At 69.8% G+C, this 228,064-nt stretch carries 211 protein-coding genes, 1 tRNA gene, 1 other RNA gene and 11 pseudogenes (1 of these 224 cut by a window edge); 111 read left to right on the forward strand and 113 right to left on the reverse strand.

Annotated elements, in window-relative coordinates; all coding sequences use genetic code 11:
* Both NF20_RS15120 and NF20_RS15125 read left to right on the forward strand, forming a co-directional pair.
* Positions 1-375 (forward strand): DUF2505 domain-containing protein (locus NF20_RS15120; protein WP_033717344.1); only part of this gene is annotated, 375 nt, incomplete at its 5' end.
* A gap of 10 nt (positions 376-385) precedes the next feature.
* The gene (locus NF20_RS15125) at positions 386-1,552 is read left to right on the forward strand and encodes a glycosyltransferase (protein ID WP_033710382.1); all 1,167 of its coding nucleotides are present in this window, start codon (positions 386-388) and stop codon (positions 1,550-1,552) included.
* Positions 1,553-1,556: 4 nt separating this feature from the next.
* Here the strand turns inward: NF20_RS15125 and NF20_RS15130 are convergent.
* The 15 genes and pseudogenes from NF20_RS15130 to prfB all read right to left on the reverse strand — a co-directional run.
* A pseudogene (locus NF20_RS15130) lies at positions 1,557-2,180 on the reverse strand (class I SAM-dependent methyltransferase); the annotation flags it as partial.
* 56 nt (positions 2,181-2,236) lie between these two features.
* Complete coding sequence (istB, locus tag NF20_RS15135; protein ID WP_033717233.1) at positions 2,237-3,088, reverse strand: IS21-like element helper ATPase IstB; 852 nt, start codon at positions 3,086-3,088, stop codon at positions 2,237-2,239.
* Positions 3,085-4,446, reverse strand: a complete 1,362-nt coding sequence (locus tag NF20_RS15140) for a Mu transposase domain-containing protein (RefSeq protein ID WP_033717302.1) — start codon at positions 4,444-4,446, stop codon at positions 3,085-3,087. The genes istB and NF20_RS15140 overlap by 4 nt, the downstream gene beginning before the upstream one ends.
* Before the next feature lie 138 nt (positions 4,447-4,584).
* Positions 4,585-4,695: pseudogene (locus NF20_RS27270) on the reverse strand (class I SAM-dependent methyltransferase); the annotation flags it as partial.
* Positions 4,696-4,904: 209 nt separating this feature from the next.
* Positions 4,905-5,153 (reverse strand): hypothetical protein, encoded by a 249-nt coding sequence (locus NF20_RS27275; RefSeq protein ID WP_132160117.1) that lies wholly within the window; start codon positions 5,151-5,153, stop codon positions 4,905-4,907.
* 141 nt (positions 5,154-5,294) lie between these two features.
* The gene (locus NF20_RS15150; protein ID WP_033710546.1) at positions 5,295-5,630 is read right to left on the reverse strand and encodes an Imm63 family immunity protein; all 336 of its coding nucleotides are present in this window, start codon (positions 5,628-5,630) and stop codon (positions 5,295-5,297) included.
* Between the two features lie 185 nt (positions 5,631-5,815).
* Positions 5,816-6,183, reverse strand: a transfer-messenger RNA (tmRNA) gene (gene ssrA, locus NF20_RS26465).
* Between the two features lie 89 nt (positions 6,184-6,272).
* Positions 6,273-7,118 carry a maleylpyruvate isomerase family mycothiol-dependent enzyme gene (locus NF20_RS15155; protein ID WP_033710545.1) on the reverse strand — a complete coding sequence of 282 codons (846 nt, stop codon included), beginning with the start codon at positions 7,116-7,118 and terminating at the stop codon, positions 6,273-6,275.
* A gap of 75 nt (positions 7,119-7,193) precedes the next feature.
* Complete coding sequence (locus NF20_RS15160; protein WP_073578835.1) at positions 7,194-8,036, reverse strand: DMT family transporter; 843 nt, start codon at positions 8,034-8,036, stop codon at positions 7,194-7,196.
* Positions 8,033-8,542 (reverse strand): SsrA-binding protein SmpB, encoded by a 510-nt coding sequence (gene smpB / locus NF20_RS15165; RefSeq protein WP_003874853.1) that lies wholly within the window; start codon positions 8,540-8,542, stop codon positions 8,033-8,035. The genes NF20_RS15160 and smpB overlap by 4 nt, the downstream gene beginning before the upstream one ends.
* Before the next feature lie 2 nt (positions 8,543-8,544).
* The gene (ftsX, locus tag NF20_RS15170; RefSeq protein ID WP_003874852.1) at positions 8,545-9,438 is read right to left on the reverse strand and encodes a permease-like cell division protein FtsX; all 894 of its coding nucleotides are present in this window, start codon (positions 9,436-9,438) and stop codon (positions 8,545-8,547) included.
* Positions 9,439-10,128 (reverse strand): cell division ATP-binding protein FtsE, encoded by a 690-nt coding sequence (gene ftsE / locus NF20_RS15175; RefSeq protein WP_003874851.1) that lies wholly within the window; start codon positions 10,126-10,128, stop codon positions 9,439-9,441.
* A gap of 44 nt (positions 10,129-10,172) precedes the next feature.
* Positions 10,173-10,673 (reverse strand): hypothetical protein, encoded by a 501-nt coding sequence (locus NF20_RS15180; RefSeq protein WP_003874850.1) that lies wholly within the window; start codon positions 10,671-10,673, stop codon positions 10,173-10,175.
* Entirely contained in the window at positions 10,670-11,665 is a 996-nt protein-coding gene (locus NF20_RS15185) for a mechanosensitive ion channel family protein (protein ID WP_023861019.1), read from the reverse strand. The genes NF20_RS15180 and NF20_RS15185 overlap by 4 nt, the downstream gene beginning before the upstream one ends.
* Positions 11,655-12,767, reverse strand: a complete 1,113-nt coding sequence (gene prfB / locus NF20_RS15190; RefSeq protein WP_011725809.1) for a peptide chain release factor 2 — start codon at positions 12,765-12,767, stop codon at positions 11,655-11,657. The genes NF20_RS15185 and prfB overlap by 11 nt, the downstream gene beginning before the upstream one ends.
* Positions 12,768-12,939: 172 nt before the next feature.
* On the opposite strand from prfB, the gene NF20_RS15195 reads away from it, so the two are divergent.
* Both NF20_RS15195 and NF20_RS15200 read left to right on the forward strand, forming a co-directional pair.
* Complete coding sequence (locus NF20_RS15195) at positions 12,940-14,307, forward strand: FAD-dependent oxidoreductase (protein ID WP_003878828.1); 1,368 nt, start codon at positions 12,940-12,942, stop codon at positions 14,305-14,307.
* Between the two features lie 71 nt (positions 14,308-14,378).
* Positions 14,379-14,810 carry a pyridoxamine 5'-phosphate oxidase family protein gene (locus NF20_RS15200; protein WP_033710543.1) on the forward strand — a complete coding sequence of 144 codons (432 nt, stop codon included), beginning with the start codon at positions 14,379-14,381 and terminating at the stop codon, positions 14,808-14,810.
* Here NF20_RS15200 and NF20_RS15205 read toward each other — a convergent pair.
* Together NF20_RS15205 and NF20_RS15210 are read right to left on the reverse strand one after the other, a co-directional pair.
* On the reverse strand, positions 14,752-15,216 hold the full coding sequence (locus NF20_RS15205; protein WP_011725811.1) for a group III truncated hemoglobin: 465 nt from the start codon (positions 15,214-15,216) through the stop codon (positions 14,752-14,754). The two genes, NF20_RS15200 and NF20_RS15205, sit on opposite strands and share 59 nt — an antisense overlap.
* 19 nt (positions 15,217-15,235) lie before the next feature.
* Positions 15,236-15,994, reverse strand: a complete 759-nt coding sequence (locus NF20_RS15210) for a universal stress protein (RefSeq protein WP_010949864.1) — start codon at positions 15,992-15,994, stop codon at positions 15,236-15,238.
* 256 nt (positions 15,995-16,250) lie between these two features.
* Here NF20_RS15210 and NF20_RS15215 point away from each other — a divergent pair, with 256 nt between their 5' ends.
* The 5 genes from NF20_RS15215 to NF20_RS15235 all read left to right on the forward strand — a co-directional run bounded on the left by NF20_RS15215 (position 16,251) and on the right by NF20_RS15235 (position 22,804).
* Positions 16,251-18,578, forward strand: a complete 2,328-nt coding sequence (locus NF20_RS15215) for a nitric-oxide reductase large subunit (RefSeq protein ID WP_033710541.1) — start codon at positions 16,251-16,253, stop codon at positions 18,576-18,578.
* A gap of 3 nt (positions 18,579-18,581) precedes the next feature.
* Positions 18,582-19,208, forward strand: coding sequence for a hypothetical protein (locus tag NF20_RS15220; RefSeq protein WP_009978453.1), 627 nt, complete (start codon positions 18,582-18,584; stop codon positions 19,206-19,208).
* Positions 19,205-20,002 (forward strand): slipin family protein, encoded by a 798-nt coding sequence (locus tag NF20_RS15225; protein WP_023861017.1) that lies wholly within the window; start codon positions 19,205-19,207, stop codon positions 20,000-20,002. The genes NF20_RS15220 and NF20_RS15225 overlap by 4 nt, the downstream gene beginning before the upstream one ends.
* 442 nt (positions 20,003-20,444) lie before the next feature.
* Positions 20,445-21,620: a PPE family protein gene (locus NF20_RS15230; protein ID WP_010949867.1), complete on the forward strand. Its 1,176-nt coding sequence runs from the start codon at positions 20,445-20,447 to the stop codon at positions 21,618-21,620.
* A gap of 95 nt (positions 21,621-21,715) precedes the next feature.
* The gene (locus NF20_RS15235; protein ID WP_019732099.1) at positions 21,716-22,804 is read left to right on the forward strand and encodes a PPE family protein; all 1,089 of its coding nucleotides are present in this window, start codon (positions 21,716-21,718) and stop codon (positions 22,802-22,804) included.
* A 3-nt stretch (positions 22,805-22,807) separates the two neighbouring features.
* Here the strand turns inward: NF20_RS15235 and NF20_RS15240 are convergent, their stop codons facing one another.
* The gene (locus NF20_RS15240) at positions 22,808-23,161 is read right to left on the reverse strand and encodes a hypothetical protein (protein WP_011725816.1); all 354 of its coding nucleotides are present in this window, start codon (positions 23,159-23,161) and stop codon (positions 22,808-22,810) included.
* Between the two features lie 76 nt (positions 23,162-23,237).
* On the opposite strand from NF20_RS15240, the gene hisN reads away from it, so the two are divergent.
* The 29 genes from hisN (at position 23,238) to nuoN (ending at position 52,757) form a co-directional block, all read left to right on the forward strand.
* Positions 23,238-24,017 (forward strand): histidinol-phosphatase, encoded by a 780-nt coding sequence (gene hisN, locus NF20_RS15245; RefSeq protein ID WP_019732098.1) that lies wholly within the window; start codon positions 23,238-23,240, stop codon positions 24,015-24,017.
* Positions 24,018-24,102: 85 nt separating this feature from the next.
* Positions 24,103-25,494: an acyl-CoA dehydrogenase family protein gene (locus tag NF20_RS15250; RefSeq protein ID WP_019732097.1), complete on the forward strand. Its 1,392-nt coding sequence runs from the start codon at positions 24,103-24,105 to the stop codon at positions 25,492-25,494.
* 35 nt (positions 25,495-25,529) lie between these two features.
* Positions 25,530-26,735 carry an acyl-CoA dehydrogenase family protein gene (locus NF20_RS15255; RefSeq protein ID WP_009978461.1) on the forward strand — a complete coding sequence of 402 codons (1,206 nt, stop codon included), beginning with the start codon at positions 25,530-25,532 and terminating at the stop codon, positions 26,733-26,735.
* Between the two features lie 169 nt (positions 26,736-26,904).
* Positions 26,905-27,876: an NADPH:quinone oxidoreductase family protein gene (locus tag NF20_RS15260; protein WP_019733873.1), complete on the forward strand. Its 972-nt coding sequence runs from the start codon at positions 26,905-26,907 to the stop codon at positions 27,874-27,876.
* A gap of 108 nt (positions 27,877-27,984) precedes the next feature.
* A complete protein-coding gene (locus tag NF20_RS15265; RefSeq protein WP_019733874.1) occupies positions 27,985-29,079 on the forward strand; it encodes a homogentisate 1,2-dioxygenase in 1,095 nt (364 codons plus the stop codon).
* The gene (locus NF20_RS15270) at positions 29,079-30,254 is read left to right on the forward strand and encodes an alpha/beta hydrolase family protein (protein WP_009978465.1); all 1,176 of its coding nucleotides are present in this window, start codon (positions 29,079-29,081) and stop codon (positions 30,252-30,254) included. Before NF20_RS15265 ends, NF20_RS15270 begins: the two co-directional genes overlap by 1 nt.
* On the forward strand, positions 30,251-31,465 hold the full coding sequence (locus NF20_RS15275; protein WP_033710540.1) for a CaiB/BaiF CoA transferase family protein: 1,215 nt from the start codon (positions 30,251-30,253) through the stop codon (positions 31,463-31,465). The genes NF20_RS15270 and NF20_RS15275 overlap by 4 nt, the downstream gene beginning before the upstream one ends.
* Positions 31,462-32,367 carry a hydroxymethylglutaryl-CoA lyase gene (locus NF20_RS15280; protein WP_033710539.1) on the forward strand — a complete coding sequence of 302 codons (906 nt, stop codon included), beginning with the start codon at positions 31,462-31,464 and terminating at the stop codon, positions 32,365-32,367. Before NF20_RS15275 ends, NF20_RS15280 begins: the two co-directional genes overlap by 4 nt.
* A 14-nt stretch (positions 32,368-32,381) precedes the next feature.
* The gene (locus NF20_RS15285; protein ID WP_003874829.1) at positions 32,382-32,993 is read left to right on the forward strand and encodes a TetR/AcrR family transcriptional regulator; all 612 of its coding nucleotides are present in this window, start codon (positions 32,382-32,384) and stop codon (positions 32,991-32,993) included.
* Between the two features lie 10 nt (positions 32,994-33,003).
* Complete coding sequence (locus NF20_RS15290; RefSeq protein ID WP_033710538.1) at positions 33,004-34,242, forward strand: acyl-CoA dehydrogenase family protein; 1,239 nt, start codon at positions 33,004-33,006, stop codon at positions 34,240-34,242.
* A gap of 31 nt (positions 34,243-34,273) precedes the next feature.
* Positions 34,274-35,239 (forward strand): phosphotransferase family protein, encoded by a 966-nt coding sequence (locus tag NF20_RS15295; protein WP_081759538.1) that lies wholly within the window; start codon positions 34,274-34,276, stop codon positions 35,237-35,239.
* Positions 35,239-35,577, forward strand: coding sequence for a DUF6285 domain-containing protein (locus tag NF20_RS15300; RefSeq protein ID WP_033710537.1), 339 nt, complete (start codon positions 35,239-35,241; stop codon positions 35,575-35,577). Before NF20_RS15295 ends, NF20_RS15300 begins: the two co-directional genes overlap by 1 nt.
* A gap of 27 nt (positions 35,578-35,604) precedes the next feature.
* Positions 35,605-35,991, forward strand: a complete 387-nt coding sequence (locus tag NF20_RS15305) for a nuclear transport factor 2 family protein (protein ID WP_003874825.1) — start codon at positions 35,605-35,607, stop codon at positions 35,989-35,991.
* Positions 35,992-36,028: 37 nt separating this feature from the next.
* Positions 36,029-36,565 carry a YceI family protein gene (locus NF20_RS15310; RefSeq protein WP_033710536.1) on the forward strand — a complete coding sequence of 179 codons (537 nt, stop codon included), beginning with the start codon at positions 36,029-36,031 and terminating at the stop codon, positions 36,563-36,565.
* Positions 36,566-36,626: 61 nt separating this feature from the next.
* Entirely contained in the window at positions 36,627-37,040 is a 414-nt protein-coding gene (locus NF20_RS15315) for a response regulator transcription factor (protein WP_003874823.1), read from the forward strand.
* A 241-nt stretch (positions 37,041-37,281) separates the two neighbouring features.
* On the forward strand, positions 37,282-37,659 hold the full coding sequence (locus tag NF20_RS15320; RefSeq protein ID WP_004571437.1) for an NADH-quinone oxidoreductase subunit A: 378 nt from the start codon (positions 37,282-37,284) through the stop codon (positions 37,657-37,659).
* Between the two features lie 25 nt (positions 37,660-37,684).
* Entirely contained in the window at positions 37,685-38,239 is a 555-nt protein-coding gene (locus NF20_RS15325; RefSeq protein ID WP_003874821.1) for a NuoB/complex I 20 kDa subunit family protein, read from the forward strand.
* Positions 38,236-38,943, forward strand: coding sequence for an NADH-quinone oxidoreductase subunit C (locus tag NF20_RS15330; protein WP_033710534.1), 708 nt, complete (start codon positions 38,236-38,238; stop codon positions 38,941-38,943). Before NF20_RS15325 ends, NF20_RS15330 begins: the two co-directional genes overlap by 4 nt.
* On the forward strand, positions 38,943-40,268 hold the full coding sequence (nuoD, locus tag NF20_RS15335) for an NADH dehydrogenase (quinone) subunit D (RefSeq protein ID WP_003874819.1): 1,326 nt from the start codon (positions 38,943-38,945) through the stop codon (positions 40,266-40,268). The genes NF20_RS15330 and nuoD overlap by 1 nt, the downstream gene beginning before the upstream one ends.
* Positions 40,265-41,023 (forward strand): NADH-quinone oxidoreductase subunit NuoE, encoded by a 759-nt coding sequence (gene nuoE, locus NF20_RS15340; protein WP_011725832.1) that lies wholly within the window; start codon positions 40,265-40,267, stop codon positions 41,021-41,023. Before nuoD ends, nuoE begins: the two co-directional genes overlap by 4 nt.
* Complete coding sequence (gene nuoF, locus NF20_RS15345) at positions 41,020-42,381, forward strand: NADH-quinone oxidoreductase subunit NuoF (RefSeq protein WP_009978486.1); 1,362 nt, start codon at positions 41,020-41,022, stop codon at positions 42,379-42,381. The genes nuoE and nuoF overlap by 4 nt, the downstream gene beginning before the upstream one ends.
* On the forward strand, positions 42,378-44,789 hold the full coding sequence (locus tag NF20_RS15350) for an NADH-quinone oxidoreductase subunit G (RefSeq protein WP_033710533.1): 2,412 nt from the start codon (positions 42,378-42,380) through the stop codon (positions 44,787-44,789). The genes nuoF and NF20_RS15350 overlap by 4 nt, the downstream gene beginning before the upstream one ends.
* 8 nt (positions 44,790-44,797) lie before the next feature.
* The gene (gene nuoH, locus NF20_RS15355; protein WP_033710550.1) at positions 44,798-46,060 is read left to right on the forward strand and encodes an NADH-quinone oxidoreductase subunit NuoH; all 1,263 of its coding nucleotides are present in this window, start codon (positions 44,798-44,800) and stop codon (positions 46,058-46,060) included.
* The gene (gene nuoI / locus NF20_RS15360; RefSeq protein WP_033710532.1) at positions 46,053-46,598 is read left to right on the forward strand and encodes an NADH-quinone oxidoreductase subunit NuoI; all 546 of its coding nucleotides are present in this window, start codon (positions 46,053-46,055) and stop codon (positions 46,596-46,598) included. The genes nuoH and nuoI overlap by 8 nt, the downstream gene beginning before the upstream one ends.
* 32 nt (positions 46,599-46,630) lie before the next feature.
* Complete coding sequence (locus NF20_RS15365) at positions 46,631-47,419, forward strand: NADH-quinone oxidoreductase subunit J (protein ID WP_085978469.1); 789 nt, start codon at positions 46,631-46,633, stop codon at positions 47,417-47,419.
* A complete protein-coding gene (gene nuoK, locus NF20_RS15370) occupies positions 47,416-47,715 on the forward strand; it encodes an NADH-quinone oxidoreductase subunit NuoK (protein ID WP_003874812.1) in 300 nt (99 codons plus the stop codon). Before NF20_RS15365 ends, nuoK begins: the two co-directional genes overlap by 4 nt.
* 10 nt (positions 47,716-47,725) lie before the next feature.
* On the forward strand, positions 47,726-49,612 hold the full coding sequence (gene nuoL, locus NF20_RS15375) for an NADH-quinone oxidoreductase subunit L (RefSeq protein WP_033710531.1): 1,887 nt from the start codon (positions 47,726-47,728) through the stop codon (positions 49,610-49,612).
* The gene (locus NF20_RS15380; protein WP_170945461.1) at positions 49,609-51,177 is read left to right on the forward strand and encodes an NADH-quinone oxidoreductase subunit M; all 1,569 of its coding nucleotides are present in this window, start codon (positions 49,609-49,611) and stop codon (positions 51,175-51,177) included. The genes nuoL and NF20_RS15380 overlap by 4 nt, the downstream gene beginning before the upstream one ends.
* A complete protein-coding gene (nuoN, locus tag NF20_RS15385) occupies positions 51,177-52,757 on the forward strand; it encodes an NADH-quinone oxidoreductase subunit NuoN (RefSeq protein ID WP_033710528.1) in 1,581 nt (526 codons plus the stop codon). Before NF20_RS15380 ends, nuoN begins: the two co-directional genes overlap by 1 nt.
* On the opposite strand, the gene NF20_RS15390 is transcribed toward nuoN, so the two are convergent.
* Entirely contained in the window at positions 52,684-53,376 is a 693-nt protein-coding gene (locus NF20_RS15390) for a TetR/AcrR family transcriptional regulator (protein ID WP_033710527.1), read from the reverse strand. The two genes, nuoN and NF20_RS15390, sit on opposite strands and share 74 nt — an antisense overlap.
* A 78-nt stretch (positions 53,377-53,454) precedes the next feature.
* On the opposite strand from NF20_RS15390, the gene NF20_RS15395 reads away from it, so the two are divergent.
* Positions 53,455-54,285: a class I SAM-dependent methyltransferase gene (locus tag NF20_RS15395; RefSeq protein ID WP_033710526.1), complete on the forward strand. Its 831-nt coding sequence runs from the start codon at positions 53,455-53,457 to the stop codon at positions 54,283-54,285.
* Between the two features lie 56 nt (positions 54,286-54,341).
* On the opposite strand, the pseudogene NF20_RS15400 reads toward NF20_RS15395, so the two are convergent.
* The 5 genes and pseudogenes from NF20_RS15400 to NF20_RS15420 form a co-directional block, all read right to left on the reverse strand.
* Positions 54,342-54,733: pseudogene (locus NF20_RS15400) on the reverse strand (hypothetical protein).
* Positions 54,734-54,785: 52 nt separating this feature from the next.
* A complete protein-coding gene (locus NF20_RS15405; RefSeq protein WP_095762112.1) occupies positions 54,786-55,988 on the reverse strand; it encodes a DUF58 domain-containing protein in 1,203 nt (400 codons plus the stop codon).
* A 64-nt stretch (positions 55,989-56,052) separates the two neighbouring features.
* On the reverse strand, positions 56,053-57,030 hold the full coding sequence (locus tag NF20_RS15410) for an AAA family ATPase (protein WP_003874803.1): 978 nt from the start codon (positions 57,028-57,030) through the stop codon (positions 56,053-56,055).
* A gap of 19 nt (positions 57,031-57,049) precedes the next feature.
* Positions 57,050-57,532: a hypothetical protein gene (locus tag NF20_RS15415; RefSeq protein WP_003874802.1), complete on the reverse strand. Its 483-nt coding sequence runs from the start codon at positions 57,530-57,532 to the stop codon at positions 57,050-57,052.
* Positions 57,529-58,476, reverse strand: a complete 948-nt coding sequence (locus NF20_RS15420) for a DUF4129 domain-containing protein (protein ID WP_033710523.1) — start codon at positions 58,474-58,476, stop codon at positions 57,529-57,531. Before NF20_RS15420 ends, NF20_RS15415 begins: the two co-directional genes overlap by 4 nt.
* 185 nt (positions 58,477-58,661) lie before the next feature.
* On the opposite strand from NF20_RS15420, the gene NF20_RS15425 reads away from it, so the two are divergent.
* Positions 58,662-60,044 carry an HNH endonuclease signature motif containing protein gene (locus NF20_RS15425; RefSeq protein ID WP_033710522.1) on the forward strand — a complete coding sequence of 461 codons (1,383 nt, stop codon included), beginning with the start codon at positions 58,662-58,664 and terminating at the stop codon, positions 60,042-60,044.
* 620 nt (positions 60,045-60,664) lie between these two features.
* Here NF20_RS15425 and NF20_RS15435 read toward each other — a convergent pair.
* Positions 60,665-61,526 (reverse strand): annotated as a pseudogene (locus NF20_RS15435) (SDR family NAD(P)-dependent oxidoreductase).
* Positions 61,523-62,125 carry a TetR/AcrR family transcriptional regulator gene (locus NF20_RS15440; protein WP_009978507.1) on the reverse strand — a complete coding sequence of 201 codons (603 nt, stop codon included), beginning with the start codon at positions 62,123-62,125 and terminating at the stop codon, positions 61,523-61,525. The pseudogene NF20_RS15435 and the gene NF20_RS15440 overlap by 4 nt, the downstream one beginning before the upstream one ends.
* A gap of 57 nt (positions 62,126-62,182) precedes the next feature.
* Here NF20_RS15440 and NF20_RS15445 point away from each other — a divergent pair, with 57 nt between their 5' ends.
* Both NF20_RS15445 and NF20_RS15450 read left to right on the forward strand, forming a co-directional pair.
* Positions 62,183-63,316 (forward strand): phosphotransferase family protein, encoded by a 1,134-nt coding sequence (locus tag NF20_RS15445; protein ID WP_033710549.1) that lies wholly within the window; start codon positions 62,183-62,185, stop codon positions 63,314-63,316.
* On the forward strand, positions 63,316-64,431 hold the full coding sequence (locus NF20_RS15450) for a hypothetical protein (protein WP_033710520.1): 1,116 nt from the start codon (positions 63,316-63,318) through the stop codon (positions 64,429-64,431). The genes NF20_RS15445 and NF20_RS15450 overlap by 1 nt, the downstream gene beginning before the upstream one ends.
* Here the strand turns inward: NF20_RS15450 and NF20_RS15455 are convergent.
* Both NF20_RS15455 and NF20_RS15460 read right to left on the reverse strand, forming a co-directional pair.
* Complete coding sequence (locus NF20_RS15455) at positions 64,414-65,787, reverse strand: LLM class flavin-dependent oxidoreductase (protein ID WP_033710519.1); 1,374 nt, start codon at positions 65,785-65,787, stop codon at positions 64,414-64,416. The two genes, NF20_RS15450 and NF20_RS15455, sit on opposite strands and share 18 nt — an antisense overlap.
* A complete protein-coding gene (locus NF20_RS15460) occupies positions 65,784-67,103 on the reverse strand; it encodes an MFS transporter (RefSeq protein WP_033710518.1) in 1,320 nt (439 codons plus the stop codon). The genes NF20_RS15455 and NF20_RS15460 overlap by 4 nt, the downstream gene beginning before the upstream one ends.
* A gap of 133 nt (positions 67,104-67,236) precedes the next feature.
* Here NF20_RS15460 and NF20_RS15465 point away from each other — a divergent pair, with 133 nt between their 5' ends.
* Positions 67,237-68,583 (forward strand): flavin monoamine oxidase family protein, encoded by a 1,347-nt coding sequence (locus NF20_RS15465; protein WP_011725849.1) that lies wholly within the window; start codon positions 67,237-67,239, stop codon positions 68,581-68,583.
* Here NF20_RS15465 and NF20_RS15470 read toward each other — a convergent pair.
* From NF20_RS15470 to NF20_RS15480, 3 genes are all read right to left on the reverse strand, one after another.
* Complete coding sequence (locus NF20_RS15470; RefSeq protein WP_011725850.1) at positions 68,578-69,528, reverse strand: alpha/beta fold hydrolase; 951 nt, start codon at positions 69,526-69,528, stop codon at positions 68,578-68,580. The genes NF20_RS15465 and NF20_RS15470 overlap by 6 nt on opposite strands.
* A 117-nt stretch (positions 69,529-69,645) precedes the next feature.
* Positions 69,646-70,722, reverse strand: a complete 1,077-nt coding sequence (locus NF20_RS15475; RefSeq protein ID WP_033710516.1) for a helix-turn-helix transcriptional regulator — start codon at positions 70,720-70,722, stop codon at positions 69,646-69,648.
* 34 nt (positions 70,723-70,756) lie between these two features.
* Positions 70,757-71,929, reverse strand: coding sequence for a glycosyltransferase (locus NF20_RS15480; protein WP_033710515.1), 1,173 nt, complete (start codon positions 71,927-71,929; stop codon positions 70,757-70,759).
* 124 nt (positions 71,930-72,053) lie between these two features.
* Between NF20_RS15480 and NF20_RS15485 the strand changes: the two genes are divergently transcribed.
* Complete coding sequence (locus NF20_RS15485) at positions 72,054-72,983, forward strand: chemotaxis protein CheB (protein WP_033710514.1); 930 nt, start codon at positions 72,054-72,056, stop codon at positions 72,981-72,983.
* 5 nt (positions 72,984-72,988) lie between these two features.
* Here the strand turns inward: NF20_RS15485 and NF20_RS15490 are convergent, their stop codons facing one another.
* From NF20_RS15490 to NF20_RS15500, 3 genes are read right to left on the reverse strand one after another with little or no spacing between them, the layout of a single operon-like run.
* Entirely contained in the window at positions 72,989-74,839 is a 1,851-nt protein-coding gene (locus tag NF20_RS15490) for a CheR family methyltransferase (RefSeq protein WP_033710513.1), read from the reverse strand.
* 52 nt (positions 74,840-74,891) lie between these two features.
* Entirely contained in the window at positions 74,892-75,650 is a 759-nt protein-coding gene (locus NF20_RS15495; protein ID WP_033710512.1) for an ATP-binding protein, read from the reverse strand.
* Positions 75,647-76,666, reverse strand: coding sequence for a chemotaxis protein CheB (locus tag NF20_RS15500; RefSeq protein ID WP_033710510.1), 1,020 nt, complete (start codon positions 76,664-76,666; stop codon positions 75,647-75,649). Before NF20_RS15500 ends, NF20_RS15495 begins: the two co-directional genes overlap by 4 nt.
* Before the next feature lie 126 nt (positions 76,667-76,792).
* Here NF20_RS15500 and NF20_RS15505 point away from each other — a divergent pair, with 126 nt between their 5' ends.
* Together NF20_RS15505 and NF20_RS15510 are read left to right on the forward strand one after the other, a co-directional pair.
* On the forward strand, positions 76,793-78,910 hold the full coding sequence (locus NF20_RS15505; RefSeq protein ID WP_033710509.1) for a catalase: 2,118 nt from the start codon (positions 76,793-76,795) through the stop codon (positions 78,908-78,910).
* 89 nt (positions 78,911-78,999) lie between these two features.
* Positions 79,000-79,257, forward strand: coding sequence for a Rho termination factor N-terminal domain-containing protein (locus NF20_RS15510; protein ID WP_003874783.1), 258 nt, complete (start codon positions 79,000-79,002; stop codon positions 79,255-79,257).
* 4 nt (positions 79,258-79,261) lie between these two features.
* Here NF20_RS15510 and NF20_RS15515 read toward each other — a convergent pair whose 3' ends face one another.
* Positions 79,262-79,837, reverse strand: a complete 576-nt coding sequence (locus tag NF20_RS15515; protein WP_033710508.1) for a hypothetical protein — start codon at positions 79,835-79,837, stop codon at positions 79,262-79,264.
* A 314-nt stretch (positions 79,838-80,151) separates the two neighbouring features.
* Between NF20_RS15515 and NF20_RS15520 the strand changes: the two are divergent.
* The 3 genes and pseudogenes from NF20_RS15520 (at position 80,152) to NF20_RS15530 (ending at position 82,695) form a co-directional block, all read left to right on the forward strand.
* Positions 80,152-81,104 (forward strand): annotated as a pseudogene (locus tag NF20_RS15520) (acyl-CoA dehydrogenase family protein).
* Positions 81,101-81,868, forward strand: a complete 768-nt coding sequence (locus NF20_RS15525; protein ID WP_033710506.1) for a PIG-L deacetylase family protein — start codon at positions 81,101-81,103, stop codon at positions 81,866-81,868. Before NF20_RS15520 ends, NF20_RS15525 begins: the two are co-directional and overlap by 4 nt.
* Before the next feature lie 62 nt (positions 81,869-81,930).
* Positions 81,931-82,695 carry an endonuclease/exonuclease/phosphatase family protein gene (locus NF20_RS15530; protein WP_033710505.1) on the forward strand — a complete coding sequence of 255 codons (765 nt, stop codon included), beginning with the start codon at positions 81,931-81,933 and terminating at the stop codon, positions 82,693-82,695.
* Here NF20_RS15530 and NF20_RS15535 read toward each other — a convergent pair.
* Positions 82,659-82,970, reverse strand: coding sequence for a DUF3349 domain-containing protein (locus NF20_RS15535; protein ID WP_033711436.1), 312 nt, complete (start codon positions 82,968-82,970; stop codon positions 82,659-82,661). The two genes, NF20_RS15530 and NF20_RS15535, sit on opposite strands and share 37 nt — an antisense overlap.
* A 143-nt stretch (positions 82,971-83,113) precedes the next feature.
* Positions 83,114-83,350, reverse strand: a complete 237-nt coding sequence (locus NF20_RS15540) for a CsbD family protein (RefSeq protein WP_003874776.1) — start codon at positions 83,348-83,350, stop codon at positions 83,114-83,116.
* Positions 83,351-83,575: 225 nt separating this feature from the next.
* On the opposite strand from NF20_RS15540, the gene NF20_RS15545 reads away from it, so the two are divergent.
* From NF20_RS15545 to NF20_RS15555, 3 genes are all read left to right on the forward strand, one after another.
* Positions 83,576-84,412, forward strand: coding sequence for an SDR family oxidoreductase (locus NF20_RS15545; RefSeq protein ID WP_033711434.1), 837 nt, complete (start codon positions 83,576-83,578; stop codon positions 84,410-84,412).
* A gap of 232 nt (positions 84,413-84,644) precedes the next feature.
* Positions 84,645-85,043 (forward strand): heme-binding protein, encoded by a 399-nt coding sequence (locus NF20_RS15550; protein ID WP_033711432.1) that lies wholly within the window; start codon positions 84,645-84,647, stop codon positions 85,041-85,043.
* A gap of 173 nt (positions 85,044-85,216) precedes the next feature.
* The gene (locus NF20_RS15555) at positions 85,217-86,272 is read left to right on the forward strand and encodes a DNA topoisomerase IB (RefSeq protein ID WP_033711430.1); all 1,056 of its coding nucleotides are present in this window, start codon (positions 85,217-85,219) and stop codon (positions 86,270-86,272) included.
* Here the strand turns inward: NF20_RS15555 and NF20_RS15560 are convergent.
* A complete protein-coding gene (locus NF20_RS15560) occupies positions 86,269-87,354 on the reverse strand; it encodes an IS630 family transposase (RefSeq protein ID WP_033717346.1) in 1,086 nt (361 codons plus the stop codon). The genes NF20_RS15555 and NF20_RS15560 overlap by 4 nt on opposite strands.
* Positions 87,355-87,685: 331 nt before the next feature.
* Between NF20_RS15560 and NF20_RS15565 the strand changes: the two genes are divergently transcribed.
* Together NF20_RS15565 and NF20_RS15570 are read left to right on the forward strand one after the other, a co-directional pair.
* Complete coding sequence (locus NF20_RS15565) at positions 87,686-88,654, forward strand: glycosyltransferase (protein WP_050545773.1); 969 nt, start codon at positions 87,686-87,688, stop codon at positions 88,652-88,654.
* A 17-nt stretch (positions 88,655-88,671) separates the two neighbouring features.
* The gene (locus NF20_RS15570) at positions 88,672-89,892 is read left to right on the forward strand and encodes a glycosyltransferase (protein WP_031353849.1); all 1,221 of its coding nucleotides are present in this window, start codon (positions 88,672-88,674) and stop codon (positions 89,890-89,892) included.
* 9 nt (positions 89,893-89,901) lie between these two features.
* Here NF20_RS15570 and NF20_RS15575 read toward each other — a convergent pair whose 3' ends face one another.
* A complete protein-coding gene (locus NF20_RS15575; RefSeq protein ID WP_033711421.1) occupies positions 89,902-90,774 on the reverse strand; it encodes a glycosyltransferase family 2 protein in 873 nt (290 codons plus the stop codon).
* On the opposite strand from NF20_RS15575, the gene NF20_RS15580 reads away from it, so the two are divergent.
* From NF20_RS15580 to NF20_RS15625, 12 genes are all read left to right on the forward strand, one after another.
* Positions 90,764-91,849 (forward strand): NAD-dependent epimerase/dehydratase family protein, encoded by a 1,086-nt coding sequence (locus tag NF20_RS15580; protein WP_179944046.1) that lies wholly within the window; start codon positions 90,764-90,766, stop codon positions 91,847-91,849. The two genes, NF20_RS15575 and NF20_RS15580, sit on opposite strands and share 11 nt — an antisense overlap.
* Positions 91,850-91,860: 11 nt before the next feature.
* On the forward strand, positions 91,861-93,501 hold the full coding sequence (locus NF20_RS15585) for a carbamoyltransferase (RefSeq protein ID WP_033711419.1): 1,641 nt from the start codon (positions 91,861-91,863) through the stop codon (positions 93,499-93,501).
* Between the two features lie 237 nt (positions 93,502-93,738).
* Positions 93,739-94,356, forward strand: a complete 618-nt coding sequence (locus tag NF20_RS28260; protein WP_255343469.1) for a glycosyltransferase family 2 protein — start codon at positions 93,739-93,741, stop codon at positions 94,354-94,356.
* Positions 94,349-94,981 (forward strand): HAD-IIIA family hydrolase, encoded by a 633-nt coding sequence (locus tag NF20_RS28265; RefSeq protein ID WP_255343470.1) that lies wholly within the window; start codon positions 94,349-94,351, stop codon positions 94,979-94,981. Before NF20_RS28260 ends, NF20_RS28265 begins: the two co-directional genes overlap by 8 nt.
* On the forward strand, positions 94,978-96,009 hold the full coding sequence (locus NF20_RS15595; protein ID WP_179944045.1) for a glycosyltransferase family 9 protein: 1,032 nt from the start codon (positions 94,978-94,980) through the stop codon (positions 96,007-96,009). Before NF20_RS28265 ends, NF20_RS15595 begins: the two co-directional genes overlap by 4 nt.
* Positions 96,006-96,575, forward strand: coding sequence for a D-sedoheptulose-7-phosphate isomerase (locus tag NF20_RS15600; RefSeq protein WP_033711417.1), 570 nt, complete (start codon positions 96,006-96,008; stop codon positions 96,573-96,575). The genes NF20_RS15595 and NF20_RS15600 overlap by 4 nt, the downstream gene beginning before the upstream one ends.
* Positions 96,572-97,489, forward strand: a complete 918-nt coding sequence (locus NF20_RS15605; protein ID WP_255343471.1) for a bifunctional heptose 7-phosphate kinase/heptose 1-phosphate adenyltransferase — start codon at positions 96,572-96,574, stop codon at positions 97,487-97,489. The genes NF20_RS15600 and NF20_RS15605 overlap by 4 nt, the downstream gene beginning before the upstream one ends.
* Complete coding sequence (locus NF20_RS28270) at positions 97,462-97,980, forward strand: adenylyltransferase/cytidyltransferase family protein (protein ID WP_255343472.1); 519 nt, start codon at positions 97,462-97,464, stop codon at positions 97,978-97,980. Before NF20_RS15605 ends, NF20_RS28270 begins: the two co-directional genes overlap by 28 nt.
* Positions 97,981-97,994: 14 nt before the next feature.
* A complete protein-coding gene (locus NF20_RS15610; RefSeq protein WP_023863254.1) occupies positions 97,995-98,690 on the forward strand; it encodes an SDR family oxidoreductase in 696 nt (231 codons plus the stop codon).
* Positions 98,681-99,646 (forward strand): glycosyltransferase family 9 protein, encoded by a 966-nt coding sequence (locus NF20_RS15615; protein ID WP_033711425.1) that lies wholly within the window; start codon positions 98,681-98,683, stop codon positions 99,644-99,646. The genes NF20_RS15610 and NF20_RS15615 overlap by 10 nt, the downstream gene beginning before the upstream one ends.
* Positions 99,643-100,947 carry a UDP-glucose dehydrogenase family protein gene (locus NF20_RS15620; protein WP_023868235.1) on the forward strand — a complete coding sequence of 435 codons (1,305 nt, stop codon included), beginning with the start codon at positions 99,643-99,645 and terminating at the stop codon, positions 100,945-100,947. Before NF20_RS15615 ends, NF20_RS15620 begins: the two co-directional genes overlap by 4 nt.
* A gap of 224 nt (positions 100,948-101,171) precedes the next feature.
* A complete protein-coding gene (locus tag NF20_RS15625) occupies positions 101,172-102,965 on the forward strand; it encodes a thiamine pyrophosphate-requiring protein (protein WP_023874679.1) in 1,794 nt (597 codons plus the stop codon).
* 10 nt (positions 102,966-102,975) lie between these two features.
* On the opposite strand, the gene NF20_RS15630 is transcribed toward NF20_RS15625, so the two are convergent.
* Positions 102,976-103,641 (reverse strand): UdgX family uracil-DNA binding protein, encoded by a 666-nt coding sequence (locus tag NF20_RS15630; protein WP_023874678.1) that lies wholly within the window; start codon positions 103,639-103,641, stop codon positions 102,976-102,978.
* Positions 103,642-103,705: 64 nt separating this feature from the next.
* Entirely contained in the window at positions 103,706-104,266 is a 561-nt protein-coding gene (locus NF20_RS15635; RefSeq protein ID WP_003874684.1) for a hemerythrin domain-containing protein, read from the reverse strand.
* Positions 104,267-104,432: 166 nt separating this feature from the next.
* Here NF20_RS15635 and NF20_RS15640 point away from each other — a divergent pair, with 166 nt between their 5' ends.
* From NF20_RS15640 to NF20_RS15650, 3 genes are all read left to right on the forward strand, one after another.
* Positions 104,433-105,479, forward strand: coding sequence for a hypothetical protein (locus NF20_RS15640; protein ID WP_033711413.1), 1,047 nt, complete (start codon positions 104,433-104,435; stop codon positions 105,477-105,479).
* An 81-nt stretch (positions 105,480-105,560) separates the two neighbouring features.
* Positions 105,561-106,562 (forward strand): sensor domain-containing protein, encoded by a 1,002-nt coding sequence (locus NF20_RS15645; RefSeq protein ID WP_009978571.1) that lies wholly within the window; start codon positions 105,561-105,563, stop codon positions 106,560-106,562.
* 32 nt (positions 106,563-106,594) lie between these two features.
* Positions 106,595-107,569 (forward strand): aldo/keto reductase, encoded by a 975-nt coding sequence (locus NF20_RS15650; protein WP_033711412.1) that lies wholly within the window; start codon positions 106,595-106,597, stop codon positions 107,567-107,569.
* Positions 107,570-107,587: 18 nt separating this feature from the next.
* Here NF20_RS15650 and NF20_RS15655 read toward each other — a convergent pair whose 3' ends face one another.
* From NF20_RS15655 to NF20_RS15670, 4 genes are all read right to left on the reverse strand, one after another.
* The gene (locus NF20_RS15655; protein WP_081232614.1) at positions 107,588-108,355 is read right to left on the reverse strand and encodes an SDR family oxidoreductase; all 768 of its coding nucleotides are present in this window, start codon (positions 108,353-108,355) and stop codon (positions 107,588-107,590) included.
* 104 nt (positions 108,356-108,459) lie between these two features.
* Entirely contained in the window at positions 108,460-110,610 is a 2,151-nt protein-coding gene (gene glgX / locus NF20_RS15660) for a glycogen debranching protein GlgX (protein WP_023868229.1), read from the reverse strand.
* A 93-nt stretch (positions 110,611-110,703) separates the two neighbouring features.
* On the reverse strand, positions 110,704-111,885 hold the full coding sequence (locus NF20_RS15665) for a zinc-dependent alcohol dehydrogenase (RefSeq protein ID WP_011725876.1): 1,182 nt from the start codon (positions 111,883-111,885) through the stop codon (positions 110,704-110,706).
* 167 nt (positions 111,886-112,052) lie between these two features.
* Complete coding sequence (locus NF20_RS15670; RefSeq protein ID WP_011725877.1) at positions 112,053-112,760, reverse strand: GAF and ANTAR domain-containing protein; 708 nt, start codon at positions 112,758-112,760, stop codon at positions 112,053-112,055.
* A gap of 332 nt (positions 112,761-113,092) precedes the next feature.
* On the opposite strand from NF20_RS15670, the pseudogene NF20_RS15675 reads away from it, so the two are divergent.
* Positions 113,093-114,398, forward strand: a pseudogene (locus NF20_RS15675) (NAD(P)/FAD-dependent oxidoreductase).
* A gap of 12 nt (positions 114,399-114,410) precedes the next feature.
* Here NF20_RS15675 and NF20_RS15680 read toward each other — a convergent pair.
* Entirely contained in the window at positions 114,411-114,947 is a 537-nt protein-coding gene (locus tag NF20_RS15680) for a DUF1360 domain-containing protein (RefSeq protein ID WP_009978581.1), read from the reverse strand.
* Between the two features lie 74 nt (positions 114,948-115,021).
* On the reverse strand, positions 115,022-115,384 hold the full coding sequence (locus NF20_RS15685; protein ID WP_023868226.1) for a MerR family transcriptional regulator: 363 nt from the start codon (positions 115,382-115,384) through the stop codon (positions 115,022-115,024).
* A gap of 152 nt (positions 115,385-115,536) precedes the next feature.
* Here NF20_RS15685 and NF20_RS15690 point away from each other — a divergent pair, with 152 nt between their 5' ends.
* Both NF20_RS15690 and NF20_RS15695 read left to right on the forward strand, forming a co-directional pair.
* Positions 115,537-115,980 (forward strand): Hsp20/alpha crystallin family protein, encoded by a 444-nt coding sequence (locus NF20_RS15690; RefSeq protein ID WP_031343680.1) that lies wholly within the window; start codon positions 115,537-115,539, stop codon positions 115,978-115,980.
* A 125-nt stretch (positions 115,981-116,105) separates the two neighbouring features.
* Positions 116,106-116,789 carry a PAS and ANTAR domain-containing protein gene (locus NF20_RS15695; protein WP_003878868.1) on the forward strand — a complete coding sequence of 228 codons (684 nt, stop codon included), beginning with the start codon at positions 116,106-116,108 and terminating at the stop codon, positions 116,787-116,789.
* Between the two features lie 27 nt (positions 116,790-116,816).
* On the opposite strand, the gene NF20_RS15700 is transcribed toward NF20_RS15695, so the two are convergent.
* Positions 116,817-118,472: a GAF domain-containing sensor histidine kinase gene (locus NF20_RS15700; protein ID WP_003874671.1), complete on the reverse strand. Its 1,656-nt coding sequence runs from the start codon at positions 118,470-118,472 to the stop codon at positions 116,817-116,819.
* The gene (locus NF20_RS15705) at positions 118,469-119,137 is read right to left on the reverse strand and encodes a response regulator (RefSeq protein WP_033711409.1); all 669 of its coding nucleotides are present in this window, start codon (positions 119,135-119,137) and stop codon (positions 118,469-118,471) included. Before NF20_RS15705 ends, NF20_RS15700 begins: the two co-directional genes overlap by 4 nt.
* 158 nt (positions 119,138-119,295) lie before the next feature.
* Between NF20_RS15705 and NF20_RS15710 the strand changes: the two genes are divergently transcribed.
* Positions 119,296-119,751 carry a pyridoxamine 5'-phosphate oxidase family protein gene (locus tag NF20_RS15710; RefSeq protein ID WP_023875992.1) on the forward strand — a complete coding sequence of 152 codons (456 nt, stop codon included), beginning with the start codon at positions 119,296-119,298 and terminating at the stop codon, positions 119,749-119,751.
* Here NF20_RS15710 and NF20_RS15715 read toward each other — a convergent pair whose 3' ends face one another.
* Positions 119,752-120,726, reverse strand: coding sequence for an Acg family FMN-binding oxidoreductase (locus tag NF20_RS15715; protein WP_033711408.1), 975 nt, complete (start codon positions 120,724-120,726; stop codon positions 119,752-119,754).
* 141 nt (positions 120,727-120,867) lie between these two features.
* Between NF20_RS15715 and macS the strand changes: the two genes are divergently transcribed.
* Positions 120,868-122,028, forward strand: a complete 1,161-nt coding sequence (gene macS / locus NF20_RS15720) for a MacS family sensor histidine kinase (protein WP_033711407.1) — start codon at positions 120,868-120,870, stop codon at positions 122,026-122,028.
* Entirely contained in the window at positions 122,018-122,683 is a 666-nt protein-coding gene (locus tag NF20_RS15725; protein ID WP_011725884.1) for a response regulator, read from the forward strand. The genes macS and NF20_RS15725 overlap by 11 nt, the downstream gene beginning before the upstream one ends.
* Here the strand turns inward: NF20_RS15725 and NF20_RS15730 are convergent.
* The 3 genes from NF20_RS15730 to NF20_RS15740 all read right to left on the reverse strand — a co-directional run bounded on the left by NF20_RS15730 (position 122,647) and on the right by NF20_RS15740 (position 125,731).
* Positions 122,647-123,981, reverse strand: coding sequence for an acyltransferase family protein (locus NF20_RS15730; protein ID WP_023870702.1), 1,335 nt, complete (start codon positions 123,979-123,981; stop codon positions 122,647-122,649). The genes NF20_RS15725 and NF20_RS15730 overlap by 37 nt on opposite strands.
* A 130-nt stretch (positions 123,982-124,111) precedes the next feature.
* Positions 124,112-124,402 (reverse strand): YiaA/YiaB family inner membrane protein, encoded by a 291-nt coding sequence (locus NF20_RS15735; protein WP_031343675.1) that lies wholly within the window; start codon positions 124,400-124,402, stop codon positions 124,112-124,114.
* Between the two features lie 45 nt (positions 124,403-124,447).
* Positions 124,448-125,731, reverse strand: coding sequence for a hypothetical protein (locus NF20_RS15740; RefSeq protein WP_033711405.1), 1,284 nt, complete (start codon positions 125,729-125,731; stop codon positions 124,448-124,450).
* A 93-nt stretch (positions 125,732-125,824) separates the two neighbouring features.
* Between NF20_RS15740 and NF20_RS15745 the strand changes: the two genes are divergently transcribed.
* Positions 125,825-126,880: a hypothetical protein gene (locus tag NF20_RS15745; RefSeq protein WP_033711404.1), complete on the forward strand. Its 1,056-nt coding sequence runs from the start codon at positions 125,825-125,827 to the stop codon at positions 126,878-126,880.
* 46 nt (positions 126,881-126,926) lie between these two features.
* Here the strand turns inward: NF20_RS15745 and NF20_RS15750 are convergent, their stop codons facing one another.
* The 6 genes from NF20_RS15750 to NF20_RS15775 all read right to left on the reverse strand — a co-directional run bounded on the left by NF20_RS15750 (position 126,927) and on the right by NF20_RS15775 (position 135,864).
* The gene (locus NF20_RS15750; protein WP_033711403.1) at positions 126,927-128,105 is read right to left on the reverse strand and encodes a cation:proton antiporter; all 1,179 of its coding nucleotides are present in this window, start codon (positions 128,103-128,105) and stop codon (positions 126,927-126,929) included.
* Positions 128,106-128,152: 47 nt separating this feature from the next.
* A complete protein-coding gene (locus tag NF20_RS15755; RefSeq protein WP_011725889.1) occupies positions 128,153-129,235 on the reverse strand; it encodes a PDR/VanB family oxidoreductase in 1,083 nt (360 codons plus the stop codon).
* Positions 129,236-129,237: 2 nt separating this feature from the next.
* A complete protein-coding gene (locus tag NF20_RS15760) occupies positions 129,238-130,167 on the reverse strand; it encodes an alpha/beta fold hydrolase (RefSeq protein ID WP_033711402.1) in 930 nt (309 codons plus the stop codon).
* 2 nt (positions 130,168-130,169) lie between these two features.
* On the reverse strand, positions 130,170-131,078 hold the full coding sequence (locus NF20_RS15765) for a metal-dependent hydrolase (RefSeq protein WP_033711401.1): 909 nt from the start codon (positions 131,076-131,078) through the stop codon (positions 130,170-130,172).
* A gap of 30 nt (positions 131,079-131,108) precedes the next feature.
* Positions 131,109-134,360 (reverse strand): thioester reductase domain-containing protein, encoded by a 3,252-nt coding sequence (locus NF20_RS15770; protein WP_033711400.1) that lies wholly within the window; start codon positions 134,358-134,360, stop codon positions 131,109-131,111.
* Between the two features lie 472 nt (positions 134,361-134,832).
* Positions 134,833-135,864, reverse strand: a complete 1,032-nt coding sequence (locus NF20_RS15775; RefSeq protein ID WP_033711399.1) for a diacylglycerol kinase family protein — start codon at positions 135,862-135,864, stop codon at positions 134,833-134,835.
* 186 nt (positions 135,865-136,050) lie between these two features.
* Here NF20_RS15775 and NF20_RS15780 point away from each other — a divergent pair, with 186 nt between their 5' ends.
* Entirely contained in the window at positions 136,051-136,932 is an 882-nt protein-coding gene (locus NF20_RS15780) for an oxidoreductase (RefSeq protein WP_003874647.1), read from the forward strand.
* 112 nt (positions 136,933-137,044) lie between these two features.
* Positions 137,045-137,962 carry a DMT family transporter gene (locus NF20_RS15785; RefSeq protein ID WP_003874645.1) on the forward strand — a complete coding sequence of 306 codons (918 nt, stop codon included), beginning with the start codon at positions 137,045-137,047 and terminating at the stop codon, positions 137,960-137,962.
* 4 nt (positions 137,963-137,966) lie between these two features.
* Here NF20_RS15785 and NF20_RS15790 read toward each other — a convergent pair whose 3' ends face one another.
* The gene (locus NF20_RS15790; RefSeq protein WP_033717359.1) at positions 137,967-139,271 is read right to left on the reverse strand and encodes an MCE family protein; all 1,305 of its coding nucleotides are present in this window, start codon (positions 139,269-139,271) and stop codon (positions 137,967-137,969) included.
* 243 nt (positions 139,272-139,514) lie between these two features.
* A complete protein-coding gene (locus NF20_RS15795) occupies positions 139,515-140,840 on the reverse strand; it encodes an MCE family protein (protein ID WP_033717347.1) in 1,326 nt (441 codons plus the stop codon).
* A gap of 234 nt (positions 140,841-141,074) precedes the next feature.
* Between NF20_RS15795 and NF20_RS15800 the strand changes: the two genes are divergently transcribed.
* Genes NF20_RS15800 through NF20_RS15810 form a run of 3 tightly spaced genes read left to right on the forward strand, consistent with a single transcriptional unit; the run spans position 141,075 to position 143,122 of the window.
* Complete coding sequence (locus NF20_RS15800) at positions 141,075-142,022, forward strand: sensor domain-containing diguanylate cyclase (RefSeq protein WP_033711645.1); 948 nt, start codon at positions 141,075-141,077, stop codon at positions 142,020-142,022.
* A gap of 51 nt (positions 142,023-142,073) precedes the next feature.
* Positions 142,074-142,610, forward strand: a complete 537-nt coding sequence (locus NF20_RS15805; protein WP_009978633.1) for a hypothetical protein — start codon at positions 142,074-142,076, stop codon at positions 142,608-142,610.
* A 23-nt stretch (positions 142,611-142,633) separates the two neighbouring features.
* A complete protein-coding gene (locus NF20_RS15810; RefSeq protein ID WP_033711646.1) occupies positions 142,634-143,122 on the forward strand; it encodes a glutathione peroxidase in 489 nt (162 codons plus the stop codon).
* 24 nt (positions 143,123-143,146) lie between these two features.
* Here the strand turns inward: NF20_RS15810 and NF20_RS15815 are convergent, their stop codons facing one another.
* The 4 genes from NF20_RS15815 to NF20_RS15830 form a co-directional block, all read right to left on the reverse strand.
* Entirely contained in the window at positions 143,147-143,923 is a 777-nt protein-coding gene (locus tag NF20_RS15815; RefSeq protein WP_009978635.1) for an RsiV family protein, read from the reverse strand.
* A 188-nt stretch (positions 143,924-144,111) separates the two neighbouring features.
* Positions 144,112-144,188, reverse strand: a tRNA-Met gene (locus NF20_RS15820).
* 84 nt (positions 144,189-144,272) lie between these two features.
* Positions 144,273-147,254, reverse strand: a complete 2,982-nt coding sequence (locus tag NF20_RS15825) for a UPF0182 family protein (RefSeq protein WP_023860979.1) — start codon at positions 147,252-147,254, stop codon at positions 144,273-144,275.
* A 68-nt stretch (positions 147,255-147,322) separates the two neighbouring features.
* On the reverse strand, positions 147,323-148,345 hold the full coding sequence (locus NF20_RS15830; RefSeq protein ID WP_003878886.1) for a PDZ domain-containing protein: 1,023 nt from the start codon (positions 148,343-148,345) through the stop codon (positions 147,323-147,325).
* A gap of 103 nt (positions 148,346-148,448) precedes the next feature.
* Between NF20_RS15830 and NF20_RS15835 the strand changes: the two genes are divergently transcribed.
* From NF20_RS15835 to NF20_RS15845, 3 genes are all read left to right on the forward strand, one after another.
* Entirely contained in the window at positions 148,449-149,831 is a 1,383-nt protein-coding gene (locus tag NF20_RS15835; protein ID WP_162151409.1) for a zinc-dependent metalloprotease, read from the forward strand.
* A gap of 155 nt (positions 149,832-149,986) precedes the next feature.
* On the forward strand, positions 149,987-150,856 hold the full coding sequence (locus NF20_RS15840; protein ID WP_023860977.1) for a cyclodehydratase: 870 nt from the start codon (positions 149,987-149,989) through the stop codon (positions 150,854-150,856).
* A gap of 96 nt (positions 150,857-150,952) precedes the next feature.
* Positions 150,953-152,296: an ABC1 kinase family protein gene (locus NF20_RS15845; protein WP_003874633.1), complete on the forward strand. Its 1,344-nt coding sequence runs from the start codon at positions 150,953-150,955 to the stop codon at positions 152,294-152,296.
* Positions 152,297-152,309: 13 nt separating this feature from the next.
* Here NF20_RS15845 and NF20_RS15850 read toward each other — a convergent pair whose 3' ends face one another.
* Both NF20_RS15850 and NF20_RS15855 read right to left on the reverse strand, forming a co-directional pair.
* Positions 152,310-152,582 carry a WhiB family transcriptional regulator gene (locus NF20_RS15850; RefSeq protein WP_033711650.1) on the reverse strand — a complete coding sequence of 91 codons (273 nt, stop codon included), beginning with the start codon at positions 152,580-152,582 and terminating at the stop codon, positions 152,310-152,312.
* A 436-nt stretch (positions 152,583-153,018) separates the two neighbouring features.
* On the reverse strand, positions 153,019-155,130 hold the full coding sequence (locus NF20_RS15855) for an ATP-dependent DNA helicase UvrD2 (RefSeq protein ID WP_172428148.1): 2,112 nt from the start codon (positions 155,128-155,130) through the stop codon (positions 153,019-153,021).
* Between the two features lie 303 nt (positions 155,131-155,433).
* Here NF20_RS15855 and mrx1 point away from each other — a divergent pair, with 303 nt between their 5' ends.
* The gene (mrx1, locus tag NF20_RS15860; protein WP_003874629.1) at positions 155,434-155,688 is read left to right on the forward strand and encodes a mycoredoxin Mrx1; all 255 of its coding nucleotides are present in this window, start codon (positions 155,434-155,436) and stop codon (positions 155,686-155,688) included.
* Between the two features lie 8 nt (positions 155,689-155,696).
* Here the strand turns inward: mrx1 and nudC are convergent, their stop codons facing one another.
* The 4 genes and pseudogenes from nudC to NF20_RS15880 all read right to left on the reverse strand — a co-directional run bounded on the left by nudC (position 155,697) and on the right by NF20_RS15880 (position 164,202).
* Positions 155,697-156,629, reverse strand: coding sequence for an NAD(+) diphosphatase (gene nudC / locus NF20_RS15865; protein WP_009978652.1), 933 nt, complete (start codon positions 156,627-156,629; stop codon positions 155,697-155,699).
* Positions 156,629-157,699, reverse strand: a complete 1,071-nt coding sequence (locus NF20_RS15870; RefSeq protein WP_009978654.1) for a potassium channel family protein — start codon at positions 157,697-157,699, stop codon at positions 156,629-156,631. Before NF20_RS15870 ends, nudC begins: the two co-directional genes overlap by 1 nt.
* Before the next feature lie 90 nt (positions 157,700-157,789).
* Positions 157,790-161,079: pseudogene (locus tag NF20_RS15875) on the reverse strand (ATP-dependent helicase).
* A pseudogene (locus NF20_RS15880) lies at positions 161,076-164,202 on the reverse strand (ATP-dependent helicase). The pseudogenes NF20_RS15875 and NF20_RS15880 overlap by 4 nt, the downstream one beginning before the upstream one ends.
* Positions 164,203-164,326: 124 nt before the next feature.
* Here NF20_RS15880 and NF20_RS15885 point away from each other — a divergent pair.
* The 3 genes from NF20_RS15885 to NF20_RS15895 are packed head-to-tail and all read left to right on the forward strand — an operon-like array spanning position 164,327 to position 165,677.
* On the forward strand, positions 164,327-164,527 hold the full coding sequence (locus tag NF20_RS15885) for a hypothetical protein (protein WP_003874625.1): 201 nt from the start codon (positions 164,327-164,329) through the stop codon (positions 164,525-164,527).
* Between the two features lie 60 nt (positions 164,528-164,587).
* Positions 164,588-165,373 carry an alpha/beta fold hydrolase gene (locus tag NF20_RS15890; RefSeq protein ID WP_011725913.1) on the forward strand — a complete coding sequence of 262 codons (786 nt, stop codon included), beginning with the start codon at positions 164,588-164,590 and terminating at the stop codon, positions 165,371-165,373.
* A gap of 1 nt (position 165,374) precedes the next feature.
* On the forward strand, positions 165,375-165,677 hold the full coding sequence (locus NF20_RS15895) for an MGMT family protein (RefSeq protein ID WP_009978664.1): 303 nt from the start codon (positions 165,375-165,377) through the stop codon (positions 165,675-165,677).
* Here NF20_RS15895 and NF20_RS15900 read toward each other — a convergent pair.
* From NF20_RS15900 to NF20_RS15910, 3 genes are all read right to left on the reverse strand, one after another.
* Entirely contained in the window at positions 165,674-166,528 is an 855-nt protein-coding gene (locus tag NF20_RS15900; RefSeq protein ID WP_003874622.1) for a TIGR02569 family protein, read from the reverse strand. The two genes, NF20_RS15895 and NF20_RS15900, sit on opposite strands and share 4 nt — an antisense overlap.
* A gap of 35 nt (positions 166,529-166,563) precedes the next feature.
* Positions 166,564-167,760 (reverse strand): adenylyltransferase/sulfurtransferase MoeZ, encoded by a 1,197-nt coding sequence (gene moeZ / locus NF20_RS15905; RefSeq protein ID WP_009978667.1) that lies wholly within the window; start codon positions 167,758-167,760, stop codon positions 166,564-166,566.
* Between the two features lie 90 nt (positions 167,761-167,850).
* On the reverse strand, positions 167,851-168,990 hold the full coding sequence (locus tag NF20_RS15910) for a DUF3152 domain-containing protein (protein ID WP_011725917.1): 1,140 nt from the start codon (positions 168,988-168,990) through the stop codon (positions 167,851-167,853).
* A 104-nt stretch (positions 168,991-169,094) separates the two neighbouring features.
* On the opposite strand from NF20_RS15910, the gene NF20_RS15915 reads away from it, so the two are divergent.
* Positions 169,095-169,781, forward strand: coding sequence for a TetR/AcrR family transcriptional regulator (locus tag NF20_RS15915; RefSeq protein ID WP_003874619.1), 687 nt, complete (start codon positions 169,095-169,097; stop codon positions 169,779-169,781).
* Positions 169,782-169,789: 8 nt separating this feature from the next.
* On the opposite strand, the gene NF20_RS15920 is transcribed toward NF20_RS15915, so the two are convergent.
* Complete coding sequence (locus NF20_RS15920; protein ID WP_003878902.1) at positions 169,790-170,059, reverse strand: DUF3107 domain-containing protein; 270 nt, start codon at positions 170,057-170,059, stop codon at positions 169,790-169,792.
* Positions 170,060-170,271: 212 nt separating this feature from the next.
* Between NF20_RS15920 and NF20_RS15925 the strand changes: the two genes are divergently transcribed.
* On the forward strand, positions 170,272-171,009 hold the full coding sequence (locus NF20_RS15925) for an MmpS family transport accessory protein (protein WP_033711654.1): 738 nt from the start codon (positions 170,272-170,274) through the stop codon (positions 171,007-171,009).
* 21 nt (positions 171,010-171,030) lie between these two features.
* On the opposite strand, the gene NF20_RS15930 is transcribed toward NF20_RS15925, so the two are convergent.
* The gene (locus tag NF20_RS15930; RefSeq protein ID WP_023863225.1) at positions 171,031-171,750 is read right to left on the reverse strand and encodes a ferritin-like fold-containing protein; all 720 of its coding nucleotides are present in this window, start codon (positions 171,748-171,750) and stop codon (positions 171,031-171,033) included.
* A gap of 269 nt (positions 171,751-172,019) precedes the next feature.
* On the opposite strand from NF20_RS15930, the gene NF20_RS15935 reads away from it, so the two are divergent.
* Positions 172,020-173,537: a DEAD/DEAH box helicase gene (locus NF20_RS15935; protein ID WP_033711656.1), complete on the forward strand. Its 1,518-nt coding sequence runs from the start codon at positions 172,020-172,022 to the stop codon at positions 173,535-173,537.
* Positions 173,538-173,554: 17 nt separating this feature from the next.
* The gene (locus tag NF20_RS15940; RefSeq protein WP_033711657.1) at positions 173,555-174,781 is read left to right on the forward strand and encodes a hypothetical protein; all 1,227 of its coding nucleotides are present in this window, start codon (positions 173,555-173,557) and stop codon (positions 174,779-174,781) included.
* Positions 174,782-174,939: 158 nt separating this feature from the next.
* Here the strand turns inward: NF20_RS15940 and NF20_RS15945 are convergent, their stop codons facing one another.
* The gene (locus NF20_RS15945) at positions 174,940-175,740 is read right to left on the reverse strand and encodes a ParA family protein (protein ID WP_003874613.1); all 801 of its coding nucleotides are present in this window, start codon (positions 175,738-175,740) and stop codon (positions 174,940-174,942) included.
* A gap of 112 nt (positions 175,741-175,852) precedes the next feature.
* On the opposite strand from NF20_RS15945, the gene NF20_RS15950 reads away from it, so the two are divergent.
* The 3 genes from NF20_RS15950 to NF20_RS15960 are packed head-to-tail and all read left to right on the forward strand — an operon-like array spanning position 175,853 to position 178,007.
* Positions 175,853-176,437: an acid phosphatase gene (locus NF20_RS15950; RefSeq protein ID WP_031348494.1), complete on the forward strand. Its 585-nt coding sequence runs from the start codon at positions 175,853-175,855 to the stop codon at positions 176,435-176,437.
* On the forward strand, positions 176,434-177,528 hold the full coding sequence (locus NF20_RS15955) for an isochorismate synthase (protein ID WP_033717349.1): 1,095 nt from the start codon (positions 176,434-176,436) through the stop codon (positions 177,526-177,528). Before NF20_RS15950 ends, NF20_RS15955 begins: the two co-directional genes overlap by 4 nt.
* The gene (locus NF20_RS15960) at positions 177,525-178,007 is read left to right on the forward strand and encodes a GNAT family N-acetyltransferase (RefSeq protein ID WP_033717350.1); all 483 of its coding nucleotides are present in this window, start codon (positions 177,525-177,527) and stop codon (positions 178,005-178,007) included. Before NF20_RS15955 ends, NF20_RS15960 begins: the two co-directional genes overlap by 4 nt.
* On the opposite strand, the gene NF20_RS15965 is transcribed toward NF20_RS15960, so the two are convergent.
* Positions 177,959-178,390, reverse strand: a complete 432-nt coding sequence (locus tag NF20_RS15965) for a hypothetical protein (protein ID WP_033711664.1) — start codon at positions 178,388-178,390, stop codon at positions 177,959-177,961. The genes NF20_RS15960 and NF20_RS15965 overlap by 49 nt on opposite strands.
* A 144-nt stretch (positions 178,391-178,534) precedes the next feature.
* On the opposite strand from NF20_RS15965, the gene NF20_RS15970 reads away from it, so the two are divergent.
* Both NF20_RS15970 and whiB1 read left to right on the forward strand, forming a co-directional pair.
* Positions 178,535-179,500 carry a diacylglycerol/lipid kinase family protein gene (locus tag NF20_RS15970; protein WP_003874608.1) on the forward strand — a complete coding sequence of 322 codons (966 nt, stop codon included), beginning with the start codon at positions 178,535-178,537 and terminating at the stop codon, positions 179,498-179,500.
* A gap of 281 nt (positions 179,501-179,781) precedes the next feature.
* A complete protein-coding gene (gene whiB1, locus NF20_RS15975) occupies positions 179,782-180,036 on the forward strand; it encodes a transcriptional regulator WhiB1 (RefSeq protein WP_003874607.1) in 255 nt (84 codons plus the stop codon).
* Positions 180,037-180,105: 69 nt separating this feature from the next.
* On the opposite strand, the gene NF20_RS15980 is transcribed toward whiB1, so the two are convergent.
* Together NF20_RS15980 and NF20_RS15985 are read right to left on the reverse strand one after the other, a co-directional pair.
* Positions 180,106-181,605 (reverse strand): sensor histidine kinase, encoded by a 1,500-nt coding sequence (locus NF20_RS15980; protein WP_003874605.1) that lies wholly within the window; start codon positions 181,603-181,605, stop codon positions 180,106-180,108.
* 28 nt (positions 181,606-181,633) lie between these two features.
* Complete coding sequence (locus NF20_RS15985) at positions 181,634-181,849, reverse strand: biotin/lipoyl-binding carrier protein (RefSeq protein WP_003874604.1); 216 nt, start codon at positions 181,847-181,849, stop codon at positions 181,634-181,636.
* Between the two features lie 276 nt (positions 181,850-182,125).
* Here NF20_RS15985 and NF20_RS28950 point away from each other — a divergent pair, with 276 nt between their 5' ends.
* Positions 182,126-182,200, forward strand: coding sequence for a 50S ribosomal protein bL37 (locus NF20_RS28950; RefSeq protein WP_085976515.1), 75 nt, complete (start codon positions 182,126-182,128; stop codon positions 182,198-182,200).
* 6 nt (positions 182,201-182,206) lie between these two features.
* On the opposite strand, the gene rsrA is transcribed toward NF20_RS28950, so the two are convergent.
* Both rsrA and NF20_RS15995 read right to left on the reverse strand, forming a co-directional pair.
* Positions 182,207-182,521, reverse strand: a complete 315-nt coding sequence (gene rsrA / locus NF20_RS15990; RefSeq protein WP_010949924.1) for a mycothiol system anti-sigma-R factor — start codon at positions 182,519-182,521, stop codon at positions 182,207-182,209.
* Complete coding sequence (locus tag NF20_RS15995) at positions 182,518-183,324, reverse strand: sigma-70 family RNA polymerase sigma factor (RefSeq protein WP_011725922.1); 807 nt, start codon at positions 183,322-183,324, stop codon at positions 182,518-182,520. Before NF20_RS15995 ends, rsrA begins: the two co-directional genes overlap by 4 nt.
* Before the next feature lie 218 nt (positions 183,325-183,542).
* On the opposite strand from NF20_RS15995, the gene NF20_RS16000 reads away from it, so the two are divergent.
* Positions 183,543-184,391, forward strand: a complete 849-nt coding sequence (locus NF20_RS16000; RefSeq protein ID WP_023860969.1) for an SDR family oxidoreductase — start codon at positions 183,543-183,545, stop codon at positions 184,389-184,391.
* A 21-nt stretch (positions 184,392-184,412) separates the two neighbouring features.
* On the opposite strand, the gene NF20_RS16005 is transcribed toward NF20_RS16000, so the two are convergent.
* From NF20_RS16005 to NF20_RS16020, 4 genes are read right to left on the reverse strand one after another with little or no spacing between them, the layout of a single operon-like run.
* Positions 184,413-185,423 (reverse strand): zinc-dependent alcohol dehydrogenase, encoded by a 1,011-nt coding sequence (locus NF20_RS16005; RefSeq protein WP_023860968.1) that lies wholly within the window; start codon positions 185,421-185,423, stop codon positions 184,413-184,415.
* Positions 185,420-186,604: a sulfotransferase family protein gene (locus NF20_RS16010; protein WP_023860967.1), complete on the reverse strand. Its 1,185-nt coding sequence runs from the start codon at positions 186,602-186,604 to the stop codon at positions 185,420-185,422. Before NF20_RS16010 ends, NF20_RS16005 begins: the two co-directional genes overlap by 4 nt.
* A gap of 4 nt (positions 186,605-186,608) precedes the next feature.
* The gene (locus NF20_RS16015) at positions 186,609-187,358 is read right to left on the reverse strand and encodes an SDR family NAD(P)-dependent oxidoreductase (RefSeq protein WP_023860966.1); all 750 of its coding nucleotides are present in this window, start codon (positions 187,356-187,358) and stop codon (positions 186,609-186,611) included.
* Positions 187,355-188,638, reverse strand: coding sequence for an alkyl sulfatase dimerization domain-containing protein (locus NF20_RS16020; protein ID WP_023860965.1), 1,284 nt, complete (start codon positions 188,636-188,638; stop codon positions 187,355-187,357). The genes NF20_RS16015 and NF20_RS16020 overlap by 4 nt, the downstream gene beginning before the upstream one ends.
* A gap of 84 nt (positions 188,639-188,722) precedes the next feature.
* Between NF20_RS16020 and NF20_RS16025 the strand changes: the two are divergent.
* The 4 genes and pseudogenes from NF20_RS16025 to NF20_RS16040 all read left to right on the forward strand — a co-directional run bounded on the left by NF20_RS16025 (position 188,723) and on the right by NF20_RS16040 (position 192,004).
* Positions 188,723-189,492: pseudogene (locus tag NF20_RS16025) on the forward strand (SDR family NAD(P)-dependent oxidoreductase).
* Positions 189,493-189,495: 3 nt separating this feature from the next.
* Complete coding sequence (locus tag NF20_RS16030; RefSeq protein ID WP_023860963.1) at positions 189,496-190,119, forward strand: TetR/AcrR family transcriptional regulator; 624 nt, start codon at positions 189,496-189,498, stop codon at positions 190,117-190,119.
* A gap of 79 nt (positions 190,120-190,198) precedes the next feature.
* Positions 190,199-190,447 (forward strand): hypothetical protein, encoded by a 249-nt coding sequence (locus NF20_RS16035; RefSeq protein ID WP_023860962.1) that lies wholly within the window; start codon positions 190,199-190,201, stop codon positions 190,445-190,447.
* A gap of 168 nt (positions 190,448-190,615) precedes the next feature.
* Positions 190,616-192,004, forward strand: a complete 1,389-nt coding sequence (locus NF20_RS16040; RefSeq protein ID WP_033717351.1) for an HNH endonuclease signature motif containing protein — start codon at positions 190,616-190,618, stop codon at positions 192,002-192,004.
* Between the two features lie 12 nt (positions 192,005-192,016).
* On the opposite strand, the gene NF20_RS16045 is transcribed toward NF20_RS16040, so the two are convergent.
* A complete protein-coding gene (locus tag NF20_RS16045; RefSeq protein WP_023860922.1) occupies positions 192,017-192,781 on the reverse strand; it encodes an SOS response-associated peptidase in 765 nt (254 codons plus the stop codon).
* Positions 192,782-192,901: 120 nt separating this feature from the next.
* Between NF20_RS16045 and aroA the strand changes: the two genes are divergently transcribed.
* Together aroA and rsgA are read left to right on the forward strand one after the other, a co-directional pair.
* A complete protein-coding gene (gene aroA, locus NF20_RS16050) occupies positions 192,902-194,209 on the forward strand; it encodes a 3-phosphoshikimate 1-carboxyvinyltransferase (RefSeq protein WP_023860921.1) in 1,308 nt (435 codons plus the stop codon).
* Entirely contained in the window at positions 194,206-195,201 is a 996-nt protein-coding gene (rsgA, locus tag NF20_RS16055; RefSeq protein WP_009978701.1) for a ribosome small subunit-dependent GTPase A, read from the forward strand. The genes aroA and rsgA overlap by 4 nt, the downstream gene beginning before the upstream one ends.
* On the opposite strand, the gene NF20_RS16060 is transcribed toward rsgA, so the two are convergent.
* Positions 195,185-195,661 (reverse strand): winged helix-turn-helix transcriptional regulator, encoded by a 477-nt coding sequence (locus NF20_RS16060; RefSeq protein WP_023860920.1) that lies wholly within the window; start codon positions 195,659-195,661, stop codon positions 195,185-195,187. The genes rsgA and NF20_RS16060 overlap by 17 nt on opposite strands.
* 94 nt (positions 195,662-195,755) lie before the next feature.
* Between NF20_RS16060 and NF20_RS16065 the strand changes: the two genes are divergently transcribed.
* The gene (locus tag NF20_RS16065) at positions 195,756-196,931 is read left to right on the forward strand and encodes a thiolase family protein (RefSeq protein WP_011725935.1); all 1,176 of its coding nucleotides are present in this window, start codon (positions 195,756-195,758) and stop codon (positions 196,929-196,931) included.
* 4 nt (positions 196,932-196,935) lie between these two features.
* Positions 196,936-197,460, forward strand: coding sequence for a DUF302 domain-containing protein (locus NF20_RS16070; RefSeq protein WP_023860919.1), 525 nt, complete (start codon positions 196,936-196,938; stop codon positions 197,458-197,460).
* Here the strand turns inward: NF20_RS16070 and NF20_RS16075 are convergent.
* Together NF20_RS16075 and NF20_RS16080 are read right to left on the reverse strand one after the other, a co-directional pair.
* A complete protein-coding gene (locus tag NF20_RS16075) occupies positions 197,446-198,339 on the reverse strand; it encodes a metal-dependent hydrolase (protein WP_023860918.1) in 894 nt (297 codons plus the stop codon). The two genes, NF20_RS16070 and NF20_RS16075, sit on opposite strands and share 15 nt — an antisense overlap.
* Positions 198,336-199,478 carry a hypothetical protein gene (locus tag NF20_RS16080; RefSeq protein WP_023860917.1) on the reverse strand — a complete coding sequence of 381 codons (1,143 nt, stop codon included), beginning with the start codon at positions 199,476-199,478 and terminating at the stop codon, positions 198,336-198,338. The genes NF20_RS16075 and NF20_RS16080 overlap by 4 nt, the downstream gene beginning before the upstream one ends.
* Before the next feature lie 118 nt (positions 199,479-199,596).
* Here NF20_RS16080 and NF20_RS16085 point away from each other — a divergent pair, with 118 nt between their 5' ends.
* From NF20_RS16085 to NF20_RS16095, 3 genes are read left to right on the forward strand one after another with little or no spacing between them, the layout of a single operon-like run.
* Entirely contained in the window at positions 199,597-200,223 is a 627-nt protein-coding gene (locus NF20_RS16085) for a TetR/AcrR family transcriptional regulator (RefSeq protein WP_031343637.1), read from the forward strand.
* A 37-nt stretch (positions 200,224-200,260) separates the two neighbouring features.
* Positions 200,261-200,878: a TetR/AcrR family transcriptional regulator gene (locus NF20_RS16090; RefSeq protein WP_023860915.1), complete on the forward strand. Its 618-nt coding sequence runs from the start codon at positions 200,261-200,263 to the stop codon at positions 200,876-200,878.
* Positions 200,875-201,699, forward strand: a complete 825-nt coding sequence (locus NF20_RS16095; protein WP_009978711.1) for a hypothetical protein — start codon at positions 200,875-200,877, stop codon at positions 201,697-201,699. Before NF20_RS16090 ends, NF20_RS16095 begins: the two co-directional genes overlap by 4 nt.
* A gap of 141 nt (positions 201,700-201,840) precedes the next feature.
* Here the strand turns inward: NF20_RS16095 and NF20_RS16100 are convergent, their stop codons facing one another.
* From NF20_RS16100 to NF20_RS16120, 5 genes are all read right to left on the reverse strand, one after another.
* The gene (locus NF20_RS16100) at positions 201,841-203,124 is read right to left on the reverse strand and encodes a fatty acid desaturase family protein (RefSeq protein ID WP_031347668.1); all 1,284 of its coding nucleotides are present in this window, start codon (positions 203,122-203,124) and stop codon (positions 201,841-201,843) included.
* 99 nt (positions 203,125-203,223) lie between these two features.
* Entirely contained in the window at positions 203,224-204,366 is a 1,143-nt protein-coding gene (locus NF20_RS16105; RefSeq protein ID WP_031343632.1) for a ferredoxin reductase, read from the reverse strand.
* Positions 204,367-204,487: 121 nt separating this feature from the next.
* Positions 204,488-205,000 (reverse strand): DUF6912 family protein, encoded by a 513-nt coding sequence (locus tag NF20_RS16110; RefSeq protein ID WP_003874580.1) that lies wholly within the window; start codon positions 204,998-205,000, stop codon positions 204,488-204,490.
* A 2-nt stretch (positions 205,001-205,002) separates the two neighbouring features.
* The gene (ppk2, locus tag NF20_RS16115; RefSeq protein ID WP_011725940.1) at positions 205,003-205,860 is read right to left on the reverse strand and encodes a polyphosphate kinase 2; all 858 of its coding nucleotides are present in this window, start codon (positions 205,858-205,860) and stop codon (positions 205,003-205,005) included.
* A gap of 51 nt (positions 205,861-205,911) precedes the next feature.
* Positions 205,912-207,333: a WS/DGAT/MGAT family O-acyltransferase gene (locus NF20_RS16120; protein ID WP_023868156.1), complete on the reverse strand. Its 1,422-nt coding sequence runs from the start codon at positions 207,331-207,333 to the stop codon at positions 205,912-205,914.
* 211 nt (positions 207,334-207,544) lie between these two features.
* Here NF20_RS16120 and NF20_RS16125 point away from each other — a divergent pair.
* A pseudogene (locus tag NF20_RS16125) lies at positions 207,545-208,104 on the forward strand (Rv3235 family protein).
* 13 nt (positions 208,105-208,117) lie between these two features.
* Here NF20_RS16125 and NF20_RS16130 read toward each other — a convergent pair.
* The 18 genes and pseudogenes from NF20_RS16130 to NF20_RS16215 form a co-directional block, all read right to left on the reverse strand.
* Complete coding sequence (locus NF20_RS16130; protein WP_019734240.1) at positions 208,118-209,266, reverse strand: cation:proton antiporter; 1,149 nt, start codon at positions 209,264-209,266, stop codon at positions 208,118-208,120.
* A 4-nt stretch (positions 209,267-209,270) separates the two neighbouring features.
* On the reverse strand, positions 209,271-209,753 hold the full coding sequence (locus NF20_RS16135) for a cation:proton antiporter regulatory subunit (RefSeq protein WP_003874575.1): 483 nt from the start codon (positions 209,751-209,753) through the stop codon (positions 209,271-209,273).
* A 41-nt stretch (positions 209,754-209,794) separates the two neighbouring features.
* Positions 209,795-210,559 carry a methanethiol S-methyltransferase gene (gene mddA / locus NF20_RS16140; RefSeq protein ID WP_031345214.1) on the reverse strand — a complete coding sequence of 255 codons (765 nt, stop codon included), beginning with the start codon at positions 210,557-210,559 and terminating at the stop codon, positions 209,795-209,797.
* Positions 210,560-210,607: 48 nt separating this feature from the next.
* Positions 210,608-212,179: an HD domain-containing phosphohydrolase gene (locus NF20_RS16145; RefSeq protein ID WP_011725943.1), complete on the reverse strand. Its 1,572-nt coding sequence runs from the start codon at positions 212,177-212,179 to the stop codon at positions 210,608-210,610.
* Between the two features lie 24 nt (positions 212,180-212,203).
* On the reverse strand, positions 212,204-212,950 hold the full coding sequence (locus NF20_RS16150; RefSeq protein ID WP_031347664.1) for a hypothetical protein: 747 nt from the start codon (positions 212,948-212,950) through the stop codon (positions 212,204-212,206).
* A gap of 270 nt (positions 212,951-213,220) precedes the next feature.
* A complete protein-coding gene (secA, locus tag NF20_RS16155; RefSeq protein ID WP_033711584.1) occupies positions 213,221-216,043 on the reverse strand; it encodes a preprotein translocase subunit SecA in 2,823 nt (940 codons plus the stop codon).
* A 198-nt stretch (positions 216,044-216,241) separates the two neighbouring features.
* On the reverse strand, positions 216,242-216,922 hold the full coding sequence (gene hpf / locus NF20_RS16160; protein ID WP_009978732.1) for a ribosome hibernation-promoting factor, HPF/YfiA family: 681 nt from the start codon (positions 216,920-216,922) through the stop codon (positions 216,242-216,244).
* 294 nt (positions 216,923-217,216) lie between these two features.
* On the reverse strand, positions 217,217-217,858 hold the full coding sequence (locus NF20_RS16165) for a ComF family protein (protein WP_023860905.1): 642 nt from the start codon (positions 217,856-217,858) through the stop codon (positions 217,217-217,219).
* A 122-nt stretch (positions 217,859-217,980) separates the two neighbouring features.
* On the reverse strand, positions 217,981-219,738 hold the full coding sequence (lpqB, locus tag NF20_RS16170) for an MtrAB system accessory lipoprotein LpqB (protein WP_009978734.1): 1,758 nt from the start codon (positions 219,736-219,738) through the stop codon (positions 217,981-217,983).
* Complete coding sequence (mtrB, locus tag NF20_RS16175) at positions 219,738-221,435, reverse strand: MtrAB system histidine kinase MtrB (RefSeq protein ID WP_080576384.1); 1,698 nt, start codon at positions 221,433-221,435, stop codon at positions 219,738-219,740. The genes lpqB and mtrB overlap by 1 nt, the downstream gene beginning before the upstream one ends.
* A 58-nt stretch (positions 221,436-221,493) precedes the next feature.
* A complete protein-coding gene (gene mtrA / locus NF20_RS16180; RefSeq protein ID WP_007168097.1) occupies positions 221,494-222,180 on the reverse strand; it encodes a two-component system response regulator MtrA in 687 nt (228 codons plus the stop codon).
* Between the two features lie 80 nt (positions 222,181-222,260).
* Positions 222,261-222,890: pseudogene (locus NF20_RS16185) on the reverse strand (dTMP kinase).
* Between the two features lie 86 nt (positions 222,891-222,976).
* Positions 222,977-224,467 (reverse strand): adenosylhomocysteinase, encoded by a 1,491-nt coding sequence (gene ahcY, locus NF20_RS16190; RefSeq protein WP_003874564.1) that lies wholly within the window; start codon positions 224,465-224,467, stop codon positions 222,977-222,979.
* Positions 224,468-224,575: 108 nt separating this feature from the next.
* Positions 224,576-225,208 (reverse strand): TetR family transcriptional regulator, encoded by a 633-nt coding sequence (locus tag NF20_RS16195; RefSeq protein ID WP_003874563.1) that lies wholly within the window; start codon positions 225,206-225,208, stop codon positions 224,576-224,578.
* Between the two features lie 15 nt (positions 225,209-225,223).
* Entirely contained in the window at positions 225,224-225,406 is a 183-nt protein-coding gene (locus NF20_RS16200; protein WP_009978741.1) for a rubredoxin, read from the reverse strand.
* A gap of 4 nt (positions 225,407-225,410) precedes the next feature.
* A complete protein-coding gene (locus NF20_RS16205; RefSeq protein WP_011725947.1) occupies positions 225,411-225,584 on the reverse strand; it encodes a rubredoxin in 174 nt (57 codons plus the stop codon).
* Positions 225,581-226,828, reverse strand: a complete 1,248-nt coding sequence (locus tag NF20_RS16210; RefSeq protein WP_019733462.1) for an alkane 1-monooxygenase — start codon at positions 226,826-226,828, stop codon at positions 225,581-225,583. The genes NF20_RS16205 and NF20_RS16210 overlap by 4 nt, the downstream gene beginning before the upstream one ends.
* Positions 226,829-226,951: 123 nt before the next feature.
* Positions 226,952-228,064 carry the 3' portion of an amino acid permease gene (locus tag NF20_RS16215; protein ID WP_019733461.1) on the reverse strand. It continues 405 nt past the right edge of the window, so only the last 1,113 of its 1,518 coding nucleotides appear in the window; its start codon lies beyond the right edge, outside the window; it ends in the stop codon at positions 226,952-226,954.

Here is a 228,064-nt window from a genome sequence, read left to right on the forward strand (position 1 = left end):
GTGGTCGACGGCGACGGCACGGTGACGGTCCGCGTCACCCAGCACCTCGGTCGTCAGTTGTTGCCGGGCGCGGTGGCCAAATTCGTTCGCGGTGACGTCAAGATCGTGCAGACCGAGACGTGGCGACGGGACGGTGACGGCCAGGTGCGCGGCCAGGTCGACGTCTCGGCGTCGGGCGGATTGGGGTCGGGTCGCGCGGAAAGCTGGCTGGAGCCGGCCGAAGACGGGGGCTCGCGATTGCGTTCCGCCGTGCGCGTCGAGGTCAAAATCCCTTTGGTGGGCCGCAAACTCGAGAAGACCATCGGCGCCGATCTGGCCAAGGGCATTCCCGAGATGCTGCGCTTCACCACCACCTGGATCGACGAGAACGCGTGACGCCCCGGCAATGAGATTTGCGCTCGCGACCATGGGAACCCGCGGGGATGTCGAGCCGTTCGCCACGATCGGCCGGGAGCTGCAGCGTCGGGGTCACGAGGTACGGATGGCGGTGCCGCCCAACTACATTCGCTTCGTCGAGTCGGCGGGGCTTTCCGCGGTTCCCCACGGCCCGGACCAGGTCAAGCAGAACGAGGACATCGTCCGCAAATACGGCACTGCGCCGAACCCGATGTTTCTGGCGTGGGTGATTTCGGAGGATCTCAAGCGGCTCTGGCCCTCGTTGGGCACCGCGCTGACGTCGCTGGCCGACGGGGCCGACTTGCTGTTGACTGACACGAGCGAGCACGGCCTGGCCGCCAATGTCGCTGAGTACTACGACATTCCGGCGGCCACACTGCACTATTACCCCAGCGGTGGGGCCGCGCAGTTGACCCAGGAAGCCGAATCCGCCCAGCGCCGGGCGCTGGGCCTGTCGGCGCCGACCGCACCGGCGGCGCGACGGCCGATGGAGCTGCAGGCCTACGACGAATTCCTCTTTCCCGGGCTGGCGGCCGAATGGGCCCAATGCGAGGTCCGACGCCCTTTCGTCGGTGCGCTGACGCTGGCGTTGCCGACCGAGGCCGACGACGAGGTGCTGTCCTGGATCGCTGCGGGGACGCCGCCGATCTACTTCGGCTTCGGCAGCAGCGCGCGGGTCGCATCGCCGGGTGATGTGATCGCAATGATCAGCGCGGCGTGCGCCGAGCTGGGCCAGCGGGCGCTGATTTGCAGCGGCGTCAGCGATCTCACCCAGATCCCGACCGGCGACCACGTCAAGGCGGTGAGCGCGGTGAACCACTCGACCGTGTTTCCCGCGTGCCGCGCGGTCGTCCACCACGGCGGTCCCGGCACCACGTTCGCGGGGATCCGGGCGGGAGTGCCCAGCCTGGTGCTCGCCGTCTCGGTCGACCAACCGCTGTGGGCCGCGGTGATCAACCAGCTGGAAGTCGGCATCGGACGGCATTTCTCGGAGACGACCCCGGATTCGCTGGTGGCGGATCTGCGGTCGGTCCTCGATCCCGGTTACGTCGCCCGTACCCGTGCGGTGGCCGCGCGGATGAGAACACCCGCCGAAAGCGCGTCGGCAGCGGCCGATGTCTTGGAAGACGCAGCGCGCCAAGGTTCTTGCGGCTGACCGCTCAGCGATCGAGGGGGCGAAGCTGCGCCTCGGAGACGCTCCGATAGGAGGGGAACTCGAAGTCGGGGAAGGCGCAGATGTCACCGCGACCACGGACCTGTTCCAACCAGTAATGCTGGTCGGCGGGCGACGCGCAGGCGTAGAGCTTCATGTACGTCGCCGCGAACGGGAACAAGACACCGTTGCCGACAGCCTGCCAGACGGCCGCGGCGACGCCGGGGGTTTCGACGCCCCGGTAATCGTCCAGCACGACCACGCCCCGGCTAGCCGTGTGTCTCACCGCCAGCTCGATGTCATGGGCGACGCACGGGTAGGCGTGGCAGCCGTCGATGTGGGCCAGGCGCACGGCGCGCTCTCCCAGGTCGAGCTGCGATGATTCGCAGACCTCGATGACCGGCCGGCGAGTGTGGAAGCGGTCCCAGTTGGCCAGGAACTGCTGTTGGTCCAAGCCCGAGTATTGGTCGCGTGAGCTCGGCGACCCGTGGGTGTGGTCCACCACCGCTTCGAACAAATCGCAGATCACCAGTTCTTCGTCGTCGCGGAGACCGTAGCCCATCAGGATGGCCGACTTGCCTTGGTAGGTGCCGATTTCCAGCATGTCGCCGCTGATCCCCTCGGCTGATCGCGCTCGTCGAAAGTCCCCAGGTGTGCTCGCTGAAATTCCTCACCTGTGAGCGGGGGTCAGTGTATCGGTTGGCGGGTTGCCGTGGTGGCGCGGCGCAGGGTTTCGGCGGCGGCGTGGTGGTCGCGTAGTCGGTAGGACTCGCCGTCGAGGTTGATGACCACCGAGCGGTGCAGGAGGCGGTCGAGCATGGCTGCCGCGACGGTAGTGTCGCCGAGGATTTCACCCCAGGCGCCGACGCCGCGGTTGGTGGTGATCACGATGGAGGTCTTCAAATATCGTTGGGAGACAACCTGAAACAACGCCGAGGCCGCTTCGGCCGGCAGCGGTAAGTAGCCCAGTTCATCGATCACCAAGAGTGTGGGTCCGTTAAAGAACCGCATGGTGGTGGCCCAACGTCCTTCGATGGCGGCGCGGTGGCAGCGAGCGGCCAGATCCGCGGCGGTGGTGAAGTAGGTGCGGTAGCCGGCATGGGCGGCCGCCCGCGCCAACCCGACCGACAGGTGTGTTTTGCCGGTGCCCGGCGGGCCGATCAACAAAATGTTGGTCGCCGATTGCAGGTAGCGGCAGGTGCCCAGCTCATCGATCAACGCCCGGTCGATCCCGGCGGCGGCATCGATATCGAAGTCGGCCAGGGTGGCCGGGGTCGGTAGGCAGGCGAACCGCAATCGCCCCGCCAGTTTGCGGGCCGCGGTGGCGTCGACCTCAACAGCGAGCAGTCGTTCCAAGGCCACCGTGAGCGAGAGGCCGTCGGCGCTGGCCTGGTCGAGGACTGCTGGGAGGGCTTCGGCGGCGGCGTGCAGTTTGAGTTCGGCCAGATGCGAGCGCAGCTGCTGATAACGGCTGGCCGCCGCCGACGGTGACTCAACGACAGCCTGGGTGGTTTTGGGGCTGCGTGCTGTGGGGGTCATTGCAGGGTCCTTTTCTGGGCGGCCCGCTCATAAGCGGAGAGGTCGATGACAGTGGAATCGGTTGGCGGCGTGCAGGGTTCGGCAGCAACGGAACCACCGTCTTGGAGTTGAATGAGTTGTGCGGCCGCGGCTTTGGCTACCGGCCCGGGTGGGATGCGTTCCTTGCGGCGGTGCGGTCGCCCGGTGGCCGCGGTGGCCAGCGCGGCGGCGTCCAGGGCGATGACATGCCCGCTGTCGCGGACCATCACCCCGAGCCCGTCGGTGGCCATGCGGTGCCGCGCGATCACGATCCCGCCTGTGGTGGCGATATCGCAGAACTCACCGCCGATCGGATGGCTGACCACCACCGCGGCGGCGGCCAGCTCCGGGGGCACCGAGTAGCGGTTGCCGCGGTAGGACACCAACGCTTGCCGCGATGCGGTCCGTTGTTCGGTGACGATCACCGGATACGGCACGGTCGGCACCGGTTGCAGTGGTTCGGTTTTGGCGACGGTGGCCACCGACGAGCGACCATCGGCGGTAGCCCGGATACGGGTGTCACCACGCACCCGGGCGAAGCGGTCCACGCTGGCCTGGGCTTGTTCAACGGTGGCCTCGTCGGCCAAGGTGCGCCACCAGCGTTGGGCGGCGGTGTGGTTGATCTTTTCCACCACGCCCTTGCGGTTGCCGCGCCGGGCGGGGCAGATAGCCACCGCCACGCCGTAGTGTTTGGCCACTCCGGAAAACGACGCCGTCACCCGCCCACTGCCGGGATCGCAGACGGTGGCCATCCGGTCGAACCGCCACACTCGGCTCACCCCGCCCAGGCCGCGCACGACGCGGTCCAGAGCCGCAACCAGATGCGGTTGGTCGGTCGAGGCAGACAAGGCGGCGCGCCACTTGCCCGAGTGCGCCAGGGAACCGACCAACAGATTGGCGGTCTTGCCCCATCCCCAGGACGCGGGTGGATTCGGCAATTCCAGCCAGTCCCATTGGGTTTCATCCCCGGGCGGATGCGTGATGACCGCGTTGGGACGTTCGGTGGCAGTGCGGCAGGCTTGGCAGACCGGCCGCAGATTCCGGGTGCGGATGTTGCGGGTCAGGCTCTGATACGACAGGCCGAACCCGAGGTCTTCGAGTTCATCGAACAGGGTGCGGGCCCACAGATGCGGGTCCTCCAGCAGACGCGCGGTGACGTAGTCGACGAACCGGTCAAACGGATCCGGGCCCGGCCGGGCCCGTTCCCCAGGCTTGCCCTCACCGGTGAGGTATCTGCGGACCGTCTTGCGGTCGAACCCGGTATGGCGGGCGATCGCCGAGATCGTCCAACCACGTTTGCGTAGAGCATGTACTTCCACATCGTCCTCCCATGTGAGCATGAGAAAGCGGGCCTCCTTCAACGAAGCAACTGGCATCAGACACCAGCAGCATCGAAGGAGGCCCGCCCTTCTCGGCGGAGCCACACGGATGGGGAATTTCGATGAGCATCAGTGGGGAATTTCAGCGAGCGCGGTCACGGCCGTCTGGCGAGCGAGCAGATGACTGAAGAGCTCGACGTCGGCCTCGAAGAACCAGCCGTCGACCTTGTCCACCTTCTCGGCATAGGCGGTCCACAGGGGATCCGTCATGACCCGCTCCTGCGCATGAACTCCTCCGCGGCGATCGGCAGGCCGAGCATATCGACATCGACTCGCCGGCCGACCCGCGGCTGGAAGTGGTGCGTGAGGACACCGTGTGCGGTGCGCAGCCGCTTCCGGATGAGACGCGCTGTCGCGAAGCACCTGCCGACGGATCCGTCCTGGCGAATCAGCCAGGCCGGCAACGTGATTCGAGGAGCTCAGATATTTGGTCCACCCATTCCTAAGACGCCTTGGTGCGCGACGGGAAAGTATTTTTGGATGCGATCTCGGACGGACTCAAGCCACTGATGCGTTGTCGGAAAATCGACCGTTCGGCTGTCGCTCATGATTTCGTCAAGCGAAACACCTTGCCTGATGGCAAAACGGGGAAGATATTGCCACTTCCCGGAACGATCGTACAAACCGATCACATTCGCAGCATCCAATGGCGCGATCTTTCCGTCCATGCATATCCACGTCGCTGTACTCGTCTAGCTGGAATCCAAGCTGGATCAACAGAGGTTCCACAACGGCACGGACCCCATTCAAGAACTCTTCTCTCATTTTCGTCCATCGGTCGCACGTACCCAACTTGCTGGTAGCGAGTGTCAGAGCGGTTCACTAATGTCGGGGAGCAAGGAAATATCTTCTGGCTGACCGTATCTGCGAAATAACTCCGCCGTCTCCCGGATATTTCTTTTTGCCCATTCGCTATTCAAGGCGCTTAGCACCTGGTACTCGTATTTGAAGCGTTCCGCGCGATCGCCCACCGATTTGGCCGCTTGGCCCGTGACCACGCTCTGGGTGTACCAGTACAGCAGGTCGTCGAGATTGCCCACGCGGTCGAAGCCAAGTTGTCCGCGTTCGTAGAAGGTGAAGTGATAAGAACCGTCATCGGCGACATAAATATTCAGGCCGTCGTTGGTTCGCAAGCCGACGAGCATAGGACGGACGCCTAGCTTTTCTGATAGCTGGTCGATCTCAGTTTGAAGTTGCGCAGATCTATCGTCCAAGGCGCGGTCCGTATCTCGCGTAAGTTTCAGCAGCCCCAGTGGCCTGGAAACCGACGGCCCGGGAACCACCATGGACGGTGCCGTTGATGCACGCGTCGGCGGGCGCAGTGTTCAAGTGGTGGAGCTGCCGGGAATCGAACCCGGGTCCTACGGCATTCCCTCAAGGCTTCTCCGTGCGCAGTTCGCTATGCCTCTACTCGGATCTCCTGGTCACGCGAACAAGCCAGGATGACGATCCCAGTCGCTGTTGGTGTCCCGATGAGTCCCGCGACCGAACTCATCGGTGGATCCCTCTAGCTGACGCCAGGCTCCGGGTCGAGGGCGTTCCCGGGCTGACGGACTAGCTGTCGCCTAGGCAGCGAGAGCGTAGTCGCGCTGATGTGAATCGGCGCTTATCTATTTGCAACGACGCTTACGGTGGTCAGTTGCCTGCACCGGCACGCTTCCCTTGATTCGATGCGCGAAGTCGAAACCTTTCAGCCCCTCGCATCCCCGCCGACTTTCGGCAGGACTATCAATGGTACATGGCTATCAACCAGCGGCAACGGCATTATGTTCCCCGCCGGGCGGCGATCAGATCACGAAATTGAGGCGCTGGACGACATGGCTGGCCAGGCCTTTGTCTCCGCCGAGTTCGACGGTTTGGTCGCGTGCGGGGCACATCGGGCGCCCCCCGGCGAGCCGGGTGAACTGCAGCCCGTCGCACTGGATCGTCGCGGTCGCCTGCTCGCCGGCGAAATCGTCGACCACCGTGGCGCGGCCGTCGACGCTGACCCGGATAACGCGGGCCAGCGGACCGGTGAGCTCGAACTGCACGCGGGCGCCCTGCGGGGCCTTGGCCAGCTTGCCCACGACGTAGCCCATGGTGGCGGCGATCTCATCGACGGCCAGCGACGCCGCCGGGCCGGCGAGGTCCGCGTCGGACGGCGGCCGCCCCAACGCCACGCGGATGTCCTGCTCGTGCATCCAGCAGTCGAACACCCGGATCCGCATGAACCGGCCGTAGCTGTCCGGGCCGGTGGGCGTCATCGTCACCGCGTCCCACTCCTCGTCGGACATGCTCGTCAAGGCCGCGCGCCGATCATCGGTGATCGCGCGGAAACTTTCCAGCACGTCGGCGTCGGCGTGCGCGCTCAGATGACGCACCCAGCACTCGTTCATCGCGCCGATGTCGTTGCGCACATGCTCCAGCGCCGAGACGTCGACGTCGGGTTCGGGTGCGGCGATGCCGGCGAGGAAGGACTCGGTGCCGATCATGTGCGACACCACAGCCTTGACGTCCCAGCCCGGCAGCGGACTCGGCGCGCGCCATTGGGTCTCGGACAAGCCGGCCAACAGCGCATCGATGTCGTCCCAGACGGCGAAAAGGCCGGCCAGCACGGCGGACTTGTCGACCTTGGTGACGAGACGATCGGCCATGGTCACCGATCGTAGGCCGCGGGACTCGCCGCCGACACCGGCCGTCGGGCCGACGCGTTAGACCGACACCAACCGTCAGGCCGACGCGATCATCGCCACCGACCCCATGGCCAGCACCATGCCGATGCCCTGCCAGCGGGTCACCCGCTCACGCAGCACCACCATCGCCAACACCACCGTCGCGGCGGGATACAACGAGATCAGGATGCTGGCCAAGGACAGCAGCCAGGTGTGCAGCGCGGCCAGCATGGTGATGTTGGCGAAGATGTCCAGCACGGCCACCGCCACCGCCAACCGCAACGGTCGGCCGCGCGGCATCTTCAGGTTCTGGCTCGTTCCGGCCATCGCGAACACCACCAGGCTGGCGGCCACCCGGGCGAAGACCAGCGGCCAGAGCTTGCAGGCGTGCGGCGCCTGATGCAGGAACACCAGGTTCAGGCCCATCGCCGAACCCGCAACTACTGTGAGCCAGGCCACTTTTGGGGTGAACCGATACGGCGTCCCCTCGGCGGGGGCCTCGCGGCTGACCAGCATCACCGCGGCCAGCGCCAGCACGACGCCCACCAGGGCCGCCTGGCCCGGCCGCTCCCCCAACGCCATCCCGACCGCGACGGGCACCGCGGCGTTGAGCACCGCCGCCAGCGGTGAGACCACCGAGATCGGCCCGGAACCCAGGGCGGCGAAGAACGCCCACATGCCGAACGCCATGCCGATGCCGTACAGGCCGCCCCACAGCAGGGCACCGGGATGAATGGGCCCGCCGACGAAGATGGCCAGCGCGCCCAGCAGCAACGTCTCGATCGGGTAGGCGACCAGCATCACGCGCAGCGCGGCTACCCGCCGAGCTGCGACGCCGCCCACGAAATCGCTGACGCCGTACGTGACGGCCGACAGCTGGGCGTAAGCGGCCCCGATCAGATCATCCCCTTTGTTCGGCGTCCCAGTTGACGAACGACTTCGCGCTGTGCGTCGCGCTGGGCCAGGTCCTGGCGTTTGTCGTACGCCTTCTTGCCGCGCGCGAGAGCGAGCTCGACCTTCACTTTGCCCTCGGAGAAGTACAGCGACAGCGGCATCAAGGCGAGGTTACCATCCCGGATCTTGCCGACCAGTCTGTCGATTTGTTGCCTATGTAACAACAACTTTCGGTTCCGGCGTGGGTCGTGATTGGTCCAGCTACCGTGTTGATACTCCGGGATGTACAAGTTGCGCAACCAGACTTCGCCGTCGTCGATCGTTGCGAACGCGTCAGCTAACGACGCTTGGCCCTCCCGCAGGCTTTTGACCTCGGTTCCTTGCAACGCCACCCCGGCCTCGTACGTTTCGATGATCGAATAGTTGTGCCGCGCTTTGCGATTGGTGGCAATGATCTGTTTGCTGCCACCTTTGCCGCCCGCCGCTTTGGCCCGGCCGGAACCCTTGGCCACAGCTACCGCCGGATGTATAGGCGCAGGGTGGCGTAGGCGGTCAGGCCGGCGATCGACACGCCGAGCACGAACAGCCACGGCGAGATGTAGAGGATGTCGGCATAGTCGACCTTGGCGATCAAATGTGCTTGGTAGAACTGGCTCAGCGCGTTGTCCAGGAACCAGGCCCGCACCAGAATCAGGCCGACCACCGCGATGGCCACACCGATGGCCGCGGCCAGCATCGCCTCCACCAGGAACGGCAGCTGGGTGTACCAGCGGCTCGCGCCGACCAGCCGCATGATCCCGATCTCGGTGCGCCGGGTGTGCGCCGCGACCTGGACCATGTTGGCAATGAGCAGGATCGCGCCGACGGCCTGCACCAGCGCGACCGCGAACGCGGCGTTACGCAGCCCGTCCAGCACCGCGAACAGCCGGTCGATCAGATCCTTCTCGTTGAGCAGGCTGCGCACCCCGGGCTGGCCCTGCATCGCGGCGTCGAATTCCGCGTGCTGCTCGGGGTTGTTCAGTTTGACGATGAACGACGCGGGAAACGAGTCCTTGCCGGCGACGTCCTTGAACTCCGGGAACTTCTTGATGGCGTCGTTGTAGGCGTCCTGCCGGTTGACGAACCGCACCGATTTGACGTCTTGACGGGCATCGATCTTGTCCCGCAACGCCTTACACGGCGCGGATCCACAGGTCGCGTCGTTGGCGGAGATGTCGTCGGTCAGGAACACCTGCGTCTCGACGCGGTCGAGGTAGATCTCCCGGGAATTGTCGGCCAACCGGACCACCAGCAGACCGCCGCCGAACAGGCCGATCGAGATCGCCGTCGTCAGGATCATCGCGGCCGTCATGGTGACGTTGCGGCGAAGCCCGGTCAGGACCTCGTTGAGCAGGAAGCCGAAGCGCACTTACCGGTCCATCCCGTAGATGCCGCGCTGCTCGTCGCGAACCAGCCTGCCCAACGACAGCTCGACGACGCGCTGGCGCATCGAGTCGACGATGTGATGGTCGTGCGTCGCCATCAGCACCGTCGTCCCGGTGCGGTTGATCCGCTCCAACAAATCCATGATGTCCTTACTGGTGTCGGGGTCGAGGTTGCCGGTCGGCTCGTCGGCCAGCAGCACCAGCGGCCGGTTGACGAACGCGCGGGCGATCGCCACCCGCTGCTGCTCGCCACCGGACAGCTCGTGGGGCAGCCGATTGGCCTTGCCGGACAGGCCGACGGTCTCGAGCACCTCGGGCACCACCCGGTTGATCGCGTCGGTGCGTTTGCCGATCACTTCCAGCGCGAACGCGACGTTCTCGTACACGGTCTTTTGCTGCAGCAGCCGGAAGTCCTGGAACACGGTGCCGATCACCTGGCGCAGCTTCGGAATGTGGCGGCCGCGCAGCTTGTTGACGTGGAATTTCGATACCCGGATGTCGCCGGTGGTCGGGTTCTCCTCGCCGAGCAGCAGTCGCATGAACGTCGACTTACCCGAACCCGACGGGCCGATCAGGAAGACGAATTCACCCTTGTCGATCTTGACGTTGACGTCCTCCAGCGCCGGGCGCGCCGACGCTTTGTATTTCTTGGTGACGTGGTCCAGGGTGATCATCACGGCACGCCAGTGTAGCGGTGAATTTCGCTGGCAAGCGAAAGTCAACTGGCCGGTGGTGGCGACGTCGGCGTGGGACCCGGCCCTGGCTGAGGTTGCTCCGGAGCGGGCGTGGACGGCGTGGTACTGGGCGGGCAGAACGGCGCTGGAAGGATGCACGGCAGCTTCGGCAACTGGAACGGCGGCGTCGTTGTCGTCGTTGTGGTGGTCGTCACCGGCGGTGGCGGGGGCGGTGGTGGCGGCGTGCTGGTCGGGGTCGGCGTGTAGGTGACGGTGGCCGGCGGCTGCTGCAGCCGGCTGCGCGGCACCCAGGTGTAGTTGGGGTCGGGCACGAAGCCCGGCGGCACCACCTGCTGGGCCGGCGGCTTGGGCGCCGGTTCCGGGCGGTAGGTGTCGTAGACCCACCACACCAGCAGGAAGGCGACGATCAGGACGAACGTCGACGTGCGCATCCGCCCGCCGAAGACGTACTGCGGCCAGCGGTGTTCGGCCTCCGTGTCATCGTCGCTGCCGCGCTTTTCCAGGATGTTCAGGGTGAACTTCAACGCTTCTGCACCGCACCTTGGACGTCATCGTCGGATTGCTGTTCGGCGGCCTGGGCGGCCGGCACGCTGGCGTCTTCCACCAGCCCCACCCGCGCGTCGGCCGCGGTGACGATGCCGGCACGGGCCAGCGCCCGAATCACCAGCACGCGCAGCTGCCGGCCCACCTCGAACTGCTTGCCGGGCAACGTGCGCGCCACCAACCGCAGGGTGACGGTGTCGACCTCGATGCTTTCCACACCCATCACCGTCGGCGAGTCCAACAGCAGCTGGCCCAGCACCGGGTTGTCCATCGCGCGGTCGCATTCCTGGTGCAGCACCTCGTTCACCCGGTTCAGGTCGGCGCTGGTCGACACCGGGATGTCCACCACCGCGCGCGCCCAGTCCTTGGACAGGTTGACCACCTTGACGATCTGCCCGTTGGGGATGGTCAGCACCTCGCCGTCCGGGGATCGCAGCCGGGTGACCCGCAATGTCACGTTCTCGACGGTGCCGCTGGCCTCGGTGGCGGCGACGACGGTCAGGGTGACCAGGTCCCCGAAGCCGTACTGCCGCTCGGCGAGGATGAAGAAGCCGGACAGCAGATCCTTCACCAACTGCTGGGCGCCGAAACCCAGCGCGGCACCGACCACGGTTGCCGGCGCGACCAGCCCGCCCACCGAGAACTGCAGGATGCTGGCGATCTGCAGCATCACCCAGATGCCGATGATCACGACCGACACCCAGGAGATCACCGACGCCACGGCCTGACGGTGCTTGGAGGCTTCCGAGCGCACCAGCGCGTCGCTCTCGACGAAGCCGGTGGTGAGCTGGCGGCTCACCTGCAGGGCCACCCAGTTGACGAACCGGGCCGCCAGCACGGCCGCGATCAGCACCATGACGATCCGCAGACCCCTGGTGATGATCCACTCACCGAGTTCCCCCCGCCAGAAGTCATGCCAGCGGTGCGCCGCTGTCGTCATGGCTCCGGCGAGAACGCTTGTGTTATTCGTCATCTTTTCTGTTGCGCCAACGGATTCCCGCTTCCAGGAAGCCGTCGATGTCTCCGTCCAGGACAGCCGCAGGATTGCCAACCTCGTACTCGGTTCGCAGATCCTTGACCATCTGATAGGGGTGCAGCACGTAGGAGCGCATCTGGTTGCCCCACGAACTGCCACCCTCGCCTTTTAACGCGTCCAGCTCAGCGCGTTCTTCGGATCGCTTGCGCTCCAACAACTTTGCCTGAAGCACTCGCATCGCCGAGATCTTGTTCTGCAACTGCGATTTTTCGTTCTGGCAAGTCACGACGATACCCGTTGGGATGTGCGTTAAACGTACCGCGGAGTCGGTGGTGTTCACCGATTGGCCGCCCGGCCCGCTGGAGCGGTAAACGTCAACGCGCACATCGCCTTCCGGGATGTCGATGTGGTCGGTGGTCTCCACCACCGGCAGCACCTCGACTTCGGCGAACGACGTCTGGCGCCGGCTCTGGTTGTCGAACGGGCTGATGCGCACCAGCCGGTGCGTGCCCTGCTCCACCGACAGCGTGCCGTAGGCGAACGGGGCGTGCACGGCGAACGTCGCGCTCTTGATGCCGGCCTCTTCGGCGTAGGACGTGTCGAACACCTCGACGGGATACTTGTGCTGCTCGGCCCACCGGATGTACATGCGCATCAGCATCTCGGCCCAGTCGGCGGCGTCCACCCCGCCCGCGCCGGACCGGATGGTGACCAGCGCCTCGCGCTCGTCGTACTCGCCCGACAGCAGGGTGCGCACCTCGGTGGCCTCGATGTCGGCCCGCAGCGCCTTGAGTTCGGCGTCGGCCTCCGCCAGCGCCTCGGCGGCGCCCTCGCCCTCCTCCGCGGCCAGCTCGTAGAGCACCGGCAGATCGTCCAACCGCGCGCGCAGCTCCTCGATGCGGCGCAGCTCGCCCTGGGCGTGGGACAACTCGCTGGTCACCCGCTGGGCGCGGGCCTGGTCATCCCACAGCTGCGGATCGGACGCCTCGTGCTCGAGCTTCTCGATGCGGGCGCGCAGACCGTCCACATCGAGCACCCGCTCCACCGTGGTAAGGGTGGAGTCGAGGGCGGCGATGTCGGCTTGACGGTCGGGTTCCACAGCCGACAACGTTACCGGGGACCGCCAAGCGGCCCCGCCACCGGCGAGTGCTGAGGTCACGACCAGCGGTCATGCGTTTAGAGTCGAGTCACGATCATGTGCGCCCACGTTGCGCGCCCGCCAATCCTGGCAGCCCCCGGCGCGCGAACCGGGCCCGAATAGAAGGTCGAGAATGCGCCCATACCACGTTGCAATCGTCGGCTCCGGACCGTCCGGCTTCTTCGCCGCGGCCTCGCTGCTGAAGGCGGCCGACGGGTCCGAGCACCCCGACGTCGCCGTCGACATGCTCGAAATGCTGCCCACCCCGTGGGGGCTGGTGCGCTCCGGGGTGGCGCCCGATCATCCCAAGATCAAGTCGATCAGCAAGCAGTTCGAGAAGACGGCCGCCGATCCCCGCTTCCGTTTCTTCGGCAACGTCTCGGTCGGCGAACACGTGCAGGCCAGCGAGCTCGCCGAGCGCTACGACGCGGTCATCTACGCCGTCGGGGCGCAGTCCGACCGGGCGCTGAACATCCCCGGCGAGGACCTGCCGGGCAGCATCGCCGCCGTCGATTTCGTGGGCTGGTACAACGCGCACCCCAACTTCGAGGAGGCCACCCCCGACCTGTCCGGTTCGCGGGCGGTGGTGGTCGGCAACGGCAACGTCGCACTCGACGTCGCCCGCATCCTGGTCACCGACCCCGACGTGCTGGGCCTGACCGACATCGCCGACCACGCGCTGGAGTCGCTGCGGCCGTGCGGGGTCGACGAGGTGGTGGTGATCGGCCGGCGCGGGCCGCTGCAGACCGCCTTCACCACGCTCGAGCTGCGTGAGCTCGGCGAGCTGGACAACGTCGACGTGATCGTCGACCCGGCCCAGCTGGAGGGTGTGACCGACGAGGACGCGGCCGCGGCCGGCAAGACGGCCAAGCAGAACATCAGCGTGCTGCGCGATTACGCGAAACGCTCGCCGCGTCCCGGGCACCGCCGGATCGTGCTGCGGTTCATGACCTCGCCGATCGAGATCAAGGGCGACGGCCGGGTGGAAAGCATCGTGCTGGGCCGCAACGAGTTGGTCACCGACGAGACCGGGCGGGTGTCGGCCCGCGACACCGGCGAGCGCGAGGAACTGCCGGTCCAGCTGGTGGTGCGCTCGGTCGGCTACCGCGGCGTGCCCACCCCCGGGCTGCCGTTCGACGAGAAGACGGCGACCATCCCCAACACCGGCGGCCGGGTCGAGGGCAGCCGCAACGAGTACGTGGTGGGGTGGATCAAGCGCGGGCCGACCGGCGTCATCGGCACCAATAAGAAGGACTCCCAGGACACCGTGGACACGCTGCTCGCCGACCTGGCCAACGCCGGCCCGGACGGGCTGGCCGACTTTCCGGACGACCACGCCGACCGGCTGGCCGACTGGCTGGCGTCACGTCAGCCGAAGCTGGTCACCACCGCGCATTGGGAGCTCATCGACGCGCACGAGCGGGCGGCCGGCGAGGCGCGCGGGCGCCCCCGCGTCAAGCTGCCCAGTTTGGCCAAGTTGCTGCGGGTCAGCCACGGCTGAGCGGCCGTCGTCGCCGCCGAGAGGACGAACGGCTCTACTGATTCGCGGTGATTCTCCGTAGCTTTGAGGGCGTGGGTAGCGACGAGCCGGTGCAGGTGCTTTCCGAGGACGACAACTGGCGGCTGTTGGGCAGCGTCGCGCTGGGCCGGCTGGTCACCAACTTCGCCGGCGAGGCCGAGATCTTCCCGGTCAACTTCGTCGTGCAGGACCGCACCGTGCTGTTCCGCACCGCCGAGGGCACCAAGCTGTTCTCGGCCGTGGCCAATCACGCGGTGGTCTTCGAGGTGGACGACCACAACCTCGTCGAGGGCTGGAGCGTCATAGTCCGCGGTCGTGCGCGGCTGCTGAAGACCGACACCGACATTCAACGGGCCGAGCGGGCGCAGTTGTTGCCGTGGACCGCGACGCTCAAGCCACACTATGTGCGGATCACCCCGACCGAGGTCACCGGTCGTCGCTTCCGGTTCGGTCCGGAGCCCGATCGTCACGAACCCGTTGCGTGACAAGCAATTCGGGTGAATCGGCACCGGTCAGCCGGCGGTGCATGGCCCACGCGATGCGGGCGGCCTGAATCTTGGCCCGATCGGCCGCCGGTCCGCGATACATTTCGTCGACGGTGATGTGCCACAAGGTGAGCCAGCGTCGGAAGTGACGATCCGACAGTGGCGCGCGCCGGTGGATGTCACGGTGCGCCTGCAGCGCGCTGCCCCGGTAGCGTCCCGCCCGGAACAGCACCGTCTCCCAGAAGTCGCACATCGTCGGGACATGGTCGTCCAGCCCGGTCGCCCGCAATCGGGCGAAAGGCTCGGCCAGCACCTCGTCGTCCAGCGCCCGGCCGTAGAACCGGCGCAGCAGCGCCTCCACGTCGGCGCGGTCGCGCAGATCCGGCATCGTCAGTCCGCTCACCAACCCCCTCGATCCGTCCCGCTCACAAGTTGCCGCAGCGCACTGCCAGCACGGAATGACCGGCGTGGCAGAGGGCCTCGGCCCGGTAGGCGTCGGTGACCAGCAGCCGGCCCGCCCGGTGGTCGGCGCGCAGGTGCTGCTCCACGCCGCCGGTCAGCACCGCCGACTCGGCCTGCACGTCGGGATACAACCGCATCCACCGCGCCAGCCTGCGCTCCAATTCCACTCGGGCAGAAGGGTTTCCCACCGCGCACAACCCCACCCCGCGCAGCCGCGCCTCCTCGAAGGCGTGCCGCAGCACCGTGCCGTTGTCCACTTCGGCGACCACGCCGCTCACCCGGGCCGCCGCCGGCAGGCTGGGCGCCTGCTGGACCACCGCGACGGGGCACAGCGCCGAGCGGACCAACGACGTCGCGATCGCGGGCCCGCCGTGGCAGGCATGGTTGAGCCCGATCTGCCCGACGCACAGCATGACCGCGGACCGGGACTGCTCGAGCAGCTTGAAAGCGGTATTGCCCCAAAGGATTTCGGTCTCCACCTTGACCGGTTGAGCGAAGGCGTCGACGGCGCGATGCGCATCGGCCAGCGCGGCCCGGGCGGCGGCGAGCCGGGTGTCGGGCCCGTGCCCACCGGGCGCGCCGTGCGGATCGATCACGTAGACCAGGCGTAGCGGAATGTCGCGGCCGACCGCCTCGTCGATCGCCCAGACCGCCGCGTGCATTGCCGCCCGCGATCCGTCGACGCCGACCACGATCGCCGGGGCCGGATACGCAGTGCTCATCGCGACTTCCTTCACAGGGCGGTTCGTGGGGCGTTTCGCCACACCGTTCGCATTCAGGCTATTGCGCGTAAACCGCTCTCCCCCAGAGGCGTTGGTCCCCAAACAGGTGCCATAAGTCCCTAGGGAACCCCGACACGCGCCGAATTCACTGTTGCCATCGCACCACCGGCCATCGAATATTGGTTGCGGACGTAACCAGGTTCGATATGCGAGACAGCGAGACCACCGCGGCCCCTAGACGAAAGAGACCTCGCGCATGACCGCTCCCGAGACCTCCGCTCAACAGACGTCGTCGCAGCCGCTGGTTTCAAGGGGCTGGATCCAAGGTGTCGCCCTGGTCATGATTTTCGGCTTCCTGGTGATGGGCATCCTGGCCTATCGCACCTACTCGGCGTCGATGCCGATGCCGGACAAGGTGGTCAGTGAGTCCGGGCGGCTGCTGTTCACCGGCGCGGACATCACCCGCGGCCAGGAGCTTTACCAGGCACGCGGGCTGATGGAATACGGGTCGGTGCTGGGCCACGGCGCCTACCTGGGGCCCGACTACACCGCCGAATATCTGCGGACGGCAACGCAGGATGTCGCCGACCAACTGCGGGCGCAGGGCGTCGCCGACCCGCGCGAGCGGGTGGTCACCGAGTTCCGCACCAACCGCTACCACCCCGACACCAAGACGCTGGTGTTCACCGACCGGCAGGCCGCCGCGTTCGACCACATCCAGGATCGGTACGGCGCCTACTTCGGTGAGAACTCGACGAAATACGGCCTGCTGCCGCACATGATCACCGAGAAGGCGCAAATCCGCGACCTGACGGCATTCTTCGCCTGGACGGCGTGGGCCGCGGCTGCCGAACGGCCCGGCCACAAGTACACCTACACCAACAACTGGCCCGCCGAGCCGCGAGTCGACAACGGGCCGACCGCAGCGGTGATCGTCTGGTCGGCGCTGTCGCTGGTGGCGCTGCTGGGCGGCATCGGGGTGATGTTCGCCGTGTACGGGCGGTGGAGCCAGAAGGTGGGCTGGCACAGCGCCGAGACGTCCACCCTGTCCTTCCGCCAGCCCGGCGACGTGGGCCTGACGCCGGCCCAACGCGCCTGCGTCTGGTTCTTTGCGATCGTGTCGGTGCTGTTTTTGGCCCAAACGCTGCTGGGCGCGGCGGCCGAGCACTACCGGGCCGACCTGTCCAACTTCTTCGGCCTGGATCTGGCCCGGGTGCTGCCCTACAACCTGGCCCGCACCTGGCATCTGCAGCTGTCGCTGTTCTGGACCGCGGCCGCCTTCCTGGCCGGCGGCATCTTCCTGGTGCCCTTCATCGCGCGCCGCGAGCCCAAGCGCCAGGCGCTGCTGGCCTACATCCTGCTGGGGGCGGTCGCGGTGGTGGTGTTCGGCTCGCTGATCTGTGAGGCGCTGTCGATCTACGGTGTCATCCCGGCCGGCGGGCTGTTCTCCCAGCAGTGGGAGTACCTCGACCTGCCGCGGCTGTGGCAGATCCTGCTGATCGCCGGCATGTTCATGTGGATCGCCATCATCTGGCGCGGCATCCGCGGCCGGCTCAAGGGCGAGTCGAAGATGAACATGCCGTGGCTGTTCTTCTTCTCCGGGCTGGCCATCCCGGCCTTCTACACGGTGGGCCTGCTGGCCGGCAGCGACGCCCACTACACCGTGGCCGACTTCTGGCGGTTCTGGGTGGTGCACCTGTGGGTGGAGGACTTCCTCGAGCTGTTCACCACCGTGATGGTGGCCTACATGTTCGTTCTGCTCGGCGTGGTGCGCGAGAAGATCGCGCTGGGCGTGATCTTCCTCGACGTCATCCTGTATTCCGCCGGCGGCGTCATCGGCACCATGCACCACCTGTACTTCTCCGGCACCCCGGTGGAACACATGGCGCTGGGCGCGTTCTTCTCGGCCGCCGAGGTCATTCCGCTGACCTTCCTGACCGTCGAGGCGTGGGCGTTCCTGCAACTCGGCGCACGCCAGCAGTCCGGCGACGCCAACCCGTTCCCCCACCGCTGGGCGGTCATGTTCCTGGTCGCGGTCGGCTTCTGGAACTTCTTGGGGGCGGGCATCTTCGGCTTCCTGATCAATCTTCCGGTGGTGTCCTACTACCAGATCGGCACCGCCCTGACCGCCAACCACGGGCACGCGGCCATGATGGGCGTGTACGGCATGCTCGCCGTCGGCCTGGCCATGTTCGCCTTCCGCTACGTGATCCCGGCCGACAAGTGGCCGGAGAAGCTGGCGCGAATCTCGTTCTGGTGCATGAACATCGGGCTGGCGTGGATGGTGTTCGCCACGCTGCTGCCGTTGGGCGTGCTGCAGCTCTACCACTCGGTCAACGACGGCTACTTCGAGGCCCGCTCGCTGGGCTACATCACCAAGCCCGGCAACGCGGTCCTGGAATGGCTCCGGCTGCCCGGTGATGTCATCCTGATCGCCGGCGGCGCGCTGCCGTTCGTCTGGATCGCCTGGACCGCGCTGCGTAACTTCCGGTCCGGCACCACGGTTCAGGAGTTGCCCGAGCACCCGCTCTACACCGAGTCCCCGGTCATGTCCGAGGCCGGCGCCGCTGCGGCGAAGGATTGACCGGTGGGTGCACCGGCCACCACGGTCTGGTTGATCGCCGGGTATTCGCTGGCCCTGCTGGTCCTCGGCTGGGGCTTCGACGTCATGGCGCGCCGGGCCTCGGCGCACGCCGCCCGCTGGCGCACGGGCCGATTCACCTACCGGCCCGACCACGACGCGTGGATCTGCCCGCAGGATCATTGGCTGTGGCCGACGTCCTTCGACCCGAAGCACCGGGTGATGCGCTACCGCGCCCTGCCTGTGGTGTGTAACAGCTGCCCGGTGAAAGCGGAGTGCACCAGCTCCGAGCACGGCCGCGAGATCAGCCGCGAGGTCGACCCCTGGCCGCATTCGGATGCCGGCCGGTTCCATCGCGGGATCGCTTGCTGCGTAGCCGGATTGGGGATCGTGTTGCCGCTGGCCACCTTGGTCACCAACCACTCGGCGGCGGACGCGCTGGTGTTGACGGCCACCGTGCTGCTGGTCGCGCTGCTCGGCCTGCCGCTGGCGCGTCACCTGTGGAACACCCCCTCCAACGCGCCGCAACACCTGCCGCACCGCACCGCGATCGAGGACCAGGTGGCCGCGGCGATCGACCGGTACTCCACCCGCTGGGGCGGCTGGAAGAGCAAGGAGGACAACGCAACATGACCACCTTGGTGATCGCGCTGATCGGCGCCGGGATCGTAGTGCTCGTCGTCCTGGGTTTCTGGTCGCTGGTGGTGCTGCGCGAATACGAACGCGGCGTGGTGTTCCGGATGGGGCATGTCCGCCCGCTCTACGGTCCCGGATTGCGGTTTCTGATTCCGCTGCTGGACAAGATGATTCGGGTCGACCAGCGGCTGGTGACACTGACCATCCCACCACAAGAGGTGATCACCCGCGACAACGTGCCGGCCCGGGTCAACGCGGTGGTGATGTTCCAGGTGACCGATCCGCGCAAGGCGATTCTGGCGGTGGAGAACTACGCGGTCGCCACCTCGCAGATCGCCCAGACCACGCTGCGTTCGCTGCTCGGCCGGGCCGACCTGGACACGCTGCTGGCGCACCGCGAGGACCTCAACAACGACCTGCGCACCATCATCGACAAGCAGACCGAACCGTGGGGCGTGCAGGTGCACGTGGTGGAGATCAAGGACGTGGAGATCCCCGAGTCGATGCAACGGGCGATGGCCCGCGAGGCCGAAGCCGAACGCGAACGGCGCGCCAAGGTCATCAACGCGCGCGGCGAGCTGCAGGCGTCCGAGGAGCTGCGCGAGGCCGCCGAGACCCTGTCGAAGAGCCCGGCCTCGCTGCAGCTGCGCTACCTGCAGACGCTGCTGGAGTTGGGCGCCGACCAGAACTCGACGGTCGTCTTCCCGCTGCCGGTCGACATCATCACCCCCTTTCTGCGCAACCCGGAGCTGCTACAGGGCGTGGTCGACAACGTCGGCCGTCCCGGGTGACCGCTGCCGCCGACCTCTTAGGCGCACGCCAAATAACAAGCGTGCCAAACACTTTGGGTTTCAGTGGGGCGCCGGGCGGGTCGGGCAGTAGGTTAACGGACAGTGAACGTAGGGTGAATTAAGGCTGAATTCACCCCGGGTGGTCGTGGGGAAATGGGGAAAACGCCGCACGCGTCGTCCGCACCTGCGACGTTTGAAGGGCCCGAGACCGAAAGCCTGCTGCGATGCCCTGTGCGCATGCCCCGCCGACCCGATAAGCGCCACGCCCGTTAAGCCGCGTGGCGCCATCGCGCCGGGCTGCGCATCACCGACGCGGGGTGAGCTTTGCCGGGCGGCAAAGCGGACACGGACGCGGCCCACTATTCGAGATCAACGCCGATGCGGCGAGCGCCGGCGCTACCGGCGTTTGCCGACACACCGCACTGTGAGGGGACACAACACGATGGATTGGGCTTTTCTACCACCAGAAATCAACTCGGCCAGGATGTACACCGGCGCCGGCGCGGCCTCGCTGCTGGCGGCCGCGGGCAGCTGGGACGCGCTGTCGGCCGAGCTGACGGCCACCGCCGACGGGTACGAATCGGTGCTCTCCGGCCTGGGCCTGCAATGGCACGGACCGGCCGCCGACGCGATGGCCTTCGCGGCGGCCCGCTACCTGACCTGGCTGCGCGCGACCGCCGAGCAGACCAAACAGACCGCCATGCAGGCGCGCACCGCCGCGGCGGCCTACGAGCAGGCCTACGCGATGACGGTGCCGCCGCCGGTGATCGCCGCCAACCGCACTCTGCTGGCGTCGCTGGTGGCGACCAACATCATGGGCCAGAACACCGCGGCCATCGCGGACACCGAGGCGCAGTACGCCGACTTCTGGGCCCAGGACACCGCCGCCATGGCCGGCTACTCGGCGTCGTCGACGGCGGCAACGCAGCTGCCGCGGTTCGCCTCGGCGAACAATTCCACCAACGAGTCCGGGGTGACCGCCCAGAACGCCGCGGTGACCGCCGCCAACGCCAACGCCGCCGCGAACAAGGCTGTGACACAGTCGTTTTCGCCGCTCGCCGACAACCCGCCGGGGACGACGATCAACAACTACTACGTGGACGCATCGTCGACCAGCGCGGCCAACAGCAACGCCTTCCGGGTCCTCGACGTCATCCAGGGCACCGGGCTGGGCTTCAGCGCCCCCTACAACATGGAACAGTTCGTGTCCGGGATCATCGGGGCCGAGAACAACCTGGGCATGCTGGCCAAACCCGGTGCGGCCGCGGCCAATATCGCCCCGGCGCTCGCCGCGCCCGCGCTGCGCGGCGCCACCGCCGGCCTCGGCGGCGGCCTGGGCGGGGGTCTGGGGAACGTCACCGCAACCCTGTCGCACGCCGGCACGATCGGGCCGATGTCGGTGCCGGCAACCTGGTCCGCTCCCACCAGCACGCATGTCTCGCCGTTGGCACCGGCCGGCTTCACCACGCTGCCGGGCACCGAGGAGCCGATGGCGTCGGGATATCCCGGCTACCCCGGCATGCCCGGCGGTGGCGCCGCGCGATCCGCCGGCGCGGGTGTCCCGCCCCGCTACGGCGTGCGGCTCACCGTGATGCCGCGCCCGCCGGCCGCCGGCTGACCCGGCCACCAGCAGACCCCGTCGTCGCACCCAGTTCGTGCGCCGCTCATCAACGCTCATCGACCGCTCACCGACGCTTATAGAGATGTAGGGCAATGGATTTCGGCTTCCTTCCGCCAGAGGTGAACTCTGCCCGGATGTATGCCGGCCCCGGGTCGGGTTCGCTGTTGGCCGCCGCGGGGAGCTGGGACTCGTTGGCGGCGGAATTGAGCATCACGGCCGCGGTGTACGAATCGGTGCTCGCCGGCCTGACGGGCCTGTACTGGCACGGGCCCGCGTCCCGGGCGATGGCGGCCGGCGCCGCACCCTACGTGGGCTGGCTGCACACGACCGCCGAACGGGCACAGCAGACCGCGACGCAGGCCCGCGCCGCCGCGGCGGCCTACGAACTGGCGCATGCCATGACGGTGCCCCCCGCCGCCGTCGCGGCCAACCGCACCCAGCTGGCGGCGCTGGTGGCGACGAACTTCTTCGGCCAGAACACCGCGGCCATCGCGGCCACCGAAGCGCAATACGCCGAATACTGGGCCCAGGACGCCGCCGCGATGTATGCCTACTCGGCCAGTTCGGCTGCGGCAGCGCAGTTTTCGCCGTTCCCCTCGCCCCGCCGCACCACCGACCCGGGCGGGGTGACGGCCCAGCAGGCCGCCGTCGCCGCGGCCGAGACCGGCAGCACCGGCACGGATTCGGGGACGCAGGTGATCCCCCCGACAGCCGGGGCCTCGGAAATCCCGCTCGATTTCCGGATCCTGGACACCATCCTGGGAGCCCAGACCACGTTCAGGTCGATCTTCACCACCGAGGGGATCCCGGCGGGAATCATCCAGGCCGACAAGAACTTGGGCATTCTGCCCAATCTCGCGACGGTTCCGGCCGCACTCCCCCGGACACCCGCGCTGAGCGCCTCGCCGTCCGGGTTGGGCAGAATCGACGCGGTGCTGGCCCGGGCCGCACGGATCGGCCCGATGTCGGTGCCCGCCGGCTGGACCGCCGCGACGGGCAATCCCGTTGCCGCAGCGCCGGTCACCGGCTGGTCCGAGCCGAGCGCGGCCGACGCGCGTCCCGGTGTGACCGCGCCCGGTCTTCCCGGGATACCGGGCGCCACGATCAGACGCGCGGCGCTGGTGGTGCCCCGCTACGGCGTGCGGATCACGGTAATGGCCCGCCCGCCCGCCGCCGGCTGAACCTCAGCCGCCCGGCTGGGACGGCGGGGACGGCTCGGGCGGCGCCGGCGGGGCGAACCTCCAATTGTCCGGATTCTTCGACGAATACAGCACCGGGAACAGCTGACCGATGGTCGGCCATTGATTCACGTCGACGGCCATCCGCTGATACACGGCGTGTTCGTTGACGGTGGGGCCGTTGATCACGCCGGCGATGGTGACGTACTGCTCGCCGGTGGCCTCGGGCCGCGGGCTGACGCCGGTCACCAGCAGGGTGCCGCTCAGCAGCTCGCCGCGGGGCCCGCGCGGCACGAACCGCTGGACGAGGAACACCGCCAACACGGCCACCAACAACACCAGCAGTCCGAATTCCCACACCCGGCCATGGTAGGACTGCTCACATGAATCGCACCCGCGGCGATGCGCCGCCCGGCGAACCAAGGGAGCGGCGCGGGTGAGCAACGACGATCTGGCGCTGGCGTTGCTGCTGGCCGACCGGGCGGATGCGGTGACCTCGGCCCGGTTCGGCGCGCTGGACCTGCGCATCGACACCAAACCGGACCTGACCCCGGTCACCGACGCCGATCGCGCCGCCGAGGCCGAGCTGCGCGCGGTGCTGGCGCGGCAGCGCCCGCACGACAGCATCGTCGGCGAAGAGTTCGGCGGAGACACCGTCTTCACCGGGCGGCAATGGATCATCGACCCGATCGACGGCACCAAGAACTTCGTCCGCGGGGTGCCGGTGTGGGCCACCCTGATCGCGTTGCTGCACGACGGCGTTCCCGTCGTCGGCGCGGTGAGCGCCCCGGCGCTGGCCCGCCGGTGGTGGGCCGCGCACGGCCGGGGAGCGTTCGTCGCGGTCAACGGGGCCGCCGCCCGTCGGCTATCGGTTTCCTCTGTGGCACAACTGGATTCGGCCAGTCTTTCGTTCTCCAGCCTGTCCGGGTGGGCGCAGCTGGGCCTGCGGGATCGATTCCTGGCGCTGACGGATGCGGTGTGGCGGGTGCGCGCCTTCGGCGACTTCCTGTCCTACTGCCTGGTGGCCGAAGGGGCCGTCGACATCGCCGCCGAGCCGGAGGTGTCGGTGTGGGACCTGGCCGCCCTCGACATCCTGGTGCGCGAGGCCGGCGGGACGCTGACCGGGTTGGACGGCACCCCCGGGCCGCATCGCGGCAGCGCGGTGGCCAGCAATGGACTGCTACAGCGACAGGTGCTCGAGCGCCTCGCACTGTGAATTAGTTAACAAGTGTTCTCCATGATCTTACTCCGGAGTAAGATCGGCTCTATCCGCACTGCCCATCAACCTGAGGCTGCTGAAAATGACCGATTCCGGTTCCACCAAGACCCCAGCCCGCGTCAAACGGCGTGACCGCCAGTCCGGCGTCGGGCTGCAACCGCACAAACGCACGGGCATCGACATCGCCATCGCGCTGCTCACCCCGCTGGTCGGGCAGGAGTTCCTGGACAAATACCATCTGCGCGACCCGCTCAACCGGGGCTTGCGGTACGGCACCAAGACCATCTTCTCCACCGGCGCCGCCACGTCCCGGCAGTTCAAGCGGGTACAGAACCTGCGCGGCGGGCCGACCCGGCTCAAGTCCAGCGGCAAGGACTACTTCGACCTGACCCCCGACGACGAGCAGAAGATGATCGTCGAGACCCTCGACGAATTCGCCGCCGAGGTGTTGCGGCCCGCCGCCCACGACGCCGACGAGGCGGCGACCTACCCGCGCGACCTGATCGCCAAGGCCGCCGAGCTGGGCATCACCGCGATCAACATCCCCGAGGACTTCGACGGCATCGCCGCGCACCGCTCCAGCGTGACCAACGTGCTGGTCGCCGAGGCGCTGGCGTACGGCGACATGGGCCTGGCGCTGCCGCTGCTGGCCCCGGGCGGCGTCGCCTCCGCGCTGACCCACTGGGGCAGCGCCGAGCAGCAGGCCACCTATCTGCCGGAGTTCGCCGGCGAGAACGTGCCACAGGCCTGCGTGGCCATCGCCGAACCGCAACCGCTGTTCGACCCCACCCGGCTGAAGACCAGCGCGGTGCGCACCCCGAGCGGATACCGCCTCGACGGGGTGAAGTCCCTGGTGCCCGCCGCCGCCGACGCCGAGCTGTTCATCGTCGGCGCGCAGCTGGACGGCAAGCCGGCCCTGTTCATCGTCGAATCCTCGACGAAAGGCCTTACCGTGAAAGCGGATCCGAGCATGGGAATCCGGGCGGCGGAGCTGGGCCACGTCGAACTGTCCGGGGTGACGGTGCCGCTGGGCGCCCGGCTCGGCGAGGACGAGGCCACCGACGACGACTATTCCGAGGCGATCGCCCTGTCCCGGCTGGGCTGGGCGGCACTGACCGTCGGGACGTCGCACGCGGTGCTCGACTATGTGGTGCCCTACGTGAAGGAACGCGAGGCCTTCGGTGAGCCGATCGCGCGCCGGCAGGCGGTCGCCTTCATGTGCGCCAACATCGCCATCGAGTTGGACGGGCTGCGGCTGATCACCTGGCGCGGCGCGGCGCGCGCCGAACAGGGCCTGCCGTTCGCCCGCGAGGCGGCGCTGGCCAAACGGCTCGGCGCCGACAAGGGCATGCAGATCGGCTCCGACGGCGTCCAGCTGCTCGGCGGCCACGGCTACACCAAGGAGCACCCGGTCGAACGCTGGTACCGCGACCTGCGGGCCATCGGCGTCGCCGAGGGCGTCGTGGTCATCTGAGTCGTTAATGCAAGAACCGAGCTGAAAGTTCAATCATGGCAATCAATCTGGAACTTCCCCGCAAAATGCAGGCGGTGACCACAAAGACGCATCAGGGCGCCGCGGAGTTGATGCGCCCGATCGCGCGCAAGTACGACCTGAAGGAACACGCCTACCCGGTCGAGCTGGACACGCTGATCAGCCTGTTCGAAGGGGCTTCGGAGTCAATCGAATTCGCCGGGGCGAACGCGCTGGGCGGCGAGGACGAAGAACGGGACAAGAACCACAACGGCGCCAATATGGCCGCGCTGCTGCAGACGCTGGAAGCCAGCTGGGGCGACCTCGCGATGATGCTCTCGGTGCCCTACCAGGGGTTGGGCAACGCGGCCATCTCCGCGGTCGCCAACGACGAGCAGCTGCAGCGGCTGGGCAAGGTGTGGGCGGCGATGGCCATCACCGAGCCCGGCTTCGGATCGGACTCGGCGGCGGTGTCGACCACCGCCACCCTGGACGGCGACGAGTACGTGATCAACGGCGAGAAGATCTTCGTCACCGCCGGCTCGCGGGCCACCCACATCGTGGTGTGGGCGACGCTGGACAAGTCGAAGGGCCGCCCGGCGATCAAGTCGTTCATCGTGCCGCGCGACCATCCCGGCGTCACCGTCGAGCGGCTCGAGAAAAAGCTCGGCATCAAGGGTTCCGACACCGCGGCCATCCGGTTCGACAACGTCCGCATCCCCAAGGAAAACCTGCTCGGCAACCCGGAAATCGAAGAGGGCAAAGGCTTTTCGGGGGTGATGGAGACCTTCGACAACACCCGGCCCATCGTTGCCGCCATGGCCGTCGGGGTGGCCCGCGCCGCGCTGGAGGAGATCCGCAAGATCCTCACCGACGCCGGCGTGGAGATCTCCTACGACAAACCCGCGCACGTCCAGAGCGCGGCCGCGGCCGAGTTCCTGCGGATGGAAGCCGACTGGGAGTCGGCCTATCTGCTGTCGCTGCGGGCGGCGTGGCAGGCCGACAACAAGATCCCCAACTCCAAAGAAGCGTCCATGAGCAAGGCCAAGGCGGGCCGGATGGCCACCGACGTCACCCTCAAGACCGTCGAATTGGCGGGCACCGCAGGCTATTCCGAGCAGTCACTGCTGGAGAAGTGGGCGCGTGACTCCAAGATCCTGGACATCTTCGAGGGCACCCAGCAGATCCAGCAGCTGGTGGTGGCCCGCCGCCTGCTGGGCCTGTCGTCGGCCGAACTCAAGTAGCGGCCGGGCTATCGGCGTTGCACGCCGAGCGTGCAACCACCGCGAGACATCGGCCGTTTTCTCGCCGCGAGTACACGTTCGGCGACAGTCAAGCGCGCCGGCGAATCCTCCGGCCGGGCCGTGGTGCGGGTCGTCGACGGTTTTTGAGCCGGCAGTACGCTGTTCGACCATGCGTGCTGCACGAGTGACTCGACTGGACGGTCCGGACGCGATCGAGGTGACGGACGTCGACGAACCGGCCGGCGACGGCGTCGTCGTCGACGTGCACGCGGCCGGGGTGGCCTTCCCGGACGCCCTGCTCACCCGCGGCCTCTACCAGTACCGGCCGGAGTTGCCGTTCGTGCTCGGCGCCGAGATCGCCGGCGTGGTGCGGTCCGCGCCCGAGGGCGCGCACGTGCGTTCCGGCGACCGGGTCGTCGGCCTCACCATGCTGTCCGGCGGCATGGCCGAGGTGGCGGTGCTGGCCCCCGACCGGGTGTTCAAGCTGCCCGACAACGTCAGCTTCGAGGCCGGCGCCGGCCTGCTGTTCAACGACCTGACGGTGTACTTCGCGCTGACCGTGCGGGGCCGGCTGCAGCGCGGCGAGACGGTGCTGGTGCACGGCGCGGCCGGCGGTATCGGCACGTCGGCGCTGCGACTGGCGCCGGCGCTGGGTGCCGCCCGCACCATCGCCGTGGTCAGCACGACGGACAAGGCCGACATCGCCACGGCGGCCGGCGCGACGGACGTCGTGCTGGCCGACGGCTTCAAGGACGCCGTGAAGGAGCTGACCCACGGCCGCGGCGTCGACATCGTCGTCGACCCGGTCGGCGGCGACCGGTTCACCGATTCGCTGCGCTCGCTGGCCCCCGGCGGGCGGCTGCTGGTGGTCGGCTTCACCGGTGGCGAGATCCCCACGGTCAAGGTAAACCGGTTGCTGCTCAACAACATCGACGTGGTTGGCGTCGGCTGGGGCGCCTGGACGGGCACCCATCCCGGCGCGCTGGCCGAGCAGTGGGCCGGGCTCGAGCGACTGCTCACCTCAGGTGAGCTGGCCCCGCCCGAGCCGGTGGTCTATCCGCTCGACGAGGCCGCGGCGGCCGTGGCCTCGCTGGAGAACCGCACCGCCAAGGGCAAGGTCGTGCTGCGCGTGCGCGGTTAGGCGCTCGGCGGCCGGCGGCACCCGGGCGGCCTTGTGCCCGCCCAAAAGAAAAAGTAATGTCACTTTCAGTTTTCTGCCGCCGAGCTTGGCCCCACCGGAGGAGCCACCATGGAATCCTTTATTCACCTGCGCAAAGGCCGGACACCGGGCCGGCTGCACGCCGATCTCGACGGGCTCAAGGACGACGAGCTGGGCCGCGGCGGCTTCACCGGCCGCACCGCCAACATGTACCGCCGCCACGACCCCACCGCCTACCGCGTGCAGGGCCCGCTGCGACCCATCGACGTGTTGACCTCCGAACTCAAACCGAGCGACGCCAGCGACGCCACGGGCGGGCCGTTGCTGATGTTCGCCAACCCCGACTGCCGCATCTCGCTGTCGCGCCGTAGCGAGCCGATGCCGTTCTACGTCCGCCACGTCGACGGCGACCTGCTGTGCTTCGTCCACGGCGGCGCCGGGTTACTGCACACCGAGTTCGGGCCCATGCCCTACCGCCAAGGCGACTGGGTGTATCTGCCCAAGGCGACGACGTGGCGCCAGCTTCCGGATGCCGAGACCACGCTGCTGATGATCGAGGCCACCGACGAGTTCCGCGTCCCGCCGCCCGGGCCGCTGGGCCGGCACTTCCCGTTCGACCCGTCGCAGGCCACCATCCCCGAGCCGCAAGCACTCGATGACGATCCCGCCCGCGACGAGTACGAGGTCCGGCTGGTGCATGAGGGCGGCCCGACAACGCTGTTCTACCAACACAATCCGCTCGACGTCGAGGGCTGGCGCGGTGACAACTTCGCGTTCACCTTCAACATCGCCGACTACAACGTGGTGACCTCCGACAGCGTCCACCTACCGCCGACGGTGCACCTGTTCATGCAGGCCACCGGCGTCTACGTGATGAACTTCCTGCCCAAGCCCGCCGAAGGGGTTCCCGGCACCGAACGCACCCCGTGGTATCACCGCAACGTCGACTACGACGAGATCGCCTTCTTTCACGGCGGCTCGCTGTACGGCATCCCGATGCCCCCGGGCTTGATTTCGCATGCGCCGCAAGGAGTTCACCACGGCGCACCGGAGAAGGCGCGGGAGCGGGCCCGCCGCAAGTTCGACGAGTACGCCCGGGTCGACTGGCAGGTGATCGCCGTCGACACCCGCCGCCGGCTGACGCCGTCGGCGGAGGTACTGGCCCACGACCTAGGACAGCACTGATGAAACACGAATACGACCGCATCCCCTATCTGGTTGCCTTCCAGAACAATTCGGGCGTCCGGGATGTCTACGGCGGGCTGGCCGAGATCACCGTGCTGGAGAGCTACCTGCTCAAGCCGAAGAACAAGCCGAGCGACACCGTGCTGGTGTTCATGCACCCGATCGGCGGCGGCGCCTACCTGCCGATGATCAATGCGCTGGCCCGCGCCGGCCACCACGTCATCTACTGCAACAGCCGGTTCCGCGGCACCGACTCGGCCCTGCTGATGGAGAAGGTGGTCGAGGATCTCGGCGAGTGCATCAAAGACGCCAAGAAGCGACTCGGCTACACCAAGGTGGTGCTGGCCGGATGGAGCGGCGGCGGCTCGCTGTCGGTGTTCTACCAGCAGCAGGCGCAGAATCCGACCATCACGTCCAGCCCGTCCGGCGACGGCCCGGACCTGACCAAGCTCGACCTGACCCCCGCCGACGGCATCATGCTGCTCGCCGCGCACATCAGCAGGCACGGCACGCTGACCGAATGGCTGGACGCGTCCATCCTCGACGAATCCGACCCCACTAAGCGCGATCCCGAACTGGACCTGTACGACCCCGACAACCCGAACCAACCGCCCTACAGCCAGGAGTTCCTGGACCGCTACCGGCAGGCCCAGATCGAGCGCAACCGCCGCATCACCGCGTGGGTCAAAGCCAAGCTGGCCGAGTTGAAGGCCGCCGGCCGCCCCGACGACGAATTCGGGTTCGTCGTGCACGGCACGATGGCCGACCCGCGCTGGCTGGACCCGACCGTCGACCCCAACGAACGCACCCCGGGAACGTGCTACCTGGGGGATCCTCGAGTGGTGAACATGAGCCCCGTCGGGTTGGCGCGGTTCTGCACGCTGCGCGGCTGGCTGTCGCAGTGGAGCTACGACGACGCCCGCGGCGACGCGCTGGCCTGCGGGCCCGACATCGCCATCCCGGCGCTGGTGATCGGTAACCTGGCCGATGACGCCTGCACCCCCAGCCACACCCGGCGGCTGTTCCAGGCGATCGGACACCACGACAAGGAGATGCACGAAATCCCGGGCGCCACACACTATTACGCGGGACCGGACCAGCGCGACGCGCTGCGCTCGGCGGTCGGCATCGTCACCGACTGGCTGGTCCGGCACGACTTCGCGGAGAAGGCATGAGCGCTGCGGGTGCGGCCGGACCGCTGGACGGCATCCGGGTGCTCGAGCTGGGCACCCTGATCGCCGGCCCGTTCGCCGGCCGGCTGCTGGGCGACATGGGCGCCGACGTGATCAAGGTGGAGCTCCCCCGGGCGCCGGACCCGCTGCGCACCTGGGGCCAGGCCGAGGTCGACGGGCACCACGTGTTCTGGACGGTGCACGCCCGCAACAAACGAGCGATCACCCTCGACCTGCGCCACCCGCGCGGCCGCGAGCTGTTCTGCGAGCTCGTCGAGAAGTCCGACATCGTGGTGGAGAACTTCCGTCCGGGCACGCTGGAGAAGTGGAACCTGGGCTATGACGTGCTGTGCGAACGCAACCCCGGCATCATCCTGGTCCGGGTGTCCGGCTACGGGCAGACCGGACCCGACGCCGCCAAGGCCGGGTACGCCTCGGTCGCCGAGGCGGCCAGCGGACTGCGCCACCTCAACGGCTTTCCCGGCGGCCCGCCGCCCCGGCTGGCGCTGTCGCTCGGCGACAGCCTGGCCGGCATGTTCGGCGCCCAGGGCGCGCTGGCCGCGTTGTACCGCCGCAGCGTCACCGGCCGCGGCCAGGTGGTCGACGTCGCGCTGACCGAATCCTGTTTGGCCGTACAGGAATCCACGATCCCGGATTACGACGTCGGCGGGGTGGTGCGCGGGCCGTCGGGCACCCGGCTCGAGGGCATCGCCCCGTCCAACATCTACCGCAGCGCCGACGGCTCGTGGGTGGTGATCGCCGCCAACCAGGACACCGTGTTCGCCCGGCTGTGCAAGGCGATGGGCCGCGCCGAGCTGGCCACCGACGAACGGTTCGCCACCCACGTCGCGCGCGGCCGCAACCAGGACGAACTCGACGGGATCATCGGCGAGTGGGCCGCACAGCGCCAGGCTGACGAGATCATCGAAACCCTTTCCGCCGCAGGCGTGATCGCCGGACCGATCAACACGGTCGCCGAGGTCGTCAACGACCCGCAGCTGCGGGCCCGCGACATGCTGGTCGAGCATTACGACGAGCGGCTGCGGCGCAACGTGCTGGGCCCGGGCATCGTGCCGGTGCTCTCGGAATCGCCGGGCCGGCTGCGCAACGCGGGTCCGGCGCGGCCGGGCCAGCACAACGACGAGGTGTACCGCGGGCTGCTGGGCAAGACCGCCGAGGAACTCGAGGAGCTGCGGGCACAGGAGGTGCTGTGAACACACATGTGGCCATCCGCGAGGTGGCGCTGCGCGACGGCCTGCAGATCGAGGCGCCGATCCAGTTGTCCGCCAAGCTCGAACTGCTGGCCGCGGTGGCGGCCACCGGCGTGCGCGAGGTCGAGGCCACCGCGTTCGTCTCCCCGTCCAAGGTGCCGTCGATGGCCGACGCCGCCGAGCTGGCCGCCCACCTGGCCGACTATCCCGACATCGAATTCTCCGCCCTGGTCGCCAGTCCCAACGGCGCCAGGCGGGCGGTGGCCGCCGGGTTGCGCGCCATCGAATACGTGGTGGCCGCCGACGACACGTTCAGCGCGGCCAACGTCGGGCGCACCAGCGCCGAGGCCACCGAACAGATCGGCGACATCGTCGCCATCGCCCACGACGGCCCGGGCCCGCCGGTCACCGTCGAAGTCGTCATCGCCACCGCGTGGGACTCACCGTTCGAAGGCCCCACTCCCCCGCAGCGGGTGCTCGACATCGCCGCCGCGGCCCGCGACCGCGGGGCCGACCGGCTGTCGATCGCCGACACCATCGGCACGGCGACCCCCGGCCGGGTGAGTTCGCTGATCGCGCAACTGCTTCCGGTGGTCGGGGACATGCCGCTGGGCGGTCATTTCCACAACACCCGCGGCTGCGGGCTGGCCAGCGCGTACGCGGCGGTCGGCGCCGGGGTCACCCGGCTGGACGCGTCGGTCGGCGGGCTGGGTGGCTGCCCGTTCGCGCCCGGGGCCACCGGCAACATCGCCACCGAGGACCTGGTGTACCTGCTCACCGACAGCGGATTCGACGTGGATGTCGACCTGCAGGCCGCCATCGCCGCCGCCGGTGTCGCGAAAACACTTGTGGGGCATGACCTTCCCAGTGCCCTGCTGCGCGCCGGGGACCGGCGGAGAAGTTGAGAGCGGGGTCCCTGATGCCTGCCGAACTGCTGACCGCCAAGGGCCGCCAGACCAGGCAGGCCATCGAGCAGGCCGCCCGCAAGCTGTTCGCCGAGCGGGGTTTTCACGGCACCACGCTGGCCGACATCACGTCGGCGGCCGGGAAATCCCCGGCGGTGTTCTACCGGTATTTCGCCGACAAGGAAGACCTGCTGGCCGCGCTCGCGGAGTCCTTCCTGCACGAGGTGGTCACGCCCTCGGGGCTCAGCGTCCACCTGCCGGACTCCCCCGACGACGACGCGTTCTTCACCGCGGTGGTCACCGGTTACTGGAACATGTTCAAGCAGAACATCGGCATCATGATCGCGGTGGCCCAGCTGGCCGCCACCCAGCAGCGGTTCGCGGCGGTGCAGAACGAATTCCGGCGCTTCGGCATCGATCTGGTGGCGGCGTCGGTGCGCCGCGCCCAGGAGCAGGGTTACGGCGCCGAGCTGCACCCCCAGCACACCGCGGCGGCCATCGCGCTGCTGTTCGAGAACTTCACCACCGTGTTCGTCGGCCCGTCCGGTCTGGGCATCGAGATCAGCGACGAGGACGCCATCGCCACCCTGTCGACGATCTGGAAGAAAACTCTCTACGGCGTGTAAGGAGACAGCTGTGGATTTCACCCTGCCCGAACACCTTCCGGGCGTGCTCGCCGAGATGGACGCGTTCATCGAGAACGAGATCAAACCGCTGGAGCGCGAGCACATCCAGTATTTCGACCAGCGCCGCGAGCATGCCCGCACCGATTGGGACAACGACGGGATCCCCACCCGCGAATGGGAGGACCTGCTGGCCGAGATGCGCCGGCGGGCCGACCGGGCGGGCTGGCTGCGGTACGGATTGCCCGCGTCGCTGGGGGGTCGCGACGGCAGCAACGTCGACATGGCGGTCATTCGGGAACACCTGGCGCACAAGGGTCTTGGCCTGCACAACGACCTGCAGAACGAGTCGTCGATCGTCGGGAACTTCCCGCAGGTGATCATGATGGAGCGGTTCGGCACCGACGAACAGCGCCGGGAGTGGTCGCAGGCGCTGATCACCGGGGAACGTTCCATGGCGTTCGGCCTGACCGAGCCGCAGCACGGCTCGGACGCCACCTGGCTTCAGACCCGCGCCGAACGCGACGGTGACGGCTGGGTGATAAACGGCGCCAAGCGATTCAACACCGGCGTGCACCGCGCCACCCACGACCTGATCTTCGCCCGCACCTCCGGTGAGCCCGGGACCGCGGTGGGCATCACCGCGTTCCTGGTGCCGACCGACGCGCCCGGATTCACGGTGCCCTACTACTGGTGGACGTTCAACATGCCCACCGACCACGGCGAGGTCGAGCTGACCGATGTCCGGGTGCCCGCCGACGCGGTGCTCGGTGAGGTGGATCGCGGACTCGAAGTCGCGCAAACCTTCCTGCACGAGAACAGGATTCGGCAAGCGGCCAGCAGCCTGGGTGCCGCCCAGTACTGCATCGACCGGGCCGCCGAATACGCCGGCAGCCGAACGGTGTTCGGCAAACCGCTGTCGGTCAACCAGGCCGTGCAATGGCCGCTGGCCGAACTGCAGACCGAAGCCCAGATGGTGCGGCTGCTCGTGCAGTACGCGGCCTGGCACCTGGACCGCGACCACCACATGGAGGTATCCGACAAGGTGTCGATGGCCAACTACCGGGCCAACCGGCTGGTCTGCGACGCCGCCGACCGGGCCATGCAGATCTTCGGCGGCCTCGGCTACAGCCGGCACGAACCGTTCGAGCACATCTACCGCCATCACCGCCGCTACCGGATCACCGAGGGCGCCGAGGAGATCCAGATCCGCCGGGTGGCGCAGCGGCTGTTCAAATTCGGCAAGAAGTGATGGACAGCGACGCGGCCGAACTGCGCCCAAACTGGAAGGGGTGCTGGCCACCGCGCTCGGCGCCGGCACAGCCGTCGAGCAGCTGCGCACGCTGACCGGCGGGGCCAGCAGAACCACCTGGGCGTTCGACGCCGTCACCGGCGGGCGGCGCCGCCCGCTGATCCTGCGCACCGGCCCGCCCGACGACGTGCACGCCGGCATGGAGCTCGAAGCCCAGGCGCAAGCCGCCGCCGCGGCCGCCGGCGCCCCGGTCCCCCACATCCTGGTCGCCGACAATTCGCCTGCCGCACTGGGCAATCCGTTCCTGATCTGCGACGAGATCAAGGGCGAGACCATCGCGCGGCGCATCCAGCGCCGGCTCGACGCCGCCGACGGCCACGCGGCCCGGGTCCACCTGCTCGGGCAATGCGCGCACGCGGTGGCCGCCATCCACCGAGCCGAGATAGACCGGATCCAGGACCCGGGCCTGAGGCGCCAAGACCAACTCGCCGAATGGCGGCAACGCCTCGACGACATGGGCGACACCACCGCCACCTTCGAATGGGCGTTTCGCTGGCTGGCCGCCCGCCGGCCCCGTGCGGCGCCGGCGGTGTTGGTGCACGGCGACTTCCGGATGGGCAATCTCATCGTCGACGGCGCCCAGCTTGCCGCGGTGCTGGATTGGGAGCTGGTGCATGTCGGCCAGGCGTATGAGGACCTGGCCTGGTTCTGCATCCGCGCCTGGCGATTCGGCGCCCCGGCCGGCCTCGGCGCCGGCGGCCTGGGCAGCATCGAGAGCTTCCTGCGTGCCTACGAGCAGGCCAGCGCGACGACCGTGGACAGGGCGGCGTTCCACTGGTGGCTGGTGCTGGCCACGCTGCGCTGGGGGGTGATCTGCCGCTACCAGGCGGAGCGGCACCTGAGCGGCCTGCACCGCTCGGTCGAGCTGGCCACCATCGGCCGGCGCGTCTGCGAGACCGAGTGGGATCTACTCAACCTGCTCGAAGGGGCCGCCTGATGATCGGGCCCTATGGCCGCCCGCTGGCCGCCGAACTCGTCGCCGCCGTGGCCGAATTCCTGGAGACCGACGTGCGCGCGGCGACCGAGGGGCAGGTCAACTTCCACGCCCGGGTGGCCGCCAACGCGTTGCGCATCGTCGAGCGCGAACTGCTCGACGAGAGCGAAGCGGAATCGCGTGCCGCCCTGGCCGCCTTGGGTTTCGCCGAGGAGGAGCAGCTCGCCGCCGCGATACGCACCGGGGAGATGGACGGGCGGGCCGAAGACGTCATCGCCTGCCTGCGCACGCTGGTGCGACGCCGGTTGGCCGTCGCCCATCCCGGCTACGACAACGAATAGCAAACAGATCGGAGGGGAGCGGGTGCCATGACCGCCAGCGGTGCGAAAACCGTCGTCGACACGGCCGACCGGCTGTTCGCCGCCATCGAGCGCGGTGACGTGACCGCGGTCGCGGCGATGTGGAGCGACGACATCGCGGTGTGGCGGGTCGGCTCCCGCCGCGACGACGACAAGGCCCGCGCCGTGCGGGTGATCGACTGGTTCATCGGCGCGACCGCCCGGCGCCGCTACCAGATCCTGGACCGGCAGCTGTTCGACGGCGGCTTCGTCCAGCAGCACGTCTTGCACGCCACCGGGCATGGCGGGCAAGCGATCTCGCTGCGGGTGTGCATCGTGATCAGGGTGGGCGCGCACGGCATGATCGAGCGCATCGACGAATACTTCGATCCTGCCGGGATCGCGCCGCTGATGTGATAGGCGCTAGATTCGCCACGACAGTTGGGGGTGATCGATGACGACCTTGGAGACACTGCTGCACGATCCGGAGATGGCCGGCGTGTGGAACCTGGTGCCGGACCGCTCGGCCATCACTTTCAGGATCAAAAACATGTGGGGGCTGCTGACCGTCCGGGGCCGCTTCACCGACTTCACCGGTGACGGCCAACTGACCGGCAAGGGAGCGGTTTTCGGGCGCGTCGACATCCGGGCCGCATCGCTGGACACCGGGATCGGCCGCCGCGACCAGCACCTGCGCTCGCCCGACTTCTTCGACGTCGAACGCTTCGAGAAGATCAACGTGGTGGTCACCGGGCTGCAGCCGACCAAGGGCAAAAACGCCGACCTGCGCACCGACTTCACCGTCAAGGGCGTCAGCGCACAACTGCCGCTGCCCGTCACGATCCTCGAGCTCGACGACGGCTCGATCCGGATCACCGGCGAAACCACGCTCGATCGCGCCCGATTCGACCTGGGCTGGAACCGGTTCGGCATGATCGGCCGCACCGCGACGGCCGCGGCCGACGTCATCTTCGTCCGAGATTCGCAATAGATTCGCAATAGATTTGCGGGCACCCCGATAAACCCACTGCGGCACCAGTAGCATCTGCAGCGTGTCGGACTCCACGCCCCAATCCAGCGTCGCCCTGCGGATCCTCGTCTACAGCAGCAACGCCCAGACCCGGGAACGGGTGATGCGGGCACTGGGCAGGCACCTGCATCCCGACCTGCCCGAGCTGAGCTACGTGGAGGTGGCCACCGGCCCGATGGTGGTCAAGACGATGGACCAGGGCGGCATCGACCTGGCCATCCTGGACGGCGAGGCCACCCCCACCGGGGGCATGGGAATCGCCAAACAGCTCAAGGACGAACTCGACACCTGCCCACCGCTGGTGGTGCTGACCGGGCGGCCCGACGATGCCTGGCTGGCGTCCTGGTCGCGCGCTGAAGCCGCGGTGCCGCATCCCATCGACCCCATCCTGCTCGGCCGCACGGTGCTGAACCTGTTGCGCACCCCGGTTCGCTGACCGGATCCACGCGTCCTCGTTGCCGCCGGGGCAATCGCCCGGCCGCAGTCCCCTGACTTTGCGCTGGACAGCGCGAGCACGGCGGCGTCAATACTGCAAAACGCCCACCCCGGGCAAGCGCGCCGCGCGCCGCGACGCTATGTTGAAGATCACTGTGACGGTCCCGAAACCGGGTTCGTCACAGCAGCCCGGTTACCGCCTGGCCGCTGCAGGCGGCTCGCACGACGGATCATGGAGCGAGTTGAACGTCTACATACCCATCCTGGTGCTGGGGGCGATCGCCACCGCCTTTGCCGTGGGCTCGGTGGTGATCGCGAGCCTGGCCGGCCCGTCACGTTTCAACAAGTCGAAGATGGCGGCCTACGAGTGCGGCATCGAGCCCACCGAAACCTCGGTGAGCGGCCCGCGCGCCACGGCCGGACAGCGGTTTCCGGTGAAGTACTACCTGACCGCGATGCTGTTCATCGTCTTCGACATCGAAATCGTGTTCCTGTACCCGTGGGCGGTCAGCTACGACGCGCTGGGCACCTTTGCGCTGATCGAGATGGTGGTCTTCATGCTCACGGTTTTCGTGGCCTACGCCTACGTGTGGCGCCGCGGCGGCCTGACGTGGGACTGAGGGCCGAGAGGGGATTGAGGTAAGCGTGGGTCTTGAGGAACAGCTGCCCGGCGGGATCCTGTTGTCGACGGTCGAGAAGGTCGCCGGCTACGTCCGCAAGAACTCGCTGTGGCCGGCGACGTTCGGGTTGGCCTGCTGTGCCATCGAGATGATGGCAACCGCCGGGCCAAGATTCGACATCGCGCGGTTCGGCATGGAGCGGTTCTCGGCCACTCCCCGCCAGGCCGACCTGATGATCGTCGCCGGTCGGGTGAGCCAGAAGATGGCCCCGGTGCTGCGCCAGATCTACGACCAGATGGCCGAGCCGAAATGGGTGCTGGCCATGGGGGTGTGCGCGTCATCCGGCGGGATGTTCAACAACTACGCGATCGTGCAGGGCGTCGACCACGTCGTCCCGGTGGACATCTACCTGCCCGGCTGCCCCCCGCGCCCGGAGATGCTGTTGTACGCAATCCTCAAGCTGCACGAGAAGATTCAACAGATGCCGCTGGGCGTCAACCGGGAAACCGCCATCGCCGAAGCCGAGCAGGCGGCGCTGTCGGCCCGGCCCACCATCGAGATGCGCGGACTGCTGCGATGAGCTCGCCCGACCAGGACCCCCGCGAGGCGATAGCCCAGGGCGACGACGAGGTGATCGACGTTCGTCGCGGCATGTTCGGGGCCGCCGGCACCGGCGACACGTCCGGCTACGGGCGGCTGGTGCGCACGGTCACCCTGCCTGGCAGCAGCCCGCGACCCTACGGCAGCTACTTCGACCACGTCGTCGACACGTTGACCGAGTCGTTGCAGAGCAACGGCATCGAATTCCACCAGGCGATCGAGAAGGTCGTGGTGTACCGCGACGAGCTCACCCTGCACGTCGACCGGGCGGCACTGCCGCACGTGGCCCAGCACCTTCGCGACGACCCGCGGCTGCGTTTCGAGATGTGCCTGGGCGTCAGCGGCGTGCACTACCCGCACGAGACGGGTCGCGAACTGCACGCCGTCTATCCGCTGCAATCCATCACGCACAACCGCCGCGTCCGCCTGGAAGTGGCTGTGCCCGACGAGGATCCGCACATCCCGTCGCTGTACCGGATCTATCCGACCACCGACTGGCACGAGCGCGAGACCTACGACTTCTTCGGCATCATCTTCGACGGGCACCCGTCGCTGACCCGCATCGAGATGCCGGACGACTGGCACGGGCATCCGCAGCGCAAGGACTACCCGCTCGGCGGGATCCCGGTCGAATACAAAGGCGCACAGATACCCCCGCCCGACGAGCGGAGAGCGTACAACTGATGAGCACCACCACCGAATCGACGCACGACGGCGCCGGCGAGACCCTCGTGGTCGCGGGCGGCCAGGACTGGGACAAGGTCGTCGAGGCTGCCCGCAGCGCCGACCCCGGCGAACGCATCGTCGTCAACATGGGACCCCAGCACCCGTCCACCCACGGGGTGCTGCGGCTGATCCTGGAGATCGAGGGCGAAACGGTCACCGAGGCGCGTTGCGGAATCGGCTACCTGCACACCGGCATCGAAAAGAACCTCGAATACCGGTACTGGACCCAGGGTGTCACGTTCGTGACCCGAATGGATTACCTCTCACCGTTTTTCAACGAGACCGCCTACTGCCTGGGCGTGGAGAAGCTGCTCGGCATCACCGACCAGATACCGGAGCGGGTCAACGTCATCCGGGTGATGATGATGGAGCTCAACCGGATCTCCTCGCATCTGGTGGCGCTGGCCACCGGCGGCATGGAGCTGGGCGCGATGACACCGATGTTCGTCGGCTTCCGCGGCCGCGAAATCGTGCTCACCCTGTTCGAGTCGATCACCGGGCTGCGGATGAACAGCGCCTACATCCGGCCCGGCGGCGTGGCCCAGGACCTGCCGCCGAATGCGAAAACCGAAATCGCCCAGGCGCTCGACCAGTTGCGCCAACCGCTGCGCGAAATGGGCGACCTGCTCAACGAGAACGCCATCTGGAAGGCCCGCACCCAGGACATCGGCTACCTGGACCTGACCGGCTGCATGGCGCTGGGCATCACGGGGCCGATCCTTCGCGCCACCGGGCTGCCGCACGATCTGCGCAAGAGCGAACCGTACTGCGGTTATGAAAACTACGAATTCGACGTGATCACCGCCGACACGTGTGATGCTTACGGGCGCTACATGATTCGCGTCAAGGAGATGTGGGAGTCGATCAAGATCGTCGAGCAATGTCTGGACAAGTTGCAGCCGGGCCCCATCATGGTCGAGAACGGAAAGATCGCCTGGCCCGCCGATTTGAAGGTCGGCCCGGACGGCCTGGGTAACTCGCCGGAGCACATCGCCAAGATCATGGGCGGCTCGATGGAGGCCCTGATCCACCACTTCAAGCTGGTCACCGAGGGCATCCGGGTCCCGCCGGGCCAGGTGTACACGGCGGTCGAATCGCCGCGCGGCGAGCTCGGCGTGCACATGGTCAGCGACGGCGGCACCCGCCCCTACCGGGTGCACTACCGCGACCCGTCGTTCACCAATCTGCAGTCCGTCGCCGCGATGTGCGAGGGCGGCATGGTCGCCGACCTGATCACCGCGGTCGCCAGCATCGACCCGGTGATGGGCGGGGTGGACCGATGACCGGCCCACAGGGGCAGCCGGTGTTCCTCCGGCTCGGCCCGCCGCCCGACGAGCCCAACGCGTTCGTGGTCGAGGGCGCGCCCACGTCCTACCCGCCCGAGGTGCGGGCCCGGCTCGAGGTCGACGCCAAGGAGATCATGGGCCGCTACCCCGACAAACGCTCGGCGCTGCTGCCGCTGCTGCACCTGGTCCAGTCGCAGGACTCCTACCTGACCCCGGCGGGGCTGGAGTTCTGCGGCGAGCAGCTGGGTTTGACCGGGGCCGAGGTGTCGGCGGTGGCCAGCTTCTACACCATGTACCGGCGTGGGCCGACCGGTGACTACCTCGTCGGGGTGTGCACAAACACGTTGTGCGCCATCATGGGTGGCGACGCCATCTTCGATGCGCTGAAGGAACATCTGGGCATCGGCAACGACGAGACCACGCCCGACGGGTCGGTCACGCTTCAACACATCGAATGCAACGCGGCCTGCGACTACGCGCCGGTGGTGATGGTCAACTGGGAGTTCTTCGACAATCAGACACCCGAGTCGGCGCGCGAACTCGTCGACTCGCTGCGCGCCGGTAAGCCCCGGCACCCCACCCGCGGCGCGCCGCTGTGCGTCTTCCGGGAGACCTCGCGCATCCTGGCCGGGCTGCCCGACGAGCGCCCCGACCAGGGGCAGGGCGGCGCCGGCGCGGCGACCCTGGCCGGGCTGAAGGTCGCCAAGGAACACGGCATGCAGGCACCGTACCCGCCGGAAGGCCAGCAATGACAACGACTTCGGAGACTTCGGAGGCCTCCGGGGCCCCGCAGGCGACGCCGCTGACGCCGGTGATCAGCCGCTTCTGGGACGATCCCGAGTCGTGGACGCTGCAGACGTACCACCGGCACGGCGGGTACGCGGCGATGAAGAAGGCGCTGGCGATGGAGCCCGACGCGGTCATCGGGATGGTCAAGGACTCCGGGCTGCGCGGGCGCGGCGGCGCGGGCTTCTCGACCGGCACCAAGTGGTCGTTCATCCCGCAGGGCGACACCGGCGCGGCCGCCAAGCCGCACTACCTGGTGGTCAACGCCGACGAGTCGGAACCCGGTACGTGCAAAGACATTCCGTTGATGCTGGCCACCCCGCACGTCCTGATCGAGGGGGTGATCATCGCGGCGTATGCGATCCGGGCCAACCACGCGTTCATCTATGTGCGCGGCGAGGTGCTGCCGGTGCTGCGCCGGCTGCAGAACGCCGTCGCCGAGGCCTACGCCGCCGGCTATCTGGGCCGCGACATCGACGGCTCGGGCTTCGATCTGGAGCTGGTGGTGCACGCCGGCGCCGGCGCCTACATCTGCGGCGAGGAGACCGCGCTGCTGGACTCGCTGGAGGGCCGCCGCGGCCAGCCCCGGCTACGGCCGCCGTTCCCGGCGGTGGCCGGGCTGTACGGCTGCCCCACGGTGATCAACAACGTCGAGACCATCGCCAGCGTGCCGTCCATCATCGGCAACGGCGTGGACTGGTTCCGCTCGATGGGCAGCGAGAAATCGCCGGGTTTCACGCTGTATTCGCTGTCCGGCCACGTCACCCGGCCCGGCCAGTACGAGGCGCCGCTGGGAATCACGTTGCGCGAGTTGCTCGATTACGCCGGCGGGGTGCGGGCCGGGCACCGGCTCAAGTTCTGGACCCCCGGCGGCTCGTCGACCCCGCTGCTGACCGACGAACACCTCGACGTGCCACTGGATTACGAGGGCGTGGGCGGGGTCGGCTCGATGCTGGGCACCAAGGCGCTGGAGATCTTCGACGAGACCACCTGCGTGGTGCGTGCGGTGCGCCGCTGGACCTACTTCTACAAGCACGAGTCGTGCGGCAAGTGCACGCCGTGCCGCGAGGGCACGTTCTGGCTCGACCAGATCTACGAACGGCTGGAGACCGGTAAGGGCACGGCCGAGGACATCGACAAGCTGCTGGACATCTCCGACACCATCCTGGGAAAGTCGTTCTGCGCGTTGGGCGATGGCGCCGCCAGCCCGGTGATGTCGTCGATCAAGTACTTCCGCGACGAGTACGTCGCCCACGTCGAGAACGGCAGATGCCCGTTCGACCCGCGAGACTCCATGCTGACACCGAACGGGAGCGACTCGTGACCCAAACTGCGGACACCGAAGGCCGCGTGACCCAGCCGGAGATGGTGACGCTGAGCATCGACGGCAACGAGATCAGCGTCCCCAAGGGGACTCTGGTGATCCGCGCGGCCGAGTTGATGGGCATCCAGATCCCCCGGTTCTGCGACCACCCGCTGCTGGAGCCGGTCGGGGCGTGCCGGCAGTGCCTGGTCGAGGTCGAGGGGCAGCGCAAGCCGATGGCCTCGTGCACCACGGTCGCGACCGACGACATGGTGGTGCGCACCCAGCTCACCTCCGAGGCCGCCGACAAGGCCCAGCACGGCGTGATGGAGCTGCTGCTGATCAACCATCCGCTGGACTGCCCGATGTGCGACAAGGGCGGCGAATGCCCGCTGCAGAACCAGGCAATGTCCAACGGCCGCAGCGATTCTCGCTTCACCGACGTCAAGCGCACCTTCGCCAAGCCGATCAACATCTCCGCGCAGGTGCTGCTGGACCGGGAGCGCTGCATCCTGTGCGCCCGCTGCACCCGGTTCTCCGAGCAGATCGCCGGCGACCCGTTCATCGACATGCAGGAGCGCGGCGCGCTGCAGCAGGTCGGCATCTACGCCAACGAACCGTTCGACTCCTACTTCTCGGGCAACACCGTGCAGATCTGCCCGGTGGGGGCGCTCACCGGCACCGCCTACCGGTTCCGGGCCCGCCCCTTCGACCTGGTGTCCAGCCCCAGCGTCTGCGAGCACTGCGCGTCCGGGTGCGCCCAGCGCACCGACCACCGCCGCGGCAAGGTGCTGCGCCGACTGGCCGGCGACGACCCGGAGGTCAACGAGGAGTGGAACTGCGACAAGGGCCGGTGGGCGTTCAGCTACGCCACCCAGCCCGACGTGATCACCACTCCCCTGGTCCGCGACGCCGACGGTTCGCTGCAACCGGCCTCCTGGTCGCACGCGATCGCCGCCGCGACCCGGGGGTTGGAATCCGCGCTGGGCAACACCGGGGTGCTGGTCGGCGGTCGGGCCACCTGGGAGGACGCCTACGCGTACTCGAAATTCGCCCGAATCGTGTTGGGCAGCAACGACATCGACTTTCGGGCCCGGCCGAGCTCGGCCGAGGAGACCGACTTTCTGGCCGCCCGGATCGCCGGCCGGCCGATCACCGTCAGCTACTCCGACCTGGAGTCCGCACCGGTGGTGCTGCTGGCCGGGTTCGAGCCCGAAGACGAGTCGCCGATCGTGTTCCTGCGGCTGCGCAAGGCGGCCCGCAAGCACGGGGTGCCGGTGTACGCGGTGGCGCCGTTCGCCACCCGCTCGCTGACCAAGGTGTCGGGTCGGCTGATCAAAACCGCGCCCGGCGCCGAGGCCTCGGCGTTGGACCGGCTGGCCACCGGCGAAGTGGGTGACCTGCTGTCCACCCCGGGCGCGGTCATCATGGTCGGCGAACGGCTGGCCACGGCGCCGGGCGGACTGTCCGCCGCCGCCCGGCTGGCCGACACCACCGGCGCCCGGCTGGTCTGGGTTCCGCGGCGCGCCGGCGATCGCGGCGCCCTGGAGGCCGGGGCGCTGCCCGGGCTGCTGCCGGGCGGCCGGCCCGTCGCTGACGACGACGCCCGCGCGCAGATCGCGTCGGCCTGGAACGTGTCCGAATTGCCTTGCGGCCCTGGGCGTGACGTGCAGGAGATGCTGGCTGCCGCCGCCGACGGCACGCTGGGCGCACTGCTGGTCGGCGGTGTGGACCCGGACGACTTCGCCGATCCGCAGGCGGTGCTGGCGGCGCTGGACGGGGTGGGCTTCGTGGTCAGCCTGGAGCTGCGGCACAGCGCCGTCACGCAGCGCGCCGACGTGGTGTTCCCGGTCGCGCCGACCACCCAGAAGGCGGGCGCCTTCGTCAACTGGGAGGGCCGGTTCCGCCCGTTCCAGGCCGCGCTGCGCGGCAGCATGACGCAGGCCGGCCAATCCGATCACCAGGTGCTCGACACTTTGGCCGACGAGCTGGGCGTCTACCTGGGGACGGCGACCGTCGAGGAGATCCGCACCGAATACGCCGCGCTGCCCTACTGGGAGGGCAAACGCGCGGCCGGCCCGGACGTCGCGGCCGCCGAGCCGACGCCGCCCGGGGCGGGTGAAGCGGTGCTGACCGGTTGGCGGATGCTGCTGGACAACGGTCGCATGCAAGACGGCGAACCGCATCTGGCCGGCACGGCGCGCAAGCCCGTGCTGCGGCTGTCGGCCGACACCGCCGCCGAGATCGGCGCCGCCGACGGCGATGCGGTCACCGTGAGCACGCCGCGCGGATCGATCAGCCTGCCGCTGGTGATCACCGACATGCCCGACCGGGTGGTGTGGCTGCCGCTGAACTCCTCCGGCTCGGCGGTGCACCGCCAGCTCGGCGTCACCGTCGGCGCCACGGTGCGGATTGGAGTTGGCTCGTGACGACCCCACTGACCGCCTTCGGGCACGACCCCTGGTGGCTGGTGCTGGGCAAGGCGCTGGCCATCTTCGTGTTCCTCATGCTCAACGTGCTTGTTGCGATCCTGCTCGAACGCAAGATCCTCGGCTGGATGCAGCTGCGGCCCGGCCCCAACCGGGTGGGCCCGTGGGGTGTGCTGCAGAGCCTGGCCGACGGAATCAAGTTGGCGCTCAAGGAAACCATCACCCCGGGCGGTGTCGACAAATTCGTCTACTTCGCGGCGCCGGTCATCTCGACCATCCCCGCCTTCACCGCGTTCGCGTTCATCCCGTTCGGCCCGGTGGTGTCGGTGTTCGGCCACCGCACCCCGCTTCAGCTCACCGACCTGCCGGTCGCGGTGCTGTTCATCCTGGGCCTGTCGGCGATCGGGGTGTACGGAATCGTGTTGGGCGGCTGGGCATCCGGCTCCACCTACCCGCTGCTGGGCGGGGTGCGCTCCACCGCGCAGGTGATCTCCTACGAGGTGGCGATGGGATTGTCGTTCGCGGCGGTGTTCCTCTACGCCGGCTCCATGTCCACCTCGCAGATCGTGGCCGCCCAGGACCGGGTCTGGTTCGTGTTCCTGCTGCTGCCGTCGTTCGTGATCTACCTGATCTCGATGGTCGGTGAAACCAACCGGGCGCCTTTCGATTTGCCCGAGGCCGAGGGCGAGCTGGTGGCCGGGTTCCACACCGAGTACTCGTCGCTGAAGTTCGCAATGTTCATGCTGGCCGAGTACGTCAACATGATGACGGTGTCGTCACTGGCCACCGCGTTGTTCTTCGGCGGCTGGCATGCGCCGTGGCCGCTGAACATGTGGGCGGGCGCCAACACCGGCTGGTGGCCGGTGCTGTGGTTCACCGCGAAGATGTGGACCTTCCTGTTCATCTACTTCTGGCTGCGGGCCAGCCTGCCGCGGCTGCGCTACGACCAGTTCATGGGGCTGGGCTGGAAGCTGCTGATCCCCGCCTCGTTGGTGTGGGTGCTGATCGCGGCGGTGATCCGCACGCTGCAGAACCAGGGGTACGCGCACTGGACGCCGATCCTGGTGATCTCCAGCATCGTGTTCGCCGCCGCGCTGGTGCTCTCGCTGCGAAAACCGTTCACCACGCCGCATATTCGCGCGCTGCGGCGGCAGCTGCGCCGCCAGGCCAAGCAGCTGCCCACCGCGCCGGATTCCACCCCGGTATTCCCGACACCGCCGCTGCCGGCGAAAGCGCTGACGGCCGCGAGTAAGGAGAAAGCACGTGGCTAAATTCTTGGACGCGGTCGCCGGATTCGGCGTGACGTTCGCGTCGATGTTCAAAAAGCATGTGACCGAGGAGTATCCGGAGAAGCCGGGCCCGGTCGCGCCGCGCTACCACGGCCGTCACCAGCTCAACCGTTACCCCGACGGGCTGGAGAAGTGCATCGGCTGCGAGCTGTGCGCGTGGGCCTGCCCGGCCGACGCGATCTACGTCGAGGGCGCCGACAACACCGAGGAACTGCGGTATTCGCCCGGGGAACGCTACGGCCGGGTGTACCAGATCAACTACCTGCGCTGCATCGGCTGCGGGCTGTGCGTCGAGGCCTGCCCGACCCGGGCGCTGACGATGACCAACGACTACGAGATGGCCGACGACAACCGCGCCGACCTGATCTACGAGAAGGACCGGCTGCTGGCCCCGCTGCTGCCCGAGATGACCGCGCCGCCGCATCCCCGCGCCCCCGGCGCCACCGATAAGGACTACTACCTGGGCAATGTCACCGCGCACGGGCTGCGGGAGGCCCAGCGGGCCGGGGACCCGCGGTGAGTGCCTTCGCCGGCCACGCCGTCGCCGCCACGCTGGCCTCCAGCTATTCCCAGGACACCATCGTCCGCACATCCACCGGCGAGGCAGTGACGTTCTGGGTGCTGGGCGCGCTGGCCGTGATCGGTGCGCTCGGGGTGGTGCTGGCCGTCAACGCCGTCTACTCGGCCATGTTCCTGGCCATGACGATGATCATCCTGGCGGTGTTCTACATGATCCAGGACGCGCTGTTTTTGGGCGTCGTCCAGGTCGTGGTCTACACCGGCGCGGTGATGATGCTGTTCCTGTTCGTGCTGATGCTCATCGGCGTCGACTCGGCCGAATCGCTCAAGGAGACGCTGCGCGGCCAGCGCGTCGCCGCGGTGGCCGCCGGTGTCGGGTTCGGCATCCTGCTCATCGCCGCGGTCGGCAACGTGGCCAGCGGCGGGTTCGCCGGGCTGACCACCGCCAACGCCAACGGCAACGTGGAAGGGCTTGCCGCCCTGATCTTTTCCCGCTACCTGTGGGCCTTCGAGCTGACCAGCGCGCTGCTGATCACCGCGGCCGTCGGGGCCATGGTGCTGGCGCACCGGGAGCGTTTCGAGCGCCGCAAGACCCAGCGCGAACTGTCCCAGGAGCGTTTCCGGGCCGGCGGGCACCCCACCCCGCTGCCCAACCCCGGTGTCTACGCCCGCCACAACGCCGTCGACGTGGCCGCCCTGTTGCCGGACGGCTCGTATTCGAAGCTGTCGGTGTCGCCCATCCTGCAAAGCCGCGGCGGCGATGGCAAGGACGTCGCCGCACCGGAGCCCAGCCCCAGTTTGTCGCAAGGCGGTGCGTCGTGAATCCCATCAACTACCTGTATCTCTCGGCGCTGCTGTTCACCATCGGGGCGGCCGGTGTGTTGTTGCGCCGCAACGCCATCGTGATGTTCATGTGCGTCGAGCTGATGCTCAACGCGGTCAACCTGGCGTTCGTCACGTTCGCCCGGATGCACGGCCACCTGGACGGGCAGATGATCGCGTTCTTCACGATGGTGGTCGCCGCCTGCGAGGTGGTCATCGGCCTGGCCATCATCATGACCATTTTCCGTACCCGCAAATCGGCGTCCGTCGACGACGCGAACCTACTCAAAGGCTGAGCACGCCAACATGACTCACTACACTCCGCTGCTGGTGGCGCTGCCGCTGGCGGGTGCCGCGATCCTGTTGTTCGGCGGGCGACGCACCGACCGGTGGGGGCATTGGCTGGGTTGCGCCACCGCCGTGGCGGCGTTCGTGGTCGGCGTCGGCCTGCTGGATGAGTTGCTCGGCCGTCCCGCCGACCAGCGCGCCATCCACGAAAGGGTGTTCAGCTGGATCCCGGTCGGCCAACTGCAGGTGGACCTGGGGTTGCAGATCGACCAGCTGTCGGTGTGTTTCGTGTTGCTGATCACCGGAGTGGGGTCGCTGATCCACATCTACTCGGTGGCCTACATGGCCGAAGATGCCGACCGCCGAAGGTTTTTCGGTTACCTCAACCTGTTCCTGGCGTCCATGCTGCTGCTGGTGATCGCCGACAACTACGTGGTGCTCTACGTCGGCTGGGAGGGTGTGGGCCTAGCGTCCTACCTGCTGATCGGGTTCTGGTACCACAAGCCGACGGCGGCCACCGCGGCCAAGAAGGCGTTCGTGATGAACCGGGTCGGCGACGCCGGGCTGGCATTGGGAATGTTCTTGATGTTCAGCACTTTCGGGACGCTGTCCTACGCCGGGGTGTTCGCGGGGGCGCCGGCGGCCGGTCGGGGCGCGCTGACCGCGATGGGTCTGCTGTTGCTGCTGGGGGCCTGCGCCAAATCCGCGCAGGTGCCGCTGCAGGCCTGGCTGGGCGACGCCATGGAGGGCCCCACCCCGGTGTCCGCGCTGATCCACGCCGCCACCATGGTGACCGCGGGCGTGTACCTGATCGTGCGGTCCAACCCGCTGTACAACCTGTCGCCGGATGCGCAACTGGCGGTGGTGATCGTGGGTGCGGTCACCTTGCTGCTGGGTGCTTTCATCGGCTGCGCCAAGGACGACATCAAACGTGCGCTGGCGGCATCGACCATGAGCCAGATCGGCTACATGGTGCTGGCCGCCGGGTTGGGCCCGGCCGGCTACGCGTTCGCGATCATGCATCTGCTGACCCACGGGTTCTTCAAGGCCGGCCTGTTCCTCGGCTCCGGCGCGGTGATCCACGCGATGCACGAGGAGCAGGACATGCGGCGCTACGGCGGGCTGCGGGCCGCGCTGCCGGTCACGTTCGTCACCTTCGGGTTGGGCTACCTGGCCATCATCGGGGTGCCGCCGTTCGCGGGCTTCTTCTCCAAGGACGCCATCATCGAGGCCGCGCTGGCCGCCGGCGGCGTCCGCGGGTACCTGCTCGGCGGGGCGGCGCTGCTGGGCGCCGGCGTCACCGCGTTCTACATGACCCGGGTGATGCTGATGACCTTCTTCGGCGAAAAGCGTTGGGCCCCAGGCAGCCATCCGCACGAGGCGCCGGGGCTGATGACCTGGCCCATGATCCTGCTGGCCGTCGGGTCGGTGTTCTCCGGCGGACTGTTCGCGGTGGGCGGCACGCTGCAGCGCTGGCTGGAGCCGGTGGTCGGCAGGCACGAAGAGGTGACTCACGCCGTCCCGGTGTGGATCAGCACCGCGCTGGCGCTGGGCGTCGTGGCCATCGGCATCGCGGTGGCCTACCGGCTCTACGCCACCGCGGCCATCCCCAGGGTGGCGCCGTTGTCGGTGTCGCCGCTGACCACGGCGGTCCGTAACGACTTCTACGGCGATGCCTTCAACGAGGAGGTGTTCATGCGCCCCGGCGCGCAACTGACCCACGCGCTCGTCGAGGTCGACGACGCGGGCGTCGACGGCTCGGTCAACGCACTGGCGGCGTTGGTGAGCGCGACGTCGAATCGCTTGCGGGGCCTGCAAACCGGCTTCGCCCGCAACTATGCCCTGTCGATGCTGACCGGCGCGGTACTGGTGATCGCGCTGATCCTGGCGGTGCGGCTGTGGTGAATCACCTGCCCTGGCTGAGCATCCTGTGGCTGGTGCCGCTGGCCGGCTCGGTACTGATCATCCTGATGCCGCCCGGGCTGGGGCAGCTCGCCAAGTGGACCGGCCTGGTGTTCGGGGTGCTGACCCTGGCGGTGGCGATCGTGGTCACCGCCGGCTTCAAAACCGGCGGCGCCCCCTATCAGTTCGTCGAAAAACACCAGTGGATCCCGGCTTTCGGCGCCGGCTACACGCTGGGCGTGGACGGCATCGCGGTGGTGCTGGTGCTGCTGACCGCGGTGCTGATCCCGGTGCTGCAGGTGGCCGGCTGGAACGACGGCGGCGATAGGCAGCGCGGTGTGCACGCCTACGTCGCCCTGACGCTGGCCATCGAGTCGATGGTGCTGGTCTCGGTGATCGCCCTGGACGTGTTGCTGTTCTACGTGTTCTTCGAGGCGATGCTCATCCCGATGTACTTCCTGATCGGCGGCTTCGGCGCCGGATCGGGCAGGTCGCGGGCGGCGGTGAAGTTCTTGCTGTACAACCTGTTCGGCGGGCTCATCATGCTGGCCGCGGTGATCGGGCTGTACGTGGTGACTTCCCAGCACGGGGCCGGCACGTTCGACTTCCGCGACATCGTGGCCGGGGTGGCCTCCGGCCGCTACGGCGCCGACCCGGCGGTGTCCAAGGCGCTGTTCCTCGGCTTCATGTTCGCGTTCGCGATCAAGGCGCCGCTGTGGCCGTTCCACCGCTGGCTGCCCGACGCCGCGGTCGAGGCGACGCCGGCGACCGCGGTGCTGATGATGGCGGTGATGGACAAGGTCGGCACGTTCGGCATGCTGCGCTACTGCCTGCAGCTGTTCCCCGACGCCGCAACGTATTTCCGCCCGCTGATCGTGGTGCTGGCGGTCATCGGGGTGATCTACGGGGCGATCGTCGCCATCGGTCAGGCCGACGTCATGCGCCTGATCGCCTACACCTCGATCTCGCACTTCGGGTTCATCATCCTGGGCATCTTCGTGATGACCAGCCAGGGCCAGAGCGGCTCGACGCTCTACATGCTCAACCACGGCCTGTCCACCGCGGCGGTGTTCCTGATCGCCGGGTTCCTGATATCGCGGCACGGCGGCAGCCGGGCCATCGCCGACTACGGCGGCGTGCAGAAGGTGGCGCCGGTGCTGGCCGGCACCTTCCTGGTGTCGGCCATGGCCACCCTCTCGCTGCCCGGTCTGGCGCCGTTCGTCAGCGAATTCCTGGTCCTGCTGGGCACTTTCAACCGGTATTGGCTGGCAGCCGCGTTCGGGGTCACCGCGCTGGTGCTCTCCGCGGTGTACATGTTGTGGCTCTACCAGCGCATGATGACCGGACCGGTGGCCGGCGGCAACGAGAAGATCGGCGATCTGCGGGCCCGGGAGTTGGTCGTGGTGGCGCCGCTGATCGCGCTGCTGCTGGTGCTCGGCATCTATCCCAAGCCGGTGCTCGACATCATCAACCCCGCCGTCGAGAACACCATGACCACCATCGGTCAGCACGACCCCGCTCCGAGCGTGCCGATGGGCACGCCGCGGACAGCCGAAGGACGGCGATGATGACCCTGCCCACCCCGAGCATCCAGTACTTCCTGCTGTGCCCGACGCTGATCGTGTTCGGCGTCGCCGTGGCCGGTGTTCTGGCGGAAGCGTTCCTGCCCAGGCGGATTCGCTACACCGCCCAGGTGACGCTGGCTCTGGGCGGTCTGGTCGCCGCACTGTTCGCCGTGATCGAGGTGGCCGAGTCCCTCCCGGCCTCCGGGCGGGCCGCGGTGCTGGGCGCCATGGCCATCGACCGCCCGACGCTGTACCTGCAGGGCACCGTGCTGCTGGTCGCGGTGATGGCGGTGATCTTCATCGCCGAACGCACCCAGACCAAGTCGGACAGCAAGGTTGCGGTGGTGGCGGGATCGGGCGGCCTGGACTCGTTCACCCCGCAGGCCTCGGCGGTGCCCGACAGCGACGCCGAGCGGGAGGCCGAGCGCGCCGGCGCGGCCCAGACCGAGCTGTTCCCGCTGGCCATGCTGTCGGTCGGCGGCATGATGGTCTTCCCCGCGTCCAACGATCTGCTGACTATGTTCGTCGCGCTGGAAGTGCTGTCGCTGCCGCTGTATCTGATGTGCGGCCTGGCCCGGCACCGGCGGCTGCTGTCGCATGAAGCGGCCATGAAATACTTTCTGCTGGGCGCCTTTTCGTCCGCGTTCTTCCTCTACGGTGTGGCGCTGCTCTACGGTGCGACCGGCACCCTGCTGCTGACCGGTATCCGCGACGCGCTCATCACCCGCGGTGACACCTCGCTGGCCTTGGTGGGCGTCGCGCTGCTGTCGGTCGGACTGCTGTTCAAGGTCGGCGCCGTCCCGTTCCACTCCTGGATACCCGACGTGTATCAGGGTGCGCCCACGCCGATCACCGGGTTCATGGCGGCGGCCACCAAGGTCGCGGCTTTCGGTGCCTTGCTGCGGGTGGTCTACGTCGCGCTGCCGCCGCTGCACGATCAGTGGCGTCCGGTGCTGTGGACCATCTCGATCCTGACCATGGCGGTGGGCACCATCACCGCGGTGAATCAGAGCGACGTCAAACGGATGCTGGCGTATTCGTCGGTCGCCCACGTCGGGTTCATCCTGACCGGGGTGATCGCCGACAACCACACCGGCCTGTCGGCCACCCTGTTCTACCTGTTGGCCTACAGCTTCTCCACCGTCGGCGCGTTCGCCATCGTCGGCCTGATCCGCGACGCCGACGGGGTCGAGGACGCCACCCTGTCGCACTGGGCGGGGCTGGGTCAGCGCTCTCCCATTGTGGGCGTGATGTTTTCGATGTTCTTGCTGGCGTTCGCCGGGATCCCGTTGACCAGTGGCTTCGTCAGCAAGCTGGCCGTGTTCAAGGCCGCCGCCCAGGGCGGCGCCGTGCCCCTGGTGATCGTCGGTGTGGTCGCCAGCGGGGTCGCCGCCTACTTCTACGTGCGGGTGATCGTGTCGATGTTCTTCACCGAGGCGACCGAGGACACCCCGCATGTGGTGGCGCCGGGCATCTTGAGCAAGGCCGCGATCGCGGTGTGCGCCGCGGTCACCGTGGCGCTGGGCGTCTTCCCGCAGCCGCTGCTCGACCTGGCCGACCAGGCGGCCCAGCTGCTGCACTGAGTCGGCCGGCGAGGTCGTCGCGGGCAGACTTGGCCTGCTCGGGCGTCAACAACGGATTCGAATAGATGTCGACCAGGATGGCCGCGACCCGCAGATCGCCCTGCTCTGTGCTGATGTCCACGCCCAGGCCGCGCGAGATGTGTTGCCGCAGCAGCGGTATGGCAAGAGCCATCGCGGTGATGAGGGTGGCGCGCGACTTGGCGTCGACATCGGCGGGCTCGGCGCGATGTTCATCGGCCGAGGTAAGCCATTCCTCGGTCATCGACACCAGCGCGTCGAACAACTCACCGGCGCCGCCCTCAACCAGGGCGCGGGTGATGTAGTCCTGGTATTGGCCGAGGCGAATACGGGCTGAAACGTAGTGCACGTCACCGCGTTTGGCGTTGTCCTGCACCTGGGCGTTGAGGTCGCGCATGGTTTTGACGAGGTAGTCGTCGCAGGCTTGACGAAGCTCCTGCTTGGAGCCGAAGTGGTGCCGCAGCAGCCCGGACGACACCCCTGCCGCCGCGGCGATGCTGCGGATGGTCGCCCCTTCGTAGCCCTTTTCGCCGAACTCGCGCAGCGCCGCGTGCCTGATGCGGGCGCGGGCGGTGAGATCGTCGGGATCTGTCGTGGTCATTGCGTCAGACTACACGATTGGACAATAACCTACACAAATGTATAGTCGAGGCAAACCGGAGTTCAGGGAGGCACGGATATGGGAATTGACACCAGCGCCATCACCCCGGAGGAAGAGACCGCATTTTTGACGTTGCAGGCCCGCGCGATCAACAACGGGTGGGCACGCCCCATCCTGCCCGACCCGGGCGCCGCCGTTGCCGTGACAAAGATCGACTACGACTTCGACGGCCTGGGGCTCGTGACGCCCGTCGTTTGTCAAACATCCCTGCGCGCAAAACTTCTCGACGACCGGGTGCGCGCGTTCATCGCCCAACACGCCGATGCCGTGGTGGTCGATCTGGGCGCCGGGCTCGACGACGGGTACGCCCGTGTCAAGCCGCCGGACACCGTCGACTGGTACAGCGTCGAGCTGCCCGGGCTGGCGGCCCTGCGCGACAAGGTGATGCCACCGGGACCTCACGAACACACCATCGGAATCTCCGTGACCGATCCCGAGTGGATATCGGCGATTCCGGCGGACCGCCCCGCCATCGTCATCGCCGACGGATTGTTCCCCTTCCTCAACAAGGAGCAGATCATCGCGGTGATGCGCGCGATCACCGATCACTTCCCTGCCGGACAGCTGGCGTTCAACGACTACGGACGCATGGTGATTGGCGTGTGGATCTCGAAGTTGTTCCCGCAGCGGATGTTCAAGAAGGTGAACCAGCTCCGTGCGTTCGAGGGTTACAACGACCCGCACACGCCGGAACGCTGGAACCCCAAACTCACCCTCGTCGAGGAGACCAGCCTGGCGAGTGTGCCCGAGGTAGACCTGTTTCCGACGTGGTTGCGGATCGCGACACGGATGGCGGGGTGGAGCAAGCGGACGGCACGGTCCGCGCGCATCCTGAGGTTCAGCTTTTAGCGCCTTCCGCGCGTCGGGGGTGCGGCTCCGTTGCGTCGTGCGGCCGGCGCCGGCGGTCAGCTCAGGAACGGCCGGATGGCCAGCAGGTAGATCGCCAGCGCCCCCAGCGGGGCAAGCAGCGGCAGCCACGGCAGCTGCAGCGGAAACGACGTCGCCACCAGACCGGCGAAGCTAAACCCCACGGCCGCAACGGCGGTCGTGCGGCTGCCCAGGATCACCGGGACGGGGGTGCCGACCGCGTGGCGGCACACCAGGTAGGCGGCGGCGCACAACCCGGACAGCGCGACGCACGCCGGCGGGGGGTTCGACGTCATGACGGTCACGGCCGCCAGCAGCACGGCAATGGTTGCGGCGGGCCGCAATACGGTGCCGCCGCGACCGCGATCAGGGCCGCGGCCACCGCGACGACCGCCGATTCCGGCCGGCCGCCGGCGGCCAATCCCACCATGAGCAGACCGAACCCGGGCGCGCCCACCCGCGCCGGCAGATTGGTTCGGCCGCTATCCACGCAGCCTCCCCCGCACCCGGCGGCGGCGATCGGGCAGTACACCCATCGACTGTTCCAAACCGCGGTCGCCCTGCCACCACACGATGTCCACGCCGACGGTGGCCATGTCGCGGTACATCGCCGAGCGCTGCAGCGCCCACATCCGATCCACCAGCGGATCCTGTTCGTCCTCGAACGGCGAACCCTCGAGGATGTCGACCGCCAGCACGACGTGGCCGCGCCGGCGCAGATCGATGAGGGCGAGGGCGAATTCGGTGTCGAGCAGGGTGGAGAACGCGATGACGATGGCCCCGGCGGGAACCGCCGCGCGCGGCGCCAAGGTGCCGGTGGTGTGCTCGAATCCGGCGCCGGCGGCCAGCACAGTGTCGAGCACCCGGTAGAACTGGCGCTGCCCGATATCGGCGCCGAGCCATCGCGGGCGGTTGCCGCCCAGGGCGACGATCCCGGCCCGATCACCGTGCCGCAGCGCGGTTTGCACCACCTGCGCCGCGCCCCGCACGATGCGCTCGGTGGCCAGCGTCGCCGGACCCGCCGGCTGCCGGTATCCGTCGATCAGCACCACCACGTCGGCCGCGCGGTCGGTCAGCCGCTGGGTGACGTGCAGCTGGCGGCGGCGCGCGCTCACCGCCCAATTCACTGCGCGCAGTTGGTCTCCGGGCACATAGGGGCGTATGTCGGCGTATTCCACGCCGGGCCCGACATGCCGGGTCAGGTGGGCGCCCAGCCGATCCAGCAGCTCGGTGCGCGGGATCGGCGTCGGCTGCGGCGGCGTCAGCGGAAACACGATCACCTCGGCGGCGTCCACCAGCGCGGTCCCGCTCAACAACCCGCCGCGGGCCAGCACGTCCACCCGCGCCGCGACGTGGTAGCGGCCCCAGCGCTGCGCGGTGGCCCGCACGGTTTTGCCGTGGCCCGAACCGGATTCGCCGACCTGCAGTTCCATTCCCTCGACGGGCGGAACCGTCAGCCGGACCGCGCACGGGCCCTGCTCTTCGATCCCCCACACCGTCACGTGCGCCGGCTCGCCCTCGAAGCAGCGCTGCGTGTCGGGTTCGGCGTGCAGGGCGACCGCCGGCACCCGTGGCTGCCAGCTGATCGTGCCCAGCACCCCGAGCAGCGGCGCGGCGAAGGCGATCAGCTGCCACCGGGCGCCGATCACGGCCGCGGCCAACGCGAACGCCGCGCAGGTGGCCATCGCCCGCGTCAATTCCGAAGCGCGCCAGCGGAACTCGGCTGGACGGGGTGCGGTCACGCCGCGCTCATCCGGTTTGCCCGGGCCCGGCGCCGGTACGGGGCACCGGGAGCCGGTGCAGCAGCTCGCCGATCACGTCGGCGCCCTGGATCTTGCGCACCCACATCTCCGGGCGCAGGGTGATCCGGTGCGCGACGGCCGCGGTGGCCAGCGCCTTGACGTCCTCGGGGATCACGTAGTCGCGGCCGAGCAGCAGCGCCCGGGCGCGGGCCAGCTGCACCAGGTCCAGTTCGGCGCGCGGGCTGGCGCCCACCGCGACCTGCGGGTGGTGCCGGGTGGCGTTGGCCAGCGAGACCACATAGTGCAGCACGTCCTCGTGCACCGTCACCTGCTCGACCGATTCGCGCATCGCCAGCAGGTCGTGCGCGTCGACGACCTGGTTGACCGCCGGTTCGGCCGATCCGCGTTCCAGGCGCCGGCGCAGCATCGACGTCTCGTCCCGTTCGGACAGGTAGCGCAGCTCCAGCCTGATCGCGAACCGGTCCAGCTGCGCCTCGGGCAGCGGGTAGGTGCCCTCGTACTCGATCGGGTTGTCGGTGGCCAGCACGATGAAAGGCTTTGGCAGCCGGTGTGTTTCGCCGTCGATGCTGACCTGGCCTTCGGCCATCGCCTCCAGCAGCGCCGCCTGCGTCTTCGGCGGGGTGCGGTTGATCTCGTCGGCCAGCAACAGGTTGGTGAAGATGGGCCCGGCCCGGAACGCGAAGCGGCCCGACTGCATGTCGTAGATCGTCGAGCCGAGCAGGTCGGCGGGTAGCAGGTCGGGGGTGAATTGCACGCGGGTGAATTGCAGGCCCAGCGCGGCGGCGAAGGACCGCGCGATCAGCGTCTTGCCCAGTCCCGGAAGGTCTTCGATGAGGATGTGGCCGCGGGCCAGAACCGCGGTGAGGATCAGCCGCAGCGCGTTGCGTTTGCCCACCACCACGCGTTCTATCTCGTCGAGAATCGCCTCGCAGTGTGCCGTCGTGGTTGCGGCCGGCAGAGTCATGGTCGGATCGCGCCCCCTGTCATACCTGCTCCAGCTTTCGCAGAATCTCTTCCAGCGCCGCGCGTCCCGGGCCGGGTTGACGCCCACCGGTGCGGGTGACGTTGTTGGGGTTGACCCACTCCCACAGTTCGGCGCCGAAGAGCATCTGCCCGGTCGCCTGGAAAGACGCCGGGTCCTTGGCTTGCCGTTGGCCGGTTGCGATCGCGTAGCGGCGGGCGAGCATCGGGCGCAGGTGCCGGTCCCAGTCGGCCCGGGTGGACTCCGACCACCGGATCGTCGTCTCGGTGGCCGCAAGCCAGCGGCGCAGTGAATCGCCGAGATCGTCGGCGTCGTGCTCGGATTCGCGTTCGGCGCCGCGGCCGAGCGCACGCCGCAGGCTGAGCAACACCAGGGCCAGCCCGACGCCGGAGGCCGTCAGCACCAGCCGGCGGTCGTGCTGGGTCAGCGCCAGCAGCTCGATCCCGATGATCAAGCAAAGACCCAGGGCCACAGTCTTTTTCATGCGACACTCCGGCTCCCCAGTTCGTCGAGCACCAGCCGCAACACCCGCACCGCCACGTCGCGGTGGCCCTCGTTCATCACGTGCGGGCTGAACCGCGCCTCGGTGAACAGGTTCACCAGCTGGACGGCGTTGTCGGCGTGCAGCGCATGGTGTTCCACCGCGCGGGCCAGCACCTCGCTGGGGGTGTCGAAGTCCTGCGGCACGGCGCCGGGAACGTGCGCCAGTTCGCGTTCCATCGCGGCGTAGCAGGCGATGATGGCCTCGCGCGGGTCGCGGCGCAGGTCGGCCATCTCGGCCAATCCGCGTTCGGCCGCACGCGCCAGCGACTCCGAATGTGGTTGCGGCGCCGGGTTTTCGGCCGGTTCGTCGGGGACTGCCGGCGTCGGCGACCGCCACCGACGCCGCGCGCCGGCCACCGCTGAGGCGACGACCATCAACAGCATCGCGACGGTGCCGGCGAGCAGGATGCCCAGCGTGTCCTGCGACCCGTCGCGCGGACGTTGCGGGTGCTGCGGCGGCGGCGCCGGGGGTGCCGCCGGGTGCGGTGGCGGCGACGCACCGGTGCCGGGCGGCGGGGCGGGCGCGAGCCCGTGCGACGCGAACAGCCGGGCCAGCAGCATCACGATCAGCAGCCAGGCCACGATCACGCCGAGCCCGATCAGCAACACCCGCCAGGTCGGGCGGCCCCTGCCGGCGCCCAGCGTCTCCGACAGCGCGCCGGCGGGCGGAGCCGGCGCCCGCGGGTCCTTCAACCGCGCGACGATCGCGACCGCGATCAGCGCCAGCGTCACCGCGAGGATGGCCACCACCAGGCCCAGCGCCGCCCGGCCGCCCGCCTCGCTGCGCGTCGCGTCGTGTTGGGCGGGCAGGTACCCGCGCAGGGCGGCGGCGACCACGAGCAACAGAACGATCAGGGCGACGATCCGCCCCGTCGGCTTGTCCATCCCGGGCATCGGCACACCACTCGACCGGTTGCCTGCCGCTGGTGCGGCACTGGCTTTGCTCATACTTGCACGTCAGGCGGTCCCGGGGCCAGAACCGCCCGCACCGCTTATGCACAGTTGGCGGTTCATCCACAGATTGGCCGCCAACCGATACTTTTCGAACACTTGTTCTATACGGTGGTGGCGTGGGCGTTTTCCTGTCATCGGAACAGGCGCGGCAGCGCATCGGCGCCGCGCACGACGCGATCGACGCTGCCCACGACGTGCTGCGGCAGACCTCGTCGGATCTGGTCGGCACTGGCTTTCGGATCGACGTCGCCGAACGACTCGAAACGCAGGACCGCACCAATCGGGGGCTGATGTACCGCTTCTTCGGCGAAATCGCCGACCCGCCCGACGAGGCCGGGTCGTTGCCGGTGGCGCGCTCCATGCTATGGGCGCGGCTGCGGGTCAGCCCGGGAGAACTCCGGCGCCGCTTCGCGCTCGCGGCCCGCATCCGACCGCGCCGTTCGCTGACCGGCCCGCCGCTGGACCCCGAGCTGCCGGCGTTGGCGGCGGCGGTCGCCGCGGGCGCGGTCGGCGAGGACCACATCCGGGCGGTGTGCTCCGCGGTCGATGCCTTGCCCTGTGCGGTCCCCAGCTCCGCCACGTCGGACGCCGAGCGCACGCTGGTACGGCATGCGGCCAAACTCGATGCCGCCGTGATCACCAAGCTGGGCCGGCGAATCGCCGACTATCTCAATCCCGACGGCGAGTTCAGCGACGTCGATCGCGCCCGCCGCCGCGGTCTGCACCTGGGGCCGCAGGGCGTCGACGGGATGTCGCGGCTGTCCGGGCTGCTGGATCCCGAGACCCGCGCCTACTTCGAGGCCGTCGCATCGGCGGTGCGGCCCGGCCGTCACCAACCCGAAGGCGGCGGCGATCCGCGGGCACGCGATGAGCGCACGCCGTCGCAGCGTTGCCATGACGCGCTCAAGCTCGGCCTGGAAGTCGCCATCGCCTCGGGCGGTCTCGGCGTGCATCGCGGCCATCCGGTCACCGTGATCGCCAGCACCACGCTGGCCGAGCTCGACCAGGCCGCGCGCGCGGTGGCCGACCCGTCGATTCCGATGCCGGCGCCGGCGCTGACGGGCGGCGGTTCACGATTGCCGATGCCGGACCTGATTCGCATGGCAGCCAAGGCAATTCACTATCTGGCGGTGTTCGACGAGCACACCGGCCGGCCCTTGTATCTGGGGCGGCAGAAGCGCGTCGCGACCGCGGATCAGCGGCTCATCTGTTATGCCCGTGACCGCGGCTGCACCCGACCCAATTGCCTTGAACCCGGTTACCGCTGCGAAGTGCATCATGCGCCGGACTGGGCGGACGGCGGCCGGACCGACGCGGACAAGCTGTTTTTCGCCTGCGGTCCCGACCATGGCGCGGTCAGCCGGGGCGAGTGGCGCACCAGTGTCGGCGACGATGGGCGATTGGCCTGGACCGACGGCAACGGGCCACCCCAGATCAACCGGGCACACCATCCCGACGAGCTGCTGCGCGGCGATCCCGACCCGCCCGAAAACGATTGACGGACGCGGCGATCGGCCGTCAAGCCGGTGTCGGCCCCCGGGCGAAGGGATTGCCGGAGTTTTTCCGGTGGTCGTTTTGGTGCCGATCCGCCGGGTAGCCGACGGGAGTCCATCCAATCGACATTGGGGGAAACACATATGGACGACCGAAAGATTCACCTTGTGATCGCGCGCGGCCCACTGGCAGCGCTCGGCGCCGGTGTGGCTGCGCTGGCTGTCAGCGGAGCACTCGGCGCGGGGGTCGCGTCGGCAACCGTGTCCCACGCGATGCCGGGCACCGCAACCGGCCCCGCGGTGAACTTCCTGCCGAACAACCCGCCGCCACCCGGGCCACCTGGACCGCCCGGTCCTCCCGGGCCGCCCGGACCTCCCGGAGCGCCGGGCGCTCCGGGCGCGGTGGGGCCACCCGGCGGGCCAGGGGCGGTAGGACCTCCCGGCGGGCCGGGCGCACACGGCGCTCCGGGGCCGGTGGGTCCGCCCGGCGGGCCGGGCGCACCTGGCGCACCGGGACCTGCCGGACCTCCGGGTCGCTAAACCCGTGAGCCGCGGTGGGGGACGGTGCAACGCCTCCCCCACCGCGGTGATGCGGGCCAGAAGAACCTAGTCCAAGCCGCCACAACCTAGTCCAACCCGAAGGGGCGGAAGCTGCCGTCCAGCACCTGCAGGTGACCGATGGTGCGGCCGGTGACCCTGCCGGGATCTACCAGCGCCAATTCCACTGCGGCCCGGGCGAATTCGTCCGCCGACGCGGTGTCGTCGAAATCGCGGGCGTAGTAGGACAGCCCCGGCGTGAGGATCGGTTTGGACGGCGAGAGCGCATTGACCGCGATGCGATGGTCGGCGAGATCGTATGCCACACACTGGGTCAGGTGTTCGAGCGCGGCCTTGGACCCGCCGTACCCGGGCAGCACCCCGCCGCTGCGATCGGCGTACGGGCCGTCACCCGGCAGCCGGGAGGCGACCGAGGTGATGTTGATGATCGCTCCGCCGCCCGCCCCGATCATGTCTGGGCACACCCTCTGCATCAGCTCGTAGGCGGCGAAGACGGCGATGTCGAAATGCCGCCGGTAGGCGTGCAGCGGCGTGCTGACGAAGCCCGGCCAGCCCGGTTTGGCGCCGCCCGACGCCGGTTTGGCGCCGCCGGACGCTGGGCGCCGGCGGCCTGCCGGGCGCGGTGAAGGCCGCATTGTTGACCAGAATCGTGATGGGGCCCAACGCCTCTCGGGCCGAATCCACCAGCCGCGCGACGTCGTCGCGGTCGGTCAGATCGGCCCGCACCGGCACCGCGCGCCCACCGGCGGCCTCGATGTCGGCGACCGTGGACCCGATGGTGCCCGGCAACCGGTCGTCCCAGACTTGCTCGGTCCGCCCGGCGACCGCCACCGCGGCGCCCTCGCTCGCCAGGGCCAGCGCGATGGCCCGGCCCAGGCCGCGGCTGGCGCCGGTGACGATCGCGGCGCGGCCGGTCAGCCGCCCCGTCACCGCCGCACCCCGTGCACCACGATCGCCGTCGTCTGCTCCACCCACGCGTCGTCGAGTTCCTCCTCCGGGCGCAGCAGCATCCGCAGCATCGTCGCTCCCCCGATCAACTCGATCAACCGGTCCGGATCCACGTCGGGATGCGCCTCGCCGCGGTCCACCGCCTCGCGCAACCGCACCCGCACCGCGGTGAACAGGTCCGCGAACCGCGACATCACCCGGGCGTTGAGCGCGGGATCGGCCGTCATGTCGGCCACCAGGCCGGGCAGCGCGGCGCGCACCACGGGCGTGGTGAACACGTCGCGCGTGGCCTCGATCATCATCCGCATGTCGGCGGCGATGTCGCCGGCCGGCGCCTCCAGCGCGGTCGGGGCCGTCGGGAAGGCCGCCTCGTGCACCAGTTCGGCCTTGCTCGACCAGCGCCGGTACAGCGCCGATTTGGTGGTGCCGGCACGCTCGGCGACCGCCGCCAGACTGATATTCGAATAGCCCGTTTGGACAAGCAGTTCCGCGGTCGCCGATAGGATGGCCGAGTCGATGCGCGGATCGCGGGGGCGGCCGGCGCCGGGGGCCTTGTCAAGGCCGGACGGGTCTGCTTTCATAACGCTACCTACCGTATCGTAATTGCCGCGAAAAAGTCTCAAGGAATGGAGGCACCCGTGGCTACAGAACCAGCGGTCGACAACGTCGACCGGCTGCAGCGCTCGAGCCGCGACGTCACCACCGTGCCGGCGGTGATGTCACGCTGGCTTTCCACCGTACTGCCGGACGGCGCCGAACCCGAGGTGACGGTGGAAAGCGGCGTGGATTCGACGGGCATGTCGTCGGAGACGATCATCCTGACCGCCCGGTGGCGGCAGGACGAACGCCCGACCGAGCAGAAGCTGGTGGCGCGGGTGGCCCCGACCGCCGAGGACGTCCAGGTCTTCCCGACCTACCGGCTCGACCACCAATTCGAGGTGATCCGCAAGGTCGGTGAGCTGACCGACGTGCCGGTGCCCCGGGTGCGCTGGCTGGAGAACACCGGCGAGGTGCTCGGCACTGCGTTCTTCGTGATGGACTACGTCGACGGGCTGGTGCCGCCCGACGTCATGCCCTACACGTTCGGCGGCAACTGGTTCGCCGACGCGCCCGCCGAGCGGCAGCGCGAACTGCAGGACTCCACCGTCGGCGTGCTGGCCAAGCTGCACTCGATTCCGAACGCGGCGAACACCTTCGGCTTCCTCACCGAGGGGCAGACCGGTGACACGGCGCTGCGCCGGCACTTCAACTGGGTGCGGTCCTGGTATGACTTCGCGGTGCCCGACATCGGCCGGTCGCCGCTGCTGGAGCGCACCTTCGACTGGCTGGAGGCACACTGGCCGGCCGCGGCGGACGCCGCCGAGCCGGTGCTGCTGTGGGGAGACGCCCGGGTGGGCAATGTGTTGTACCGCGACTTCGTCCCGGTTGCGGTGCTGGACTGGGAGATGGTGACCCTGGGGCCGCGCGAGCTCGACGTGGCGTGGATGATCTTCGCGCACATGGTTTTTCAGGAGCTCGCCGGTCTGGCCACGCTGCCCGGCCTGCCCGGGGTGATGCGCGAGGACGACGTGCGCGCCACCTATGAACGGCTGACCGGCGTCGAGATCGGGGACCTGCACTGGTTTTACGTGTACTCCGGGGTCATGTGGGCGTGCGTGTTCATGCGCACCGGCGCGCGCCGGGTGCATTTCGGCGAGACCGAAAAACCCGACGACGTCGAATCGCTGTTCTACCACGCGGGATTGATGAAAAGACTTATAGGAGAAGAGTGATGCTCGGACCGCTCGACGAATACCCGGTACATCAGATCCCGCAGCCCATCGCGTGGCCGGGCTCCTCGGACCGCAACTTCTACGACCGCTCCTACTTCAATGCCCACGACCGAACCGGGAACATCTTCGTCATCAGCGGCATCGGCTACTACCCCAACCTCGGGGTCAAGGACGCGTTCTTCCTCGTCCGGCGCGGGGACACCCAGACCGCGGTGCACCTGTGCGACGCCATCGACCAGGACCGGCTCAACCAGCACGTCAACGGCTACCGGATCGAGGTGAAAGAGCCGCTGCGCAAGCTGCGTCTGGTGCTCGACGAAACCGAAGGCGTGGCAGCCGATCTCACCTGGGAGGGGCTGTTCGACGTGGTGCAGGAGCAGCCGCACATCCTGCGTTCGGGCAACCGGGTGACGCTGGACGCGCAGCGCTTCGCCCAGCTGGGCAGCTGGAGCGGGCGCATCGTCATCGACGGCCAGGAGATCGCGGTCGACCCCGCGACCTGGATCGGCAGCCGCGACCGGTCCTGGGGCATCCGGCCGATCGGGGAGCCCGAGCCGGCCGGCCGGCCCGCCGACCCGCCGTTCGAGGGCATGTGGTGGCTGTACGTCCCGATGGCGTTCGACGACTTCGCGATCGTGCTGATCATCCAGGAGCAGCCCGACGGGTTCCGCTCGCTCAACGACTGCACCCGGGTCTGGCGCGACGGCCGGGTGGAGCAGCTGGGCTGGCCGCGGGTCAAGATCCACTACCGCTCCGGCACCCGGATCCCGACCGGCGCGACCATCGAGGCCAGCGCCCCCGACGGCACGCCGGTGCACTTCGACGTGGAGTCCAAGCTGCCGGTGCCGATCCACGTCGGCGGCGGCTACGGCGGCGACTCGGACTGGCTGCACGGCATGTGGAAGGGCGAGAAGTTCACCGAGCGGCTGACCTACGACATGACCGACCCGGCGGTCATCGCGCGCTCGGGCTTCGGGGTGATCGACCACGTGGGCCGGGCGATCTGCCGCGACGGCGACAAGGCCCCGGTGGAGGGCTGGGGCCTCTACGAGCACGGCGCGCTGGGGCGCCACGACCCGTCCGGATTCTCCGACTGGTTAACGGTCGCGCCGTAACCGGTACGCCGCCCCGGGGTGGTCGTCGCCCAGCAGCGGCCCCGCGGCCCCCAGGCGTTCGCGCAGCGTCGAACCCGGCACCTGCTCGGGCACCCGCCCGCGCCGGCGTAGCTCGGGCACAACGAATTTCGCGAAATCGACGAAGGTGCCCGGGGTGGTCACGTAGGCGACGTTGAACCCGTCGACGTCGGCGTCGTCGACCCAACGCTCGAGTTCGTCGGCGACCTCGGTCGGTGACCCCACCAGCACCGGGCCGCGCCCGCCGATGCCGATCTCGGCGGCCAGCTCGGCCACCGTCCAGGCCCGCCCCGCGGTGGTGAACGACGCCAGCGCCGAGCGGTTGGCGTCGGTTTCGACGTAGGTCAGCGGTTCGTCGGGGTCCAGCTCGGCCAGATCCACCCCGGTCCAGCCGCCGAACAGGGCCAGCGCCCCGCGGGTGCTGACGAAGCGCCGGTATTCGGCCAGTTTGGCGACGGCCGCGTCGTGCGTCTCGGCGACCACCGGGGTCACCATGGTGAACACCTTGACCGCCCGCGGGTCCCGGCCCAGCTGCGCGGCGGCCGTCCGCAGCGCCCGCACGGACTCGCGCACCACCTGCGCCGTCGGCCCGGAGACGAAGACCGCCTCGGCGTGGGCCGCGGCGAACCGGATACCGCGCGGTGATGCCCCGGCCTGGAACAGCACCGGGGTGCGTTGCGGCGACGGCTCGCACAGGAACGGCCCGGGCACCGAGAAGTAGCGGCCCTTGTGCTCGATGTCGTGCACCTTGGCGGGGTCGGTGAACACGCCGCGCTGCCGGTCGCGCAGCACGGCGCCGGCCTCCCACGAGCCCTCCCACAGCTTGTAGCAGACCTCCAGATATTCGTCGGCGATCTCGTAGCGCTGGTCGTGCGGGATCTGGGCGTCCAGGCCCAAATTGCGTGCGGCACTGTCCAAATAGGATGTGACGATGTTCCACGCCACCCGGCCGCCGGTGAGGTGGTCCAGCGTGGAGAGCCGGCGCGCCAGGGCATACGGCTGCTCGTAGGTCAGCGACAGGGTGATGCCGAATCCCAGCGTCTCGGTCACCGCCGCCATCGCCGAGACCGCGGCGCTCGGTTCGTTGACCGGGAACTGCGCGGCGTCGACGACGGCGGCGTCGCGGGAGGCGCCGTAGATGTCGTAGACGCCGAGCACGTCGGCCAAAAACAGCGCGTCGAACCCGCCCGCCTCCAGCGTGCGGGCCAGCTCCGTCCAGTAGCTCAGCTCGCGGTACCGGTGGCCCTGGTCGTCGGGGTGCCGCCACAGCCCGGCCGACTGATGCCCGACGCAGGCCATGTCGAAGGCGTTGAGGTAGATCCGGCGGGCCGCGCTCATCCGATCGGCTCCCCGCGCGTCTCCCGGGCCGCGCAGGCGGCGCCCACGGTGATCGCCGCCAGCACCGCGAAATAGCCGACGATCAACCACGGCCGGCCGCCCCCGGCGACCAGCAACGACGCCGCGATCAACGGCGCGAACCCGCCGGAGAGCACGGCGCCGATGTGATATCCCAGGCTCGATCCGCTGTAGCGCACCCGGGTGTCGAACAGTTCGGCGAACCAGGCGGCCTGCGGACCGTACATCGCATCGTGAACGACGTTGACGCCGAACACGATTGCCACGACCACCAGCACCGCCGAGCCGGTGCCGGCGGCGACGAAGAACAACACCAGCGCCACGACCGACGCCAGCGCGCCGAAAAGATACGGCGGCCGCCGCCCGACCCGGTCCGACAGCAGCGCCCAGCCCGGCGTGCTGAGAAACCCCAGCGCCGACGAGATCAGCACCGCGACCAGCCCCACGCCGGTGCCCTTGCCGAATGAATCCTGAAGGTAGCTAAGCGAATACGTGGTCAACAGCACGAACAGCCCGATCTGCGACAGGCGCAGGCCGGTGGTGATGACGACGTTGCGCGCGTCGGTGCGCAGCACCTGCACGATCGGCAGCCGGGCCAGCTCGTCGCGGCTTCTGAGCCGATCGAAGACTTCGGCGTCGGTGAGCCGCAGCCGCACGAACAGACCGACCGCCACCAGAAAGATGCTGAGCAGGAACGGGATTCGCCATCCGAAGCCGAGGAAGGCGGCGGGCCCGGTGGCCTTGCGGACACCGAAGAACACCGACGTCGCCAGCAGCATGCCGGCCGGGGAGCCCAGCTGGGTGAAGCTGCCGAACAGGCCGCGGCAGCCCGGCGGCGCATGCTCCACCGACAGCACCGCGGCCCCACCCCATTCCGCGCCCACGGCCAGCCCCTGCACCACCCGCAGCGACGCCAGCAGGGCCGGCGCCGCCAGCCCGGCCTCGGCGTAGGTCGGCAGCGCCCCGATCGCGGTGGTGACCAAACCCATCACCAGCAGCGCGGCCACCAGCACGGTCTTGCGGCCCAGCCGGTCACCGAAGTGGCCGGACAGCACCGCACCGAGCGGGCGGGCCCCGAATCCGGCGGCGTAGGTGGCGAACGAGGCCAGCGTCCCGGCGGACGGCGAGATGTTGGGGAAGAACAGCGGTTTGAACACCAGCGCCGACGCGGTCGCGTACAGGTAGAAGTCGTACCACTCGATGGTGGTGCCGATCATGCTGCCCGCAGCGACGGTGCGCAGCCCCGGCCGGGCGGGAAGGTCGCCGGCCGAAGCGGCGGCCGGGCTGGTCAGAGTCACGCGGTTGCAGGGTAATGAACCCGTCGGCGCCGGCGAATGTTTGCCATCGCCGTGATGCGAACGCCGGGCGGATGCGCTGGGGCTTTGCCACAATTCGCCGACAAACCCCGCGAAATGCGGTTCACTAGAGCGCGTGTCAGGGCCGCCGCGGATCGTCGACGTCGTCGTGGTCGGCGCCGGCTTTGCCGGGCTGGCCGCCGCCCGCGAGCTCAACCGGCAGGGCCATGACGTGGTGGTCTTCGAGGGCCGCGACCGGGTGGGCGGGCGGTCGTTCACCGGCAGCGTCGCCGGGCTGCCGGCCGATCTGGGCGGGACGTTCGTCGGGCCCACCCAGGACGCGGTGCTGGCGTTGGCGGCCGAACTCGAGGTGCCGACCACCCCGACGCACCACGAGGGCAAGAACCTGATCCACTGGCGCGGCTGGACGCACGCCTACCACGGCACCATTCCCAAGCTGTCCCTGACCGGCCTGCTGGACATCGGCCGGCTGCGCTGGCAGTTCGACCGGATCGCCCGCAGCATTCCGCTGGCGGCGCCGTGGGAGGCCCGGCGGGCGGCCGAACTGGACGGCCTGTCGCTGGGCGGCTGGCTGCGCTCGGTGCGCGCCACCGCCTCGTCGCACGCGCTGCTAGCGATGGTGGCCCGGGTGACCTGGGGATGTGAGCCCGACGAGGTGTCGATGCTGCACGCCGCCCGGTACGCGCACGCGGCCGGCGGGCTGGACCGGCTGCTCGACGTCGAGGACGGCGCCCAACAGGACCGCTTCCCCGGCGGCACCCAGCAGATCGCCGCGGCCGCAGCCGCCGAACTGGGCGCACGGGTGGTGCTGGGCGCGCCGGTGCGCCGGATCGAGCGGCACGGCGCGGGCGTGACCGTGCGCACCGACCTCGGCGACACCGAGGCCGGGTTCGTCATCGTGGCCATCCCGCCGGCGCATCGCGCCGCGATCGAGTTCGCCCCGCCGCTGCCCGCCGAGTACGAGCAGCTGGCCCGGCACTGGCCGCAGGGCCGGCTCAGCAAGGCCTACGCGGCCTATTCCACCCCGTTTTGGCGGGCCGACGGCTTCTCCGGGCAGGCGCTGTCGGACGAGGGCCCGGTTTTCATCACCTTCGACGTCAGCCCGCACCCGGACGGCCCAGGCATCCTGATGGGTTTCGTGGACGCCCGCGCCTTCGACTCGCTGCCCGCCGACCAGCGCCGCCGCGACGCATTGCGTTGTTTCGCAACGCTTTTCGGCGACGACGCGCTCAAGCCCCTCGACTATGTCGATCACCGTTGGGGCGCTGAGGAATTCGCGCCCGGCGGACCCACCGCGGCGGTGCCGCCGGGCTCGTGGACGCGGTTCGGGCGGTGGCTGCGCGAACCCGTCGGGCCGATCCACTGGGCCGGCACCGAAACCGCCGACGAGTGGACCGGATTCCTCGACGGCGCCATCCGCTCCGGCCGGCGCGCCGCCGCCGAGGTGACCGCCCTGCTATGAGCTGATCCGGTGGGTGGGCAGGTTGCGGGTCGCAGATTCGGCGAGCGCCCGCAGCCGCCGGTTCACCTCCCGCGGGTGTTCCAGCATCGAGCAGTGCCCGCCGGGCAGCTCCACCAGCTCGATCAGGTTCGGCAGGCCCTCGGCGATCCTGCGGGACTGGCGGATGGGTGTCAGCCGGTCCCGTTCGCTGCCGATGACCAGCGTCGGCACCGTCAGCCCGGCCAGGTCCAGGTAGCGCGACCCCAGGGCGGAGACCAGCGCCCGCGCGCAGCCGGCCCGCCCCGCCGGCGCGGTGTTCTCGAACAGCTCGTATACCAGCCGGGCGATGGCCGGGTCGGCGTCGCGGCCGGTGGCCAGCAGCGCGACCAGATGGCGGCTCGGGACGCGGGCCGCCCGCGGGACCGCGAACCCGGCGAACGCGCCGATCAGCACGCGCCCGGCCAGCACCCGGGCCGGCGACAGGCCCGGCGGCACCGAGAGCAGCTGCACCTGCCGGATCAGCTCACCGCTGGTGGTGTTGATCAGTGCGACGGCGTCCGCGCGCCGGGAAACCTTGTGCCGGTAGCGGTTTGACCATGCGGCGATGGTGATGCCGCCCATCGAGTGCCCGGCCAACACCGCCCGCTCGTGCGGCGCCAGCGTCGCCTCCAGCACCGAATCCAGATCGGCGGCAAGGTGTTTGAGGCTGTAGCCGGTGGCCTTCGGCACGCCGCTGCGGCCGTGGCCGCGATGGTCGTAGGCGATCACCCGGTAGTCACGGGCCAGGTCGTCGATCTGGTATGCCCAGGCGCGGATGGCGCAGGTGATGCCGTGGGTCAGCACGATCGGATACCCGTCCGGCGGACCGAACACCTGCGCGTGCAGCCGGGTGCCGTCGACCGCCCGGACCGTGACGGTGCGACTCGGCGGCAACCGGTCGGGGAACGGGTCCGTTCGAGCCCTCATCGCCGCTCCCCCCTCGAACGCGGCCCCGTCGCCGCAGCTAAAGGATCAGACGATCTTATCGCCAAGTTCGGTTCGCTTTTGGTAAATCGGGCAAACGATTCTTCTCTCGCGCTTCCGTCACACCGCCGTCTGCTGCCGCAGCGTGGTGTGCGGGCTCTGGCCGTAGGTCTGCCGGTAGAGCACCGCGAACCGTCCGGTGTGCGCGAACCCCCAGCGCTGGGCGATCTCGGTGACCGTCGAGGAGGCGGTCGTCGCGGCCACCAGCTCCTGGTGCGCGCGGCTGAGCCGGACCCGGCGCATGTACTCGGTCGGGGTGGTGTCGAGCTGGCGGCGGAACAGGTACTGCACCGCGCGGGGCGTCAGGTGCACCGCGGCCGCGACATCGTTGATGCCGATGTCCTCGGCGGCGTGGCGGTGGATGAAAGACACCGCCTCCTTGAGGGTTTCGGGCAGGGCGAGATCGCTGACCGGATCCTGCTCGGTCAGGTTGGACGGATAGCACTCGAGCAGCGCGCCGGCCAGCAGGCCGGCCATCCCGGCGGCGATCAGCGGTTGCCGGGCGGTGTCGGGCGAGGCGAGCGTCAACATCGCGTAGTCCAGCGCGCGATGCCAGGCCCGCACCGCGGCCCGCGAGCGCGGCCGCCAGTTCAGGAACTGGGTCTGTTGCGACAACGCGGTGTGCCATTCCGCGGCGACTTTCTGCAGCACCTCCGCCGCGATGGTCACCACATCGAAACGCGCTCCGTGGCAATGCAATACGCAGGCCATGCCGTGGGCGACGAGGAGCGGGAAGTCCGGGGTGGCCAGCGGGCCGCCGGCCACGTTGAGCGCACCGGCCCGCGGCTGGATCACGACGAGGGTGTCGCCCGCCGGGATCTCGAGGGTCATCCTGCCCTGGATGGCCACCTCGTCGACCGTCATCGATCCGGTGTCGCTGCGCCGATGCGACACGACGCAGTGGTTGGTCACCCCGGCGATCCGCCAGCCCGGGTCATAGGCCGTGGCGAAGAACCGGCGCGCCGACTGCGCGTCGGCGCCGCGAAACTGCTTGTATTCCACCGCAACCGGGCGGGCCCGGCGCTCGCCGTTGACCGCGAGCACCGGATCGACCGGACCGTAATCGGACCGGGCCGCCTCGGCCGGCGCACCGACCGGCGCGCCGTCGTCGCGGACCGTCATGGTGGTCAGGCCCATGACCGGCCCGGGGGGAAGACCGTGGGCGGGCGCGTCATCGCAGCACCGCGTCGCCGTCGAGGGGCGCGGCCGGCTCGTGCACCCCGAGGCTTTGGTAGATGTTCAGCGCGTCCAGCGCGATCCGCTGCCAGGCGAAGCGCGACTGCGCGCGGCTGCGTCCGGCCGCACCCATGCTTTCGCATTGAAACTTCTGGGCCAGCAGCCTTCTCAGCGCGGCGGCCAATCGCGCGGGATTCTCCGGCGACACCACGATGCCGGTGATGTCGTCGAGCACCACGTCGGACAGCACCCCCACGGTGGCCACGACCACCACCACCCCGCTGGCCATCGCCTGCAGCACCGGGGTGGGGCGCGGCGGCCGGCGCGGCGTGCACACCAGCACGTCGGCCGAACGGAGCAAGCGGGGCAGCTCGTCGCCGCCGACCGGTCCGGCGAAGCGGACCCGGTCCGCCACCCCGAGGTGCACCGAAAGGCGCAGCAACTGGGCTCGCGCGCCGTCGTGCCCGTCGCCGCCGGGGTCGGTCTCGGCGACCACCAGCTCCGCACCGCGAACCTTGGGCAGGGCCCGGATGGCGAGATCGATACCGTTGTGCCACAACGGGTTTGGCGCCACGTACAGGATGCGCTGCAGGGCCCCACGGGAGTCCGCCGGGCCGGTCGGGGTGTAGCGCTCGGCGTCCACCCCGCAGGTCAGGGCGGATACCCGCACCCGGCGCCGGCGCAGCCGGGCCAGCGCGTCGACGTCGGCGCTGCTCTCCCCGGTCACCCAGTTCGCGCTGCGGGCCAGCAGCGGCTCGATGCGTTGGCGTTCGGTGCCGCGTTCGCCGTCGTGGCCGCGCGCCGTCGCGGCCAGGCCCAAAAACGACTGCACGGTCGGAATGTGGCGCCGGCGAGCGGCCAATTGGGCGGCCAGCCCGCCCAGCCAGCCGTAGGCGTGCACCACGTCGGGCCGGTCCTTGGACCAGATCCGCTCGAGGGCGCCCGCCCAGTCCCCGACGTAGGGCAGCACGTCGACCGGCGCGGCCGCGTCGCGCGGGCCCACCGGCACCGACACCCGCCGGTAGCCGTCCGGGGCGCTGCCCCCGCGTCGCCGCCCGGCCCGCCGCAGGCAGGTGGTGACGTCATGGCCCTGGGCCGCCAGCGCGGCACCCAACTGTTCGGGGTCCTCCCCGACGACGTCATCGCCGCTGACAATTGCAATTCTCAACTGCAATTCCCTCCGCGCGCCATCGTCCGTCCGCCAACATCGGGTGGCATACCCCGGCCCGGGATGGACAAACGGCCCGGATCACCTCTTCGCCGCGCACCCGTCACGGCCAGCGCGGCCGGAAATGCGCCGACGGGTGGAGACTGAACGGGTGACGACTGAGGCGGATCGGCCCGGGGTCGCGCTGGTGGCGCTGGTGGCGTCGGCGGGCGGCTTGGAGGCGCTGACCACCGTGCTGCGGGATCTGCCGCGCGATTTTCCCGCTGCCGTGGTCGTCCAGCAGCATCTGGCCGGTCATGACAGCCTGCTGGCCACCATCTTGACCCGGCAATCGGGGCGGCCGGTCGGCTGGGCGGCCAACGGGCGAGCCGTCACGCCCGGGGAGGTGGTCATCTGTCCGCCGGGCAAGGCGCTGGAGCTGACGCCGCAGGGCCGCTGCCGGCTGCACGGCGCGCAGCAGCACGGGGCGCGGGGCGCCGACGTGCTGCTGAGCTCGATCGCCGGCTCCTACGGACCGCGAGGCGTCGCCGTGGTGCTGTCGGGGTCCGGGCGCGACGGTGCGGCGGGCACCGTCGCGATGCGCCGGGCCGGGGGCGTGGTGATCGCCGAGAGCCCGGCCACCGCCCTGTACCCGTCGATGCCGATCGCGGCCGCGCAGGCCGGTGCCGATCTGGTGCTCGGGATCGGCGAGATCGCGCCCGTGCTGGCCGACCTGGTCCACGGGTTGCCGCTGCCCCGACGATCGCCGCCGGCAGACGCGCCGGACGAGGCCTACCTGGATGGCGGCGTCGACGCGGACGACATCTTCGCCCGGCTGGCGGCCCGGTTCGGCGCCAACACCCCCGCCGCGCGCGCCGAACTCGCCCGGCTGCGCGCGGCCGAACTGCGCCGCCGCCGCCAGGAGCTGTCCGCCGGGGTGGGCGCCACCGAGGAGACGGTGGCCACGGCGCGGCGCCGGGCCGAGGAGTCGCGCCGGCGCGCCCTGCTGGCTCACCGGGCCGCCGACGAGGCCTCCGCGCGCTCCGAACAGGAGCACCGCGACCGGGACGGCTAACCTAACTAGCCCACCACGTCCATCAGCAGCAGCGCCCCGCCGACGGTTCCCTCGTTGCCACGAAACGACGTGCAGGTGACCCGCACCCGGGCCGGGCGGCCGCGCCGGTTGACCGCGTCCACCACGACCTCACCGGAGCCGTCCGGGTCGACGAACGCGTTGCCGATCAGCGGGCGCACCGCGTCCAGCGGCAGCCCGATGTCCAGCGCGATCAGCATGGTGCCGGTCGTCTCGTCGGCCCGCAGCCCCCACAGCTCTTCGCAGCCGCGGTTCCACAGGATCACCTTCATCTCGCGGTCCACCACCACCATGCCCATCCGGACCGAGTCGACCAGCGAGTCCAGGAAGCTCTTCGCGTCGTCGAGTTCCAGGCTGCGTTCCCGCAGCATGTCGTTGATGGTGTGCAGTTCGTCGTTGGTGGACTGCAGCTCCTCGTTCATCGTCTCGAGTTCTTCGTTGGTCGACTGCAATTCCTCGTTGGTGGTCTCGAGCTCCTCGACCGTGGACTGCAGTTCCTCGTTGGTGGTTTCGAGTTCCTCGTTGGTGGACTGCAGCTCCTCGTAGGCCGCCTCCAGCTGGCGGTTGGTCTGCACCACCTTGTCCAGCAGCGCGCGCGTCGCGGTCACGTCGAAGAACACGATGGACACGCCGAGCAAGCCGTTCTCGGCGTCGACGAGCGGGTTGACGTGGATCTCGAACCACACCGTCTCGGCGCCGGGCCGCTGCCATTTGACGTCCTGGATGCGCGCCGAGCGCCGCTCCACCTTGGCCTGCTCCAGATAGGCACGCAGCTCGACGGGACGGTAGGACACCTCGAGATCGCGCAGCAGCCGGCCGATGTCGCGCGCCGAGAGCCCGAAGACGTTCTCGGCCTGCTGGTTGATCATCGCGACGGTGTCCTCGCCGGTCACCACGATCTGGGCCACCGGGCTGGCCCGGAACGCCAGATCGCGCACCGTGGCCAGCCCCGGCAGGTCGGCGTGGCGTTCGTAGAACGCGCCCGCCGGATCGTAGTGGTCCAGGCCGCTGTGGCTGCCGACCGCCTTGCGGAAGATCCGGTGCTTGAGGCTCAGCGGGGTGAACCGGTCACCGTGGCTGAGCAGCATCTCGGCATGCCCCAGAAACAGCGTGCCCTGCGGGGCAAGCGCAAAATGCAAGCGCCCCAAGACATTTCGCTGGGTCTCGGCGTTCAGATACATCAGCGTGTTGCGGCACACCAGCAGGTCCACCCGGGAGATCGGCGCATCCTTGACCAGGTCGTTGCGGCCGAAGATCACCGCCCGGCGCAGATCCTTGTGAAAAACGTAGCGGCCGTTGACCTGTTCGAAGTAGCGGGCCAGCAGATCCGCCGGCACCGACTCGACCGCCCGGGCGTCGTAGGAGGCGCCGCGCGCCTCGGTCAGCGCGTCCTCGTCGACGTCGGTGGCATAGATCTTCACCCGCTGCCGGAACGCGTCGAAGCCCAGCGCCTCGGCCAGCAGCATCGCCAGCGTGTAGGCCTCCTGGCCCGAGGCGCACCCCGCACTCCACACCCGGATCGGATCGTTGGGCCCGCGTTCGGCCAGCAGCCGCGGAATGACTTCGGCGGCGACGAACTCCCAGGCGTCCGGGTCGCGGAAGAACGAGGTGACGTTGATCAGGATGGTGTTGAACAGCGCGGTGAACTCGTCGGAGCTGGCCTGCAGGAAGTCCAGGTATTCGTCGAAGGCGGTGTAGCCCGCCTGGTCCATCCGGTGCCGGACGCGGCGCATCAGCGAGGTGCGCTTGTAGCCGGTGAAGTCGAAGCCGCGCGAATCCCGCATGTACCGCAACAAGGCCTCGAATGCCTCGTCGGCCTCGTCAGTCGTGGAATTCATCCAAGTCCCGTCTGATAAGGGTGCCGAAGGACTTGAACACTACTCGCGGGACTCAGATCCGGTCTTCCCTGCCGACCGATCCCCACACGGTCTTGCCGGACGACGTGGGGGTGGCGCCCCACACCCGGCACAGCGCCGACACGATGGCCAGCCCGGAGACGATGTCGGCGCCGCGGTCGGCGTCCTCGTGCCAGCCGGGCAGCGCAAAGCTGTTGTCCTCGACCGCGATCGTGACGGTGTCGCGATGGCTCTCGACGATCAGCACCGGCGCGCTCTCGGTGTGATCGAGGACGTTTTCGACGAACACGGTCGCCACCGTCGCCGCGACCGGGATGACCTCCCGGAGGTCCCACTGGGTGAGCCAATCGGTGAGCACGGCGCGGGCCAGCTGCAGGCTGGTGTCCGACCTCGGCAGCCCGGTGCGGGCCCGCCGCCGCACCTGCACGGTCCGGCCGTGCACGGCGCGCACGGCCAGCTCGCGGGTGGGATGTACGGGCACGTAGCGGGTCACGCCGGCGGTGGTGATCTCGCGTCGCGTCTGCGGATGCGCGCACACCAGCATGATCGGGACGTCCGGCCAGACACTGACGTGCCAGCGCGCGCTGGTGAACACCGTCCAGGCGGAGGCAGACGGCGCGCGCACCCGGTCCACGTCGACGACGACGGCGCGGGGTTCGTCGATCGCGGCCTTGATGACGGTGTCGCGCACGCTGCGGTAGGTCGAGCTGTCGAGCACGCCGTCGACCGTCAGGACCGGCACGTCCCGGTCTTGCTCGGACGCGATCTGCACCGCGGACCGCTGCTCGTTCATCGGGTTTCACCCTGGGAAGCGGCGCCGGCCAGCCGGTCACTGAGCACGTGCAGCGCGCGTTCGCTTTCCTCGGCGATCTGGGTGTAGCGCCGCGTGAGCAGACCCGGCCCGGCCTTGCCGGCCAAGTCCCGGGCCAGCCGGGCCTTCTCCTGCAGGCTGCGCACCGCCACCCACAGGGCACCCTCGAGCTCGTTGTCCCGCGCGCTCAGCAGGGCCTCGGCCGTCCAGGCATGACCAACCCGGCAGCGGTAATTGCCCTCGCTGACGGAGACCAGCGAGCCGTTGCAGTCGGGACAGGTGTAGCCGGACGGCGGGCCCAGCTTTTCGGTGTCGAAGTCGGTGGCGAACCGCGACATCATGGCGATGCGGTTCTCCAGCTCCATCCCGGGGTCACGTTGCATGTCGGGATCCTCTATCTCTCGGTGCGCCAGCTCCTTGAGCACCGCGCCGATGTCGGCCGCGGCGGCCTGCCGGTCCACCACACCGGCGTCCAGGGCATTGGTCGGCATCGCCGGGAACAGCGCCTCGTCGGGTGATTGGCAGACGGTGACGCCGCCGCGGGAGCGGATGGCCGCCATTCCCAGCACGCCGTCGTCGAGCACACCGGAGAGCAGCACGCCGATGGCGCGGGGCCCGAATGTCAGCGCCACGGACCGGAACAACGCGTTGATCGCGGGGCGGTGGCCGTTCTCGGTCGGCCCCTGCGACAGCAGCACCTGTGCGCCGTCGACCAGCAGATGCCGGTCCGGGACGCCGACGTGGATGTGCCCGGGTTGCAGCGGCGCGCCGTCCTGCGCGGCGGAGGCGGGTAGTGGACCGCTGCGGTCGATGATGCGGGCCAGGATGCTGGGGGCACCCGCGGGCACGTGCAGCACCATCAGATATGCGAACGGCACGTCCGGCGACAACCCGGCGGCAAGGTTCGACAGCGCCTCGACGCCGCCGGCCGACGCACCGATCGCTACCACGCCACGAAGGTCGCCTTGAAGGTCGCCGTCTGCCGCCGCAATCACCACTTTCGACTACCCCTATCGATCGTAGGCAACCCACCCCCCGATGGATAGGGGCACAGCCGCGCCGTTTGCGCGGGTCGGCCGGTGGTACTCCCCCACGGTCGAAAGGGTCGAAAGGAGAGGCAACATATGGCCACCGACCACACTTCGGATGCGCCCGATCCCAAGCAGCGCGATCTGGAGTCCGCGCGGTTCCGCCGCGACACCGGATACCTGACCACGCAGCAGGGCGTCCGCGTCGACCACACCGACGATGCGCTCACCGTCGGCGAGCGGGGTCCGACGCTGCTGGAGGATTTCCACGCCCGGGAGAAGATCACCCACTTCGACCACGAGCGCATCCCCGAGCGTGTGGTGCATGCGCGCGGGGCCGGCGCCTACGGTTATTTCGAACCGTACGACGACCGCTTGGCGCAGTACACGGCGGCGAAATTCCTTACCTCGCCGGGCACCAGGACGCCGGTGTTCGTGCGTTTCTCGACGGTCGCCGGATCGCGCGGTTCGGCCGACACCGTCCGCGACGTGCGCGGGTTCGCCACCAAGTTCTATACCGAGCAAGGCAATTACGACTTGGTGGGCAACAACTTCCCGGTGTTCTTCATCCAGGACGGCATCAAGTTCCCCGACTTCGTGCACGCGGTGAAACCCGAGCCGCACAACGAGATTCCGCAGGCCCAGTCGGCGCACGACACGCTGTGGGACTTCGTGTCGCTGCAGCCCGAGACGTTGCACGCCATCATGTGGCTGATGTCGGACCGGGCGCTGCCGCGCAGCTACCGCATGATGCAGGGGTTCGGGGTGCACACCTTCCGGCTGGTCAACGCCCGCGGCGAGGGAACTTTCGTGAAGTTCCACTGGAAGCCCCGACTCGGCGTGCACTCCCTGATCTGGGACGAATGCCAGAAGATCGCCGGCAAAGACCCCGATTACAACCGCCGCGACCTGTGGGAGGCCATCGAATCCGGCCAGTACCCGGAGTGGGAGCTGGGCGTGCAGCTGGTCGCCGAGGACGACGAGTTCAGCTTCGACTTCGACCTGCTGGACGCGACGAAAATCATTCCCGAAGAACAGGTTCCGGTATTGCCGGTGGGCAAGATGGTGTTGAACCGCAACCCCGACAACTTCTTCGCCGAGACCGAGCAGGTCGCGTTCCACACCGCCAACGTGGTGCCGGGCATCGATTTCACCAACGACCCGTTGCTGCAGTTCCGCAACTTCTCCTATCTGGACACCCAGCTGATCCGGTTGGGCGGCCCCAACTTCGCGCAGCTGCCGGTCAACCGCCCGGTGGCACAGGTGCGGACCAACCAGCACGATGGCTATGGGCAGCACGCGATTCCGCAGGGCCGATCCAGTTACTTCAAGAACAGCATCGGCGGCGGTTGTCCCGCGCTGGCCGACGAGGACGTGTTCCGGCACTACACCCAGCGGGTGGACGGGCAGACGACGCGCAAGCGCGCCGAGGCGTTCCAGAACCACTACAGCCAGGCGCGGATGTTCTTCAAGAGCATGTCGCCGGTGGAGGCCGAACACATCGTGGCCGCCTTCGCCTTCGAACTCGGCAAGGTGGAGATGCCCGAAATCCGTTCGGCGGTGGTGGCACAACTCGCCCGCGTCGATGGCCAGCTGGCCGCCCAGGTCGCGGCGAAGCTGGGGCTGCCCGAGCCGCCTGAGGAGCAGGTGGACGAGTCGGCACCGGTCTCCCCGGCGCTTTCGCAGGTCACCGGCGGCGACACCATCGCGTCGCGCCGGATCGCGGTGCTGGCCGCCGACGGCGTCGACGTGGTGGGCACGCAACGCTTCACCGAGCTGATGGAGCAGCGCGGCGCGGTGGTCGAGGTGTTGGCCCCGGTGGCCGGCGGCACGCTGGCGGGTGGGTCCGGCGGCGAGCTGCGGGTGGACCGGTCCTTCACGACGATGGCGTCGGTGCTCTACGACGCGGTGGTGGTGGCGTGCGGACCGCGGTCGGTGTCGACGCTGTCCGAGGACGGCTACGCCGTGCACTTCGTCACCGAGGCCTACAAACACCTCAAGCCGATCGGCGCCTACGGGGCCGGTGTCGACCTGCTCCGCAAGGCCGGCATCGGCAACCGGCTCGCCGAGGACACTGACGTGCTCAACGACCAAGCGGTGGTCACCACCAAGGCCGCCGCCGACGAGCTGCCCGAGCGCTTCGCCGAGGAATTCGCCGCCGCGCTCGCGCAGCACCGGTGCTGGCAGCGGCGCACCGACGCGGTGCCGGCCTGAAAGCCGGCCGAAGACCGCCGAAAGGTTTTCCCGGCCGCCGGGACGGGCATCCGGCTCAGAAGGCGTCATCGTGGACAGGAGGACAAGTCATGCCGCGCTCGTCGATCAAGAACGAAAAGATGTATCAGGATCTGCGCAAGAAGGGCGAATCCAAGGAGAAGGCCGCGCGCATCTCCAATGCGGCCGCCGGCCAAGGCAAGTCGTCGGTGGGCCGCCGCGGCGGCAAATCCGGGTCCTACCAGGACTGGACCGTACCGGAATTGAAGAAGCGGGCCAAAGAGCTTGGCATCTCCGGCTATTCGGGCCTGACCAAGGACAAGCTGGTCGCCAAACTGCGCAACCACTGATCCGTCATCTCGTCAACCGCAGTCGTTCGGCCAGCACCAGGAAGGCGACCGCGTAGTCGTTGTCGGCGGTCTGTTCCCGGATTTCGTCCCAGTCCAGCCGTTCGCGGACGGCGCGCACCGCGGGCAGCAGCTTGGCGAAGTCGCAGTGGTGCTCGCCCAGGGAGCGCAGCTGCTGGCCGAGCACCATGGTGGGTGGCAGCACCGGCATGCCGATCGCCAGCACGTCGTGGTGCTCGGCGCGGTCCAGGGTCTGCGCATCGACGGGCACGCCGTTGAGGCGGTGCAGCACATCGACCAGCATGTCGCCGGTGTGGGCCTTGAACAGCCAGTCCTCCGGCGGGCGTTCGATTTCGAACCCGGCGCTGGCCAGGGTGGTCACCGCGGTCTCCACGTCCGCCTCTTCCACCACCAGGTCGGCGTCGTGGCTGGGTTCCGGTGCGCCGTAAGCCCATAACGCGTAGCTGCCCGCCAGGGCGAAACGCGGGCCCTTCTCCTTGAGCGCCGATGCCGCCGCGCGCAGCGCCTCCCGCAGCCGCGGGGCGGCCGCGGCGGTGTCGGCGCGCGCGTCGCCGGATGTCATGGTGCATAGTCATACCCCGCCCGCAGGGCGGCCAACCCGTTGACCTCTGGTCACGGCGCCGCGTGGTTGTCAAGACCGTTTAACTTGCGGCCGATTGGGAAATCGTGGGTTATGTCAACTCCTGTGCCATGCGCCTATGACGCTGTCGCCGTGATGATTCCCGCGCACAACGAGGCAGCGAAGCCGGCGACGTGCACCGGCGCCGGGAGCCGGGTGGATGCGGGCTGGCTGGCCGGTCGGCCCGGCGCCGGCCGGCTCGACGGAATCGTCTGTCGCTTTGGCCAATTGGGGGGATCGGTGGCGGGTGATTGCGCGTGACGGCGGGGTTGGTCAAGCACTGGCTGGAGTCGGGGCGGCTCGAGTTGCCGCTACCCGCCTCGGGCGCACCGCCGAACGCTGGCAACGCCTGGCCGAGCTGGCCGCGGAGAACATCGTGGCGGCCAGGGTGGCCGAGGCGCACGTCGACGCCGTCGCGATCCTGCACGAACTGGGCGGCAAGCCCCCGGAACCGGGGCAGTTGTGGAGCGTGTGGGCGGCCGAGGCCCGGGACGCGGTGCTGACCGCCACCGACATCCGCGGCGCGTACCTGTTGAACGGCACCAAGGTGTGGTGCCCGGGCGCCGGGTTCTGCACGCATGCGCTGGTGACCGCGCGTCGCGACGACGGAACACCGGGCCTGTTCGCGGTGACCGTGACCGACCCGACCGTCAAGGCGTTGCCCAGCACCTGGTGGAACGCGGGGATGGCCGGCAGCGACACCAGGCCGGTGCAGTTCACCAACACCCACGCCGTCGCCGTCGGCGACCCGGGCGACTATCTGATCCGGCCCGGCTTCTGGCACGGCGCCATCGGCGTGGCCGCCTGCTGGCTGGGCGGCGCGCGCCGGGTCGCCGATCCGCTGTATCGTTGCGCGGCAAGCCAATCCGCTGACGCGTATTCGCTGGCTCACCTGGGCGCCGTGGACGCCGCGCTGGCCGCGGGGGACGCGATGCTGGCCGCGGCCGCGGCGCAGGTCGACGCCGACCCGTTCGACCGGGCCGGTACCGCACAGCTGCTGGCCCGCCGGGTGCGCACGGTGGTGGAACACGCCGTGGACGAGGCGATCACCCGCACCGGCCGGGCCCTGGGGCCCGGCCCGCTGTGCCAGGACGGCCGGCACGCCCAGCGCGTCGCCGACCTGAGCATCTACATCCGGCAAAGCCACGCCGAGCGCGACCTGGCCGAACTCGGCCGGCTGGCCGGACGGCGGGCGGTGCGGGCGCCGTGACGACCGTGCCGGCGGGCAACGGGGCCAGGTTCGCCGCCAAGCCGCTGACCCACAGCGGCACCCCGGTCCCGTTGTGGCTGGCCGCTTTTCAAGAGGCGCCGCTGCCCGCCCTGGACCTGGCCGGCTGTCCCGGCCTGGTCGTCGTCGCCGCCCACCCCGACGACGAAACATTCGGTGTGGGCGCGATGATCACCCAGCTGGTGGCGATGGGCGTTCGCGTGCAGGTGGTCTGCGTCAGCGACGGCGGGGCGCGGCCAGGCGCCGCGGCCTCGGAGCGGCTTCGCGCCCAGACCATTCGCAGATTCGAATTACGGTCGGCGACAAACACTTTGAACGCTCCTCCCCCGCTGTCGCTGGGCCTTCCGGGCGGCGAGTTGACCGCTCACGAGGACCGCCTCACCAGGGCGTTGACCGAGATCCTGCGCGCCGCCGGGCCCGGCGCCTGGTGCGCGGCGCCGTGGCGCGGCGACGGGCATCCCGATCACGAGGCCGTGGGACACGCCGCGTGGGCCGCCTGCGCGCACACCGGGGCCGCGCTGCTGGAATATCCGGTGTGGATGTGGCACTGGGCCGTTCCGGGCGACCCGGCGGTACCGTGGGACCGGGCCCATGCGGTGCCCGCGCCGGCCTGGGCGGTGAGTCGTAAACGCCTTGCCGCGCAACGGTATCGCAGCCGATTCGAGCCTACCGGCGGCTCGGCCCCCGCGCTGCCGGGGTTCGTGCTGGCGCGGTTGCTGGCGGTGGGCGAGGTGGTTTTTCGGTAACCCGCTGGGGCGCACGGCGCGGGGGGTGACCGTACGAGGGGAAAGTGAGCGGCCGAAAAGCTATGCGTGTGGCGACCTTCAACATCCTGCACGGTCGCACCGTCGGCGACGGCGTCATCGTGGAGCGGCTGCGGGACTGCATACGTCGGCTCGATCCGGACGTGCTCAGCCTGCAGGAGGTGGACTGCGACCAACCCCGGTCCGAACACGCCGATTTGACCGGCGCGGCGGCCGAGGCCATGGGCGCGGTGGAACACCGCTTCGTGGCCGCGATTTCGGGCACGCCGGGGGCCACCTGGATGGCGGCCACCGGCGACGAGCAGCCCGGCACCGCCGCCTACGGGATCGCGCTGCTGTCCCGGTATCCGGTGGCCAGCTGGCAGGTGCTGCGGTTGCCCCGCATTCCGATGCGATTTCCGATGTACCTGCCCGGCCCCAACCGGGTAATGGTCGTCGACGAGGAACCGCGCGCCGCCGTCATCGCGCAGCTGCGCACCCCGATCGGCGAACTCACGGTGGCCAACACCCACCTGTCCTTCGTTCCCGGCTGGAACCGGCGCCAGCTGCGCCGGCTGATTCGCGACCTGCGCGGCTTGCCCGGGCCGCGGCTGCTGACCGGGGACCTGAACATGACGCCGCAGACGGTGCGCCGCTGGTCGGGGATGCGGGCGCTGGGCAACGCCAAAACCTTTCCGGCGGACAACCCCAACCGCCAGCTCGACCACATCCTGACCGATGATCGCCGGCTGCGCTGCGCCGCCGTGCAGGCCGACCTGATGCCGATCTCGGATCACCGCCCGTTGGTGGTGGACCTGCAGCGGGTGTGACGGCTCATCGCCGCCAGCACCCGCTCGACGTCGCCTGGGGCGGGTAGCTCGTCGGCGATGCGGACGATCTGCGCGCCGATCTCGGCCGCGTCGATCCGCGCTGTGCGCGTGATACCTTGCGGCGCAAGAATTCTCGCGACGGTGGCGATGTCGTCGTCGGGGGTGCGCCGCGGCAGCAGCGCCAGCGCCGGCGCGTAGCCGACGGCGGGCGCCTGCCGGGGATAGCCCGCGCGCAAAAACCCGACCACGCCGCCCACCAGCTGCCCCAGGCCCATGTCTCACCTCGCTACCTCACCGCACGCCGCACGTCGACAACGCCGTTGCACCCCGAATAGCCGGACCCGATCGGTTGAAACCCACGCGCACGGAAAGGGCCCGGTCCGCCGATCGGACCGGGCCCCTCCCCTTGGCGGGCAGCCTATTGGTTCTTCTTCTGGCGCTCCTCGGCGGCCTCCGCGCCGGCCCGCGCCGACTCGGCCTCGGCTTCCTTCTTGCCCGCGTCGCGCTGGGCGTCGGCCTTGTCCTGCTGGGCCTGACCCTCTTCGGTCAGGTCGTCGCGGCCGAGGATGGTCCCGCCGACCTCCTTGGCCTTGCCCTTCACGCCCTCGACGGCGCCTTTGACCGCTTCCTGCGGCCCGCTCTGCTGGTCCCCCATGGGTTCGACCTCTCTGGTAGGTGGTGAGTGAGCTTGCGCTCGATGGCATCCAAGGCGTTCCCGCCGCGGGCGGTGTCAAACGGGGCGCCCCGTATCGCGCCCGCGGATGTGCGGGCCGTCACCGCGGGCCCGGCGGCCGGCGCAGGTCACGCCGCGGACCGGCGGTCGGCGGGTTTGAACGGGCCGTTACTGGGTAGCTCCCCCGCGGCACGGAGCAGAAGGCAGGTGAGAGCACTGACCACCATCGCCGTGATAGGGGCAACCGGCACGGCCGGCTCCCGCGTCGTCGCCCGGCTGAGGCCGCGCGACGTCGCGGTGGTCGAGATCTCCCGGGCGCAGGGCGTCGACGTGTTCGACGCGCCCGCGCTCACCCGGGCGCTCGAGGGCGTCGACGTCGTCATCGACGTCTCCAATCCGGTGCCGCCCGACGGGCGATCCGACATCCGGCAGACGCTGGCCACCGCCGCCCGCAACATCATGGGGGCGTGCGCCACCCAGGAAGTACAGCGCCTGGTGGTATTGACGATCGCCGGCATCGAGGACCCGGTGTTCGACGAATTCCCCTACTACCAGGCCAAACGGGAGGCGAAGGAGATCCTGCTCGACGGCCCGGTCCCGACCACCGTCGTGAAGTCGACGCAGTGGTACGAATTCGCCACCAACCACGACGCGGTGAGCTGTGACGACAACGAGGTGATCGTCGAGGACTGGCTGATCCAGCCCATCGCCGCCGACACCGTCGCCGACGTGTTGGTCGAAACCGCCCTGGCGCAGACGCACACGCCGCGTACCATCACCGGCCCGGACGCCATCCGGCTTCCCGAACTGACCTCGAAACTGCTTGTGCGGCAAGGTGATCACCGAGCAGTGCGCAGTGTCGAGCCCGCGATGTCGGCGCTCGGCGCCGGGGCGCTGCTGGCCTCCGGGCACGCGGTGGTCGTCGGGCCCGACGTCGACACCTGGCTGCAGACCCTGGCGCCGCCCGGCGGCGACGGCCATCGGGGCGCCGACGGGGACGGACATCGGGGCCCCGACGGGGACGGAAAGCCCCGGCGCGGATAACGATTCCGTCACAATCACCCTCACCATTGCCTAAGAGCGTGGCGCCATTTCTTAAAAATTCGCGGCTCGGTTGATCATTCGCTTAGCAAACACCCGTCCGACGGCCCTTACCGGCACGGTGCGTTCGTTGTCAGCGAACACGGCCACTGTTGGCCTCCGCTACTTTGGATTTCGAGGATCGGGAGCCTCAGTCGAGAACATTTCGCTTCGAATTCGAAGGACAACAAAGCACATGAAAATCAGCAGTATCGTCGCGCGCCGGAAAGTGGCCGGGGTCAGCGCCGGCTGTCTGCTCGGGGGAATGGCCATGGGCATCGTCGGCGCACCGTCGGCGGCCGCCGCACCCGACTGCAGTCCCAGCGGTGTGAACTCCACCGTGTCCGCGGTGGAGGGCTCGGCCCAGCAGTACCTGGCGGCACACCCGGACGCCAACCAGGTGGTGACCGCCGCCTACGGCCAGCCGCGGCCGCAGGCCGAATCCAGCCTGCGCAGCTATTTCACCGGTCACCCGCAGGAGTACAACGACCTGCGCGGCATCCTGGCGCCGATCGGCGACACCGAACAGCAGTGCAATGTCACCGCGCTGCCGCCGTATCTGGAGTCGGCGTACCAGGAGTTCATGGCGGGCTGACGCCACCGGAGACGACCCGCCACAACGCCGTGGCGGGTCGTTTTCGCATTCGCCTGCCGGCGCCGCCGCGGTGTGAACGACTTCTCGGGTGGGTATCTGAGGCGAATGGCCCCGGCCCGCAATTGCGTTGCGGCCGGCCGTTGCGGACAGCCGAGAAAACTGGAGGGTTCCGAATGCGGCTCCGTCGCAGCGTGCTGAGCAAACCGGGGATCACCCGCAAACGGCGCGGTAAGGGATTCTCTTATCACGCGCCGGACGGCACCACGGTGCGCGATCCCGAAACCCTGCAGCGCATCAAGGATCTGGTGATTCCGCCGGCGTGGAAGAAAGTGTGGATCTCGCCCCACCCCAACGGCCACATCCAGGCCGTCGGCGTCGACGCGGCCGGCCGCCGCCAGTACCTGTACCACTGCGCGTGGCAGCAGGAACGCGCGGAGGAGAAGTTCGACCGGGTGCTGGAGCTGTCCACCGAGCTGCCGGCCTGGCGGGCCCGAATCGCCGAGGACCTGGCCGCCCGGGGTTTGACCCGCGAGCGGGTGCTGGCGCTGGCGCTGCGGCTGCTCGATCGCGGCTACTTCCGTTCCGGCGGCGAGCAGTACGCCGAGGAGAACGAGTCCTACGGGTTGTCCACCCTGCTGTGCGAGCACGTGACGGTCCGGCGTGACGCGGTGGAGTTCGACTTCCCGGCCAAGAGCGGGGTCCGGCGCACCGTGCGGGTCGAGGATCGCGAAGTGGTCAGGGCGGTGCGTGCGCTGATGCGACGGCGGCACCGCGGCGACCGGTTGTTGGTGTGCCGCACCGCATCCGGATGGTCGGAGGTGCGCGCCGACGACCTCAACGACCGGTTCAAGGAGCTGGTCGGCGACCAGTACACGGTCAAGGACTTGCGCACCTGGCACGGCACGGTGCTGGCGGCGGCCGCGTTCGCCGACGCCGATCCCGCGGTGTCGCGGCGGGTCGCCAAGCGGGTCGAGGCGGCGGTGATGAAAGAGGTGGCCGAGGAGCTGGGCAACACCCCGGCGGTGGCGCGCGGCTCCTATGTGGACCCGCGGGTGATCACCGGGTATGAGCGGGGACTGACCATCGGCGCGGCGACGCGGCGCGCGGGCCGCGCCCGCGACCCCGGCGCCGCCCAGGAGATCCTGGACAAGGCCACCCGGATGCTGATCCGGCGAGTGGCCAAGGGCCACAGCGCCTCCGGAGCATCCGCGCTGCCGAAATCGGCCTAGTGTCCTGAGTTATTAATTCGTTTGCAGTAGTTGGCGACGGATTCCAGGATTTGGTCGGCGGTTTTTGTCCAGACGTAGGGCTTAGGGTTGTCGTTCCAGTGCTCGATCCAGGCGCGGATGTCGGTGTTGAGTTGGCGGACTGAGGTATGGGTGCCGCGGCGTAGTTTCTTGGTGGTCAGTTCGGCGAACCAGCGTTCGACGAGGTTGAGCCAGCTTGAGCTGGTCGGGGTGAAGTGCAGAACGAAGCGGGGATGGTTGGTCAGCCAACGTTTTACCGCCGGGGTTTTGTGGGTGGAGGCGTTGTCGAGCACGACGTGGCAGTCCAGATCGGCGGGGACTTCGGCGTCGATCTTCTTCAGGAAAGCCAGGAACTCCTGGGCGCGATGCCGCGAATGCAGAGAGCCGATCACCTTGCCGGTGGCCAGATCCAGCGCGGCATACAGGCTTGAGGTGCCGTGACGGACGTAGTCGTGGGTGGCTCGCGCCGGGGTGCCGGGCAGCATCGGGAACACCGGTGCGGTGCGGTTAAGCGCCTGGATCTGAGTCTTCTCGTCCACGCACAAGACCATGGCCCGCTCCGGCGGGTCCAGATAGAGCCCGACGATGTCGCGGACCTTGGCCACAAACAGCGGATCCTTGGACAGTTTCCACGAATCCTGTTTGTGTGGAGCCAATCCGAACGCCCGCCACACCCGTGAGACCATCGACTGGCTCAGTCCCAGGTGCTGCGCCATCGACCGGGTTGACCAATGTGTGGCACCCGGTGGCGCTGTCTCCAACGTCGCAGTGATCAACGCCTCGATCTGCTCGTCACCCACTACCCGAGGCCGGCCCGGTCGCGGCTCGTCGAGCAGTCCGTCGCACCGCTTAGCGGCGAACCGGTTGCGCCACTTGGAAATCGTGTTCCGATCCAACTCCAGCCGGTCGGCGACCTCGACATTGCTGCCGCCATCAGCACACGCCAGCACGATCCGGGCTCGCAGCGCCAACCCCGCGGCACTATTGCGGCGCCGCACCCAACCCTCTAACTCGGCGCGTTCATCCTCGGTCAACACGATCTTCGCGGCATGCGGGGACGGCATCACCTACTATAACAAGAACCCACGAATTAATGACTCAGGACACTAGCGCCGCCCGGCAGGTTTGTCCGCGCGGCCCGGCACCCGCGCGGGGCCGGCGGCCGGGCAAACCGGTTCGACACCGACAACCGTTCGTCAAATGTCCCCGGCGATTCGCTTACTGGACAGAACCGCCGCGCGCCGCGGGCGCCGGAGAATCGGCTCCCTACGCGTGGAATCACTTGCCCACTAACGGTTTACAGAGGTTCGCTGCGCCTCGCCGGGACCGTGCGCCCGGGGAAAACGTCGGGCCCGGCGCTGTTTATGCCAGTACCTACAGGGTATTTGGCCCGCCATGTTGGATCCTGTCCGAGCAAAGAGCGTCCTGGTGTGGCATGTGCACGGGTCGTGGACGCAGTCCTTCGTCGCGGGCCGGCACCGCTACCTGATCCCGGTGGCCCCCGACCGCGGCCCGGACGGCATCGGACTGGCCGGCCGGTGCTGGCCCAACGCCCGCGAGGTGGCATTCGAGGACCTGGCCGACCGCGATATCGACCTGGTGGTGCTGCAACGCCCGCACGAGGCCGAGCTGGTCGCCCGCTGGGCGGGCCGCCGGGTCGGGGTCGACGTGCCGGCGGTCTACGTCGAGCACAACACCCCGCGCCCCAGCGCGGCACAGACCCGGCATCCGCTCGCCGACCGCGCCGACATCCCCCTGGTGCACGTCACCGACTTCAACCGGTTGATGTGGGACAACGGGATTGCGCCGACCCGGGTCATCGACCACGGGGTGGCCGACCCGGGGCCGCTGTACAGCGGCGAGATTCCCCGGGTGGCCACCATGATCAACGAGCCGGGGCGCCGCGGCCGCATCGTCGGCGCCGATCTGCTGGAACCGTTGTCGGCCTACGCCCAGATCGACGTATGGGGCATCGGCACCGAGGAGTTGTGCGCCAACCGCGGCGCGGTGCGCGGCCGCGGCGACGTGCCCACCCCGCGGCTGTTCGGAGACGTCGCGCGCCGGCGGGTCTACCTGCACACCGCCCGCTGGACCTCACTCGGGCTGTCCCTGATCGAGGCCATGCTGCTGGGCATGCCGGTGGTAGCCGTCGGCTCGACCATGGCGCCGTTCGTAATCCCTTGCGAGGCAGGAGTTGTCAGCGCCGACCCAGCCAGACTGGGTGAGGGGTTGCGGGGCTTCCTGGACGACCAGGCGAGGGCGGTGGCCGCCGGCAAGGCCGCCCGGGACTTCGCCACCGCCCGGTTCGGACTCAAACGCTTTCTGGCCGACTGGGACCGAGTGATCGGGGAGCTGTGCAGATGAGCAGGGAAGGAACCCGCATGAGAATCGCGATGATCTCCGAACACGCCAGCCCGCTGGCACATTTGGGCGGCGTGGACGCGGGCGGACAGAACGTCCACGTCGCCGAGCTGTCCTGCGCGCTGGCGCGGCGCGGCCACGACGTGGTGGTCTACACGCGCCGCGACGACCCGCGGCTTCCCGACTCGGTCGAGACCCCGCACGGCTACAGCGTGGTGCACGTGCCGGCGGGACCGGCGCGGGTGCTGCCCAAAGACGAGTTGCTGCAATACATGTACGGCTTCGCGCAGTTCCTGCGCCAGCAGTGGTGCTCGGACGGGCCCGATGTGGCCCATGCGCACTTCTGGATGTCGGGGGTGGCCACCCAGCGGGCCGCCCGCGCGCATTCGATACCGACCGTGCAGACCTTCCACGCGCTCGGGCTGACCAAGCGGCTGCACCAGGGCAGCGACGACACCAGCCCGGACTGCCGGATCGACGTCGAAGCCCGGGTCGCCCGGGAAGCCGACTGGGTGGCGGCCACCAGCACCGACGAGGTCTTCGAGCTGGTGCGCATGGGCCGGGCCCGATCCCGCACCTCGGTGGTGCCGTGCGGAGTGGACCTCGACGCGTTCACCCCCGACGGCCCGGTCGCTGCCCGCGGTGCGCGGCCGCGCATTGTCACGGTGGGACGGCTGGTGCCGCGCAAGGGTTTTGACACCATCGTGCGCGCCCTGCCCCGCATCCCGGACGCCGAGTTGGTGATCGTGGGCGGGCCGCCGGCGGCCGAACTGGCCGGCGACGAGCAGGCGCGGCGGCTGCAGCGACTGGCGGGCGAGCTCGGGGTCGCCGACCGGGTGCGGCTGCTGGGCGGGGTCACCCGCGCGCAGATGCCGGCGTTGCTGCGCTCGGCCGACGTGGTGGCCTGCACGCCGTGGTACGAGCCGTTCGGCATCGTGCCGCTGGAAGCCATGGCCTGCGGGGTCCCGGTGGTGGCCACGGCGGTGGGCGGGATCCGCGACACCGTCGTCGACGGCGCCACCGGCCGGCTGGTGCCGCCCAAGGACCCGGACGCTCTGGGTGAGGCCGTCGCCGCCCTGCTGCGCGACGGCCGCCGCGGCCGGACGCTGGGCGAGGCCGGGCGGGAGCGGGCCCGGGCCCGCTACAGCTGGGACCGGGTGGCGGCCGACACCGAACGCATCTACGAACGGCTGTCCCCCGCCCGGCGCGGGGTCGGCACCCCGAGCACGCGATCCGGGTGATCTTGTGGCTCAACCACTTTCCAGCATCCGCAGCGAACGCTCGACGGCATCGGGCAGCCGCCGGCGTTCCCGCAGCGCGGCCGGCAACGCCGCCGTCGCCTCGAGCAACGCCTTGGCGTGGGCCGCGTCGTGCAGCGCCGCCCAGGCCAGCGCCGCACCCGCCCGGGCGCACCGGTCGACGGGGCGGCGCAGGCACGCGGTGAGCAGCGCGTTGCGCAGGATCCGGGCACGCTGCGCCCGGCTCGCCGAGCGGATCTGCGACGGCCGGTGGTATGCCACCAGCTCGGGGCAGAAGCACAGGTCCCAGCCGTCGGCGGCCAGATCGCAGGCCAGCAGGGTTTCCTCACCGCGGAAGTGCAGGATCGGGCTGAACCCGCCGACGCGTCGGAACGCCCACGCGCGCACCAGTGCCGAGCAGGCCTGGAACCCGAGAATGGACGGCCCGGGCAGGCCCGCGCGGTGCCCGAGTGGGCTGTGGGCGAGCTGCTCGGTGAACTCGTCGTCGCGGCGCGCCGGCAGTAACACGGTGCGCGCGGCCAATAGCGCGACGGTGCCGAACCTGTCGAAGATCTGCTCGGCCCACGCGATCGCGTCCGGCGCCCACCACGAGTCGTCGTCGCAGAACGCCACGTACGGTGTGCCGCACCGCGCCACACCGATGTTGCGCGCCGCTGCGCCGGCGTTGCGGCTCAGCGGTATGACGGTCACCCGGCCGGCGGCGGCGATGCGGCTGGCGGCGGCGACCGAGTCGTCGCGGGATGCGTTGTCCACCAAGATGATCGGGCACTCGGTGGTGTCCAGCAGGCGGGTCAGCGTGCCGGTCAGCTCCGCCGAGCGGTCCCGGGTGGCGATGACGAAGGAGGTGCGCGGCATGGTCGACATGACCGGGGCGACTACCCCGAAGGGCAACGGTGAAACGGGGTTTCACCCCAGACCTGACGGGTACCAGAGCCCGATGCGATCACTGACCCGGGTGCTGATCACCGGCGGCGCCGGCTTTTTGGGCGCGCACCTGTGCGCGCGGCTGCTCGACGACGGCGTCGAGGTGGTCAGCGTGGACGACCTGTCCACCAGCGGGCCTGCGGTCCGATTCGGCGACCGGCCCGGATACCGGTTCGTGCAGCGCGACGTCTGCGAGCCCGGGTTGATCGACGAGGTCGGCAGCGGCTTCGACGCCGTATTCCATTTGGCCTCAGCGGCTTCCCCGGTCGACTACCAGCGCCGCCCGATCCAGACGCTGCACACCGGCTCGGCGGGCACCGCGACCGCGCTGGAGATCGCCGAGCGCGCCGGCGCCCGGTTCGTGTTGGCGTCCACCAGCGAGGTGTACGGCGACCCCGAGTCGCATCCGCAGCGCGAACGCTATTGGGGCAACGTCAATCCGGTGGGCCCGCGCAGCGTATACGACGAAGCCAAGCGGTACGCCGAAGCGTTGACGTTCGCCTATCACCGCCTCGGCCGCGCCGATGTCGGGGTGGCCCGGATCTTCAACACGTACGGGCCCGGCATGCGGGCGGACGACGGCCGGATGGTGCCGACGTTCTGCTTGCAGGCGCTGCGCGGCGATCCGCTGACCGTGTCCGGCACCGGGCTGCAGACCCGGTCGCTGTGCTACGTCGACGACACCATCACCGGGCTGATCGCGTTGGCGCACAGCGACTTCGCGGGCCCGGTGAACATCGGCAATCCGACCGAGCTGACCGTGCTGTCCGCCGCCGAGTTGATCCGGGAGCTGGCCGGCAGCACGTCGACCATCCAGTTCACACCGCCGGCCACCGACGACCCGCAGCGCCGCTGCCCGGACATCCGACTGGCCCGCCAAAGGCTGGGCTGGCGGCCGCGGATCGACTATCGCACCGGCTTGAGCACCACCCTGGCGTGGTTCGCCGAGCGGGCCGGGCGCACCGGTGAGTCGGCGCAACAGCTCGTCGCGACCACTGACCGGCGGTCCCGGTAGGAGGCAGCAGAGTGCGAATACTCGGAGTCAATGCGGTATTTCACGATCCGGCCGCCGCGCTGGTGATCGACGGCCGGGTGGTGGCGGCCGCCGAGGAAGAGCGGTTCTCCCGCCGCAAGCACGGCAAACCGGCGGTCCCCTTCGCCACCTGGGAGCTGCCCGTCGCGGCCATCCGCTGGTGCCTGGATCACGCCGGCGTGCGGGCCGAGGACATCGACGCGGTCGGCTATTCCTACGACCCGGCGATGATGTACGAGGAACCGCTCGACCCCGCCGGGCTGGACCGGGACCGGGAGCACCTGCGCACCCTGTACGCCGAACGGGCGCCGGGCTTTCTGAAGACCGCGCTGCCCGGCCTCAACCCCGCGGTGGTGCATCACGTGCGCCACCACGTCGCGCACGCGGCGTCGACGGCGCTGGCCTCCCCGCATCCCGAGACCGCGGTGCTGGTGGTCGACGGGCGCGGTGAGCGCGCCTCCATGCTGGCCGGGGTGTATCGGGAGCACAAGCTCGACGTGCTGGCCGTCCAGCAGCTGCCGCACTCGCTGGGGCTGCTGTACGAAAGCCTCACCGAGCACCTGGGTTTCACCCGGTCCAGCGACGAATACAAGGTGATGGCGATGGCCTCCTACGGCCGGCCCCGCTTCGCCGACCGACTGCGCGGGCGGGTGTACGCGCGCGGCGACGGCGGGTTCTGCACTGAGCCGATCGACTGGGAGCAACTCGCCCCGCCCCGGCCGCCGCACGCGGCGACGCTCGACCCGGTGCACGCCGACCTGGCCTGCAGCGTGCAGCGCGTCGTCGAGGACGTGTTGCTCGAGCTGGTCGGCTGGCTGCGCGACCGCACCGACGGCGACGCGCTATGCCTGGCCGGCGGGGTGGCGCTGAATTGCGTTGCCAACACCCGCATTCACGCCGAGGGCGGTTTCGACCGGGTGTGGGTGCAGCCGGCCGCCGGCGACGCGGGCACCGCGCTCGGCGCGGCGCTGCACCTGGCCGCATCCTTCGACGAGCCGATCGCACCGATGCCCGGCGCACAGCTGGGCCGCGGCTGGTCCGACGCGGCGGTCAGGGCGGCACTCGACGACGCGGCGGTCAGTTACGAACGCCCGCACGACCTTCCGTCGGCCGTCGGCGACGCGCTGGCCGAGAACCAGTTGATCGGCTGGTTCCAGGGCCGCGCCGAGTTCGGGCCGCGCGCGCTCGGCGGCCGCTCGCTGCTGGCCGATCCGCGCTATCCGGCCAACGCCGAACGGCTCAACGCCGTCAAGGGCCGCGAACAGTTCCGGCCGGTCGCCCCCATGGTGCTGGCCGAGCGCGCTGCCGAGATCTTTTCCCGCGGACCGCTTCCCAGCCCGTACATGCTGTTCGTGCACGACGTCGCCGAGCACTGGCGCAGCCGGATTCCCGCGGTCACCCACGTCGACGGCACGGCGCGGATCCAGACCGTGGACGCGGATGCGGACCCGCTGCTGCACGCCACCATCAACCGGTTCGCGCAGCACACCGGGGTGCCGGTGGTCGTCAACACCAGCTTCAACACCGCCGGACGGCCCATGGTGGACACCCCGCGCGACGCCCTCGAGGTGTTCGGCAGCTCCCCGATCGACGTGCTGGCCGTCGGCCCCTACCTGGTCAGGCGGTATCTGTGAGGCACGACGACTACACGCTGGTGATACCCACGGTGGGGCGGGAATCGTTGCGCCGCTTGCTGATTGCGCTGCGCGAGAGGATGGGTCCGCAGCCGCCGGAGGTTGTGGTGGTCGACGACCGGCCCCGCCCGGGCGACGATCTGCCGCTGCCGGACGACCCGCCGGTGCGGGTGTTGCGCAGCGGCGGCGCGACCGGCGGCGCCGCAACGTCGGCTGGCGCGCAGCCGCAGCCGCTGGGTGTGCTTCCTGGACGACGACGTGCTGCCCGACCGCGACTGGATATCGGCGTTGTGCCTCGACCTGAAGGCCGCCGACGCGTGCGGCGCCGCCGGCTCCCAGGCGGTGCTCGAGGTGCCGACACCGCGGCGGCCCAGCGACGACCAACGCAGGACCGCGCGGCTGGCCACCGCGCAATGGATCACCGCGGACATGGCCTATCGCCGCGACATGCTGGTCGCCGCAGGAGGTTTCGACGAGCGGTTTCCCCGCGCCTACCGGGAGGACTCCGACCTGGCGCTGCGGATCGTGTCGGCCGGCGGAACCATCCTGCGCGGCGAGCGTCGCTGCACCCACCCGGTGGCGCCGGCGACCTGGCGCTCGAGCGTGCGGGCCCAGATCGGCAACCGCGACAACGCGCTGATGCGGCGCAAGCACGGCCGCCGCTGGCGGACCCGAATCGGCGAGGGACCAGGCCGGATGCCGGCGCACGCCGCCACCACCGCGGCCGGCACCGCCGCGCTGCTGGCCGGGCTGCTGGCCGGCGCGCCACCGCCGCCGCGCCGCCGCGCTGTGGCTGCTGTGCACGATCGAGTTCGCGGCGCGGCGCTGGCTCAGCGGGCCGCGCAATGTGCGTGAGGCACTTGGCCTTTCGGCCACCAGCGTGCTCATCCCGCCGGTCGCGGTGGCTCACCGGCTGGCCGGGGAATGGACCTTTCGGCGCGCGCGTCCCGAGCCGCCGCTGGCCGTGCTGCTGGACCGCGACGACACCCTGATCGTCGACCGGCCCTACCTCAACGACCCCGCGGGCGTGCGGCCCACCTACGACGCCGCCAAGGCGCTGACCCGGCTGCGCCGCCGCGGCCTGCTGCTGGCGGTGGTGACCAACCAGTCCGGCGTGGCGCGCGGGCTGATCAGCGCCGGCCAGCTGGCCGCCGTCAACGACCGGGTCGACGAGGTGCTCGGCCCGTTCGATTCCTGGCAGGTGTGCGTGCACGGCGCGGCCGACGGCTGCGGCTGCCGCAAGCCGCGGCCCGGCCTGATCCTGGCGGCCGCCGAGGCGCTGGGGGTGCCGGCCCGGCGCTGCGTGATGATCGGCGACACCGGCGCCGACGTGCGCGCCGCCCTGGCCGCCGGCGCCGCGGCCGTGCTGGTGCCCACCGACCGCACCCTGCCCGCCGAGGTCGAGCACGCGCGCGCCCACTCCCGGGTGGCCGCGACGCTGAACGACGCTGTCTCCCTTGTCCTTTCGGAGTGCCGATGAGTACCGCGGTGGTGGCCCGCCTGGACAGCGCCGGTGACGTGCTGATCACCGGGCCGGCGGTGCGCGCGGTGGCCGCCCGGCACGACCGGGTGACCATGCTGGTCGGCCCGCGCGGGCGGGCCGCCGCCGAGCTGCTGCCCGGTGTGGACGAGCTGATCGAATGGCAGGCGCCGTGGGTGGACTTCGAGGCGCCCGAGCTGACCGCCGCGCACGCCGAGGCGCTGATCAAACAGCTGCGCGACCTCGCGCCCGACCGGGTCTACATCTGCACGTCGTTTCACCAGTCGCCGCTGCCGCTGGCGCTGCTGTGCCGGATGGCCGCGGTGCCCTGGGTGGGAGCGGTCAGTGTCGACTACCCCGGCGCGCTGCTGAACCTGCGGCATCGGGTGCCGGACGGGATTCCCGAGCCGCAGCGGGCGCTGTCGCTGGCCGAGGCCGCCGGCTGCGCCCTGCCCGCCGGCGACGACGGCGCGCTGCGGATCCGGGCCGTCGACCCGCTGCCGGCGCGGCTGGCCGAACAACTCGCGCCCCGGCCGTTCGTGGTGTTCCACCCCGGCGCCGCGGTACCGGCCCGCCGGCCCAGCCCGTCCCGCAGCGCGACGATGGTGGCCGCGCTGGCCGGCGCCGGCCACCGGGTCGTCGTCACCGGAAGCCCCGACGAGGCCGCGCTGACCGCGGCGGTGGCGGGCGACGTCGCCGTCGATCTGGGCGGACGCACCAGCTTCGCCGAACTCGCGGCGGTGTTCGCGGCGGCCCGCGTCGTGGTCGTCCCCAACACCGGACCCGCACACCTGGCCGCCGCGGTAGGCACACCGGTGGTGTCGCTGTTCGCCCCGGTGGTGCCCGCCGGCCAGTGGCGCCCCTACGGGCGGCGGGTCCGCGTGCTCGGCGACCAGTTCGCGCCCTGCCGGGCCAGCCGCGCCCGGGTGTGCCCGGTGCCCGGTCACCCCTGCCTGGACCGCATCACCGACGCGGAGTTGCTCGCCGCCGTGGCAGAAGGCGCCGTGGCAGAAGGAGGGAAGCCATGATCGAGGTCCACTTCGACGCGCTGCGGGAAGCGGTGCGGCGCACCAGCATCCAGGCCCCCCGGTTGCGCGGGTGGGGCGGACGGCTGGCCACGGTGCTGCCCGCCGGAGGCCGGTTGTTGGCCTGCGGGAACGGGGGCAGCGCCGCCGAGGCCCAGCACCTCACCGCCGAACTGGTGGGCCGATTCCGCGAGGAGCGAATTCCCATGTCCGCCATCGCCTTACACGCCGACACCTCGGCGCTGACCGCGATCGCCAACGACTACGGCGATGACGAGGTGTTCGCCCGCGGGGTGCGGGCGCACGGCCGGCCGGGCGACGTGCTGGTGGCGCTGTCCACCAGCGGCGCCAGCCGCAACGTGATCGCGGCGGTCAAGGCCGCGCACGACGTCGGCATGGTGACCTGGGCGCTGACCGGACCGGCCCCCAACGAGCTGGCCGGCATGTGCGACGAGGCGATCTGCGTGGACGCCGCCGGCACCGCGACGGTGCAGGAGGTCCATCTGCTGCTGATCCACGGGCTGTGCATGGCGCTCGACGACAACCTTTTACGACGGGAAGCATCATGAGCACATCGAACCCTCTTGCTGTCGTGGGTGATTCGATGCTGGACGTCGACATCCTGGGTTCGGCGACCAGGCTCAGCCCGGAGGCGCCGGTGCCGGTGGTGGACGCCGAACGGCACGTGCAACGGCCGGGCGGGGCGGGGCTGGCCGCCCTGCTCGCAGCCCGGACCGAGGCGCCGGTGGTGTTGATCACCGGCATCGCCGACGACGACGCCGGCCGGGCGCTGCACGATCTGCTGAGCTGCTCGGGGGTTCGGGTGCTGGCGCTGCCGGTGAGCGGAACGACGGTGTGCAAGATCAGGATCCGGGCCCGCGGCCAGTCGGTGCTGCGGCTCGATCGCGGCGACGCGACCCCGGTCGACGGGCCGCTGCCGGCCGCGGCGGCCGACGCCCTGGCCGATGCCCGGGCGATCTGCGTCGCCGACTACGGCGCGGGGGTGACCGCGTTGCCGGCGGTCCGGGCGGCGCTGACCGAGTCGGCCCGTCGCGTCCCGGTGGTCTGGGACCCGCATCCGCGCGGCGCGCCGCCGGTGCCGGGATGCGCGCTGGTGACACCGAATCACGAAGAGGCGCGGGGCTTTTGCCACGACGACGGCTCGGGTGACGGCGGTGAGGCGCTGCTGCGGACCTGGGCCGCCGACGCGGTGTGCATCACCCGCGGCGCCCAGGGGGCCCGGGTGTACGAGCCGCGGGCCGGCGTGCACCGGGTCGCGATCCCGCAGCGGGCCGCGCCGCCGCCGGCGATGTCTGCGGCGCCGGCGATCGGTTCGCCGTCGCCGCGGCGGTGGCGCTGGCCGCGGGCAACGACGCCGTCGCCGCGGTGCGGGCCGCGGTCGGCGACGCGGCGCGTTTCGTCGCCGCCGGCGGAGCGGCCGCGGTCTCGATCCCGGTGTCCGACACCGGATCCGACCCGCTGACCAGCCGGTCGCGGCCCGCGGACGCCAGCGCGGTGGACGCGCTGGGCCTGGCCGCGCGGCTGCGCCGGCAGGGCCGCACCGTAGTGGCCACCGGCGGCTGCTTCGACCTGCTGCACACCGGGCACATCCGGATGCTCCGGCAGGCCCGCGAGCTGGGCGACGCCCTGATCGTGCTGGTCAATTCCGACGCGTCGGTGCGCGCGCTGAAGGGCAGCGGGCGTCCGGTGATGCGCGATGCGGACCGGGCCCGCGTCCTGGCCGCGCTGGCCTGCGTCGACGCGGTGGCCGTCTTCGACGGCCTGACCCCCGAACGCATGCTGGAGGATTTGCGTCCCGACATCTGGGTCAAGGGCGGCGACTACGTGGCCGCCGAGCTGCCGGAGGCCGACGTGGTGTACCGGCACGGCGGCGAGGTGGTGATCCTGCCCACGGTGGCCGGTTATTCGTCGTCCCGCTTGATCGCCGCGGCGGCCACCCGCCGCCCAGAGTAGCGAAAGGTGTTGATATGAAAGCACAATCACTGGAAGGCGTATTGATCTCCGGCGGTTCTTCCGGCCTGGGCGCGGCCACGGTGGCCGCGGTGGCCGACCGCGGCGGGGTGCCGCTGGTGATCGACCGGAAACCGCCGGCCGCCGACGTGCCCTACGTCGGTTGCGATCTGGCCGACACCGACGCGGTGGCCGGCGCCGTCGAGTCGCTGGCCGGCAAGGTGGGCGGCCGCATCACCGGGGTGTTCACCCCGGCCGGCATCGACTCGTGCGGCACCCTGGAACAGGTCCCGGCCAAGGACTGGGAGCAGGTGATCGCCGTCAATCTGGTCGGGACCGCCGCGGTGATCCGGGCCGCCCTGCCGTACCTGAAGGCCACCGGGGGCCGCATCGTCACCTGCGCGTCGACGCTGGGCATCAAGGCGGTCAGCGACGCCACCGCCTACTGCGCATCCAAGTTCGGGGTGGTCGGCTTCACCCGCGCGCTGGCGGCCGAGCTGGCGGGCCAGGTCGGCGTGACGCTGCTCATCCCCGGCGGAATGCACACCCCGTTCTTCGACGGGCGGCCCGAACAGTACAAGCCGCCGGCCGACGCCAAACTCAACCAGCCCGAGGACGTCGCCCAAACGGTGCTCTTCGCGCTCTGTCAACCGGCCGGCTGCGAGGTGCGCGAGATGGTGGTGTGCGCCTCGACGGAGTCGTCGTGGCCCTAGCGGCCGGCGCCACCCGGGCCGGGCCGCGGGAGCGCATCGTGGTGTTGCGCGCCCTGGGACTCGGCGACCTGCTGACCGCGGTGCCCGCCCTGCGCGGGCTGCGCCGGCACTACCCCGACGCCCGGGTGATGCTGGCCGCTCCGGACCGCTACCGCGAGCTGGCCATGCTCACCGGCGCCGTGGACGAGCTGCTGCCCACCGCCGGACTCGGCGACGTGCAGCCGCTCACCGACGCGCCGGCGCTGGCGGTCAACCTGCACGGCTGCGGCCCGCAGAGCATCGACCACCTGCTGGCCTGGGAACCCCGGTCGGTGATCAGCCATTGCCACGACTGCCATCCCGGCCTGCCCGGGCCGCGCTGGCGCGCCGACCTGCACGAGGTGCAGCGCTGGTGCGCCCTGTTGGAGTGGGCCGGAATCCCTTGCGACTCAACCGATATCCTCCTTGAACGCCCGTCCATCCCGCGGGACGAGACCGGTGCCGTGCTGATCCACCCCGGGGCGTCCGCGCCGGCCCGGCAGTGGCCGCCGGACCGGTTCGCGGCGGTGGCCGCGGCGCTGCGCGACGACGGCCACGAGATCCTGATCACCGGATCACCGAGCGAGTTCGACCTCGCGCACACCGTCGCCCGCGCCGCCCGGTTGCCGCGCACCGCCGTGGTGTCCGGAGTCCTCGACCTGCCGGCGCTGACCGCGCTGGTCGCCGACAGCCGGATGGTGATCTGCGGCGACACCGGTGTGGCGCACCTGGCCGCCGCGACCGGCACCGCCTCGGTGGTGCTGTTCGGCCCCACCTCCCCGCGGCGGTGGGGACCGCGCGGGCCGGCGCCGCACGCCGCGCTGTGGGCCGGCCGCAGCGGCGACCCGCACGCCGCGACGCCGCACCCCGGACTGCTCGCGCTGACCGTCGCGCAGGTGCTGTCGGCCTGCCGCGGGGTGCTGGGGGAGACGGCATGAGCACCGAGCCGCTGGTCGGCGTGGTCGGTGTCGGCTACGTGGGCCTGACCACCGCGGTCTGCGTGGCCGCTGCGGGGCGCAAGACCGTTGCGGTGGACATCAACCCGGACCGGGTGGGCAGGCTGCGCGCCGGGGTGGCGGTGATCGACGAACCCGGGCTGTCCGAGCTGCTGGGTGACGGGCTGGCCGGCGGCGTGCTGCGCTTCAGCGCCGATTTCGCCGAGCTGGCCGACCGCGACGTCGTCTTCGTGTGCGTGCCCACGCCCAGCGCCCCGGACGGACACGCGGACCTGGCCGCGGTGGAGTCGGTGATCGACCGGCTCGGCCGCGTGCTGCGCCGCGGCGCCGTGGTGGCGCTGAAATCGACCGTTCCGGTCGGCACCACGTCGACCATGGCACAGCGGCTGTGCCACAAGGGGATTCGTGTCGTCTCCACCCCCGAGTTCCTGCGCGAGGGACGCGCGGTCGACGACTTCCGCAACCCGGACCGGCTGGTGATCGGCAGCCACGACGAACTGGCGGCCCAGCTGGTGCACCAGGCCTACGGCCTGGCCGGACACCGGGTGCTGCGGATGAGCCCGGAAAGCGCCGAGCTGGCCAAGTACGCCAGCAACGCCTTTCTGGCCGTCAAGCTGTCCTACACGAATTCGCTGGCGGCGCTGTGCGCGCGGGTGGGCGCCGACATCGACGACGTCACCTGCTGCATGGGCGCCGACCGGCGGATCGGCGCGGAGTTCTTGCGCCCGGGCCCGGGTTGGGGCGGTTCCTGCCTGCCCAAGGACACCGCGGCGCTGCTGGACATCGCGCACCGGCACCGGGTGTCCTTCGCCGAAGTGGAGGCCGCCCGCCAGACCAACACCGCGCAGGCACGACGGATCGTCACCGCGCTGCGGCACACCCTCGGCCGGCCGTTGTCGGGCTGCCGGATCACCGCGCTGGGGCTCACCTTCAAGGCCGCCACCAGTGACACCCGGGAGTCGCCGGCGCTGGCGGCATGCCGAAAACTGGCCGCGGCCGGCGCCCAGGTGGCCGGCTACGACCCGCAGTTGCCCAACATCGACCCCGCCGTCCTGCAGCAAAACCGGGTGACCGCGGTCGACGACCCGTACCGGGCGGCCAAGGCCGCCGACGCGGTCGTGGTGCTGACCGAGTGGCCACAGTTCCGCAGCCTCGACTGGCGGGCGGTCGCACAGGACGCGCCGCTGGCGGTGGTGCTGGACGCCAGGAATTCGCTGGACCCGGCCACTGTGCGGGAAGCCGGCCTGCGCTATCTGGGAAACGGTGTGCGACAAGGGTTTTGACCGTTCGTGGCGGGCGCCGGCGGCCGTCGGCGCCGCGCCGGCGGCTGGCAGGTGGCTGGGAGTCGGCTGACCGGGGCGGGCGGCAGCGCATAACACCGGCGAATCCGGGTAACCCGGCTCGTGTGGGACGTGCCGAGGCCGCCGCGGTGGCAGCCTGCCTGGTTCAACCACCAGCCACACACCCACCCGCCAGCACGGTCGGCCGTTTGCCGAGGAGGGAAGACATGTCCAAACAAGAGGTTTCCGACTATCTGCTCGAGCGTTTGCGGGCGTGGGGCGTCGAGCATGTATTCGGGTACCCCGGCGACGGCATCAACGGGCTGCTCGCCGCGTGGGGCCGCGCCGACAACAAGCCGCAGTTCATCCAGTCGCGGCACGAGGAGATGAGCGCCTTTCAGGCGGTCGGTTACGCGAAGTTCACCGGCCGGGTGGGCGTGTGCGCGGCGACCTCCGGCCCCGGCGCCATCCATCTGCTCAACGGCCTCTACGACGCCAAACTCGACCACGTCCCGGTGGTGGCCATCGTCGGCCAGACCAACCGCACCGCGATGGGCGGCAACTACCAGCAAGAGGTCGACCTGCTCAGCCTTTTCAAGGACGTCGCCAGCGACTACGTCCAAATGGTCACCGTGCCCGAGCAACTGCCCAACGTGCTGGACCGCGCGATCCGCATCGCGATGACCCAGCGGGCCCCGACGGCGCTGATCATCCCGGCCGACGTGCAGGAGCTGCCGTACTCGCCGCCCGAGCACGCGTTCAAGATGGTGCCCTCCAGCCTGGGCATCGAATACCCGGCCATCGCCCCGGAGGACGCCGCCATCGCCCGCGCGGCCGAGATCCTCAACGCGGGCAAGAAGGTGGCCATGCTGGTCGGCACCGGCGCCCGCGGGGCGCACCAGGAGCTGGCCGAGGTCGCCGACCTGCTCGGCGCCGGCGCGGCCAAGGCGCTGTTGGGCAAGGACGTGCTGTCCGACGAATTGCCTTGGGTCACCGGCTCTATCGGGCTTTTGGGCACGCGGCCCAGCTATGAGCTGATGCGCGACTGCGACACGTTGCTCACGGTCGGATCCAGCTTCCCCTACACGCAGTTCCTGCCGGAGTTCGGGCAGTGTCGGGCGGTGCAGATCGACATCGACGGCCGGCTCATCGGGATGCGCTACCCCTACGAGGTGAACCTGGTCGCCGACGCGAAGGCCGCACTGCGCGCGCTGATTCCGCACCTGAAGCGCAAGGAGGACCGGTCCTGGCGGGAAGGCATCGAGAAGAACGTAGCCCGCTGGTGGGAGACCATGGACAAGGAGGCGATGGTCAGTGCGGACCCGATCAACCCGCTGCGGCTGTTCTCCGAGCTGTCCCCGCTGCTGCCCGACAACGCCATCGTGACAGCCGATTCCGGCTCGTCGGCCAACTGGTACGCCCGCAATCTGCGCTTCCGCGGCAACATGCGCGGCTCGCTGTCGGGCACGCTGGCGACGATGGGCCCCGGGGTCCCGTACGGCATCGGCGCCAAGTTCGGCCAGCCGGACCGGCCCGTCATCGTGTTCAGCGGTGACGGCGCCATGCAGATGAACGGCATGGCCGAACTGATCACCGTCAAACGGTACTGGAACGAATGGAAAGATCCGCGGCTGATCATCGCGGTGCTGCACAACAACGACCTCAACCAGGTCACCTGGGAGATGCGGGCGATGGCCGGAGCGCCGAAATTCGCTGAGTCGCAAAACCTTCCGGATGTCGACTTCGCCGCGTTCGCGGCCGGGCTGGGGTTGAACGCGATGGCCATCAAGGATCCCGACGAGTTGTCCGACGCGTGGCGCAGCGCCCTGTCGGCCGACCGTCCCACCGTGCTGGACGTCTACACCGATCCCGACATGCCGCCGATCCCGCCGCACGCCACCTGGGAGCAGTTCAAGTCGGCGACCGCGGCGGTGCTCTCCGGCGACGAGGACCGCACCGGCTTCGTCAAGGTCGGCCTGAAAACCAAGATGCAGGAGTTCTTGCCGCACAAGAAAAGCTGACCGCGGCCGTTCAGCCCAGCGCGGAGCGGGCGCTGCGCAGGTCGTCGACGAACAACCGGTAGACCTCGTCGTGTCGTTCGCTGCGGTCGCGCAGCACCGACGACGGGTGCACCGTCGCCACCAGCACCGGCTCGGGCGACACGTCGGGTATCACCTCGGGCGAGGCCGGCAGCTTGAGCGGTTGGCCGCGTTGGGTGGAGACCCGAAAGCTGGTGCCCAGCAACGATTGTGCGGCGGTGGCCCCCAGGCACACGATGACCCGGGGGTGCACCGCCTCGATCTCGGTGATCAGCCAGGGCCGGCAGGCGACGATCTCGGTGCGGCCCGGCTTCTGGTGGATCCGCCGCTTGCCGTCCTTGCGGGTGAACTTGAAATGCTTGACCGCGTTGGTCTGATACGTCAGCCCGGGATCGATGCCGGCGTCGTGCAGCGCCCGGGCCAGCAGCCGCCCGGCCGGGCCGACGAAGGGTGCACCGGCGCGGTCCTCCTGGTCGCCGGGCTGCTCACCCACCAGCATGATCGGGGCACCCGGATGTCCGTTGCCGAACACCGTCTGGGTGGCGTCGGCGAAAAGTGAACAGCCGCGGCATGTTTCGGCCGCATGCTTGAGCGCCTCGATGTCCCGCTGCTCGGGGAGGTAGCGGTCGGCGCCCGGGGCCTTCGAAGTCGCGGTCATGGTAGGGGGCGGCGAGGTGCCCCCACTCCCCCACCGAGCGGGGGTACCTCGCCTGGGATGGCCGTCAGCCCTTGCCGACGATGACGTCGCGGGCTCGGTCGAGCATCGCGGCGAACGGGCCGGCGGCCAGGTTGGCCAATTGCGATTCCACTCCGGCGTGCGGCCGGGTGGGCGCGATCGCTTCGGCCAGTTTGGCGGCGCGGCCCATCCGTTCCAGCTCGTCGCCGCTCAATTCCTGGCCCAGCTTGGCGAACTCGTCGTGCTCCTCGTGCTCGGCGTGGTCGATCACCGCGTCCCGCAGCTTGGTGAGCTCGCGGGTGAACTCCTCGCTGTCGACGTCGAGCTTTTCCAGCTTCTGCAGCGCGGTCTTGGCCTCGTGCTCTTCGTGCAGGCGTTCCTCGACCACACCTGCCCCGCCGGCGATCTTGCGCTTGGCGCGCGGATGCACGATCTCCTCTTCGGCGGTCTCGTGCACGGCAAGCAGGCGCCGCAGTTCGATGAAGGCCTCCTCGCGCGCCTTTCCGGACGCCGCCAACGTGTTGGCGAACATCGCCTTGATCTGCTGGTGCTGGCTGACCAGAAAGTCGACCACATCGGTGGGCGACTTGATGGCGGTCGGTGCCATGCTGTCCCTCCCATCTGCTCTGGTTCGGCGCGCAGGGCTGTTGCGCGCTCTGGTTGCGGCTACCCGAGCCACCCGGGGGTCAAACGGGTGTGGCGGTGGCCAGGCGGGGTATGCCCTGGAAAAACAGGGCGGGAGGCAAAAGTTGCGCGCGGGAGTAGGTTCCGGTGTGGTGCTACGCCGCGGCGCGCTGACGGGCGTGCTGGCGGTGAGCGTGGGCGCGCTGGTCATGAGCGTGGCCTGCTCGCGGCCCGGCGCGACGACCGAAAGCGCGCCCGAGCTGACGGTCTGGCCGGTCGGCACGGCGCTGCACCAGCCGGTGTGGTCGTATCGCGGGCACGCCCTGGTGGCCGTCACCGAGGATCAGCGGGTGGCCGAGGTTGCCGAAGACCGCGCCGCGGCGGCGACCACCCGGCTGTCGGCGCCGCTGGCGGCGGGACGCAATCTGCAGATCAGCACCAAGGATCCGGCGGTGGTTTTCGTGCCGCAGCCCACGCGCGGCCGGGTGGCCGTCGTCGATCTGCAAAGTCTGCGCCAGGTGGGCGATTTCGACGCCGGGCCCGCCCCGGCCTACCTGTCCGAGGACGCCGGGATGCGGATGCTGCTGGCGCTGTCGTCGGACGGCCGGTCGGTGACCCCGGTCGATCAGTACGGCTACCGCAAGCTGGCGACCGCGCCGATCGGCGGCGCCCCCGCAGAGGTCATCGACGGCGCCAACCGCGGCCGCGAAATCGACTACCATGTCTACGCGCCGTCCGGGATCCGGCATTACCAGGGCCCGGATTCCCCGGCGCCGCAACGCGGTTCGCTGGACATCGACGTCGCGGTCTCCGCCGGCGACGGCACCGCGGTGACCCGCAGCTATGTGGCCGGCCACGACGACGCCGTGCTGTACGCGGTGGACTCGCGCCGCGGCGGGCAAGGGATCGAGGTGCTGGCCAGCACCCGGCTGCCCGCCCCGATCCGGGCGCTGGGCACCGACGACACCGGCATCTACGCGGCCACCGACCGGCAGCTGGTGACCCTGGAAACGGCGAGCTTCACCGGGTTTCCGGCCCGGCACATTCCGGTGCTGCGCACCGTCGACTACCGCTCGGCGCTGCCCGAGTCCGCACGCCGAGCCCCACTCTCCGGCATGGCCGTCGGGCCGCATCGGGTCTACCTGACCTTGGCCCAGGCGCCCTTTGTGGTCGGCATCGCCAAGCCGCGGCTGTGACGGGTTCGGTTTGGGCACCGGGCCCGCTCGCTACATTTCGGGCAGGTTCGGCCGCCGAGGAGGCCCCTAAGGAGGCGCTGCGTGACCAACCAGCAGGATCCGTATTGGCGCAACCCGCTGAGTTACGACCCGCTCGGCCGGGTCCCGCCACCCGAACCCGAGCCCGTCGGCCCGCCACCGACGCAACCAGCCACGCTCGCACCGCCGTACCGCCCGGGCGTCAACACATTGGCGACGCTGTCGCTGGTCTTCGCGTTCCTGTTCGCGCCCGCGGGCGCGGTGCTGGGTCACCTCGGGCTGGCGCAGATCCGCCGCACCGGCGAACTCGGCCGGGACCGCGCGCTGGTGGGCGTCACCCTGTCGTACGTGTTCATCCTGCTGGCGGTGGTCGCGCTGGCCGGGTGGGCCACGCTGGGCGGGTCCACCGCCGCCCACCGCGCCGCGCACGAGGCCACCACGTCGGCCGGGCCGCCACCGCCCACGGTGCCGCCGGACACCATCACCACCCTGCTGCCCGGGCTGGACGCGCTGCGCAACATCACCGCCGACGCCAACCTCGACGTCGGCCCGACCTGGAACAGCCCGGGCCGCTCGGCGCAGGACGGCAGCATCGACCGCCCCGAATGCTGGGGCAGCATCGCCGCCGGCAGCCCGGACGCCTACACCCCCGGCGCCTTCACCGGCTATCACGCCGGCGAATTCACCGACACCCGCAGCATGCTGAAGTCGATCCAGGTCATCCAGGGCGTGGCGGCGTTCCGCGACGCGCCCGGCGCGCAGGCGCAACTGGACGCGCTGCTGGCCGGGTGGCGCCAGTGCGGCGGCTCGACGGTAACCGTGACGGCGCCGGGCGGGCAGCCGATCGCGATGGCGTTGAGCACACCGGCCGACGCCGGCAACGGGATCACCACTTTGGACCTGACGCCCAAGGGAATTCAGGTGCGCTCCGCGCGGGCGGTCGCGGCCAAGGCCAACGTCGTCGTCGACCTGAACGTGTCGGCCAGCGGCACGACCGACAGCGAGCGGCCCCGGCTAGCCGCGGTCAGCATCGCCAACTACATCCTCGGCAAGATTCCCGGCTGAGCGGCCCGCCCACCGATCAGTAGGCTGGGCGGATGAAATACGTCGACGTCGACGGGGTCGGCCGCCTCAGCCGGATCGGGTTGGGCACCTGGCAGTTCGGCTCCCGCGAGTGGGGCTACGGGGACAGCTACGCCGCCGGTGCCGCGGGCGACATCGTGCGCCGCGCGCTGGCGTTGGGTGTGACGCTGTTCGACACCGCCGAGATCTACGGGTTCGGCAAGAGCGAGCGGATCCTGGGCGACGCGCTCGGCGAGCAGCGCGCCGAGGTGGCGGTGGCCAGCAAGATCATGCCGGTGGCCCCCTTCCCCGCGGTGGTCAGGCAACGCGCGCGGGCCAGCGCCCGGCGGCTCGGACTGGACCGCATCCCGCTCTACCAGGTGCACCAGCCCAACCCGGTGTTCCCCGATTCGGTGATCATGCCCGGCATGCGCGACCTGCTGGACAGCGGCGAGATCGGCGCCGCCGGGGTCTCCAACTATTCGCTGCAGCGCTGGCGGAAGGCCGACGCGGCGCTGGGCCGGCCGGTGATCAGCAACCAGGTGCACTTCTCGCTCGCCTACCCCAAGGCGCTGAAGAACCTGGTGCCGTTCGCCGAACGGGAGAACCGCATCGTCATCGCCTACAGCCCGCTGGAACAGGGTCTGCTGGGCGGCAAGTACGGCGTCGACAACCGGCCGGGCGGCGTGCGCGCGGTCAACGCGCTGTTCGGCACCGAGAACCTTCGCCGCATCGAGCCGCTGCTGCAGCTGCTGCGCGACGTCGCGGCCCAGGTCGACGCCAAGCCCGCCCAGGTGGCGCTGGCCTGGCTGATCAGCTACCCGGGGGTGGTCGCCATTCCCGGCGCCTCCAGCGTCGAGCAGCTGGAATTCAACGTGGCCGCCGCCGACATCGAGCTGCCCGCCGAGTCGCGGGACGCGCTCACCGACGCGGCGCTGGCCTTCCGGCCCACGTCGGCCGCGCGGTTCCTGACCGACCTGGCCCGGGAGCGGATCCCCGGCCGGGCCTAGGTCTGGCTTACGACTGGCTCAGGACTGATTGGCCTCGGCGAACGCGGCCTGGCTGGCGGGCGCGCCGCGCGCCACCACCAGCGGCATCGAGGTCGAGGCGTTGGTGCGCAGGATGGTGTGCACCACGTCGATGAGGTCCTCCACCGGCATCAGCTTGCCGGGCATGCAGCCGCGCGACGACCACAGCGGAACCGCCTTCATCGCCAGATCCATGTCCCAGCCCTGGTTCATGCCGGTCTGCCCGTCGCCCTCGCCGCCCGCGCACTCCCCGACGATCAGGCAGGTGAAGCCGATGTCGGGGTGTTCGGCCCGCCACGCTTCGACCAGGCGCTCCAGCGCGGCCTTGCTCACGCCGTAGGCGCCCAGCCCCGGCCACGGCGGCCCGAACGCGCCGGCGTCCGACGACAGGTACACCGCCTTGCCGGCCGAGGCGCTCAGGTGCGGCACCGCGGCGGCGGTGACCAGCGACGCGCCGATGACGTTGGTGTCGAAGATGCGCCGCCAGGTGTCGGCGTCGGTGTCCACCATGCGCACCAGCGGGCCCACCGCGGGGGTGTAGACGATGTTGTCGATCCCGCCCAGCGCGTCGGCGGCCTCGCCGATCGCCGAGGCGCAGGACGCCTGGTCGGTGACGTCGCACTCGATGGCGACCGCACCCGGGCCGGCGTCCTCGGCCGCGGCCTCGATGCGCTGCCGGCGCCGGGCCAGCAGCGCCACCCGGTCGCCGCGCTGCGCCAGACCGACCCCGATGCAGCGCCCCAACCCGCTGGAGGCGCCGACCACCACTGTCCTTGACATATTCGCCCTCTCTTGTAACGAGCCCGCTGCAGCCACAGCGTATCGGGCGGCGGCGCGCTACGTGACGTTCGGGCGGATTCGTGTCAAGGTGCTCAGCCGCCGTCGGGTGCCCGCAGCACCACCGCGGTGTGGGCGTCGACGTTGAGCACGCCGGCACCGGGCACCTCGTCGGCTGGCGTGGTCTCCTCCGGCCCGGTGTACACCACGACCTGCCATGATGCACCGAATTCCTTTGGGGGAAGGGTGAATTCGATGGACTCGTGGTGGGCGTTGAAGCACAGCAGGAACGAGTCGTCCAGCAGCCGTTGACCGCGGGCGTCGCGGTCGGGGATGCCGTGGCCGTTGAGGAACACCGTGACGGACTTGGCGAAATTGGCGCCCCAATCCTCGTCGGTCATCTCGGTGCCGTCGGGGGTGAACCAGGCGATGTCGCGCAGCCCGTCCTGGCCGCGCCGGCCCACCGGCTTGCCGGAGAAGAACCGGCGCCGGCGGAACACCGCGTGCTCGGCGCGCAGCGCCGACACCACCCGGGTGAAGGCCAGCAGGTCCACGTCCGCGTTGGCCCAGTCGATCCAGGTGAGCTCGTTGTCCTGGCAGTAGCCGTTGTTGTTGCCGTTCTGGGTGCGGCCCAGCTCGTCGCCGTGACAGATCATCGGCACGCCCTGCGACAGCAGCAGCGTGGTCAGGAAATTGCGCTGCTGGCGGGCCCGCAGGGCGTTGACCTGCTCGTCGTCGGTCGGTCCCTCGGCGCCGCAGTTCCAGGACCGGTTGTGGCTCTCGCCGTCGTTGTTGTCCTCGCCGTTGGCCTCGTTGTGCTTCTCGTTGTAGGACACCAGGTCACGCAGCGTGAACCCGTCGTGGGCGGTGACGAAGTTGATCGAGGCGACCGGCCGGCGCCCGGTGTGTTCGTACAGGTCGGCCGAACCGGACAGCCGGTAGGCGAACTCGTCGAGGGTGGCGGGTTCGCCACGCCAGAAGTCGCGGACGGTGTCGCGGTACTTGCCGTTCCACTCCGTCCACTGCGGCGGGAAGTTGCCCACCTGGTAGCCGCCCGGCCCGACGTCCCACGGTTCGGCAATCAGCTTGACCTGGCTGACCGTCGGATCCTGTTGCACCAGTTCGAAAAACGTCGCCAGCCGGTCGACGTCGTAGAACTCGCGGGCCAGGGTGGCAGCCAGGTCGAAGCGGAATCCGTCGACGTGCATCTCGGTCACCCAGTAGCGCAGCGAGTCCATGATCAGCTGCAGGGCGTGCGGGTGCCCGACGTTGAGGCTGTTGCCGGTGCCGGTGTAGTCCATGTAGTACCGCTTGTCGTCGTCGACCAGCCGGTAGTAGGCGGCGTTGTCGATGCCGCGCATCGACAGGGTGGGGCCCAGGTGATTGCCCTCGGCGGTGTGGTTGTAGACCACGTCGAGGATGACCTCGATGCCGGCCTCGTGCAGCGAGCGCACCATGGCCTTGAACTCCTGCACCTGCCCGCCCGGCGTGGCGGCGCTGGAATATTTCGTGTCCGGGGCGAAGAAGCCGATGGTGTTGTAGCCCCAGTAGTTGGACAGGCCCTTCTCGATCAGGGTGGAGTCGTTGGCGAAGTGATGCACCGGCATCAGTTCGATCGCGGTGACCCCGATGCTCTGCAGGTGCTCGATGATCACCGGGTGCGCCACCGCGCCGTAGCTGCCGCGCATCTGTTCGGGGATGTCGGGGTGGGTCTGGGTGAGGCCCTTGACGTGCGCCTCGTAGACGACGGTGTCGGCGTAGTGGTGGTCCGGCGGGCGGTCGTTGCCCCAGTCGAAGTACGGGTTGATCACCACCGACTTGGGCATGCTGGGCGCCGAGTCGTCGTCGTTGCGGCTGTCCGGGTCACCGAAGTTGTAGCCGAACAGCGACTGGTTCCACTCGAAGGTGCCGTCGATGGCCTTCGAATACGGGTCCAGCAGCAGCTTGTTCGGGTTGCACCGCTGCCCGGCCGCCGGGTCGTAGGGGCCGTGTACCCGATACCCGTAGCGCTGCCCCGGTTCGATGCCGGGGATGTAGGCGTGCCAGACGAAGCCGTCGACCTCGGGCAGCGCCACCCGGCTCTCGGTGCCGTCGCCGTCGAACAGGCACAACTCGACCCGCTCGGCCACCTCGCTGAACACGGCGAAGTTGGTGCCGGCGCCGTCATAGCTGGCGCCCAGCGGGTAGGCCTTGCCAGGCCACACCTCTCCGGTGGGCGTGGGAGCGGCAGCCTTTGCAGAGGTCATGGCGCATCCAATACCCTGCCGGTGCGCCCGTCAAACTCGGGCGCCCGTGGCGGCGTTGCCGGTGGGAAGCGGAATGCGTTGCCGTAGAAGCGATCACGGCTTGAGTATGACTTTGACCGCTCCGTCCTGCTTCTTCTGGAAGATCTCATAGGCGTGCGGGGCCCGCTCCAGCGGCAGCACGTGGGTGGCGAAGTCGTCCACGCCCAGCGGATCGTCGTCGGTGAGCAGCGGCATGATGTCGTCGACCCAGCGCTTGACGTTGGCCTGCCCCATCCGCAGCGTCACCTGCTTGTCGAACAGGGTGAGCATCGGCAGCGGGTCGGCCATCCCGCCGTACACCCCGATCAGCGAGATCGTCCCGCCGCGCCGCACGGCATCGATCGCCGAGTACAGCGCCGACAGCCGGTCCACGCCCGCGGTCTGCATCAGCCGCTTGCCGAGCGCATCCGGCAGCACGCCGGCCACCTGCTGGGCCAGCTTGGCCGCCGGCGAGCCGTGCGCCTCCATGCCCACCGCGTCGATCACCGAGTCGGCGCCGCGGCCGTCGGTCAGGTCCCGGATCGCGTCACCGAGCCCGGCGTCCAGCCGCGCCAGGTCGATGGTGTGGATTCCGCGTTGCGCGGCCCGGCCCAGCCGCTCGGGCACCAGGTCGACCGCGATGACCCGGTAGCCGAGGTGATCGGCGATGCGGGAGGCCATGTCGCCGATCGGCCCCAGGCCGAGCACCGCGACCGTGCCGCCATCGGGGATGTCGGCGTAGGCCACCGCCTGCCACGCGGTGGGCAGCACGTCAGACAGATACACGAACCGCGAATCCGGCGGTCCCACAGGCACTTTGATGTGGGTGAACTGGGCCTGCGGCACCCGCAGCAGCTCGGCCTGCCCGCCGGGGACTTCACCGTAGAGCTCGGAATAGCCGAACAGCGCCGCCCCCATGCCCTGGTCGCGCACCTGGGTGGTCTCGCACTGGGTGTACAGCTGCTGGCCGCACATGTAGCAACTGCCGCAACAGATTTGGAAGGGGATGACCACGCGGTCGCCGACGCGCAGGTCGCCGGTTTCGGTGCCGACCTCGCGCACGACGCCCATCGGTTCGTGCCCCAGGATGTCCCCGGGCTTCATGAAAGCCCCGAGGATCTCGTAGAGGTGCAGATCCGAACCGCAGATGTTGGTCGAGGTGACCTCGATGATCGCGTCGGTGGGCTGCTCGATCTTGGGATCGGGCACCGAGTCCACCCGCACATCGCGTTTGCCGTGCCACGTGACAGCCTTCATGCCGGGGGCGCATACCCGCCCGCTCAGCGCCGAAACGGCAGCCGCGGTTGAGCCCGCGCAGCGCGGGTACCACCCGTCGTCGCGGTGCTGACCCACAACGCCTACGACGACTACGAGCTGGGCGAGCGGCTGATCGCACAGCACCGGCCTGCGCCGGTGGCGATGGGCTAGCGCCGGCGCTGCTTGAGCGGGTGTTCGCTGTCGATGAGTGCGGCCGCGATGTCGACCACCCGGGTGTTGGACTGCTGCGAGAGCCGGGTGAGCAGTTCGAAGGCTTCCACCGCGTCGAGATCGAAGCGCTCCATGATCACGCCCTTGGCCTGCCCGATGATGTCGCGGGAGGCCAGGGCGCTGCGGAACTGGTCCTGGCGGCGCATCATCGACCAGGCCAGGGCGATGTGGGTGGCGTAGACGGTGCCGAGCTCGACCGACTCCTCGGTGAACGCGTGCGGCGGGTCGGCGTAGAAGTTGAGGGCGGCCATGCTGGTGCGGTCGACGAACAGCTCGAACGACAGGATGGAGCGGATCGGGGTCTGCTCGAGCGCGTGCCGCCGGTAGCGCTGCCAGCGCTGTTCGGCGGCCAGGTCGGCGATGTGCATGACGTGGTGTTCCCAGGCCGCGGCCAGGCACGGCCCCTCGCCGTATTTGTTCTGGATGGCGTCCAGCACCATCGGGTAGCGATGCGTGGCCGCCACGCTGTTGACCGATTTGCTCTTCTCGGCCAGGGTGATCCCCGCGTACTGGGAGCCGGTGACGTGGTGGACGCCGTTGTCGATGAGTTCGTGCAGCCCGGCCGCGGTGTCGCTGTTCTCCCGCTCCAAACTGGTCACCAGCTCCACCAGCTGAGTGACGATCGTGGTGCTGGCCTCGCGCATCACATCACCCCCGGAGCCGTCTGGCGGCAAGGCCCTTCCCTGCCGGCATCACGGGAGGCATTGACATTTTCGTGGCTGCCAACACCCACCCCAGAAGTCTATGAGCCAGACAACGAAGCGCAAGGCCGGATAACGAAACGGGCGGCCGGGCGGCGCCCCGGAAACGACGGCCCAGCCGGGCCGGGCCGGGCCGCACAGCCGCGCCCGACGGCGACCTCCGCCCCGGCCGCCGGTCCGAAACCATTGCTGGTCAACGGGTTTCACCGGGGGCCGGTCGCGGCCCGATCGCGCACGGGCTCCGACCCGGCCGGCCGGCGCCTACACTCGGGGCGGTGACCTCCATTGTGATCGTGGGAAGCGGCTTCACCGGATTCACCTGCGCCCGCCGGCTGGCCAAAACGCTGCGCCGGGCGCCGGTGGACATCACCGATGATCTCCCCCGTCGACTACATGCTGTACACACCGTTGCTGCCCGACGTCGCCGGCGGGGTGGTCGACGCGCGGTTCGTCGCTGTGCCGCTGGCCAATTCGCTGCGCGGCGTGCACGCCGTGCGCGGCCGGGTGGACGCGGTCGACTTCACCGGGGACACGCTGACCTACCGCGACCCCGAGGAACGCAGCCATTCCATGTCCTGGGACCGGCTGGTGCTCACGCCGGGATCGGTGACCAAGCTGTTCGACGTCCCGGGGCTGGCCCGGCATGCCCGCGGGTTGAAAACCACCGCCGAGGCGCTGTATCTGCGAGACCACTTCGTCGAACAACTGGAGCTGGCCAACATCGAGGACGACCCCCGGGTGGCGGCGGCCCGGCGCACCGTCGTGGTGGTCGGCGCGTCGTATTCGGGCACCGAACTGGTGGCGCAGCTGCGGGCGCTGGCCGACGCGGCGGCCCGGCAGATGGGCTTTGATCCCGGCGCGGTGCGGTTCCTGCTGCTGGACCTGGCCGAGCAGGTGATGCCCGAGGTGGGCAAGAAGCTGGGCGACGCCGCGCTGAAGGTGCTGCGCCGCCGCGGCATCGACGTCCGGCTCGGCACCACCCTCAAGGAGGCGCACGCGGATCACGTTGTGCTCAGCGATGATTCACGGATCGACACGCACACCATCGCCTGGGTGACCGGGGTGACCGGCGCGCCGCTGATCCAGGACCTGGGGCTGCCGACCGAGAAGGGCCGGCTGAAGGTGCAGCCCGATCTGCAGGTCCCCGGCCATCCCGGCGTGTTCGCGGCCGGGGACGCCGCCGCGGTTCCCGACCTCACCCAGCCCGGCAAGATCACCCCGCCGACCGCCCAGCACGCGACCCGGCAGGGCAAGGTGCTGGCCCGCAACGTGGCCGCCAGCCTGGGTCACGGCAGCGCCAAGGAATACAAGCACCGCAACCTGGGTCTGGTGGTCGACCTCGGACCGCGCTACGCGGTGGCCAACCCGCTCAACATTCACTTGTCGGGGCTGCCCGCCAAGGCCGTCACCCGGGGCTATCACCTGTATGCGATTCCGCGCGGCGTGAACCGGTGGGCGGTGTCGCTGGCCTACCTCACCGACGCGCTGTTCGCCCGCTCCGTCGTATCCATCGGGCTGTCCTCCGAGGACGACGCGCAATTCACCGCCAGCGAGGGCATTCCGATGCCGAAGACGGGCTGAGCGCGCGACGGCTCAGCCCTGCGCCGCCTGCTGCGCGATCGCGTAGCCGAGCTGAAGAAAGTCCGCACCGGTCAGCGCGCTGAACACGCCCGCGACCAGCCGGGTGTAGCGCGGCGCGAACACCAGGCCGATGGCGAACCCGGTGGCAACCCACATGTCCAGGCAGAACGGGCAGGTCAGCAGCTCGCCCAGGCTGTGCCGCAGCTGGCTCTGCTCGCGGACCTCCTCCTGCACCTCGGCCGGGCCGCCGGTGCCCGCGTAGTGGGTGAACGGCGCGCGCAGCGGGCTGGTCACCGCGTCCTTGGTCAGGGTGCGCGACAGCTTGTGGGTGCCCAGGGTGAGGATCAGCAGGTCCTGGGCGCGCCATCGGGTCGGCAGGCTGCGGCCACTGGCCAGGGCGGCCAGCGTCGCGGCCGTCACCACCAGGCCGTAGACGACCAGCACCGCCAGGTAGCCGCCCAGCGGGCGGGGATTGTCGCCGCGGTAGGCCTGCGCTTCGCGTCGCGCGCCGTCGACCACCTGGGCGCCGGTGTCGGCCAACTCACCCATCGCTTCACCTCGAGGCTTGGAAGGCATAGCCCGTCGGGTACCCGGACTCGACCGGCGCAACCCGGGACGGCGGCTCAGCCGGTGGCCGCGTCGCCGTCGGCGGCCTTCGCGGCTTCCCGCAACGCTCGGTTGGTCGACCGCAGGTCGGTGTTGGCCGCCGACAGCGTGGCGTTGTCGTCCTCCAGGGCGAGGATGCGGGCCACGCCGGCCAGGTTGACCCCGGCGTCGACCAGCTTGCTGATCCGCTTGAGCCGGGCCAGGTCGTCAGCGCTGTACCGGCGGGTTCCGCCCTGGCTTCGGGCCGGTGTGACCAGGCCGTGACGTTCGTAGAGCCGCAGCGACTGCACCGCGATCCCGGACAGCTCGGCGGCCACCGAGATGCCGTAAACACCCTGGTCGGACGCCGGAGCACCCGCGTTGCCGCGGCGGTCGGCCATCGCGCATCTCCCTCGCTCATGCCCTGATAACGCCCAGAAAATCTGTTTAGCACAGTTGCGTCATATTGTCGAGGATGCTATATCAAATCTATATTGTTAGACATAGAAAACCGCATACACGTCACCTAGATCACACCTGAGGGGTGAACATCATGCTGATGCGTTCGGACCCGTTCCGCGAACTCGACCGACTGGCCAACCAGGTCCTGGGCACCGCCACCCGGCCGGCGGTGATGCCGATGGACGCCTGGCGGGAAGGCGAGCACTTCGTGGTCGAATTCGACCTGCCCGGTATCGATGCCGATTCGCTGGACATCGACATCGAGCGCAATGTGTTGACCGTGCGCGCCGAACGGCCGGCCCTCGACCCCAACCGCGAGATGCTGGCCACCGAGCGGCCGCGCGGCGTGTTCAGCCGCGAGCTGGTGCTCGGCGACAACCTCGACACCGACAAGATCGAGGCCTCGTACCGCGACGGCGTGCTGAGCCTGCACATTCCGGTGGCCGAGAAGGCCAAGCCGCGCAAGATCGCCGTCGGCCGCGGCGAGGCACCCCGGGCCGTCACCGAAACCGCGCGAGAGGTCGTCAACGCCTGACCGCCCGGGGGCGGGCGGCGGCCGCACGCGCCAGGCGCTTTCGCGCGCCCGCCGCCCGCCTGCGGCTCCAGGGCTCGGGCGTGCACCTCTCGCCCGGTGAGCCCAGTGAGAGGGAGGGATTGACGATGACTTGGAATCTCGACGGCCAGACCGCCAACGTCGAGCAGGCGCTGGCCGGCGGCCACACACAGCCCGCGGGCTGGTTTCGGTTCTACTTCGCCGACCAGCGGTGGGAATGGTCGGAGCAGGTGCAGCGCATGCACGGATACGAACCGGGCAGCATCACTCCGACCACCGAGCTGGTGCTCTCGCACAAGCACCCCGACGACCGGGCACGGGTCGCCGCCACGATCGATGAGATCGTCACCAACCATCAGGCGTTCAGCACCCGGCACCGGATCATCGACACCGCCGGAAACGTCCGTCACGTCGTCGTCGTCGGTGATCGGCTGACCGACGAACAGGGCGAGGTGATCGGGGCGCAGGGCTTCTACATCGACGTCTCCACCCCGCACGAGCAGGTGCAGGAGGAGATGATGAGCGCGAGACTGGCTGAGATCAGCCGGAATCGGGCCCGCATCGAACAAACCAAGGGCATGCTGATGCTGATCTACGGCATCAGCGACAGCGCGGCCTTCGAGTTGCTCAAATGGCTTTCGCAGGAAGGAAACGTCAAGCTGCGACCGCTGGCCGAGCAGATCGCCGAGGACTTCCGCGGCGCCGACGTGCCGCTGCCCACGCGGTCGGAATTCGACCACCTGCTGCTGACCGCGCACCAACGCCTGAAGGCCTCCGATACCCGCAGCTGATCGGTTGCGGGCCAAGGCTTTTGGTGCTCAGTGGTCGAGCAGCGGGGCGGTCCAATGCACCCGGGTGCCGCCGCCGGGCGGGCTGCTGATCTCGCAGCTGCCGCCGAGTTGCTCGGCCCGCCGTGTCATGTTGGCCAGCCCGCTGCGACGGGTGTTGCCGGACGCGATGCCGCGGCCGTTGTCGATCACGTCCAGGGTGAACATGTCGGCGACACCGATCTGCACCGTCAGCCGCGACGCGCCCGAGTGGCGGACGGCGTTGCTGACGGCTTCGGCGGTCACCGCCTCGGCGTGCTCGGCGAGCTCGGCGCCGACCGCCGTCATCGGACCGTCCATGCGCACCGTGGTGACCAGGTCGCGATTCTCGGTCAGCTCGGCGATGACCCGCTGGATGCGGTGCCGGAAGTCGCCGGCGACGGCCGCCGGGGAGCGCAGCGCGAAGATCGTGGTGCGGATCTCCTCGATGATCGTCTGCAGGTCGTCGAGCGTCCGGTTGAGCCGGTCGGCCACCTCCGGCGACCGCGCCCGGGCCAGCGTGCCCTGCAGATCCATGCCGGCGGCGAACAGCCGCTGGATGACGTGGTCGTGCAGGTCGTGCGCGATGCGCTCCCGCTCGGCCAAAACGGCCAGCTGCCGCGCGTCCTCGCGCGCCGCGGCGAGCACCAGCGCGATGGCGGCGTGGGTGGCGAAGTCGCGCACCAGGTCCAGATAGCTCTCGTCGAACGGCGGCTGCTCGGTGCCGCGGGCGATCGCGATCACCCCGACCACTTCGTCGCGGGCGCGCAGCGGCATCACGATCGCCGGTCGCCGCCCGGCATCGGTGAAAGCCTGGATGGGATAACGGAATTCGTCGGTGATCAGCGGTTCGCCGGACTTGAAGACCGCGCCGCTGGTGGAGCCGCGCACCGGGACCCGCTGCCCGAGCACGTCGGCGGCGGGCAGGCCCACCGCCGCCGAGACCACCAGGGTGTCCACCTCCGGGTTGCCGGGCTGCTCGGGGTCGGCGGGCACCAGCACGATGGCCTGTTCGGCGTCGGTCAACGCGCAGGCGCGTTCGGCGATCAGCTGCATCGGGCGCCGGTGCGGCTCGGTGCGCGACAGCAGCGCGGTGGTGATCTCGCGGCTGGCTTCGATCCATTTCACCGACATCCGCTCGCGCTCGAAGACCTGCGCGTTGTCGATGGCGACCGCCGCCGCGAAAGCCAGGGCGCGCGCGGCCATCTCGTCGGCGTCGGAGAACACCCGCGCCTCATCGACGTGGGTCAGATACAGGTTGCCGAACACCGCGCCGCGGATGGTGATCGGCACCGCGAGAAAGGCCCGCATCGCCGGATGGTGCTCGGGGAATCCGGCGGCAGCGGGGTGGGCGGTCAGGTCGTCCATCCGCAGCGCCGGGGTGTCCAGCAGGGACAGACTGAGCAGCCCCTTGCCGACCGGGTGGTGCCCGATGCGCCGCACCGTCTCGGCGTCCATGCCTTCGTGCACAAAGGAGATCAGGTTGGCATGCCGGTCGCGCACGGCCAGGGCACCGTACGGGGCCGACGTCAATTCCCTTGCCGCGCTGATGATCCGGTGCAGCGTCGCGTCGAGATCCAGGCCCGCGCCGATCTCGGCGATCACCCGCAGCAGTTTCTCGGTTTGATCGCGCGCGGCCGCCAGTTCGTCGAACCGGTTCCCGGTCACCCCGGCCAGTCCGGTGGGGTCGGCGGACGGCCGGCCTGCTGGTTGAGTTTCGACGCGAACACCGCCGCCTGGGTCCGGCGCTCCATGCCGAGTTTGGCCAGCAGCCGGGACACGTAGTTCTTGACCGTTTTCTCCGCGAGGAACATTCGCGCGGCGATCTGCCGGTTGGTCAGGCCCTCGCTGAGCAGCCCGAGCAGCGTTCGTTCCTGTTCGGTCAGGCCCGACAGCGGGTCCGCCTGCGCGGCGCTGCCGCGCAGCTTGGCCATCAACGCGGCGGCGGCCCGGTTGTCCAGCAGCGATTTCCCGGCGCCCACGTCTTTGATCGCCCGGGCCAGCTCCATGCCCTTGATGTCCTTGATGACGAACCCGCTGGCGCCGGCCAGGATGGCCTCCAGCATCGCCTCGTCGGAGGTGAACGACGTCAGCATCAGGCAGCGCAGGTCGGGATGCTCGGAGAGCAGGTCGCGGCACAACTCGATGCCGTTGCCGTCGGGCAGCCGCACGTCGAGCACGGCCACGTCGGGCCGCGCCGCCGGTATCCGCGCCTTGGCCTCGGCCACCGTGCCGGCCTCGCCGACGATCTGCAGATCGGGATCCGAGGAGAGCAGATTGCACAGTCCGCGGCGGACGACTTCGTGGTCGTCGACCAGGAACACCTTGACCATGGCGAGCCTTCCTGTCGGCAGACCAGTCCAATATCCCACATTCTCGGCTCGCTGCGGGTCGGGGCGTAACTGGTTCAACGACTTTGGTCCCGACCGCAGAGGACCTTCGGCCGCCGCGTCGACCCGGGGCCGGCCAATAGTGTTGCGGCAGTGATTCATTGCGGCTCAACACCGCGGGCGCGGAAAGGGACTACGCGATGCCGGTGACCGATGACGGGGTGGAGATCCTGCCGGTGCACGAGTGCTGGGATCTGCTGCGCGGCCTGACGCTGGGCCGGCTGGTCACCCACGCCGACGGTCAGCCCGACATCTTCCCGGTCAACTACGTCGTGCAGCGCCGCACCGTGCTGTTCCGCACCGCGGAGGGCACCAAGCTGATCAGCGCGGCGATCAACAACCGGGTGCTGTTCGAGGTCGACGACCACAACGTCGCCGGGGCGTGGAGCGTGATCATCCGGGGCATCGCCCGCTCGCTGCGCACTCCCGAGGAGATCGAGGAGGCCGAGCGCGCGCAGGTGCTGCCGTGGACCAGGTCGGAGAAGACGCACTACGTACGCATCGTTCCCGAGAGCGTCACCGGCCGCCGCTTCCGGTTCGGGTCACCGGCGGGCTGATCAGCCGACCCACTCGACGAAGTCGGCGAGGTCGCGGCGCGGGGTCGCCGGCAACGGGTCCGCGTTGATCGGCGCCCAACCCACCCGCAGCAGCATCTGCGGATGGTGGCCGTCACCGAAGATGTCGGCGCGCACCGCCGCGCGCGTCTGCGGCGTCTCCAGCGGTTCGGTGACCGGGCAGCTGGCCAGCCCCGCCGAGGTGGCGGTGAGCAGCACCACCCCGGTGGCCTCGCCGGCGCGCAGCCGCGCCAGCCGGTCGTCGTGGCGGGTGCCCAGCGCGAGCACCACGGCGTTGTCGTCGCCGGCCGACGAGCCCGGCGCCATCGGCAGCGCCGCGCCGGCGAACAACCGGGTCGGGATCTTGGCGGCCGGATCCGGGAACGGGGTGTTGCGGGCGGGCACCCCGGACACCGAGAAGTAGCGCCCGCTCCAGGTGGTCAGCTCGGCCAGATAATCCTGGGTCAGGTGGTCGCGGATCGATTGCGCGACGATGTCGTGCAGGCCGTCGACGTCCTCCACCTGGTACAGCGTCACCCCGGCGCGGGCCGCCCGGGCCGCCATCAGCGCGATGTCGCCGACCGGCACCGGCCAACAGCTGTAGTGGCGTCGGTCGGTGCGCCGGCGCGGGATCGCGGCGGCGAGCGCGACGTCGACGTAGTCGGCGGTCTGGGGCGAAAACTCAAGCGTCGCAAGGTGATCCGGCTCATCGGGATCCGGCAGCCTGCGCACCCTGGACCGCCAGCCGACGGCGGCGAACGCGGTGACGCAGTGCTGCAGGGCGATGCCGCAACTCAGGATCAAGTCGCGGCCGTCGGGGTCGGTGTGGGGCAGTTGCCGGGCGGGGTCGGCGTACAGGTGCAGGCCGGCCGGATCGATGCGCCACCGCCACGGTTGGGTGTTGTGCACCGAGGGGGCTCGAGACGCCAGCGCCAGTGCCGTGCGGACCGTTTCCGGATCCGGGAAGCCGGTGTTCATGAGATTCCCCTCTTCTCGCCTGGCGCCCTGCGGTATCCACGATCACGCGTTCTCGGCGGCACCGCGAGGGCCCGACGGCTCTAGCGGGAGGGACTTTCGGCCGATATCCGTGGCCGGCCCGCCGCCGGCCGATCCGCCCTTATGCTGACCACGATGGCGAATCACGGCCCCGATCCCACCACGCCGCTGTGGCGCGCGGCGCAAGTGTTCCGCCTGCTGAGCTGCCTCTACGCCACCGGCTTCCAGATCGCCATCAACCCGGATCTGCTTCGCCCCGTGTTGGGCTGGGTGCTTTTCGCCGGGCTGATCGGCTGGAGCGCGGCCTGCGCGCTGGCCTATCTGCGGGGCTTCGGCCGCAAGCCGGCGTGGGTGCTGGCCGAGCTGGTGGTCGTCGTCTTGCTGATGTGGTCGAACAACCTCGTCGCGAGCCCGCACTGGGCGTCCGACAACCAGACCTGGCCGACGACGTTGTGGGCCAGCAATCCCACCATCTCGGCCGCCATCCAGTTCGGTCCGGTGGGCGGCATGCTGACGGGCCTGGCGGTGATGACCGCCAATTTCGCCGTCAAGAACTACTTCGCGCTCAACCTCGGGCACAACGCCACCGTCATCATCGAACTGGCGATCGGCATGGCGATCGGGATGGCCGCGCAGACCGCGCGGCGCGCCCACGACGAGCTGCAACGCGCGGCCCGATTGACCGCCGCGGCGCAAGAGCGCGACCGGCTGGCCCGCCAGGTGCACGACGGGGCCATCCAGGTGCTGGCGCTGGTCGCGAAGAAGGGGCACGAAATCGGCGGCGCCACAACCGAACTCGCCGACCTGGCGAGCGAGCAGGAACGCGCGCTGCGGCGCTGGCTGGCGTGTACGGATATCGATCGGGACGCCGACGGCGATACCGTCGACCTGCGCACGCTGCTGCGGCGCCGAGAATCCGATCGGGTGTCGATCAGCCTGCCCGGCACCCCGGTGAGGTTGGGGCGTTGGGCCGCAACCGAACTCGACGCCGCGGTGGGCAACGCGTTGGACAACGTGGCCGCCCACGCCGGCCCGGGGGCGCACGCGTTCGTGCTCGTGGAGGACCTCGGCGATTCCGTGTTGGTCAGTGTCCGCGACGACGGTGTGGGGATCGCCGCCGGCCGGGTCGAGGAAGCGGCGCGCCAGGGGCGCCTGGGCATCTCCCAATCGATCGTGGGACGGTTGGCGTCGCTGGGCGGCACCGCCGAACTGCACAGCGAGCCCGGGGCGGGCACCGAATGGGAGTTGTGCGTGCCGCGCCGGGAGGGACGCGATGACGGATGACGCGACGCCCACGACGGTGATGGTGGTCGACGACCATCCGATCTGGCGTGACGCGGTGGCTCGCGACCTGGCCGAAAGCGGCTTCGCGGTGGTCGCCACCGCCGACGGTGTGGCCACCGCCCAGCGGCGGGCGGGCGTGGTCAGGCCCGATGTGGTGGTGATGGACATGCAGCTGCCCGACGGCGACGGTGCGCAGGCCACCGCCGCGGTGCTGGCGGTCTCGCCCTCGTCGCGGGTGCTGGTGCTGTCGGCCTCCGACGAACGCGACGACGTCCTGCAGGCGGTCAAGGCAGGTGCGGCCGGCTACCTGGTGAAGAGCGCCTCGAAAGCCGAACTGGCGCAGGCGGTGACGGACACCGCCGCCGGGCGGGCCGTGTTCACCCCGAGCCTGGCCGGGCTGGTGCTGGGCGAATACCGGCGCATCGCGCAGAGCAAGGACGACGGCCCCACCCGCCCCCGGCTCACCGACCGCGAGACGGAGGTGTTGCGGTACGTCGCAAAAGGGCTGTCCGCCAAGCAGATCGCCGAGAAGCTCTCGCTGAGCCACCGCACGGTGGAAAACCATGTGCAGGCGACGTTTCGCAAACTGCAGGTCGCCAACCGGGTGGAATTGGCCCGCTACGCCATCGAACACGGCCTCGACGAAGAGCCGTGACCCGCGGGGCCGGCGTGCTGGGCCACGATCCGCGCGGCCACCAGCGCGGCCACCACCACGGCCATGCAGACCAGCCCGTCGTCCTTGAGCCCCCACCTGATCGCGGCGAGCAGCGCGACGCCGGCCACGCACAGCAGGGCACCGACGGCCGCACCCCACCCGCGCGACATCACCGCGGGCGCGCCGTCCCAGCCGGACAGCGGGTTGTTCTCCAGCGGCCGCAGCGCGACGAACAGCACCGCCACGGCGACGACCACCAGGAGCACCTGCGCGACGCTGATGGCGAGGAAGTCCGGCGCGCCCGGAAAGCGCGGGCAGCCGAGGTAATCGAAGGCCAGGTGCACGCCGAGCAGCACCGGCATGTGCCACAGGTACAGGGTCATCGCGCCGGAGTTGCCGATGGCGGTCCACCACCACACCCGCGGCCGCTGCGCCCAGCGCGCGATCGCCGGTGCGGCCGCGATCGCCAACGCGCTCAAGATGATTGCGTGCCCGGCCAGCAGCAGCGACGGCGGGCTGGTGTTGGACAGGTGGTGGTCGCCGGTGCCGACCATGCTGAGCTGATACGGGCCCCAGCGCACCAGGGCGACATCCGCGGCGAAGAAGGCGGCGGCGACGGCCAGCGCGGCACGCCCACCGAGCAGGCCGCGACGGTAGGCCACCCCGAACATGGCCGGAATCAGCCAGACGGCCAGGTTGAGGTAGCCCAGCGGCATCAGCGCCGGCCAGTGCAACCGGATCACGTCGATCAGCGCGATGGCCCCGTAGACCGCCGCCACGCCGGCGGCAAGGCGCCCGGTGGTGGTGATGCGGTACAGCACGGGCATGGCGGCCAGCACCAGGACGTAGGCCCCCAGGAACCACAGCAGCTGTGTACTGACGCCGGCGATCGGCTCGTAGATGTGTTGCGGCAGAGCCTGATACAGCACCGTCAGCGTCACCGCCCAGAACGCCAGATAGTAGAACACCGGGCGGAACAGCCGGGTGCAGCGCCTCATCAACCAGCCTCCCCAGTCGGTGCAGGGTGTCCAGGAGGACACGCAGGCCACCGCGCCGGCGAAGAAGAACAGCGGCATGATCTGCAGCAACCAGGTCATCGCCTGGAACAGCGCCGAGGTGGTGAGCAGGTTGTCCCAGATCAAGACGTGGTCGCGAATGATGCTGGCCGCCATCACGGTATGGCCGAGCACCACGCCGCCCAGGGAGACGATGCGGATGACGTCCAGCACGCGATCGCGGTCGGCCGGTGTGCGCGCGGCCACCTCGGCCGCGTCGGGAAATCTCAGGGGAGTTGTCATGGAAGCGAAATGCCCTTCTGCTGATGCGGATGCGTTGTGGTGGAGCACAAGTCGTGCAATGAGGGAAGCGTCGCCGATGGCGCGGGCGCGGACCTGCGCGGTTCTACGCGTTACGGCGCAGTGGTACTACTCAGTTCGCGGTGTTGAGCGGGTCGTAATCGGCGAGCAGCCGTTCGATGCGGGCCTCGTCGAGTCGTACCCGCACGGTGGCGGCCTCCTGCTGGTCACGGATCACCTTGGCCAGGGTGAACGCGCTCGACACCAGGAACAGGAACGTGACGCCGAGGAACAACCGGGGCCACGGGTCGAGCGGGAGGAAGTAGATCCCGCCGAGCGTGGCCACGAAGCTGATCGCGAACGCGACGGCGGCCTGAACGAAGAAGGCGGCGGTGGTTTTCGGCATGGTGTGGGGAACGGTCATGCCGATAAGCCTGCGGCAGCGCACCGCCCGCGGGGATCCGTAAGACTACTCAGATTTCGCGGTGCCTTCGCGGTGCCGCGCCAGCAGGGGCGCCGCGCCCGCGGCGCCTACCCCGATCGCCGCGGCGGCCGCCGTCGCCACCTGGACCGGGGCGAACTGGGAGTCCACCAGCGGTTTGACCACCGCCACCACCGCCACCGCGGGCATCACCAGCCGCACCCACCAGGCCACCACGCTGTCGCCGGGGATCCGCGAATTAGCCTCTGCGACAAGCACGTACAGCGCCATCAGGAGTAGGGGTGCCGCGCCCAGGATGACCATTCCGATCGAGCGCATGCCGTGCGCCGATACCACGACGGCAACCATCGCGACGAGCCCCATCACCGCCAGTCGCAGACCCGCGTTCGGTGTCGCCCCTCGCATGGCCGCCAGGCCCGCGGCGGCGCGCGTCGCGGCCCATCCGGTGACCAGCGCGGCGGCCACGGCCAACGCGATGCCGGCCGCCGCCATCCACCGCCGGCCCTCGTCGGTGTAGAACTCGGGCACCGCCTCGGCCAGCATCGTGGCGCTCCATCGCCACGGCCCCGCCACACCGCGGTGATCGCCCACCCACAACACGACCGCCGCCGCTGCCACCACCGCGGTGGCCAGCGACATGGACCGTCCCGGCCTGGCGATGCGCGGGGTGCGGACCGTGAGCAGTTCGACGCCGACCATCCCCAGGCCGAAGCCGACGAGCTGGCCGGACAGCGGGCGCGGCGTTGCCGCCGACCCGATGACGACGGGATCGGTGCTGAGCGTGACGAGGGCGGTCACCGCCACCGCGAGGCAGACGTAGAGGAGCAGGCCCGCGAGCACGAGCGGCATCGCCAGTGACGCCACGGCGCGGGTCGACGCCCAACAGGCGGCGGCGCCGACGACGAGCGCCGCGGCCGCGGCGCCGACCGGCAGCCACGACACGATCGCGGCGGGATCGTCGCCGGGCGAAAGCAGCTGCAGCAGCTGCAATCCGAGCGTGGCCGCGAATTGCGCGGCCAGCACCAGGTAGGCGAGCAACTGAACGATGCCCGCGGCCGTCCCCGCTTTCCGGCCCAGCATGGCACCGATCAACTCGGCGGTACTGCGCGCCTGCGGCGCATGGCGACGCAACCGCGCCAGCGCGTAGATCACCGGAATCATCACCGCCGCGCCGAGCAGCGCGCCCAGCCCGTACCACGCCGCGGGCGCGATCACCGCCATGCTCAGCGCGGCGGCCCGCCACGTCCCCAGCACGTACTCCCCCGACCCGGATTCCGGCCGCGCTTGCGCCAGTAGCGATTTCTTCGGCATCGCCTAAGCATGACGCAGCGGCCACGCAATTGATCCCGGAACGCGGCGCGGTTTCGATACTTTTGTAGGTCCAACGGCAGTGAGGGCTCAGATATGACTGACACGGTCAAGGTGTCCGTGGACCGCAGCTCGGTCGCCATGGGCGACGATGTCGAGTCGCACCGCGAATTCTGGGTCTTCCCCGAATCGGCCACCGTCGACGACCTACTGGTCGAGATTTCCTCGCACTTCTTGCCGGGAATCGCCGGACCGGCCGGCTGGCGCGTGTACCTCGGGACTCGTCGCGATGAGCGGCAGGAGATCGGCCTCATCTACACCCGCGACGACCTCAAACAGCAGGACCAAATCTGTCGGTTGTCGGCCGGCAAAACAACGCTGGGTGAGTTGGCCCGACGCACTGGACTACCCGAGCTGGACGTCTTTGCGTCGTACCTCACCTTCGACCGGGCCCGGCCTTTGCCGCTCGACGAGATCACGGGGGGCGCCACTTTCACCGGCTGCCGACCGGACAAACTGGAATCCGAGGCGGCCGCCGACGCCAAGCGGGATTGGGTGATGTTGCGTGAGCTGGACCGGCGCGCCGCCGCCGTCGCCGGCACGCGCCGGGACTGGGTTCGGCGCACCCTGCTGGCCGCTCCCCCGCCGTGGATCGATGTCTTCATCGCACGCAACTTTCACTACCTGACCGAGCTGCACTGCCCGGCCAGCATGGCTCTGGCCGCAAAGTTGTTGGGCGTCAACGAGTCCCCTCCGGAGGACTTCGCGGCCCGGGCCCACGCGGACGTCCGGCCCAACGTCGTGATCCTGGCGATGGTGCTGGCCGCGTTCGAATGGGGAACCGAGCGCGACACGTGGCGCGTCGGCGAAGGACCGTACCGCAAGGCCTATCTCGAGCTGCTCGCCCATTGCGGTTACCGGCTCTCGCCGATCGAGCAGGTCATGGCCGGCCACATCGGCATCGAACAACTCAAACTTTCCGAGGCCGACAGCGCCAGGCTCGACCGCATCCGGCAACTGCGGGACCAGCAACACCAGCTCCGCATGAACCGCTACTACACAAAAACCCTCAGCGAGGAGCAGTACCGGGCCGCCATCGAACCCGTCCATGCCGAGCTTTCCAGTTTGGGAGAGCTCCCCGGGCCGATGTAGGCCATCGAGACCGGCTGCGCTCGAACAGAATCGGTGGCGCCCGCGGTTACTCGGCGGGCTCGCCCGGTTCGGGAGCACCCTGGCGGCGCGCCGCGAGCCCGGCCGCGATCGATGCGGCGGCGATGGTCAGCAGCGCACCGAACATCAGCGCCGAGGCTTCACCCGGGGCCAGCAGGTGCTGCTGGGTGCCGATGGTGGCCGCCGCCACCGGCACCCCGAGCTGCGCGGCCGAGAGCACCGCCAGGGTGAGCGGCTGGCCGAGCAGCCTGCCGGCGCAATGTGCCAGCACCGCACCGCATCCCAGGCCGGCGCCCAGCAGGATCAGCTGCGGGTGCGCCCCCAGCTCCCGCACCTGCAGCGAGGCGCCCAGCCACACGAAGAACAGCGGGCTGAAAAACCCTTCGGTGATGCCGAAGAGCTGACGGGCCAACCGGTGCGGCTCGCCGACCGCGCCGACCACCAGGCCCACCGCGAAGCCCGCCAACATGATCGACACCCGGGTGGCCACCGCCAGCGCCGCCAGCGCGAACAGCACCAGCAGGCTGGTCCGCAATTCCAGCGCGAACCGGTGCTGCTCGGAGTAGGCGTGCAGACGTCTGCGCCAGCCCTTGCGGTCGGCCGCGCGCAGCAACACGAACAGCGCCGCCGCGCAACCCGCCACCGCCAGCGCGCCCAGCGCCGCCGTCGGCGCCCGTCGGATGTCAATCACCAACGGCAGCAACACGATACAGGCGGCATCGGCGATGGCGATCTGCGTGGTCACCGACAGCACCCGCGGTCCGCGCAGCCGCAGCGAATCGATCACCGGCAGCGCCAGCGCCGCCGACGAGGACGCCATCAGCACCGCGTACAGCGCCGCGTGCCCGGTGTCGAACTGCACCGCCAGCGCGACACCCAGCACCGCCGCGATGCCGCCCGCCAGCGCAGCGCGGGCCAGCGCCGCCGGCAACGCCGAGCGCATCAGCCGGGCGCGCAGCGGAACATGGGTGCCCACCACGAACATCACCAACGCGAAGCCGATGTTCGCCAACAGCTGGAACGTCGGGTCGGCGACGTCGACGACACCGAAGCCGGTCCGGCCGATCGCCAGGCCCGCGATCAGCTCACCGATGACCACCGGTATGCGAAATCGCTTCGCCGAAGCCAACAACGGACCGGCGAAACCGACGGCGGTCAGCAGCGCCAGGGTGTGGAAGCCGAATCCCTGCACCCGCTCATTCTGCACGCCGCGCGCAGAACCGGCGGCGCAACACCGGGGCGCGGGCGGATAGATCAGGCGTCGATGACCAGGCGGTCGTTTTTCGCCCGGGAGACGCAGACCAGCATTTCGTCGTCGCCCTCGACGGTGCGCCCGCGCCGATCCACTTGCCCGGCAAGCACCTTCACCTTGCAGGTGCCGCAGAATCCCTGCTGGCAGGAATACGGGGTGGCCGGATCGCGGTCGAGCATGACGTCCAGCGCCGAGCGGTTCCCCGGCACCGTGAGCACCCGCCGCGAGCGGGCCAGCTCCAGCTCGAACGGGACGCCGTCGACCACCGGCGGCGGCCCGAACCGCTCGTAGTGCAGTGGCGCGTCGGCGTGTTCGTCGCGCGCGGTGCGCACCGCTTCCAGCATGGCGGTGGGCCCGCACACGTACACGGCGGTCGCCGGCCCGGCCTCGGCGAGCAGGTCTGCGGCGGTGGGGATTCGGCCGCGCTCGTCGTCGGCCCACACGCTGACCCGCTCGGGCGCCACGGCCACGACCTCGTCCAGCAGCGGCATGTAGTCGCGGCTGCGCCCGGCGTACACGGCGCGCCAATTGATCCCGTGCTGCTGGGCGGTCTGGATCATCGGCAGGATCGGCGTCACCCCGATGCCGCCGATCACGAACAACACGTCACGCTCGTCGGTGACGAGATAGAACGCGTTGCGGGGACCCTCGAACTCGAGGGCGTCGCCCACCCTGAAGGTGTCGTGCATCTCGATCGAGCCGCCACCGCCGTCTTCGATGCGCCGCACCGCGATTCGGTAGTCGGTGCGCCGTCCGGGCGGGCCGCACAGCGAATACTGCCGGCGCCGGCCCGACGGCAACCGGACGTCGATGTGCGCGCCCGGCGTCCAGGACGGCAACAGGCCGCCGTGCGGGTCGGCCAGCGTGAAGGCGACCACGTCGGGTGCGAGCTCCTCGCGCTGGGTGACCACCGCGGTGGTGGTCCGGCGCACCGGAACCACCCGCGCGGGTGTCCACCGCGACGCCGACGCCAGGCCGCCGAACAGCGCACCCACGCCGTATAACGCCGTGTACATCCGGTCGCGTTTGCGGCGGCCGTACAGGTCGGCCGGAATGCTTTCCCAAATCGCTTGTGCCATAGTCATCCTCACGTCTGTCCCGTGTGGTGGCCGCCCGCCGGCCGCGTCGTCAGGTCGACCCAGTCGCCGGTGAGCCGGGCGATGACGTCGGGATGGGAGTTGACCACCCAATGTCCGCCGTCGATCGGGACGACCCGGCTGCCGTCCGGGATGGAGCCGGTGAACCGTTGCAGGGCAGGCGATACGAAGTAGTCCCGGCGGGCGACGAGCACCTGCACCGGAACCGAGGTCTGCGGCAGCCGCGCCGGCGGCGACAGGATCGGTCCCGGCATGTTCGCCCGGTACAGGTTGAGCCCGTTGAGGTAGTCCTCGGTCGACCGGTACCCGGACCCGCGCTGGGCGCCGGCGCCCGAGCCGCCGATACGTTCAACTGCCTCAAAGACTTTCACCGTCGCCCCGGACCGGATCGCCCACTCCGGTGCACCCGGGGCCAAAAAGAACCAGATGTAGGACGACGCCAGGACCTGCTTGACGACGTCGAGGACGCCGCCCGGCGTGCGCGCCGAGCGCAGGAACCGGCCGGCGTAGTTCAGGTGCGGGCCGGAGATCGAGGTGAACGAGGCGATCTTGCCCATCACCGACTCGTCGGTGACCGCCGCCCAGCCCTGGATGGAGCCCCAGTCGTGGGCCAGCAGGTGCACGCTGTCCACGCCGAGTCGGCCGATCACCGCGTCGACGTCGGCGACCAGCTGCTCCAGCCGGTAGCCGGAACGCTCTGGCGGCGTTGACGATTGGCCCGCGCCGCGCACGTCGTAGGCCACCACGTTGAACCGGCGGCGCAGCGCCGCGGCCACCCCGTCCCACACGTGGTGGTTGTCGGGGTAGCCGTGGATGGCCAGGACGGTCGGCCGTGCGGGGTCGATCCCGGTGTAGGTGTGCACCGCCAGTCGCACGCCGTCGGTGGCGGTGACCGTGGTGGAGGCCACTTCGGTGGTCATGGTCAGTGCGCGGCCCGGGCGGCCGGTGAGCGGGCCAGGTAGTCGACGGCGCGCCCCACCCCGCCCAGCTGGGACGGGTGAAAGCCCGGCGTGTAGTACGCGCCGATCACCCGCAGGAACTCGAACGGTCCCGGCACCAGACCGCGGCGCGCCGCCGAGAAGTAGTCACGCCAGCGCGGTTTGCTGCCTGGCGGCAGGTGCGGGTCGACCGAGTACATGAACCGCACGCCGCGGACGAACAGCCACAGCAACGCGGGGGTGACCAGCAGCTGGGTGCGCACCTGCCGCCAGTACCCGGCGCGCAGGTGCTTCATGGTGTCGAAGGCGACCGCCTTGTGCTCGACCTCCTCGGCGCCGTGCCAGCGCAGCAGGTCCAGCATCACCGGATCGGTGCCCAGCGCGTCGTGTTGCGGGGTGTCCAGGATCCATTCGCCGAGGATCGCGGTGTAGTGCTCGAGCGCGGCCACCATCGAGACCCGCTCCAGCAGCCAGCTCTGCCGTCGGCGCGGGCTCCAGCGCGGCCGGTCACCGATGAGTTGGCCGAACAGCCAACGCATTTGGTCGGTGAACGGGGTCACGTCGATGCCCTTGGCCGCGAAGTGCCCGAGCACCCCGGCGTGCGCCTGGGAGTGCATGGCCTCCTGGCTGATGAAGCCCTGCACGTCGCGCCGCAGTTGATCATCCTTGATCAGCGGCAGGGTGTCCTTGAACGCCTCGACGATGAACTCCTCACCGGCCGGCAGCAGCAGGTGCAACACGTTGCAGAAGTGCGTGGTGAAGGGCTCGCCCGGCACGTAGTAGAACGGCAGCGCCGACCAGTCGAAGTCGACGTCGCGGGCCTGCAGGACGATCCGCTCGTGATCGAGGGCGGCGTCGTGCGGGCCGGTTGCCTTGTCGTCGACGGTGAACATCGTCGTCTTCCCTTCCGAGTAGCGCGCCGGTCAGGCGCTGCGTTGCGCCTCGTCCTCCACCTCAGTGATCATCCGCTCGGTGCGCAAGAACCGCACCAGGTGGTCGACCGTTTCGGTCAGCGCCGGCTCCCGCAGCCGCACCGGGACCAGCCCGCGCCGGTGCCGGTACTGGGTGTTGTCGTAGCGCTTGTCGCGCATCGCGGCGATCTTGTCCGCCGAGCGGGTGAGGAAATCGACCAGCGGATACATCTGGTCGTCCGGCGTGCAGCGGCGGTTGAGCTGCTCGGCGAACGAATCGATGTCGTGGTAGTCGAAGCGGTACCCGTACCGCTCGGACAGGATCCGCGTCACGTCGGTGAGGTTGTAGTAGTCGTCGGCGGTCATGTTGAACACGCTGCCCGACTCGTCCGGCAGATCCATCAGCGCGACGATGTGATCGGCGATCAAATCCGCCGGCAGCAGGCTGATCTGGTTGAGCGCGTTGACGGCCAGCCCGTGCTCGATCATGAAGGCGGTCAGCCGCACCAGGATGTCGTCCTGGCTGCCGAAGCCGCTGCGGGTCGGCGAGATCAGCGACGGCCGGTAGATGCGGACGTCGAGTCCCTTCCGCTGCGCGGCCAGCGCCAACTGCTCGGCCACCCACTTGGTCTGCGAGTAGCCGAAGTCCAGGCCCGCCATCTTCTCGTTGGCGTCCCACTCTCCCACCACCGGCTGGGTGCTCCAGCCGTAGATGAAGGTGCTGGAGACCAGGTGGAAGGTCTTGGCGTGGTCGGTCATGGCCAGCCGCAACAACTCTCGGGTGCCCTCCACGTTGGTGGGCCGCAGCGCATCGTAGGTGCGCACGTAGTTGACCAACGCGCCGTTGTGCACGACGGCGTCGACGTCGCGCGCCAGCCGCGCGAAGGCCGGCTCCCCGATGCCCAGCGCGGGCTCGGCGAGATCACCGCAGATCACCCGCACCCGGGCGCGCACCTCGGCTTCCAGCGCCGGTGTCCACAGCTGGGCCTTGCGCAGCGAGGCGACGATGCGGTCCAGCCCGTGCCCGGGGTCGGTGGCCCGGACCAGCGCGTGCACCGTGTAGGGCGTCCGCGCCAACAGGCTGCTCAGCAGGAACGGCCCCAGGAAACCGGTCGCCCCGGTCAGCAGGATGTCGGTGGGCGTGCCCGCGCGGGCGGGCGCCGGGTCGGGCAGCGGCAGCGCCGCGTCGGCGCGCATCTGGGCGGCCTCGTGCGCCTCGTACTCGGCGGAAATCTGATCCAGCGCCCGGCGCAACGCGTCCAGCGGCTGCCCGGAACCCTCGCCGAATTGCCTTATCAGAGAGAAGAATTCGGCCACCGTCAGGCGCTGCAGCAGGCGCGTGTTGACCTCGTCGGCCAACTCCGCCGCGCCGTGCTCGGCCAGCAGGGCCTGCATGTCGTTGCGCAGTTCGGCCAGCGCCAGCGAGTCGATGCCCAGGTCGGCGAACGAGCAGTCCTCGTCGCCGGTCAGGTCGTAGCTCTCGATGAGGTTGGCGAAGCGTTCCAGCGGGCCCGCCCCGGCGGCCGTCTCGTCGTGGCCGCGGGTGGCCGCCGGGTTCACCCAGCTGGAGAACGTGGGCAGGGCGCCGTCCAGCCACAGCTGACGGGTGCTGGCCCGGCGGATCTTGCCCGACGTGGTCTTGGGGATGCTGCGCGGCGGCGCGAACACGATGGTGTGCGGATCGATGTGGCAGTGCCGGCGGATCGCGCGGGCCAACGCCCGGGCGTCCGGCAGGTTGTGCTCGTCGCGCACCTCGGCGACCACCACCAGCGCCTCCTGGTCGTCCTGCTCGACGGACAGCGCGGCGACGCAGCCGCCACGGACCTGCTTGGCCGAGCGCTCGACGACGGCCTCGATGTCGGAGGGGTAGCAGTTGACGCCGCGGACGATGATCAGGTCCTTGCTGCGGCCGCAGACGAACAGCTCGCCCTCGTAGAGGAAGCCTAGGTCGCCGGTGCGCAGATAGCTGTGCTCGTCGTCGCCGGCCAGGCGGGCTTCGAACATCTCGGCGGTGAGCTGCGGGCGGTTCCAGTAGCCGCGGCCCTTGGACGGTCCGGCCAGCCACACCTCGCCGACTCGGCCCTCACCCAGCGCCTGGCGCGTCTGCGGGTCGACCACCCGGACCACGGTTTCGTCGAGGGGCTTGCCGCAGCTGACCAGCGGCACCTGGTTGCTGTTCTCCGGCAGCGCCTTTTCCACCCGCGCGACGTTCTTTTCCAGGCCGCGCTTGTTCACCGTCAGCGTCTGGCGCCCGCGGATGGACACGATCAGGGTGGATTCGGCCATGCCGTAGGCGCCCGTCAGCGCCTCGGGCCGCAGGCCGTACGGGGCGAACCGCTCACGGAACTGGTGGAAGGTGTTGGCGCGCAACGGTTCCGCACCGACGACGATGCATTCCAGGCTGCTCAGGTCGATGCCGGCCAGCTCGGCCGCGGGCACCTTGTCCTCACGCAGGCAGTATTCGAGCGCGAAGTTCGGCACCGGCGTGTGGGTGGCGCGCACGTCGCTGATCAGCCGCAGCCAGGCCGACGGCCGGGCCAAAAAGTCCAGCGGCGACATGGCGTGCGTGGTCCCGCCCTGCAGCAGGATGAACATGTAGGCCGAGATCAGGCCCATGTCGTGGTGCTGCGGCAGCCAGGAGACCAGCACCTCGCTGCCGCCGGTGAAGGCGGAGACGTTGGCGATGACGTTTTCGTGGCTGACGATGACGCCCTTGGGATCGCTGGTGGAGCCCGAGGTGTACTGCAGGAACAGCACGTCGCCGGGGGTGTCGGGCACCGGGGCGCCGCCGAATTCCTGGGCGCCGTCGGTGGCGAACCAGGGCAGCTCCGGCAGGCCGGCGTCGGACCAGGGTTGCCCGCCGTGGCGCTGACCGAGCAGCATCCGGAAGTCGTACTCGAACTGCTTGGTCGACAGCACCGCCCGGGCCTGGCAGTCGCGCGCGATGAAGCCGAGCTTGGCCAGCCCGGACTCGAACGACATCGGCAGCGGCGGGCTGACCGGAACGGCGATCACGCCGATGCGGGCGCAGGCGTACAGGGCCGCCACCATCTCCAGGCCCGGCGGGTAGACCAGCAGCGCACGGTCACCCGCCCGCAGCCCGGCCTCGGTGGACAGGTAGGCGGCCAGCTCGCGGGTGCGCTCGGCGAAGCTGCGGTAGGTGTAGTGCTCGAGTTCGCGGCCGTCGACGTCGACGAACCGGAAGAGGGTTTGCTCGGGCCTGCGCTCTTCCCACAGGTGCAGGTAATCGATCAGCGTCTCCATAGTCGAGCTATCCCCTTTCCAGGCTGGGCTCAGCCGAGTACGACTTGCAATCATGAATATGAAACCAATGTAGTCCCGCCGGCCGGTGCGGAGCAAAGCAGTTGAGGGCCTTAATGGCCATTACACATTGCATTCACAGCTTGAATTGAAGCGCCCGAATTGAATACGCCGATCCTGAGCTACGCCGATACGTACTTCAGTACATACGTGGCGATTTACCAGGAGGAACGGCCCGCCCTGATCCGAGAATACTGATCTGCTGATCTACGAATTCCCGCATTTCATATTCCGGTTCCGGCGCGAATCGATTGCCATGGAGGCGGCGCTTAATAACGAAATCGCAAAGCGGGGAATTGTAAATTCCGACGTGGACTCGGCGGGTCGCCGGCGCCTCCGGGTCCCGCGGCGGGGCGACGGGTGAGCCACCCGGGGCGCCCCTGATCTACTGACCCGGGCGGGTCCGTGAACCTCGTCACGTCGGCGCCACGGCCCGGGCCCGGCCGACGGTGGCCGACCCGACCGGGGCGATGCGGATGCGCGGTCCGGCGCGGGCCACCAGTTGCACGATGCCCAGGAAGCGTTCCCCGTCGATGATCGGCGACAGCGGCTCGTCGAGGGCCTCGATGATCATCTCGTGGCCGGTGACGTCGCGCAGCTCGGCACCGCGCAGCATGCCGTTGGTCAGCGCCAGCGGCAGCTGCACCACGATCTTCGACGGCCGCAGGTCTCCGGCCTGAAAGTGCAGCGCACCGGGTTGGGCCGCCTTGGGGAACAGCCGCAGTGGACCGCCGATGCGCAGGTCGATCGCCCCGGCGTGCAGCAGCCGGTGGGTGCGCGACGGCACCTCGTCGCCGTCGATGACCACCCGGGCGAGCGTCGGGGTGAACAGGATCGAGGCGTAGTTCGGGGTCCTCACCCGGCTCGGGGCGACCTTGGAGGTGATGTAGTCGCCGAAGCTGCGGGCGATCACCCGGGCGACGGCCAGGCGGCCGTGATCGGGGGCGTCGTAGTAGCGGTCGTAGAAGCGGTTGCCGACGCCCCCGGCGGCCAGCCCGAAGCAGAGCCGGTGGAACGCGGCGCCGTCGGCGGTGGCGCCGTCGAGCCGAAGGGTGTCCAGCCGAACCTCGGCCGGCGGCCGATCGGATTCGGCCGCGGCCACCAACGCGCGGATGATCGCCTCGGGGCGTCCGCGCACCCCGGCCTTGCGCGCGACGGCGTTGACGCTGCCGCCGTTGGTCGGCACGAACGCCGGCCAGCTGTCCGGGTCGGCGACGCCGCGCTGGATCTCGTTGATCAGCCAGTGCAGCGCGCCGTCACCGCCGTCGCCCACCAGGTGGGTGACCCGGGGGCCGATCCGGCCGAGGGTGTCCCGGAGTTCCTCGATGGAGGCGGTCTCGTGCACCTCGCCCCACGGGCCGACGATGCGCCGCAACTCGGCGATGCGCGCCGGCGACGCGCCGCGATTCCTCCGCGCTTTCGGATTGACGATGACGCCTAGATACATCCGGCGATCCCCCGCGCGTACCTGACAAAACACCGCCGTTTCGGCGACCGCTCCGGTGGGATGTCGCTGGTCATCCCAGGCACGATACCCGCGCGTACCGCTGGGCGGGCAATGCGTCCGGTGCGCCGCGGGGGCGGCCGTCGGCCCGTCGGCGCCCTGCGCAGGTGCGAAGTTAGGGTGTCTGTCATGCCCGATTGGACCGCAGCGCAACTGCCCTCCTTCGCCGGCCGGACCGTCATCGTCACCGGTGCCAACGCCGGGTTGGGTGAGGTCACCGCGCGCGAGTTGGCGCGGGTCGGCGGCCACGTCATCCTGGCCGTGCGCAACACCGACAAGGGCCGCGCCGCCGCCGACCGGATGGCCGGCGTGGCGACCGGCCGGGTCGAGGTGCGTGAGCTCGACCTGCAGGACCTGGCGTCGGTGCGTCGCTTCGCCGACGGCATCGACACGGTCGACGTCCTGGTCAACAACGCGGGCATCATGGCCACCAAGCACGCGGTGACCGTCGACGGTTTCGAGGGCCAGATCGGCACCAACCACCTCGGCCACTTCGCGCTGACCAACCTGCTGCTGCCCAAGCTGACCGACCGGGTGGTGACGGTGTCGTCGCTGATGCACCACTTCGGCTACATCAGCCTCAAGGACCTGAATTTCCGGTCGCGGCCGTACTCGGCATGGCTGGCCTACAGCCAGTCGAAGCTGGCCAACCTGCTGTTCACCAGCGAGTTACAGCGGCGTCTGGACGCCGTGCCGTCGTCGCTGCGCGCCCTGGCCGCTCACCCGGGCTGGTCGCACACCAACCTGCAGGGGAACTCGGGCCGCAAACTGGGCGATGCGGCCGTCCTCGCGGTCGACCGCATCGTGTCCACCGACGCGGACTTCGGTGCCCGCCAGACGTTGTACGCCGTCTCGCAGGATTTGCCGGGCGACACTTTCGTCGGCCCGCGGTTCGGGCTGTACGGGCGGACCCAGCCGACGTGGCGGAATTGGCCGGCCAAGCGGGCCGGGACCGCCGCCGCGCTGTGGGAGCTGTCCGAGGAACTGACCGGGACCAAGTTTCCGCTCTGACCCGGATTTGCGGCGTGGGCGCGCGGCCGGGCCGCCGTCGCCGCGCCGGCCGCCCGGGGCGGTGACTAAATTGGTACTGAGCGCAACCCCGCGGGGGGTAGGAGGTTATGCCATGTCGGACGCGAATCTGGCCGCCGTCCTTGCCCTGTGCGCGGCACTGGCGTCCGCGGTCGGCAACGTGGTCCGGCAGCGGTCGGCGCAGGAGGTCACCGACAAACCGGTGGGCCATCTGGCGTTGTTCGGCATGTTGCTGCGCGACACCCGTTGGTGGCTGGGCGGTTTGGGCGACATCGGCAGTTATGTGTTGCTTGCCGCGGCCCTGGACCGGGGTTCGGTGCTGCTGGTGATGTCGCTGCAGGTGACGGCGCTGCTGTTCGCGCTGCCGATCTATGCGCGGATGACGCATCACCCGATCACCGGGCGGGAGTGGGCATGGGCGCTGTTGCTGGCCGTGGCGCTGGCGGTGCTGATCGCCGTCGGCGACCCGACCGGCGGTCAGCAGCGGGCGCCGCTGCAGACCTGGCTCGTGGTGGCGGCGGTGATCGGGCCGCTGTTGGTGCTGGGTTTGCTGGGCGCCCGCGTCTGGGCGGACCGGCCGGTGGCGGCGCTGCTGCTGGCGGCGGTGGCCGGGTCGTTGCTGGCGATGTTCGCGGTGCTGATGAAGGGTGTCGTCGACATCCTGGAGCACAATCCCGGCCAGTTGTGGCGCAGCTTCGAGTTGTATGCGCTGGTGTTCTGCGGGGTGGCCGGGATGATCTATCACCAGTCGGCCTATCGGGCCGGCGCGCTCACCGCGTCGCTGCCGACGATCATCGTGGCCAAGCCGGTGGTGGGCGGCATCCTCGGGATCATCGTGCTGCGCGAGACCCTGGTGGCCGGCGGCTGGGAGTGGGTGGTCCTGGCGGTGACGGCGGTGGTGGTGATCGTGGCGACGGTGGGCCTGGCCCGCGGTGAGGCCGCGTCCATGTCGGCCGGCGCCGGGCGGGACGTGCGGCCGACCGACCGGCCCAAGGCGGCCTCCCAGGCCTGACGGCCTACGGGTTGATGGTGTTGTCGCCGACCTGGCGGCCCCACACGTACTCGAGCGCATAGGGCGATCCGGTGTCCAGGTGGTTGTAGGGCGCGATGCTGTTGCCGGTGTCCATGATCAGCTCGGGCGCCGGCCACAGGTCCCGGGTGATCTTCTGCCAGCAGCCCGGCGCGCCGCCCGGCCCGCCGCGGGCGTTCACCCGGGGCAGATTCTCGGGATAGATGTAGGGGTTGGGCGCGCCGCCGACCACGCCGACGATCCCGCCCACCATTGAGGCGATGACGGGCACCGCGGACACCGGGTTCGCGATGAGGCCCAGCCCGGAGAGCGCCTCGGTGTTCATGTTGAGTGAGTAGCCGTTGAAACCACCCTCGGCCGCGCCGGTGGCGGGCAGCGCGTCGTGTTCGTTGCGCATCAGGCAGTAGATCTCGGGGCTGTAGGTGTCCAGCAGTTGAGCGGTGGGGATCAGGTCTTGGGCGCCGCGCGCCAGATACGGCCCGCCCTTGGTGAACAGCTCGGCGCCGGTGTTGCCGAATCCAGCCGCCGACAACAGCGCCCGGTCCAGATCCTTCTGCTGGGCGTTGATCGTCCGCGAGGTGATCACCGCATTGTTGAGGAAGTCGAACAGGTCCGGCGACGCGTCCGCATAGGTGTCGCCCAGCGCCGTCAACCCCTGAATGTCCTTGCGCGCCTGCGGCATTCGTGGGTTCACGTCATCGAGCAACGCATTCGCGTTGACCACCGACTGGCCGAACTTCTCACCCAGACCCGACAACGACTGCGCCGCCGCGCTCAACGTCAGATTCAGCTTGACCGGATCCACCTTCTCCGCGATCGAGGTGATCGTCTGAAACAAGGTGTTGATCTCGGTGGTCACCGAGCGGGCGTCAATCACCGTGTGCGGGGTGATCTTCTGCGGCGACGGGTTGGCCGGCGTCGTCAGCGACACGTACTTGCCGCCGAACACCGTCGTCGCCTTGATATCGGCATTCACGTTCGACGGGATCAGCTTGAGATACCGCGGATACACCTCCAAGGTGAACCTCGCCGCCGGCTTGCCGTCGCGCACCGTCTCCGAAATCGAACCCACCCGCCCGATCTCGACCCCGTTGTAGGTCACCTTCGACCCCGGATCCATCACCAGCCCCGCCCGCGACGCCAACATCGTCAACTCGGTCTTGGGGGTGAAGCCTCCGCGGAATTGGATGTACACCAGGGTGAAGATCACCGCGAGCACCACGACCGTGATGAAGGTGAGCAGCTTGTAGGGCGGGACGCGTGGGTCGTTGATCTGGACAGGTGAACCCACCGTCGCCACCACCGCCCCTCACGTCGGTGCCGCGGCCTTGCGGCGCTGCGGCAGCTCAGTCCCCCGACTCAACGCCTCTCACCAGGGGCTCTGTACACACATGCAATAACGAAGACCAGTGCAATGTACCGCGCTGGCATGGCACAGACAAAGCAACCGCGCACCGAGCCGGCGGGTCCGCGCGGATCGCCCGGAACGTGAGCGAATGCGTTTCTGCGGCAAGCCTTTTCGCGCACGCGTTGGTCAGGGGTTGATGGTGTTGTCGCCGACCTGGCGGCCCCACACGTACTCGTTGGCGTACGGCGATCCGGTTTCCAGGTGGTTGTACGGCGCGAGGCTGTTGCCGGTGTCCATCACCAGCTCGGGCGCCGGCCACAGGTCCCGGGTGATCTTCTGCCAGCAGCCCGGCGCGCCGCCCGGCCCGCCGCGGGCGTTCACCCGGGGCAGATTCTCGGGATAGATGTAGGGGTTGGGCGCGCCGCCGACCACGCCGGCGATCCCGCCCACCAGCGAGGCCAACACGGGAATGGTCGCGACGGGGTTGAGCAGCAGCCCCAGCCCGGAGGTGACCTCGGTGTTCATGTTCAGTGAGTAGCCGTTGAACCCGCCCTCGGAGGCCCCGGTGATCGGCACGATGTCGTGGTAGTTGTGCAGGGTGCAGTAGATCTCGGGGCTGTAGGTGTCCAGAAGTTGGGCGGTGGGGATCAGGTCTTGGGCGCCGCGCGCCAGATACGGCCCGCCCTTGGTGAACAGCTCGGCGCCGGTGTTGCCGAACCCGGCCGCCGACAACAGCGCCTGGTCCAGATCCTTCTGCTGGGCGTTGATCGTGCGCGAGGTGATCACCGCATTGTTGAGGAAGTCGAACAGGTCCGGCGAGGCGTCCGCATAGGTGTCCCCCAGCGCCGTCAACCCCTGAATGTCCTTGCGCGCCTGCGGCATTCGTGGGTTCACGTCATCGAGCAAAGCATTCGCGTTGACCACCGACTGGCCGAACTTCTCACCCAGACCCGACAACGACTGCGCCGCCGCGCTCAACGTCAGATTCAGCTTGACCGGATCCACCTTCTCCGCGATCGAGGTGATCGTCTGAAACAAGGTGTTGATCTCGGTGGTCACCGAGCGGGCGTCAATCACCGTGTGCGGGGTGATCTTCTGCGGCGACGGGTTGGCCGGCGTCGTCAGCGACACGTACTTGCCGCCGAACACCGTCGTCGCCTTGATATCGGCATTCACGTTCGACGGGATCAGCTTGAGATACCGCGGATACACCTCCAAGGTGAACCTCGCCGCCGGCTTGCCGTCGCGCACCGTCTCCGAAATCGAACCCACCCGCCCGATCTCGACCCCGTTGTAGGTCACCTTCGACCCCGGATCCATCACCAACCCGGCCCGCGACGCCAACATCGTCAGCTGGGTCTTCTCGGTGAAGGCGCCGCGGAACTGGCCGTAGATCAGCGCCAGAATCAGCGCCAGCACCAGCAGCACGGCGACGGCGAGCAACTTGTACGGCGGGATGCGCTGGGAATTGATCTGAACAAGTGAATCGCTATTCGAGTCTCTCGACCTCACCGCCGCCGCCCCTTGTGCTCGCTTTGCGCGCCCATTTCCCGCGTTGTAGGCAACCTCACCTCTGGTTCAGACCTCTGAAATGTACCGCGACGGCCGCACACATGCGAACCGGTGTTCGCACTGCCGGTGGACCGTGTCGGCCGGCGGGAGGCGATGCCGACGCCGCGGCCTGTCGGGCACGGATTCTCGTCATCGCCACCACCATCGGGCACCCACTCACCTTATTCTTGGCGAATGTCCGGCCGTCTCGCGTCCCAGCCCTCGGCGGGGCGCTGGCATGCGATCGGCCTGATCGCATTCCTGTGGCTGGTCGGCATCTACTCGGTCAAGGCGCGCTTGGGCGGTGCGGGCGACCCGCGGGTGTACGGGCTGCTGGGCGGCGCGGCGCTGGCGGCGGTGGCCGCCGCATTGGTCGGCCGGCTGCGCGGCCGGCAGGAGAGCCGGGTGTTGCTGGCCGGATGGCCGGTGGCCTCGCTGCTGCTCACCACCGTGGTCGGTGCCGTCGACCCGGCGGTCACCCGCGACTTTCCCGGCACCATCACGATCACGTTCGCCTACATCGGCCTCACCTGCCCGCGCTGGCGTTCGCTGGCCTTCGTCCCCCTCGGCGTGGCGGCCTTCGTGGTGGGCGGCGCCAAGGCGCTGCCGGACGGGTCGACCAGCGTGCTGCTGGCGGCGGCAATGTGGGTCATCGTCGCCGAGGTGCCGGCCTGGCTGATCGCCCGGCTCGAAGAGCAGAGCGCGCTGCTGCGCAAGGTGGCCCACACCGACGCGCTGACTCAACTGTTGGACCGCAGCACGCTCGGGCCCCGTCTCTCGGCGCACGCCAGCCAGTCGGCCGTCGTCGTCATCGATCTCGATAACTTCAAGCGCTACAACGACACTCACGGCCACAGCGCCGGCGATGAACTTTTGGTGGCGTTCGCCGACGCGCTGCGCTGGTCGGTCGGCGCCGACGACGCCGTGTTCCGGATCGGCGGCGACGAGTTCCTCATCATGCTCGTCGGCGCCGATCGCGAGCAGGCGGAGCGGGTGCTCGACCGCCTCCGCGGCCGCTGGGCTGAGCTCGGCGAGCCGGTCGGCTTCAGCGCCGGGATCGCCGCCGGCGCGCAGGATCTGATGCGCCTGGCCGACGAGCACATGTACGCCAACAAGCGTTCCCGCGATCTGTCGGCCGACTGAGCCGCGGCTAGGCTCGGTACAGGCCTCGATAAGGACCCGGAAAGGTACGCGATGCTGACAGCGTTCGGATTCGAATCCCTGGGTGTGGTGGTCGGCGACATGTATTTCATCGACCCCGATCCGCTGGAAGGTCAGGAGACTCCGGAACGGGGCGTCAGGCTGGAACTGCGGCTGGTGGACCGCGACGAGCCGCAGGGTTCGATCTACGCCGGCGTCCCGATCACCTTCGGCCGCCCGGTGTGGCGGGTCGACCTGTTCGGCTCCACCGAGAGCCCGCCCGGGACGCTGGACCGGGCCCATCACCATCCGCGTTTCAACGGCTGGGAACCCAGCCGCCGCCACTTCGTTCCCGAGCTCTCGGCCGACCCGCTGTCCTGGCTGGCGGGGCAGCTCGCCGACCCGGCCGCGGTGCTGGCCCGGGCCGGCGTCGACCCCGACGAGGTCAGCCGGGCCGACCAGTCGGGGCTGGCGGCCGCGGCCCCCGAGATCGTCGCCGCGGTGAAACGGTTGCTGGACGGCGTGCGGGACGGGACGTTGGCGCCGGCACCGGAAAAACCGGTTGCCGCCGCCCGCACCGGCTGGCTGTAGCGCGTTGCGTTAGCGTCGTCGGCGTGACTGTGAAAAACATCCCGCTGACCACACTCGACGGCCGGCCCACCGCGCTGGCCGAATTGTCCGACGGCGCAACGCTGGTCGTCAACGTCGCCTCCAAATGCGGACTTACTCCGCAATACACGGCCCTGGAGAAACTGGCCGAGGACTACGCCGCGCGAGGCCTGACCGTCGTGGGGGTCCCGTGCAACCAGTTCATGGGTCAGGAGCCCGGCACGCCCGAGGAGATCCGGGAGTTCTGCTCGACCAACTACGGTGTGACGTTCCCGCTGCTGGCCAAGACCGACGTCAACGGCGACGACCGGCACCCGCTGTACGCCGAGCTGACCAAGGCCGCCGACGCCGACGGCCAGGCCGGGGACATCCAGTGGAACTTCGAGAAGTTCCTCATCTCCCCCGACGGTGAGGTGGTTCGCCGCTTCCGGCCCCGCACCGAACCCGACGCGCCCGAGGTGATCAGCGCCATCGAGGCCGTGCTGCCCCGCTAGCGCGGCGTTCGGCCGGTGCGCCCGCTAGGCGAGCATCGGGTCGATCGCGGAACGCGGCACCAGGACCTGAGGGGCGCCCGCCGAGTCGGGCAGCAGACGACCCTGGTCGAAGAAGAAGATCACGCCGTCGTTGGTGATGGCGAAACTCTGATAGTTCGCCGGGTCGTAGGCGGCGGCCGACGCGACGGTCACCGGCGGTGCCGTGGGCGTGGGGCTCGCCGGCTGGTTGGCCGGCGGTGCCGGCTGGTTCGGGTTCGCCGGGGGTGCGGTCTGCTTCTGCAGCTCGCTCTGCACGATCGGCGCGACGGTCGCCAGCGGGTCGTCGACGCGCCACAGCGGCGTGTTCTTCTTGTCGTCCGCCGCCGCGGTCCACACGATCTCCTTGCGATACGCCTGGTCCCAGTTGAACGACTTGTAGGTCGTGTGCGGGCCGGCGCCGGTGTTCTGGACGACCTTGAGCACCACCGCCTCGGTGCCGCGCGGCGGTATCGCCGACCCGTACTTCGCCGATGTGATGGTCAGCTGGTAGGGCTGATCGCGGGGTGCGGAGGATTTGGCGGCGTTGAGGAAATCGTCGCGCTGCTTGCTGATGAAGTCGGCCACCGGCTGCTCATCGGGGTAGTTGGCCGGGAAGCTGATGTCGACGTTGTAGCCGGGGTCGGCCATCTGGATCTGGCACGTCTGGCCGGTGTTGGCGCCCTTGAGGTCGGCGCAGTAGTCCTTCGGCGCGGCGGCGGCGGCACCGGCAGGGCCGACGAGAACGAGGGCCGCGGCGAACGCTGCCACGCTGAAACTGCGCATGTTGGATCCCTCCCCGAGAACTCACGCTACCGATGCGACGGAATTGAGCTAAAGATAAGCCATCGCGCCGCCGGCCCTGCTTGCCGGACTTCCCGCACGGGCCCGTTGGCCAACGGGCCGCAGGGCAGCACCGGTTGACAAGCGGCATGGAAACGGCCCCCGGAGCTTCCTCCGGGGGCCGTTTCACCTGGTAGCGGGGACAGGATTCGAACCTGCGACCTCTGGGTTATGAGCCCAGCGAGCTACCGAGCTGCTCCACCCCGCGTTGGTGAATGCCAGGTTACCCAACCGGTGTCACGCCGACCAAATCGCGCGCTCAGCGCCGGTGCCGCGCCGGCCGTGGCCGCCGCTATTTGGTGTTGTTGTACTTGGTGATCGCGTCGTCCAACCGCTGCAGCGCCGCGCCGTAGCCGGCGAAATCACCCTTCTTCTGGGCGTCCTTGGCCGCGCCGATCGCCGCCTGAATCTCTTGCAGCACAGCGGCTTTGGCGGGAGACAGCGTCACCGAACCGTCGGGAACCGGCGGCGCGGCCACCGGCGGTGCCGATCCCGGCGTCACAGCGGGCGCCGGCGCGTTGGCCGGCGGACTCGCCGCGGGCGCCCCGCCTTCGGTGGGCTGAATGTTGGTCGCCGCCGCACCCGCACCCGGGCCGAACAGCCCGGTCAGCGCGTCGCGCACGGTGGGGCCGTAGCCGATCTTGTCGTTGTACATCATCGCCACCCGGATCAGCCGCGGATACGACGACGCCGCGTCGCTGGCGCCCGGGGAGGCGTACACGGGTTCGACGTAGAGCAGCCCGCCCTGACCGACCGGCAGGGTGAGCAGGTTGCCCCAGCGGATCCGGTTCTGGTTGTCGCGCCCGATCACCCCGAGGTCCTGCGACACCGCCGGGTCGGTGGTGATCGCGTTGTTGGCCAGCTTCGGCCCGTTGACTTGGCCCGGGATGGTCAGCACGGTGATCCGCCCGTACGTCGCCGGGTCGGAGCTGGCGCTGATGTAGGCCGCCAGGTAGTCGCGCTTGAACCGGTTCATCGCGCTGGTCAGCTGATACGACGACGAATTGTCGTTCTTCGCAATGTTTTTCGCGACGATGTAGTAGGGCGGCTGGTAACTGCTGGCCGTCGGGTTGGGATCCAGCGGCACGTCCCAGAAATCCGAGGTGGAGAAGAACGTCACCGGGTCGTTGACGTGATACTTCGCCAGCAGCATCCGCTGCACTTTGAACAGGTCCTCGGGATAGCGCAGGTGCTCGGCCAGCTCCGGGCTGATGTCGCTCTTGGGTTTGACGGTGCCCGGGAAGACCTGCATCCACGCCTTGAGCACCGGGTCCTGCTCGTCTTGCTGGTACAGCGTGACGGTGCCGTCGTAGGCGTCCACCGTCGCCTTGACCGAGTTGCGGATGTAGGAGACCCGCTTGTCGGGCGCCAGCTTGTTGAACGCCACCTCGTTGGAGTCCGCGGTGGCCGACTCCAGCGAGGTCAGTTCGGAATACGGGTAGTTGTCCAGGGTGGTGTAGCCGTCGATGATCCACACCAGCCGCTTGTTGACGATGGCCGGGTACACCGAGCTGTCGGTGGTCAGCCACGGCGCCACCGCCTCCACCCGCCGCGCCGGGTCACGGTTGAACAGGATCTTGCTGTTCGAGCCGATCACGTTGGAGAACAAGAAGTTTCGCTCGGCGAACTTGGCGGCGAACACGCTGCGCGACAACCAGTCGCCGATCGGCACCCCACCCAGCCCGGTGTAGGTGTAGTTCTTGGTTTCGGTGCTGGTCTCGTAGTCGTATTCGCGATCGGCGCCGTTGCGCCCGACGATCGCGTAGTCGGCGGAGGTGTTGGAGATGACCGGGCCGAAGTAGACGCGGGGCTGGTCGAGCGGCGCGGGACCGTCGGACACCACGTTGCCGTTGGCGCCGACGACGTTCACCAGGAATTCGGGATAGCCGCCGTTTTGGTTGGGGTCGTTGGCGATTCCGCGCACCGTGTTGGCCGGCGAGGCGATGAATCCGTTGCCGTGGGTGTAGACGGTGTGCCGGTTGATCCAGTCCCGCTGGTTATCGATCAGCCGGTCGGGGTTGAGCTCGCGGGCCGCCACCACGTAGTCACGCAACGCCCCGTTGCGGTCCAGGTAGCGGTCGATGGACAGCTGGTCGGGAAAGTAGTAGAAGTTCTTGCCCTGCTGGAACTGGGTGAAGGCCGGGCTGACGATCGTCGGATCGAGCAGCCGGATGTTGGAGGTGGTCGCCCGGTCGTCGGCGACCTGCTGGGCGGTGGCCTGCGCGTCACCGGTGTAGTTGCGATAGGTGACCACGTCGCTGGTCAGGCCGTAGGCCTGCCGGGTGGCGGTGATGCTGCGGCTGATGTATTCGCTTTCCTTTTGCGCGGCATTGGGTTTGACGCTGATCTGCTCGACGATCAACGGCCACCCGGCGCCCACGATCAACGACGACAGCAGCAGCAGCACCAGGCCGATCGCGGGAATCCTCAAGTCCCGCATGGTGATCGCCGAGAACACCGCGGCCGCGCAGATCAGCGCGATCGCCATCAGGATCAGCTTGGCCGGCAGCACCGCGTTGATGTCGGTGTACCCGGCGCCGGTGAACGGCTTGCCGCCGCGGGTGTGCGACAACAGCTCGTAGCGGTCCAGCCAGTAGGCAACCGCCTTGAGCAGCACCAGCAAGCCGACCAGGGTGACCAGCTGGATGCGCGCCGACCGGCTCAGCGCGCCGGTGCGCCCGGACAGCCGGATGCCACCGAAGATGTAGTGAGCCAACAGGTTGGCCACGAAGGCCAGGAACACCGCGACGAACAGGTAGGACAGCAGCAGCCGGTAGAACGGCAGCTCGAACGCGTAGAAGCCGAGGTCCTTGCCGAACTGCGGATCCTTGATGCCGAAATCGCCGCCGTGCAAGAACAATTGGATGCGCACCCAATAGCTCTGCGCGATGATGCCGGCGAGCAGGCCGATCGCCACCGGGACGCCGACGCTGACCAGCCGCAGCCGGGAAAGGACCAGGGCGCGGTAGCGCGCCACCGGATCGTTGTCGTTGCTGGGCACGAACACCGGGCGGGTGCGGTAGGCCACCGCCAGGCCGGCGAACACGATGCCGCCCACCAGCAGACCGGCGATAAAAAAGACCACGAAGCGGGTGACCAGCACGGTGGAGAACACCGAGCGGTAGCCGAGCTCGCCGAACCACAGCCAGTCCACGTAGGCGTCGATCAGCCGGGGACCCGCGAGCAGCAATGCGATCACACCCAGTGCGATCAGGATCAGAATCCGGCTACGCCGGGTCAGCTTCGGCATCCTTGCGGTGGGCCGCATCCCCACTGGCTACGCTCCCTGATCGATTGCTAGACGGTGACAACTCTACGCACTGGGAAAACCGGTGATCGCGGCTAGCAGCTCGGCGGTTGCCCGCCCGCGGTGATCGCGTGCAGCGCATCCACCGCCTGGGCGAGCGTCTCCACCTTCACCAGGCGCAGCCCGGACGGATTGTCCGAGCTGGCCTCGTAACAGTTCTTCGCCGGCACCAGGAAGACGGTGGCCCCGGCCGCGTGCGCGGCGACCATCTTGTGGGTGATGCCGCCGATCTGGCCGACCTTGCCGTCGGCGGAGATCGTTCCCGTCCCGGCGACGAAATTGGAGCCGGCCAAGTCGCCGGTGGTGAGCTTGTCGACCACCGCCAGGCTGAACATCAGCCCGGCGGACGGCCCGCCCACGTTCGCGAGGTTGAAGTTCACCACGAACGGCGCCCAGGGCGCGTCGAGCACGGCGACACCCAGGAAGCCGTAATCGCGGTCCTTGTTGGCGCCCAGCGTGATCTGCGCCACACCGGCGGGCTCGTTCTTGCGCCGGTAGTCGATCGTCACGGTCTGGCCGGGCTTGGTGTTCTTCAACAGCCCGGTGAACTCCTCGACCGTGGCAACCGGGGTGCCGTTGACTGCGTCGATGGCGTCGCCGACCTTCAGCTTGCCGGCCGACGGGCCGGGCTCGGGGACCTTGGCCACCGTCACCGCCGACGGGTACTTCAGGTAGCCCAGGGCGGCGTAGGCGGCGCTGTCCTCGGATTGCTTGAAGTCGGCGTTGTTGGCCTTGTCGACATCCTCGCGCGACTTGCCGGGCGGGTAGATGAGGTCGCGCGGCACCAGCTGCTCGGTGTCCGAAAGCCACAGCGTCAGCGCCTCGCCCAGGGTCAGATCGTCGCGCTGGGACACCGTCGTCATGTTGAGGTGGCCGGTGGTCGGGTGCGTCATGGTGCCCTCGATCGCCACCACCTGCTTGCCGTCGACCTCACCGAGCGTGTCGAAGGTGGGGCCGGGCCCCAGCGACACGAACGGGACCGTCACCACCGCCAGCAACACGCCGAACACCACGATCGGCACCAGCGCGACCATCAAGGTCAGGATGCGCCTGTTCACGCCGATTAGACTAGACGGAGCCCGCCGTCTCGCTGTCAGCCACAAGGGCCCGCTACACCGTTCAGCTACAAGCTGACCCGAGGCCGCGCGTTGCGATGCCACGGTGAGTACCGTTGAGGTTATGGCTGACCTGCCTTTCGGTTTCTCCTCCGGGGAGGACCCCGACAAGCCCGGGAAGAAAGACCCGGATTCGGGCTCGAACCCGTCCGACCCGTTCGCCGCGTTCGGCATCAGCGGCGAGTTCGGCATGGGCGATCTGGGGCAGCTCTTCACCCAACTGGGTCAGATGTTTTCCAGCGCGGGCAGCGCTTCGGCCGGCGGAAGCGATTCGGGGCCGGTCAATTACGAGTTGGCGCGCCGGGTGGCGTCGAACTCGATCGGCTTCGTGGCGCCGATCCCGGCCACCACCAACTCGGCGATCGCCGATGCCGTGCACCTCGCCGAGACCTGGCTGGACGGCGCGACGGCGCTGCCGGCGGGCACCGCCAAGGCGGTGGGTTGGACGCCGGCCGACTGGGTGGACAACACGCTGGGAACCTGGAAGCGGCTGTGCGATCCGATGGCCCAACAGATTTCGACGGTGTGGGCCGCCTCGCTGCCCGAAGAGGCCAAGAGCATGGCCGGGCCGCTGCTGCAGATGATGTCGCAGATGGGTGGGATGGCGTTCGGCTCGCAGCTCGGGCAGGCGCTGGGCCGCTTGTCCCGCGAGGTGCTGACCTCAACGGACATCGGTTTACCGTTGGGGCCCAAGGGAATTGCCGCGATACTGCCCGACGCCGTGGAGTCGTTCGCCTCCGGCCTGGAGCGCCCGCGCAGCGAGATCCTGACGTTCCTGGCCGCGCGGGAGGCCGCGCATCACCGGCTGTTCAGTCACGTCCCCTGGCTGGCCAGCCAGCTGCTGGGCGCCGTCGAGGCCTATGCGATGGGCATGCAGATCGACATGTCCGGCATCGAGGAGCTGGCCCGCGACTTCAACCCCGCGTCGCTGTCGGATCCCGCGGCGATCGAAAACCTGCTCGGCCAAGGCGTTTTCGAGCCCAAGGCGACACCGGCTCAGACGCAGGCGCTGGAGCGTCTGGAAACGCTGCTGGCCCTGATCGAGGGCTGGGTGCAGGTGGTGGTGGCCGCCGCGCTGGGCGACCGGATCCCGGGCGCGGCCGCGCTGGCCGAGACGCTGCGCCGGCGCCGGGCCAGCGGCGGCCCGGCCGAGCAGACGTTCGCCACGCTGGTCGGGCTGGAGCTGCGGCCCCGCAAGATGCGCGAAGCCGCCGCGTTGTGGGAGCGCCTCACCGAGGCCGCCGGGGTGGACGCCCGCGACGGCATCTGGCAACACCCCGACCTGCTGCCCGACGCCGACGACCTCGACGACCCCGCGGCGTTCATCGACCGGGTGATCGGCGGCGACACCAGCGGCATCGACGAGGCGATCGCCCGGCTCGAGCAGGAGGGCCCGGACAGCCCCGGTTCCGGCGGCGGCGATACCTGAGCACCGCGGAACGGATATCCCGGAACTGATGACAAGGACCCGCCTGATTATCAGTTAGCTCGCGCCTGGCGGGCACCGGATGTTCTCAGCGTCTCGTCGGTTCGGCTGTGGATAACTGAGCGGCGCGGTCGCGGCCGGCGTGCCACAGTGCAGCGGTGCCCGCAGCCACCGTTTCCACCCCCGCGGCCACCTACGCGCTGGATCCGGCGATGCCGGTGCTGTTGCGGCCCGACGGCGCCGTGCAGGTCGGCTGGGATCCCCGCCGCGCGGTGCTGGTGCGTCCACCGCGGGGCCGGGCCGCCGCCGAACTGGCCACGCTGCTGCGGTCCATGTGCTCGCCCACCCCGCTGTCGGAGCTGCAGCACCGCGCGCTCGAGCACGGCCTGACCGACGCCGACGGCCTGAAAAATCTCGTCACCCAACTGGTCGGCGCCGGGGTGGCGAGCGAATGCGGGCGGTCGGGCGGGCGGGCGCCGTCGGTGCGCATCCACGGCCGCGGCCCGCTGTCGGAGCTGCTGGTGGAGTCGTTGCGCTGCTCGGGCGCACGGATCGCGCACAGCAGCCAGCCGCACGCCGCGGTGTCGGGCGACGACGTCGACCTGGTGGTGCTCTCGGACTACCTGGTGGCCGACCCGCGCCTGGTGCGCGACCTGCACGAGCAGGGCGTCGCGCATCTGCCGGTGCGGGTACGCGACGGCGTCGGGCTGGTGGGCCCGTTGGTGATCCCGGGCGTGACCAGCTGCCTGTCGTGCGCGGATCTGCACCGCCGGGACCGCGACGCGGCCTGGCCGGTGATCTGCGCGCAGCTGCGCGACACCGTCGGAGTCGCCGACCGGGCCACCGTGCTGGCGACCGCCGCGCTGGCGCTCAGCCAGGTGAACCGGGTGATCGCGGCGGTGCGCGGGCAGCCGGCGGCGTCCGATCCGGCCCCGCCCCAGACGCTGAACGCGACCCTGGAATTCGACCTGCACGCCGGCGCCATCGTCGCCCGCCGGTGGGACCGGCATCCCTTGTGTTCCTGCTGATGCGGGCGCACTCGGGCCGGCCCTATCGCGCTGACCTGCGCCACCGGGGTGTGACAACCTCCGTTGTCGCCGTCTCTCCCCATCGCGCTGGCCATCATGGATGATGGTTACGTGTCGGATATCAAACGGGGACGCGCCGCGCGCAACGCGAAGCTGGCCAGCATTCCGGTCGGATTCGCCGGCCGGGCGGCGATCGGATTCGGTAAACGCCTGACCGGTAAGTCCAGGGACGAGGTCCAGGCCGAGCTCCTGGAAAAGGCCGCCAACCAGTTGTTCACCGTGCTGGGTGAGCTCAAGGGCGGCGCGATGAAGGTGGGTCAGGCGCTGTCGGTGCTCGAGGCCGCGGTTCCCGAGGAATTCGGCGAGCCCTACCGCGAGGCGCTGACCAAACTGCAGAAGGACGCCCCGCCGCTGCCCGCGGCGAAGGTGCACCGGGTGCTCGACGCGCAGCTGGGCACCAAGTGGCGGGAGCGGTTCAGTTCGTTCGACGACACCCCGGTGGCCTCGGCCAGTATCGGCCAGGTGCACAAGGGGGTGTGGTCCGACGGCCGCGAGGTCGCCGTCAAGATCCAGTACCCGGGCGCCGACGAGGCGCTGCGGGCCGACCTCAAGACCATGCAGCGCCTGGTCGGGGTGTTCAAGCAGCTCGCGCCCGGCGCCGACGTCCAGGGCGTGGTCGACGAGCTGATCGAGCGCACCGAGATGGAGCTGGACTACCGGCTGGAGGCCGAGAACCAGCGCGCCTTCGCCAAGGCGTACCAGGACCACCCGCACTTCGCGGTGCCGCGGATCGTGGCCAGCGCGCCCAAGGTGGTGATCCAGGAGTGGATGCAGGGCATCCCGATGGCCGAGATCATCCGGCACGGCACCACCGAGCAGCGCGACCTGATGGGCACCCGGCTGCTGGAGCTCACCTTCGACGCGCCGCGGCGGCTGGGCATGCTGCACGGCGACGCGCACCCGGGCAACTTCATGCTGCTGCCCGACGGCCGGATGGGCGTGATCGACTTCGGCGCCGTCGCGCCACTGCCCGACGGCTTGCCCGTCGAACTCGGCATGACGATCCGGTTGGCCCGCGACAAGAACTACGACCTGCTGTTGCCGACGATGGAGAAGGCCGGGTTCATCCAGAAGGGCCAGCAGGTGTCCGTGCGCGACATCGACGACATGCTGCGTCAGTACGTCGAGCCGGTCGAGGTCGAGGTGTTCCACTACACCCGCAAGTGGCTGCAGAAGATGTCCGCCATCGAGATCGACCGGTCGGTGTCGCAGATCCGCACCGCCCGGCAGATGGACCTGCCGCCCAAGCTGGTGATTCCGATGCGGGTGATCATGTCGGTGGCCGCCATCCTGTGCCAGCTGGACGCCCACGTGCCGATCAAGGCGCTGTCCGAAGAGCTGGTGCCCGGCTTCGCCGAACCCGACAACGCCATCGTCTAGGAATGCCCGGTCGCTAGGCCGCCGCTCCGGCGCGCCGGCCGTCCTTGCGGGGACGCCCGCGGGATCGTTTGAAGCCCAGCACCGCGCCGCGGTCGAGGATTTCGCCGCCCCACACGCCCCAGGGTTCGGCGCGCTCCAGCGCGGCCGCCAGGCACTGGCGGCGCACCGGGCAGCCGGCGCACAGCTGCTTGGCCCGCTCCAGGTCCGCCGGCGCTTCGGCGAACCACAGATCGGGATCGCCGACGTGGCACGGCAGGGCTTGTCTGGGGACCGTCGGTGCCGACATGTCCTATCACCTTCTTCCTGGTTCGGATTGCTCTGCTGGTAGTGATCCGGACCGGGTCGAAAGGTGGTCGACCCAACAACTATGGCCACGGATCCTGGTGACTTCGGGTCCGTGGCCATCTGGGGAAAACCGGGCTGGTGCTTACCTTGCCTTCGGCGGGCCCCCGACTCGTACGGACGCGTCGGTCGCGGCGGCGGCGCGATGCTTACGCGCGGCCGCCAGGGCGGCGGCGTGCGCGGCGTGCGCGGCGGGAAGGCCGGCCGCGGACAGGGCGGGACGGGTCGCGCGAGCCACGCCTACGCCGAACGCGTTGCCGATCATCGTGGCCGCCCTCCTTTCCGTCCCGCTGAGTTTCCGTACTGCCGGGTTGCGGTATCGAGGGTAAACGGTGCCCGTCGGTCATCACAACCGATTTTGTGACCTGCGGATTCGCCGGTCAGCGACCGCGGACCAGCTCCAGCACGTCGGGGCCGTACTGCTCGAGCTTGCGCGCGCCGATGCCGGGAATCGCGATCAGCGCCTGTTCGTCGCCGGGCCGCAGCTCGGCGATGGCGATCAGGGTGTTGTCGGTGAACACGACGTAGGCGGGCACCTTCTGTTCCTTGGCGACGTCCAGCCGCCACGCCTTGAGCCGCACCAGCAGGTCCTCGTCGATGTCGGCGGCACACGTCTCGCAGCGTCGCAGCATGACGGCCGCCGGGCTGGTCAGGTTGTTGTTGCAGATCCGGCAGCGGGTGGCGGCGCTGCGGTTGCGGCGGGACCTGGTCGGCGCCGCCTCGGCGCGGGTCTGGGGTGCGATGCCGTTGAGGAATCGCGACGGCTTGCGGCTCTGCCGCCCGCCCGGGCTGCGGGCCAACGCCCAGCTGAGCGCCAAATATGTTCTGGCCCTGGTGATTCCGACGTAGAGCAGCCGCCGCTCCTCCTCGACCGCCTCGCTGTCGGCGCCGTGCGCCAGCGCGTGCGAGATGGGTAGCGTGCCGTCGGCCAGGCCGACCAGAAACACCGCGTCCCACTCGAGTCCCTTGGCGGCGTGCAGCGACGCCAGCGCGACGCCCTGCACCACGGGTGGGTGCCGTGCGTCGGCGCGCATCCGCAGTTCGGTCAGCAGGCCGGCGAAGTCCAGCTGCGGACGCCGCGCCACCTCGTCGTCGACCAGTTCGGCCAGCGCGCGCAGCGCCTCCCAGCGCTCCCGGGCCCGGGTGCCGACCGGCTCGTCGGCCGTCAGCCCCAGCGGTTCCAGCACCGCGCGCACCACCGCGGGCAGCGACCCTTCTCGGGCGCCCTCGCCCTCGCGCTCGGCGGCGCGCTGCAGCGCCAGCAGGGCCTGCTTGATCTCCTGGCGGTTGAAGAACCCCTCGCCGCCGCGAACCTGATAGGGGATGCCGGCCTCGGTCAGCGCCTCCTCGTAGATCTCCGACTGGGCGTTGACCCGGTAGAGCACCGCGATCTCCGAGGCGGGGGCGCCCGATTCGATCAGCCGCGCAATCGATTTGGCGACGGCGGCGGCCTCGGCCGGTTCGTCGGGGTGCTCGTGGAAGGTCGGCACCGGACCCGGCGGCCGCTGCCCGATCAGGTGCAGCTTGCTGCCGGCCACCCGGCCGCGGGCCGCGGCGATCACCTGATTGGCCAGCGACACCACCTGCGGGGTGGAGCGGTAGTCGCGTTCCAGCCGCACCACAGTCGCGTCGGGGAACCGGCGGGAGAAGTCGAGCAGGAACCTCGGGGAGGCCCCGGTGAACGAGTAGATGGTCTGGTTGGCGTCCCCCACCACGGTCAGGTCGTCGCGATCGCCCAGCCAGGCGGCCAGCACCCGCTGCTGCAACGGGGTGACGTCCTGGTATTCGTCGACCACGAAGCAGCGGTAGCGGTCGCGGAACTCCTCGGCGACCGCCGGGTCGTTTTCGATCGCCGCCGCGGTGTGCAGCAGCAGGTCGTCGAAATCGAGCAGGGTGACGTGGTCGCCGCGGGCCTTGAGGGCTTCGTAGGCGGCGTACACGCCGGCGACCCTCGCGGCGTCCAGCGGAATGTCCCGCCCTGCGGCGGCCACCGCGGCCGGGTATTCCTCCGGGCCGATCAGCGACGCCTTGGCCCACTCGATCTCGCCGGCCAGGTCGCGCACGTCGTCGGTGCTGGCGTTGATCCGGGTACGGCTGGCCGCCCGGGCGACCACCGCGAACTTGCTGTCCAGCAGCTGCCAGCCGGTGTCGCCGACCACCCGCGGCCAGAAATAGCGCAGCTGCCGGTGGGCGGCGGCGTGAAAGGTCAGCGCCGAGACCGAGCCGACCGCCGCGTCGGTGCCCGCCGCGGCGGCGAGCGCCCGCAGCCGCGAGCGCATCTCCCCCGCCGCGCGCTGGGTGAAGGTGACCGCCAGCACCTGATTGGCGGCGACATGACCGCCCGCGACCAGCTGGGCGATCCGGTGGGTGATGGTGCGGGTCTTGCCGGTGCCGGCGCCGGCCAGCACGCAGACCGGGCCGCGCGGGGCCAGCACGGCTTCGCGTTGCTCGTCGTCCAGCCCGGCGGTCAAGGGATCGGCGAGGGTCGGCATGGCGTCCATCTTGGCTTCCCATACTGACAAGTCGGTGACGAACGCGGTGCATCGCGCCCCGGCGAGTCGGCCCGCTCCTGCGCATCCCGCTGCGCGGAATGCTTCGTCGCCGGGCACCACCCCAATCGCCCACTCCTGCGCATCCCGCTGCGCGGAATGCTTCGTCGCCGGGCACCACCCCAATCGCCCACTCCTGCGCATCCCGCTGCGCGGAATGCTTCGTCGCCGGGCTACACCCCAATCGCCCACTCCTGCGCATCCCGCTGCGCGGAATGCTTCGTCGCCGGGCTACGTTATCCGGCTATGACCTCTGCCCCGCTCACCGTTTACACCACGTCGTGGTGCGGCTACTGCCACCGGCTGATGACCGTGCTCAAGTCCAACGGCATCCCCTACGAGGCGGTCGACATCGAACACGACCCCGCCGCCGCCGACTTCGTCAGCTCGGTCAACGGCGGCAACAAGACGGTTCCGACGGTGAAGTTCGCCGACGGTTCCACACTGACCAACCCCAGCGCCGCGCAGGTGAAGGCCAAGCTGGCCGAAGCCGGCAACTGACCACCGGGTCAGTCGAGCGCGGCCCAGGATTCGATGATCACCCGCGCGATCGAAATCGACCCGGGCAGAAGGAGTTTCGACTCCGAGTCGGACGACCAGTCCCCGGCCGCCAGCGCGGCGCGCACCTCGTCGCGGGTGAACCACGCCGCCTCGGCGATCTCGCCGTCGTTGAACGCGAAGTCCTGCGCCGGGTCGGCGACGGCGTGGAAGCCGACCATCAGCGAGCGCGGGAACGGCCACGGCTGGCTGCCCAGGTAGCGCACGTCGCGCACGGTCAGCCCGATCTCCTCGCGGACCTCACGGGCGACACACACCTCGAACGACTCCCCGGCCTCGACGAATCCGGCCAGCAGCGAGAACATCCGCTCCGGCCACACCGCCTGACGGGCCAGCACCGCGCGGTCGCCGCCGTCGTGCACCAGGCAGATCACCGCCGGGTCGATGCGCGGGAACTCCTCGTGCCCGGTGACCGGGTTGACCCGCGACCAGCCCGCCCGGGCCGGCCTGGTCGGCGAGCCGTCCACCGAGCTGAACCGCGACCGCTCGTGCCAGTTCAGCAGCGCGACGGCCGAGGACATCAGCTGGCTGCTGGTGTCGTCGAAGATCGGGCCGAGGCTGCGCAGGTTCACCACCTCGGCGCGCACCTCGGGATCATCCGGTGCCTGCAGCGCGCCGCGGATGGCCCACACGTGCCGGCCGTCCTCGAGGCGCCCCAAAAACACCGCCTCCGGCGGGGGCTTGTCACCCAGCTCGGCGGCGGCGCCCAGCACCACCCGGCCGTCGGCGACGAGCACCTGGTTGCGCGAGTCCACCCGCAGCAGCGCCGCGTCGGCCCAGCCCGCCGCGGCGGCCTCGACATCGGTGCGCAACTGGTCGGCCCGATCGGCGCCCACCCGCGACAGCAGCGGAACGCTGCGCAGCTGAAAGTCCGCGATCGCCATCAATGCCCCGCGCTGCGGATGTAGAGCAACCGGTCGTTGGCCTCGACCGCGTCCACCTCGGGGGCGTCGATGCGCAGCAGCCGGCCGTCGCGCACCACGCCGAGCACGATGTCGCGCAGGTGCCGGGGCGAGCCGCCGATCTCGGACTGCTCGACCTCCCGCTCGGCGATCGCCAACCCGACGTCGGGCGTCAGCAGGTCCTCGATCATCTCCACCACGCTGGGGGTGGTGGTGGCCAGGCCGAGCAGCCGGCCCGCCGTCGCCGACGACACCACCACCGAGTCCGCGCCCGACTGCTGCAGCAGGTGCTGATTCTCGGCCTCCCGGATCGAGGCGACGATCTTGGCGTGCGGCGCGATCTCGCGCGCGGTCAGCGTCACCAGCACGGCGGTGTCGTCGCGGCTGGTGGCCACGATGATGGACGCCGCGTGCTGGGCCCCGGCCAGCCGCAGCACGTCGGCCTTGGTGGCGTCGCCGTGCACGGTGACCAGGTCCGCGCTCTCGGCGTGCTCGAGGGTGCTGCGATCGGTGTCGACGACGACGACCTCGGCCTGGGTGGTCTCGTCGCCCAGGATGGCGGCGACGGCGGTTTTGCCCTTGGTGCCGTAGCCGATCACGATGGTGTGGTTGCGCACTCTGCTCCTCCAACGCTGAATCTTCCACCCTTGGCGGGACCGCTCGGAGAGCACTTCCAGCGTGGTGCCGACCAACACGGCCAAAAAGGCGATCCGCAGCGCGGTGAAGATCAGGGTGTGCACCAGGCGGGCGGTCTCGGTGTAGGGCGTGATGTCGCCGTAGCCGGTGGTCGACAGGGACACCGCGGAGAAATACACGCAGTCCAGAAAGGTCAGCGACCCGCCCCTAAGATCCCGGTAGCCGGACCGGTCGGCGTAGACGATGACGGCGGCGGCGAACAGCACCACCAGCGCGATGGCCAGGCGCCGGGTGATGACGCGGATGGGGCTGGCGTGCTCCTCGGGAATGCGCACCACGCCGACCAACTGGTGGCCGCGCTGGGCGGCCAGCGTCTGATTCAGACCGCTCAGCTTTCGCGACCTACCGTTGCGCACGGCGGTCCGTCATCGCCTTGACTGCTGCGCTCGGGACACGGGTCTTATGTAACCACGGGAACCGGTCTCCCAATACTCGGGCGGCGCGGGTCACACCGGCGCGGTCGGTGCGAGCAGACCGGCCAACTGGTCGGACGTCGGCAGCGCCTCGGGAACCACCGTGGTGCGCGCCCGCACGTAGTGGAAGGCGGTGCGCACCGACGACTCGGGCACCTTCGCCAGCGCCGCCCAGGCCAGGCGGTACACGGCGAGCTGGACGGCGGCCTGGCGCATCTCTTCCGGGCTGTCCGGTGGCGCACCGGTTTTCCAGTCCACCACGGTGGCGCCGCCGTCCGATTCGGCGAACACCGCGTCGATGCGGCCGCGGACCAGCGTGTCACCGATCGGCATTTCGAACGGCACCTCGACGGCGACGGGAGTCCTTGCAGCCCAAGGTGATTCGAGGAATGCGGCCTGCAGCTCGGCCAATTCCGCGGTGTCGCCGACGTCGGAGTCCGCCGCGCCCGGCAGGTCGCCGAGCTCGAACAGGCACTCGGCGCCGTAGAACTTTTGCACCCACGCGTGAAACGCGTTGCCCAGCAACGCATGCGGCTCCGGCCGGGACGGCAGCCGGTGCCTCAGCCGCTGCGCGGCCCGGGCCGGGTCGCGGGCCAGGCCGACCAGCGAGCTGACCGACAGCTGGCCCGGCAGGACCTGCGGCGGCGGCCCGGTCACGCGGGCCCGCTCGGCCAGCAGCGCGTCGACGTCGGCGGCCCAGCCCTCGACGTCGGCGCCCGGATCACCCGGCTCGGCCGCCATCGCCTGCCGCACCAGCGCCGCACCGCGCTCGACCTCACCGCGCCGGGACGCCAGCGGATCGGCCGGCCATACGGCCTCGACGGCGTTGTCGCGCAGCGGGTTTCGTTCGCCGTCGGCGGGCGCCGGCGCCCACTGCTCCACCGTTCCGCAGGGGTCGCCGGCCGCGGCCGAGGCGTCGATGACGTCCTTGATCTCGCAGAGGAAGTCCGACGGGCCGCGCGGTTTGATGCCGGTGGCCGCCCAGTGGTGCCCGGATACCAGCAGGGTGTCTTCGGCCCGGGTGACCGCGACGTACAACAGGCGGCGTTCCTCGTCGACGCGCCGCTGCTCGAGCTGGCGGCGGTGCTCGGAGATCTTGTCCGACAACTGCTTGCGGTTGGTGACGTCGGAGGTGTCGAGCACCGGGATGCCCAACGCGCCCGGGCGGGCGCGGTCGCCGCGCAGCAGCGGCGGCAGCTCCGCGGCGTCGGTGAGCCAGGTGGTCTTGGCGGTGGTGGAGGGAAAGACGCCGCCCGACAGGTGCGCCACCGCCACCAGCTGCCACTCCAGCCCCTTCGCCGAGTGCACGGTCAGCACCTGGACGCGGTCACGTGCGACCGCCAATGGTGCTGCCGGCAAGCCGTTTTCGACCGACTCGGCGACATCCAGGAAGGCCAGCAGACCGGCCACCGAGGCGGACGCCGACGCGTCGGTGCCGCCGGTGTCGGCGCGTTCGGCGTAGCCGGCGACGACGTCGGCGAACGCGTCCAGATGCTCGGTGCCGGCCCAGCCCGCCGCGGCCGCGGCGCGGACTTCGCAATCCAGGCCCATCACCCGGCGCACCTCGGCCACCAGGTCGCCGAGCGGGTGGTCGAGGTGGGCGCGCAGGGCGCTCAGCTCGGCGGCCAGCGCGGCGATGCGCGCATACCCCGCAGCCGAATACCCTTGGGCCGGGCCGGGATCGGCGATCGCGTCGGCCAGGCACACGGCGTCGGTTTCGACGTTGCGGGGATCGGCGGCGCTGGCGATCGCCTCGGCCGTGGCCGGCCCGCCGGCCGTCCCGGCGCCACCGAGGGCGCGGGCGCGTTGCCACAGCGCGGCCAGGTCGCGGGCGCCGAGGCGCCAGCGCGGGCCGGTGAGCACCCGCATCGCGGCCGCCCCGGCGGTCGGATCGGCGACCAGCCGCAGCATGGCCACCAGCTCGGCGACCTCGGGCACGGACAGCAACCCGGCCAGCCCGACGACCTCTACCGGGATCCCGCGGGCCCGCAGCGCGTCGGCGATGGGCGCGGCGTCGGCGTTGCGGCGCACCAGCACCGCGGCCGTGGGCGGGCTGATGCCGTCCGCCCGGGCCCGGCGGTAGTGGGCGTCGATGTGGTCGGCGATCCATTCGCGTTCGGCGACCACGTCGGGCAGCAGTGCGCAGCGCACGGTGCCCGGCGGGGCATCCGGCCGCGGGCGCAGGGCATGCACGGCCACCGAACGCCGGCGCGCCTCGGCCGAGATCGCGTTGGCCACCCGCAGCGTGCGGGGCGGATTGCGCCAGCTGGTCCGCAGCTCGAGCACCGGCGCGGGGGTGCCGTCGGACCGGGGGAAGTCGGTGGTGAACCGGGGCAGGTTGGTCGCCGAGGCGCCGCGCCAGCCGTAGATCGACTGGATGGGGTCGCCGACGGCGGTCAAGGCCAGCCCGTCGTCGACACCGCCGCCGAACAGCGCCGACAGCGCGATGCGCTGGGCGTGGCCGGTGTCCTGGTATTCGTCCAGCAGCACCACCCGGTAGCGGCCGCGCAGGTCGGCGCCGACCTGCGGGAAGGCCGCGGCCAGCCGCGCCGCGGACGCCATCTGCATGCCGAAGTCCATCACCTTGGCCGCGCGCATCCGCTCGTCGAGCGCCTCCAGCAGCGGGACCAGCTCGGCCCGCTCCGACTGGGTGCCCGACAGCCGCAGCAGCCATTGGCTGGGCCGCGGTCACGCTGGTACGGGCCGGCGGGCAGGGCATGCACGAGCCGCTCCAGTTCCAGGTGGGTCTCGCGCAGCTGGGAGGTGTCCACCAGGTGTTCGGCCAGCTGTCCCCACAGCCGCAGCACCATCGAGGTGACCGCGGCCGGCGTCTTGTCGGTCCGCAGCGGCCCGCGGTATCGGTTCACCACGTCGAAAGCCAGCTGCCACAACTCGGTTTCGCTGAGCAGCCGGGTGTCCGGCTCGACCGGCAGCAGCAGGCCGTAGTCGCGCAGCAGCGAGCCGGCGAAGGCGTGATAGGTGCTGACCACCGGGGCGGCTTCGGGGTCGACGGCACCGTGGTTCGGGCTTGCCCCGCCCAACCCGACGCCGGCCAACCGGGCCAGCCGGGAGCGGACCCGGCGCAACAGCTGGCCGGCGGCCTTGCGGGTGAACGTCAGCCCCAGCACCTGGCCGGGGTGGGCGTAGCCGTTGGCGATCAGCCACACCACCCGCGCGGCCATGGTCTCGGTCTTGCCGGCACCGGCCCCCGCGATGACGACCAGCGGCCCCGGCGGCGCGGCGATGACGGCGGCCTGCTCCTCGGTCGGCGGGAAAAGCCCGAGGGCGCAAGCTAATTCGCGGGGGCTGTAGCGGTCGCTCATCGGCCGGACCCGTCGGCGTGGGCGGGGCAGCAGGGCCGCAGCGGGCAGTGGGTGCAGCCGTCGTTGCGCCGCGCGATGAACTGCGGACCGGCCGTCGCGTCCGCCGCCCGCCGCAGCGCCTCGCGCCACTGGTCGGCGGCGGACGCCGTCAGCGGATCCTGCTCGCGCTCGACCACCCCCGATGCCGCGGTCTTGCCGACGTAAACCAGCCGCGCCCCACCGGGTTCGGCGTCGCCGCCGGCGGCACCGAGCAAGCCGTGCGCCACCGCCAGCTGATACAACGCCAGCTGCGCGTGTTGCTGGGCGTCGTCCTTGCTGACCGGGGTCTTGCCGGTTTTGACGTCGACGATCACCAGCCGACCGGCGGCGTCGCGCTCCACCCGGTCCACCCGGCCGCGCAGCCGGACCTCGCGGCCGTCCCCGGTGGACAGCGTGCCGTCGATCTCGACCTCGACGCCGACCTCGGTCAGCGCGCCGCGGGTGTTCGCCCGCCACTGCGCGAACGCCTCCAGCATCGCGCGGTGGCGGGCCAGCTCGTTGTCCGAATGCCATTGCGCGGCAAAGGGTAAGTGCCGCCAGGCGCGGTCCAGCTCGGCCACCAGTTCGGCCGGGCTGCGGTGCGGTTGGGCGATCAGGGCGTGCACCACCGAACCGATGGCCGAGCGCAGGTCGCGCGGGTCGGTGCCGCCGTGCCGTTCGGCCAGCCAGCGCAGCGGGCAGTCGGTGAGCGTCTGCATGGTCGACGGTGTCAAGGTGACGACGTCTCCACCGCCGCGCAGCGGTTCGGCGGTGCTGACCGGGATCAGGCCGTGCCAGCTGGCCGGGTCGGCGCCGGGCACCCCGGCTTGGGCCAGCCGGGCCAATTGCGTTGCCGCGCAACGACGGTCGAGCTCGTCCACGGCGCCGTCCGGCGCGCACACCACCCCGCGCAGCCGCCCCACCAGCGCGGCCGCCGACAACACCCGCGGGGCCGAAACAGGCTGCAAGGCAGCGGTTTCGACGTCTTCGCCGGCCCACTGCGCGATTTCGTAGCAGAACGGCGACGGCAGCGCGGCCTCGTGATCCGACCCGTCGGTGTCGCTGTCCACCGCCGTCACCAGCAGCCGCTGCCGGGCCCGGCCCATGGCCGCCACCAGCAACCTGCGCTCCTCGGCCAGCAGCGGCGCCCGCACGGACGCGTCGGCGCTGACCCCGTCCAGCACGTCCAGCAGCCGCTGGGTTCCCAGCACCCCGCCGCGCGGAACGGTGTTGGGCCACAACCCGTCCTGCAGCCCGGCGATCACCACGAAATCCCATTCGCGGCCCAGCGCGGCGTGCGCGCTGAGCACGCTGACCTGCTCGGCGGTGGCCACCGGCACGGGGCCGGCGCCGGGCAGCTGCAGCGCGGCGACGTGCTCGACCAGCCCGCGCAGCGACGCGCCCGAGGTGCGCGACACGTAGTCGTCGGTGATGTCGAACAGCGCGGTCACCGAGTCGAGGTCCCGGCCGGCCTGGACGGCGGCGGGGCCGCCGCGCTCGCTGACCGACAGCCAGCGGCGCTGCAGCCCCGACCGGTGCCAGGCGGCCCACAGGATGTAGCGCGGGTCCTGACCGTCGCGGTGGCAGCGCCCGGCCGCGTCCAGCACCGCGCGAACCCGGCGCAGCGCCCGGAACAGTGCACCGGGCGGCGGCGCGGTACCGGTGAGCGCCTCGACCAACAGCTCGGCGAAATCACCGGGCGGGCGTCCGGCGTTGGCGCGCTGCAGGTTTCGCCGCAGCTGCCGCAGCGACACCGGGTCGACGCGGCCGATCGGGCCGGTCAGCAACGCCAGTGCCCGCTGCCCGTCCAGGCCGTCGGCGGTGGCCAGCAGCACGGTCAGCAGCGCGCGCACCGCCGGCTGCTCGGCCAACGGCCCGCTCGCCGCCGGCGCGGTCACCGGCACCCGGCGGCGGCCAGCGCCCGCGGCAACCGCGCGCCGGCCCGCGGCACCGAACGCACGATCACCGCCATCTGCGACCAGGGCACGCCGTCGACCAGGTGGGCGCGCCGCAGCGCGTCGGCGATGGCGGCCGCCTCGGCGTGCGCGGACGCGGCCAGCCGCACCGCGACCGAGCCTCCCCCGGTCCGGCGCCCTCGATGCGGCGGCCGGCGCTGCTGCCGGGCAGCCGGCCCGCGACGCCGCTCACCGCGCGCGCGACGGCCGGGGCGCAGCGGTGCGACGTGGTCAGCGTCACCGCCGGCGCCGCGCCGTCGAGCAGCGAGCCGGGATCGCCACCGCGGAAGCCGAACACCGCCTGGTTGGGGTCCCCGGCGATCAGCGCCAGATCGGCGCCCGCGGCCAGCACCCGCACCAGCCGCGCGGCCTGCGGATCCAGCTGCTGGGCGTCGTCGACCAACAGCACCCGGATCCGGCCACGCTCGGCGGCCAGCAGCTCGGCGTCGACAGCGAAGGCCTCCAGCGCCGCACCCACCAGTTCGGCGGCACCCAGCGCGGGCGTCGTCGCCTCCGGGGCGGCCGTGCCCACCGCCGCGCGCAGCAACATCACCTGTTCGTACTGGCGCGCGAACTGACCGGCGGCCACCCATTCCGGCCGTCGGCAGCGCCGGCCGAGCCGCTCCAATGCCTGAGGGTCGACACCGCGTTCGGCGCAGCGCGCCAACAGGTTTCGCAGTTCGGTGGCGAATCCCGCGGTGCTCAGCGCCGGACGCAGCGCGGCCGGCCAGGCCGTCGCCGCGCGCGGGCCGTCGGCCAGATCCCCGGCCAGCAGTTCCCGGATGATCGCGTCCTGTTCGGCGCTGGTGACCAGCCGCGGCGGCGCCTCGCCGGCGCGCTCGGCGGCGCGGCGCAACACCGCGTACGCGTAACCGTGCACGGTGCGCACCAACGGTTCGCGGACGGCCGGGCCGGCGCCCGCCGACCGCAACAGCGCCGTCGTCAAGGCGCTGCGCTCGGCCATCGGGAGCCGGCCGGAACCGGTGAGCAGCAGCACCGATTCCGGGTTGACGCCGGCCTCGATCTGGGCGACCGCAGCGTCGACGAGCAGGCTGCTCTTGCCGGTGCCCGGCCCGCCGAGCACCCGGACGGTCCCGCGGGCACCGGGCGCCAGCACGGCGCCCGCCTGCGCATCCCAGGTGAATGACATGGCTGCATGCAATCACCGGGGTGTGACAAGCGAGCGTGACCTGCACCGACACCACCTCCCTACCCTGGAAGGCGGCGCAGCGCGAACAATGGTGCTTCAACAACCGAAGGAGGGGTCCAGGACCATGAAGGACGAACGCGGCTTTCCCATCGACGAGCCGCCTGAAGGCGACGTCGCCGAGCAACAGCGGCCCGTCGATACCGACGACGAGACCGGCCTGGACACCGAGTACGTGAGTGCGGGCGATCGCGAGGCCAACGAGGCCGACGTGATCGACCAGGCCTACATCGTCTCCACCGAGGACGAGTGGGATGACGACCGCTGAGCGCGGCACCGGGGCGGGCCGCCCGCGCACCGCGACCGCGGCGGCTGGCACCATCGACGGGTGACCGCGACATTGCATGTGCACCGCTACGGCCCGCCCGGTCCGGCGCGGATCCTGGCGCTGCACGGGTTGACCGGGCACGGGCAGCGCTGGCAGCACCTGGCCGGCCTGCTGCCCGAATTCGCTTGGGCCGCACCGGATCTGGTGGGCCATGGCCGGTCCAGCTGGTCGGCGCCGTGGACCATCGACGCCAACATCTCGGCGCTGGCAGACCTGCTCGACGCGCAGGCCGGCGCGCCGGTGCTGGTGGTCGGCCACTCCTTCGGGGCCGGGCTGGCGATGCACCTGGCCGCCGTGCGCCCGGACCGGGTGGCGGGGCTGCTGCTGCTGGACCCGGCGATCGGGCTGGACGGCGCCTGGATGCGCGAGATCGCCGAGGCGATGCTGGCCTCGCCGGACTATCCCGACGCCGAGGAGGCGCGGCTGGAGAAGCTGCACGGCTCGTGGTCGGATGTCGAGCCCGCGCTGTTGGACGCCGAGATCGACGAGCACCTGATCGAGCTGCCCAACGGGCGGTACGGCTGGCGGGTGTGTCTGCCGGCGATGATGTCGTACTGGAGCGAGTTGGCCCGCGACCCGGTGCTGCCGCCGGCGCAGACGGCGACGATCCTGGTGCGCGCCAAGCGAACCGCGCCGCCGTACGTCGGCGACGAACTCATCGCGGCGCTGCAGGACCGGCTGGGATCGCGGTTCCGGCTGCTGGATTTCGACTGCAACCACATGGTGCCCTACGCCAAGCCCGACGACGTCGCCGCGCTGGCTCGCGAGCTGCTCAAGGCGCGCTGACGTGGCGCCGGTGACCGACGAGCAGGTGGAGCGGGTGCGGGCGCTGGTCGCGGCCATCCCGCCCGGCAGGGTCGCCACCTACGGCGACATCGCCGCTGTCGCAGGGCTTTCCAGTGCCCGCATCGTCGGCTGGATCATGCGGACCGACTCCTCCGACCTGCCGTGGCACCGGGTGATCACCGCCTCCGGGCGCCCGGCGCGGCACCTGCGGACCCGGCAGCTGGAACTGCTGCGCGCCGAAGGCGTGCTGGCCACCGACGGCAGGATCCCGCTGCCCGAGGTCCGGCACCGGTTCGGCGCTTAGAGCACCAGCCGGACCAGCGCCGCGGTGCGGGCCAGCCCCGGAAACGCCTCGGCGGTAGACCTGGGGTGCAGCGCGTGCACGGCCAGCCGAAACATCAACGCGCGCAACAACATCTGCGGCCACTCCGGCAGGGCGTTCCAGCGTTCGATGAGTCCGTCGTCGGCCTCCCCCCAGGACAACGCGTCGATGACCACCACTCCGGCCGCCCACGACGCGGGCCGCCAGTAGGGGGTGATGTCGGTGATCCCCGGCGCCGCCGAACCCACGAAAAGCACTGTGCCGTAAAGGTCGCCGTGCACCAGCTGGTTGGGGCTCTTGGTGGGCTTGCGCAGCGTGGCGAGCTGGTTGAGCAGCTCCACCGATCGCTGGGCGTCCGCCGTCGCGGGGGCCACCCGCGCCCCCGGCGGCACCGAGGCCAGCGGCCGTTCCTCCCAGGCGGCGCGGTCGGCGGCGATGAAGATGTCCACGTCGCCCCAGGGCGCCGTGGGCCCCTGGGTCAGGAAGCGGGGCCGCTCGAGTTTGCCCGTCGCCTCGTGCAGGCGCACCGCCGCCGAGACGACTTCGTCGTGCCGGGGCTCCGGCGTCCCCGCGACGAAGGTGTCGGCGCGCCACCCGGACACCACGTAGCGGCCGTCGGTGGAACGGACCGGGCGGGCCAGCCGCACCCCGTCGACGAACAGCGTCTCGCGGACCCGGGCGGACCAGGCCGCGCGCGCGTTGTCGGCCACCAGTGACAGGACGACTTCGCCGCACCGCCAGCCGCCCTCCCAGCTGGCACCCAGATAGACGGGTTTAACGCCGGCCAAACCGAACGCCGACAACACATGATCCGGCGGTGGCTCGACTGTCACACCGGTACTCTAAACGAGTCCAACAAGCGGGTTGGTCAGTACAGGATCATGTCGGGCTGCATCTGTTGCGCCCAGGCCACGATCCCGCCCTGCAGATGCACCGCGTCGCTGAATCCGGCCTGGCGCACCACCGCCAACGCCTGGGCCGACCGCACCCCGGTCTTGCAGTACAGCACCGGCATGCGGTCGGCCGGCAGCTTTGCCAGGCCCTCCCCGGAGTTGATCGACGACTGCGGGATCAGCTGCGCGCCGTCGAGGTGCACGATGTCGAACTCCACCGGTTCGCGCACGTCGATCAGCGCCAGCTTGGCGCCGGAGTCCAGCAGCTCGCGCAGCTGCCGCGGGGTGATGGCCGCCTCGGCCCCGCCGGTGGCGGCGTCGGTGGAGGCGGCCGGCGCGGCGCCGCACAGCTGCTCGTAGTCGACCAGCGTGGTGATGGCGGGCCGCGACGCGTCGCAGGGGTCGCGGCGGATCGCGATGGTGCGATAGCTCATCTCGAGCGCGTCGTAGATCATCAACCGGCCCAGCAGGGATTCGCCGATCCCGGTGATGAGTTTGATCACCTCGGTGCTCATCACCGAGGCGATGGAGGCGCAGACGACGCCCAGCACCCCGCCCTCGGCGCAGGACGGGACCGCGCCGGGCGGCGGGGGTTCGGGGTAGAGGTCGCGGTAGTTGAGTCCGCGGCCGTCCGGGGCGTCCTCCCAGCACACCGAGACCTGGCCCTCGAACCGGTAGATGGACCCCCACACGTACGGCTTGCCGGCCAGCACCGCCGCATCGTTGATCAGGTAGCGGGTGGCGAAGTTGTCGGTGCCGTCGACGATCAGGTCGTAGTGGCCGAACAGCTCGACGGCGTTGGACGCGTCCAGCCGGAACTCGTGCAGCCGCACGTCGACCAGCGGGTTGATCGCGGCGATCGAGTCGCGCGCCGAGGCGGCCTTGGACCGCCCGACGTCGGCCACCCCGTGAATGATCTGGCGCTGCAGGTTGGACTCCTCGACCGCGTCGAACTCGACGATGCCGATGGTGCCCACCCCCGCCGCGGCCAGGTAGAGCAGCGTCGGCGCGCCCAGCCCGCCGGCCCCGATCACCAGCACCCGGGCGTTCTTGAGCCGCTTCTGCCCGTCGACGCCGAGGCCGGGGATGATCAGCTGCCGGCTGTAGCGGGCCATCTCGTCGGCGGTCAGCTGGTCTGCGGGCGCCACCAGCGGCGGCAGCGGCGTGGACACGGGAAACGTCTCCTGCAGGTCGGTCGGCTCAGCGATTCGAGCCGTCTACCACCATCACAGCAGCCCGCCCACGGCGCGGCAACGAGGCCGCTAGGCGATCGGGTACGGCCAGGGATTGAAGCGGCAGGTCTTGCCGTCGGCCTTGACGACGTCGGGGTCGAACTGGGCGGCGTCGTTGTTGGACGTGGAGAACGTCTGCTGCATCATCACCGGCGCCAGCGCGCCCTGCTGTTCGCACGGCTCGTGGTGCAGGTAGCCGATGGCGTGGCCGACCTCGTGGTTGATCACGTATTGGCGGTAGGAGCCGACGTCCCCTTCGAACGGCACCGCGCCGCGCACCCAACGCGCCTCGTTGATGAAGACCCGCGCCTCCCGGTTGGCCCCGAATACCGGGTTGTAACAAGAGGTTTCGAGCCGGAATTCGTAGCCGCAGCCCTCGCGGACCGTCACCGGCGACACCAGCGAAATGCGAAAGTCCGGCTTGGCGCCGGCGGTCGCGTCGACCCGGATGAACGCGAACTGCGGGTTGTGCGTCCAGCCCTTCGGGTTGGCCAGCGTCTGGTCGACCATCTGAGCGAACGCGTCGTCGCCGCCGAACATGGTCGGGTCGATGCCGTTCTCCACCTCGACGCTGTACTTGAACACCTTGGCGGTGCCCTGACCGATCTGCGGTGTGACGCCGGGCACCACGTGCCAGGTCTTGTCGCCGGCTTCGGTGAACGGGCCGCCGTCGGGCAATGTGCCGGCCGGCAGGTTGGCGTCGAACGCGGCGAGCCCGCGCGGCGGGGCGTCGATGATCGTGGTGCCCACCGCGCCGATCGCGGTCGGGCTCTGGATCGGCTGGCTGGCGGTCGGTTTCGGCGAGCTGGTGCCCGTCACGGTCTGGTAGATGACGACGGCGGTGAGCACCACCAGCGCGGGCAGGGCGTATGCGCGCCAGCCGTAGGTGGAGACGAACCGCCCCAGCCAGGTCTGTTTGCGCCACTGCCGCGGCCGTTCCCGGTCTGCGCGGGTCCGCCCGGCTTCCCGGGCCAGCGGGTCGCGAAGCGCGCGCAACGGTTCGCGCCACTCGTCGCGCAGCACCGGCACACGACCCGTGCTGCGCGGGGGCCGCTGCGACGTCATTTTCCCAGGATTACACAGCCGCCCGGCCGCGCCGTCGGTGGCGCGCCCGAATCGGCCGCCGGACACCGCTTCTGCCAGCGACGACGACGTCGATGACGGTCGCATCAACCCCGCGGGTAGTAAGGTCTGTGCAACGAGCTGCGAGCGGCTGGCCCCGGTTTACCGACGGCCGGCCCTGGGCGATCAGGTGACGATCAGATGAGGACTCGATGAGCGAACTCGCCAAGATGCCGGCACGGCGTGCCGTCAAATCGGCTGACCGCGGTCGGCCGACGGACGGCGCCGCGGCTTCCAACCGGCGAGGCAACCGGTTGCCCCGCGACGAGCGGCGCGGCCAGCTGCTCGTCGTCGCCAGTGACGTGTTCGTCGACCGCGGCTACCACGCGGCCGGCATGGACGAGATCGCCGACCGGGCCGGGGTCAGCAAACCCGTTCTGTACCAACACTTTACGAGCAAGCTCGAGCTGTACCTCGCGGTGCTGGCCCGGCACGTGGAGAACCTGGTCTCCGGCGTGCAGCAGGCCCTGAGCACCACCAAGGACAACCGGCGGCGGTTGCACGCCGCGGTGCAAGCGTTTTTCGACTTCATCGAGCACGACAGCCAGGGCTACCGGCTGATCTTCGAGAACGACTACGTCACCGAACCCGAAGTGGCCGCCCAGGTGCGGGTGGCCACCGAATCCTGCATCGACGCGGTCTACGCGTTGATCAGTGAGGACTCCGGGCTGGACCCACACCGGGCGCGGATGATCGCGGTCGGACTGGTCGGCATCAGCGTCGACTGCGCCCGCTATTGGCTTGACTCCGACCGCCCGATCTCCAAGGCCGACGCCGTGGAGGGCACCGTCGCGTTCGCCTGGGGCGGGCTGTCACACGTGCCGCTCACCCGCTCGTAGGCGTGCCCTCAACGCCCCTTGCCGGCGTGCTTGCCGACCACCTCGGCGCCCACCCCGAAGCCGACTCGGCGCACGTCGGCGATGCCGATCTCGACGTAGGCGATCTTGGAGGTGTGCACCAGGAAGCGGCGGCCCCGCTCGTCGCTGAGGCGCAGCAGGTCCGACCCGTCGCTCAGCGCGGCGCTGACCAGTTCTTCGACTTCGTCGGGTGTCTGGGTGCTGGTCAGGACCAGCTCGCGTGGACTATCCGTGATACCGATCTTGACCTCCACGGTCACCCCTTCCGTAGGTATTCGAAGTCTGTCGCCGACATTGCCGTCGCGCCCCGTCAGCAGCAGGCTAGTAGACGCGGCCGGACCCCACCCGAGACAGTCCCACACTTCGCGGTCAGCGAAACTGCGGTCGCGGTGCGATAACGATTCGCTTGCAGGTTGTCTCGGGCACCCGTGCGATACCCGATCCGTGTTGTCACATGGCTAACTTCGGCCCCATGGGTACCACACTGCCGCACCTCGACGACCGGATCCGGGGTTACCCGGACGACGACGCTGACGACGCCTGCGACACCGACCCCTACCTGAACGCCGACTACAACTGGACCGGCTGGCCCGCCGACTCGCGCTGGCGGCCGGCCACCGCGATCGTCGGCGCCGTGGTGGCACTGGGCGCCATCGCCACCGCCGTCATCATCAACAGCGGGGACAGCGCGTCCACCAAGGCCACGGTGGGGGCGTCGGCCCCGCACTCGGTGACCTCGGCGCCCGCGACCACCAAGGCGTCCGTCCCGCCCAGCGCCTCCCCCAGCCCGTCGCGCCCGCTGCCGGCCGAGACGTTCACCACGGTCACCTCACCCAGCGCGGCGCCCAGCGTCGCGCCCAGCCTGACCCCCGGCGTCGCCCCGGCCCAAATCCCCACGGCCGCACCGCCTCTGGCGGCGGCGCCGACGGTCACGGTGGATCCGCGCACCGTCGTCTACAGCGTGAGCGGAAGCAAGCAGCTGCTGGATTTGGTCAACGTCGTCTACACCGACGCGCACGGGGTGCCGCAGACCGAGTTCAACGTGTCGCTGCCGTGGTCGAAAGTGGTGGTGCTGGAACCCGGCGTGCAGACCGAATCCGTGGTGGCGACCAGCTTCTACGGCCGGCTCAGCTGCTCGATCTTCAACGCCGCCGGCCAGCGGGTGGTCGCCTCGGCCAACGCCTCGAACATGGCGACCTGCGCCCGCTGAGCCCCAGGGCGGCGCCGCCGTTCAGCCCAGGCCCAGTTCCCGCATGCGCCGCTCGTGGGTCTGCTGCAGCCGGTCGAAGAACGCGTTGAGCTGGCCCAGCCCGCCGGCGCCGGACACCACCAGATCGACCAGCTCGTCGTGGTCGGCCAGCAGGTACTGCGCCTGGGTGATCGCCTCGCCCAACAGGCGGCGCGCCCACAGCGCCAGCCGGCTGCGCTGCTTGCTGCTGGAGGTGACGGCGGCGCGCACCTCGGCGACGACGAACTGCGAGTGCCCGGTCTCCGCCAGCGCGGCGCGCACCACGTCGGCGACCTCGTCGGGCAGCCCGTCGGCGATCTCCAGGTACAGGTCGGCGGCCAACGCGTCGCCGACGTAGGTCTTGACCAGCGCCTCCAGCCAGGTGCTGGGCATCGTCAGCCGGTGGTAGTTCTCCAGCGCCGAGACGTACTTCGACATCGCCGACACCACGTCGACGCCCCGGCTCTCCAGCGCGTCGCGCAGCTGCTCGTAGTGCTGCATCTCGGCGGCGGCCATGCTCGCCATCGAGATCCGTCCGCGCAGGTCGGGAGCCATCTTGGCCTCGTCGGTGAGCCGGTAGAACGCGGCGATCTCGCCGTAGGCCAGCACCGCGAACAGCTCGTTGACGCCCGGGTGGTCGGCCGACAGTCGGGGGGCGGGTGAATCGGCTGCTCGGTCGGCTTCTCTGGCTGCTTCGGAGGACTGGCAAGAGGACCGGGTCATGGCAACACTGTAGTCGGCTGACTTAGCGCAAAATGGGAGCCAGCTGTCGACCGGCTATCATGTAGGTAGATGGCGGTTGTATTTGTCTTCTATTGCCACCATCGGGGAAATGTGCGTGCACAGTTGGCCCGCCCGGACTGGGTTCCTCCAGCCCGAGCCGGAGCCGGCGACTCGGCGACGTATTCGGAGTCGGAACTGGTGCGCGCGTGACCGCAACAGAAAAACACCGACACAATCCGATACGTCACCGAGAGGCTATCTACCCACGCATGACCACACCCTCCAGCACAACTGAACTCACTTTTGCTCAACTCGGCGTCCGCGACGAAATCGTGCGCGCGCTCGACGAAAAAGGGATTCAACACCCTTTTGCGATCCAAGAACTGACCCTGCCGCTGGCGCTGGCCGGCGACGACCTGATCGGCCAGGCCCGCACCGGCATGGGCAAGACCTTCGCCTTCGGGGTGCCGCTGCTGCAGCGCATCACGGCCGGCACCGCCCCGCGGGCGCTGAACGGCACCCCGCGCGCGCTGGTCGTGGTGCCCACCCGCGAGCTGTGCCTGCAGGTGACCGATGACCTCACGCTGGCGGCCAAGCACCTGACCGCCGACGGCGGCCGCCCGTTGTCGGTGGTGCCCATCTACGGCGGCCGCCCCTACGAACCGCAGATCGACGCGCTGCGCGCCGGCGCCGACGTCGTGGTGGGCACCCCGGGCCGGCTGCTCGACCTTGCGCAGCAGGGCCACCTGCAGCTGGGCGGGCTGTCCGTGCTGGTGCTCGACGAGGCCGACGAGATGCTCGACCTGGGCTTCCTGCCCGACATCGAGCGCATCCTGCGGCAGATCCCCGACGACCGGCAGTCGATGCTGTTCTCGGCGACCATGCCGGACCCGATCATCACGCTGGCCCGCACGTTCATGAGCCAGCCCACCCACATCCGGGCCGAGGCGCCGCATTCGGCGGCCACCCACGACACCACGGTTCAGTACGTCTACCGGGCGCACGCCCTGGACAAGGTGGAGCTGGTCAGCCGGGTGCTGCAGGCCGAGAGCCGCGGCGCCACGATGATCTTCACCCGCACCAAGCGCACCGCGCAGAAGGTCGCCGACGAGCTGGCCGAACGCGGCTTCAAGGTCGGTGCGGTGCACGGGGACCTGGGGCAGGTGGCACGGGAGAAGGCGCTCAAGGCCTTTCGGACCGGCGACATCGACGTGCTGGTGGCCACCGACGTGGCGGCCCGGGGCATCGACATCGACGACGTCACGCATGTCATCAACTACCAGATTCCCGAGGACGAGCAGGCCTACGTGCACCGCATCGGCCGCACCGGCCGCGCCGGCAAGGCCGGGGTCGCGGTCACCCTGGTGGACTGGGACGAGCTGGCCCGCTGGGCGCTGATCGACAAGGCGCTGGGGCTGGACGTTCCCGAGCCCGCCGAGACCTACTCCAATTCGCCGCACCTGTACGAAGAGCTGGGCATCCCGGCCGGTGCCGGGGGCCGGGTGGGCGCCGCCCGCAAGCCGCAGGGCCCGCGCCGCAGCGCCGAGCGGGCGACCGGAAAGCCGGATCAGAAGTCGGAGACAGCCACGCGGCGCTCGGGCACCCGGCGCCGACGCACCCGCGGCGGCCAGCCGGTCAGCGGGCACCCGTCGGGCAACGGAGCCGCGAGCAGCAACGGCGAGGCGGCCGCGGACGCACCGGCCGGCTCCCCGCCGGGCAACCCCGGCTCCAGCCGGCGCCGACGCCGGCGTCGCAAGCCCGCGGACGCCACCGCGCAGAGCAACTAACGCCCCGGCGCCGACGCATGGTCAGACCCGAGCGGCGGACCAGGGGCGACATCGTGGCCGCCGCGACCATCGCCGTCGTCGTCGCCGCGACCGCCGCGCTGATCTGGTGGACCAGCGACGCCCGGGCAACCGTCAGCCGCCCGGCGGCCGTGCCGGCGCCCAACCCGAGCCCCGCCCGGCAAGTGCCGGCCAGCCTCAAACAGCTGTGGACCGCGGCCAGCCCGGCCACCACCGAGCCGGTGGTGGTGGGTGGGGTGGTCGCCACCGGTGCGGGCCGGCGGATCGACGGCCGCGACCCCGCGACCGGGCAGTCCCGCTGGAGCTATGCCCGCGACACCGACCTGTGCGGACTGTCCTGGATGTACCGCTACGCCGTCGGGGTGTACCGCGATGACCGTGGCTGCGGCCAGGTGAGCACCCTCGACGGTTCCACCGGCCGCCGCGGGCCGGCCCGCAGCGGCTACGCCGACCCGCGGGTGCGGCTGTCCTCCGACGGCATGACCGTGCTGTCGGTCGGCGACACCCGGCTGGAGCTGTGGCGCTCGGACATGGTGCGGATGCTCACCTACGGCGAGACCGACGCCCGGGTGAAGCCGTCGGCGCGCGGACTGCACTCGGGCTGCCGGCTGATCTCGGCCGCGGCCAGCTCGTCGGCGGTCTCGGTGCTGGAGAGCTGTGCGAATCAGGCCGACCTGCGGCTGGTGCTGCTGCGGCCCGGCAAGGACGACGACGAGCCCCAGCAACACATCGTGGCCGAGCCGGGCATCGCACCGGATTCGGGCGCCCGGGTGCTGGCCGTCCGGGAGGCCACCACCGCGGTGTATCTGCCGGCGCCGCGGCCGCGGGTCGACGTGATCGACGAAACCGGGACGACCGTGTCGAGCACGCCGCTGCCCAGACCGCCGTCGCCGTCGGCGGCGGTCTCGCACGCGGGCAGCGTGATGACCTGGTGGACCGGCGATTCGCTGATGGTCTTCGACGTCAACACCTTGGCGCTGCGCTACACCATCGCCGCCGGGGACAAGACCGCGCCGCTGGGGCCGGGGGCGATGATGGCGGGCCGGTTGCTGGTGCCCGTCACCGGGGCGATCGGCGTCTACGACCCGATCAACGGCGCCAGCGAACGCTACATTCCGGTGGACCGGGCGACCGGCGGCGCGCCACCCGGGGCCGCGGTGGTGCCGGCCGTGTCCGGGTCGCGGGTGTTCGAGCAGCGCGGCGACACCGTGGTCGCGCTGGGCTGATCGCGATCTGGGCCGTCGCTTCGGTTCGGGCCGTCGCTTCGGTTCGGGCCGTCGAGTGTGAATCGTTGGCCTTGCGTGTGTATCTGCGGCGGCGACACGCCGAGCGGGCTCGCCGTCAGCGCACACTCAAAGCCCAGCGACTCGGCCGCGCGCCGAGGCTAGACCTCGACGGTGAACGTGGGCAGCGGCTTGCCGGACTTCCAGTGCTTGAGCAGCGCCGCGGCCAGTTCGCCGTAGGCCGCCGCGCCCTTGTTCTTGCGGCCGGCCATCACCGACGACCCCGAGGCGCTGGCCTCGGCGAACCGCACGGTGCGCGGAATCGGCGGGGCCAGCACCGGCAGGCTGTAGCGGTCGGCGACGTCGACGAGCACGTCGCGGGTGTGCGTGGTGCGCGAGTCGTACAGCGTCGGCAGGGCGCCCAGCAGCCGCAGGTCCGGGTTGGTGATCTGCTGAACGTCGGCCACCGTGCGCAGGAACTGCCCCACCCCGCGATGCGCCAGCGTCTCGCACTGCAGCGGCACGATGACCTCGTCGGCGGCGGTCAGCCCGTTGAGGGTCAACACCCCCAGCGACGGCGGACAGTCGACGATCACCACGTCGAACCGGTCGGCGAGTTTGGCCAGCGCCCGCTTGAGCGCGTACTCGCGCCCGGCCCGCATCAGCAGCATCGCTTCGGCCCCGGCCAGGTCGATGTTGGCCGGCAGCAGCGTCATTCCCTCCGCGGTGTCCACCAGCGCGGCGTTGGGCTCGACCTCGCCGAGCAGCACCTCGTGCACGGACACCGGCAGCTTGTCGGGATCGTGGCCCAGCGAGAAGGTCAGGCAACCCTGCGGGTCGAGGTCGACCAGCAGCACCCGCTTGCCCTCGTCGACCATCGCCGCGCCCAGCGAGGCGACCGTCGTCGTCTTGGCTACGCCGCCCTTCTGGTTGGCCACCGCCAGTACCCGGGTCTTACTCACCAGCGCCCGCCCCTTTTCATCGCCGCGCGTTTACAGTGCCATCCTGGCATGTTCGCCCGCCAGACGCTTGGGCCCAGCGGCCCCAGCATGTCGTCCGGCAGAATCACTGCACATGGGCTTGCACAACCACCGTCTGGTGCTGCTGCGCCACGGCGAGACCGAGTGGTCGAAAACGGGTCGGCACACCGGCCGCACCGAGGTGGAGCTGACCGAGGCCGGCCGGACGCAGGCCGAGCGCGCCGGCCGGGCGCTGAGCGAGCTGAAACTCGTTGAGCCACTGGTGATCAGCAGCCCGCGGCAACGCTCGCTGGCCACCGCGGAGCTGGCCGGGCTGAACGTCGACGAGGTGTCCGAGCAGCTCGCGGAATGGGATTACGGCTCCTACGAGGGCCTGACCACTGAGCAGATCCGCCAGTCGGTGCCCGACTGGCTGGTGTGGACGCACGGCTGTCCGGGCGGCGAGAGCGTCGCGCAGGTCAGCGCGCGCGCCGATGCGGCCGTCACCGCGGCGCTGCGGCAGATGGAGTCGCGCGACGTGGTCTTCGTCAGCCACGGCCACTTCTGCAGGGCGGTGATGACACGCTGGGTGGAATTGCCGCTCGCCGAAGGCAGCCGCTTCGCCATGATCACCGCGTCGATCGCGGTCTGCGGATTCGAGCACGGGGTGCGGCAACTGCGGGCGCTCGGGTTGACGTGAACGACGAACCGACGTTCGCGCTGTGCGGGCCGACGCAAACCCTGGTCGCCGACGGCGTGCGGCGAAGCTACCGCGACGTGGCCGCCGCGCAGGCCGCGCTGCGCTCCCAAGAAGTGTCAATTGTGTTGGGCGCGTTGCCTTTCGACGTGCGCCGACCGGCCGCCCTGCTGACCCCGGATACCGTGAGCGTCAGCGACGGCCCACCGGACTGGCCGGCCCGGAAGCTGCCGTCGGTGCGGGTTGCCGCCGCCCTCCCCCCGCCGATCGACTACCGGGACCGGATCTGCCGGGCCCGCGAGCAGCTCGCCGCAACCGACAACCCGCTGCACAAGGTGGTCCTGGCCCGCGCCCTGCACCTGGTCGCCGACGCCCCGCTGGATGCCCGCACCATCCTGCGCCGGCTGATCGCCGCAGACCCGGGCGCGTACGGCTATCTCGTCGACCTCAGCGCCGCCGGCGACGACCATGCGGGCGTGGCGCTGGTGGGCGCCAGCCCCGAGCTTCTGGTGGCGCGCACCGGCGACCGGGTCGAGTGCCGGCCGTTCGCCGGGTCGGCCCCGCGTGCCGCCGATCCGGACACCGACGCGGCCAACGGTGCCGCGCTGGCGTCGTCGGCCAAGAACCGCCACGAGCATCAGCTGGTGATCGAGACCATCAGGGCCGCCTTGGAGCCGCTGTGCGACGACCTGTCCATCGCGGCCGAACCGCAGCTGAGCCGCACCGCCACCGTGTGGCACCTGTGCACGCCGATCAGCGGGCGGCTGCGCGATAGGTCAACCACTGCAATCGATTTGGCGCTGGCGCTGCACCCCACACCGGCGGTCGGCGGGGTGCCGACCGACGCCGCCGTCGAGCTGATCGCCGACCTGGAGGGCGACCGCGGCTTCTACGCCGGCGCGGTGGGATGGTGTGACGCCCGCGGCGACGGCCGCTGGGTGGTGTCCATCCGCTGCGCGCAGTTGTCGGCCGACCGGCGCAGCGCGCTGGCGCGGGCCGGCGGCGGTATCGTCGCCGAATCCGATCCCGACGACGAAGTCGCGGAAACCACAACGAAATTCGCCACCATACTCAACGCCCTGGACGTCCGATGAGCCACCAAATCCGCCGCGCCGCACCGCACGACGCCGCCGCCATCACCGAAATGATCCATGCGCTGGCCGAATTCGAGCGCGCCGCCGATCAGTGCACCGTCACCGAAACACGGCTCGCCGCAGCGCTTTTCGATGCGGCCCCGACGGTTCACGGGCATGTGGCCGAGGTGGACGGCACGGTCGCGGGGATGGCGCTGTGGTTCGTCAACTTCTCCACCTGGGACGGCGTGGCGGGGATCTATCTGGAAGATCTGTTCGTACGACCGGGGTTTCGCCGCCGCGGACTGGCCCGGGCATTGCTGGCTGCGCTGGCCGCCGAGTGCGTGCGACGGGGCTACACGCGGCTGAGTTGGGCGGTGTTGAACTGGAACACCGACGCCATCGCCCTCTACGACGGGATCGGCGCCCGGCCGCAGCGGGAATGGACCACCTACCGGCTGTCCGGGCCGCGGTTGGCGGAGCTGGCGGAGTCGTCCTGACCGCCGGCGGCCCAGCGCACCGCGGCCGGACTGAACAGCAAGCCCAGCACGACCAGGGCCACCGCGCCGGCCGGGATCCCGAAGCCGGGCCGATGCGACCCCACCGCCAGATACCAGGCGACCGGCAACAACAGCAGCTGGGTGATCACCGCCAGCCCGCGGCCCCACCGCTTGCCGCGGGTCAACGCGCGCCCCGCGCCGATCACCGCGGCGCCGACCAGCACGAACCAGCCCGCGGTGGCCAGGCCGTTGACCACATGCTGGTCGGCGCCGGCGATCCCGCGCACCACCAGCACCACCGCCACGACCAGCGCGGCCACCCCCTGCAGCAGGACGATCAGGCCGGCACGGCGAACGGCGGTCGGGGCGGCGGGCGTCGTCACAGCGTCAGCGTAGCCACGACACCCGTTCGACTCCTCCTCACGCCGCGCTGCGGCGCGCATCGTCGCACCGCTCGGTTCGATCGCGGCACTCCTCCTCGCGCCGCGCTGCGGCGCGCATCGTCGCACCGCATAAGCTCGTGGCTCATGCGGGCCGTGCTGATCGTCAACCCAACAGCGACTTCGACCACCGCGGCCGGGCGCGATCTGCTGGCCCACGCGCTGAAGAGCCGCCTGCAGCTCGCCGTCGAGCACACCAACCACCGCGGTCACGGCACCGAACTCGCGCAGAAGGCGCTCGCCGACGGCGTCGACCTGGTCGTCGTGCACGGCGGTGACGGCACGGTGAGCGGGGTGGTCAACGGCCTGCTCGGCCGTCCCGGATCGCTGCCGACCGGACCGGTGCCGGCGGTGGCGGTGGTCCCCGGCGGCTCCGCGAACGTGCTGGCGCGGTCGCTGGGCATCTCCCGCGACCCGGTCGCGGCCACCAACCAGCTCATCCAACTGCTCGACGACTACCAGCGCCACCACACCTGGCGCCGCATCGGACTGATCGACTGCGGCGAGCGGTGGGCCGTGTTCAACACCGGCATGGGCGTCGACGCCGAGGTGGTGGCCGCCGTCGAGGCCGAACGCGACAAGGGCGGCAAGGTGACCGCGTGGCGCTACATCCGCGCGGCGGTGCCCGCCGTGTGGGGCTACACCCGCCGCGAACCGATGCTGACGCTGGAACTGCCGGGCCGCGAACCCATCACCGGCGTCAGCTTCGCGTTCGTGTCGAACTCGAGCCCGTGGACGTTCGCCAACGAGCGGCCGGTGTGGACCAACCCCGGCTGCAGCTTCGAATCCGGCCTGGGGGTGTTCGCGCCCACCACCCTCAAGCCGATTCCCACCCTGCGGATCGTCCGGCAGATGTTCGCCAAACGCCCCGCCTTCGACTTCAAGCAACTGATCACCGAAGATGACCTGCCCTGCCTGCGAGTTACCTCGACCGGCGGCCCCGTCGCCTGCCAGTTCGACGGCGATTACCTCGGCGTGCGCGAAACCATGACGTTCAAGTCCGTTCCGGACGCGCTCGCGGTCGTCGCGCCGCCGCGGCAAAAACGTCTCTGACCAGCTACAACACCGCGGCCCCAGGGCGGCCGGAAAACGCGGTTCCGGCGAAGAGACCCGTCAGTGTAGTACAACGGAGTAAGGGTTCGGCTACGAGATGATCAAAGTGAGATAGCCCACGAGCGAACTCACACTATTGACATCTGTTGAGCCTGTGAAACGATCAAAAGGTTGCATGCAGAAATTTCGTGGGGGTACGGCCCCTTTTCTTCTGCACGCGTTAAACAGCCGAAGAAAATGGCCGTGCGCCTTGCTGCGCACTCAGTAAGGAGTAAAGACGTATGGATTGGCGCCACAAGGCGGTCTGTCGCGACGAGGACCCGGAGCTGTTTTTCCCGGTGGGGAACAGCGGCCCGGCGCTCGCGCAGATCGCTGACGCGAAACTGGTCTGTAATCGGTGCCCGGTGACCACAGAGTGCCTCGGTTGGGCCCTGAACACGGGCCAGGACTCGGGCGTCTGGGGCGGCATGAGCGAAGACGAGCGGCGCGCCCTGAAGCGTCGCAACGCCCGGACAAAGGCCCGCAGCGGGGTTTAACCCGGATAACGCAAAACGGTGCGGCCTCGACGATTGTCGGGGCCGCACTCTTGCGTGCGGGTCGCGCGGCTACAGCAACATCCTGGTCCGGCGCCCGATCGGCACCCGCAACACCACGTCGGTGCCGCGTTCGGAGGCTTCGCTCATTCCCAGCGTGCCGTCCAGCTCCGCCGACACCAGGGTGCGCACGATCTGCAGGCCGAGACTGTCGGAGGCCTCCAGGCTGAATCCCTCCGGCAGGCCGCGGCCGTCGTCGTGCACCACGACGTCGAGCCAGCGGGCCGAGCGTTCGGCGCGGATCGTCACCGACCCCTCGGCGGCCGTCGGATCGAAGGCGTGCTCGATCGCGTTCTGCACCAGCTCGGTGATCACCATGATCAGCGCCGTGGCCCGGTCGGAGTCCAGCACGCCCAGATCGCCGACCCGGTTGATCCGGATCGGGCGGTCCACCGACGCCACGTCGTTCATGATCGGCAGGATCCGGTCGATCACCTCGTCGAGGTTGACCTGTTCGTCCACCGACATCGACAGCGCGTCGTGCACCAGCGCGATCGACGACACCCGGCGCACCGACTCGATGAGGGCTTCGCGCCCCTCGGGGTTGGTCGTGCGGCGGGCCTGCAGCCGCAACAGCGCGGCCACGGTCTGCAGGTTGTTCTTGACCCGGTGGTGGATCTCGCGGATGGTGGCGTCCTTGGAGATCAGCGCGCGGTCGCGGCGCTTCACCTCGGTGACGTCGCGGATCAGCACCGCCGCGCCGGCGCTGGCGCCGTTGACCACCAGCGGCAGGGTGCGCAGCAGCACGGTCGCCCCGCCGGCGTCGACCTCCATCCGCATGCTCTTGCCGCCGGCCAGCAGGTCCTTGACGTGCTCGGCCATCTCCTGGGCCTCGAACGAATCGGAGATCAGCGGCCGGGTGATCTCGATGAGGTTGTGGCCCTCCAGCTCGGTGGTGAGCCCCATCCGGTGGTAGGCCGACAGCGCGTTGGGGCTGGCGTAGGCGACGACGCCGTTGACGTCGAGGCGGATGAAGCCGTCGCCGGCGCGCGGGGTGGAGCGCGACATGGCCACGTCCCCCACGTCGGGAAAGGTGCCCTCGGCGAGCATGTGGACGAGGTCCGCGGCGCACTCCCGGTAGGCGATCTCCAGCTGGCCCGACGCGCGGTCGGCGGCCACCGCGGTCTGATGCCGGGTCAGCACCGCCACCACGTGCCCGCCGTAGCGCACTGGGGACGCCTCGACGTGAGTGCCGGGCAACCACGAATCTTGTTGGGCCGCAACGTCATCGGCTTTGGCGGCGCCGGAGGCGAAGGTCTCGGCGACCAGCGTCAGCCGCTCGGAGGCCACGACGGTGCCCACCGCGTCGGTTTGCAGCACGGTCGGCGCCGTGTTCGGCCGGCACTGCGCCACGCACACCAGCATGCCGTCGTCGCGGCACACCCACATCAGATAGTCGGCGAAGGACAGGTCGGCCAGCAGCTGCCACTCCCCGACCACCGCGTGCAGGTGGTCGACCGCGTTGCCCGGCAGCATGGTGTGCTCGGCGAGCAGATCACCGAGAGTGGACATCGAATAACTCCCGAGTGGTTGCCCGGGGCTAGCTGATCACCGCGATGAGGTCGCCCGCCTGAATGACGTCACCCACCGACACGCTGACCTTGCTGACGGTGCCACCGACTTCGGCCAGCACGGGAATCTCCATCTTCATCGACTCCAGCAGCACCAGGGTGTCGCCCTTGCCGATCTGGTCACCCTCGTTCACAACGACTTCGAGCACGCTGGCCACGATCTCGGCGCGCACATCCTCGGCCATCTTCACCCCACTCGTTTTCGGCCTCTGCGCAGGCTGGCTGCTGGTTCATCACGGTTCTATCAGGCCCCGTCAGGCTCACCTACATCGAACCACAGCACCGGCCGCGACGGCGGCACACCGGTCCCGACGGGTCCCGGCGAAGGCTCGCACCGGGGTCCGACGAGGGCTCCGACGAGGGCGAAGTCGGTGCGCGGCGGCGCTCGTGAGACACTGGGCAGCAAGCCAACCGGCGCGCGACGGCCGGTGTGACAAGCAATCGACGGAGGTTTTCGACCGATGGCCAAACGAGGCCGCAAGAAGCGTGACCGCAAGCACAGCAAGGCCAACCACGGCAAGCGGCCCAACTCCTGACGGACGCTACTGCGTGCCCCGGATGATGGTGGTGCGCCGGATTTCCAACCGCAGCCGCTCGCGCAAGCCCTCCGGGGCCTTCTCGCCCTTGCATTTCGTGGCGATCAACGCCTTGATCCGCTCCTCGAGCCCGTAGTGCTTGAAGCAGCCGGGACACGCCTCGAGGTGCCGGCGCAGTTGCTCCCGGGTGTCCGGGCCGCATTCGCCGTCGAGCAGCAGCCAGACCTGGCGGATCACCTCCGCGCAGCCGACGGCGCCGTGGGAATCGTCGTTCGGGCAGGATTCGGACAAGGCGTCGCCTTGCCCGGATGACTCACTCATGACGACACCTCCTCGTGCGTCTGCTGCCCGCGGTTGAAACCGCGCTCCTTGGCCACGTCGGCCAGCAGGCCACGCAGCTGCCGTCGGCCGCGGTGCAGCCGTGACATTACCGTTCCAATCGGCGTATCCATGATCTCGGCGATTTCCTTGTACGGGAAACCCTCGACATCGGCGTAATACACCGCCATCCGGAATTCTTCCGGCAAAGCCTGCAGCGCGTCTTTGATTTCGGAATCCGGCAGCGATTCCAGCGCCTCGACCTCGGCCGAACGCAGCCCGGTCGAGGAATGCTCCGCATTCGACGCCAGCTGCCAATCGGTGATTTCCTCGGTCGGATACTCCGCGGGCTGGCGCTGCTTCTTGCGGTAGCTGTTGATGTAGGTGTTGGTCAGGATGCGGTAGAGCCACGCCTTGAGATTGGTGCCGGCGCGAAACGAGCGGAACCCCGCGTAGGCCTTCACCATCGTTTCCTGCAGCAAATCCTCGGCGTCGGCCGGATTGCGGGTCATCCGCAGCGCACCGCCGTACAGCTGGTCCAGCAGGGGAATCGCGTCGCGCTCGAACCGCGCCGTCAATTCGGCGTCGGTCTCTTCGCGCGTCTCTTCGTGCGCCGCCGGTTCTGCGTGCGCCTCGGGGACTTCCGGGCTGGTCACGCCGTCTGGGCCATCTGGAGAATCGGCCATTTCGATAAACCCGGTCCCTTCTGCTGCGGTGTCACCGGAAAGCACCGAAAGCGCCCCCGGACTCGCAAGGAAGCCAGCCAACTGCTCCTCGCCTAACAGGCTCGTCGCCGTTGACACCACGCTGCTCCTCCCAATCTAAAGGCTGCCCCCGACAGTGTCTGCCCGGGTGTGGCCCACCGCACCAAAGACCGATCCCAATACCGATCCAAAGACCGATTGGATCAACAGTGCGCGCGACCGGGCTATTTCCCGCCGGTTTCCGGCCGCATTTCCCGCGGCTTTCCGGGCCCGGTCAGACCCCGATCGGACCGGATCCGCCGTGGCGTTAGTGTGACGCCATGTCCCTGAATGGCAAGACCATGTTCATCTCCGGCGCCAGTCGCGGTATCGGCCTGGCGATCGCCAAGCGCGCCGCCCAGGACGGCGCCAACATCGCGTTGATCGCCAAGACGGCCGAGCCGCACCCGAAGCTGCCGGGGACGGTGTACACGGCGGCCAAGGAGCTGGAGGAAGCGGGCGGACAGGCGTTGCCGATCGTGGGCGACGTCCGCGACCCGGAGTCGGTGGAGGCCGCCGTCGCCAAGACCGTCGAGCAGTTCGGCGGTATCGACATCTGCGTCAACAACGCCTCGGCGATCAACCTGGGTTCCATCACCGAGGTGCCGATGAAGCGGTTCGACCTGATGAACGGCATCCAGGTGCGCGGCACCTACGCGGTGTCGCAGGCGTGCATCCCGCACCTGAAGGGCCGGGCGAACCCGCACATCCTGACGCTGTCGCCGCCGGTGCTGCTCGGCAAGGAGTGGTTGAAGCCGACGGCCTACATGATGGCCAAATTCGGTATGACGTTGTGCGCGTTGGGCATCGCCGAGGAGATGCGCGAGGCCGGCATCGCCTCGAACACGCTGTGGCCGCGCACGCTGGTGGCGACGGCCGCGGTGCAGAACCTGCTCGGCGGGGACGAGGCCATGGGCCGGGCCCGCAAGCCCGAGGTGTATTCGGACGCCGCCTACGTCATCCTCAACAAGCCGGCCCGCGAGTTCACCGGCAACATGCTGCTGTGCGAGGACGTGCTGGTGGAATCCGGTGTCACCGACCTGTCGGTGTACAACTGCGTGCCGGGATCCCAACTGGGCGTGGACTTTTGGGTGGACGGCGTCAACCCGCCGGGATACACCGGCCCCTAGGAGCGGCCGTTCGTAGGCCGGTCAGCAGAAGGTGACGACGACCTTGTCGGCGGCGCCGGGAGTACGGGCCAGTTCGAGCGCCTCGCCGACGCGGTCGAACGGAATGGTGTGGCTGACGATCAGCGCGTACTTCTCCCAGTTCCTCACCAGATCGCCGGTCACTTCGAAGATTTCGTCCGGATAACCCATGCTCCCGACGATGGTGATCTCGTTGCTCATCACGTTGATCAGGTCGACGGGCACCGGTTCCTTGTGCACGCCAACGATTCCCAACGTGGCGCCCTTCTTGGCGGCGGCCAGCGCGGTGCTGACGACGGCCGGCGCGCCGGCAGCGTCGAGGTAGATGTCGGTGCCGGCCTTGCCGGGGAACATGCTCTCGCCCGGGCCGTGCAGCTCGACCAGGCGCGCCGCCACGTCTTCTTCGGCGGAGTTGACGACCGCGTCGGCGCCGATCCGCACTGCCTTGTCCAGGCGCCCGGGAATCAGATCGATGACCACGATGTGCTGCACGCCGAGGGATTTGAAGGCCAGCGTGGCGCCCAGCCCGATCGGGCCGGCGCCGAAGACGACGACCTTGTCCGTGGGTCGGGGTTGACAGCGGTTGACGCCGTGGCGCGCGACGGCCATCGGTTCGTTGAGCGCCGCCACCTCCCACGGGATGTGGTCCGGAATGACCTCGAGACTTGTTCCGCGGACGGCGTTTTCGATCAGCAGGTAGTCGGCGAGCGCCCCGCTGGCTCCGCCGTTGCCGATGATGCCGCTGGGCGCGGCCATCGGGTTGATGACGACGTGGTCACCGACGGCCAGCCCGGTCACCTCGGCGCCGACCCCGACGACCTCGCCGGCCGGTTCGTGCCCGAGCGGGGTGTGTCCCTGCCGCGGCGGGACGCCACCGATGCTGATGTAGAACGCGTCGGAACCGCAGATACCGCAGGCACGCATCCGCACCAGCACGTCGCGCGGGCCCACGCCGGGGCGCTCGACCTCGACGACCTCGGCCCGGTCCGGGCCGGTAACCACGGATGCTTTCACGGCGTGCCTTCCAGTTCAATGTCGAAGGTGTCGAGGTATTCGGCGAAGATCGGCTGGAGCGCTTCGACGGTCAGGCCGTATTCGTCGAGGCGATAGGCGTTGAGCGCGAACCGGTCCTGCGGGTGCTCGGCGCGCCAATTGCGCATGCGCGCTTCGGTTTCGGCGGTCAACGGCTCGTCGGCCCACTCGTAGATGCGCCGCATGACGTCCATCGGGTCGCGCATCATCTCGTGGTAGTACATGTGGAAGAAGCGCTCGTCGCCGATGCGCTCGCGGGCCCGCAGCGGCCGGTCGACGTGGTAGCGCATCTGCCACATCGCCAGCCGGCCCATCTCCGTCTGATCGAGAAGCTCGGTGTTCATCACCAGGCTCTGCGGCAGCCGCCACAGGTTGCACAGCGAACCGGTCGCCTTGTACGGGTCGCGGTGGGCCCAGATCAGCCGGGCGTCCGGGAACACCTTGAGCAGCGCCTCGATGTGCACCGAATGCGACGGCATCTTCAGGCTCCAGCTGCCCGGGGCGGTGGACTGCAGCACCTGCAGGTATCGCTTCTGGTACTCGTACGTGCTGCTCATGTCGGCCTCGTCGAACAGCCACCGCGCGTAGCGGTCCGTGGGCAGGAAGGAATCCCAGGACAGGCCCTTGAAGTCCTGGTTGTGGATGAACATGTCCTCGGTCGGGCCGTCGGCGTCTTCCCAGTGCGGCAGCGGCATTTTCGCCCGTGTCACGGCGTCCAGGATCTTGCGCTGCTCGTCCAGCAGGGCCAGGCAGCGCGGGTCGGTGCGCAGCGTCTCGGTGCTCGCCGGCGGGACCGGATGCACGCACTGCCAGTGCAGCGGCGACCGCCGGGCCGGGTCCTGGTCGAGCAGGTAACTGATGACCGTGGTGCCGGTGCGCGGCATGCCGAGCACGATGAGCGGCCGCTCGACCGGCGCGTCGAGCACCTCGGGGTGGTCCTGGATGTAGGCGTGCACCTGTAGGCGCCGGCCCAGCGCGTTGGTGGCGTCGTCGAGGACTCGCTGGCGCCCGAATGGCGTGAAGACCGGCGAGGTGTTGACCTCGTCGACGATCAGCGCCAGGCCCTCTCGCCAAGAGTCGGAGTCGATTTCGCTGAGGCCGGTGCGCTGCGCGGCCAGCTTGAAGACGTCGTCGGCGGTGGTGATGTTGTCGAAGTCGCTCATGGCCCTAGACCGTCAGGTATCCGCCGTCGACCGCAATCGTGCTGCCCGTGATGTACGACGCCGCCTCGGTACACAAAAACAGCGTGGCCCCAGCGCAGTCCGCGGGCGTGCCCGGCCGGCCCAGCGGGGTGTGAAAACCGATCTCGACGTCCATCACTTCGGGAATTCCCATGGCGGGGTGGGTCATTCGGGTGTCGATCAGCCCGGGGGCGATGGCGTTGACCCGGATCCCGTCGCCGGCCCAGCGGCGGGACAGGTTCATGGTCAGGGCGACCAAGCCCATCTTCGACGACGCGTAGCCGGGGACGAAGACCGCCGAGCGGAACGCCGACATCGAGACGACGTTGACCACACTGGCGCCGCCGGCGGCCCGGCTGGACTTGAGCAGGTCATGACAGCGCATGGTCAGCCGCATCGGGCCGAACATGTTCTGCGCCACCGAGGCGACGTAGCCGTCCGGGTCGTATTCGTCGCCCGCGGGGTAGGGCCCGCCGGCGTTGTTGACCAGTATGTCCAGACCTGACAGTGAGTTCGCCAGGGCGTCAATGGATTCCGGATCCTGGATGCGGCACTGCCGGTAGCTGAACGCACCGAGGTCGGTGTCGGGGTAGTCGGTGGCCCCGGCGCGGGTTCCGGTCACCGTGACGGCGGCCCCGGAGTCGGCGAAGGCGGTGGCGATCGCGTTGCCGATGCCGCTGGTGCCGCCGGTCACCAGCACCCGGGCGTCGGTGAAGTCGAAGTGGACGGTGTTCATTCCGGGTCCCTCAATTCGCGGATCGATTTGGTGAGCCAGGCTTTCTCCCAGAAGTTTTCGGTGCCGGCCAGCAGCGCCTCGTGGGCGTCGGCGGCGACCGCACGCGCCCGGGCGTGCGCCGGTTCGGCGGCCAGGACGAGGTCGGTGAGATGCAGCGCCTGCACCGGCCGCCCGCCGTCCAGGTGAGCGCGGGCCGCCTCGGCCAGCGTTTCGGCGCCGGCGGCGTCGACCACGTCGGCCGCGACGGAATCCGGTGGCACACCGTACAACTCGGTGGTGGAGCGGTGCCGGAACCATCCGGTGTACATCTCCCAGATGGCCCGCACATTCCACGAGGTCTTGCCGTACCCCTCGCCGATGTCGAACCGCTCGGGCACCCTGACCTCGCGCATGGCCGTGTACAGGTCGGCGCCGGAATTCATCAGCTCGGCGGTGCGGTCGTGCACGGCCCGCATGGCGTCGCGCATCGCGGTGACTTCCTCGGCGATGCGGTCGGCGCCCTCGATGGGGGCGAAGTGACCGGTGATCAGTCGCTGCGGCCCGAACTCCAGCACGGTGTTCAACGACTCGATGTAGAGAATGGGGTCGCGGTAGCGGTCTCCGCGGATGGTCATCAGGTTGGGCACATGGCCGAACAGCGGCCCGAACAGGTTGCCGGTGAACAGGATTCGCTCCTCGGGCAGCCACACCACCAGCGCGTCGGTGGTCTCCCCACCCGGCGTCCACGCCAGCTCGAAGGCGCGCCCGCCGACACGCAGGTTCATGCGCTGGTCGAAGGTAACGGTCGGCTCGGGGAAGGTGAAGTCGAGCTCGGCGGGGTCGATGGTCTTGAAGTGCTCGAGCATGGCGTCGGAGAACTTCTGGAACGCGAACGACGTCTTGGGCACCCGATAGCCCATCAGCAGCGCGTTGTCGTCGCGCCAGTACCGATAGTTGCGATGCATGACGATGTCGGTGCCACGGTCGTCGCTGTCGTCGTCGCCGTCGCCGTCGTCGGCGCCGTCGCGCAGCGCGTTCACGCCACCCCAGTGGTCGGCGTGTCCCTGGGTGACGATGATGGCCCGCGCCGGACCGGGGACGTCGGCAAAAGCCTTGCGGTGCAACGGCCCTTCGAAGACCAGGCCGGTGTTGACGATCACCCGCCCGTCGTCGGTGGCCACCGCATAGGAGTTCGAGACCCCGGGTGACATCCAGACGTCGTCGCCCAGCGGCGTCGCCGGGGCGCCGGTGGCGGCCGCCAGGTCGCCGGCTCCGGGTCGCTCCCGGTGAATCCCAGCCATGACTGGCGATCCTCTACAGTTCTAGAGGTAAAGTCAATATGTTGCGGCCGGTTGCGGCGGGTTGCGGCGGTGAAGGGGATTTCCATGGGTCTTCGCGGGCTGGCGGACAAGGTCGCTGTCGTGGTCGGTGGGGCCACCGGCATCGGTGCGGCGACGGCCGCCCGGCTGGCCGGGAAGGCTGCCGCGTGGTCATCGGCGACCTGGCCGTCGACGCCGCGCGGCAGACGGCCGACCGCATCGGCGCCGCCGGCGGCACGGCGACCCAGGTGGCCTTCGACCTCGCCGACCCGGCGTCGGTCGCCGCCCTGATCGACTGCGCCACAACGACTTACGGCGGCATGGACCTGCTGTTCAACGTGGGCGCCGACATGAGCACCATCCGGGCCGACACCGACGTGGTCGATATCGACTTCGACGTCTGGGACCGGGTGATGACGGTCAGCCTGCGCGGTTATGTGGCCGCCATGAAATACGCCATCCCGCGCATGCTGGACCGCGGCGGAGGGGCCATCGTCAACATGTCATCGGCCGCGGCGTTTCAGGGTGATCCCGCCCGGCCGGCCTATGCCACCGCGAAAGCCGGCATCGGCGCTCTCACCCGCCACGTCGCGTCGCGGTGGGGCAAGGACAACATCCGGTGCAACGCGGTCGCGCCCGGGTTCACCGCCACCGAGACCATCCGGTCGGTGCCGCAATGGCCGGAGCTGGAAGCCGCCGCGCTCAAGCGAATTCGTGGGCCGCGCGTCGGCGACCCGGCCGACGTCGCCGCGCTGGTCGCGTTTCTGCTTTCCGCCGAGGGTGATTGGATCAACGGTCAGGTCATCAACATCGACGGCGGCACCGTCCTTCGGTGACTCATGGCAGCCGACTCCCGATCCCGCAGGCGTGACGGCGACGAACGCCGCCGCCAGCTGTGTGACGCCGCGATCCGGGTGCTCGCCGAGCACGGCTCGCGCGGACTGACGCACGGGCAGGTCGACCGTTACGCCGGCGTCCCCGAGGGCACCACATCGTACTACTACCGCACCCGTGCCGCGCTGCTGCAGGGAGTCGGCAAGCGGGTGGCCGAGATCGACGTCGCCAACCTGCAGTCGGTGATCGACGAGCCGCTCGATCCGCTGTCGCCGTTCGCGCACCTGGCGCGGCTCACCATGATGCAGGCCAGTGGGCCCGGGCTGATGCTGAACCGGGCGCGCCACGAGCTGCTGCTGGGCGCCGCCCGCGATCCCGGTCTGGCCGAAACCTCGCAGGTTTTCGCCGGCAGGGTCAACTCGATGGCCCGGGATGCCATCGCCCACCTCCAGCCCGACATCCGCGACCCCGCGCTGTTGGACGCGCAGACCACCGCCGTGACGACGTTCATCGCCGGTGTCTTCACCCGGCTGGCGGCGGGTGACCGCAACGTCGGCGACGCCGAGCAACTCGCCCATCTGCTGGAGGCGGTGGCCACCGCGGTGGCACTGCGGGCGCAGCGAAGTTAGCTTGGCGGCGAAAAGCGCTCCAGGGTCCCTCGCTTCGGCATACCGTTGATGCCGATTCGCGCGCCCACAGGAGGATTCGATGGACATGAAGCGTTGTGTCAAGCGTTTTGCCGGTGCCGGCGTGCTGGCATTGGCCGGGCTGGTGACGATCGGCGTGGGCGTCAGCACCGCCGAGACGCTTCAGACCGAGGGCAACTATCCCACCCGGGAGGCATGTCAAGATGCCGGCCCGGGCGTGAAGGTGTCCACGCCGGGGAACTGGAACAACTTCTGGTGCGTTCCGGACCGGAACGTCAACGGCAACTGGAAGTTGGTGCTGAGCAACTGATTCCGCGCCGGTTGGTGGCGGGCCGGCTGGCCAAACCTCAGGGCGTTGGCGCACCGGCCGGGCAGTGGGCGCACGCGTCCTGCCGCCGCCTAAATCCCTTGTGTCACTTTGGTTTCTGTGGTCACATTGCGGGATTTTTTGTCGGTGGGCTCGCCTAGTTTGCGAGGTATGAGTAGTGATCGGGAGGCGGTGTCGGCGGCGTTCGACGCCATCGATGCCGCCCTGGACGATCTGCTCGACTGCGACTACGCCGCGTTGGCCACGCGCGAGAAGTTGGCGTTGCTGAACCGCTGCGAGAAACTGCGCCGGCGGCTGCCGGCGGTCGAGCATCCGCTGATCAACGCGCTGGCCCGCGACGCCAGCCCGGCGGAGTTGGGGGGCCGGCTTTCGCATGCGATCGCCGAGGCCACCCTGATCAGCCGCGCCGAGGCCGCCCGGCGGGTGCACACCGCCGCCGACCTGGGCCCCCGCGTCGGGCTGACCGGCGAGCCGTTGCCGCCGCTGCTGGCGGCCACCGCCGCGCGGCAACGCGCCGGGTCGTTGGGCCTCGAGCAGGTGGCCGTCATTCGTAAGTTCTGCCACCAGTTGCCCGGTTGGATCGACCAGGCGACCCGGGAGCGCGCCGAAACCGACCTGGCCAGGGAAGGCACCCGGTATCGTCCCGAACACCTCGCGGCACTGGCCGGCACGCTGGCCGATTGCCTCAACCCCGACGGCCTCTACCGCGACGAAGACCGGGCCCGCCGCCGCAGCCTCACCCTGGGCAACCAACACGCCGACGGCATGTCCGAACTCCGCGGCTGGCTGTCCCCCGAACTACGTGCCACCCTCGAGGCGGTGCTGGCCAAACTCGCCGCCCCCGGCATGTGCAACCCACTCGATGAAAACCCCTGCGTGGACGGCAGTCCGAGTCAAACCGCCATCGACGGTGATGCCCGCTCGGCGGCTCAACGCAACCACGATGGGCTGCTGGCCGGGCTGCGCGCCCTGCTGGCCTCAGGAAACCTCGGCCAGCACAACGGGCTCCCGGCCTCCATCATCGTCACCACCACCCTGGCCGACCTCGAAACCGCCGCCGGACGCGGCCTCACCGGCGGCGGCACCCTGCTGCCCATGTCCGATGTGATCCGGCTATCCCGGCACGCCCGCCACTACCTCGCCATCTTCGACCACGGCAAAGCCCTGGCCCTGTATCACACCAAACGCCTGGCCTCCCCCGCACAGCGCATCGTGTTATACGCCAAAGACCGCGGCTGCACCGCCCCCGGCTGCACCGTCCCCGGCTACTACGCCGAGGTGCATCACTGCACCGACTACGCCACCTGCCACACCACCGACATCAACGATCTGACCTTCGCCTGCGGACCCCACCACCGCCTCCTGCAACCCGGCGCCTGGACCACCCACAAAAACGCACGCGGCGAAACCGAATGGATCCCACCACCCCACCTAGACCGAAACCAACCCCGCACCAACACCTTCCACCACCCCGAAAAACTCCTCCGCGGGGAGAACGGGGGTGAAGACGACGACGGCGATGACGACGAGGCGGCGTAGCGCTCGACGGCGCTAGAGAAGCCGAGCCTGCTCGGGCTCCGGCTTGGCCGGCTCGAGCAACTCCGGGCCGTTGTTGCGGACGTTGTTGACCAGCGTGGAGACCTCGCGCATGCGGATGGCGTGCACGTCGGGCGGGCGGGTCAGCAGCTCCTCGTCGACCGGGGCGTCGGGATCGAGCCAGCGGTCCCAGTCCCGCTCGGGCATCACCAACGGCATCCGATCGTGGATCTGCGCGAGTTCCCCGGGCGCGTCGGTGGTGATGATCGTGCAGCTCAACAGGGGCGGTGCGTCCTTGGCCGGCTTCCAGACCGACCACAGGCCCGCCATGAACAGCGGCTCACCGTCCTCGGAGTACATGAAGAACGGCGTCTTGCGGGGCTTTTTGCCGGCCGGGGCGTCGGAGTTGACCCGCCACTCGTAGTAGCCGTCCATCGGGATCAGGCACCGCTTGGACTTGGCGCTGGCCCGGAAGGCGGGTGAGCTGGTGACCTTGTCGGCGCGGGCGTTGATCAGCATCGGCCCCTTGGTCTCGGGCGCACCGCCCGGTCCGGCTTTGGCCCACGGCGGCACCAATCCCCAGCGCATCAGCCGCACCCGTCGCGTCGGCTCGTCCTCGGGCTCGGAATGGCGGCTGACCACCGTGGCGATGGTCGACGTCGGCGCCACGTTGTAGTTGGGAGCCGTGTCGCTCGGGGCGGCGCCGGTGGTTTCGTCGATCGCCTTGATCTTCTGGGCCAGCTGCGCCGGATCGGTGGTGACCGCAAACCGTCCGCACATGACTCCCATGGTGGCAGAGCCACCGGGTACGGGTCAGTGGCAGAGCCACCGGGTACGGGTCAGTGGCAGAGCCACGCAGTGCTATTGGGCCCGAAAACGGTGACAGGCGATGATGGACCGGTGACTACGTGGACGGCCCCCCTCGCACCGCAACCGGTGCACGCGACCGTGACCGTTCCGGGTTCGAAGTCGCAGACCAACCGGGCCCTGGTGCTGGCGGCGCTGGCCGCCGCCCAGGGCCGGGGCACCCCGACCCTCAGCGGGGCGCTGCGCAGCCGCGACACCGACCTGATGATCGGCGCGCTGCGCACCCTGGGCCTGCGCGTCGACGGGACAGGCCCGGAGCTGACCGTCAGCGGCCGCATCGCGCCCGGACCACACGCCCGGGTCGACTGCGGGCTGGCCGGAACGGTGCTGCGGTTCGTTCCGCCCCTGGCGGCGCTGGCCGACGCGGTGGTGGAGTTTGACGGCGACGAGCAGGCCCGGGCCCGGCCGATCGCGCCGCTGCTGGACGCGCTGCGCGGGCTCGGCGTGCGCATCGAAGGCACCGCCCTGCCGTTCCGGGTGCACGGCAGCGGCGCGCTCGCCGGGGGGACCGTGGCCATCGACGCGTCGGCCTCCTCGCAGTTCGTCTCCGGGCTGTTGCTCTGCGCGGCCTCCTTCACCGAGGGCCTGACCGTGCAGCACACCGGCGCGGCGCTGCCGTCGGCCCCGCACATCGCGATGACGGTGGCGATGCTGCGCCAGGCCGGCGTCGACGTCGACGACTCGGTCCCCAACCGCTGGCAGGTGCGGCCGGGGCCGGTCTCGGCCCGGCACTGGGAGGTGGAACCGGACCTGACCAACGCCGTTCCGTTCCTGGCGGCGGCCGTGGTCAGCGGCGGCACCGTGCGCATCACCGGCTGGCCGGCCGACAGCGTGCAACCCGCCGACAATATCCTGAGCGTGTTGGGCAAGCTGAATGCCGTTGTCTCCCAGACTGATTCGTCTCTGGAGGTGCGCGGCTCCGGGAGCTATGACGGTTTCGACGTCGACCTGCGCGCGGTCGGCGAGCTGACACCGTCGGTGGCCGCCCTGGCGGCGCTGGCCACGCCGGGATCGGTGTCGCGGCTGTCCGGCATCGCGCACCTGCGCGGCCACGAGACCGACCGGCTGGCCGCGCTGAGCGCCGAGATCAACCGCCTCGGCGGCGACTGCACCGAAACACCCGACGGCCTGGTGATCACCGCGACGCCGCTGCGCCCCGGGGTGTGGCACGCCTACGCCGACCACCGGATGGCGATGGCCGGTGCGATCGTCGGGCTGCGGGTGGCCGGGGTCCGAGTCGACGACATCGGCGCCACCAGCAAGACGCTGCCGGACTTTCCGCGGCTGTGGGCCCGCATGCTGGACACCAGCCTGCCGGACGGGGAAGAGCACGGCATGTGAGACCCGGCGACTACGACGAGTCCGACGTCAAGATCCGCTCCGGCCGCGGTTCGCGGCCGCGCACCAAGACCCGTCCCGAGCACGCCGACGCGCGGGCCGCCATGGTGGTCAGCGTCGACCGCGGCCGCTGGGGATGCGTGCTGGGCGGCGACCCGGACCGCCGGGTCACCGCGATGCGGGCGCGCGAACTCGGTCGCACGCCGATCGTGGTCGGCGATGACGTCGACGTCGTGGGCGACCTGTCCGGGCGGCCGGACACGCTGGCCCGCATCGTGCGTCGCGGCGAGCGCCGAACGGTGTTGCGGCGCACCGCCGATGACACCGATCCGACCGAGCGGGTGGTGGTCGCCAACGCCGACCAGCTGCTGATCGTGGTGGCGCTGGCCGATCCGCCGCCGCGCACCGGCCTGGTGGACCGGGCGCTGATCGCCGCCTACGCCGGCGGGCTGGTGCCGATCCTGTGCCTGACCAAGACCGACCTGGCCCCGCCGGAGCCGTTCGCGCAGCAGTTCGCCGACCTCGACCTGACCGTGGTGGCCGCGGGCCGCGACGATCCCCTGCCCGCGGTGGCCGACCTGCTCGCGGGCAAGATCACCGTGCTGCTCGGGCATTCCGGCGTCGGCAAGTCGACGTTGGTGAACCGCCTGGTGCCCGACGCGGACCGGGCCGTCGGCGCGGTGACCGAGATCGGCAAGGGGCGCCACACCTCGACGCAGTCGGTGGCGCTGCCGTTGACCGAGCGGCTGGGCACCACCGGCTGGGTGATCGACACGCCGGGCATCCGGTCCTTCGGCCTGGCCCACATCCAGCCCGACGACGTCGTGATGGCGTTCTCGGACCTGGCGGAGGCCATCGCGGACTGCCCGCGCGGCTGCGGGCACATGGGACCGCCCGCCGACCCCGAATGCGCCCTGGACACGCTGACCGGACCCGCCGCCCGCCGCGTCGCCGCCGCCCGACGGCTGCTGGACGCGCTCAACCAGACTTCTTAGCCAACCGCATACCCAGTTCGTCGGGCGGCACAAAATGCCCTTCGGCGCAACGGATTTCGACGCCGACCTCGGCGCCGCAGCCCAGGTGGGTCAGCTGCAACCGGTGACGCCCCGGCAGATGACGCCGGCCCCACTCGAACATCGCCCACACCACCGGCATGAAGTCGATTCCGGCCTGGGTGAGCACGTACTCTTCGCGGCTGCGCTGCCCGGGTTCCCGATACGGCCGCCGTTTCAGCAGCCCCAGCTCGACCAGCTCCGCCAGCCGCGCGGAAGTGGCCGCCTTGGTGATGCCCACCCGCCGGGCGAAGTCGTCGAACCGGGTGGTGCCGTAGTACGCCTCGCGCATGATCAGCATCGCGGACTTGGTGCCGACGACGGCCATCGTCTTCTCGATCGCGCACTCCCCCACCGCCGACCAGGCATCGCGGTCGGCCAGCGGCCCCTGCAGCAGTGTCATCCAAATCACCTCCTCGGCTGAGTTGCTTTAAGCATACCGAGGTGCTTATCTGAGTACAGTCGAATATATCCAGACCTGGACTCGAGGAGGAGCCATGAACCGCGACGCCGTCATCGTCGGGGCCGTCCGCACCCCGATCGGCAAGGGCAAGGCCAGTGGTGCGCTGCACGACGTGTTGCCCGCCGACCTGCTGGCCCACAGCCTGCGGGAGCTGGTGGCGCGCACCGGAGTCGATCCGGCGCAGGTCGACGACGTCATCGCCGGCGCCGTCACCCAGGTCGGCGACCAGGCGGTCAACATCGCACGAAACGCGTTGCTGGGAGCGGGTTTCCCGGAGTCGGTTCCCGGTGTCACCATCGACCGCCAGTGCGGCAGCAGCCAGCAGGCGATCAGCTTCGCGGCCCAGGGCGTCATCGCCGGCGCCTATGACGTGGTGATCGCCGCCGGGGTGGAGTCGATGGGCCGCGTCCCGATGGGCTCCCAGGTGCTGCCCGGCAGCAACCCGTTCGGCGAGGCGATGAACGCCCGCTATCCCGAAGGCCTGGTGCCGCAAGGGATCAGCGCCGAACTGATCGCCGCGAAGTGGGGATTCTCGCGCACCCAGCTCGACGAGTTCTCCGCCGCCAGCCACGAGAAGGCCGCCCGCGCCACCAAGGACGGGCTGTTCGACAACGAGCTCATCCCGATCGCCGGGCTGGCCACCGACGAGTTCATCCGGCCCGGCACCACGGTGCAGACGCTGGCCGGACTACAGCCCGCGTTCTACAGCGAAGCCACCGAAGCCCGCTTCCCGCAGATCAATTGGGAGATCACTGCTGGCAACTCCTCGCCGCTGTCCGACGGCAGCGCCGCGGTGCTGATCACCAGCAGCGAGACCGCCGCGCGGCTGGGTCTGCGGCCGCTGGCCCGGATCCACACCACCGCCGTGGTCGGCTCCGACCCGCTCTACATGCTGACCGGCGTGATTCCGGCCACCGAGAAGGTGCTGTCGAAGGCGGGCCTGACGCTGGCCGACATCGACCTGTTCGAGGTGAACGAGGCGTTCGCCCCCGTCGTGCTGGCCTGGGCGCAGGACACCGGCGCGGATCTGGACAAGACCAACGTCAACGGCGGGGCGATCGCGATCGGACATCCGTTGGGGGCCAGCGGCGCCCGCATCATCACCACTCTCGTCAACGCGCTGGAGCAACGCGGCGGAAGGTATGGCCTGCAGACGATGTGCGAGGGCGGCGGCATGGCCAACGCCACCATCATCGAGCGGTTGAGTTAGGCCCGTGACCGAGACCCGGTACATCCCCTTTCACGGCGTGCGGGTGCACTACGACAGCGCCAAGAGCTACGACCAACTGCGTGCCGCGCTGCTCGCCGACATCGGCGAGCAGCCGGTGCCGCTCAACGACATCGCCACCGACGCCGGCGACTGGGAGTCGTACCGCAAACACGTCGAATCCCACGTCGGCCCAAGCGGATTCATGCTGATAGGCCTCATCGATCATGGCGCCTGGATCGCCAAGGCCGGCATCGAGCGCAGGGCGCTGCGTGTGATCCTCGGCAACCCGCTGATCGCGATCACCATGCTGCGCCACGACGTGACGGCCGGGTTGTTCGCCCCGGTCGAACTGCTGCTCGCCGAGGAGGGTTCCGGCAGCAGCCTGACCTACGTCAAGCCGTCGTCACTGATGGTTCCGGAGAGGGACCCGGCGCCCGATCCGGAATTGCTCGCCGCCGCGGAAGCGCTGGACGAGAAATTGGCCGCGCTGGCCGTCAAGGTGACCGGCTCGGTATCAGAGTTCGCTTGAGTACCAGTGGCATACGTCATCCCCCTGGCTGTACCGCTGGAACCAGCGATCGGCGAACACCGGAAGTGGCTCCTTGGCGGGATCGTGCAGTGGCGTCTGGCTCATCAGCACGCGGGCGGCGGTGCCGAGCTTCTGCTTCCAGGGCACCGTGTGCAGCGCGGGCCGCACCCGCGGACCGGGACCGGCATCACGCCTCGGCGTCAGGCCGCGCCACGGGGCGAAATCCCGTGCTTCCACGCCGCGTTCCGATCGCGGCACGGCGGCGTCGATGCCGTCGAACAGCCTGGTGGCGACCTGCATCAGGTGTTTGACGACGCGGGGCAGCACCCGCAGCCGGTACCACTTGTCGCCGACGACCGCGTCGTAGACGACCAGGGCCGAGCTGCGATGCTCCACCTCCTCGACGAAGTGCCACATCAGCAGCGATGCCACGCGTTCGTCGCCGGGGCGAAACAGCGTGGCCTCGTTGTCGAGCAGCATCTTGAAGAACGGCGTGAAAGTTGCTTCCAGATCGGCGATGTAGGCCAGCCGGAAGTTCAGCGGGGTGGACTCCGTGAGGTGGTCATAGGACGCGACGGCCGCGTCGAGGATTTCCCGCAGCCCGGGGTGGCTCCGGATCAGGGCACGCAGGTGCTGGCGGTGCGCGTTGGCGTGTTGGGCCTCCTGACGCAGGAACGCCTCCGCCTCGTCGGCGACCGCGGGGTCGGTGATGCGGGGCATGGCCTCTCGCACCGCCGAGACGAGCATCTTCTCGAAGCAGATCGCCATCATCGAGACCATGTTCATGTAGGTGGAGAAGGCGGGATTGCCCGCGTTCCAATTGAACGGGACCTCGCCGTCGAGGTCGAAGCGGATGCGCCGAATCCGTAGTTCTGTCATGGCATTACCTCGCGCCGGTCGGTTCGCCGAAGGAGCGCGCTTAGACGGCCCACGGGGACCGTCACCGAAACGGTCAGCGCCACCGCGAGCACGAAGCACACCAGTGCGTAGGCCAGGCTGCCGGTCGGCGTTCCGTCACGGGTGAGCCCGTGCGCGGCGTTCAGGTAGGCGGGCATGGCCGACACCCACAGCGACCCGAGAACAAGCAAATACGCGGATCCGAAGATCGCGACGAAGGTGTTGGGCGCGCTCGGTGTGAACGCGGCATTGCGCCACTGCCGCAACAGCACCGGGATGGCCACCACGGCGAACACGCCCAGAAGAGCGAAGTACAGCGCCCGCCGCAACCCACCGTCGGGATGCTGGCCGCCGGTCAGCAGTATCGGGACGTTGGCGACGACCAGGCCGACCGGCACCAGCACGGCCACGCCGAATGTGCGGCCGGTCAAGGCAATTCGGCTCAGCCGGCGGCCCCGCTCGATCGGGCGGGTCACCAGCAGCTGGGCGAACAGCGCAACGCAGGCCGGCCCGACCGTGGCGAAGAGCAGGACGCTGCTCAGCGGCACCGACGCCAGCATCGGGCGGTTGATCGCGTTGTCGGCGTTCCACGCCCACCAGCGCAGTTGCGGACCCAGCTGGTCGAAGATCTCGTAGTAGCAGTTGTGCACGAACCCCACGCACACCGCGCCGACGATCGCGCCCCAGTCCCGGAACACGCCGAGGCTGCGGACCACTTCGTAGGCCAGGGTCAGCATCGCGGGATAGAGCCCGACGATGTAGAGCGGCAGCCGGTCGTACATGAACTGCACCGTGAAGACGTTGTGCGCGAAGACCGCACCGATGGTGCTGTCGACGCGGAAGACCGTCGGGAAGTACAGCGGCGGCTCCACGATCAGCAGGTAGATCACCGTGGCGAACCAGATCACGATGTTGACGGGATCGCGGTCGCGCCGCAGCCGGCGAATCGCCCACCACAGCGCCAGCACCGCGCCCGCGACCATCAGCAGCTCGAGCACCGGCAGCGTCCAATTCGCCAGTCCAAACGGGTTTCTCAGCGTCACCCACGGTGCGGCGTGCTCACAGCCGAACCCGAGCCGGTTGGCGATGCGCTCGATGTCGTCGCTACATTGACCGCTCATCGTCGGGCGTCCTCAGTTCCAGGCGCACGCACAAGCTGCACGCGCTTACCGAAAGCTTGACGATACATGTCTAACAAATGTGTGTCGCCACTGTCCAGCATTGACTACATTTGCAGGCATGCGGACTCACGGCTGGCAGGGCGAGCCGCCGCGCAGCGACGAGGATGCCGTCGCGCGGATCGTGGCGGCGGCCGACCGGTGCGTGCGGCGCCGCGGCGGGCAGACCACCATCGCCGACGTCGCCGCCGAGCTCGGGGTCAGCCGGAAGACCGTGTACCGATACTTCCCCAGCACCACCGCGCTGCTGCGGGCGGTGGCCACCGAGGGCACCCGAAAGTTCTTGGAAGCCATGGCCGAACGCCTGAGCGCGATCGACGACATCGCCGAGGCCGTCGTCGAGGGCATCGTCCTGACCGTCACCGCGGTGCCCGACGAGCCCTACCTCCAGCTCCTGCTGGAGGAGCCGTCCCACGCGCTGCTGCGCAGCATCACGTCGGAGACAGCGCGCCGCGTCGGGCAACAGGTCCTGGTCGAGCACACCTCGGTCGACTGGGAGCGCACGCCGATGGCGTCGCGGACCCTCGACGAACTGGTCGAATGGTCGCTGCGCGCCGTGCACTCCTTTCTGGCCAACCCCAGCGATCCGCCGCGCGACGCGGACCAGCTTCGCGGCTACCTGCGACGCTGGCTGGCCCCGGCGATCACGCAATGGGTACAACAGGCGGCGGCGGGGACGATGGTGTGACATTCGCCGACACTCGTCATTGACGATCGTCAGCGAAATGCCGTACGGTGCGTCCATGCAGTCACCAGCGACGCCGTCCGCGAGCGGCGGCGGTGTCCGTGAGGCACGCCGGCGGAAAACCCGCGCCCGGTTGTTCGACGCCGCGCTGGCCGAGATTTCACAACGGGGCCTGGCCGCCGCCGACGTCAGCGCCATCGTCGCCGACGCGGGCGTGGCCCGCGGGACCTTCTACTTCCACTTCCCGACCAAGGAACACGTCCTCGTCGAGGTGGAGCGCGCCGAGGAAACCCGGATCGTCAGCGAACTCGGCGGCGCCACCGGCGATCTGGTGGCGGTGCTCAACCAACTCGTGCAGCACGTGCTCAGCGCGGAAAAACTTTTGGGCCCAGCGGTTTTCCGGGACATGCTCGGACTGCACTTCTGCTCGACGCGGCCGGTCGAAGACGAGTTGGCGCAGCACCCACTCGGACAGTTCCTGGTGGGCGTCATCGGCCGGGCCCAGGACGCCGGGCAGGTCTCCTCCGACGTCGACGCGGCCGAACTCGCGACGTTCTTCCTCACCGGGCTGTTCGCGCTGCTGGCCACCGGCGCACACGACGGTGCGCTGTTAAGTCATTACGTGACAACGATTGTCAAAGGGATGGAGAAACGATGACTGCCACCGGTATCGAGGGCTACCGAGCCTTCCTGGCGCGACGCGACGGCGAGGCCGACCTGCTCAACAGGCGACTGGCCAATCGCGAGCAGTTCTTCACCCAGATCGAAGCCAACCCGGTGCGCTCGGCGCGTCCCGCCGACCGAGCCACCTTCCTGCGCAACCTGCGCCGCCGGAAACCCGAACCCGGCCTGGACGACAAGATGCTGTTCCTGCTGGCCACCGCGAAGCTCAACCAGGCCGAGCGATTCGGCGTCGGGCTCGGCGAAACCTACGGGCGCAACAGCGACGAAAGCCTGCCGCCCGAGAATGTCTATCTCGAACTCGAGGAGCACTATCACACTCGGCTGCTGGCGTACGCCCTGGACGTGTTCGACCTGACCTTTCAGGTGGTCCCGCCGCCGTTCGTGATGCGCCAGTTCGTCAAGACCGGAGTGTTTCTTCCGGAACGGCTCGGCTTCATGTTCGTCGGAGCCGCCGAGATGGCCGGCTGCATCCTGTTCGACGAACTACGCCGGGTCGGCAGTGCACTGTTCGCCGACGAGCCGCAGGTCGCCGAGCGCATCGAACTGCTCTACAGCGAAATCCTCACCGACGAGATCGGGCACGTCGGCTACTGCGCCTCGCGCTGCAGCACCGCGGAGCGGGCGATCATGCGCCGCCTCTATCCGCTGATCGGTCGGCTGTTCGCGCGGCAGACCGCCGAGATCAGCCTGCTCGTCGACCCGAAAGCGTTGCGCGCCAGGCTCGACCGCCCCTTCGACGTCGACGAACTCACCGCGGGGCTGGACAACGAAACCTACCTCGTCGCCCACCCCTGACCACGGACTCGACGGCGGACCCCGCAAACAACGTCGCGCCGAGCGTGCACTGAGTGCGACAGATCAGCGAAATATTCGCCGTGAGAACACGTTCGGCGCGCTGCGGCGAAGGCTGGGCCGGCCCGAAAAGCCAACGGGCGGTTAGGCCGCCAGCTCACCGCCGGTGCGACGCGCCACGGACGCCCGCTTGCCGCGCCGCCAACCGCGCACGGCCGCGATCGCGGACTTGAGCCCGCGGCGACGGCCCGTAGCCGGATCGGTGCCCAGGAAATCGGGATCCAGCTCGGCGAACATCCGCTCGCTGCGGGTCTCCGGAGCGTTGTCGGCGTCGTCGCGCAGATACTTGTTCGGCAGCGAGAGCTTGGCCAGCGTGCGCCATGTCTTCGCGTACTGGAACAGGAAAGATCCTGTGGTGTAAGGCAAGTCGTACTTGTCACAGACCTGACGCACCCGCACCGAGATCTCGTGCAACCGGTTGCTGGGCAGATCGGGGTACAGGTGGTGCTCGATCTGGTGACACAGGTTGCCGCTCATGAACCGCAACACCGGGCCGGCCTCGAAATTGGCGCTGCCCAGCATCTGGCGCAGGTACCACTGTCCCTTGGTCTCGCCGATCATGTCGGTCTTGGTGAATTTCTCTGCGCCGTCCGGGAAATGGCCGCAGAAGATGACAGCGTTGGCCCACACGTTGCGGATCACGTTGGCCATCGCGTTGGCCTTCAAGGTGGACAGGAAGGTCGCGCCGGGCGACAGTGACGTCAGCGCCGGGAACGCGACGTAGTCCTTGACCACCTGGCGACCCGCCTTGACCAGGAACTCATCAATCCGCTGCCGGGCTTCCTCGTGGTCCATCCGGCGCTTGAGGATCTTGCCGATCTCCACGTGCTGCAGGCCCACTCCCCATTCAAAAAGCAAGGCCAGCAACGTGTTCCACACCAGATTGAACAGGTTGAAGCGCTTCCAGCGCTGGTCGCGGGTGACGCGCAGCATGCCGTAGCCGACGTCGTCGTCCATCCCGAGAATGTTGGTGTACTTGTGGTGCACGAAGTTGTGGGTGTATCGCCAGTGCTTGGACGACCCGCTCATGTCCCACTCCCACGTCGAGGAGTGGATCTCGGGGTCGTTCATCCAGTCCCACTGCCCGTGCATGACGTTGTGGCCGATCTCCATGTTCTCGATGATCTTGGCCACGCCCAGGGTCACCGTCCCCGCCCACCAGGCCGAGCGCCGCGAGCTGGCGGCCAGCAGCAGCCGGCCGGTCACCTCCAGCGCGCGCTGGGCCGCGATGGTGCGGCGGATGTAGCGGGCGTCCCGCTCGCCGCGCGAGTCCTCCACGTCCTGGCGGATGGCATCGAGCTCAACGGCCAGGTTTTCGATATCGGCGTCCGTCAGATGGGCGAATACGTCGACGTCTGTGATCGCCATCGTCGTCATCTCCCTGCGGTCATATTGTTCGGTCCGTTCATCCGTCCCAGACCTACGCTATCGTAACCTACGACGCCGTAGGTTACCTATGAGTAGCCTTTAAATGTCGAGCACGCAATCCCCGGATGCGGCCGACACGCAGGTCTGCACCCGGGTCCCCGGCTCGTGTTCGGCGCCGGTGCGCAGATCGCGGACGTGCCCCTCGACCAGGCCGACCACACACGACTGACAGATACCCATCCGGCAGCCGAAGGGCATCTGCACCCCGGCGGCTTCGCCCGCATCCATCAACGACGTCGCCGCGTCGGCGTCGATGCTGCGCCCGCTCCTGGCGAAGGTGACCATGCCGCCGGCGCCGGCGGGTGCGGCCTTGGACACCGCGAAGCGCTCCAGATGCAACTGCTCGCCGATGCCCGCGGCCGACCATACCCGCTCCGCGGCGTTCAGCATCCCTTCCGGACCGCAGGCCCAGGTCTGGCGCTCGCGCCAGTCGGGCACCTCGCGGTCCAGCAGGGACAGGTCGAACCGGCCGCGGGTGCGGGTCTCCCGCAACTGCAGGCGATAGCCGGGGTGCTCGTTCGCCAGGGCGGCCAGCTCGCCGCGGAACATCACGTCGGCCTCGGTGGGCGCCGAGTGCAGGTGGACGATGTCACCAATCTGGTTGCGGCGCACCAGGGTTCGCAGCATCGACATCACCGGCGTGATCCCGGAGCCGGCGGTGAGGAACAGGATCGAGGCGGGCGCCGGGTCGGGCAGCACGAAGTTGCCCTGCGGCGCCGCCAGCCGGACCACGGTGCCCGGCTCGACACCGGCCACCAGGTGACTCGACAGGAAGCCCTCGGGCATCGCCTTGACGGTGATGGTCACGGTCCGCGCCGACGCCGACGTCGCCGGGCTCGAGGTCAGCGAGTACGACCGCCACCGCCAGCGCCCGTCGATCAACAGTCCGATGCCGATGTATTGGCCGGGTTGGTAGTCGAAGTTGAAGCCCCAGCCCGGTTTGATCACCAGGGTCGCGGAATCCTCGGTCTCCCGGCGCACGTCGACCACGCGGCCGCGCAGTTCCCGCGCCGACCAGAGTGGATTGGCCAGGTGCAGGTAGTCGTCGGGCAGCAGCGGCGTGGTGATGCGCGCGGCGAGTTTGCGCAGCGCGTGCCAGCCGGGGTGCCGCTCTGCCCCCGCGACCACGGGTCGCTTGGTGTCGCCAAGGTTGGCAGTGATGGGCGATGTCGTCTTGCTCATGGTGTTGCTCATGTTGGAAGCTCCTGCCTCGCAATTGCGGCGTGCGGTCAACGCCAGAGCCAAAAGCTACGGTACCGTAACCTACGGTACCGTACCCTCGGCGTCGCGGCCAGGCGTGCGGTTACAACAGCTCCAGCAGAAACGGCAGCTCCTGGCTGGCGTACCAGGCCAGGTCATGGTCCTGGGCGTCGCCGACGATCAGGTCGGCATCCTCGTCCCCCAGGTCGGCGGCGTCGACGGCCTCGATCGCCTTGGCCACCGCCGGTTCGGCGGCGGCGTTGTCGACGTAGGCGGCGATCACGTCCTCGATCCGGACCGGCCCGGCCAACCTGACCACGGCGTCGTCCAGGTCGGGACGGTAGGTGAGGTCGTCGACGTCGGCCGCCAGCACCGCGCGGCGCGGCGGCAGGGCGCCGTGTTCGGCTTCGTGTTCGGCGCCGGCCAGCAGCCGCAGCGACGCCAGCGCCGCCTCGCGCAGCGCCACCTCGGCGAGCTCGTCGTCGTCGCCCTCGGCGTAGGCCTCGCGCAACGCCGGCGTCAGCGCGAACGCCGTCCCGTTGACCGCAGCCAACGAGCCGTCGGCGACCAGCCGCTGCAGCATGGCCAGCGTGGCGGGAATGTAGACAGTGGCCACGGCTAGATCAGCGTGGCCGCGTAGTCGTCGACATACCTCGACAGCTCACGCGGCGGGCGCTGGTAGTTGCCGGTCACGACGGGACGCCGCGGCAGCTTGACGGGGGGCGCCTCGACGGCGTGGTAGGGGATCGTGGACAACAGATGGGCCATCATGTTCAGTCGCGCGTGCTTCTTGATGTCGGATTCCACGACGTACCACGGACTCTCCGGGGTATCGGTGTGCACCATCATCTCGTCCTTCGCGCGTGAATAGTCCTCCCACCGGTATACCGATTCCAGATCGATCGGAGACAGTTTCCAGCGCCGGACCGGGTCTTTCAGCCGCGCCTTGAACCGGCGCAGCTGTTCGGCCTCGGAAACCGAGAACCAATATTTGCGCAGCAATATCCCGTCGTCGATCAGCATCTGCTCGAAGATCGGGGTCTGCCGCAAAAACAGCACGTACTCCTGCGGCGTGCAGAATCCCATGACCTTCTCGATGCCGGCCCGGTTGTACCACGATCGGTCGAACAGCACGATCTCACCCTTGCTGGGCAAGTGCGCGATGTAGCGCTGGTAATACCATTGGCCGCGTTCGCGATCGGTGGGCACCGGCAGCGCGGCGACACGGGCGACCCGCGGGCTGAGATATTCGGTGATCCGTTTGATCGCGCCGCCCTTGCCGGCAGCGTCGCGGCCCTCGAAGACCACCACCAGCCGCGCCCCGGAATGGCGCACCCACTCCTGCAGTTTCACCAATTCCGTTTGCAGCCGGAACAATTCGGCTTCATAGACGGCGTCGGGAATCTTCACCGCGGCCCGGGCCGATTTCTTCTTGCCGGCCTTGAGGGGAACGCCGTCGTTTTTCGCGCTGCTCACAGCCACGAATGATAGCCCCACGCAGGGATTTTCAGCGCCGTCTAGCGCTGCCTAAGACCGGGCGGCCTCCACCAGTTCCTCGAGCGCCTGGTTCAGCAGTCCGGGCAGCAGGTCGACGTCGCTCATCGCTTCGCGGTCGGCGTTGATGCCGTAGTAGAGCATGCCGTTGTAGGACGTCACGCCGATGGCCAGCGCCTGGTTGTGCAGCAGCGGCGGCACCGAATACGTCTCCAGCAGCTTGGTGCCGGCGACGTACATCTGCGACTGCGCCCCGGGCGCGTTGGTGATCAACAGGTTGAAGGTGCGCTTGGAGAAGCTCGGGAAGCTGGTCGCGACCCGGATGCCCATGGCGTGCAGGGTGGGCGGGGCGAAACCCGACAGCGTGACGATGGTCCTGGCGTCGACCAGATGCGCGGCCGTCGGGTTGGATTCGGTGGCGTGCGCGATCTGGGAGAGCCGCACCACCGCGTTCGGCTCCCCCACCGGCAGGTCGACCAGAAACGGCATCACCTGGCTGATCGCCTGACCGGGGCCGCTGACGTCCAGGTCACCGTCGGCGTACACCGACAGCGGCGCCATCGCCCGCACCGTCGCGGTGGGCGACACCGCCACCCCGCGGGACATCAGCCAGCTGCCCAGGGCGCCGGCGATCACCGCCAGCACCACGTCGTTGACGTCGCAGTCGTAGCGGGCCCGCACGGTGCGGTAGTCCTCCAGGCTGCCGCTGGCCACGGTGAACCGCCGGTGGCGCGACACGGTGGCGTTGAGCGGGCTGCTGGGCGCGGTGCCGCGGGCCACGTTGCGCACGAAATCGAAGACCCGCCGGCCGGCGTCGACCAGCTCGCCGTAGTTGGTCACCAGCCCGCCGATCGCCGACCCGACGGCCTGCAGCTGCGCGCTGGGGCCCACCAGCCACTCCCCGATCGCGCCGAGGACCAGCCGGGTGTTGCCCGGGTCGCGTTCCGGGACCCAGATGTCTTCGGGGAAGGCCGGCGGGCGTTTGGTCCGGTCGGCGATGACGTGGTTGATCTCCAGCGCCGTCATCCCGTTGATCAGCGCTTGATGGGATTTGGTGTAGAGCGCCAGCCGGTTCTTGGACAGGCCCTCGACCAGATACATCTCCCACAGCGGCCGCGTCTTGTCCAGCGGCCGGGCGGCCAGCCGGGCGATCAGCTCGTGCAGCTGCTCGTCACTGCCCGGCGACGGCAGCGCCGAGCGGCGCACGTGATAGGTGATGTCGAAGTCGCCGTCGTCGATCCACACCGGCCGGGCGGTGCCGACCGGCACCTCCCGCACCTTCTGCCGGTAGCGCGGTATCTGCGGCAGCCGCTGCTCGATGGTGTGCAGCAGCGTCTCGTAGCTCAGCCCGGCACGCGGGCGGCGCAGGATCGCCAGCGATCCGACGTACATGGGGGTGGCGGTGTTCTCCAGCCGGTAGAACGACGCATCCGCCGGGGACAACCGGCTAACCATGCAGCGCTGTCCTCCTGGTCAGTGGGTCGTCCGTGCGCGCAGCGACCGTATTTCTCGCCCACCGTAGTGGTCCGGCCGGCGCGCCCGTCAGCGCGGGTACGCCCGCGAGCCAGTTGTGCCATGATGACCACTGACCAACCACCGTCTGCCCTCTCTCCAGCAGGCTTGCGGTCCGCCGCAAGAGTCCGCCCCAACAGTTGGAGAGTGCGCGTTGAACACCGGTCCCGTCGCCAACCCGTCCGACGCTTTCACCGTGGTACCAGTCGTCGACTACGAGCCGCAAACCCAGGACGTGCCGCGCGTGCTGGCGCAGTGCCGGCCGTCCGCGCGTGCGCCGTTGCGCCGCGGCGGCGGCCACGCGTCGCCCCGCGCCTGCGGCGGGCCACCCGGCCGAGCGGCCGCGCCGCCATCCGGCGCGGTCATGTCCGCCCAGCTGCGCGAGGCCGCGGTGTTCGCCGACGCGGCGCTGCGCCGGGTGCTCGAGGTCATCGACCGCCGCCGCCCGGCCGCCCAGCTCAACCCGCTGCTGGCCCCAGTCTGGTGGATTCTGTTGTGGCGGTTGGGCGTTCGCTGAACGGACCGGCGCCGGGCGCCGCGGTGCTGCGCCGGATGCGGTTGCAGCCGGCGGGTCACGGCGACCCGCAGACGGCGGCCGAAGTCTTCGGTTGCTACAGCCGGGGCAATCGGATGCACGCCATCGCCTGCCGGGTCGAGCAGGTGCCCGGCGCCGGCGGGACCCGGTGGATGGTGGTGGCCCTGCACATCGGGTGAACCGGGCGCGCCCTCAGGTCGCCGGTGCGGCCGGCCGCGGGCCGGTGTAGCGGGCGAGCACCGGCCCCGCGATCGCCATGATGAAAACGTAGGACGTCGCCAGCGCCGCGACCGCGGGCAGCGAGCTGCCGGCCAATCCGATGATGATCAACGAGAATTCGCCGCGGGCGATCAGCGCGGTGCCCGCCCGCAACTGCCCGCGCCGCGCTACCCCGTCGTGCCGGGCGGCGAAGATCCCGGTGGCCACCTTGGTCGCCGCGGTCGCGGCGGCCAGGATCAGCGCCGCGGGCAGCATCGGGATCAGCTCGTGCGGATCCACCGAGTAGCCGATCGCCAGAAAGAAGATGGCGGCGAACAGATCCCGCAGCGGCGCCAGCACCTGACGGGTCCGGGTCGCGGTCTCCCCGGTCAGCGTCAGGCCCACCAGGAACGCGCCCACCGCGGCCGAGGCGTGCAGGGATTCGGCCATGGCCGCCACGATCAGGGTGATGCCGAGCACCCGCAGCATCAACTGTTCGGAGTCGGGATGTTCGACCAGCCGCTGCACGTGGTGACCCCAGCGGTAGGACGCGGCGAACGCCGCCACCAGCGCGCTCACCGCCACCACCATGCCGACGACGGCGTGCAGCCAGCCGCCGCCGGACGCCAGCACCGCGAACAGCGGCAGGTAGGCGGCCATCGCGAAGTCCTCGAGCACCAGCACCGACAGCACCGCCGGGGTCTCCCGGTTACCGAGCCGGTGCAGGTCCTCCAGCAGCCGGGCGACGACGCCCGACGAGGAGATGTAGGTGACGCCGGCCAGGCACAGGATGGCCACCCCGTCCAGTCCCAGCAGCCAGCCGGCGATCGCGCCGGGCGCGGCGTTCAGCACCACGTCGACCGCCGCGGACGGCAAGTGGTGCCGCATGCTGCTGGAGAATTCGGCGACGGAGAACTCGCAGCCCAGGGTCAGCAGCAGCAACACCACGCCGATGGGCGCGCTGGTGGTGATGAACTGCCCGCCGGTGGCCAGCGGCAGCAGCCCGCCCTTGCCCAGCGCCAGGCCCGCCAGCAGGTAGACGGGGATGGGCGACAACGCGAATCGGCGCGCGGCGGCGCCCAATACGGCCAGAGTGGCCAGGAGGGCGCCGAGTTGCAGTAGCAGCGTCCCCGAAATCTGCACCGGCTCAGCCCTTGTCGATGATCTTCTCGACGCCGGCGATACCGTCTTCGGTGCCGATCACGATCAGAACGTCGCGGGCATGCAACATCTCGGAGGGACCCGGTGAGGCCAGCACTTCGTCGTCGCGCACGATGGCGACGATGGACGCCCCGGTGCGGGTGCGGGCCCGGGTGTCGCCCAGCGGGTGGTCGACGAACGGGCTGCCGGCCAGGATGTGCACCTGGCCCGTCTCCAGCCCGGGCACTTCCTTGGCCAGCTCGGTGAACCGTTCGGCGATGCGCGGCGCGCCCAGGATCTGGGCCACCGCCTCGGCCTCCTCGTTGGACAGGTGCAGCACCGGCCGGGCCTCGTCGGGATCCTCGCGGGCGTAGACGACGACGTCGAAGTCGCCGCTGCGCCGCGCGATGATGCCGACGCGGTCGCCCTTGTGGTCGGTGAACTCGTAGCGAAGGCCGACCCCGGGCAGCAGCACCTCCTTGACGTCCATACGTCAATCCTGACAGGTCGCTTTCGCCGGCGCCGACCCCGCTAGGGCAGACCGGCGGGTTGGGTCGGGTGCCGGCGCGGCCGGTGCCCCAGGGGGACCAGCATCGGCACCCGGTGCCGGTAATCGCGGTACTGGTCGCCGAGCGCCTGCACCAGGTCGTGCTCCTCCAGGTGCACGGCCAGCAGGATGTAGCCGGTCATGGCGATCGAGAACAGCAGGTGCCCGGCGGTCATGGTGGGCGCCGCCCAGAAGGCGATGACGAAGCCGAGCATCAGCGGGTGGCGTACCATCCGGTAGAGCATCCGCGCGTGAAACCCTATGTGGCTGTAGGGTTTTCCGCGCCACGCGAGATACACCTGGCGGAGTCCGAACAGGTCGAAGTGGCTGACCATGAAGGTGGCGGCCAGCGCGATCACCCAGCCGAGCCAGAACAGCGTCCACAGCACCAGCCGGCCGGCTGGTGCTGTCACCTCCCAGATCACGGCCGGCATCGTCCGCCACTGCCAGTACAGCAGCACCAGCACGGCGCTGGACAGCACCACGTAGGTGCTGCGTTCGATCGTGGCCGGGACCAGCCGCGTCCACCACGCCTTGAAACCGGGCCGGGCCATCACGCTGTGCTGGACGCCGAACAGGCCGAGCAACACCAGGTTGACCACCACCGCCTCGCCGATCGGCGACGACAGTCCGTGATCGACGGTACGCGGCACCCAAAAGTTTCCCAGGAAAGCGACGAGATACAGAAGTGCGCCGAGAAAGAGCAGATAAGCGGCGGCTCCATAGCCGACGACCAGATAGCGTTTCATTAGCTGATTGTGCACCCGATCGGCCGCCGGGAACATGGGGCGATTGCCTCAACTGTGCGGCGGAGCGGCCGGCACCAGCCCGTGCTGCAGCGCATACATGCTGGCGCCGATCCGGTTCGACACGCCGATCTTGGCGTAGGTCCGCTCGACATGGTTGCGGGCGGTTTTCTCGCTGATCACCAATGCGGCGGCGATCTCCTTGTTGGAGGCGCCGCGCGCGACGTGCCCCAGCACCTCGATCTCCCTGGGGGTCAGCCCGTCGGGGCGCGGGTTGGGCCGCGGCCCGACGGGCTGACCGGCGGCGTGCAGCACCGCTTCGGCGGCGACCGGGTCGAGCTCGCCGCAGCGCACCCGCCCGCGCAGCCGTCGCGCGGCCTCCGCCTCCGACAGCTGCTCCCGGTACGGCCGCGGCTCGCGGCCCGACTGGTAACACACGGCAGCGGCCAGGATGCGGTCCGGCATGCCCAGCGCCGAGCCGGCCAGACCGCGCGGATAGCCCGAGCCGTCGAGGCATTCGTGATGATTGCCGGCCACCTCGGCCAGCCGCCGCAGCCCGGGAACCTGGTCGAGGATGCGCACCGTCAGATACGGATGCAGCCGGACCCGCTCGAACTGCGATCCGCTCAACGGCCCCGGCCGCGACCAGATTTGGTTCGACACCCCGATGCGGCCCAGGTCGTGGACATGGCCGGCGCGCCGGGTCAGCGCCACCGCGTCGGCGTCCAACCCGGCGGCCCGCGCGGCTTGCCCCGCGAGCCGGGCCACCGCGCGCGAATGCCCAAGTGTGAACGGGCATTTCAGGTCGACGAAGTCGCCCAGCGCGACGAGTGCCGCGTCCAGCGACTGTTCGTCCACCCGGTGGCGGTCGGGCGCCTCGCGCAACGCGGCCGCCCACGCGTCGCCGGTCTGCGGGCCGGCCAGGATCGCGTCGGCGTCCCGCAGAAAGACGTCCGCGATCCCGGGGTCGAACTGGCCGCCGCGCCGGGCGCCGACCATGGCCACCGCCCCGGCCACGCCGTAGCTGCGGTGGTGCACCTCGACCATGTCGGCCAGCTGCGCGATGCGCATCTGGATCGGGATGTCCTCACCGCGGGCACCGGTGGGCAGCCCGCCGCCGTCGTAGCGCTCGAAGGTGTAGGCGAGCGCGGCTTGTACGTTGGGGCCCAAGCCAATTCGATCGGCCAGCAGGGCCGCCGAGGCGCAGTGCGAGTGGATCAACCGGGAGATGTGACCGCGCGCGTTGGCGAACAGCGTGGCCATCACGCTCAGCCGGTGCGCCAACGGCTGGCCCCGGCCGACGTTGCTGGCCAGGAACCGCAGGTACGGAATGCCGGACCAGTCCACCAGATACGAGTCGTGGCGCACGGCGATGTCGTCGCCGAACCACCGCGCGTACTCGTGCGAATCCGCGTGGCAGCCGACCCACATGACCAGGGTGGTGTAGTACACGCAGTCGCGCTGCTGCCGGCTGAGCCCGAGCCGGTCGCAGAGTCGGGTCGCGATGAGCGCCGCCCGCAACATGTGCTCGGCGGGCTGGCCGAGGCCGAGGTCGATCGCCACCGACAGCGCCGCCAGCAGCTCCGCCCGCGTCGGGAGTACGGCCTGCGCCATGAGCATCATTGTGCCCAGCCGATCGGCGCGGGGTCATCCGATTGCGACGGTGCGCGGCGCGGCGTGATGACGGCCCGGGTCGAAGTTCTCGAAATGCCCGCCGCCGACCGCGAACACCCCGCGCTGCGGGGGCCGGAAACCCCCCAGCCGGGCCTGGCGTCGCAGCGGCCCGACCGGTCCCAGGTCCGCGCCGTCCAGCACCGCCCGGGAGTGGTGCACCGCCCACACCCGCGCGGGCGCGAGCATGAAGCGCTGACCGTTGGGCACCGTTCCGCAGAGCCGGACCCGGCCGGCCCGCAGCAGCGGGCCGGCCGCGCGACCGAGCACGGCCAGCACGGCCCGGCTGGTCCACGCCCGCTGCGGCAGCCGCGCGCCGAGCGCACTCATCAGCCGGGTGGCGACGGTGGCCCGCAGGTCGATGCGCCAGGCGAGCAGTCCCGGGATCTCGACGAGCAGCGACCACGGGGTGACCCAGGCGACGTCGATGTCGCATTGGACCGCGTCGCGGGCGGTCGCCGCGCCGAAGTAGCGGGCACAGCTCTGCGGGCCGGGGGTGGTGGCGTAGAAGGTCCACACCCCGTCGCGGTCGCGGTGCCACACCGAGCGGTAGCCGGGCGAGAACGAGGTCGCCGGAAACTGCCGCAGCGCCAGGTAATGCCCGCTGCCGAAGGGCAGCCCCATCACGCCGAAACCGACGAACCGTTCGTCGTCTCCGGCGGGCAGGGCCGGGTCATCCAGGACGGCCGTCGCGGCGTCGAGAGGGGTGCGTGTCGTGGTCATGCATGCATGGTGGGCGCCGACACCGCCGCCGCGCATGGGGCGAATGCCTCAACTCGGCACAGGGCGTGCGGTGGCAGCGCCCGCGGCGGCCCGGCGCGCCCGCCTCCCCGGCCCACGCTCGCCTGCCCCGGCCCGCGTCCGCCTCCCCGGCCCACGCCCGCCGAGCGTGAAGTTAGGTGCACGCTCGGCGCCGAGCGTGAAGTTAACTTCACGCTCGAGCGGAGGGGGTCGCGACTGGCCGCGCGGAGGCGGCCAAACCCGGACGAAAGGCTAGCGGCGCTTCACCGATTTGGGGGGCTTGGCGCCGCGGCCCTGCTGGCGCGCGGCGGCGCGCCGCTCCCGACGGCTGGCGCCGGCGGGCACCCCGGCCGGCGTCTTGGCGTCGCCGCCGTTGCGCTGCACCTGCGCCGAGCCGTCCTCGGACGGGCCGGAGTAGGTCATCGCCGGCGCTTCGTTGTCAATTCCCTTGGCGCGCAACTGCGTTGGGGCTTCGTCGCGCGCGGCCGTCGCGGTGCCGCCCTGTTCGGCCGGCGCCCCCAGCTCGGCCAGCCCCTCGGGCGTCTGCACCGGCGCCACCTGCGGGGCGGGCACCGCCTCGACGGTGACATTGAACAGGAAGCCGACCGACTCCTCCTTCATGCCGTCGAGCATGGCCATGAACATGTCGTAGCCCTCGCGCTGGTACTCCACCAGCGGGTCGCGCTGCGCCATGGCGCGCAGGCCGATGCCCTCCTTCAGGTAGTCCATCTCGTAGAGGTGCTCGCGCCACTTGCGGTCGATGACGTTGAGCAGCACGTTGCGCTCCAACTGACGCATCGCGCCCTCGCCCGCGATCTCCTCCAGCTCGGCTTCCCTTGCGGCATAAGCACGTTCGGCGTCTTTGAGCAGCGCCTCCAGCAGCTCCTCGCGGGTGAGGTCGTCGAAGCCGCCGTCGGCGTCCCGGCGGGTGAGCGTGGCATGGTCGATGCCGACCGGATACAGCGTCTTCAACGCCGTCCACAACGCGTCCAGGTCCCAATCCTCGGCGTAGCCCTCGGCCGTCGCGCCGTTGACATAGGCGGTGACCACGTCGCGGACCATCTCGAGGGCCTGCTCCTTGAGGTTCTCGCCTTCCAGGATGCGGCGGCGCTCGGCGTAGATCACCTTGCGCTGCTGGTTCATCACCTCGTCGTACTTGAGGACGTTCTTTCTGACCTCGAAGTTCTGCTGCTCGACCTGGGTCTGGGCGCTCTTGATCGCCCGGGTCACCATCTTGGCCTCGATGGGGACGTCGTCGGGCAGGTTGAGCCGGTTGAGCATCGCCTCCAGCGCGGCGCCGTTGAACCGGCGCATCAGCTCGTCGCCCAGCGACAGGTAGAACCGCGACTCGCCCGGGTCGCCCTGACGCCCGGAGCGGCCGCGCAGCTGGTTGTCGATGCGGCGCGACTCGTGCCGCTCGGTGCCCAGCACGTACAGGCCGCCGGCCTCGATCACTTCCTTGGCCTCGGCGGCGGCCTCGGCCTTGACCTTGGGCAGTTCCTCGTGCCAGGCCGCCTCGTACTCGTCGGGCGTCTCGACCGGGTCCAGGCCGCGCTCGCGCAGCCGCTGGTCGGTGAGGAAGTCGACGTTGCCGCCCAGCACGATGTCGGTGCCGCGGCCGGCCATGTTGGTGGCCACCGTGACGCCGCCGCGCCGGCCGGCCACCGCGACGATGCCGGCCTCCTGCTCGTGGTACTTGGCGTTGAGGACGTTGTGCGGGATGCGCCGCTTCTGGAACTGGCGCGACAGGTACTCCGAGCGCTCGACGCTGGTGGTGCCGATCAGCACCGGCTGGCCCTTCTGGTAGCGCTCGACCACGTCGTCGACCACCGCGATGTACTTGGCTTCCTCGGTCTTGTAGATCAGGTCGGACTGGTCGGTGCGGATCATCGGCTTGTTGGTCGGGATCGGCACCACGCCGAGCTTGTAGATCTCGTGCAGCTCGGCCGCCTCGGTCTGGGCGGTGCCGGTCATGCCGGACAGCTTGTCGTAGAGCCGGAAGTAGTTCTGCAGCGTGATGGTGGCCAGCGTCTGGTTCTCGGCCTTGATCTCGACGTGCTCCTTGGCCTCGATGGCCTGGTGCATGCCCTCGTTGTAGCGGCGGCCGTACAGGACGCGACCGGTGAACTCGTCGACGATGAGCACCTCGCCGTCGCGCACGATGTAGTCCTTGTCGCGGTGGAACAGCTCCTTGGCCTTCAGCGCGTTGTTGAGGTAGCTGACCAGCGGCGAGTTGGCCGCCTCGTAGAGGTTGTCGATGCCGAGCTGGTCCTCGACGAACTCCACCCCCAGCTCGTGCACGCCGACGGTGCGCTTGCGCAGATCCACCTCGTAGTGGACGTCCTTTTCCATCAGCGGGGCCAGCCGGGCGAACTCGAGGTACCAGTTGGAGGCGCCGTCGGCGGGCCCGGAGATGATCAGCGGGGTGCGGGCCTCGTCGATCAGGATCGAGTCCACCTCGTCGACGATCGCGAAGTTGTGCCCGCGCTGCACCAGGTCGTCGAGCGAGTGCGCCATGTTATCGCGCAGGTAGTCGAAGCCGAACTCGTTGTTGGTGCCGTACGTGATGTCGGCGTTGTAGGCGACCCGGCGCTCGTCGGGCGTCATCTGGGCGAGAATCACCCCGACGTCCAGACCCAGGAAGCGGTGCACCCGGCCCATCCACTCGCTGTCGCGTTTGGCCAGGTAGTCGTTGACGGTGACGACGTGCACGCCCTTGCCGCCGATGCCGTTGAGGTAGGCGGGCAGCACCGAGGTCAGCGTCTTGCCCTCACCGGTCTTCATCTCGGCGACGTTGCCGAAGTGCAGCGCCGCCGCGCCCATCACCTGCACGTCGAACGGGCGCTGGTCGAGCACCCGCCAGGCCGCCTCCCGGGCCACCGCGAACGCCTCGGGCAGCAGGTCGTCGAGGCTCTCGCCGTCGGCGTGCCGCTTCTTGAACTCGTCGGTCTTGGCCCGCAACTCGGCGTCGGTGAGCTTTTCGACCTCGTCGGACAAGGTGTTGACGTAGTCAGCCACCCGCTTGAGACGCTTGAGCATGCGACCTTCGCCAAGGCGCAGCAACTTCGACAGCACGGTGTTGTCCTCTACGGTCTGATTGCCCGGCTCCTGCGCATCGCGCTGCGCGCTCTGCGTCGTCGTCGGGCCGGATCGGGGTCTTTGGCGACACCCATCCTAGGTGACGTCGCTCTTTGGACGCCGAACGTCGACTCGTGGTGCGGATTCGCCCGAAATCGCGCAATAAAGTCGACGTTCGGCGGACGACGGGATCAGTCAGGCCAGGCGGATCAGGCCGTAGTCGTAGGCGTGCCGGCGGTAGACCACACAGGGCCGTTCGGTCTGCTTGTCCTGGAAGAGAAAGAAGTCGTGCCCGACGAGTTCCATTTCGTAGAGCGCGTCGTCGACCGTCATCGGGATGGCCGGGTGCTCCTTGGTGCGCACGATGCGCCCGGGCTCCCGGTCGAGCTCGGTGTCGGGCTCCACGCCGTCATGGTCGGCCGCCGGCTGCGGCTCACTGGGCAGCGGCGCGCGCGGGGGCACCGCGGTGGCGGCGGCCAGCGAGACCGGGGTCTTGTCGCCGTAGTGCACCTTGCGGCGATCCTTGACCCGGCGCAGCCGGTTCTCCAGCTTGTCGACCGCGGACTCGAAGGCGGCGTAGAAGCTGTCGGCGCAGGCCTCCGCCCGGCTGACGGGGCCGCGGCCGCGGGCGGTGATCTCCACCCGTTGACAGGACTTGCGCTGCCGCCGGTTGGGCGCGTGCTTGAGTTCGACGTCGAAGAGATAGATCGAGCGGTCGAACCGCTCGAGGCGGGCGAGTTTTTGCGAGACGTACAGACGGTAGTGATCGGGGATTTCTACGTTGCGGCCCTTGAACACGACTTCGGCGGTGGCCGTCGGTTGGCCTTGCCCGTCGGTGCTGGGCGACGACTGGTCCAGAATCTGACCGGAATCCACGGATAGCCTTGACATACGTGACAACTCGTTTCTCTTTCACGTCGCACGCGCCCTGCGTGCCCGGCTGATGTGATGCGCCGACGAGGTGAGAGCGGTTCGAGACTGGCTACCGCCGCAGGCTGCCCGCCGGAGCAAGGTGTCGATTACTCACCCCTTCCGCGTGGGTCTCAACCTGGAAATATCGCGACCAGTGAGTCGAACCAGAGTCGATGATGTTGTCCTCGACGTTAGCTCGTGTTCGGCTGCCGATGCCACTAATTTCGTCGAGCTGTTGCGTGTTCTTCACATCGCGATTCACGCCGCCGCGATCGCCAGCACGGCGGCGACCCGGGCCCCCGCCGCGTGCAGGACGCGCACCGACTCGCGCGCCGTCGCCCCAGTGGTGACGACGTCGTCGACGACGAGGACGTCGGCGCCCGGCAGCGGCGCGGGCCGGCCCCGCAGCACCACCCGGCCGGCGATGTTGCGTTCCCGCTCGGCAGTGCCCAGCCCCACCGAGTCGCGGGTGAGCGCCCGGATCCGCAACACCGAGGCGACGGCGATGTCGGGATGGCGGGCCACCGCGGCGCGCGCCAGCCGGGTGACGGGATCGCCGCCGCGGCGGCGCGCGGCCGACCGTCGTGTGGGGGCGGGCACGACGATCAGCGGGGTGGCGACGATGCCCCAGCACAGCAGCCGGTGCACCGCGACGGCCAGGGCGCCCGCCAGCGGCGCGACGAGGTCGGCGCGGCCGTGTTCCTTGAGCGCCAGGAGGGCGCGCCGCCGGGTGTTGGCGTAGCGGCCGAGCGCGAACACCGGGACGCCCGGGTCGACGCGCGGGTTCACCACGTGCGGTTCGTCGGGTTTGACGACCAGCTCGGCCGCGCAGGCCGGGCACCAGCGGGTCGCCGGCGCCGCGCAGCCGCCGCATTCGGCCGGCAGGAACAGGTCGAGCATGCCGCCAGTGTGGCGGCGGGGTGACAGGTGGCGCCCGGCCTTGCGGCCGCCCTGGCGATCGCCGCTAGCCCGACGGCGGCGACCCGCTGCGCCCGGCCTTGCGGCCGCCCTGGCGATCGCCGCTAGCCCGGCAGCACCGGCGCGGCGCCGGGCACCGTCAGCCCGGGCACCTCCGACCAGCCCTGCTGGCCGTCCGCCGACGGCGAATACTGCAGCACCCCTTGGGGACCCGCGACATAGGCGGTGGACGGGTTGGCCACCACCGTCGTCACCGGCATCTGCACACCGTGCGGCGGGGCGTCGGAGTTGACCCCGTCGAGGTTGACGTAGGAGACCGGGTGGCTGGGGTCGGTGCGGGTCACCACGATGTCGTCGCCGGTGCGCCAGGACAGCGACACCACCGAATTGCCCAGCCCGAAACCGAGCCGGCGCGGATACGTCAGGGCGTACTGGCCGGCCTGGGTCTGCTCGACGCTGGCCAGGATCACCTGGCCGCCGATCACCATCGCGGCGCGGGTGCTGTCCCGGGACAGCTGCAGGTCGGTGATCGGCCCCGGGAACCGGGTGGCCACCGCCACCGAGTCCACCGGCAGCCGGGCGGGCTGCCCGGACGCCGGCTCCTGAATCGCCCGCAGCACGTTGTTGCCGTCGACCACCACCCAGACCACGTCGTCCAGCGACCAGGTGGGCCGCGACAGGCTGTGCCCGTCGGCGGACTGCACCGCCTCGGCGCCCAGATCACCGATCCACAACGAGGCCGCCATGTCCGGGGCGCCGCGGTGCAGCGTCACCACCGACGCCACCTGGCGGCCGTTGCGCGACAGCGCGGCGCCGGTCTGATCGCCCATCCGCCCGAACGCCCCGGGCACCACGACGGTGTGCTGCCCGTCCAGCGACACCAGTGAGCCGTTCACCAGGGCATGCAGCCCGGCGCCCGCGCCGTCGGCGACGCCGGGGTCGGTGGCGGCGACGTCGGAGGTGGTCCAGCCGTCGCGGAACCGGTCGTCCAGCGGCGCGCCGTCGGCGTTGATCACGTACGGGCCCCGGATGTCGGCCCGGGCCAGGGTCCAAATGATCTGTGCCGCAACCAATTGCCTGCTGTGCGGATCGGTGGTGGACAGCTTCTCCAGGTCGATGCGCGCGCCGCCGTAGCCCCGTCCGATCCCGCTCTTGCCGCCGTCGGCCCGGGTCACCGGCCCGCGCAGCCGCAGCGGCGGGGCCAGCAGATTGCGCACGGTGTGCGCCATTTCGGGCCGCGGCCCGGCGATCAGCTTGGAGACCAGCTCGGTGGCCAGCTGATCGTGGTCGGGCACCGCGACGTAGCGCGGATCGGGCACCACGGTCTTGCCGGTCGGGTCGGCGAAATACAGCGTGTTGCGCTTGTAGGTGGCCTGGAACTGCTGCCAGTCCAGGAACACCCCGTTGGGCAGGCGGTCGATCCGCCAGCCGCCGGAGGTCTTGACCAACTCGATCGGCCCCGGGTCGGGCAGCACCCCCTCGGCGGTCTCGAACACCCCCATGTCCGACAGCGAACCCAGGATGTCGGCCCGCATCGTCGCCGAAACACGTTCGGCCGCACGGGTTTCCACGAACACGACGTGGTCGATCAGCAGCGCGCTGCCGGCGTCGTCCCAGGCGTTGGACGCCGACTGGGTGAGGAACTGGCGCGCCGCCAGATGCCGGTTCGCGGGATCGGCTGTCGCCTTGAGGAATTCGCGCAGCAACACGTCGGGGTCCATGCCCGGGGTGGGCTTGGGCAGGTTCGACGGCGCCGGCCGCTCGACGGTGCCGATGGCTTGCGGCGCCGACGAACTGGGCACCCCGGCGCAGCCGGCGAGCAGCACGGCCAGCATCAGCAGGCCCAGGAGCTTACGCCCCATCACAGCGACCTTTCGGCGTGCTCGCGTTGGCGCGCACGGTCTTTCGCGTGTTGCGGGCCGGTCGACGGGGACTGCCCACCGGACGGGGCCGGCTGCGGGATCGGCTTCATCGGCAGCGGGCTGGTGGTCACCTTGTGGCCGCGGACCAGCGGCAGGGTGAGCCGGAAGCACGAGCCGACGCCCGGTTCGCCCCACGCCTCCAGCCGGCCCTGGTGCAGCCGGGCGTCCTCGATGCTGATCGCCAGGCCCAGGCCGGTGCCGCCGGAGCGGCGCACCCGCGACGGGTCCGCCCGCCAGAACCGGCTGAACACCAGCTTCTCCTCGCCGGGCCGCAACCCCACCCCGTAGTCGCGGACGGTGACCGCGACGGTGTCCTCGTCGGCGGCCATCCGGATCTTGACCGGCTTGTGCTCGGCGTGGTCGATGGCGTTGGCGATCAGGTTGCGCAGGATCCGCTCCACCCGGCGGGTGTCGACCTCGGCGATGACCTCCTCGGCCGGCAGCTCCACCTGCAGTTCGATGCCGGCGTCCTCGGCCAGATGCCCCACGTTGCTCAGCGCGCTCTGCACCGTGCTGCGCAGGTCGACGGCCTCGACGGACAGCTCGGCGACCCCGGCGTCGTGCCGGGAGATCTCCAGCAGGTCGTTGAGCAGCGACTCGAACCGGTCCAGCTCGTTGACCATCAGCTCGGTGGAGCGCGCCAGCGTCGGATCGAGGTCGGCGCTGTGGTCGTAGATCAGGTCGGCGGCCATGCGCACCGTGGTCAGCGGGGTGCGCAGCTCGTGGCTCACGTCGGAAGTGAAGCGGCGCTGCAGGTTTCCGAACTCCTCCAGTTGGGTGATCTGCCGCGACAGGCTCTCGGCCATGTCGTTGAACGACATCGCCAGCCGGGCCATGTCGTCCTCGCCGCGCACCGGCATCCGTTCGGACAGATGCCCCTCGGCGAACCGTTCGGCGATGCGCGACGCCGAACGCACCGGCACCACCACCTGCCGCGACACCAGCAGCGCGATCCCGGCCAGCAGCACCAGCAGCACGGCGCCGCCGGTGATCATGGTGCCGCGCACCAGCTGGATGGTGGCCTGTTCGTTCTTCAGCGGGAAGATCAGGTACAGCTCCAGGTTGGCCACTTGGGAGGAGGCCGGGCTGCCGACGATCAGCGCCGGCCCGGAGAACCCGTCGGTGTGCACGGTGGCGTACTGGTAGGACGCCTGCCCGGCCTTGACGAAGCCCCGCAGCGAAGCGGGCACCTGATCGACGGGGCCGGCCGTGGTGGCCGCGCGTGGGCCGTCACCGGGCACCATCAGCACGGCGTCGAAGGTGCCGGCCGTCCCCGCCCCCGAGGCCGAATCGGTCTTAGATGTCAGCGTGTTGCGCGCCAGCTGCAGGCTGCTGTCCAGCGAGCGCGCCTCTTCGCCGTTGACGATCCCGCCGACCGTGGTGCGGGCCCGCTCGATCTGCTCGATGGCGGCCTTCACCTTGACGTCGAGCACGCGATTGGTGACCTGGGACGTCAGCACGAAGCCCAGCGCCAGGATGACCGCCAGGGACAGCCCCAGGGTCAGCGCCACCACCCGCAGCTGCAGCGAGCGCCGCCAGGCCGTGCCCACCGCCCGGCTCACCGCGCCCATGCCGCGAGTCATCGGACCGGAGCGCCCCCAGCGGCTCCGCGTACGTCGCCGGGAGCCCCACATCATCAATGACGCCGCTCCTCAGCATCACTCCGTTCTGCATCTTCGCCGGCGCAGCCGGCGATCACGGAGGTCCGGCCTTGTAACCCACTCCTCGAACGGTCAACACCACGGTCGGGTTCTCAGGGTCTTTCTCGACCTTGGCCCGCAGACGCTGGACGTGCACGTTCACCAGGCGGGTGTCCGCCGGGTGCCGATAGCCCCACACCTGTTCGAGCAGCACATCACGAGTAAACACCTGCCGCGGTTTGCGCGCCAACGCCACCAGCAGGTCGAATTCCAGCGGGGTCAACGAGATCTGCTCGCCGTTGCGGGTGACCTTGTGCGCCGGAACGTCGATCTCCACGTCGGCGATGGACAGCATCTCGGCGGGTTCGTCGTCGTTGCGGCGCAGCCGCGCCCGCACCCGGGCCACCAGCTCCTTGGGCTTGAACGGCTTCATGATGTAGTCGTCGGCGCCCGACTCGAGGCCCAGGACCACGTCGACGGTGTCGGTCTTGGCGGTCAGCATCACGATCGGCACGCCGGAGTCGGCGCGCAGCACCCGGCACACGTCGATGCCGTTCATGCCCGGCAGCATCAGGTCCAACAGGACCAGGTCGGGGCGCAGCTCGCGTACCGCGGTCAGGGCCTGGGTGCCGTCACCGATGACCGCAGTGTCGAAACCCTCCCCACGCAGCACGATGGTGAGCATCTCGGCGAGCGAAGCGTCGTCATCGACGACGAGAATCCTTTGCCTCATGGAGTCCATGGTGTCACCAGATCGGGACAAAATTGGGGCGCCACACGGGCGTTTCTTCTCGGATACGGCCGAATCGTGACAAATCTGTGCTATTCGGCCGCCAAATCGGCGGCCAGCCGGGCCGGGTCGACGTCCGCGTCGACGACCCGCCAGGCACCGCCCAGCCCGCGGCGGCCAGCTGCGCGTACACCGCGCCGGTGCGTTCCTGCAGCCCGTCGTCGCGTTCGTAGATGTCCCGCGCGCGGCCCGGATCGGACTCGGCCGGCTGCGTGCGCGCTCCGCGGCCAGCTCGGCCGAGACCGCCAGCAGCACCTGCCGGTCGGGTGCGGGCAGTTTCAGCCGCCGTACTCCAGGGTGTGCACCCAGGCGACCGCGGGCCCGTCGGCGTCCTGGTGCAGGCGCGCGGCGGTGTAGGCCGCGTTGGAGGCGACGTAGCGGTCCATGATCACCACGTCGTGGTCGCGGCGCAGGCCCTCGATGTCGCCGACGGCCGCGGCCCGGTCCAGCGCGAAGAGCATCGCCATCGCGTACACCGACGACGCCAGGTCGCCGTGCTCGCCGTGCAGCGCCTCGGCTGCGATGTCGGCGGTCACCGAGCGCCCGTACCGCGGGAAGGCCAGCGTGGCCACCGACTGTCCCGCCGCCTCGAAGGCCTTGCGCAGACCCTCGGCCAGTGTCCGCTTGCCGGCGCCGTCGACGCCCTCGATCGCGATCAGCACGGCGCGAGCCTATCGGGCCGCCGAGCGTGAATCTAAGTTCACGCTCGGGCCGCCGGCGCTGTGGCCGCCGGCGCCCGGCAGCGCGCTCAGTAGCGGTAGTGGTCGGCCTTGTACGGGCCGTCGACGTCGACGCCGATGTACTCGGCCTGCTCCTTGGTGAGCTTGGTCAGCTCGCCGCCCAGGGCCTCCACGTGGATGCGGGCCACCTTCTCGTCGAGGTGCTTGGGCAGCCGGTACACCTCGTTGTCGTACTCGTCGTTCTTGGTCCACAGCTCGATCTGGGCGATCACCTGGTTGGAGAAGCTGTTGCTCATCACGAACGACGGGTGCCCGGTGGCGTTGCCCAGGTTCAGCAGCCGGCCCTCGGAGAGCACGATGATCGACTTGCCGGTGTCCGGGAAGGTCCACAGGTCGACCTGCGGGCGGATGTTGGTCTTGATGGCGCCGGACTTCTCCAGCCGGGCGATCTGGATCTCGTTGTCGAAGTGGCCGATATTGCCCAGGATGGCCTTGTCCTTCATCGCCTTCATGTGCTCGAGGGTGATGATGTCCTTATTGCCGGTGGCGGTGATGACGATGTCGGCCTCGCCGATGACGTCCTCCACCCGCTTGACGTTGTAGCCCTCCATCAGCGCCTGCAGCGCGTTGATCGGGTCGATCTCGGTGACGGTCACCCGGGCGCCCTGCCCGGCCAGCGACTCCACACTGCCCTTGCCGACGTCACCGTAGCCGCAGACCAGCACGTTCTTGCCGCCGATCAGCACGTCGGTGCCGCGGTTGATGCCGTCGATCAGCGAGTGCCGGCAGCCGTACTTGTTGTCGAACTTGCTCTTGGTGACCGAGTCGTTGACGTTGATCGCCGGGAACGCCAGATCACCGGCCGCGGCGAACTGGTACAGCCGCAGCACCCCGGTGGTGGTCTCCTCGGTGACGCCCTTGATCGACTCGGAGATCTTGGTCCACTTGGTCTTGTCGGTCTCGAAGCGCTCGCGCAGCAGGTTGAGGAACACCCGGTGCTCGGCGGAGTCGTCCTCGTCGTCGGGCGGCACCACGCCGGCCTTCTCGTACTGGGCGCCGCGCAGCACCAGCATGGTGGCGTCGCCGCCGTCGTCGAGGATCATGTTGGCCGGCGCCTCTGTCCCGTCCGCGAGCGGAGGCCAGGTCAGCGCCTGCTCGGCGGCCCACCAGTACTCCTCGAGCGTCTCGCCCTTCCACGCGAACACCGGCACGCCCCGGGGCTCCTCGGGGGTGCCGTGTGGGCCGACGACGACCGCCGCGGCGGCGTGGTCCTGGGTGGAGAAGATGTTGCAGGACGCCCAGCGCACCTCGGCGCCCAGCGCCACCAGCGTCTCGATCAGCACCGCGGTCTGCACGGTCATGTGCAGCGAGCCGGAGATGCGCGCGCCCTTGAGCGGCTGCACGTCGTGGTACTCCCGGCGCAGCGACATCAGACCCGGCATCTCCTGCTCCGAGAGCTCGATGTCGCGGCGCCCGTAGTCGGCCAGCGACAGATCGGCGACCTTGAACTCGATGCCGTTGCGAACGTCGGGGGTGAGCGCGTTTTCGGTCGTCGTCATGGGTTCTCTTCCTGTTCCTGCCGTCCGGGGATCACTGGGTAATTAGCTTAGGTATGTTCTTGCGCCACTGTAGTCGCGGGTCGGCGCCCCGCCGCGGCCAGGGAACGCTCACCCGACGTTGACGACGCCGTGCCGCTCGGCGAACGGCGTCATCAACCGGGCCAGATCGGCGGCCACGTCGTGGTCGGCCTCGGGCGGCATCGACACGTAGCTCAGCGCCAGCCGCACGATGGCGCGGGCCAGCACCCCGGCGTCCTCGTCGGTGGTGGACACCCAGGTGTGCGTCAGCGCCGAGGCCAGCCGGGCCGACGCGCGGGTGATGATGACCGCGCTGTCGGTGGTGATCAGCTGCAACAGGTCGGGCTTGGCGACGCCGGTGCGCAGCGAGGTCACCAGCGGGTCGGCCGCCGCGTCGGCGAAGAACCTGCGGAAGGCGTCCAGGAACGACTCGTAGATGTTGCCGACGTGGGCGTCCAGGGCCTCGTGGATGGTGTCGACCAGGCGGTCGGCCAAGCGCAGCGCGTACCCCTGCGCCAGGCCTTGCCGGGAGCCGAACTCGTTGTAGATGGTCTGACGGCTGATGCCGGCGGCCCGGGCCACGTCGGACAGCGTGATGGCCGACCAGTCCCGGGTCACCAGCAGATCCCGCATCGCATCCAGCACCGAGTCACGCAGCAGGGCGCGCGACGCCTCGGCGTACGGCATCCGCTTCACAGCCGCGACAATATCGGGTTTGGGCATCGGGTTTCAGCCCGATCAGGGCCGCGCCACTTCCACCATCTCGAAGTCGCTCTTCGCCGCGCCGCAGTCCGGGCAGCTCCAGTCCTCCGGGATGTCGTCCCAGCGGGTGCCCGGGGCGATGCCGTCCTCCGGCCAGCCCTTGGCCTCGTCGTACTCGAATCCGCACTGCACGCAGACGAACAGCTTGTAGTCGCTCATCGGTTCACTCCTGTCCAATCAGGTTTTCGAAATCGACCTTCTCGCGCACCGCGCAATCGGGACAGCACCAGTCGTCGGGGATGTCGGCAAACGGAGTCCCGGCCGGAAAGCCTTCCCGCGGAGCACCTTTGGCCTCGTCGTAGATGTAGTCGCAGCCGGGGCAGCGGTAGCGGGTCATGCCGTCACCGCCGGGTAGCGGGCCAGCAGCTTGGCGCGCCGCCGCGGCGACACGTTGACCCGGGTGATGTCGCCGCCGTAGTGGGCCAGCACCCGATGGTCCATCACCTTGCGCCACAGCGGCGGGAAGTAGGTGAGCGAGATCATCGACGCGTACCCGCTGGGCAGGTTGGGCGAGCCGTCCAGGCTGCGCAGCGTCTGGTAGCGCCGGGTCGGGTTGGCGTGGTGATCGCTGTGCCGCTGCAGGTGGTAGAGGAACAGGTTGGTGACGACGTGGTCGGAGTTCCAGCTGTGCTCGGGTGTGCACCGCTCGTAGCGCGCTTTCCCCGAAGGCGAGTCGATCTTGCGCCGCAGCAGCCCGTAGTGCTCCAGGTAGTTGACCGCCTCGAGCAGGCTGAAGCCGAACACCGCCTGGATGACCACGAATGGGATGAGCCCCGGGCCGAAGACCGCGATCAGCACGCCCCACAACACGATTGACATCGCCCAGGCGTTGAGCACGTCGTTGGACGGGTAGGTGAGCGGGTTCCACGGGTTCTTGCCGAGCCGGCGCAGCCGTTGGGCTTCCAGCCGCAGCGCGGAACGCAGGCTGCCGAACACGCTGCGCGGCAAGAACTCCCAGAAGGTCTCCCCGAACCGGGCCGACGCCGGGTCCTCCGGCGTGGCCACCCGCACGTGGTGGCCGCGGTTGTGCTCGATGTAGAAGTGGCCGTAGCAGGTCTGGGCCAGGGTGATCTTGGACAGCCAGCGCTCCAGCGAGTCCTTCTTGTGGCCCATCTCGTGCGCGGTGTTGATGCCGACGCCGCCGAGCACGCCGACCGACAGCGCCAGCCCCAGCTTGCCCGCCCAGCCGAGGCCGCCGTGGAAGCCCAGCCAGCTCAGGTCGGTGGCGGTGAACAGGTAGGCGCCCAGGATCACGCTCAGGTACTGGAACGGGATGTAGACGTAGGTGCAGTAGCGGTAGTACTTGTCGTTCTCCAGCCGCTCCATCACCTCGTCGGGCGGGTTCTGGCCGTCGGGGCCGAAGCGCAGGTCGAGGATCGGCAACAGGACGTAGAGCAGGATCGGCCCGATCCACAGCGGCACCTGGGCGGCGGCGTGCCAGCCCAGCCGGTTCAGGGCCCAGACCAGCGGCAGCATCACGAACAGCGCCGTCGGCGCGATCAGCCCCATCAGCCACAGCCGGCGCTTCTTGTCCCGCCAGGCGGCCGGTTCCGAGGAAGGTTGTAGGTCAACGGTGGTCATTTGGCAAACCTCCTTGTGAGTCACACCACGTTGGAGGTTGACAATACCGGCGTCTACGTCTCCTGTCTAGACAAAAGACGCCTGTTTGTAAAGCCAGGTGGCTTTAAGTGGCTTTAAGTGGCTTTACGGCACCGGGCTGTTGGGGTCGGCCGCCAGCGCGTCGCTGCGGTCGGGTTCGCCGGCGTCGCGGCGGCCCTGCACCGAGTGCCAGTAGCCGTAGCCGGCGTAGATCGCCGTGCCCACCACCAGCCAGATGCCGAACCGGACCCAAGTGAGCGCGGTGAGGTTGAGCATCAGCCACACGCAGGCGCCGATCGAGGCGATCGGCAGCACCGGCACCCACGGCGCCTTGAAGCCCCGCTCCAGGTCCGGTCGGGTGCGGCGCAGCACCATCACCCCGGCGGAGACCAGGACGAAGGCGAACAGCGTTCCGACGTTGACCATCTCCTCGAGCTTGGTGATCGGGAACACCGACGCCGTCACCGCCACCACCAGGGCGACCAGCACGGTGATGCGCACCGGCGTGCCCCGCGACCCGGTCTTGGCCAGCGCCCGCGGCAACAGCCCGTCGCGCGCCATCGCGAACAGCACCCGGCACTGACCGAGCATCAGCACCATCACGACCGTGGTCAGCCCGGCCAGTGCGCCGATGGAGATGATCTTGCTCGCCCAGTGGATGCCGTTGGCGGTGAAGGCGGTGGCCAGGTTGGCCTGCCCGCGGCCCGGCATCGTCTTGAGTTGGGTGTAGGACACCATGCCGGACAACACGACGGCGACCGCCACGTAGAGCAGCGTAACGATGCCCAGCGACGCCAGGATGCCCCGGGGGACGTCGCGCTGCGGATGCTTGGTCTCCTCGGCCATGGTGGCCACGATGTCGAACCCGATGAACGCGAAGAACACGATGGACGCCCCGGCCAGCACGCCGTACCAGCCGTAGTGGCTGGTGTGCGCCCCGGTCAGCAGCGACAGCACCGACTGGTCGATGCCCTTGGCCTGGCCGCCGGCCTCCGGCTTGGGGATGAACGGCGAGTAGTTGGCGCGCTTGATGTAGAAGATGCCGACCACCACGACGAACACCACCACCGACACCTTGATCCCGGTGATCACCGCGGAGAACCTCGACGACAGCTTGGTGCCCAGCGCGATCAGGGTGGCCACCCCACCGACGATCACCAGCGCACCCCAGTCGAGCTGGGCGGCCCCGAATTTGACTGTGCCGCCGGAGAATCCGAA

The organism is Mycobacterium sp. MAC_080597_8934, from assembly GCF_000523975.1.
Classification (GTDB): Bacteria; Actinomycetota; Actinomycetes; order Mycobacteriales; family Mycobacteriaceae; genus Mycobacterium; species Mycobacterium avium.

What these genes read in the sequence shown, in the direction of transcription:
- NF20_RS15125 (WP_033710382.1), top strand. Translation starts at nt 386, where the DNA reads ATGAGATTTGCGCTCGCGACCATGGGAACCCGCGGGGATGTCGAGCCG.
- istB (WP_033717233.1), bottom strand. Translation starts at nt 3,088, where the DNA reads ATGACCCCCACAGCACGCAGCCCCAAAACCACCCAGGCTGTCGTTGAG.
- NF20_RS15140 (WP_033717302.1), bottom strand. Translation starts at nt 4,446, where the DNA reads ATGCTCACATGGGAGGACGATGTGGAAGTACATGCTCTACGCAAACGT.
- NF20_RS27275 (WP_132160117.1), bottom strand. Translation starts at nt 5,153, where the DNA reads ATGGACGGAAAGATCGCGCCATTGGATGCTGCGAATGTGATCGGTTTG.
- NF20_RS15150 (WP_033710546.1), bottom strand. Translation starts at nt 5,630, where the DNA reads ATGCTCGTCGGCTTGCGAACCAACGACGGCCTGAATATTTATGTCGCC.
- NF20_RS15155 (WP_033710545.1), bottom strand. Translation starts at nt 7,118, where the DNA reads ATGGCCGATCGTCTCGTCACCAAGGTCGACAAGTCCGCCGTGCTGGCC.
- ftsE (WP_003874851.1), bottom strand. Translation starts at nt 10,128, where the DNA reads ATGATCACCCTGGACCACGTCACCAAGAAATACAAAGCGTCGGCGCGC.
- NF20_RS15185 (WP_023861019.1), bottom strand. Translation starts at nt 11,665, where the DNA reads ATGACGAATAACACAAGCGTTCTCGCCGGAGCCATGACGACAGCGGCG.
- NF20_RS15195 (WP_003878828.1), top strand. Translation starts at nt 12,940, where the DNA reads ATGCGCCCATACCACGTTGCAATCGTCGGCTCCGGACCGTCCGGCTTC.
- NF20_RS15210 (WP_010949864.1), bottom strand. Translation starts at nt 15,994, where the DNA reads ATGAGCACTGCGTATCCGGCCCCGGCGATCGTGGTCGGCGTCGACGGA.
- NF20_RS15215 (WP_033710541.1), top strand. Translation starts at nt 16,251, where the DNA reads ATGACCGCTCCCGAGACCTCCGCTCAACAGACGTCGTCGCAGCCGCTG.
- NF20_RS15225 (WP_023861017.1), top strand. Translation starts at nt 19,205, where the DNA reads ATGACCACCTTGGTGATCGCGCTGATCGGCGCCGGGATCGTAGTGCTC.
- NF20_RS15230 (WP_010949867.1), top strand. Translation starts at nt 20,445, where the DNA reads ATGGATTGGGCTTTTCTACCACCAGAAATCAACTCGGCCAGGATGTAC.
- NF20_RS15235 (WP_019732099.1), top strand. Translation starts at nt 21,716, where the DNA reads ATGGATTTCGGCTTCCTTCCGCCAGAGGTGAACTCTGCCCGGATGTAT.
- NF20_RS15250 (WP_019732097.1), top strand. Translation starts at nt 24,103, where the DNA reads ATGACCGATTCCGGTTCCACCAAGACCCCAGCCCGCGTCAAACGGCGT.
- NF20_RS15255 (WP_009978461.1), top strand. Translation starts at nt 25,530, where the DNA reads ATGGCAATCAATCTGGAACTTCCCCGCAAAATGCAGGCGGTGACCACA.
- NF20_RS15260 (WP_019733873.1), top strand. Translation starts at nt 26,905, where the DNA reads ATGCGTGCTGCACGAGTGACTCGACTGGACGGTCCGGACGCGATCGAG.
- NF20_RS15265 (WP_019733874.1), top strand. Translation starts at nt 27,985, where the DNA reads ATGGAATCCTTTATTCACCTGCGCAAAGGCCGGACACCGGGCCGGCTG.
- NF20_RS15270 (WP_009978465.1), top strand. Translation starts at nt 29,079, where the DNA reads ATGAAACACGAATACGACCGCATCCCCTATCTGGTTGCCTTCCAGAAC.
- NF20_RS15275 (WP_033710540.1), top strand. Translation starts at nt 30,251, where the DNA reads ATGAGCGCTGCGGGTGCGGCCGGACCGCTGGACGGCATCCGGGTGCTC.
- NF20_RS15285 (WP_003874829.1), top strand. Translation starts at nt 32,382, where the DNA reads ATGCCTGCCGAACTGCTGACCGCCAAGGGCCGCCAGACCAGGCAGGCC.
- NF20_RS15300 (WP_033710537.1), top strand. Translation starts at nt 35,239, where the DNA reads ATGATCGGGCCCTATGGCCGCCCGCTGGCCGCCGAACTCGTCGCCGCC.
- NF20_RS15305 (WP_003874825.1), top strand. Translation starts at nt 35,605, where the DNA reads ATGACCGCCAGCGGTGCGAAAACCGTCGTCGACACGGCCGACCGGCTG.
- NF20_RS15310 (WP_033710536.1), top strand. Translation starts at nt 36,029, where the DNA reads ATGACGACCTTGGAGACACTGCTGCACGATCCGGAGATGGCCGGCGTG.
- NF20_RS15330 (WP_033710534.1), top strand. Translation starts at nt 38,236, where the DNA reads ATGAGCTCGCCCGACCAGGACCCCCGCGAGGCGATAGCCCAGGGCGAC.
- nuoD (WP_003874819.1), top strand. Translation starts at nt 38,943, where the DNA reads ATGAGCACCACCACCGAATCGACGCACGACGGCGCCGGCGAGACCCTC.
- nuoE (WP_011725832.1), top strand. Translation starts at nt 40,265, where the DNA reads ATGACCGGCCCACAGGGGCAGCCGGTGTTCCTCCGGCTCGGCCCGCCG.
- nuoF (WP_009978486.1), top strand. Translation starts at nt 41,020, where the DNA reads ATGACAACGACTTCGGAGACTTCGGAGGCCTCCGGGGCCCCGCAGGCG.
- nuoL (WP_033710531.1), top strand. Translation starts at nt 47,726, where the DNA reads ATGACTCACTACACTCCGCTGCTGGTGGCGCTGCCGCTGGCGGGTGCC.
- nuoN (WP_033710528.1), top strand. Translation starts at nt 51,177, where the DNA reads ATGACCCTGCCCACCCCGAGCATCCAGTACTTCCTGCTGTGCCCGACG.
- NF20_RS15390 (WP_033710527.1), bottom strand. Translation starts at nt 53,376, where the DNA reads ATGACCACGACAGATCCCGACGATCTCACCGCCCGCGCCCGCATCAGG.
- NF20_RS15395 (WP_033710526.1), top strand. Translation starts at nt 53,455, where the DNA reads ATGGGAATTGACACCAGCGCCATCACCCCGGAGGAAGAGACCGCATTT.
- NF20_RS15405 (WP_095762112.1), bottom strand. Translation starts at nt 55,988, where the DNA reads ATGGCCACCTGCGCGGCGTTCGCGTTGGCCGCGGCCGTGATCGGCGCC.
- NF20_RS15410 (WP_003874803.1), bottom strand. Translation starts at nt 57,030, where the DNA reads ATGACTCTGCCGGCCGCAACCACGACGGCACACTGCGAGGCGATTCTC.
- NF20_RS15415 (WP_003874802.1), bottom strand. Translation starts at nt 57,532, where the DNA reads ATGAAAAAGACTGTGGCCCTGGGTCTTTGCTTGATCATCGGGATCGAG.
- NF20_RS15420 (WP_033710523.1), bottom strand. Translation starts at nt 58,476, where the DNA reads ATGGACAAGCCGACGGGGCGGATCGTCGCCCTGATCGTTCTGTTGCTC.
- NF20_RS15440 (WP_009978507.1), bottom strand. Translation starts at nt 62,125, where the DNA reads ATGAAAGCAGACCCGTCCGGCCTTGACAAGGCCCCCGGCGCCGGCCGC.
- NF20_RS15450 (WP_033710520.1), top strand. Translation starts at nt 63,316, where the DNA reads ATGCTCGGACCGCTCGACGAATACCCGGTACATCAGATCCCGCAGCCC.
- NF20_RS15455 (WP_033710519.1), bottom strand. Translation starts at nt 65,787, where the DNA reads ATGAGCGCGGCCCGCCGGATCTACCTCAACGCCTTCGACATGGCCTGC.
- NF20_RS15470 (WP_011725850.1), bottom strand. Translation starts at nt 69,528, where the DNA reads ATGAGGGCTCGAACGGACCCGTTCCCCGACCGGTTGCCGCCGAGTCGC.
- NF20_RS15475 (WP_033710516.1), bottom strand. Translation starts at nt 70,722, where the DNA reads ATGGGCCTGACCACCATGACGGTCCGCGACGACGGCGCGCCGGTCGGT.
- NF20_RS15485 (WP_033710514.1), top strand. Translation starts at nt 72,054, where the DNA reads ATGCGCCGACGGGTGGAGACTGAACGGGTGACGACTGAGGCGGATCGG.
- NF20_RS15490 (WP_033710513.1), bottom strand. Translation starts at nt 74,839, where the DNA reads ATGAATTCCACGACTGACGAGGCCGACGAGGCATTCGAGGCCTTGTTG.
- NF20_RS15495 (WP_033710512.1), bottom strand. Translation starts at nt 75,650, where the DNA reads ATGAACGAGCAGCGGTCCGCGGTGCAGATCGCGTCCGAGCAAGACCGG.
- NF20_RS15505 (WP_033710509.1), top strand. Translation starts at nt 76,793, where the DNA reads ATGGCCACCGACCACACTTCGGATGCGCCCGATCCCAAGCAGCGCGAT.
- NF20_RS15510 (WP_003874783.1), top strand. Translation starts at nt 79,000, where the DNA reads ATGCCGCGCTCGTCGATCAAGAACGAAAAGATGTATCAGGATCTGCGC.
- NF20_RS15515 (WP_033710508.1), bottom strand. Translation starts at nt 79,837, where the DNA reads ATGACATCCGGCGACGCGCGCGCCGACACCGCCGCGGCCGCCCCGCGG.
- NF20_RS15530 (WP_033710505.1), top strand. Translation starts at nt 81,931, where the DNA reads ATGCGTGTGGCGACCTTCAACATCCTGCACGGTCGCACCGTCGGCGAC.
- NF20_RS15535 (WP_033711436.1), bottom strand. Translation starts at nt 82,970, where the DNA reads ATGGGCCTGGGGCAGCTGGTGGGCGGCGTGGTCGGGTTTTTGCGCGCG.
- NF20_RS15540 (WP_003874776.1), bottom strand. Translation starts at nt 83,350, where the DNA reads ATGGGGGACCAGCAGAGCGGGCCGCAGGAAGCGGTCAAAGGCGCCGTC.
- NF20_RS15550 (WP_033711432.1), top strand. Translation starts at nt 84,645, where the DNA reads ATGAAAATCAGCAGTATCGTCGCGCGCCGGAAAGTGGCCGGGGTCAGC.
- NF20_RS15555 (WP_033711430.1), top strand. Translation starts at nt 85,217, where the DNA reads ATGCGGCTCCGTCGCAGCGTGCTGAGCAAACCGGGGATCACCCGCAAA.
- NF20_RS15560 (WP_033717346.1), bottom strand. Translation starts at nt 87,354, where the DNA reads ATGCCGTCCCCGCATGCCGCGAAGATCGTGTTGACCGAGGATGAACGC.
- NF20_RS15565 (WP_050545773.1), top strand. Translation starts at nt 87,686, where the DNA reads ATGTTGGATCCTGTCCGAGCAAAGAGCGTCCTGGTGTGGCATGTGCAC.
- NF20_RS15570 (WP_031353849.1), top strand. Translation starts at nt 88,672, where the DNA reads ATGAGAATCGCGATGATCTCCGAACACGCCAGCCCGCTGGCACATTTG.
- NF20_RS15580 (WP_179944046.1), top strand. Translation starts at nt 90,764, where the DNA reads ATGGTCGACATGACCGGGGCGACTACCCCGAAGGGCAACGGTGAAACG.
- NF20_RS15575 (WP_033711421.1), bottom strand. Translation starts at nt 90,774, where the DNA reads ATGTCGACCATGCCGCGCACCTCCTTCGTCATCGCCACCCGGGACCGC.
- NF20_RS15595 (WP_179944045.1), top strand. Translation starts at nt 94,978, where the DNA reads ATGAGTACCGCGGTGGTGGCCCGCCTGGACAGCGCCGGTGACGTGCTG.
- NF20_RS15600 (WP_033711417.1), top strand. Translation starts at nt 96,006, where the DNA reads ATGATCGAGGTCCACTTCGACGCGCTGCGGGAAGCGGTGCGGCGCACC.
- NF20_RS15605 (WP_255343471.1), top strand. Translation starts at nt 96,572, where the DNA reads ATGAGCACATCGAACCCTCTTGCTGTCGTGGGTGATTCGATGCTGGAC.
- NF20_RS15610 (WP_023863254.1), top strand. Translation starts at nt 97,995, where the DNA reads ATGAAAGCACAATCACTGGAAGGCGTATTGATCTCCGGCGGTTCTTCC.
- NF20_RS15620 (WP_023868235.1), top strand. Translation starts at nt 99,643, where the DNA reads ATGAGCACCGAGCCGCTGGTCGGCGTGGTCGGTGTCGGCTACGTGGGC.
- NF20_RS15625 (WP_023874679.1), top strand. Translation starts at nt 101,172, where the DNA reads ATGTCCAAACAAGAGGTTTCCGACTATCTGCTCGAGCGTTTGCGGGCG.
- NF20_RS15630 (WP_023874678.1), bottom strand. Translation starts at nt 103,641, where the DNA reads ATGACCGCGACTTCGAAGGCCCCGGGCGCCGACCGCTACCTCCCCGAG.
- NF20_RS15635 (WP_003874684.1), bottom strand. Translation starts at nt 104,266, where the DNA reads ATGGCACCGACCGCCATCAAGTCGCCCACCGATGTGGTCGACTTTCTG.
- NF20_RS15650 (WP_033711412.1), top strand. Translation starts at nt 106,595, where the DNA reads ATGAAATACGTCGACGTCGACGGGGTCGGCCGCCTCAGCCGGATCGGG.
- glgX (WP_023868229.1), bottom strand. Translation starts at nt 110,610, where the DNA reads ATGACCTCTGCAAAGGCTGCCGCTCCCACGCCCACCGGAGAGGTGTGG.
- NF20_RS15665 (WP_011725876.1), bottom strand. Translation starts at nt 111,885, where the DNA reads ATGAAGGCTGTCACGTGGCACGGCAAACGCGATGTGCGGGTGGACTCG.
- NF20_RS15670 (WP_011725877.1), bottom strand. Translation starts at nt 112,760, where the DNA reads ATGCGCGAGGCCAGCACCACGATCGTCACTCAGCTGGTGGAGCTGGTG.
- NF20_RS15680 (WP_009978581.1), bottom strand. Translation starts at nt 114,947, where the DNA reads ATGGGTGAGTTGGCCGACACCGGCGCCCAGGTGGTCGACGGCGCGCGA.
- NF20_RS15685 (WP_023868226.1), bottom strand. Translation starts at nt 115,384, where the DNA reads ATGGCCGACCGCCGCGGCAACGCGGGTGCTCCGGCGTCCGACCAGGGT.
- NF20_RS15690 (WP_031343680.1), top strand. Translation starts at nt 115,537, where the DNA reads ATGCTGATGCGTTCGGACCCGTTCCGCGAACTCGACCGACTGGCCAAC.
- NF20_RS15695 (WP_003878868.1), top strand. Translation starts at nt 116,106, where the DNA reads ATGACTTGGAATCTCGACGGCCAGACCGCCAACGTCGAGCAGGCGCTG.
- NF20_RS15705 (WP_033711409.1), bottom strand. Translation starts at nt 119,137, where the DNA reads ATGGTCAAGGTGTTCCTGGTCGACGACCACGAAGTCGTCCGCCGCGGA.
- NF20_RS15715 (WP_033711408.1), bottom strand. Translation starts at nt 120,726, where the DNA reads ATGAACACCGGCTTCCCGGATCCGGAAACGGTCCGCACGGCACTGGCG.
- macS (WP_033711407.1), top strand. Translation starts at nt 120,868, where the DNA reads ATGCTGACCACGATGGCGAATCACGGCCCCGATCCCACCACGCCGCTG.
- NF20_RS15725 (WP_011725884.1), top strand. Translation starts at nt 122,018, where the DNA reads ATGACGGATGACGCGACGCCCACGACGGTGATGGTGGTCGACGACCAT.
- NF20_RS15730 (WP_023870702.1), bottom strand. Translation starts at nt 123,981, where the DNA reads ATGACAACTCCCCTGAGATTTCCCGACGCGGCCGAGGTGGCCGCGCGC.
- NF20_RS15735 (WP_031343675.1), bottom strand. Translation starts at nt 124,402, where the DNA reads ATGACCGTTCCCCACACCATGCCGAAAACCACCGCCGCCTTCTTCGTT.
- NF20_RS15740 (WP_033711405.1), bottom strand. Translation starts at nt 125,731, where the DNA reads ATGCCGAAGAAATCGCTACTGGCGCAAGCGCGGCCGGAATCCGGGTCG.
- NF20_RS15745 (WP_033711404.1), top strand. Translation starts at nt 125,825, where the DNA reads ATGACTGACACGGTCAAGGTGTCCGTGGACCGCAGCTCGGTCGCCATG.
- NF20_RS15755 (WP_011725889.1), bottom strand. Translation starts at nt 129,235, where the DNA reads ATGACTATGGCACAAGCGATTTGGGAAAGCATTCCGGCCGACCTGTAC.
- NF20_RS15760 (WP_033711402.1), bottom strand. Translation starts at nt 130,167, where the DNA reads ATGACCACCGAAGTGGCCTCCACCACGGTCACCGCCACCGACGGCGTG.
- NF20_RS15765 (WP_033711401.1), bottom strand. Translation starts at nt 131,078, where the DNA reads ATGTTCACCGTCGACGACAAGGCAACCGGCCCGCACGACGCCGCCCTC.
- NF20_RS15770 (WP_033711400.1), bottom strand. Translation starts at nt 134,360, where the DNA reads ATGGAGACGCTGATCGATTACCTGCACCTGTGGGAAGAGCGCAGGCCC.
- NF20_RS15775 (WP_033711399.1), bottom strand. Translation starts at nt 135,864, where the DNA reads ATGTATCTAGGCGTCATCGTCAATCCGAAAGCGCGGAGGAATCGCGGC.
- NF20_RS15780 (WP_003874647.1), top strand. Translation starts at nt 136,051, where the DNA reads ATGCCCGATTGGACCGCAGCGCAACTGCCCTCCTTCGCCGGCCGGACC.
- NF20_RS15785 (WP_003874645.1), top strand. Translation starts at nt 137,045, where the DNA reads ATGTCGGACGCGAATCTGGCCGCCGTCCTTGCCCTGTGCGCGGCACTG.
- NF20_RS15800 (WP_033711645.1), top strand. Translation starts at nt 141,075, where the DNA reads ATGTCCGGCCGTCTCGCGTCCCAGCCCTCGGCGGGGCGCTGGCATGCG.
- NF20_RS15805 (WP_009978633.1), top strand. Translation starts at nt 142,074, where the DNA reads ATGCTGACAGCGTTCGGATTCGAATCCCTGGGTGTGGTGGTCGGCGAC.
- NF20_RS15815 (WP_009978635.1), bottom strand. Translation starts at nt 143,923, where the DNA reads ATGCGCAGTTTCAGCGTGGCAGCGTTCGCCGCGGCCCTCGTTCTCGTC.
- NF20_RS15845 (WP_003874633.1), top strand. Translation starts at nt 150,953, where the DNA reads ATGGATGATGGTTACGTGTCGGATATCAAACGGGGACGCGCCGCGCGC.
- NF20_RS15850 (WP_033711650.1), bottom strand. Translation starts at nt 152,582, where the DNA reads ATGTCGGCACCGACGGTCCCCAGACAAGCCCTGCCGTGCCACGTCGGC.
- NF20_RS15855 (WP_172428148.1), bottom strand. Translation starts at nt 155,130, where the DNA reads ATGCCGACCCTCGCCGATCCCTTGACCGCCGGGCTGGACGACGAGCAA.
- mrx1 (WP_003874629.1), top strand. Translation starts at nt 155,434, where the DNA reads ATGACCTCTGCCCCGCTCACCGTTTACACCACGTCGTGGTGCGGCTAC.
- nudC (WP_009978652.1), bottom strand. Translation starts at nt 156,629, where the DNA reads ATGGCGATCGCGGACTTTCAGCTGCGCAGCGTTCCGCTGCTGTCGCGG.
- NF20_RS15885 (WP_003874625.1), top strand. Translation starts at nt 164,327, where the DNA reads ATGAAGGACGAACGCGGCTTTCCCATCGACGAGCCGCCTGAAGGCGAC.
- NF20_RS15910 (WP_011725917.1), bottom strand. Translation starts at nt 168,990, where the DNA reads ATGCGACCGTCATCGACGTCGTCGTCGCTGGCAGAAGCGGTGTCCGGC.
- NF20_RS15915 (WP_003874619.1), top strand. Translation starts at nt 169,095, where the DNA reads ATGAGCGAACTCGCCAAGATGCCGGCACGGCGTGCCGTCAAATCGGCT.
- NF20_RS15925 (WP_033711654.1), top strand. Translation starts at nt 170,272, where the DNA reads ATGGGTACCACACTGCCGCACCTCGACGACCGGATCCGGGGTTACCCG.
- NF20_RS15930 (WP_023863225.1), bottom strand. Translation starts at nt 171,750, where the DNA reads ATGACCCGGTCCTCTTGCCAGTCCTCCGAAGCAGCCAGAGAAGCCGAC.
- NF20_RS15935 (WP_033711656.1), top strand. Translation starts at nt 172,020, where the DNA reads ATGACCACACCCTCCAGCACAACTGAACTCACTTTTGCTCAACTCGGC.
- NF20_RS15940 (WP_033711657.1), top strand. Translation starts at nt 173,555, where the DNA reads ATGGTCAGACCCGAGCGGCGGACCAGGGGCGACATCGTGGCCGCCGCG.
- NF20_RS15950 (WP_031348494.1), top strand. Translation starts at nt 175,853, where the DNA reads ATGGGCTTGCACAACCACCGTCTGGTGCTGCTGCGCCACGGCGAGACC.
- NF20_RS15960 (WP_033717350.1), top strand. Translation starts at nt 177,525, where the DNA reads ATGAGCCACCAAATCCGCCGCGCCGCACCGCACGACGCCGCCGCCATC.
- NF20_RS15970 (WP_003874608.1), top strand. Translation starts at nt 178,535, where the DNA reads ATGCGGGCCGTGCTGATCGTCAACCCAACAGCGACTTCGACCACCGCG.
- whiB1 (WP_003874607.1), top strand. Translation starts at nt 179,782, where the DNA reads ATGGATTGGCGCCACAAGGCGGTCTGTCGCGACGAGGACCCGGAGCTG.
- NF20_RS15980 (WP_003874605.1), bottom strand. Translation starts at nt 181,605, where the DNA reads ATGTCCACTCTCGGTGATCTGCTCGCCGAGCACACCATGCTGCCGGGC.
- NF20_RS15985 (WP_003874604.1), bottom strand. Translation starts at nt 181,849, where the DNA reads ATGGCCGAGGATGTGCGCGCCGAGATCGTGGCCAGCGTGCTCGAAGTC.
- rsrA (WP_010949924.1), bottom strand. Translation starts at nt 182,521, where the DNA reads ATGAGTGAGTCATCCGGGCAAGGCGACGCCTTGTCCGAATCCTGCCCG.
- NF20_RS16000 (WP_023860969.1), top strand. Translation starts at nt 183,543, where the DNA reads ATGTCCCTGAATGGCAAGACCATGTTCATCTCCGGCGCCAGTCGCGGT.
- NF20_RS16010 (WP_023860967.1), bottom strand. Translation starts at nt 186,604, where the DNA reads ATGAGCGACTTCGACAACATCACCACCGCCGACGACGTCTTCAAGCTG.
- NF20_RS16015 (WP_023860966.1), bottom strand. Translation starts at nt 187,358, where the DNA reads ATGAACACCGTCCACTTCGACTTCACCGACGCCCGGGTGCTGGTGACC.
- NF20_RS16020 (WP_023860965.1), bottom strand. Translation starts at nt 188,638, where the DNA reads ATGGCTGGGATTCACCGGGAGCGACCCGGAGCCGGCGACCTGGCGGCC.
- NF20_RS16030 (WP_023860963.1), top strand. Translation starts at nt 189,496, where the DNA reads ATGGCAGCCGACTCCCGATCCCGCAGGCGTGACGGCGACGAACGCCGC.
- NF20_RS16035 (WP_023860962.1), top strand. Translation starts at nt 190,199, where the DNA reads ATGGACATGAAGCGTTGTGTCAAGCGTTTTGCCGGTGCCGGCGTGCTG.
- NF20_RS16040 (WP_033717351.1), top strand. Translation starts at nt 190,616, where the DNA reads ATGAGTAGTGATCGGGAGGCGGTGTCGGCGGCGTTCGACGCCATCGAT.
- NF20_RS16045 (WP_023860922.1), bottom strand. Translation starts at nt 192,781, where the DNA reads ATGTGCGGACGGTTTGCGGTCACCACCGATCCGGCGCAGCTGGCCCAG.
- NF20_RS16060 (WP_023860920.1), bottom strand. Translation starts at nt 195,661, where the DNA reads ATGACACTGCTGCAGGGGCCGCTGGCCGACCGCGATGCCTGGTCGGCG.
- NF20_RS16065 (WP_011725935.1), top strand. Translation starts at nt 195,756, where the DNA reads ATGAACCGCGACGCCGTCATCGTCGGGGCCGTCCGCACCCCGATCGGC.
- NF20_RS16075 (WP_023860918.1), bottom strand. Translation starts at nt 198,339, where the DNA reads ATGACAGAACTACGGATTCGGCGCATCCGCTTCGACCTCGACGGCGAG.
- NF20_RS16080 (WP_023860917.1), bottom strand. Translation starts at nt 199,478, where the DNA reads ATGAGCGGTCAATGTAGCGACGACATCGAGCGCATCGCCAACCGGCTC.
- NF20_RS16085 (WP_031343637.1), top strand. Translation starts at nt 199,597, where the DNA reads ATGCGGACTCACGGCTGGCAGGGCGAGCCGCCGCGCAGCGACGAGGAT.
- NF20_RS16090 (WP_023860915.1), top strand. Translation starts at nt 200,261, where the DNA reads ATGCCGTACGGTGCGTCCATGCAGTCACCAGCGACGCCGTCCGCGAGC.
- NF20_RS16095 (WP_009978711.1), top strand. Translation starts at nt 200,875, where the DNA reads ATGACTGCCACCGGTATCGAGGGCTACCGAGCCTTCCTGGCGCGACGC.
- NF20_RS16100 (WP_031347668.1), bottom strand. Translation starts at nt 203,124, where the DNA reads ATGGCGATCACAGACGTCGACGTATTCGCCCATCTGACGGACGCCGAT.
- NF20_RS16105 (WP_031343632.1), bottom strand. Translation starts at nt 204,366, where the DNA reads ATGAGCAAGACGACATCGCCCATCACTGCCAACCTTGGCGACACCAAG.
- NF20_RS16120 (WP_023868156.1), bottom strand. Translation starts at nt 207,333, where the DNA reads ATGGTTAGCCGGTTGTCCCCGGCGGATGCGTCGTTCTACCGGCTGGAG.
- NF20_RS16135 (WP_003874575.1), bottom strand. Translation starts at nt 209,753, where the DNA reads ATGGACGTCAAGGAGGTGCTGCTGCCCGGGGTCGGCCTTCGCTACGAG.
- mddA (WP_031345214.1), bottom strand. Translation starts at nt 210,559, where the DNA reads ATGAAACGCTATCTGGTCGTCGGCTATGGAGCCGCCGCTTATCTGCTC.
- NF20_RS16145 (WP_011725943.1), bottom strand. Translation starts at nt 212,179, where the DNA reads ATGATGCTCATGGCGCAGGCCGTACTCCCGACGCGGGCGGAGCTGCTG.
- NF20_RS16150 (WP_031347664.1), bottom strand. Translation starts at nt 212,950, where the DNA reads ATGACCACGACACGCACCCCTCTCGACGCCGCGACGGCCGTCCTGGAT.
- NF20_RS16165 (WP_023860905.1), bottom strand. Translation starts at nt 217,858, where the DNA reads ATGCTCGACCTGTTCCTGCCGGCCGAATGCGGCGGCTGCGCGGCGCCG.
- lpqB (WP_009978734.1), bottom strand. Translation starts at nt 219,738, where the DNA reads ATGGGGCGTAAGCTCCTGGGCCTGCTGATGCTGGCCGTGCTGCTCGCC.
- mtrB (WP_080576384.1), bottom strand. Translation starts at nt 221,435, where the DNA reads ATGATGTGGGGCTCCCGGCGACGTACGCGGAGCCGCTGGGGGCGCTCC.
- mtrA (WP_007168097.1), bottom strand. Translation starts at nt 222,180, where the DNA reads ATGGACTCCATGAGGCAAAGGATTCTCGTCGTCGATGACGACGCTTCG.
- ahcY (WP_003874564.1), bottom strand. Translation starts at nt 224,467, where the DNA reads ATGACGACGACCGAAAACGCGCTCACCCCCGACGTTCGCAACGGCATC.
- NF20_RS16195 (WP_003874563.1), bottom strand. Translation starts at nt 225,208, where the DNA reads ATGCCCAAACCCGATATTGTCGCGGCTGTGAAGCGGATGCCGTACGCC.
- NF20_RS16200 (WP_009978741.1), bottom strand. Translation starts at nt 225,406, where the DNA reads ATGAGCGACTACAAGCTGTTCGTCTGCGTGCAGTGCGGATTCGAGTAC.
- NF20_RS16205 (WP_011725947.1), bottom strand. Translation starts at nt 225,584, where the DNA reads ATGACCCGCTACCGCTGCCCCGGCTGCGACTACATCTACGACGAGGCC.
- NF20_RS16210 (WP_019733462.1), bottom strand. Translation starts at nt 226,828, where the DNA reads ATGACCACCGTTGACCTACAACCTTCCTCGGAACCGGCCGCCTGGCGG.